We start from the raw sequence: 229,070 nt of genomic DNA, 5'->3' as shown, positions 1-229,070 counted from the left end.
AGCGCCTTGCTGGAACAGCTGCGTGCCGCGCAACCACGGCTGGCTCGCGACGGCGCGCTGGAACTGAAACTCTGCGGTGTGGTGGCCAGCAAACGCATGTGGCTGGACTGCGACGACGCCGAGCTCAACGCCCGCCACGGCGGCGCGCAGACCTGGCGGCCGAACGACCTGGACGCGTTCGCCGACCACGTGCGCGGCAGCGACGGCCGCCACGCGCTGCTGATCGACTGCAGCGCCAGCGACGCGGTGGCCGCGCACTACCCGCGCTGGCTCGCCGCCGGGCTGCACGTGGTGACGCCGAACAAGCTGGCCGGCAGCGGCCCGCTGCCGCGCTGGCAGGCGATCCGCGCGGCCTGCGCCGGCGGCGCGCGCTTCCGCTACGAAGCCACCGTGTGCGCCGGCCTGCCGGTGGTGCAGACGCTGCGCGACCTGCTCGACACCGGCGACGAACTGTTCGCGGTGCACGGCATGTTCTCCGGCACGCTGGCCTGGTTGTGCAACCGCCACGACGGCCGCCAGCCGTTCTCCGCGCTGGTGCGCGAGGCGCACGCGCTGGGCTACACCGAGCCCGATCCGCGCGACGACCTGTCCGGGCTGGACGTGGCGCGCAAGCTGGTGATCCTGGCACGCGAAGCGGGCTGGCCGCTGTCGCTGGCGGAGGTCGACCTGGAAAGCCTGGTGCCGCCCGCGCTGGCCGCGTTGCCGCTGGACGACTTCATGCAGCGGCTCGACGCACTCGACGCGCCGATGGCGGCGAAACTGGCCGAGGCGCGCGCCGAAGGCGGCGTGCTGCGCCACGTGGCGCAGCTGGACCGGCACGGCCGCGCCAGCGTGCGGCTGCAGGTGCTGCCCGCCTCCCATGCGTTCGCGCACACCCGGCTGACCGACAACATCGTGCAGTTCAGCACCCGCCGCTACTGCGATAATCCGCTGATCGTGCAAGGCCCCGGCGCCGGCCCCGAAGTGACCGCCGCCGGCGTGTTCACCGACCTGCTGCGCATCGCCGAGTCGCTGGAGGCACGCGCATGAACACCCCGCTACTGGAACCCGTCATGGCTGCACCGCGCCGCGCTCATCCTCCACAAGCCGCCTGCGCGTTCGCGCCGGCCAGCGTAGGCAATGTCGGCGTCGGCTTCGACCTGCTCGGCCACAGTGTGGCCGGCGCCGGCGACCGCGCCGAGGTGCGCCGCATCGGCGAGCCGGTGGTGCGCATCGCGTCGATCTCGGGCTGCGTCACCGAACTGCCCACCGACCCGCGGGCCAACACCGCCGGCACCGCGCTGCTCTCGCTGCGCAAGGCGCTGGGCCTGCGCCACGGCTTCGAGCTGGTGCTGCACAAGGGCATCGCGCTCGGCTCGGGCATGGGCGGCTCGGCCGCCTCCTGCGTGGCCGCGCTGATCGCCGCCAACGCACTGCTGCCCAAGCCGCTGCCGCGCGAGGCGCTGTACGGCTTCGCGCTGGACGGCGAAGCGGTGGCCAGCGGCAGCCGCCACGGCGACAACCTCGGTTCGATGCTGCTCGGCGGACTGGTGCTGGCCACCCACGACCGCCTGCTGCGCATCGACGTGCCGGCGGCGTGGCACTGCGCGCTGGTGCATCCGCACGTGGTGCTGGAGACGCGCCGGGCGCGCGCGGCGCTGGCCGGCCATTACGCGCTGGGCGAGTTCGTGGCGCAGAGTTCGAATCTCGCCCTGGTGCTGGCCGGCTGCTGGCGTGGCGACGCCGCGCTGGTGCGCGAAGGCCTGAAGGACGTGCTGGTGGAACCGCGCCGCGCGTCGCTGATCCCGCACTTCGCCCAGGTGAAACAGGCTGCGCTCGACCACCGCGCGCTGGGCGCCAGCATCTCCGGCGCCGGCCCCAGCGTGTTCGGCTGGTACGACAACCGCGCCGACGCCGAAGCGGCCGCCGCGGCGATGCAGGCCGCGTTCGCCGAGGGCGGACTGGACAGCGACGCGTGGGTGTCGCCGGTCAACGGGCCGGCTGCCGCGTTGATCGACTCCCTCGACGTGGAGTCGCAGCCATGACCGGCGTAGGGCGGGCAGCACCCGCCCTACGGCTGCTGCCGCGTTGATCGCAACCCTCAAGGCCGACGAATGAACGCTCTTGTAGGGCGGACACTGCCCGCCACTCTCGCCGCCAAGCATCAAAAACCGGCGGGCAATGCCCGCCCTGCACACGAGTCAGGCATATGAGCGAACTGCTTCGCTACCACAGCACCCGAAACGCCGGACTGGCCGTACCGATCAGCCAGGCGATCGCCGCCGGGCTGGCGCCGGACGGCGGCCTGTACGTGCCCGAGTCCCTGCCGCGACTCGATCCGGCCGCGTTCGACCCGCACGGCACGCTGGCGGATACCGCCGCTACCCTGCTGGCGCCGTTCTTCGCCGGCGATGCGCTGGCCGATGAACTGCCCGCGATCTGCGCCGAGGCGCTCACCTTCGACACGCCGCTGCGCGCACTGCCGGCGCATCCGCACACGGCGATGCTGGAGCTGTTCCACGGCCCCACCTCGGCCTTCAAGGACGTCGGCGCGCGCTTCCTCGCCGCCTGCCTGCGCCGGCTGCCGCGCAGCGATGCACGGCCGCTGACGATCCTGGTCGCCACCTCGGGCGATACCGGCGCGGCAGTGGGCGCCGCGTTCCATCGCCAGCCGCATGTGCGCGTGGTGATCCTGTATCCGGACGGCCTGGTCTCGCCGCGCCAGGCGCACCAGCTCGGCTGCTTCGGCGACAACGTGACCGCACTGCGCGTGGCCGGTCGCTTCGACGATTGCCAGCGCATGGTCAAGGCCGCGCTCAACGACGCGGAGCTGCAGGCGGATGTGCCGCTGTCTTCGGCCAACAGCATCAGCCTCGGCCGCCTGCTGCCGCAAATGAGCTATTACGCGCACGCCGCGCTGGGCTGGGGGCGCGAACACGGCACGCCGCTGAACTTCATCGTGCCCACCGGCAACCTCGGCAACGCGCTGGCCTGCCTGTGGGTGCGTGAAATGGGTTTGCCGGTCGGCGAAGTACGGCTGGCCTGCAACGCGAACGCCACCCTGCCCGAGTTCTTCGCCGGTGCCGACTACCGCCCGCGCGAAGCGGTCGCCACCCTCGCCAACGCGATGGACGTCGGCGCGCCGAGCAACTTCGAGCGGCTGCGCTGGATCTTCCCGAATGAATCCGCGTTGCGCCAACTGCTGCAAGCCCACAGCGTGGACGACGCCACCATCCGCCGCACCATCGCCACCCATGCGCGCGAACACAGCGAAGTGTTCTGCCCGCACACCGCCACCGCGATGCACCTGCTCGACCGCCTGCGCGCGGATGGCGACGAGGCGCCGTGGGCGGTGGTCGCCACCGCCCACCCGGCCAAGTTCGAGGGCGTGGTGGAGCCGCTGCTCGGCCACCCGCTCGACCTGCCCCCGGCGCTGGCCGCGATGCTGGCGCGCAGCGCCAGCGCCGAACCGCTGGCAGCCAGTGACACCGCGTTGCGGGACTGGCTGATGCCCTAGCAGAGTTGGCGGTAGCACGCGGCGACCTGGTCGGCGGGGTGGCGGATCGGATCGGCCAGCGAGGTCAGGTAGCGTCGCCCGGACGAACAGATGATCAATCGCGCTTCCCAGAACACTGGCAGGTGGGGATGTTGCCGGCGCGCTTGCGGCGAGACGGGTAGCCGCACCCAGGCGTCGCCTTCGCCCAGCGGACGGATCACCTCGTAGCGCAGTGAGCTCTTGGCTCGCATCAGCCAATGACGTTGTTCGCCGGCCTGCTGCCAAGCCCATAGGAGCGCGGCCGAATAGTAGGCACGATCGAAGATCGTCAGGGAATGATCGGGCGTGGCCGCCCTCAAGTCGTGGGCATAGCTGAGCTCGCCGGTGGTATAGGCCCCGAACGCTGCCGCTCGGATCAGATGGGTATGCACGTCCATCAGACAGACCGCACGTACCTGCGGCCAGCTCCCTTCGCCGTGTTGCGAATGACCGCCACCGAAGACGTCACGATGTTCGGCGGTATCTTGCGCCGACCACACCACGCCATCGACAGCGAGCAGGCGCAGTCCCTGGAACAGTCCGGTCGCAGGAAGCGGCGCGGCACACCATGCACGGCTGATCTGATCGAACAGATGCGCCAACGGCGCTTCGCCCAGCCGCTGGCGTCCTTGCACCGTCGCGCTCGGTGCGGGTGCCACGCGCGTCTCGCTGTCCAACGCCAAGCCCAGCTGGCGCACGATGTGCCATACCGGTTCATTGCGAAACAAGGCCAGCCCGATGACCAACCAGATCAGCCGTTCGGCAGGTAGGCGGCGACGGCGTAGCGAGGCCGTGCCGGTGGCCTGCAGGGCGTGCTCGATCCAATCAGCAGGAATCAGCTGCCCGAAACGATCGAACGCCTCCGGGGATAACCTCGTTACCGAGCACAACTTGGCTCCTGATTCCCCACATTACGCATCCAACGTTGCGAGCCGATAGCTCAGCGGCGGCGTCCGCGCCGCGGCGACGATGAGGCGCGGTACCAGGGCGGCCAGGTCGAAGCGGCGATTGAAGCGGTAGCAGAACTCGGAAAAATAGCGCTGCAGGTACTTCGGACGCAGCACATGGTAGGTGCCATGCAGCGCGTTCTTGACGTTACCCAGCACGGTGTTGACCCCCGTGAAGATGGGATGCCCCCGAGTGGGGACGCCGCCGCCGGTGGGCATGGCGGTATGCGTGCAATCGGCATCGGTCACGCCCGGAAAACACTTCAGCCCATCGGTGACAACCGCCGTGCCCGGCGCCAGGTGGCGTTGGGCCCATGCCGCCAACGCCTTTTTGCGAAACCCGGCCACCTCATCCATCCGCATGGCGATGGGGTGCCCCTCGGCAGTGCACTGCACCGCCGCCACAAACGGCGTCTTGCCAGGGCTGCCGCGGCCCACGCCGCCGCCGTGGCGTTCGCCGCCCCAGTACGCATCGTCCATCATCACGATGCCGCCCAGGACCTGCTCGCTGTCGCGCTCGACCATCGCCTGCATCAACTTGTGCTTGAGCAGCCACGCCGTGTGGTACGACACGCCCAATTGCCGCCGCAGCGCCAGCGCCGAGATGCCATCCTTGTGCTGGGTCAGCAGGTAAATCGCCAGAAACCACGTCCGCAGCGGCAACCTGGTTTCGGCGAACAGCGTGCCGCTGGTCAGCGACACCTGCCGCTTGCAGCGATTGCACGGGTACACGTCGCGACGCCTGAGATGGCCATGACTCGTATGACCGCAGTCCAGGCAGCGCCATCCCTTCGGCCAGCGTGCCTTCATCAGCGCCTCGCGGCACCGCTGCTCGCTACCGTAACGGTCAAGAAAGGCCGTCAGACTCAGGCCGGGTTGGAACTGCACTTGATTCTTGGCTGCCATGGGGCTTCCTCCTTCGCATCAGGAGGTTGCAGCATCTACCCACGACGTATCATGGGCGGCGACAGGTGGGGAATCAGGATGCGAAATGGTCGCACTGCGTGCGATGGGCAAGAGTTGGCCGGGTCAGCCGAACCGGCGCGCAAACAACCGGCGCGTCACACCACCTCGAAACATTGCAGGGCGCGCCATCCAATCCGTGATGCAGTGCGTCATACACGATAGGCGACTGCCTGTGCCTGCAACGCCCTGCACGGATTGCAGCCTCACGGCCTGCAGGTTCCGAGCCGCCGCGCCACGTCGGAGGCCAGTTGCCACGGATCGCCCTGTGGCGTCGTTGACTCCAGCTTTTGCGAGGCCGCCCAGGCATATTCCATCGCGTACCAGTCGATCGGTTCGGGCGGCTTGCCGGTCGCCAGCGACTGCTCCAGCGATGCGAAGAAGCGCCGCCAGCGCGGTTCATACAGGCCGCTCACCAGGCCGGACAATTCGCGGTTCGCGTAGTCGTGCAGGCCGCCGCGGTCGGCACCGCCGCGATCGCCCCAGATGGTGACGAGCGTGCGCTGGTCGTATTCGAACTGCGCTGCCTCGGCGGCATTGCCGGCCGCCGCACGCGCGGGCGCCAGCCAGTTGCCGAGCAGGAAATGCGGATCGCTGGCGAGCAGGCGGTCGAGCAGGACCATGTCACCCAGCCATTCGGCGTCGAGGGCGTGCAGGCGTGCGGCGTCCTCCGCCTCGTAGGCCGCCTTGACCCGTGGCAGCAGCACGCGGGCGTGGTTGACCAGCGCCTGCCGCGCGACGTCCACCACGTCGTGGCGGTAGGCGCTGGTGGCACGTAGCGCGGGCGCCACCTGCAACAGTTCGCAGATGGCTTGGTCGAAATGCCCCGCGTCGTAACGCATCGCCTTCGGCGACCAGCTCGCCGCCGTGGCCACGTCCCGCGAAGGGCGCGCTTCGAACAGGCTGTCCTGCGGCTCCGAGTCGCCGTCCGAGGGCATGGCGTAGGCGGTTCCGCCGAGGATGTGCCACGCGGCCTCGGCATGCGCGTCGGCGCCGCCGTAGCGGCTGTCGGCATAAGCCTTGAACCATGCAGCTTCATCGTGCGGCACCGGCTCCCAGGCCAGCGCAGTGAACAGCGCGAACGCCGCCGGGTCGATGCCGCTGGCCTCCGGCATCCAGGCGATGCCGCGCAGCGTGCTTCCCGGCTTGTCGCGCCACGCGGCGAACCGCTCGAGCCACACGCCGGCATTCGCGCCAAGCGTGCTGTGGCCGCCGAAGTTGGGAATGCTGCCGAAGGCGTATGGCGCGCCGTGCCAGTCCTTCTCGCGGTCCAGCCCGTCGTAGCGGTCCGACAGGCCGTCGACGATCAGCAGGCTCCGGCGATCAACCGCGTCGATCACCGCCGGCAGCGGGTTGTGCTGCCAGCCCAGCAGTACCCAGCGCGCGCCCGGATGCGCGGCCTGTAGCGCCTTCATCACGCCGTGCACGGCATCCGCCACCGGCACGTTGCCGGCGCGGCCGCCTTCGTGCAGCAGGTCCATCTTGTACATCGTGCCGTCGCCGAACAGCACGCGCTGCCGACGATAGAAATCCGCCGCGACCTTCGCGTAGAGCGGATCGCGCGGGTCGAGCCAGCCTGGCCGCGTGAACCCTGCCCACTGGCCCTGCGACACCACGTTCGCACCGGGATGCTTCGCCGCGAAGCCGTCGGGCACGGTGCCGAAATAGCCGGGGAATACCGGCGTCATGCCCAGCGCGCGCAGGCGCGCCACGATCTTCTGCGTCAGCGCCACACGCCGTGCGTACTGTCGCGGCGACATTGGTGCATCGAAACCGGACATGTTCTGCAGCAGCCACCACGGCTGGTGCGCGGCGGCGGGAATCCACGCACGCATCTCCGCGTCGCTGTAGCCGAAATCCTGGAAGGTGCGGCGGTACACCTCTTCCGTGCCGACCGGCATGAACACCTCGTCGATGCCGTGTAGGGCGAGCAGGTCGATCTTGTGTTCCCATGCCGGCCAGTCGAGATAGGCGTTCGAGTAGCCGTCGTCGGTGTCATTCAGCGCGTAGCGATCCGGCACGACGGCACGGTGTTCTATAGGCGAGGACGGCGCCGGCAACGTGGCCGGCAGGCGCGAAAGGCTATCGCCAGGCCAGCCGATGCCGACGTGTGCCACCTGCTCCAGGTACGTTTCCACGCCGGTCAGGATGATCGCAGGCGAGGTGCCCGCCACCACGATGTGCCCCGGCGCGCCACTGATACGGAAACGATCCGCACCCTGCCCGCGATCCAATGCGACGAGGGCGAACTGCGCCTGTTGCTGCTGCAGCAGGCGTTGCAGGGCCGCCCGTGCCGGCGCAGTGTCGAAGACCGGTTGCGCAGATGCGGCGGCGCGCCCGCCGCAAGGCCACGCCAGGCACATCCCAAGCACCAGCATCGCCCATGCCCGATTACCCAGTTTTACGTCACGCGCGGCGCTTTTTTCACGCATGTTCGGAATCCCGTTTTCATATCGCGCACCGCCGACGCGCTGCACGCCCCTATCCAGCCCAGTCACGCATCGAGCCGACGGAGACAGGCGCGCCCCACGGGTCACGGAGCAAGCACACCGTTCACAGCTTCAGATAGACATGCCGCCGATCCATCGCATACACGATCAACCACCACAGCGCCACGAACGCCAGCCCGAACGCCAGCGAAGCGACGCGCAGCCCGGCCAGCGGTGCGATCCAACTGGCGAACAGATGCTGGTAGATCGACTGCTGCCAGCCCATGGCCGGCAGCACAACCAGCACCAGCTCGGATCCGGCGTAGGCGGCGATGGCGTTGACGCCGAAGCGACGTCCCCAGGCTGGCCAGCCGCGCACGTCCACCAGCCAATGAAACACAAGCATGGCAAGCATCGCCCATCCCCCCGTCCACAGCACGAAGGATGGCGTCCATAGGTTCTTGTTCAACGGAATCCACTGCGACCACAGCCAGCCCAGCGCCACTGCGGCCGCACCCGCCATCAGCAGGAACCCGAGCTTGCGCGCGCGCAGCCACACGCCTGCACACAGACCAAGCAAGCTGCTGGCAATGGCGGGCAAGGTGCTGAGCAAGCCTTCGGGATCGTGCACCTGGCCGGTGATCGCGTTGGTTTCCCACACATGGCGACCGAATACTGCACCGTCCACGTGATCGACGATGCTGTCCCATTTCGCCAGCGTGCCCCTGGAGAGCAGCAGCGCGGTGTAGCCGGCAAGCAAGGCCACGATGGCGATCCACCAAGCTCGCCTTGGCGTGTAGACGGCCATCATTGCCGTCACCGCGAAGCACACGCCGATCCGCTGTAACACGCCTGGCCAGCGCAGCTCGTGGCCGGGCGGCCACCAAGCCGCCAGCGCATTGAGCGCCACCCCCAGCGCAACGATGCGAAGGGCCCGCCGCAACGCCGCGTTGCGCAACGACGCAGGCGCCACGCCTTGCTCCAGCCGCGGCAAGATCGCCAGCGCCACCGATACGCCCACTAGGAACAGAAAGAACGGAAACACCAGGTCGGCGGGCGTACAGCCATTCCATGCGGAATGACTCAACGGCCAGAACACGTGGTCCCAGCTGCCGGGACCGTTGACCAGCAGCATGCCGGCCACGGTAATGCCGCGCATGGCGTCGATGGAGGGAAACCGCTTAAATGAGCCCATGTGAACCCGCGTGTCGTCGAAATCGGGAAACACCACCCGCACAAATCCGGCTGGCATCAAGGCTTCCGTCGGAATACCGCCAGTGCCACCGAACCTTCTGTCTTGTGCGCACCGGGCTTGCATCGCTCAAGCGAGCGTAAACGTTCCCATGGAAACCTGCAAAGCGGTGGTGCCGCATGCGATGCAACCGAAGCGCGGTCCCACCCGTGGACCGTTACGAATCATTGCCGGCCGAACGGATCCGCTTCTTGCCGAAAGGGTTCTCGAACCACGCGGGCTCAACCATCACGACTCAGGCCAGTATGTCCGGCAGCGTCGCGGTGATGACCGCCATCGCCGCCCGCGCCGGCGCAGCGATCGGCTCCCTGTACCAGTTCTTTCCCACTAAAGAGGCGCTGACGGAAGCGCTGCAGGAGGACTGCACCGGGGCGCTGTTCCAGCAGCTGGAGACACTGCAGGCACAGGCCGAAGGGAGGGACATCGACTGGCTGGCCGCCTTCCTTGTCGCGTTCCGCTGGCGTCATCCGGTGCTCGCGGTGCTGGTCGACCCCGTGTCGATACCCTCCGGTCACAGCATGGCCATCCGCCGTCGCCTGCGGGCCGAGCTGCAGGCCTTGCTGGGTCGCTACCTGCCGCGGCTGTCGCCCGGTGCGCTGCGTGCAGCCACGGTGGCCGTGCAGCAACTGATGAAAGCCGCCGTAGCGGTGAATGCAGAGCCTGGCCTGTCGGGCCGCAAGGCGGCGCTGGAGCAGCTGAAAACCATGTTGCGCCTCTATTACTGCACGCCATCGCCGCGCACTGAAGACCACACGCGGGCGTATCGTTCAGACGTCCAGCCGTCCGTATCACGTTTCCGCAGCGTCAGGAAAAATTTTCATGAGAAAATGGTTGACACCCACGACCGGCTGCCGTAGGGTCGACTACATGCCGCAGCGCAACAGCCACCGCCGCACCGCCGAAATGACCCGTCCCGCGACGGGCGCCGGCCTGCTGCGGCTTCGCGGCACGCTCATTATTACCCTTGTACTCGTACTCCTTATTACCAACGGAGGTGCGGGCTGAGGGCAAGTGTCCAGGTAGCTAGAAAAGCCTGAAAACACCCGAAGAACCCCGCACCCGGTGACGGATGCGGGGTTTTTTTGTGCCTTCGGCGCCGCCCACAGCGGAGCCATGATGAAAACCCCCGACCAGCAAAGCGGCCCCGCCAGCGACGACGACGTAGTCGCCGGACGCGTGCGCATCTTCGACACCACCCTGCGCGACGGCGAGCAGGCGCCGGGTTTCTCGATGGACCGGCGCGCCAAGCTGCGCATGGCGCAGCAGCTCGAGGTGCTCGGCGTGGACGTGCTCGAAGCCGGCTTTCCGCAGGCTTCCCCGGACGATTTTGCTGCAGTCGCGCAAATCGCCGGGGCGTTGCAAGGCACCACGGTGTGCGCACTGGCGCGCTGCCAGGACGGCGACATCGACAGCGCCGCCCGTGCGCTCGAAGCGGCCCGCCATTCGCGCATCCACCTGTTCCTGTCGACCAGCCCGCTGCATCGCGAGCACAAGCTGGGCATGAGCAAGGCGCGGGTGCTGGAGACTGCGGCGCGTGCGATCGAGCGCGCCCGTGGGCTGTGCCACGAGGTGGAATTTTCCGCCGAGGACGCGCTGCGCACCGAACCCGAGTTCCTCGCCGAGGTGTTCAGCGCCGCGGTCGCCGCCGGCGCCAGCACGCTCAACGCGCCGGACACGGTGGGCTACACCACGCCGACCGAGATCGTCGAGCTGTTCGAGTACCTGCGCCGCCACGTCGTGGGCGCGGAGCGGGTGGTGTTCTCCAGCCACTGCCACGACGACCTCGGCATGGCGGTGGCGAACAGCCTGGCTGCGGTGAGCGCCGGCGCACGCCAGGTGGAATGCACCATCAACGGCATCGGCGAGCGCGCCGGCAACGCCGCGCTGGAGGAGGTGGTGATGGCGCTGAAGGTGCGCGCGCCGCACTTCGGCGTGGATACCCGCATCGACACCCGCCAGTTGTACCCCGCCTCGCGCCTGCTGGCCGAGCTGACCGGCCAGGCGGTGCCGCGCAACAAGGCGATCGTGGGCGCCAACGCGTTCGCCCACGAATCGGGCATCCACCAGCACGGCATGCTCAAGCACCGCGGCACCTACGAGATCATGCGGCCGCAGGACGTCGGCATCGCCGAGACGAAGCTGGTGCTGGGCAAGCACTCCGGCCGCGCCGCGCTGCGCCAGCGCCTGCAAGCACTGGGCCATACGCCGGACGACACCGCGCTGGACGACATCTTCGGTCGCTTCAAGACGCTGGCCGACCACGGCCGCGAGCTGCACGACGAAGACCTGGAAGCGCTGGCGCTGGGCCACGACCCGCACGCCGGCGGCCCGTGGCAGCTGGTGCAGCTGCACGCCAGCTCGCACCTGGGCGGCAGCGCGTCGGCCTCGGTGAAGCTGGCCCACGACGACGGCCGCGAGGTCGGCGAGGCGGCGATCGGCGACGGCCCGGTGGACGCAGTCCTACGCGCGATCGAACGCGCCACCGGCACGCCGCTGGCGCTCACCCGCTTCCAGATCGACGCGCTCGGCGAAGGCGCCGACGCCCAGGGCCACGCGCAGCTGAGCGCGCGCCACGCCGCGCGCGACTGGCGCGGCCACGGCAGCAGCACCGACATCGTCGAGGCCGCCGCGCTGGCCGCGCTGGTCATCGTCAACCGGATCGAACGCCAATCCACGTTGCACCCACAGACCAACAAGCGGCCTTCCATGGCCGCGCGCCCGGACGCGCACAAGGAGACCACCGCATGAACACCCCATTCGTCTGGCACAACGGCCGCATCAAGCCGTGGGCCGAGGCCAACGTCCACGTCAGCACGCACGCGCTGCACTACGGCTCCTCCGTGTTCGAGGGCGAGCGCGTCTACGCCACGCCGCGCGGTCCGGCCTACTTCCGCCTTGCCGACCACACCCGCCGCCTGTTCGAGTCGGCCCGCGTCTACGAGATCGACGTGGGCTACAGCGAGGACGAGATCAACGCCGCCTGCCTGGAGCTGATCCGCGCCAACGCGATGCCGTCAGCCTACGTGCGGCCGATCGTGTTCCGCGGCGCCGGTGGCCTGGGCGTGCTGGCGAAGGACGGCGCGCCGGTCGAGGTGGCGCTGATGGCGATGGCCTGGGGCGCGTACCTGGGCGAGGCGGCCGAACGCGGCGCCGACGTGTGCGTGTCGTCGTGGCACCGCCCCGCGCCGAACACCATCCCGAGCTGGGCCAAGGCCGGCGGCAATTACCTTTCGAGCCAGCTGATCGGGCTGGAGGCGCGCCGCAACGGCTACGACGAAGGCATCGCGCTGGGCCACGGCGGCCTGCTCAGCGAAGGCGCCGGCGAGAACGTCTTCCTGGTCAAGCGCGGCAAGCTGCTCACGCCGCCGTCCAGCGCCGGCATCCTGGCCGGGATCACCCGCGACAGCGTGCTCGCGCTGGCCGCCGACCTCGGCATCGCGGTGGAAGAACGCGAGCTGCCGCGCGAGGCGCTGTACTCGGCCGACGAGGTGTTCATGACCGGCACCGCCGCCGAAATCACCCCGGTGCGCTCGGTCGACCGCAAGGCGATCGGCAAGGGTGCGCCCGGCCCGATCACGCAACAGCTGCGGCAGGCGTTCTTCGGCCTGTTCGACGGGCGTACCGAGGATCGCTACGGCTGGTTGGCCATGGTCAGTGCGGTCATCCCTGACCGCGAAGATCAAGAACCGGCCATCCATGGCCGGACTCCTCATCAACAGCCTGCCCCCATGGAGGCATCGGCATGAGTGCGCGGACGCTCTTCGAGAAAATCTGGGACGCCCACGTGGTCGCCGCCGAGACTGCCGACACGCCGGCGATCCTCTACGTCGACCTGCACCTGGTGCACGAGGTCACCTCGCCGCAGGCGTTCAGCGAGCTGCGCGAGCGCGGGTTGAAGCTGCGCCGGCCGGATCGCATGCTGGCCACGCTGGACCATTCCACGCCGACCCTGCCCGCGAACGCCGACGGCAGCCGTCCCTACGCGAACGCCGAGGCGCAGGCGCAGGTCGCGCAGCTGGAACGCAACTGCCGTGAATTCGGCGTCGAGCTGCACGGCTGGGACAGCGCCGAGCGCGGCATCGTGCACGTGATCGGCCCCGAGCTGGGCGCCACGCAGCCGGGCATGACCATCGTCTGCGGCGACAGCCACACCTCCACCCACGGTGCGTTCGGTGCGCTGGCGTTCGGCATCGGCACCACCGAGGTCGGCCACGTGATGGCCACGCAGTGCCTGCTGCAGCGCCGGCCGAAGACCATGGCGATCCATGTGGACGGCCAATTGCCCGCCGGCGTCGGCGCGAAGGACCTGATCCTGCACATCATCGGCAGCATCGGCGTCGATGGCGGCACCGGCCACGTGCTGGAGTACCGCGGCGCGGCGATCGAGGCGCTGTCGATGGACGAGCGCATGACCGTCTGCAACATGTCGATCGAGGCCGGCGCCCGCGCCGGGCTGATCGCGCCGGACGAGACCACGTTCGAATGGCTGCAGGGTCGCCTGCGCGTGCCGCAGGGCGCGGCGTGGGACGCGGCGGTGGCGCAGTGGCGCACGCTGAAGAGCGACGACGGCGCGCACTACGACCGCGAGGTGCGCATCGACGCCAGCGCGGTGAAGCCGACTGTCACCTACGGCACCCATCCGGGCATGGCGATCGCCATGGACGCGCCGGTGCCGGCCGCCACCAATGCGCAGGAGCGCCGCGCACTCGACTACATGCAGAGCAAGCCCGGCCAGCCGATGCAGGGCACGCCGGTGGACGTGGTGTTCGTCGGCAGCTGCACCAACTCGCGCCTGTCCGACCTGCGCGAAGCGGCGCGCGTGCTGCACGGCCGGCACATTGCCAGTGGCGTGCGCATGCTGGTGGTGCCCGGCTCCGAGTCGGTGCGCCGCGACGCCGAGCGCGAAGGCCTGCACCACGTGTTCACCGCCGCCGGCGCCGAGTGGCGCGTGCCCGGCTGCTCGATGTGCATCGCGATGAACGGCGACCTGGCCCAGCCGGGCCAGCTGGTGGTGAGCACGTCCAACCGCAACTTCGAGGGCCGCCAGGGCAAGGGCGCGCGCACCGTGCTGGCCAGCCCGGCCACCGCCGCCGCGAGCGCCGTCGCCGGGCGCATCGCCGACCCGCGCGAGTACCTGGTGGAGGTGGCGGCATGAGCATGGATACGACCCGCTCCGCTTGTCTCCCTCCCCTGCTCCGCAGGGGAGGGCTGGGGTGGGGTTCGCTCTTGATCTTGAGGTCAAAAGCGTTACCCCCTCACCGCCTCCCCCTGCACGCAGGGGGAGGAGCAGAAGCCGCCACGAGGAAACCCGCATGAAACCCGTCACCCGCCTCCACTCCCGCACCGCCGTGCTGGCCGACGAGAACATCGACACCGACCGCATCATCCCGGCGCGCTTCCTCACCACGACCACGCGCGAGGGTTTGGGCAAGCTGTGCTTCAACGACTGGCGCTACCAGGCCGACGGCAGCGACAACCCCGCCTTCCCGCTGAACCGGCCGGAAGCGCGCGGCTGCTCGATCCTCGTCGCCGGGCGCAACTTCGGTTGCGGCTCCTCGCGCGAGCACGCGCCGTGGGCACTGTTGGACTACGGCATCCACGCCGTGCTGTGCAGCGAGATCGCGGACATCTTCCGCGGCAACGCGCTGAAGAACGGCCTGCTGGCAATCGTCATCGACGAACTGGAACACCGCTGGCTGCTCAGGCACCCGGGCATCGAGCTGGCGATCGATGTGCGCGAGCAGTACATCGCGCTGCCAGACGGCGGCCGCATCCCGTTCCGGCTGGAACCGTTCGCACGGCACTGCCTGCTCAACGGCGTCGACCAGCTCGGCTACCTGCTGCAGCACCGTGACCAAATTGATGCGTTCGTCCGTGAACGCGAACGTCAAGAAGCGGCCATTCATGGCCGCACTCATCAACAAAACCCGCTTCGATCGAACGGAGTAACCGCATGAAAGCCCGTATCGTCACCCTGCCCGGCGATGGCGTCGGCCCCGAGGTCACCGCTGCCGCGGTGGCCGTGTTGAAAACCGTGGCAGCGCGCTACCAGCACGTGTTCGCGTTCGAGGAGCAGCTGATCGGCGGCAGCGCGATCGACGCCACCGGCGAACCGCTGCCGGCCGCCACGCTGGCGGCGTGCCAGTCCGCCGATGCGGTGCTGCTCGGCGCTGTGGGCGGGCCGAAATGGTCCGATCCGAACGCACCGGTGCGGCCCGAGCAGGGCCTGCTGGCCTTGCGTGCCGCACTCGGCGTGTACGCCAACCTGCGCCCGCTGCAGGTACACCCGACGCTGGCCAACCTGTCGCCGCTGAAGAACGACAAGCTGAAGCACGTCGACGTACTGTTCGTGCGCGAGCTCACCGGCGGCATGTACTTCGGCGCGCGCACGCGCACGGCCAACGCCGCCACCGACGAGTGCAGGTACACCGTGACCGAGATCGAGCGCGTGGTGCGCCGCGCGTTCGAGCTGGCGCGCGCACGCCGCCGGCAGCTCACCTCGGTGGACAAGGCCAACGTGCTGGAGACCTCGCGGCTATGGCGCAGCACGGTGCAACGCGTCGCCGCCGACTACCCCGACGTGAAGGTCGAGCACCAGCTGGTCGACTCAATGGCGATGCTGCTGCTGACCCGCCCGAACCGCTACGACGTGGTGGTCACCGAGAACCTGTTCGGCGACATCCTCACCGACGAAGCCGCCGCGCTGGCTGGCTCGCTCGGCCTGCTGCCGTCGGCCTCGCTGGGCGAAGGCCGGCGCGGCCTGTACGAGCCGATCCACGGCTCGGCGCCGGACATCGCCGGGCAAGGCGTGGCCAACCCGGTTGGCGCGATCCTCTCCGCCGCGCTGCTGCTGCGCCACTCGCTGGGCCTGGAGGCCGAGGCGATTGCGGTGGAGTCGGCAGTGGAGCAGGTGTTGCGCCACGGCCCGCATAGCCGCGACATCGGCGGCGATGCCGGCACCGACGAGGTGCGCGACGCGGTGATCGCCGCGATCGACGACCACGCCGACACCGCCGCCGCGTTCTTCGCCGGAGCGCGCGCATGCGGCTGATGCCCTTACCCGGTTTCCCCAGCGGCCACACGGACGTGTCCGCGTTTTCTGCTGCCCCCTGCGCGCATGCGGCGCGGACGGTTCCTGCACGCCGCGATGGCGCCGACTCCCTGGCCGTCCCGTCGACCTCCCTCGCGCGCAGGGGGCGCTTTCTTATTCGCTTTCGACCGGCTTCATGGGGAGCACCCGCCCCTCACCTCAATCCTCTCCCCAAGGGGGAGAGGCGGCAAACGCAAACGGCTGTCCTCCGGAGCTTTCTTCATGCGCAGTGACCTGATCAAGAGCGGCCCCGACCGCGCCCCCGCCCGCGCCATGCTGCGCGCCACCGGCCTGGACGATGCCGCGCTAAAGAAGCCGCTGGTGGCGGTGGTGCACACCTGGTCGGACGTCTCGCCGTGCAACTTGAACCTGCGCGATCTCGCACAGGCGGCGATGGAAGGCGTGCGCGCTGCCGGCGGCACGCCGGTGGAGTTCAACACCATCGCGGTCACCGACGGCATCGCCATGGGCACGCCGGGCATGCGCTATTCGCTGGTCAGCCGCGAGGTGATCACCGACTCGATCGAGGCGGCGGTGGAAGGCCATCTGTGCGACGCGATGGTGGTGCTGTGCGGCTGCGACAAGACCATCCCCGCCGCCGCGATGGCGATGGCGCGGCTGGACATCCCGGCGGTGGCGCTGTACGGCGGCACCATTGCGCATGGCCTGCACAAGAACCGGCCGATCACCATCCAGCAGGTGTTCGAGGCGGTGGGCGCGCATGGCGCGGGCAGGATCGACGACACCGAGCTGCGCCAGGTGGAATGCGACGCCTGCGGCGGCGCCGGCGCCTGCGGCGGCCAGTTCACCGCCAACACCATGGCGATGGTGCTGACCACGCTGGGGCTGTCGCCGATGGGCCTCAACGACATCCCCGCCACCCATCCCGACAAGCGCGCCGCCGCACGCCGCTGCGGCGAGCTGGTGATGGACTGCCTGCGCACCGGCCGCACGCCGCGCGCGCTGATCAACCGCGACTCGCTGGCCAACGTCGCGCGCATGGTGGCGGCCACCGCCGGCTCCACCAATGCGGTGCTGCACACCCTGGCGATCGCGCGCGAGGCTGGCGCCGAGTGGTCGCTGGAGGATTTCCAGCCGGCCACCGAGGCCACCCCGGTGATCGCCGATCTGCTGCCCTCCGGCCGCTACACCGCGGTGGAGATGTTCGACGCCGGCGGCGCCGCGCGCGTGGCGCAGGAACTGATCGAAGCCGGCATGCTGATCGACGCAGCCACCGTCACCGGCCGCAGCCTGTTCGCGGAAGCCGCCGCCGCGCCGCGCTTCGCCGACCAGCCGGTGATCGCGCCGGTGAGCGCACCGCTGAAGCCGCACGGCGGCTATTCCATCCTGTACGGCAACCTGGCGCCGGACGGCTGCATCCTGAAGATCCCCGGCAAGCACTCGGCCGGCCACGGTGGCACCCACTTCGAGGGCAGCGCACGCGTGTTCGAGAGCGAGGAAGCCGCCTTCGCCGCCGTGCAGGAAGGCCGCATCGCGAAGGGCGACGTGGTGGTGATCCGCAACGAAGGCCCAGCCGGCGGACCCGGCATGCGCGAGATGCTCGGCGTCACCGCCGCACTGATCGGCCGCGGCCTCGGCGACGACGTGGCGCTGATCACCGACGGCCGCTTCAGCGGCGCCACCCACGGCTTCATGGTCGGCCACATCGCGCCGGAAGCGGCGCGTGGCGGCCCGATCGCGCTGCTCGCCGACGGCGACCGCATCCGCATCGACGCGCGCACGCGCGAGATCGCCACCGATGCCGACCTGGCCGCGCGCCGTGCGACGTGGCAGCCGCCCGCACCGAAAGTCAGCCGCGGCGTACTGGCCAAGTTCGCCCTGCTGGTGGGCTCGGCCTCCGATGGCGCCACCACCTCACTCACCACAACTGCACAGGAAACGCCCTTCTCCCAACGGGAGAAGGTGGCCCGAAGGGCCGGATGAGGGTACGGCACCGCCGCAGCCTCCATCGACAACCGAACCCTCACCCCAACCCCTCTCCCGACGGGAGAGGGGCTCAATCAGGAGACACCACGTGAGCCCGCAAACTTCCAACCCCCTCGCTTCATCCCGCATTGCCGTGCTCGGCTACGGCAGCCAGGGCCGCGCGCACGCGCTGAACCTGCGCGATTCCGGCCTCGACGTGGTGGTCGGACTGCGCCCGAACGGCCCGACCTGGCACAAGGCGAAGGCCGACGGCTTCAAGGTCGCCGAACCGGCCGACGCCGTGAAGGGCGCCGACCTGGTCGCCGTGCTCACCCCCGACATGGTGCAGCCCGCGCTATACAAGGAAGCGATCGAACCGAACCTCAAGCCCGGCGCGGCGTTGCTGTTCGCGCACGGCTTCAACGTGCACTTCGGCCAGATCAAGCCGCGCGCCGACGTCGACGTGATCCTGGTGGCGCCGAAAGGCCCCGGTGCGCTGGTGCGCAGCGAGTACGAGCGTGGCCGCGGCGTGCCGTGCATCTGGGCGGTGCACCAGGACGTCAGTGGCCAGGCCGAGGCGAAGACGAAAGGCTACGCCGACGGCATCGGCGGCGGCCGCGCGATGATCATCCAGACCGACTTCAAGGAAGAGACCGAGACGGATCTCTTCGGCGAGCAGGCGGTGCTGTGCGGCGGCGCCAGCGAGCTGGTGATCAAGGGCTTCGAGACCCTGGTCGAGGCCGGCTACCAGCCGGAGATCGCCTACTACGAGGTGATGCACGAGCTGAAGCTGATCGTCGACCTGTTCTACGAGGGCGGCCTGGCGAAGATGCTGCAGTTCGTCTCCGAGACCGCGCAGTACGGCGACTACGTCAGCGGCCCGCGGGTGGTCGACGCCGGCACCAAGGCGCGCATGAAGGAGGTACTTCACGACATCCAGGACGGCACCTTCGCGAAGAACTGGATCGCCGAATACCAGGCCGGCCTGCCGAACTACAAGCGGCTGAAGCAGGCCGACCTCGAGCATCCGATCGAAGTGGTCGGCGCGAAGCTGCGGGCGCAGATGCCGTGGCTGCAGCCGAACCCGGCACCCGCCTCCGCACCGCTGAAGAAAGCTGGCTGACGCTCTTTGGCTTCTCCCCCTGTGGAACAGGGGGAGGTCGGGAGGGGGTTGCGCTTTTGACTTTGACTTGAAGATCGAGAGCAACCCCACCCCAGCCCTCCCCTGCGATGCAGGGGAGGGAGCACGACACACCATTTGGGGATCCACTCGTGAATGCACCCGCACTGAAAGCCGAAACCACCACCGACCGGCACCCGCTGGCCGGCCACAGCATGAGCGGCGCCGAGGTGATCGTGCAGGTACTCGCCGACGAGGGCGTCGGCGTGCTGTTCGGCTACTCCGGTGGCGCGATCCTGCCGGTGTACGACGCGGTGTTCCGCCACAACGCGGAACATCCGCATGCCGATGGCAGCGAATCCATGCCGCTGGTGGTGCCGGCCAACGAGCAGGGCGCCGGCTTCATGGCCGCCGGCTACGCGCGCGCGTCGGGCAAGGTCGGCGTAGTCATCGTCACCTCCGGCCCCGGCGCCACCAACACGGTCACCCCGGTGCGCGACTCGATGGCCGACTCGATCCCGCTGGTGGTGATCTGCGGCCAGGTGGGCACCGCGGCGATCGGCAGCGACGCGTTCCAGGAGGCGCCGGTCAGCAACATCATGGGCGCCTGCGCCAAGCACGTGTTCCTGGTCACCGACGCGGCGCAGCTGGAAGCGACCATGCGCACCGCGTTCACTCTTGCCCGCAGCGGCCGCCCCGGCCCGGTGGTGGTGGACGTGCCCAAGGACGTGCAGAACACCACCCTGGCCTGGCGCGGGAGCGGCGAGCTGGCGCTGGCCGGCTACCGCACGCGGTTGCGTGCGGTGGAACAGGCCGTGCTCGGCGACGCCGACTGCGCCGCGTTCTTCGCCGCACTGCTGCAGGCGCAGCGCCCGCTGATCTACGCCGGCGGCGGGGTGATCGCGGCGGAGGCCGCGGACGCGCTGCGCGCCTTCGTCGACGCGTTCGGCCTGCCGGTCGCCACCACCCTGATGGGACTGGGCGGCTTCGACAGCACCGACCCGCTGGCGCTGCACCTGCTCGGCATGCACGGCACCGCCTACGCGAACTACGCGGTGGAGGATTGCGACTTCGTGCTGGCGCTGGGCGCGCGCTTCGACGATCGCGTAGCCGGCGTGCCGGACAAGTTCGCACCACGGGCAAAGTTCATCGCGCAGGTCGATATCGACCCGGCCGAGATCGGCAAGGTGAAGCACGTCGACTGGCAGCACGTCGGCCCGCTGAAACGCGCGCTGGAACGGCTCACCGCCTACGGCCGCGCGCACGGCCTGAAACCGCAGCTGGCCGCCTGGCATGCGCACGTGGCCGAACTGAAGCGCGCGCACGCGATGAACTACGACCGCGCAAGCGCGCTGGTCCAGCCGTATGCGGTGATCGAGGCGATCAACCGCCATGCGCAGGGCCGTGCCATCGTCAGCACCGGCGTCGGCCAGCACCAGATGTGGGCGGCGCAGTATTTCGACTTCCGCACGCCGCGCCACTGGCTCACCTCCGGCTCGATGGGCACGATGGGCTTCGGCCTGCCCGCCGCGATCGGCGCGCAGTTCGCGCATCCGCACAAGCTGGTGATCGACATCGACGGCGACGCCAGCATCCGCATGAACCTCGGCGAGCTGGAAACCGTCACCACCTACGGGCTGCCGATCAAGGTGGTGGTGCTGAACAACGTCGGCGACGGCATGGTGCGGCAGTGGCAGAAGCTGTATTTCAAGGGCCGCTTCGCCGCCTCGGACAAGAGTCTGCACAAGAAGGATTTCGTGCTTGCCGCGCAGGCCGACGGCTTCGGCTGGGCGCAGCGGCTGGAACGCATGGATGAACTGGAACCGATGATCGCCGACTTCCTCGCCTACCCCGGCCCGGCGTTCCTGGAAGTGATGATCGACCCGGACGCCGGCGTGTACCCGATGGTCGGTCCCGGCGCCAGCTACGCACAGATGATCACCGGCGATTTCATCGCCTCGCGCGCGGCGCCGGCCGCACGCAAGGACTCGCCATCGCACATGTTCTGAAGTTCTTGACCTTTCCCTTCTCCCATCGGGAGAAGGTGGCCCGAAGGGCCGGATGAGGGTACGGGCGAGCCTCGGCGCCTCGCTTCGCCCGAACCCTCACCCGCCTGTCGACACCCTCCCTCCTTCGGTCACCAAAGGGAGGGGGATTCACCATCGGAGTCCCGCCATGAACCACACCCTGTCCATCCTGCTGCAGAACGAAGCCGGCGCGCTGGTGCGCGTGGCCGGGCTGTTCGCCGCGCGCGGCTACAACATCGACACGCTGACGGTGACGGCCACGCACGACCCGGCCGTCTCGCGGCTCACGCTGAGCCTGCAGTGCGACGAAGCGGCACTCGGCCAGATCCTGCAGCAGACGCGCAAGCTGGTCGACGTGCTGCAGGTGGCGCACCCGGCGACCGCGCTCGCCGCATGAGCGCGGTCGCCCCGCTCACCGGGCACGACCACGGCGAGCTGCTGGCGCAGATCCGTGCCGCGCGCGTGTACGAAGTGGCGCAGGTCTCGGCGCTGGAAGCCGCGCCGCTGCTCGGCGAGCGGCTGGGCCGGCCGGTGCTGCTCAAGCGCGAGGACCAGCAAAGCGTGTTCTCGTTCAAGCTGCGCGGCGCGTACAACCGCATGCTGCAGCTGGATGCGGCGCAACGCGCGCGCGGCGTGGTCGCCGCCTCCGCCGGCAACCATGCGCAGGGCGTGGCGCTGGCCGCGGCCAAGCTGGGCATCCGCGCCACCATCGTGATGCCGGTGACCGCGCCACCGGTGAAGGTGGACGCGGTGCGCCGCCTCGGCGGGGCGATGGTCGAGCTGCTGCTGACCGGCGATTCCTACAGCGACGCGCAGGTCGCCGCGGCGCAGCTGCAGGCCGAACGCGGCGCGGTGTTCGTGCACCCGTTCGACGACCCGGCAGTGATCGCCGGCCAGGGCACCATCGGCCTGGAGATCCTGCGCCAGCATCCGGGCCCGCTGGAGGCGGTGTTCGTGCCGGTGGGCGGCGGCGGCCTTGCCGCCGGCGTGGCCGCGTGCATCAAGGCGCTGCGGCCGGAAGTGCGCGTGATCGGCGTGCAGGCGGCGGATTCGGACGCGATGGCGCGCTCGCTGGAAGCCGGCGAACGCGTCGCGCTGGATGAGGTCGGCCTGTTCGCCGACGGCACCGCGGTGAAGCAGGTCGGCGCGCTGACCTTCGCGCTGTGCCAGCGGTATGTCGACGCCATGCTGCGGGTGGACGCCGACGCGATCTGCGCGGCGATCCGCGACATCCACCAGGACTGCCGCAGCGTGGCCGAGCCCGCCGGCGCGCTGGCGCTGGCCGGGCTGAAGCAGTACGCCGCCGCGCACGCGGGCGACGGCGCGCTGGTGGCGATCGTCTCCGGCGCCAACATGAACTTCGACCGCCTGCGCTTCGTGGCCGAACGCGCCGAGCTGGGCGAGCAGCGCGAGGCGGTGTTCGCTGTGACCATCCCGGAGGAACGCGGCAGTTTCCGCCGCTTCTGCGCCACGCTGGGGCGGCACGCCATCACCGAGTTCAACTACCGCATCGGCGACGCGCGGCAGGCGCACATCTTCGTGGGCGTGCAGATCGCCCGTCGCGGCGAGCGCGAAGCACTGGCCGCGGCGTTCCGCGCGCAGGCGTTCGAGGTGCTCGACCTCACCGATGACGAGCTGGCCAAGCTGCACCTGCGCCACATGATCGGCGGCCGCTCGCCGCTGGCGCGCGACGAGCGGCTGTACCGCTTCGAATTCCCCGAGCGGCCCGGCGCGCTCACCGACTTTCTCGGCCGGCTGCATCCGGACTGGAACGTCAGCCTGTTCCACTACCGCAACCACGGCGCCGACCACGGCCGCATCCTGGTCGGCCTGCAGGTGCCGGCGGCCGAGCTGCCGCTGCTGCGGCAGTTCCTGGCCGCGCTCGGCTACCCGCACGTGGACGAGAGCACGCACCCGGCCTACCGGCTGCTGCTGCGCGATTGACTCAAGGCTTGCTTGTGAAGAAAACCACTTCCTGTGGTTTTCTTCAGCCGCGAGTCCGGTACACGCCCGGACTCGCTCACATGAAACAGTCACTGGCGTGACTGCTTCATGTCCGGCCGTCGGGCAACCGCTCCCTGCGTTGCCTCAACTCGGGCATCCATGTCCTCGCCATGTCCTCGCCATGCGCTCGTCATGGCCGGCTTGAGGGGTTGAATAGTCACAACCTCTCAGAACAAGTCGATGCTGCCCGGCGCCATTCCCTGCCCCAGCAGGCCGCGCGCGCTCAGGCTCTCGTAGCCGCAGACGCCGTTGCGGCCGTGCTGCTTGGCGTAGTACAGCGCCTTGTCGGCACGGTCCAGCGCGCTGGACGGGTAGTCGTGGCGACCGACACCGGCGTAACCGATGCTGACGGTGACGCTACCCACCTGCGGAAACCCGTGCTCGGCGATGCGCTGGCGGAAGCGCTCCAGCACGGCGTGCACGACGGCTTCGCCGGCCGCGCCGAACAGGATCAGGAACTCCTCGCCGCCAAAGCGGAACAGCACGTCGCCGCGGCGGAAGCAGGCGCGCATCTGCTGGGCCAGCAGCAGGATCACCTCGTCGCCGTAGATGTGTCCGTAGGTATCGTTGATGCGCTTGAAGTGGTCGATGTCGAGGATCGCCAGCCACACCTGCGGCGGCTCCCCGCCAAGCTCGCCAGGCGAGCCGCCGGCCGGCGGCAGCGCCATGCGCAGCGTGCGCTCGTGCAGCAGCCGCTGCAGCTGGCGTTCCAGGCTGCGCCGGTTGTACAGGCCGGTCAGCTTGTCGTGCTCGCTTTCGTGCAGCAGCGCGGTGTAGTTGGCGTAGATGCGGGCGAAGCCGTCGGTGAGCGGTCGGCTGGCGGCCGGCGGCAGGTCGCTGTCCAGCTGCAGCGCGCCGATCGCGCGGCCGTCGCACAGGATCGGCACCACCAGCCGATGCCGGCCCTGCACCGTTTCCGTCTGCGCCTCCAGCCGGTGCATGCAGCGCTGCAACAGCTGCAGCGCCGGATCGACCTCGTCCGGATCGCCCTCCTGCAGCTGGTAGGCGCCCTGCGCGTCCGGCACGCAGCGCACGATCGCTTCCACGGACGCGCCGTCGATCGCCAGCTTGGCCAGCACCACGCGCGCCGCCGAGGTCAGTTCGGCCAGCGAGAGCACCAGGCTGTGGTCGAGCGCGCCGATGTCGCGGTGGTGGGTGAACGAGGCCACCGAATCGAGCAGGCGCGAGTGCACGAACGAGTCGGTCATCGCCGATTCCGCGGCCGGCGGGGACGCATCGCCGTCGAGCGCCGGCGCATCCGACGACAGCGGGAGGTCGTCCTCGCTGGTTTCGTATTCGGCCATCGTGGCTCCGACGCCGACGGCCCCGGGCTGCGGCGCATGCTTGGCGTTACCCCGAACGGGTTCGCTCACCCGCCATATCGGCCGTGGCGCGGTGAACTTTAGAGCCACCGCCCGGCTCACCCCGGCACGGCGCGCTAGACTTCGACGCATGGCTCCCCCTTCCCGCAAACGCCAGCAGCGCCCTGCCGCGCCCTCCCCCGCCGACCGGCCGCGGCCAGCCGCGGCGAAACCCGTCGCCCGTGTGGTGCAGCCGGCCGACAGCTCAACCCGCGCCACGCGGGTGCTGGACTGGCTGCTGCGCAAGCTGCCGGCGCAGCATCGCGCCAAGGCGCGCGACTACCTGGTGCTGACCCGCATGGATCGCCCGATCGGCGCGCTGCTGCTGCTGTGGCCGACCTGGTGGGCGCTGTGGCTGGCGGCCGGCGATTTCCCGCCGTGGCAGCTGCTGCTGATCTTCACTCTCGGCGTGTTCGCGATGCGCGCGGCCGGCTGCGCGATCAACGACTACGCCGACCGCAAGCTCGACCCGCAGGTGAAACGCACCGCGGGGCGGCCGCTCGCCAGCGGCCGGGTGACGCCGCGCGAGGCGCTCATCGTGTTTGGCACGCTGCTGGCGTTCTCCTTCGTGCTGGTGCTGTTCACCAACGCGCTGACCATCAAGCTGGCGTTCGCCGGCGCCGCGCTGGCGGCGATCTACCCGTTCACCAAGCGCTGGACCTACCTGCCGCAGGTGGTGCTGGGCGCGGCGTTCGGCTGGTCGATCCCGATGGCGTTTGCCGCGGTGACCGGCACGGTGCCGCCGCTGGGCTGGCTGCTGTTCATCGGCAACATCCTGTGGACGGTGAGCTACGACACCGAGTATGCGATGGTCGACCGCGACGACGATCTCAAGGTCGGCGCCAAATCCACCGCGATCCTGTTCGGCGACGCCGATGTGCCGATCCTCGGCATGCTGATGGGCACCTTCCTGCTGGCGATGCTGTTCGTCGGCCAGCGCGCGGGGCTGGGCTGGCCGTACTGGCTGGCGCTGCTCGCCGCCGCCGGACTGTTCGGCTGGCAGCTGTGGCTGATCCGCGGGCGCGCCCGCGACGCCTGCCTCGCCGCGTTCCGCCACAACAACTGGCTCGGTCTGACGCTGTGGATCGGCATCGTGCTGGCGCTGGCGGTGCGCTGAAGAATCGCGCTTCGGTGATCTCCACATGACGGCAAGCTTGCCGCAACGCGTGATTCAGACATCCAAATTTCAACATTGTCACGCAACAGTCTGACTGACTGTCACAGGCTGCCTCTAGGCTGCGCGCCATCAGAGCCTGTGACGGAACCAGGGAAACCCACAGGCAGGGATGCCTCTGCACGAAACCCGCGCCGCCTCGCCGACCCACTCCCGGTGGAACGCAGGCGGCGCCAGGTTGCGCACACTTCCCGCACGGCTCCGCGATCTCCCCGTCCCCCGGAGCATTCAACTTGCGTACTTCCCTCATCAGCCGATCCGTCGGCATGGCCCTGCTTGGCAGTCTGTCGCTCGGCCTCGCCCTTTCCGCCCACGCCCAGCAGCGCACGCCTGCCGAAGCGGACGCCACCACCGCTTCCACCGACAAGGCCAAGAACCTCGACAGCGTGGTGGTCACCGCGCGTTCCGGCGTGCAGACGCGGACCAAGGCCGAGACCAGCTACTCGATCACCACCATCGACGAGGACCGCCTGCGCATGCAGGCGCCGACCTCGGTCACCGAGGCGATGAAATCGGTGCCCGGCTTCTGGGTCGAGGCCTCCGGCGGCGAGGCCAGCGGCAATATCCGCGCGCGCGGCATTCCCGTCGACGGCTTCGGTTCGGTCACCCTGCTGGAGGACGGCATGCCGGTGCAGCACGATCCGGCACTCGGCTACCTCAACGCCGACCAGGCGTTCCGCCTGGACGAGACGATCGAGCGGATCGAGGTGGTGCGTGGCGGCCCCTCGTCGGTGTTCTATTCGAACGCACCGGCCGGCGCGATCAACTTCATCCCGCGCCGGGTCGGCGACACGCCGGACGGCCTGGTCAAATACACCGTGGGCGACTACGGTCTGCAGCGTGCCGACTTCTGGTACGGCACGCCGGTCGGCAGTGGCTGGAAGCTCGGCGTGGGCGGTTTCTACCGCATCGACGACGGCATCCGCGATCCGGGATTCCACGCCAACGACGGCGGCCAGATCCGCCTGAACCTGGCGAAGGATTTCGAGCACGGCCGCTTCAGCGCCGACGTCAAGCACATGGACGACAAGGTCGCGCTGTACCTCGGCATCCCGATGCGCACCTATCCGAACGGCAAGATCAAGGCCGTGCCCGGCTTCGACGGCAACTTCGGCACCATGGCTGGGCCGCAGACCGAGCACGTGCTGATGAAGCAGGGCAACGGCAGCCTGTACGACTTCGACAACAGCGTGGGCACGCACGTGAAGCGCGACCAGCTGACGCTGAAGTTCGACCATGACCTCGGCGCAGACTGGAAGCTGGCCGAGTCGATGCGCTACAGCGACACCAAAACCCAGCGCAACGGCGTGTTCCCGAACTCGCTGATGAGCGCGGACAAGTTCCTGGCCCAGGCCAGGCAGTTCCAGCCGGCCGGCGCGGCCGGCCTGCAGCTGCACTACGTCGACAACCCCGCGCAGGTGTTCGACAACCAGAACCAGAACGGCAACGGCCTGGTGGTGATCGGCGGCCTGCGCGGCGTGACCATGCCGGTGCAGGAGTTCGTCAACGATACCCGGCTGCTGCGCCAGTTCGACCTCGGCGGGCAGAGCCACGACGTCACGCTGGGCTACTACTACGCGCACTTCAACCAGGACTTCAGCCGCTACTCCTCCACCGCCCTGCTCGACGTGCGCGACAACGCGCGCCTGCTCGACCTGGTCGCGGTGGATGCCGCAGGCCGGCCGCTGGGCACGCTCACCGACCACGGCATCTACCGCTACGGCTACGAGTGGGAGAACGCCAGCGGCAGCTCGGCGACCCATGCGTTCTACCTGTCCGACGAATGGCAGGCGACCGACGCATTGCGCATCGACGGCGGCGTGCGCTGGGAGCGCGTGAACACCAAGGGCTGGGTCGAGCGGAAGCAGACCGTGAACCTCGGCACGCTGGCCACCTCGCAGGTACAGACCGGTACCGGCCAGACCGCGTCGTACGACCACAGCTTCAGCAAGCCGGGCTGGACGCTGGGCGTGAACTGGCAGTTCTCCGAGCGCTCCGGCGTGTTCGCGCGCTGGACCTCGGCGTTCCGCCTGCCGAACCTGAGCAGCTACATCACCAACGCGACCGCCACGCCGATCATCCAGACCATGAAGCTGGGCGAGGTGGGCTACAAGTATTCCGACCGCCAGTTCGACCTATACGCCACCGCGTTCTACACCAAGTACGACAACGTCGGCTTCAACAACTACGTGTTCAACCCGAACAACAACACCTCGGTCGCGCAGCAGGGCTACGCCAGCACCAAGACCAAGGGCCTGGAACTGGAAGGCACCTGGTTCCCGACCCGCTGGTTCGACGTGCAGCTCACCGCCACCTGGCAGGACCCGCAGTACGAAGGACTGCGCTATACCGACAAGGGCAGCACCGGCCCGATCCTGCGCGACTACACCGGCAACCAGCTGATCCGCGTGCCGAAGCTGAGCTACCGCGTGGTGCCCGGGGTGAACCTGCTCGACGGGCAGCTGCGCCTGCAGCTGTCCTACGAGCATGAAGGCGAGCGCTTCGTCGACACCGCCAACTCGGTGCGGCTGCCGTCGTACGACGTGCTCGGCGCCAGCGCACGCTACGACGTGTCGCCCGCGTTCTCGGTGTACCTGTACGCCGACAACCTCACCAACTCGCTGGGCCTGACCGAGGGCAACCCGCGCGCCGGCGAACTGCAGAGTGCGGACGCGGGGGCGAACACGTTCATCGCGCGGCCGCTGCTGGGCCGTTCGTACCGTGCCGCGGTGATGTACCGGTTCTGAGTCGTGCGGCCGGGCGGCTTGCCGCCCGGCCGACCCTCCGCACCGGAGACTCCATTTCGCATCCCACCAACCGACCCAAACCCGACGCGCACAGCGGCCGGGCGCCGCGAGCGCCCGCCGGCCATGAACCCGTCATTGGAAATCCGCCATGAATCCGCACCTGCGTCCACGCCTGCTTCATCTCCTCGCCGGCCTGCTGCTGGCTGGCCTGACGCTGCTGCTCGGCATGGTCCAGGCCGCGGGTCAGGGGCCTGGGCACGAACAGCCCGACCTGGTCCTGCGCGGCGAACTGGATGGCCGGGATCACCAGACCTACCGCATGCTGCCGTTCGAGGTACCCGCGGGCACCAGCCGCGTCACCGTGCAGTTCGACTACAGCGGTCATGACGACGAGCGCACCACGGTCGACCTCGGCCTGCTCGGCCCCGACGGCTTCCATGGCCAGGACGGTTTTCGCGGCTGGAGCGGGGGCTCGAAGCGCGTATTCACCGTGTCCGCCACCGACGCCACGCCCTCCTACCTGCCCGGCGCGATCCGCCCGGGCCGCTGGACCCTGCTGCTGGGTATCCCGAACATCCGCAAGGACAGCCATTCCCGCTACACGGCCAACATCTGGTTCGGCCGTCCGGGCGATCCCGCATGGGAGCCGGCCGTGCTGAACCCGCCGCTGCACCGCGAGGCGCGCTGGTACCGCGGCGACCTGCACATGCACGACGCGCACAGCGACGCCAGCTGCCCCGCGCAATCCGGCCGGCGCGTACCCTGTCCGCTGTTCCTCACCGTCGAGGCAGCGGCGAAACAGGGCCTGGACTTCATCGCGATCACCGACCACAACACCGTGTCACAGGCGAACGCGATGCGCGAGCTGCAACCGTACTTCGACCGCCTGCTGCTGATCCCCGGCCGCGAGATCACCACCTTCAGCGGTCACGCCAACCTGTTCGGCACTACCGCACCGGTGGACTTCCGCATCGACGGCCGCGAAGTGAAGGACTGGAACGCCTTGCTGCGGCGGGTCGCGCCGCTGCAGGGCCTGCTCTCGATCAACCACCCGATCCGTCCCAGCGGCGAGAACTGCATGGGCTGCGGCTGGACCGCCGCGCCGGCGGTCGACATGACGCAGGTACAGGCGATCGAGATCGTCAACGACAGCGATGCGGGCACCGTGCTGTCCGGCGTGCCGTTCTGGGAACGGCAGCTGGCGCAAGGCTACCGGCTCACCGGCATCGGCGGCAGCGACAACCACGATGCCTTGCTGAGCGCGGCCAGGCCCGGCTCCAGCCTGGTCGGCCGGCCGACCACGGTGGTGCACGCGGCGGAGCTGTCGATGCCGGCGATCCTGGCCGGCATCCGCGCCGGCCACGTGTTCGTCGACGTGGAGGGCAGCAGCGATCGGCTGCTGGAACTCGAAGCAAGCAGCGGCGACCAGCACGCCACCATGGGCGATGCCCTGCACACCGCCACCGGTACGCGCGTGCATTTCGAGGTGCATGCCGTCGGGGTCGGTGGAGAACGACTGGTAGTACTGCTCGACGGCAAGCCGTTCACGCCCGCCGTCGCTGCGGCGATCGGCAGCGGCGACCAGCGCATCGGCTTCGACTGGACCAGCGACGGGCGCATGCACTGGCTGCGCGTGGAAGTTCGCGACGACGCCGGCAAGCTCCTGCTGCTCGGCAACCCGGTCTATCTCAACCCGTCGCCGCGCTGACCCGCGGCGACGGCGCGCGCGCCAGTGCCCACACGTCGATCCGTTGCACGCCGGCGCGGCGCAGCACGCGGGCGCATTCGGCCAGGGTGGCGCCGGTGGTCATCACGTCGTCGAGGAGCGCCACGTGCGCGGGCAGCGCCACGCCTTCGCGCAGGGCGAACGCGCCGTGCACGTTGCGGCGGCGGGCGAGCGCGTCGAGCTCGGTCTGCGCGGTGGTGGAACGCCGGCGCAGCAGCGCGTCGTGGCGCAGCGGCACGCCGGATGCACGCGCTAGCGAGCGGGCCAGTTCCAGCGCCTGGTTGTAGCCGCGCCGGCGCAGGCGGCTGTGGTGCAGCGGCACCGGCAGCAGCAACTGCGGCAGGCGGATCGGGCACGGTTCGCGCTGCCACAGCTGGGCCAGCACGCGGCCGGCCGCGAGATCGGCGGAAAACTTGTAGCGCGATTCCAGCCGGTCCAGCGGCCAGCCGTAGCGGAATGGCGCCCACGCCGCGTCCCACGGCGGCGCGCGGCGCTGGCACTCGCCGCACAAGGCCGCCGGCGCGGCCAGCGGCAGTGCGCAGCGCGCGCAGCAACTGCGGTTGCGCGGCAGTTCGGCCGCGCACTCGGCGCACAGGTCGGCGCCGGCGGCGCCGGGCGCGCCGCACAACAGGCAGCGCCATGGCAACAGCCACCGCCGCAGTGCTCGCCAGGGTTGCAGCAGGCTTGGCTGATCCATTCGTCCTCCCCATGTTCCGCCGGCATGGTAGCGGCAAGCCGCGCACGGGGTATCACCCTGCGCCCATATTGGCGACGTACAATGCAATGTTGCCGCTCTGCGACGTCTGCTTGCAGCTGCAAACTCATCCATCATGGAGGTTTTCTCATGTCTGTACCCGACGGCGGTAAGCCCGCCCCGTCCACCTGGCCGGCCGTCGCCGGCACCGCGCTGCGCGTGGCGTTCGGCCTGATCTGGGCGGTGAGCGCCGCGCTCACCTGGACGTCCGACTTCGCCAACCACTACGTGGGCTACCTGCACAACGCCGCCACCGGCCAGCCGGCCTGGTCGGCGTGGTGGTTCGACCTGTGGATCGGCCTGGTGACGCCGCACGTGGGCTTCTTCGTGTGGGCCACGCGCATCGCCGAAACGCTGCTGGCGCTGGCGCTGCTGCTGGGCTTCGCGCGCAAGATCACCTACGTGGTGGGCATCCTGTTCAGCCTGTTGATCTGGAGCACGGCCGAAGGCTTTGGCGGGCCGTATTCGGTGGGCGCCAACAACATCGGCGCGGCGATCAGCTATGTGCTGATCTTCGCGGCGTTGATCGTGATCAACCTGCGCGCCGGCCCCAGCCCGTACAGCCTGGATTACCTGATCGAGCGCCGTTGGCCCGGCTGGCGCCGCGTGGCCGACTGGAACGACACGCTGCCGCTGGCCGAAGTGCCGCGCCTGCCCTGGCGCGTGCAGGGACCGGCGCTGGCCGGCGTGCTGATCCTGGTGGCGCTGTTGCTGGCCGGCCTGCACAGCGCGTTGAACGTGCGCTCGTCCAGCCCGCAGGCCGCCGCTGCCGCGGTGACGCCGCTGTCGCTGGCCTCCAGCCAGCCCATCGAGAAAGCCCGCGACGCCAGCCTGCCGCCACTGCAGCCGGGCGACAGCGTGGACGTGCACATCACCTCCAGCAACGACAGCGTGGAGATCGCCAGCGGCGTGCAGTACCAGGCCTGGACCTTCGGCAAGACCGTGCCCGGCCCGGTGATCCATGTGCGCCAGGGGCAGACGGTGAACTTCACCCTCACCAACCGCGGCACCATGCAGCATTCGATCGACTTCCACTCGGCGATCACTCCGCCCAGCCTGCACTACGTGGACATCATGCCGGGCGAGTCGATCACGTTCTCGTTCGTGGCCAAGGTGCCCGGCGCGTTCCTCTACCACTGCGGCACGCCGCCGGTGCTGCTGCACATCGGCAACGGCATGTACGGCGCGATCATCGTCGACCCGGCCACGCCGCTGCCGCCCGCGCAGGAGAGCTACGTGCTGGTACAGGGTGAGTGGTACACCCAGCAGGTGTCGGGCAAGCTGATGGCCGGCAACTACGAGAAGATGCAGGCGATGCAGCCGGACGAGGTGGTGTTCAACGGCGCGGCGTTCCAGTACCGCGACCACCCGCTCACCGCCAAGCCCGGCGACCGGGTGCGCCTGTACGTAGTCAACGCCGGCCCCAGCCTGTGGAGCGCGTTCCACGTGATCGGCGCGATCTTCGACAAGGTCTATCCCGGCGGCAACCCGGCGCAGGCCATCGACGGCGTCTCGACCTACTCGGTCGGTCCCGGCGAGGGCGCGGTGTTCGACCTGAAGCTGGACGAGGCCGGCCACTACCCGTTCGTCGACCACGCCATGGCGCACATGCAGCTGGGCGCGCAAGGCGTGCTGCTGGTGGGCGGCCCGAACGAGACGGCGGCCAAGCCGCCGGTGAGCAAGGCGCCAGTCGCTGCCGCACCCGCCACACCGCCGGCGGCCGCCAGCGGTCCGTACAAGTTCGACCCGACCCGCGGCACTTCGCTGTATGCCACCAACTGCGCGGCCTGCCACCAGGCCACCGGCCTGGGCCTGCCCGGTGCGTTCCCGCCGCTCAAGGACAACGTAGTGGTGCTGGACGCCAACCCGGCCAAGCACATCGAGGTGATCCTGAAGGGCCTGCAGGGCCAGGTGATCAACGGCACCAGCTACCCCACCGCGATGCCGCCGTTCGCCGCTGCCCTGAACGACGCGGACATTGCCGACATCGCCAACCACGAGCGCAGCTCGTGGGGCAACCAGGGCAAGCTGATCACCGCCGAGCAGGTGAAGGACGCGCGCGGCAAGTGAGCCGGCGCGATCGAGTCGAGGAAAGGCGGCCTGCGGGCCGCCTTTCCGTTTGCGGCCACCGCGCGGCATCAGCTCGTCAACCAGTCAGCATGTAGAAGAGTTGACGACAGAGGTCGGCCCGCCCAAACTCGCCGGCTCTGCCACGGAGCCCGCCATGCCCGAAGCCGCCATCCGCCACGACTGGACGCGCGAGGAAGTCGCCGCGCTGTTCGCGCTGCCGTTCAACGAGCTGCTGCATCGCGCGCACAGCGTGCATCGCCAGCACCACGACCCGAGTGCGGTGCAGGTGTCCACCCTGCTGTCGATCAAGACCGGCGGCTGCCCGGAGGACTGCGCCTACTGCCCGCAGGCGGCGCGCTACGACACCGGCGTGGCCGCGCAGAAATTGATGGAAATCGACGAGGTGCTGGACCGCGCGCGCGCTGCCAAGGCCGCCGGCGCCAGCCGTTTCTGCATGGGTGCGGCCTGGCGCGGCCCGAAGGACCGCGACATCCCCAAGGTCGCCGCGATCGTGCGCGCGGTGAAGGAGCTGGGCCTGGAAACCTGCGCCACCCTGGGTCTGCTCGGCGACGGCCACGCGCAGCAGCTCAAGGATGCCGGCCTCGACTACTACAACCACAACCTCGACACCGCGCCGGAGTTCTACGGCGAGATCATCCATACCCGCGAATACCAGGATCGCCTGGTCACGCTGGTACAGGTGCGCGACGCCGGCCTGAAGACCTGCTGCGGCGGCATCGTCGGCATGGGCGAGACGCGCGAGCAGCGCGCCGGCCTGCTGCAGGCGCTGGCCAACCTGCCCGAACACCCGCAGTCGGTGCCGATCAACCAGCTGGTGCCGGTGCCCGGCACGCCACTGGGCAACGCGGAAAAGCTCGATCCGTTCGAGTTCGTGCGCGCGATCGCGGTGGCGCGGATCCTGATGCCGCTGTCCATCGTGCGCCTCTCGGCCGGCCGCCAGCAGATGGACGACGCCGTGCAGGCGCTGTGCTTCTTCGCTGGCGCCGGCTCGGTCTTCTACGGCGAGAAGCTGCTGACCACCGGCAACCCGGACGTGGCAGCCGATCGCGCACTGTTCCGCCGACTCGACCTGCATCCGATGGAAGTGGTCGAGAGCGCCGGCACCGTGCATGCAAACATCGTCGACAGCGAAACCAACAGCTGCGGCCACGGTTGTGGCTGCAGTGCCGCAGCGTAAGAGCACCCCACCCCGACCCTCCCCTGCTCACCCCGTTGGGGTGAGCAGGGGAGGGAGCAGAGCGCGCAGCTTTGGTTCGGTCCCTCCCCCTGCGCAGCAGGGGGAGGTCAGGAGGGGGTGCTCTTCACCCCGCGCCGAACACTGACCCATGCCCCGCCCCGACCTCCTGCAACGCCTCGCCGGCCACACCGCCGAGCGCGAACATGCGCAGCTGCGCCGCCGCCTGCGCACCATCGACCACGCCGACGGCCCGTGGCTGGAGAGCGGCAGCCAGCGCCTGCTGTCGTTCTGCAGCAACGACTACCTCGGCCTGGCGCAGCACCCGCAGCTGGTTGCCGCGCTCACCCGCGCCGCGCGCGAGGAAGGCGTCGGCAGCACCTCGGCGCACCTGATCTGCGGCCACCGCCGTGAACACGCGGAACTGGAGGAGGCGCTGGCCGTCTGGACCGGGCGCGAGCGAGCGCTGCTGTTCTCCACCGGCTACATGGCCAACCTCGGCGTGCTGCAGGCGCTGCTGGCGCGCGATGATGCCTGCGTGCAGGACAAGCTCAACCACGCCTGCCTGCTCGATGGCGCCAAGCTCAGCGGCGCCGAGCTGAAGCGCTATCCGCACGCCGACGTGGACGCCGCCGCGCGCCAGCTGGCGGCGAACCCCGACGCGGCGGCGCTGCTCGCCACCGACGGCGTGTTCAGCATGGACGGCGACGTCGCGCCGCTGCGCGAGCTGGCGCAGCTGTGCGCGCGCGAGCGCGCCACCTTGATGGTCGACGATGCGCACGGCCTCGGCGTGCTCGGCGCGCACGGCGCCGGCAGCCTCGACGCGGCGAATCTGGGCCAGCACGAAGTGCCGCTGCTGATGGCCACGCTGGGCAAGGCGCTCGGCTGCAGTGGCGCGTTCGTAGCCGGGCCGGCCGCGCTGATCGACGGCCTGCTGCAGTTCGCGCGCCCGTACATCTACACCACCGCGATGCCGCCGGCGCTGGCCGCCGCCGCGCTGGCGGCGGTGCAACTGGTGCAATCCGAAGGATGGCGACGCGAAAAGCTCACCGCACTGATCGCCCGCTTCCGCCGCGGCGCAGCCGAGCTTGGCCTGCCGCTGGCGCCCTCGCCCAGCGCGATCCAGCCGCTGCTGCTGGGCGGTGCCGACGCTGCACTGGCGGCGGCGCAGGCGCTGGAACGACAGGGCCTGCTGGTGACGGCGATCCGCCCGCCGACCGTGCCCGCCGGCCAGGCGCGGTTGCGCATCACGCTGTCGGCGGCGCACGAGGAAGCCCACATCGACCGGCTGCTGGCTGCGCTGGAAACGCTGCGTCTGCAAGCTGCGCCCCGGGCGTCCGGCGGCGACCACGTATAATCGCCGCCTGCTCCGCCGATGCCCCCGCATGTCGATCGTCAACATCTCCGCCTACAAGTTCATCAGCCTGGACGACCTGCCCGCGCTGCGCGAACGGCTGCTCGCGCGCTGCGAGGCGCTGGCGCTGAAGGGCACGATCCTGCTGGCGCCGGAAGGCATCAACCTGTTCCTCGCCGGCAGCCGCGCGCAGATCGACGGCTTCATGGCTACGCTGCACGACGACCCGCGCTTCGCCGACCTCGCGCCGAAGGAATCGCTCTCCGCCACGGTGCCGTTCGGCCGCCTGCGCGTGCGCCTGAAGCGCGAGATCATCACCATGCGCCTGCCCACGATCCGCCCCGAAGGCGGCCGCGCGCCGGCGGTGGACGCGGCCACCCTGCAGCGCTGGCTGGACCAGGGCTGCGACGACGACGGTCGCGAGGTGCTGCTGCTGGACACCCGCAACGACTACGAGACCGACGCCGGCAGGTTCGCGCAGGCGGTCGACTACCGCCTGGCCAGCTTCACCGGTTTCCCCACGGCGATCGCCGCCGACCGTGCGCGCTACGCAGGCAAGACGGTGGTCTCGTACTGCACCGGCGGCATCCGTTGCGAGAAGGCCACGCTGCACATGCGGAACCTCGGCATGCAGCACGTCTACCAGCTCGACGGCGGCATCCTGAACTACCTCGAACAGACCGACGGCGCGCACTGGCAGGGCGACTGCTTCGTGTTCGACGGGCGCGGCGCCGTGGGGCCCGATCTGCTCCCGACAAGCAAACTCCCCCTCCCCGGAGGGGAGAGGGCTGGGGTGAGGGGACACGCTGCCGAGAAACCAGCATCAGAGCGTGCTCTGAACCACACGTTGGCAAGCCCCGACCCCTCACCTCGATCCTCTCACCCGCAAGGGGACTCCCTGAGGGTCGCCCGGAGGGGAGAGGAGGCGAACGCAAGAAGCGCTTTGCCCTACTGGAGCGAGGCATGAGCCTGTACGTCGACCGGCGCGGCCACGGCCCCGTCCCGCTGGTGCTGCTGCACGGCTGGGCGATGCACGGCGGCGTGCTGACGCCGCTGGTCGAGGCGCTGGAAGCGCAATGCACCATGTACGTGGTCGACCTGCCCGGCCATGGCCGCTCGCGCGACTGCGGCCTGCCACTGGAACCACGTGCCTGCGCCGCGGCGATCGCCGCCATCACCCCACCGGCGATCTGGCTGGGCTGGTCGCTGGGCGGCACCATCGCGCTCACCGCCGCGCTGGAACTGCCGCGGCAGGTGCGTGGCCTGGCGATGCTGTGCGCCACGCCAAAATTCGTGCGCGACGCCGGCTGGCCGTACGGCAGCGACGACAAGCTGGTGCACCAACTGGCCAGCGACCTGGAAACCGACTACCACGCCACCATCGAGCGCTTCCTGGCGCTGGAGGCGATGGGCAGCACCGACCCGCGCGGCGAACTGCGCCACCTGCGCGAGCTGGTGTTCGCCCGCGGCGAACCGGACCTGCGCGTGCTGCAGGAAGGCATCCGCATCCTGGAAAGCAGCGACCGTCGCGCCGCCCTGCCTGACCTGGCCGTACGCAGCGCCTGGATCAGCGGCCGCCGCGACCGGCTGGTGCCGCCGCAGGCGATGGCCTGGTCGGCCAGCCAGTGCGGCGGCCAGTACACCGAGATCCAGCAGGCCGGCCACGCGCCGTTCTTCGGCCACGCCGACGCGGTGGCGCAGGCGCTGCAGCCGCTGCTGGCACCCACTCACCTTGAGCAGGTTCGATGAGCGACTTCCAACTCGACCAACAGCGCGTGCGCCGCAACTTCGGCCACGCCGCCGCCAGCTACGAACAGCACGACGCGCTGCAGCGCGAGGTGGGCGATGCCCTGCTCGAACGGCTGGGCTTCTACCTGGAAACGCCGCTGCGCGTGGTCGACGTCGGCGCCGGCACCGGCCGCGGCAGCGCGCTGCTGAAGCAGAAATACCCCAAGGCCGAGGTGATCGCGCTCGACCTGGCGCTGCCGATGCTGCGTGCCGCGAAGCAGCACAGCAGCTGGCTGAAACCGTTCCGCCGCGTCTGCGCCGAGGCGACGCACCTGCCGCTGGCCGACCACAGCGTGGACGTGCTGTATTCCAACCTGTGCTTCCAGTGGGTCGACGACCTGCCGGCGCTGTTCGGCGAGTGCATGCGCGTGCTCAAGCCCGGCGGCTTCATGGCGTTCTCCAGCTTCGGCCCGGACACCCTGATGGAATTGCGCGCGGCCTGGGCTGAAACCGACCAGCAGCCGCACGTGGGCCGCTTCCTCGACATGCACGATGTCGGCGACGCGATGCTCAACGCCGGCCTGCGCGATCCGGTACTGGACGTGTTCCGCTACACCCTCACCTACAGTGAACCGCGCAAGCTGCTGGAGGAATTGCGCGGTCTGGGCGCCACCAACGCAGATCGCGCACGCGCACGCGGGCTGACCGGCAAGGCGCGCTATCGGCGCATGCTGGCCGCGTACGAAAGCATGCGCAAAGACGGGCGGATTCCGGCCACTTGGGAAGTGGTCAGCGCGCACGCCTGGGGCCCGCCGGTGGGCCAGCCGCGCCGCGTGCCCGGCGGTGAAATCGCCACTTTCTCGATCGACTCGCTGCGCGGCTCACGGCGCAAATAGCGCGCGCCGACATGGAGCGCCGTGCAATGTCGTGCACGGCGCCGGTCCGGTCAGAAGCTGTACTTCAGCGACGCGCCCACGCCGTAATCCGGGCTGCCGTCGGAGAAACCGCCCATCGCGTAGGCCTGCAGGCGCAGGTTGCTGCTGAACTTGTGGTTCCAGTAGCCGGTCAGCTCGCTCTGCGACGCGCCGCCGGTGGCGATCCGCTCACGGTAGTAGTAGTACGCGCCGATGCCGTCGTTGGAGCTGAGCTTGTACTCGGCGCCGACGTTCGCGTTGAAGGCGTTGCGCAGCTGGATGTACTGCGAGCTGCTGTACTTCATCCAGCCCACGCCGCCGAACGCGGTCCAGTCGCCCACCACCTTGTAGGTGTCGAGCGAGAGGCCGTAGTCGTTCTTGCCGGTGCCCAGGCCCTTGTCCTCGTCGGCGGTGCCGAACTTCACCTTGCCGGTGAGATCCAGCCCGAACGTGCGGTCCGCGCTGGTGAACAGCTCGTAGCCCACCGACGCGGTGACATCGCCCAGGCCCGAGGCCGAACCGCTGCTGGTCGTGGTGCCCGGTATGGGAGGCAGGCCGCCCTTGCCGTGACCGCGCCCTCTCGGGTTGCCGTTCTTCACCTTGCCCACGCCGGGAATCACGTTGCTCGCACCGCTGATGTTGATGTACGGCACGGTGAGCTTGAAGGTCCAGCGATCCGTCTGGTACGCCGCCGTCACCGGCACTGACCAGATGTCAGTGTTGGTGTTGGTGCCGTACTTGCCGCTGCTGTAGTCGGCGCCGGCGGTGAGGCTGAGCTGGTCGCTGTCCGACGTGGCGGCGTGGGCCGCAGGCGCGCCGATCAGCAGCAGTCCGCCGACGATCATCCAGGGGTGTGCATTACGCATGGGTCAAGGTTTCCTTGGGTCATTGAAGATATGGCAGCAGGCCCGGCATCACGCCGGGCCTGCGGGGTGACTGGCGACGTGGAAGGTTGGCTCAGCCGCCCGGACGGCCGGCATGGCTCGGGTGCTCGGGACGCTCGGGCTTGGACGGACGCTCCGGACGCTCGGGGCGGTCGACCTTGGCCACCTGCTCGGACTTGTGCGGACGGTCGACGCCGTGCACCTTGGCCACTTCGACCTTCTCCACATGCGCGTGTTCGTGCCCGTGGGCGGCCGCCTTCGGTGAGCGCATCACGTCGCCCAGCTTGAAGCCGTCAGCCTTGGCAATCTCGCCCCAGCCCTGGCCCGCGGCGCGCTGCGCCAGCACGCCCTTCAGGTCGATGCTGGTGCCGTCGGCCATCACCAGGGTGCCACCGTTCAGTGCGGCAGCCACCTCGGCGGCAGTGGGATCGGTGATGCCGGCCTTCGCCAGGCTGGCCTCGGCCAGCGACAGGGCGATCTTCACGTTGCCGTAGCCCATCGGGCCGGTGGCCGGCTGGAAGGTCGTCGATACCGTGGTGGTGCCGGTGGTGGTGCCGGTGGTGGTACCCGTCGTCGTTGTCGTCGGCGCCGGCCCGGTGAGCGTGATCGCGGTGCCATCGCGCAGCCCCTGCACCAGCGCCTGCGAGTTCGTGGTCGAACCGGCGAACGTGCCGAACTGGTTGCTCAACGTCACCGATTCATGGGTGGTCGTGGTGGTGGTGGTGGTCGTGGTCGTAGTCGTCGTGGTGCCGGTGGTGCCGGTGGTTTGCGCCAGCAGCGGCGAGGCGGCCAGCGCGGTGAGCACCGCGGCACTGACCAGCTTGAGCATGAGATGACGTGATTTCATTGCGTGCCTCCGGGGATGGCGTTCATGGATTTCGGGATGCGGCTCGCGGCGTGCCGGCCCGTGCAGATGCCTCGACGTCGTTCGCCGCGCGCGGGTTGGCGCACACGGCCCGACTCGGGACCCGCGCAGCTTCCATCGGAGAACGAAGTTTTCACAAGTGCGCACGGCGTGCCGTTCAGCACACATTTCGTCCACGGTACCGTTGGCGTTCAGGCTCATGCCGTTGCTGTGAAAGGGCGCACATTTCGGCATGTCGCCGTCGCCGCGTCTCGCAAGTTCTTGCGTATGCGCGGCGCGCCGCGCTCACCCCTGCCGGTGGCGAAAACAACCCACAAGGTGATCGTCGACCATGCCGGTGGCCTGCAACAGCGAGTAGCAGATGGTGCTGCCGACGAAGCGGAAGCCGCGCTTCTTCAGCGCCTTGCTCATGCGATCGGACAGGGCGGTGCTGGCCGGTACCTCGGCCTGGCTGCGCCAGCGGTTGCGCAGCGGCCGGCCATCGACGAACGACCACAGATAGCCGTCCAGACTGCCGAACTGCGCGATCACTTCGAGTGCCGCTACCGCATTGTCGCGGGTGGCCGAAACCTTCTGTCGGTTGCGGATGATGCCCGGGTCGAGCAGGCACTTTTCCAGCTCGTGATCGCTCATCGCGGCGACCCGGGCGATCTCGAAACCATGGAAGGCCCTGCGGTAGTTGTCGCGCTTGGCCAGCACGGTGCGCCAGGACAGGCCGGCCTGGGCGCCTTCGAGGCAGAGGAACTCGAACAGTGCGCGGTCGTCGTGCAGCGGCACGCCCCACTCGGTGTCATGGTAGTCGCGCATCAGCGCGTCGCCGTTGGCGGCCCAGTGGCAGCGTGGCAGTTCGGCGGTCCCGGTCATGGCTGGCGGATGGTCGAAGGGTGCGCCACAAGCTAACCCACGCCGCTAGACTTGTCGCCCCTTCCCGTCCCGATCGCCCATGCCGCCCTCGCCATCCCGCGGCGCGTTGTCCGCGCTGCTCGTCACCATCCTGATCTGGGCCTACAGCTGGGTCGTGATGAAACAGGTGCTGGCGTACGCCGGGCCGTTCCACTTCGCCGCGCTGCGCTACCTGCTCGGCGCCGCCGTGCTGTTTGCCGCGCTGCTGCTGTCGCGGCAATCGCTGCGGCCGCCGCCGCTGGGACCCACGCTGCTGATCGGCCTGTGCCAGACCACCGCGTTCCAGGGGCTGGAGCAATGGGCGCTGCTCGACGGTGGTGCCGGTCACGTCGCCCTGCTCGCGTACACCATGCCGTTCTGGGCGGTGCTGCTGGCCTGGCTGCTGCTGGGCGACCGCCCCACGGCGCGGCACTGGCTGGGACTGGCGCTGGCCGCGCTCGGGCTGCTGTGCATCATCGAACCGTGGCGCGCCATGGGCAGTGCGCTGAGCACCGCGCTGGCGATCGCCGGCGGCGTCGCGTGGGCGGCCGGCACCGTGCTCAGCAAGCGCATGTTTCTGCGGCATGCGTCGTCAGTGCTCAACCTCACCGCGTGGCAGATGCTGCTGGGCGGCATCGCGCTCGGCGGCATCGCGCTGGTGGTGCCGGAGCGCGCGATCGAGTGGAACTGGGCCTTCGTCGGCGGGTTGACCTACAGCGTGCTGCTGGCCTCCAGCCTGGCCTGGTGGCTGTGGTCGATCGTGCTGCAGCGGCTGCCGACCACGGTGGCCAGCGTGGCCAGCCTCGGCGTGCCGGTCGTCAGCGTGCTGCTGGCGTGGCTGATCCTGCACGAGCAGCCCTCGGCCATGGAGCTGGTTGGCATCGTGTTCGTGCTGCTCGGGCTGTTCGCGGTCAGCGGCGTGGGAGCAAAGCGCCGTTCCTGAGCATTCAGCGTCCGCGCCATCGCACGGCGATATGATTGGTCCGCTGCCGAATCCGAAGAAGCGCCGATGTTCGATCTGCCCCAACTATGGAATTTTCTGGTCAGCTGGCTGGCTGACCACGCGATCATCCCGCTGCTGAGTGCGCTGCACCTGGACGGCCTGGCCGGCGACCCGCGCGACATCGCCGCCGCGCTGCTGATCGCGGCGCTGCAGCTCGCCATCATCGGCTTCATCTTCCGCCCGCTGGAGACCTTCTTCCCCGCAGAAAAGTGGACGGACCGCAAGCTCACCCGGGTCGACCGCAACTACACGCTGCTGATGCTGCTGGGCATCTTCCCGCTGTTCACCTACCTGGTGCTGATGCCGTTCAGCCACCTGTTCGCCAGCGCCGATGCGGCCGCCGCCACCGGCAGCGCCTCGCCGCTGGCGCTGAAGAACCTGGTGCCGTGGTTCAACGACCACCCTTACGTGCTGTTCGCGGTGTACTACGTGGTGTACGACTTCACGTACTACTGGATGCACCGCACCCAGCACGCGATCCCGTGGTGGTGGGCGCTGCACAGCATGCACCACAGCACGCGCCAGATGAGCTGCTGGACCAACGATCGCGGCAGCCTGGTGGATGGTTTCATCCAGTCGATGATCCTGGCCACGGTGGGCCTGGTGATCGGCGTGGACCCGGACGAGTTCGCCTGGCTGATGCTGCTCGGTGAACTGGTGCAGAACTTCTCGCACACCAACGTCCGGCTGGGCTTCGGCCGCGTGCTCGACCGCGTGTTCGTCGCCCCGAAGTTCCACCGCCTGCACCACATGCTGGTCGATCCCGAGCGGCCGACGCTGCACAACTGCAACTACGGCCAGGTGCTCTCGGTGTGGGACGTGCTGTTCGGCACCGCGCTGTACGGCGAACCGCCGCGGCCGACCGGCGTGGGCGATCCGATCGTCGACGCCGACAACAACTACGGCCTGATCGGGCTGCACTGGGCTGCGCTGAAGCGCTTCTGGGTCGCCGTGCGCCAGCCCGCCGGCTGGCGGCCGGGCGAAGTGGCGTTCGGCGCGGACTACACGCCGATTCCGGTCGGCCAATTGGATCTGCACGCGCTGGCGCAGCACCAGCCCGCTGCGGTCGGCAGCGACGCCGGCGACGCGCCGGCCGGCAGCACCCTGGTGGAGTCGGCGCCGGGTTGATCCACCCGTCGGTTCACCAGGGTAGCGCGTCGAGATCCACGTTGCCGCCGGTCAGCACCACGCCGACGCGCTTGCCGGCGAAGCGCCGAGGCTGCTTGAGGATCGCCGCGAGCACGGTGGCGCTGGACACTTCCACCACCTGCTTCAGCTCCGACCACAGCAGCCGCATCGCAGCGACGGTCTCCGCGTCGCTGACCGTGATCACCTCGACGCGATGCATGCGCAGCGCGTCGAGGTTGTGCTCGCCAACCAGCGCGCGCAGGCCATCGCAGATCGTATCCGGCACCACCGTGGTGACCCGCGTGCCCTGCGCCAGCGAGCGCGCCGCGTCGTCGGCGCCGAGCGGCTCGGCGGCGAACAGGGCCAGCGCCGGGTCGAGGCCGTGCGCGGCGATCGCCACGCCGCTGGCCAGGCCGCCGCCGCCGACCGGCGTGACCAGTGCGTCCAGTCCCGGCGCCTGCCGCAGCAGCTCCAGCGCAAGCGTGCCCTGGCCGGCCATCACCCGGATGTCGGCATACGGATGCACCAACTCGGCGCCGGTGGCGCGCTGCACCCCGGCGCACATCGCCTCGCGCGCAGCCTGGGTCGGCGCGCAGCGATGCAGGGTGGCGCCGGCGCGCTCGATCGCTTCGAGCTTGGCGCGCACCGCGCCTTCCGGCACCACCACGTGCGCGGCGATGCCGCGGGTGGCGGCAGCCAGCGCCAGCGCGTTGCCGTGGTTGCCGGAGGAATGGGTGACCACGCCGCGCGCGGCCTGCGCATCGTCAAGCGACCACACCGCATTGCAGGCACCACGGAACTTGAACGCGCCGCCACGCTGCAGGTTCTCGCACTTGAAGTGCAGCTCCGCGCCGGCCAGCGCATCCAGCGCCGCGCCGCGCAGCACCGGGGTGACGCTGGCGTACGGCGCGATGCGCGCGGCGGCATCGAGAATCTGCTCGAAATCGGGCAAGGCATCCATCACGGTTCGATCTCCACGCCACAACGGAAGCGGCGCTCGGCGCCGGGTTCGAGCCGGATCGCCGCGGCGCACTCGGGCCGGTTGAACGCGTCGGCCATGCACTCCATCGGCTCCAGCGCGACCGCGCGGCGGGCGTCGCGGCTGACCGTGTCGGCGGTGAACGCGTGCATCACGCCATGCTCCTGCCACACCGCGATGGCGAAACCGCTGACCGGGTTGCGCAGGCGGGTGCGGATGCGACCGTCGGCGTCGACGTCGAGGTCGGTGTAGCCCTGATCGATGATGCTGTCACCGATCCGCCGCGACTCGCGGAAATCCAGCGCCGGCGCATCGTCCAGCGCCACATACGCTTCCGCGCCGGCCAGCGCGATCAGGTTGGCACCAGTGCGGATCAGCGTCTGCGCAGGAATCTGCAGCTGCCAGTCGTCGACCTCACCGTCGGCCACGTGGAAATACGGATGCCAGCCGAAGAAGCACGGCGCGGCGCGGTCGCCGACATTGCGCATGCACGCCTCCAGGGTGAGGCCACCGGCATCCAGGGTGAACGTCACCGCGAGGTCGATCGCATGCGGGTAGCCGGGCTGCGGGCGGATCGCGCGGGTGGTCAGGGTGGCCTGCGCGCGGTCGTCGTCCGCGGCCAGTGCGGCGAGCTCGAAATCCACGTCGCGCACGAAGCCGTGCCGGCTGGCCCGCGCGGCGCCGGTCACGCCGGGTTGCAGATCCTGCGCGTGGCCGTCGAAGGTGTAGCGCGCGTCGGCGATGCGCCCGGCGAACGGCGCCATGATGGCGAAGCGCGAACCCGCGCGGGCGGTCACTTCGTCCGCATCGCGGTAGCCGTCGGCGAGGTCGCGCACCGACCCGGCGGCGCCGACCTCGAAATCGAGCAGTGCCGCGCCATGGCGCGCGATGCGCACGCACCGCCCGCTACCGGGCTCGGCCAGCACCACGATCTCCTGCTCGCCCAGGCGGTCCTGTCCGGCGGCATAACGCTTCGCGTCCACGGGGTTCTCCTGCGTCTGCAACACCCCATGTTACCCTCAGCGGTCCCCATTCCCGCGCCCATCCCATGCATGCACTGCCGCAAGCCGCCACCCCGAGCCTGATCCGCCTGCGCGACTACCGCGCCCCCGCCTGGCGGGTCGAGGCGATCGAGCTGGACTTCGACCTCGGCATTGACGCCAGCGAAGTACTCGCGCGCCTGCATCTGCGCCGCGACGTCGCGCAGGACGCGCCGCTGCGGCTGGACGGCGAGAACCTGCAGCTGCTGGTGATCGCGCTGGACGGTCGCACGCTGTCCGCCGGCGAATATCGCTACGACGACAGCGTGCTGGTAGTGGACGGCGTCCGCGACGGCAGCGTGCTGGAGACCCGCGTGCGGCTGCGCCCAGCGGCGAACACCGCGCTGGAAGGCCTGTACCTGTCCGGCCCGCGCAAAACCGGCTTCCTGCTGACCCAGTGCGAGGCCGAGGGCTTTCGCCACATCACGTTCTTTCCCGACCGGCCCGACGTGCTGTCCCGCTACACGGTCACCCTGCGCGCCGACCGCGCCCGCTTCCCGGTGCTGCTGGCCGGTGGCAACCCGGACGGCGCCGGCGAGCTGGAAGGCGGCCGCCACTGGGCGCGCTTCGTCGACCCGCACCCGAAGCCGAGCTACCTGTTCGCGCTGGTCGCCGGCCGACTGGAAGTGATCGAGCGCGACTACGTCACCGCCGACGGCCGCGCCGTGCAGTTGAAGATCTGGGCCGAGGCCGACGCGATCGGGCGCTGCCACTACGCGATGGACGCACTGGAGCGCGCAATGCGCTGGGACGAGCAGACTTACGGCCGCAACTACGACCTGGACGTGTTCCACGTGGTCGCCACCCACGACTTCAACATGGGCGCGATGGAGAACAAGGGGCTCAACATCTTCAACGCGAAGTGCCTGCTGGCCGAGCCGGATTCGACCACCGACGAGGAGTACCGTCACGTCGAGGCGGTGGTGGCGCACGAATACTTCCACAACTGGAGCGGCAACCGCGTCACCTGCCGCGACTGGTTCCAGCTCTCGCTGAAGGAGGGCCTCACCGTATTCCGCGAACAGAGCTTCTCGGCCGACATGAATTCGGCGCCACTGAAGCGCATCGAGGATGTCGCCCTGCTGCGCCGTGCGCAGTTCCCCGAGGACGCCGGTCCGCTGGCGCATCCGGTGCGCCCGGCACAGTACAGCGAGATCAACAATTTCTATACCGCCACGGTGTACGAGAAGGGCGCCGAGCTGGTGCGCATGCTGGCCAGTGCGCTGGGCCGGGACGGCTTCCGCCGCGGCATGGACCGCTACTTCGAGCGCAACGACGGCCACGCTGCCACGCTGGAGGATTTCCTCGCCGCGCTGGGCGAGGCCAACGGCAGCGACCTCACGCCCTACCTCGCCTGGTACGCCCAGGCCGGCACGCCGCGGCTGAAGGCGCACGGGCACTACGACGCAGCGGCCCATACCTATACGCTGACCCTGGCCCAGCAAATCCCGGCTGGCCACGGCGCGGAGCCCCGCGCGCCGCTGCCGATCCCGGTCAAGCTGGCGCTGTTCACCCCGCACGGCGACATGCTGCCGCTGCATCTGGACGGCCAGACGTCCAAACCAGTTACCGAGCTGGTGGTGGTGCTCGACCGCGCCGAGCGGAACTTCGTCTTCACCGACGTCGGCGCCGCGCCGGTGCCATCGCTGCTGCGCGGCTTCTCCGCGCCGGTGATCCTGGAGTACGACTACACGCCGGACGAGCTGGCGCTGCTGCTGGCCCACGACGTCGACGGCTTCAACCGCTGGGAAGCCAGCCAGCAGCTGGCCGCACGCGCCTACGAGGAGCTGCGCGACGGCACCGCCGGTGCCGCGCTGCACGCCTGGTGCGATGCACTGGCGCGGTTGTTCGACGGCGCCGCCGTCGACGACGCGTTGCTGGCCGACCTGCTCACCCCGCCCGGCGAGATCGAGCTGGCCGAGCGCGAAACCGCGATCGACCCGCAGCGTATCCATCAATCACGCCAGGCACTGCAACGGCAGCTGGCCGAGCGGCTGGGCGCGGAAAACCTGCAGCGGCGGTACCTCGCGCTGCTCGCGCAAACCGGCATCGAGCTCGATGCATCGAGCCAGGCGCGCCGCCGGTTGCAGCGCCGCGTGCTGGAACTGCTGGCGCTGCTGGACCCGACCGGTGCCGGCGCGCTGGCCGCCACGCAATACCGCGACGCCCCCGGCATGACCGATCGTCTCGCCGCGTTGTCGGTGCTGGTGCGCAGCGGCGCTGCGCAGGCCGCCGCGGCGCTGCGCGACTATCGCGAACGCTACGCCGGCAACGCACTGGCGCTGGACAAGTGGTTCGCGGTGCAGGCGCAGTTGCCGGGCGAGCCAGCGCTGAATCGCGTGCGACAGCTGGAGCGCGACGACGCATTCACGCTGAAGAATCCGAACCGGGTGCAGTCGCTGCTGGGTGCATTCGTGCGCAGCAACCCGAGCGGTTTCCACCGTGCCGACGGCGCCGGCTACCGACTGCTGGGCGAACGGCTGGTGGCGCTGGATGCCTTGAACCCGCAGGTGGCCGCGCGACTGGCCACGGCGTTCAACGGCTGGCAGCGGTTGGAGCCGCGGCGGCGCGAGGCGGCGCAGGCGGCCATCGTGGAATTGGCCCGGCAACCCGGGCTTTCGCGCAACCTGGCCGAGATCATCGACAGCGTGCTGAACCACTGAACCGCGGCGGACGCATTGCACCCTCCCGCCGGGTCGCCCTGGCATGCGCGGCGATGCCGCCATGCACGCGGGCGGGGTATCTCATTCAGACGTCCAGATGATCGAGCGCCTCAAGCAGGCTCTGCATGCGCGACTCCAGCGTCGGCTGCAGCTCCACGCGCTCGCTGTCGTCGCGCTCGCTCAGTCCGTCGATGGCCATCTCGACCTGGCCGATTTCGACCAGCAAGTCATGGTGCGGATAAACCGGTTGGAAGTCGAAGCTCATGTCCATTACTTCCCTGGTGGGTGGGTAAGCAGACGATGCAACCGCCATGCCATATGTGAGCTGGATCACGGAGAATTTGGGCAGGCAATCACACAACTGACGCAACACGTCATCTGCTGCCGCGATCGGGCACAAAACTCCTTTTCAGTCACCCCGTGTTCACGCGTTTGCGGTGAATATCGCCCCACGTTCCACGGCAGCCGCCATGGGGCGGCGCCAGCAGATTTACGGTTTCTGGCGCTCGGCAACACGGTCATCCTGGATTCCCCCTGTTCCTGAGACCGCCGGGCGCCAGATCTAACAGCACGAAGCCCCGCGGCCATCACCGCGGGGCTTCGTCTTTACGGCCCTTGCCGGCCGCGCAAAAGACGACGGCACCCCGAGGGGTGCCGTCTTGCTTCCTTTCCTGGTACGCGATCGAACCCCTGTCCGTTCGACCTCGGCGCGCGTGGTCGCGCAGCGTCTGCCCGTGAAAGTGCTGGTTCCCCGGAAGCAGGAAGCGTGCCAGCTACCCTGCGCGGCCCGCAAGGCATTGATGGCGCTACCATGGCGCCCCGTTTCGTCAGTTTCTGCACGCCCAGGTCAGTTTGATGCGCCATCCGACCCACTACGACGTCATCGTGATCGGCGGCGGCCACGCCGGTACCGAGGCCGCGCTGGCCGCCGCGCGCACCGGTGCGCGCACGCTGCTGCTCAGCCACAACATCGAGACGATCGGCCAGATGAGCTGCAACCCGGCGATCGGCGGCATCGGCAAGGGCCATCTGGTGAAGGAGATCGACGCGCTGGGCGGCGCGATGGCGCACGCGGCCGACCGCGCCGGCATCCAGTGGCGCACGCTGAACGCGTCGAAAGGCCCGGCCGTGCGCGCCACCCGCTGCCAGGCCGACCGCGCGCTGTACAAGGCGGCGATCCGGCGCATGGTGGAAACCCAGCCGAACCTGGAATTGTTCCAGCAGGCGGTGGACGACCTCATCATCGAGCACGGCCGCGTCTGCGGCGTGGTCACCCAGATGGGGCTCGCCTTCGATGCGCGCGCCGTGGTGCTCACCGCCGGCACCTTCCTCGCCGGCAAGATCCACATTGGCCAGGCGCAGTACGCCGGCGGTCGCGCCGGCGATCCGCCGGCCAGCACGCTGGCGGCGAAACTGCGCGAGCTGCCGGTCGCTGCCGACCGGCTGAAGACCGGCACGCCACCGCGCATCGACCGGCGCAGCATCGACTTCAGCGGCCTGGAAGAGCAGCCCGGCGACGATCCGGCACCGGTGTTCTCCTACCTCGGCACGCGCGACGAACACCCGCGCCAGGTCAGTTGCTGGATCACCCATACCGGCGAGCGCACCCACGAGATCATCCGCGGCGCGCTGGACCGCTCGCCGCTGTACACCGGCCAGATCGAGGGTGTCGGCCCGCGCTACTGCCCGTCGATCGAGGACAAGGTGGTGCGCTTCGCGGAGAAGTCCTCGCACCAGATCTTCATCGAGCCGGAGGGGCTGGACACCTTCGAGATCTATCCGAACGGCATCTCCACTTCGCTGCCGTACGACGTGCAGCTGGCGCTGGTGCAGTCGATCAAGGGCTTCGAGAACGCGCACATCACCCGCCCCGGCTATGCGATCGAGTACGACTACTTCGACCCGCGCGGCCTGCAGCCGTGGCTGGAGACGAAGGCGATCCCCGGCCTGTACTTCGCCGGCCAGATCAACGGCACCACCGGCTACGAGGAGGCCGCCGCGCAGGGCCTGGTCGCCGGCCTCAACGCCGCGCTGGCGGTGCACGGCAAGGCACCCTGGTACCCGCGCCGCGACGAGGCGTACCTCGGCGTGCTGATCGACGACCTCACCAGCAATGGCACCATCGAGCCGTACCGCATGTTCACCTCGCGCGCCGAATACCGGCTGCACCTGCGCGAGGACAACGCCGACCTGCGCCTCACCGAACAGGGCTTCGAGCTGGGCGTGGTGACGCCGGCGCGCTTCGACGCGCTGCGCGCCAAGCGCGACGCGGTCGAACGCGAACTGCAGCGCCTGGGCGCGTTGTGGGTGACCCCGGCGAATGCGCGCGGCGCCGCGGTCGAGCGCCAGCTCGGCATCGCGGTCAGCCGCGAGACCAGCGCCATCGACCTGCTGCGCCGGCCTGAGCTGGACTACGCGAAGCTCGCCGGCGTACCGGAACTAGGGCCGACGGTGGCGCGCGACGACGTCGCCGCCCAGGTCGAGGTGCAGGTGAAATACGCCGGCTACCTCGAGCGCCAGCGCGGGGAGATCGAACGCCAGCGCCGCCACGAGCAGCTGGCGATTCCCGTCGGCTTCGACTACGACAAGGTGCGCGGGCTGTCGGCCGAGGTGCTGCTGAAACTGAAGCGTGCGCTGCCGGCCACGGTCGGCCAGGCCGCGCGCGTCAGCGGCGTCACCCCGGCGGCGATCTCGCTGCTGCTGGTGCATCTGAAGCGCCGCGACGCCGCCTGACCTCCGCGCGGCAATCCGCTCATGGCATCATGCGCACTTTCACCGGCATGGGGAGTGCACGCATGGAAATCTGGATCGGCCGCGACGGCGAACGGCACGGCCCGTACAAGGAAGACGATGTGCGCCAGTGGCTGCGCAGCGGCCAGGTGAGCCACGACGATCTTGCCTGGCACGAAGGCCTGGCCGACTGGCAGCCGCTGTCGGTGCTGTTCCCCGACGTGGCGGCCGCGCCGCCGCCGACAAGCGCCAATCCCTACGCTGCGCCTTCCGCCCCGCTGCTGCCGCAGACCACCGCCGCCGCGCTGGAAGACTACGCCGGCTTCTGGAAGCGCGTGGCCGCCTACATCCTCGATGCGATCGTGCTGTACATCCCGCAGATGCTGATCGAGAAGGCGTTCGACGGCGACGACGCCAAGGCGGCGCTGAAGCAGGCCAGCCTCGACGCCGTCGGCAACCCGGACGCCATGATGGCCGCCAACATGCATTACTACGCCACCATGTGGCCGGCGATGCTGCTGATCGTGGTACTCGGCGTGCTGTACTTCACCGTATGCGAAAGCTCGGCCTGGCAGGGCACGCTGGGCAAGCTGGCACTGGGCATTCGCATCACCGACATGGAAGGCCGGCGGATCAGCTTCCCGCGCGCGCTGGGCCGCTACTTCGCCAAGTTCCTCAGCGCCATCATCCTGGGCCTCGGTTTCCTGATGGTCGCCTGGACCCAGCGCAAGCAAGGCCTGCACGACATGATCGCCGGCACCCTGGTGCTGAACGGCCGCGCCAGCGAGTTCAAGCCCAACCCGTCGGCGTCCGACAGCCGCAACTCGTTCAGCGCCTGAGCTGGCGTTGATTCCAACCACGGCGCCGCGGTCGATCCGCGGCGCCGTTCTCGTTTCTGCGGCGGCAGCGTCGCGGCCGCTTGGTATCATCGGTCGCTTCATTTTTTCAACCGGCGCACCACGCCGCCAGGAACCGATCACCGCCCATGCTCAGCATCGAACAACGCATTGCCAACGACATCGCCGCCAAGACCGAACAGGTGCGCGCAGCGGTGGATCTTCTCGACGGCGGCGCCACCGTGCCGTTCATCGCCCGCTATCGCAAGGAGGTCACCGGCGGCCTCGACGACACCCAGCTGCGCCTGCTGGAGGAACGCCTGCGCTACCTGCGCGAGCTGGAAGAGCGCCGCGCGGCGATCCTCGCCAGCGTCGAGGAGCACGGCAAGCTCAGCGATGCGTTGAAGGCCGACCTGCTCGCCGCCGATACCAAGGCGCGGCTGGAGGATCTGTACCTGCCGTTCAAGCCCAAGCGCCGCACCAAGGCGCAGATCGCCCGCGAAGCCGGGCTGGAACCGCTGGCGCTGGGCCTGCGCGAAGATCCCACGCGCACGCCGGAGGCGTTCGCCGAAGCGTTCGTCGATGCGGACAAGGGCGTGGCCGACGCGCGCGCCGCGCTGGACGGCGCGCGCGCGATCCTGATGGAGTCGATCGCCGAAGACGCGCACCTGGTCGGCGAGCTGCGCGACTGGCTGTGGGCGCAAGGCCAGATCCGCGCGAAGGTGGTCGCGGGCAAGGAGAACGAGGGCGCGAAGTTCCGCGACTACTTCGATCACGTCGAACCGATCGCGAAGATTCCCTCGCATCGCCTGCTGGCGCTGATGCGCGCGCGCAACGAGGGCGTGATCGAACTCGAGCTCGCGCCCGCCGCGGACAGTGAGCAGGGCCATGCCGAGGGCGAAGGCCGTGTCGCCGCGCATGCCGACATCCACAACCGCGGCCGCGCCGCGGATGCGTGGTTGCGCGAGACCGTGCGCCTGACCTGGCGCGTGAAGCTGCACCTGCACCTCACGCTGGATCTGTTCGGCCGCGTACGCGAAGGCGCCGAAGACGAGGCGATCCGCGTGTTCGGCGACAACCTGAAGGACCTGATGCTGGCCGCGCCGGCCGGCGCCAAGACGGTGATGGGGCTCGATCCCGGCATCCGCACCGGCTGCAAAGTCGCGGTGGTCGACGCCACCGGCAAGCTGCTGGCCACCGACACGATCTACCCGCTGGAGCCGCGGCGGCAGTGGAACGAATCGCTGGTGTCGCTGGCCAAGCTGTGCCGGCAGCACGGCGTGGACCTGATCGCGATCGGCAACGGCACCGGCTCGCGCGAGACCGACAAGCTGGCCGCCGAGCTGATCAGGAAGCTGCCCGAAGCGAAGCTCTCGAAAGTCGTGGTGAGCGAGGCCGGCGCCTCGGTGTATTCCGCCTCGGAACTGGCGGCAAAGGAGTTTCCCGAGCTGGACGTGAGCCTGCGCGGCGCCGTCTCGATCGCACGGCGCCTGCAGGACCCGCTGGCCGAGCTGGTGAAAATCGAGCCCAAGGCGATCGGCGTGGGCCAGTACCAGCACGACGTGAACCAGATCAAGCTGGCGCGCGCGCTGGACGCGAAAGTGGAGGACTGCGTCAATGCGGTCGGCGTGGACGTCAACACCGCTTCCGCCGCGCTGCTCTCGCGCGTGGCGGGGCTGTCCGCCTCGGTGGCCGAGAACGTGGTGAAGCACCGCGACGCGAACGGCCCGTTCGCCAACCGCAAGGCGCTGCTGAAGGTGCCGCGGCTCGGCGACAAGGCGTTCGAGCAGTGCGCCGGATTCCTGCGCGTGCCGAACGGCGACAACCCGCTGGACGCCAGCGCGGTGCATCCGGAAGCCTACCCGGTGGTCGAACGGATCATCGCGCAGTGCGGCCGCGAGGTGCGCAACATCATCGGCGACAGCGCCTTCCTGCGCGGCCTGAAAGCCGAACAGTTCACCGACGAAAAATTTGGTGTACCCACCGTGCGCGACATCCTGAAGGAGCTGGAAAAGCCGGGCCGGGATCCGCGCCCGGCGTTCGTCGCACCGAGCTTCGCCGAAGGCGTGGAGGACCTGAAGGACCTGCGCCCCGGCATGATCCTGGAAGGCCGCGTCACCAACGTCGCCGCGTTCGGCGCGTTCGTCGACATCGGCGTGCACCAGGACGGGCTGGTGCATGTCTCGGCGCTGTCGCATACCTTCGTGAAGGATCCGCGCGACGCAGTGAAGGCCGGCGACATCGTCAAGGTCAAGGTGATGGAGGTGGACCTGCCGCGCCAGCGCATCGGCCTCAGCATGCGGCTGGACGACGAGCCGGGCCAGGCGCGTGGCGGCCGTGCGGGCGCCGCCGGCAACGATACCCGCGGCGGCCAGCGCGACAACCGCGGCCCGCGCCCGGGTGGCGGCGCGCCCAAACCGGCTCCCGCCCCGGCCAGCAATGCCTTTGCCGACGCGTTCGCGCGCGCCGGCAAGCGCTGAATTCCCCGCGACTTGCTTGCATACGGCGGCGATGCGCTGCAGCATGCGGTTCCGTATGGAATGCCGTAACGTAACTTCAGACTAACAAGGCCATCCCGGCCGAAGGAGTGTCAGCATGCTTCGTCCCCGCCATCTGGCCGGCGCCATCGCCACCGCGTTGCTGTTCAGCACGGCTGCCGCGGCCACCGATTTCAGCAACGTCATCGTCTTCGGCGACAGCCTCAGCGACAACGGCAACATCTCGCTGGCTACCGCGCCCGGCATCCAGCCGCCGCTGCGCTTCACCACCAACCCGGGCACCACCACGGCGGAGAACGTGGCGTCCGGCCTCGGCTTCACGCTGAAGCCATCGGCGGCCGGCGGTACCGATTTCGCCTGGGGCGGCGCCGGCTTCGTCAACAACGTGGCCGCGGTGCCGACCATTCCGCAACAGCTGCAGATGTATCTCGGCACGACCGGCGGCAAGGCCGACGGCAACGCCCTGTACCAGGTCTGGGGCGGCGCCAACGACATCTTCTATCTGAGCGGAGCGCTGACCAACCCGAACGCGATCGCCGCCGGCACCGCCAGCGCGGCGCAGGCCGAGCTGGGCGTGCTGGGCGCGCTGCAGGCCGCCGGCGCACGGTACGTGGTGGTCTACAACCTGCCCGACCTCGGCAAGACGCCCGCGTCCGCCGCCGGCGGCGCCGCCGCGCAGGCCGGCGCCAGCCAGCTCGCCGTGCTCTACAACGGCGTGCTCAACAGCGGGCTGATGCAGTTGAGCAACAACGGCCTGAACATCATTCCGGTGAACACCTTCGCCCTGCTCAACGAGGCGGTCGCCAACCCTTCGGCCTACGGCTTCAGCAACGTCACCACGCCGGCGTGCAGCGGCAGTTCGATCCAGTGCGGCCCGCAGGGCTCGGGCCTGCCCTACAGCTACGCGGCGGGCACGAACCAGACCTACCTGTTCGCCGATGGCGTGCATCCGACCACCGCCGCCCATGCGATGCTCAGCCAGTACGTGCTGTCGGTGATCCGTGCGCCGGAGCAGATCTCGCTGCTCGGCGAGGCGCCGCTGGCCGCCAGCACCGCGCAGAACCGCGTCATGCGCGAGCAGATGCTGACCACCGGCAAGGACGGCGACGTGCGTACCTTCGTCAACATCGACTACGCGAAGCAGCGCTTCGACGCCAGCGGCCATTCCCCACGCACCAACAGCGACAATTTCAACTTCGCCCTGGGCGCCAACTTCTTCGCCGGCGAGCACGTCACCGCCGGCATCGCGCTCGGCATCGGCCAGCACAACGCCGACTTTTCCGGTGGCGGCGGCTACAAGCTGCAGGACATCAGCGGCCTGGGCTATCTCGGCTACCACAACGGCGGCGGCTACGTGGGTGGCTACGTCAACTTCGGCCAGTCCAATTTCAAGAACATCGAACGCCGCATGAGCATCGGTGCCGCGCAGCGCACCGAAACCGGCAAGACCGACGGCTCGCACCTGGGCGGCGGCGTCACCGGCGGCTGGTGGTTCGACCTTTCCGACAAGCTGCAGACCGGGCCATTCGCCAACCTCGACTGGCAGACCGTGAAGGTCAGCGGCTACAGCGAAAACGGCAATGACAGCAGCGCCATGTGGTTCGGGCGGCAGCAGCGCGACTCGCTGCTGGCCACGCTGGGTTGGCGCCTGCGCGGCCAGTGGCAGGTCAACAACCTGCTGATGTCGCCCTATGTCGAATTGGCCTGGAACCACGACAGCAAGGCCGACCCGCGCATGGTCAGCGCCGGCCTGAACAGCATGAACGGCACGTTCGCCCTGTCCGGCTTCAACCCCGACCAGAGCTGGGGCACCGCGACGCTGGGCCTGTCCGCCCAGCTGACCCCGAGCGTACAGAGCTGGATCGGCTACAGCGGGCGCTTCAGCGACAACAGCCAGAAGTACAACAGCGTCAACATGGGCGTGCGGATCAACCTCTGACCACCGGCATCGCGGCCCGGCCGGGCCGCCGCATGAAAAAAGCCGCCCGCATTGCGGGCGGCTTTTTTTGTCGGGGCACCCGCCCGAGGCGGGAGCCGAAACCGCTTACTTGTTCTTGCCGCCGGTGGCCATGCCGAGGATGGTGATGGCCTGCTTCTTCAGCGTGCCTGCCGCCGCCGGATCGAGCGCTTGCACGTCGCTGCCGACCTGGTGCTGCTTCAGCACCAGCGTGCCGTCGTCGCTCCAGCCGGCGCGGTCGATCGCGCTGGGCTTGCCGGCGCGGCTGGCCTTGGTCTCCTGCACGACCGCCCACGGCTTGCCATCCTTGTAGGCATAGTCGGTGCTGGTATAGCCCTTGTCGCCGTAGTCGACCTCTTCGCGGATGTACTTCACTTCGCCGGCCTGGCGGAACAGCTGCCAGCCGCGCGAATCGTTGGCCTCCAGCTTGGTGCCGTGGCTGATCTTCATGCCGCCGATCTGCGCCTTCGCCTCGGCGAATTCGGCCAGAATCTTCTCGCTGGGCGTCTGCTCCGCCATCAGCTCGATCGCCACGCCATCGTTCTTGCTGCCCTTGGCGAGCACCGGCGCCTGGATCGGCATGGTGTACTTGCGGTCGCCGTCGGTCAGGGTGGCCTGGATCACGTACAGGTCGCCCGGTTTCACTTCGGCCGGGTTGAAGCTCAGCGTGAACGGCTGCGGGAACGCGCCGGCCGGCGAAGTCTTGCTGGCCAGCGGGGCGGAACCCGTCGCGGTGGAGGACACGTCGGCCAGGTTCAGCACCAGGGTGGCGTTCGACGAGGGCGCCGGCGTACCGGCGCGCAGCGTGATCGTACCGCTCACCTGGCTCGGGATCTGAGGTGCCGCCGAAGCGGTTTTCGCGGCGGCAGGCGCCGCGGAGCCCGTCGACTCCGACGGATTGGGAGCGTTGCTGCAACCCGCCAGAGCCAATGCCGCAACCGACATCAGCGACAAAACCATCTTGCGCATGGGAAAACCTCGTCAAAGCGTGAAATCAAGCACGAAGTCGTTCAGGCGCTTTGCGCCACGACTCTACGCGGGGGAAGTTTCAAGCATAGCCCAAAAAGCGCTGCGCGGAAAAGTCAAGCCATCTGATGGGCTACCATGCGTCGGCGTATGCGGCCAGCGGGCGCGGCTCAGGGCCGGTGCAGAGCCCGATGCGCGATGTCGCGCCGGCAGAACGCGCCGTCGTAATGGATGCGGCCAAGCGTCGCATAGGCGCTTTCGCGTGCCGCCGCGAGGTCGTTGCCCAGCGCGCACACGGTGAGTACGCGGCCGCCGGCGGTAACCGCCCGCCCCTGCGGGTCGAGCCGGGTACCGGCATGGAATACCTTGACCTCGGCGCCTGCCGCGAGGTCGAGGCCCTCGATCGGGTCGCCCAGGCGCACCCGCCCCGGATAGCCACCGGCCGCCATCACCACGCCGATCGCCGGACGCGCGTCCCAGCGCGCGCGGGTCTGCTCTAGCCGGCCGTCCAGCGCCGCGTCGATCAGCTCGACCAGGTCGGACTTCAGCCGCAGCAGGATCGGCTGGGTTTCCGGATCACCGAAGCGCACGTTGAACTCGATCACCTTCGGTGCGCCGGACTTGTCGATCATCAGACCGGCATAGAGGAAACCGATGAACGGCGCGCCCTCGGCCGCCATGCCGTGCAGGGTCGGCTCGATGACTTCCCTGAGGATGCGCTGCTCGACCTCCGGCGTGACCACCGGCGCCGGCGAGTACGCGCCCATGCCGCCGGTGTTGGGGCCGAGGTCGTTTTCGTCACGGCGCTTGTGGTCCTGGCTGGAGGCCATCGGCAGCGCGTGGCTGCCGTCGCTCATCACGATGTAGCTGGCTTCCTCGCCGTCGAGGAACTCCTCGACCACCACCCGCGCCGAAGCGTCGCCGAACGCATGCGCGCCGAGCATGTCGTGCAGCGCCAGTTCCGCATCGGCCAGGGTCAGCGCCACCACCACACCCTTGCCGGCAGCCAGGCCGTCGGCCTTGATCACGATCGGCGCGCCCCCGCTTCGATGGGCCTGCTGGCGCACGTAGGCCAGCGCCGGATCGAGTTCGGTGAACACCGCATAGTGCGCGGTGGGAATGTTGTGCCGTCGCAGGAAATCCTTGGCGAACGCCTTGGAGCCTTCCAGCTGCGCGGCGATCGCGCGCGGGCCGAAGATGCGCAGGCCGGCGGCGCGGAAGCGGTCGACCACGCCGGCCACCAGCGGCACCTCGGGGCCGACCACGGTCAGCCCGACCTTTTCTCGCTTCGCCAGCTGCAGCAGGCCGTCGAGATCGTCCGCGGCCACCTCGGCGTTGCGCACGCCCGGCTCGCGCGCGGTGCCGGCGTTGCCTGGCGCCACGATCACCTCGTCGACCTGGGGGGATTGCCCGAGCTTCCACGCCAGTGCGTGTTCGCGACCGCCGCCGCCGATGACCAGGACCTTCATTGGGCTGCTCCGAGTGAGGCGCGCCAGCCGGCGCAGCCCGGCATTGTAGCGGCTGCGCGGTCAGCCGACGGCAGCGAAGCCGCACGCCCTGGCGCGGGCCGGCGGCTCATTCATCGTCGTGCTGGCCAAGCAGCGCCAGCAGCGCCGCGCGTGGCAGCTTGCCGGTCTCGTTGCGCGGCAGCGCCTCGACCAGCTTCAGCGGGCGTGGCAGGAACAGCGGGTCGATCGCGCGGCGCAATGCATCGAGGATGGCGTGTTCGTCCAGCCCCGGCGCCACCGCCAGCGCAGCGATGCGGTGCACGCCCAGCGCGTCGCCGCCGCCGAGCTGGAACACCGCGCCGTCGCGCACGCCCGGGATGGCCAGCAGGCGCCGGGTGAGGTCGGCCAGCGAGGCACGCTTGCCGGCGATCTCCAGCAGATCGGCGTGGCGGCCGCACAGGCGGAAGCGGCGGCCGCCGTCGGACAGGCTCACGATGTCGGCCAGCGCCACCGGCGCGTCCAGCTGCGGCGCCTGCACCAGCGTGCCGTCCGGCTGCGGGTGCAGGCTGGCACCGTCGTACAGCGACCAGCCCTCGTCCACGGCGGGGCGGCGGCTGGCGAACACGCAGGTCTCGGTGGAACCGAACACCTCCAGCAGCGGTGCGCCGAAGCGCTGCTCGGCGGTGCGCGCCAGTTCCGCCGGCAGCGGCGCCGTGGCCGACAGCAGTGCGGCGACCGGCGGCAGCGCAATGCCCGACTCGACCAGCGCGCGCAGATGCACCGGGGTGGTCACCAGCACGCGCGGCGCCGGCAGCTCGGCCAGCGCGGCGGCCACGTCGGCCGGGAAGAACGGCCTCCCGGCGTGCACGCCGACGCCACCCAGCAGCGGCAGCAGCACCGACATCTCCATGCCGTACATGTGCTGTGGCGGCACCGTGGCGACGATCCCGAAACGCGGCCCGGCCAGCGCGCGCAGCCGCGCCAGGTTGCCGGCGTTGCTGGCATGGAAGCTGGCCCAGCTCTTCGGGTTCGCGCCAGGCGTGCCGGTGGAGCCGGAGGTGTAGCCGATCGCCACCACCTGCCCGGCCGGGAGCGTCGGCCAGGGCGCGGCGGGTTCCCTTGCCGCGGCGCCATCCAGCGGCGGCAGCTGCCGGTAGCCGCGCGGGGCCGGGTCGAACGCCTGCTCACCCAGCGCATAGCAGCCCGGGTGCGCCGCCATCACCTCGTCCACCGCCTGCGGCGCACGCGACGACGGCAGCAGGTTGGCCTGGCCGCGCAGCGCGATGGCGCAGAACGCGACCAGGAACGCATAGCGGTCCTCGCACAGGTTCACCGCAGCGGCGGCAGTCGGCAGGGTCGCCGCCACCGCCTGCACCTGCGCCAGGAAGCTCGTTGCGCTTACCGCCGCGCCATGGCGCCAGGCCACCACCCGCGCCGGGTCGTCCGCGCCGAGCAGCGGCAACCGCAGCGGCGCCTCGCGCTGGTAGGTGTCGTAAACGATGGCCAAGTGCGGTCTCCTGATCCTCGGTGCGTCACGCCCGGCAGCATCGCGCCGCACGGCGAACGGCGGCATGAACGGCCGTCGCCGACATCCCACTCCGGTTCAGCTGATGCATGACCGGCACGCCCCCTGAACGTTCAGGCGCGGATGATAGCGCCCGACAGCGCATCGCGGATCACCGTGGGACTGGCCTGGCCGCCCAGCGGGGCGTCCAGCAGGCCATCCAGCGCGTCGCCGAAGTAGTCCGCCACGGTCTGCGCACTGCGCGCCGGCGGCTGACCGTACGGGTTGGCGCTGGTCGACACCAGCGCGCCGCCGAACGCGCGGCACAGCGCGGCGGCGGGCCCGTGCGCGGTGACCCGCAAGGCGATGCCGGCATGCGCACCGGCAACCCAGGCCGGCACCTCGGCCGAGCGCGGGAAGATCCAGGTGTACGGGCCGGGCCAGCTCGCGCGCACCTCGCGCAGCACCTCGTCCGGCACCGCGCCAAGTTCGATGTAGCGCTCGACCTGGGCGAAATCGGCGGCGATCAGCAGCACGCCCTGGGTCGCCGGACGCTGCTTCAGGGCAAACACGCGCTCGAACGCGGCGCGGTCGTGCGGGTCGCAGCCGAGGCCGAACACCGCCTCGGTGGGATAGGCCAGCACGCCGCCGCCGTGCAGCAGCGCGGCGGCGCCGTCGAGTTCGGCGAGGGTGAAGCGCTGCGGCACTCAGGCCCCGGCCTTGCCCTTCGCAGGCTTCCTTACGGCGGCCTTCTTGGTCGCGGTCTTCTTTGCTGCCGTCTTCTTCGCCGGGGTCTTCTTGACGGCAGCCTTCTTCACCGCCGCCTTCTTCGCCGGCGCGGCGTTCTTCACGGCCGTCTTCCTGGTCGCCGTCTTCTTGCCGAAGCGGCCCTTGCGCACCGGCGCCGCAGCCAGCAGTTCCAGGCACTGCGCCTCGGTCAGCTCCTTCGGCTCCTGTTCCTTCGGGATGCGCGCGTTTTTCTCGCCGTCGGTGATATAGGCACCGTAGCGACCGTTCAGCACCTGCACGCCGTTGCCGAAATCGAGGATGACGCGGTTGGCCAGCATCTCCAGCTTGTCCTGCACGATCTGCAGCGCGCGCGGCAATTCGATCGTGTACGGATCGTCCTCGGGCTTCAGCGAGGCATAGGTGCCGCCCTGCTTGACGAACGGGCCGAAGCGGCCGATCGCCACGCTGACTTCCTCGCCGTTCGGCGCGCTGCCCAGCTGGCGCGGCAGCTTGAACAGCTCCAGCGCCTCGGCCAGGGTGATCGTGTGCATGCTCTGGCCGGGCCGCAACGAGGCGAACTGCGGCTTGTCCTCGTCGTCCTTGGTGCCGATCGCTGCATACGGCCCGAACCGGCCCAGCCGCACCGATACCGGCTTGCCGCTCTTCGGGTCACTGCCCAGCTCGCGCGCGCCGGTGGCCTCGCTGCGGTCGACCGATTCGGTCTTCTCGTCCACCTGCTGCTTGAACGGCTGCCAGAAGCGCTCCATCAGCGGCATCCAGGCTTCCTCGCCGCGGCTGACCGCATCGAGTTCGTCTTCCATCTTCGCGGTGAAGTCGTAATCGACGTAGCGGGTGAAGTGCTGGGTAAGGAACTTGCTGACCGCGCGACCGACGTCGCTGGGCTTGAAGCGGCGGCTGTCGAGGAACACGTACTCGCGGTTCTGCAGCACCTGGATGATGCTGGCGTAAGTCGAGGGGCGGCCGATGCCGTATTCCTCCAGCGTCTTGACCAGGCTCGCCTCGGAGTAGCGCGGCGGCGGCTCGGTGAAGTGCTGGTCGGCGGCGATGTCGTGCAGCGGCACCTGCTCGTCCACCGCCAGGCGCGGCAGCCGGCGCCCCTCGTCGTCGTCCTCGGCGCCCTTCTGGTCGCGGCCCTCCTCGTACACGGCCAGGAAGCCGGGATCGACCACGGTGGTGCCGCTGGCGCGGAACGCGGCGTCGCCGCCGGCCACGCCGCGCACGGCGAATTCGGCGGTGACCGTGTTCAGGGTGGCATGGATCATCTGGCAGGCGACGGTGCGCTTCCAGATCAGTTCATACAGCTTGCGCTGGTCGTCGTTGAGGAAGGACGCCACCGACTTCGGCGTATGCATGGCCGAGGTCGGGCGGATCGCCTCGTGCGCTTCCTGTGCGTTCTTCGACTTGGTCTTGTACATCTGCGGCGCATCCGGCAGCGCCTGGCTGCCGAAGTCGCGGGCGATCAGCTGGCGCAGTTCGGCCACCGCGTCGTCGCCGAGCATGGTGGAGTCGGTACGCATGTAGGTGATCAGGCCGACGTTGCCTTCGCTGCCCAGCGCCACGCCCTCGTACAGGCCCTGCGCCACCTTCATCGTGCGGCTGGTGGTGAAGCCGAGCTTGCGTGCCGCTTCCTGCTGCAGGGTGGAGGTGGTGAACGGCGCGGCCGGACGGCGCTTGCGCTCCTTCGAGCTGACCTCGCTGACCGTGAGGCGGCCGCGCGCAGCCTGCTTCAGCGCGTCGCGGGCGGCCAGTGCGTCGGCCTCGCTGGTGAGGTCGAACTGCTCGAACTTCTTGCCGTTGAGCCTGGACAGGCGCGCCGTGAAGTCGCCTTCGGCGTGCTTGAGCTGGGCCTCGATGGTCCAGTACTCGCGCGCCTTGAACGCCTCGATCTCTTCCTCGCGCTCGACGATCATGCGCAGCGCCGGCGACTGCACGCGGCCGGCGGACAGCCCGCGCTGCACCTTGCGCCACAGCACCGGCGACAGGTTGAAGCCGACCAGGTAGTCCAGCGCGCGCCGCGCCTGCTGGGCGTCGACCAGGTCGTGCGAGAGCTGCCGCGGCGCGGCCACCGCGGCCTTGATCGCTTTCGGCGTGATCTCGGAGAACACCACGCGGTGCATCTGCTTGCCTTTGACCAGACCGCGCTGCTTGAGGATCTCGCTGATGTGCCAGCTGATCGCCTCGCCTTCGCGGTCCAAGTCGGTCGCCAGATAGATGTCGTCGGCCAGCTTGGCCGCCTTGGCGATCGCGTCGACGTGCTTCTCGTTGCGCTCGATGACCTCGTAGGCCATCGCGAAACCGTGCTCGGTGTCGACTGCGCCCTCCTTCGGCTTCAGGTCGCGCACGTGGCCATAGGAGGCGAGGACCTGAAAGTCCTTGCCAAGGTATTTGTTGATCGTCTTGGCCTTGGCCGGTGATTCGACGATGAGCAGGTTTTTTGCCATGAAAACGGGATATCCGAAAGTGAATCACCGGCGCTTCCGTGCCGGGCATATATATAGTTGAAACCATGCCGCGCCAACGACTGTCAAGCCCGGTACCCCCGCAAACAGCGCCCGATGGCGACTCAGCCGCCGGGCAATTGCTGGTAGCGGTTACCCGGCAGGCTCGCCACCCTCGCCTCCAGTTCCAGCATCAGCAGCATCGAGGAAAGTGCAGCAGCGGACTGCCCGGTACGTTGCACAAGTTCGTCCAATGTCGCTGGTTCATGGCCAAGTTCGGTCAAAAGCCAACGATACCCGGGGTCGCCGTCGGCGCCGACAGGTGCGCTTGCCGCGTCGCCGCCCGCGATCCGCGACACGCCGGCCGCCGCACCGCCGGCTGCATCCAGCCGCGCGGCCAGTTCGCCGCCAAGCATGCGCGCTGCCGATGTCAATGTCTCGACAATTTCGGCGGCGGTCTCGACCAGCCGGGCGCCATCGCGGATCAGCCGGTGGCAGCCGCGGGCCAGCGGATGATGGATGGAACCGGGCAGCGCGAACACCTCGCGGCCCTGCTCGGCGGCCAGCCGGGCGGTGATCAGCGAGCCCGAACGCAGGCCAGCCTCGACCACCAGCGTGCCCAGCGCCAGTCCGGCAATGATCCGGTTGCGCCGCGGGAAGTGGTCCGGGCGCGCCGGCGTGCCGGGCGGGAACTCGCTGACCAGCGCGCCCTGCGCGGCCAGCCGCCGGGCCAGTGCATGGTGCTTGCGCGGGTACACCCGGTCCGCGCCGGTGCCGACCACCGCGAGCGTCTTCGCGCCGGCATCCAGCGCGGCCAGGTGGGCGGCGCCGTCAATGCCGTCGGCCATGCCGCTGGTGATGGCGAAACCGGCTTCGGCCAGCGCCAGCGCGAACGCGCGGGCATGCGTCAGGCCCACCGCACTGGCGCCGCGCGCGCCCACGATGGCCACCTGCGGATACAGCAGCAAGCCGGCGTCGCCGACCACGAACAGCACCGCCGGCGGCTGCGGGATGTGCTCCAGCTGCGGCGGAAAATCCGCCTCGGTACAGCGCAGCAGCCGATGCCCGGGTTCGGCCAGCCAGGTCAGGTCGGCGTCCAGTCGCGCCTCGTTCGGCCGCGCCAACCAAGCCTGCGCCAGCTCGTCCAGCCGCGCCGCGTCGCGACGCAACTGCGCCAGCGCGGCGCGGATGTCGCCGCCGGCCGCATCCAGCCGCTCGCGCAGGCCGCCCGGGCCGAGGCCGGGCGTGCGCAAGGCGATCAGCCAGGCGCGAAGTTCATCAGGATCGTCCATGCTCATGGCGGCAGTTTACGGAGCGGGCCGCAAAGGAAACGGCGCGGTGGAAGCCGCGCCGTCCCGTAGGCAGATGCCGCAACGCTGGTCGCAGGCTCTTATTCGGGCAGAACCAGACGGGAACCGACGTGCACCGGCCGCAGGCCGTCCATCACCAGGCCGTAGCTGACCCGGTCGAAGGTGCGGAACACCATCACGTGGCCGATGTACTCGTCGGGCAATTTGACCTTCTCGCCCACGCCACGCCGCCAGCTGTTGCTGGCCACGTCGTCGTGGATCGTCTCGCCGGGCTGCATCATCGTGTAGGTCTGGCCGTTGTCCACGCCGTCCTTCGCGCCGATCGACAACATGACCACCTGGCGCGACCCGGCCGCGTCCATCGCGTCGGCGAAGCCGATCACCTTGGCGTTGGCCGGCACCGACTTCGGCGCATGCGGGTAGTAGTAGGCGTCGTACGGCTTGTCGTCGATCGGCATGATGCGATCGCCGCTGCGGATCTCCTGGGTGGCGCCGAGCAGCAGCAGGGTCGCCGGGTCGCCGGTGCGCAGCGTCTCGGCGGTGCCGATCACGCTGACCTCGACGCCGAGGTCGTCGCCCTTGCCGTAGTGGCCGTCGTTGCGCGAATCCTCGCGCCACGGCGCGTTGACCATCGCCGCGTTGCTGTCCAGATCATGCGCGACCAGATCGGCGCTGGCCGCGTCGCCCTGATTGAAGCCGCGGAACACGTGGCTCGGCCGCACGATCGCCCAGCGCTGGCCCGGTTCGCCCTGCAGGCCGCGCACGTAGATGTTCTGGCCGACCGCGCCACGCAGGCGCGATTCCTCCAGGCCAACCACGTACGGCGCGGAGCTGACCGCCTTCGAGTCCATCACCCGCATGTCCTTGAGGAACATCCGCAACTCGGACAGCGGGATCGCAGGCACCGCCTCGCCTTCGCGATGCACGCTCGGCTGCAGGCCAAGGCGCGGACCGTTGATGAAGGACAGGTTGAGCACGTCGCCGGGGTAGATCAGGTGCGGGTTGCGCACCTGCGGATTGGCCTGCCAGATTTCCGGCCACAGCCACGGCTTGGACAGGAACTTGGCGGAGATATCCCAGAGGGTGTCGCCCCGGCGCACGGTGTAGCTGTCGGGATGATCGGCCCGCAGTTGCGCACCGGCCGCATACACGGCCACGGTGACCAGCATGCCGGCCAGCAACACGATAATTTTCTTGATCATTGGCGGGAATCCCCCTTCCCCAGATGCTCGGTCGAGTGTAACCGAATGGTTAACGCTCGCAACAGGCGCGAGTTGGCAAAAATCGTCTGTACTCGGGCGTTTGCCGACGTACAATAAGATCCATTCTAGATGGCGCCTCGGGTGGCTTTTTACCAATTCGCCCGCACTTTCGGCGCCGAGGTGATCCCAATGTCCTTGTTGTCCATTCTTGAATTCCCCGACCCCCGACTGCGCACCCGCGCCACGCCGGTGACCGTGTTCGACGCCAAGCTGAAGCAGTTCGTCGCCGACCTGTTCGAAACCATGTACGCCGCCAACGGCGTCGGCCTCGCCGCCACCCAGGTCAACGTGCACCAGCGCGTGCTGGTGATCGACATGAGCGAGGAGCGCAACCAGCCGCTGGTGCTGATCAACGCCGAGATCGTCGAGAAGAATGGCGCACAGGTGTACCAGGAGGGCTGCCTGTCCTTCCCCGGCCTGTACGCCGACGTCACCCGTGCGCTGAGGGTGAAGGTGAAGGCGCAGGACACCGACGGCAGGGACTTCGTCTACGAGGCCGAAGGCCCGCTGGCGGTGGCCGTGCAGCACGAGATGGACCACCTGGAAGGCAAGGTGTTCGTCGACTACCTGTCGCCGCTGAAACGCAGCCTGCTGCTGAAGCGGCTGGAGAAGCATCGCAAGCAGGCGGCCAGCGCTTGAGCCCCCAGCCCCTGCGGCTGGTCTTTGCCGGCACCCCGGAATTCTCCGTGCCTTGTCTCGAAGCCTGCCGCGCCAGCGGCGCCGAGGTGGTGGCCGTCTATACCCAGCCCGACCGACCCGCCGGGCGCGGCCGCCAGCTCGCGCCCAGCCCGGTGAAGCAGGCCGCGCTGGCCGCCGGCATCGCGGTGGAGCAACCCGAATCGCTGAAGCCCGCCGAGGTGCAGCAACGGCTCGCCGACTACTGCCCCGACCTGCTGGTGGTGGTGGCCTACGGCTTGATCCTGCCGCGCAAGGTGCTGGCGATCCCGCGGCTCGGCTGCTGGAACGTGCACGCCAGCCTGCTGCCGCGCTGGCGCGGCGCGGCGCCGATCCAGCGCGCGATCCTGGCCGGCGACGCCGAGAGCGGAGTCGACCTGATGCAGATGGAGGCGGGCCTGGACACCGGTCCGGTGCTGCTCGAACGACGCACCCCGATCGGCCGCGACGACACCGGCGGCTCGCTGCACGACCGCCTCTCCCTGCTGGGTGCGGAGGTACTGGCCGACGGCCTGCGCCGCACGCTGGCCGGCGAAGCACTGGTCGCCACGCCGCAGCCGGAAGCCGGCGTGACCTACGCGCACAAGCTGGACAAGGCCGAGGCGAAGCTCGACTTCAACCGTCCCGCGCTCGAGCTGGAACGCCAGGTGCGCGCGTTCGACCCGTGGCCGGTGGCCGAAGGCGAGATCGCCGGCGAACCACTGCGGATCTGGGCCGCCCATGCGATCGAGGCGGATCACCACGCCGCCCTGGGCAGCGTGCTGGGCGCCAGCCGCGACGGCATCGACCTCGCCTGCGGGCACGGCGCGCTGCGCGTCACCGCGGTGCAGCGTGCCGGCGGCAAGCGCGTCGGTGCGATCGACTACCTCAACACCCGCCCCGAACTGCGCCAGCGCCGATGAAGGCCGACACCCGCGCACTGGCCGCCAGGGGGCTTGCCGAGATCGCCCTGCGCGGCGCCTCGCTGCGCGAGGTGATGGAGCGCTCCGCGCCGCGGCTGCCCGACCCGCGCGACCGCGCCCTGCTGATGGCCCTGCTCAGCGAAGGCGCGCGCTGGTGGCTGCGTTTCGACCCCGCGGTCGACGACCTGCTGGAGAAATCCCTGCGCCACAAGGACCCAGCCGTGCACGCGCTGCTGGTGCTGGGTCTGGTCCAGCTGGAGATCCTCGAACTGCAGGACTACGCCGCGGTGGCCGCCACGGTCGAGGCGGTGCGTACGCTGAAGCGACCGCAGCTGGCCGGCCTGGTCAACGCCGTGCTGCGGCGCTGGCAGCGCGAGCGCGAAAGCCGGCTGGCGAAACTCGACGCCCGGCCGCAGACCCGCCACGCCCATCCGGCCTGGCTGGCCACCGCGCTTGAGCGCGACTGGCCGCAGCAGGCCGAGGCGGTAATGGCCGCCGACAACAACGAGCCGCCGCTGATGTTGCGGATCAACCGCCGGCGCAGCGAGCGCGAAACGCTGATCGCCCGACTGCAGGCCGCCGGTTACGCCGCGACTGCGCATCCCTGGCTAGCCGATGCGCTGGTGCTGCCGCACAGCAGCGACGTCACCCGTCTGCCCGGTTTCGACGACGGCCTGTTCGCGGTGCAGGATGGCGCCGCCCAAGTCGCCGCCGACCTCGCCGACCTGCACGACGGCCTGCGCGTGCTCGACGCCTGCGCCGCGCCCGGCGGCAAGGCCTGCCACCTGCTCGAACGCGCTGACATCGACCTGACCGCACTGGAATTCGACGCGTCGCGCGCCGAACGCATCCGTCAGAATCTGATGCGCCTGCGCCTGGACGCGAAGATCGTGACCGGCGATGCCGGCGCGCCAAAGGGCTGGTGGAACGGCCGGCCGTTCGAGCGCATCCTGCTCGACGCGCCGTGCTCGGCCAGCGGCGTGCTGCGCCGGCGGCCGGACGTGCGGTTGCACCGGCGCGAGAGCGACATCGCTGCGATGCAGGCGCAGCAGCGCCGTCTCCTCGCCGCGCTGTGGCCGCTGCTGGCGCCGGGCGGGCGGCTGCTGTACGTCACCTGCTCGGTGCTGCGCGCGGAGAACGAGGCGATTGTCGGCAAACTGCTGGCCGCGCAAGCCGATGCGCAGGCCGTGCCGTTCACCCTGCCGGTGGGTCAACCTGCCGCCGTCGGCTGGCAGATCCTGCCCGGCGACGGCGACCTCGACGGCATGTACTACGCCGTGCTGCAGAAGTCCCGCTAGGCAGCTTGCCAGCTTGGCAGGACCGCTGGCCGGGCTATGCTTGGCACTCCCCCAACCGCCGCCGACCCTCCCGCGTGAAGCCTTCCCTGTCCCAAGCGCGCCCGCTGTGGCTGCGCAGCGCCCGTTCGGAGCTGCTGCTGTTCGGCGTGTTCGCGCTGCTGCTGCTCGGCCTCGGCCTCGGCCTGCGCGACCCATGGCCGTCCGACGAGCCGCGCTTCGCGCTGGTGGCGCGGTGGATGGTCGAGCATGGCCAGTGGCTGTTCCCACACCGCGGCCACGAGCTGTACCCGGACAAGCCGCCGGTGTTCATGTGGCTGCAGGCGCTCAGCTACTACGTGATGCGCGACTGGCGCATCGCCTTCCTGCTGCCCTCGCTGCTCGCCGCACTCACCGCGCTGGCGCTGGTCTACGATCTGGCGCGCCGGCTGTGGAACCACCGCAGCGCGCTGCTGGCCGCGGCCACGCTGCTGGTCACCATCCACTTCACCTACCAGATGCGCAACGCGCAGATCGACCCGCTGCTGCTGGGCTGGATGACGCTGGCCAATTACGGCCTGCTGCGCCACCTGCTGCTGGGGCCGTCGTGGCGCTGGTTCGCCGCGGGCTGCTTCTTCGCCGGGCTGGGCGTGGCGACCAAGGGCGTCGGCGTGCTGGCGCTCTTGATGCTGGTACCGTACCTGGTCGCGCGCCGCGGCCACTGGCGGCACCTGGCGCTGCCCGTCGGCGGTTGGCGCTGGGCCGGCGGGCTGGCGATGTTCTTCCTGCCGATTCTCGGCTGGCTGCTGCCGATGCTGCTGGTGGCGCACGCCGACGGCGACCCGCAGCACGCCGAGTACGTGCAGAACATCCTGTTCGGGCAGACCGTGCACCGCTACGCCACCCCCACCGGCCACCTCCACTCGCCGTTCTACTTCCTCGGCATCATCGTGGTCGACTGGCTGCCGCTGTCGCTGCTGTTGCCGTGGGCCATCCCGGCGTGGTGGCGGCGGCTGAAGCGGCGCGACGCGCGCCTGCTGCTGCCGCTGGGCTGGATCGTGCTGGTGCTGCTGTTCTTTTCGTTCAGTCCGGGCAAGCGCGACGTCTATATCCTGCCGGCGCTGCCGATGACCGCGCTGGCGCTGGCGCCGCTGCTGCCCGGCCTGCTGCGCCGGCGCGGCGTGCGCCTCGCGGTGTGCGCGCTGACCACGCTGCTGGCCGGCGGCCTGAGCATCGCCGCTGCGCTGGCGATCCATCGCCATCCGGCCTGGGCGGTGAAGATCGAGCAGAGCCTCGACCCGCAAATCTGGTGGATGCTGCTGACCATCGGCGTGGCCGGCCTGGTCATCGTGGCGCTCACCCGGCTGCGCCGCGCGCCGCTGGGCTGGCTGCTGTTCGCCGGCGCGCTGTGGAGCGTGTACGGCCTGTGGGGCTACCCGATGCTCAACGGCGACCGCTCGGCGCGCGAGGTGATGGCGCAGGCACGCGCGATCGCCGGGCCGGACGCCACCATCGGCCTGCTCGCCTGGAAGGAGCAGAACCTGCTGATGGCACAAGGCCCGGTCGCCGAGTTCGGCTTCCTGAAACCCTGGCCGCAACAATATGCGGAGGCGATCGACTGGCTCCGGCAAGATCCTGCACAGCGCTGGATCTTCAGCCTCGATGAGGCGATGGGCACGTGTGTGGATCGTCATCGCGCCACCTACGTGGGTCACGCCAACCGCCGCGAGTGGTGGATGTTCAAGGTGGATGCGGTGACGCCCGGCTGCGTACCCGGCATCGCCGCGGACCAGGAAGCGGACGACGCGCCCTGAGCGGTTGTGAGTTTTTCAACCTCGAAGCCCGGCCATGGATGGCCGGACGCGGATCGGGCACGCAAGTGCCTGATTCGCGTGAGCGAGTCCGGACATGTGCCGGACTCGCGACTGAAGAAAACCACAGGAAGTGGTTTTCTTCACAAGCCCTGAGCGGTGACGTACTTCGCAACTTCACGACATGCCCATGGAACGGCGCACATGGAAGATGAACCTACACGTTACGATGCAACGCGCGCATGCCGTGTCGAGGACGCTGGCCCATTAGCATTATCAGACAGGGATTACACGTTGGTTCGACAGGTTTCTCGCGTGCGCGCTCAACCCGCTTCATGGCAGCTCTGGACCGTTTCGCTGCTGCTGGCCATCATGCCGCTGTGTTTCGCCGTATCCGGGCGCTTCAAGATCCTGCCGATGACCCTGCTGTTCGTGGTCGGCGTGGTCCTGCTGGCCACGCGGGCGGAGAGCCGGCAGGCCTGGCGACTGGCCTGGCCGGTCATCGCCGTCTGCGCGCTGCGCCTGCTGTATGACATCGGCAACTTCCTGGGCCACCGGCTCGATTGGTCCACCCTCGACCTGCCGGCGCAGACCGTGCTGTTCCTGGGCATCGCGGCCGTGTTCACCCTGCCGGTGAAGCAGCGGGTGGTTGCAATCGGCTTCAGCCTGACCGCCATGCTGCTGGGCGCGGCGAGCCTGTACCAGCGCTACGCGCTGGGCGTCGACCGCCCCTACGGATTGAACGGCGGTGACTGGGCCGCCGTCGAGTTTGCGATGTACCTGCTGGTGCTGGTGCTGCTGGCGATGCTGCAGGCGTTGCGGCCAGGGACCTCGCGCGGCGAGCGCTGGCTGCACATCGCGGCCGTGGTGGTCGGCCTGTACGGCGCGGTGCTGACCCAGAGCCGCGGCCCGCTGCTGTCGTTCGCTCCGGTCTACCTCGGACTGATGCTGTGGTACGCCATGCGTTCGCGGCATTGGCGCCGGGTGCTGCTGTTGTTCGCGGTGACCGTGATCGGCATGCTGGCGGTCACCGCCACGCTGCACCGGGAGATGGTCGAGCGGCTGACCGCCGTCCCGGTCCAGATCGCCAGTTTCGGCAACGGCGGCAGCGATGGCGGCGCCACGGCCGTCGGCGAACGGCTGGAGATGTGGCGTACGGCGTGGCAGGCATTCCGCGAGCACCCGCTGGCCGGCATCGGCCTGGACCAGTTCGGCGTCCGTGTGCGCGAGCAGGTGGCCATAGGCCAGGCCAGTCCGTTGATTGCCAAGTATGTGCACCCGCACAGCGAGTACCTTGAGTCGATGGTGGCCGGCGGCCTGCCCGCACTGCTGGTGCTGCTGTTGTTCCTCGCCGTGCCGCTGGGCTTTTTCGCCCGCCACCTCGGCCACCCGCAGGAGCCGGTCGCCGCGGCGGCCGCAGCCGGCGTGATGGTGATCGGCATGTACGTCCTGTGCGCGTTCGGCGACAACGTGTTCTATCGGGCCATGCCGCAATCGCTTTATCTGTTCCTGGTGTCGGGCCTGGCCGTCAGCATCGGCCGCCTGCGCTGCAGCGTCTCGTCCCGCTGACCCCCATGGCCCGCATCAATCTGCTTGCATGGGACAACCAGCGCGGCCTCAGCCACGACATCCGGCTGCTGTCTTCGGCCCTGGTCGCGCTGGGCCACCAGGTCCAGGTGACTCGGCTCGGCCCGCACCGGCATGACGGCCGCCGCAAGGCATGGCTGGCGCATGCGCGCATGTGGTGGCAACGACTGCGCCACGCCGATCGGCATGCTAAGCCCTACGACATCAACATCGCGCTGGAGCATGTGCGCCCGGACTGGTTCGGGCTGGCCCGGCTGAACCTGCTGGTGCCGAATCCGGAATGGCTGTCGTCGCGCAGCCAGCGCTACCTGACCCGCCACGACGCGATCCTGTGCAAGACCCGCCATGCCGTCGAGCTGTTCTCCGCCCGTGGTTGCCGCGCCCTGCACATCGGCTTCCGCAGCACCGATTGCCTGCAGCCGGAGATTCCGCGGCAACCGACCTTCCTGCACCTGGCCGGCGCCAGCCGGATGAAGGGCACGCAGCGGCTGTTGGCACTGTGGCAGCGGCATCCGGAATGGCCGCGGCTGCTGGTACTGCAGTCGCCGCGCACCGCCACCCCGCTGACCGGGCCGGTGCCGGACAACATCGAGCACCGGATCGGCTACCCAAGCGACGTGCGCGAGATCCGCCGGCTGCAGAACACCCACCTGTTTCACCTGTGCCTGTCGGAGACCGAGGGCTGGGGCCACTACCTGGTCGAGGCGATGAGCTGCGGCGCGGTGGTGCTCACCTGCAACGCACCGCCGATGAACGAACTGGTCACCCCGGCACGCGGCATCCTGATCGACGCGGGTGAAACCGGGCCATTCAACCTGAGCACCCTGCACCGCTTCGACGAGGCGGCGCTGGAGGCCGCCATCGAACGCCTGCTGGCGATGAGTGAAGCCGAACGCGCGGCGCTGGGCGCACAGGCGCGGGCCTGGTTCGAGTCGAACGAGGCGGGCTTCGCCGCGCAGCTGGACGCCGCCTTGCGTCAGCTCGGCTGAGCCGGTTGCGCGCGCAGGTCGGGCGGCGCATCGGCGAACTCGGCCAGATGCTGCTCGACGCCGCGCTCGCAACGCAGCAGCCGGCGCGAGCGCGTGTCGTCCACGATGCGGTCGTTCGGGTTGCCGACCACGTGCTTGCGGGTGGGGTGGTAGAGGTGGGTGGCCAGCGCGCTGAAGCGCAGCTCGCGCCGCAGCAGCCCGGCATGGAACGCGCGCAGCGCCAGCTCGGTATCCTCGCGACCCCAGCCGGTCATCGCCTCGTTGAAGCCGTTCAGGCGCAGCAGGTCGTCACGCCAGAACGCCATGTTGCAGCTCTTGATGCCGCGTTGCTTGGTGCCGGGCCTGGCATACCAGCGCGCCAGCCATGGCAGGCGCAGGGTGTGCCGGCGCCGCTCGATGCCGCGGCTGAAGAAGCCCGGCGTGGCTGCGCCGCGCTCCAGCATGCGCGCGGTGAGCGCGGCGTCGGTCAGCACGCGCGAACCCTGCACGAAGCAGCCGCGGCGCGCGAACGCCCGATGGTCGGCGACGAAGTGGCGCTCGGCGACCATGTCGCCGTCGAGCAGGATCACGTAGTCGCCCTGCGCAGCAGCGATCGCGCGGTTGCGTGCGCGGCTCATGCGCGCGCCGTCGTCGCTCTGCCACAGGTGCACCAGGCGCACCGGGTAGTCGACGGCCAGCCGCTCGAGCAGCTGGCGGGTTTCCTCGCGCGAGCCGTCGTCGGTGACGATCACCTCGTGCGGCAGCTCGCTCTGCGCGGCCAGCGCGCGCAGCACCCGTTCCAGTGCCGCGGGCCAGTTGTAGGTGATCACGGCAACGCTGATGCGCATGGCAACCCGCTCAGTCCGTCGCCGGCCGCGCGGCCGCCCGAGACCGGCGTCGCTTGAGTGTCGACCACAGGATCGACGCGGCATGCTGCTGGTTGCGCAGCCACGAGCCGTGGCGCAGGCGCGCCAGCTTCGCGTAGTGCCGGGCCTCGCGCCAGGAGGGATCCGGCTTGGTGCGGAACTCGTGCTTGACGCTTTCCAGGCAACGCTCGTCCAGACCGATGCTGCGGGCGTAGATCCCGATCAGGCAGCGCGAGCGGAACCGGTTGAGGTAGGTCGTGGCCGGCGTCTGCCGGCCCCACCAGCCGTTGTTGCCATGGATGCGGTAATGCACCGCGCCGGTGCGCAGGTAGTACTTGTGCGCACCCAGCACGCTGGCGCCGAACACCAGGCAGTTGTCGGCGGACAGCCGCCAGGTCTGGCCCAGCTCCGCCGGCAGCTCCAGCGTGCGGCGCGCCCACAGCGCACGCATCGACAACGCCGAGGTGGGGGCGCCGTACCAGTGCATCAGCAAGTAAGTGCTGATCGCCGTGAAGCCGAGGTCGCGCGACTGCGCGGCGTAGCCCATCCAGCGCTGCTCGTCGCCGAACAGCTGCATGTCGGAGAACACGAAATCGACGTCGCGGCGGCTGTCGTAGAGCTCGCCGAGGCGCGCCAGGTAATCCGGCTCCCAGCGATCGTCGGCGTCGAGGAAGCAGATCACGTCCGCGCGGGCATGCGCCACGCCGCGCTGGAACGCCACCAGCTGGCCGCCGTTCTCGCCGCAGACCAGGGTGACCCGCGGATCGTGGCCGTAGCGCTCGCGCAGGTGGGCCGGCGTGCCGTCGGTGGAACCGTCGTCGACCACGATCACCTGCATCGGCGCGCGGCTCTGCGCCAGCGCGCTGTCGACCGCGGTGCCGACGAACGCACGGTAGTTGTAGCTGGTCACGACGACCGCGAAGCTGGTCATGCCGAAGCACCGTCCTGCAGCAGGCGGCGGAAATAGCCGATGGTTTCCTTCAGGCCATCCTCCAGCGCCACCGTCGGCTGCCAGCCGAGCTGCCCGCGCGCCACGCCGATGTCGGGCTGGCGCTGGCGCGGGTCGTCCGACGGCAACGGCCGGTACGCCAGTTTCGAGCGGCCGCCGACCAGGGCCAGCACCTTCTCGGCCAGCTCCAGCATGGTGTGCTCGACCGGGTTGCCGATGTTCACCGGGCCGGTGAAGCCGCGTTCGGATTCCATCATGCGCACGATCGCCTCGATCAGGTCGTCGACGTAGCAGAAGCTGCGCGTCTGGCTGCCGTCGCCGTAGATGGTGATGTCCTCGCCGCGCAGCGCCTGCATGATGAAGTTGCTCACCACACGGCCGTCGTTGGGGTGCATGCGCGGGCCGTAGGTATTGAAGATGCGCACCACCTTGATGTCCAGCGCGTGCTGGCGGTGGTAGTCGAAGAACAGCGTCTCGGCGCAGCGCTTGCCCTCGTCGTAGCAGCTGCGGATGCCGATCGGATTGACCTTGCCCCAGTAGCCCTCGACCTGCGGATGCACTTCCGGATCGCCGTAAACCTCGCTGGTGGAAGCCTGCAGGATGCGCGCCTTCACCCGCTTGGCCAGGCCCAGCATGTTGATCGCGCCGTGCACGCTGGTCTTGGTGGTTTGCACCGGGTCGTGCTGGTAGTGCACCGGCGAGGCCGGGCAAGCCAGGTTGAAGATGCGCTCCACTTCCACGTACAGCGGGAAGGTCACGTCGTGGCGCATCAGCTCGAAGTACGGGTGACTGAGCAGGTGCGCGACGTTGCGCTTGCTGCCGGTGAAGAAGTTGTCCACGCACAGCACGTCGTGGCCGTCGTGGAGCAGACGATCGCACAGGTGCGAACCGAGGAAGCCGGCACCGCCGGTGACGAGGATCCGTTTCATGCGCTGCCGTTGGCTACCGTTGCGAGAAGAGGAAGGTGACGCCGGATCCGCGGTCGATCGGCGCATAGTGTCATGGATTCCCGCACAAGGATGCGACCGGCTTGGCCCGGTGCACAACCCGTTCATGCCTCCGGCGCGCAGGCACAATCCCGGCTTCGGCTAGAATCCGCCCATGCCCACGTTCCCGCTGACCCTCGCCGTCATCACCCGCAACGAGGCCGGCAGCATCGCGCGCTGCCTGGACAGCGTGCCGTTCGCGGCCGAGAAGCTGGTGGTCGACTCCGGCAGCGACGACGACACGGTGGCGATCGCGCAGGCGCATGGCGCGCGCGTGGTACACCAGGACTGGCTGGGTTTTGGCGCGCAGCGCAACTTTGCCAGCACGCAGTGCACGCACGACTGGATCCTGGTGCTGGACGCCGACGAATACCTCAGCCCGGCACTCGCCGCCGAGCTGGAACGCCGCTTGCCCGCGCTGATGGCCGGCGATGCGCCGGCGGCGTACCTGCGCCGACGCACGATCTACATGGGCCGGCCGATGCGCTGGTATCGGCCGAACGTGGGCGAGCAGCTGGCGCGGCTGTACCACCGCGACCGCGCGCGCTGGAGCGACGTGCGGGTGCACGAATCGCTGCGTTTCGAGGGCCGCGCGCCCACCTTCGACGCGCCGTTCGACCACGCCAACAACCCCACCCTGGCGCACAAGCAGCTCAAGGTGCTGCGCTACGCCGAACTGAAGTGCCGCGACTGGCTGGACCGGCGCAAGCCGGTGCGGATGTGGCAGGCGCCGTTCGTCTACGCGCTGGCCTTCCTCAAGGACTACCTGTTCCGGCTGGCCTGCCTGGACGGCTGGCGCGGCTTCCTGATCGCGCAGACCGCCGCCAGCTACGCGCTGTACAAGCGCATGCGCTACTACGAAATGGTCAACAACCCCAAATCGGTCGCGGACGCGACCGATTTATTGAACAAGCATCACCTGGATCGCTGAAGCACGGGTTCGCGACGGCGCACGCTCAAGCGAACCCGCCCGGCACCTTCGCCTCCTCTTCCTCCGGGAGAGGATTGTGACCGCAGGAAATCCCCCTGTGGGAAGGTGCGGGTGCGGGGCCTGCCATAACCTGCATTCTGTAACTCTTGCAATTCACACCGCTTCCGACTCGCCCATGTCTTTCAGAAAACACTACCTGCTCTACGGCTCCGAACGCTACGCGCTGGCCATCCTGCGCCCGCTGCAGGAAGCCATCCGCGCCCGCGGCGACGAGGCGGCCTGGTTCTTCGACGGCCCCGGCGCAGAGGACCTGGTCGCGGGCGAACGCCTGCTGAGCGTGGCCGAGGTACGCGCGTGGCAACCGCTCGCAGTGATCACCTCGTCCAACGCCGTGCCGCATTTCTTTCCCGGCGTGAAGGTGGAGACCTTCCACGGCTTCGACGCCGGCAAGCCACGCCATATCTACGTGCGCGGCTTCTTCGACCTGTACTGCACCACCGGCCCGCGCGACACCGCGCAGTTCCAGGCCATCGCGGACAAGGTCGGTCACTTCAGCGTGATCGAGACCGGCTTCCCCAAGCTCGACCCGTTCATGCAGGAGATCAGCGGCCCGCTGCCGCCGGTGCGCACGCCGCCGGTGATCCTGTACCACTCCACCTTCTCGCCCTCGTGGAGCGCGGCCGAGACGCTGTACGAGGAAGTGAAGCGGCTGTCGCGCGACGGCCGCTGGCGCTGGATCGTCACTTTCCACCCGAAGATGAACCCGGAGACCACGGCGAAGTTCAAGGCGCTGCAGAACGAGTACCTCACCTTCGCCGAGAACGACAACATCCTGGAGCTGTTCCCGCAGGTCGACATGATGTGCTCGGACACCTCCTCCGCACTCAACGAGTTCCTGCTCACCGGCAAGCCGGTGGTCACTTTCGACAACCGCCGGCCCGGCCCGCAGCTGATCGATATCCACGAGGCGAAGGACTTCGAGCCGGCGATCGAGCGCGCGCTGAGCCGCCCGCCGGAATTGATGGCAGCGATCCGCGCGTACGCCGACGCGATCCACCCCTACCGCGACGGCCACTCCAGCGAGCGCGTGCTGCAGGCGATCGACACCTTCATCGCCCGCGGCGCGCGGAATCGCCGGCGCAAGCCGCTGAACCTGTGGCGCAAGCTGAAGATCCGCCGGCGCATCGGCTACTGGGGGCCGGCCTGAACCGCCGGCCCCGCGCCGCTGGACTTGCCGTCGCCCCGCGCGGTCTAGAATCCGTCTTCCGCCCGCCATGAGCCTGCCCGTGTCCATGAGCCCTCCCTACAACCGTTCCGAACAACTGCGTGCGGTCTGGCCCTGGCTGCCGCTGTGGGCGGTGGTGGCGCTGCTGGCGATCTTCTCGCACGGGCCGATGCCGCTGTATTCCACCCGCACCCTGGCGGTGGCGTGGGAGATGTGGAACCAGGGCCACTGGCTGGTGCCGCACATCAACGGCCTGCCGTACAGCGAGAAGGCGCCGTTGCTGTTCTGGCTGATCCACGCCGGCTGGTTCGCCTTCGGCGTCAATGACGTCTGGCCGCGCGTGCTGGAGGTGCTGGTCGGCGGCACGCAACTGGTGCTGGTCTCACTGCTGGCCCGGCGGTTGTTCCCGCAGCGGCCGTGGATGGCCAAGGCGGCGCCGTGGATGCTGCTGGCGTTCGGCTACGCGTTCCTGTTCGGCCTGCAGATCATGTATGACGTACTGCTGGCGGTGTGGACGCTGGCTGCGCTGCTGTGCCTGACGCCGAAGGCGCAACGCAGCGAGCCGCGCTGGTTGTTGTTCGGCCTGTGTGTAGGTTTCGGGCTGCTGACCAAGGGCCCGGTGATGCTGCTGCACGTGGTCTTCCCCTGGCTGCTCGGTCCGCTGTGGAACGACTGGGCCGGCCAGCATCGCGCGCGCTGGTACGGCCGCGGCTTGCTGGCGCTGCTGCTCGGCGGCGCGATGCTGCTGGCCTGGGCGCTGCCGGCTGGCTACTCCGGCGGCGGGGCGTACCGGCAGCGGCTGTTCTTCACCCAGACCGCCGGCCGCGTGGTCGACAAGCTGGCCCAGGGCAAGGACCTGCAGAACCACGCCGAACCGATCTGGTTCTATCTGCTGTGGCTGCCGGTGATGCTGTTCCCGTTCAGCGGCTGGCCGCGCGCCTGGCTGGCGGTGACCGCGCTGCGCCGGCCGCTGGAAGCGGGTCTGCGCTTCGCGCTGTGCTGGCTGCTGCCCACCTTCCTCATGCTGTCGCTGATCAGCGGCAAGCAGTTGTACTACCCGCTGCCGGAACTCGGCGGCATCACCCTGCTGCTGGCCGGTGCGATCGCCGTGCTGCGCGAGCGCCGGCCGAACCTGGCCTACAACGGCTGGCTCGGCACCTGGCCGCTGGGCGTGGGCGGCATCGCGTTTGCCGTGGCGCTGTTCCTGCTGCCGCTGCTGGTGGCGGGCAATCACCTGCATGGCGAGTGGGCCGACGCGGCGGCGCCGTACAGCCGCTACTTCAGCGTGGTGTTCCTGCTGCTGGGCGCACTGCTGCTGCTGCGCGGCCGCGGCGAGCTGCGCCGCCTGGCGGTGGCCGGGCTGATCGGCGTGCTGGCGCTCAACACGCTGTTCACGCTGACCCTGTGGCCGCGCTACGACCTGCGCCCCGCCGCGCGCCTGCTCGGCGCCGCCGACCAGGCCAACCAGGCGATCGCCTTCCTCGGCAATTACGAGGGCCAGTTCCATTTCGAGGGCCGGCTGACCCGGCCGATCACGGAACTACTGGGCAACCCGGTGGTGCAGAACCAGGCCGTGCAGGACTTCGCCCGCGCCCATCCCAACGGCCTGATCGTGCTGCACGTACACAGACCGGATGCGAACGACCTGCGCTACGCGCTGCTGGCGCAGCCATTCCGTTCGTCGTGGCTGGTGGTCTGGCCGGCCACCTCGCTGGCCGACCTGCGCGCCGGGCTGATCCCGCCGGAACCGGCCCAGCCGACCCGGATCTACCCGGCCGACGACTGGCGCTACCGCGTGCAGCCATGAGCGCGAACCTGATCGCCAACCTGCGCCAGCAATGCGGCGGCCCGCGCGACGGTGCGCTGCTGCGCTTCTCGCTGGGCAACGCGCTGCTGGCCGAAGGCGACGCCGGCGCGGCGGCCGACGAACTGCGCCGCGCGCTCGACTTCGACCCGACCTATTCGGCGGCGTGGAAACTGTTCGGCAAGGCCTGCCTGGCCCACGGCGACGCCGCGGCGGCCGCCGATGCCTGGCGCCGTGGCATCGCCGCGGCGGCCGCGCGCGGCGACAAGCAGGCCGAGAAGGAAATGGGCGTGTTCCTGCGGCGGCTGGAAAAGCCGTAGGCATCCGCGCCGGACCAAACACGGGCGATCCGCGGGAGCGCTGACGCCAATGCAGCCGTCATGGCGGTGTGGTCAGGTCCCGCCTTTTCACGATGTGCGGCGATTCGCGCATGAGCTTATGGTCAGCAGCTTGAGGCAGATGGCGAGAGGTTGAGTGCGCAACCGGCGCGCGTCGCACGCAAGATCCGCACTTCCGGCCCCAGGTCGTTGACGATCGGCACCTCGGCGGAGACCTGGCGCCGATCGCGGCGGATCAGCACCGACAGGCGGGCCAGCAGCTCCCTCGCCGCGAAGGGTCTTGCCAGGCAGTCGTCGGCGCCGATCCACAGGCCATCGATCCTGTCGTCGGTCGAGCCGCGCACACTCAGCATCAGCACGGGCGTGACTATCCCGGCGTCCTTGCGCAGCTTGCGGCACAGCTCCACGCCGGCCAACCCAGGCAGCAGCATGTCGAGCACGATGGCACCGTAGTCGCCGACCATGGCCAGGTGCGACCCCGCACTCCCTCGCAGGCCCGATCGGCATGCAGCGACCATGAGTTCGCCTTCGATGTTCATGAAGCCGCCGCTCGCGCTGGCCGCACTGAGAGGTTGTGATTTTTTCAACCTCTCAGGCCGGCCACGGCGAGGGCATGGCGAGGGCATGGATGCCCGAGTTGAGGCAACGCAGGAGCAGTTGCCCGATGCCCGAGTTGAGGCAACGCAGGGAGCGGTTGCCCGAGGGCCGGACATGAAACAGTCACGCCAGTGACTGTTTCATGTGAGCGAGTCCGGGCGTGTACCGGACTCGCGACTGAAGAAAACCACAGGATGTGGTTTTCTTCACAAGCTCTGACCGGAGCCGGTCCGCCGAGCGCTGCCGCGAGCGGCGAAAGCGCGCAAAGCGCACCCGGTTCAGTCCGCCAGCGACTCGACCTGCAGCGGCTCGCTGGCGGCGGGAAACGCCGCCCACAGCTCGGCCATGCTGCGCCCGCTCTGCGGGTGCCGGAACGCCGGCGCGATGTCCGCGATCGGGCGCAGCACGAACGCATGTCGCAATTCCTTGCGCGGCACCTGCAGGTGGCCGGGGCCGTCGAGCACCAGCGCGCCGTAGAACACGATGTCGACGTCCAGCGTGCGGTCCGCATAGCGCGGCACGTCGCGACGGCGACCGTGGCGGTCTTCCAGCGCGTGCAGCCAGTCGTTCAGCACTTCGGGCGGAAGGTCGGTATCCAGTCCCACCGCCAGGTTGACGAAATCCGCCCCGTCGAAGCCCACCGACTTGCTGCGATACGCCGGCGACACCGCGAGCTCGCCGAAGCGCGCGCGCAACTCGGCGATCGCCGCGGGCAGATAGCGGCGCGGTTCGAGGTTGGAGCCCAGGCTGAGGTAGACGCGCACCATCATTGACGAGGCTCTAACGCCGCGTGCCGCGCTCGATGCACACGCCGACCGCCTTCGCACCGCGCACCGCACCCGGCTTGGACAGCTTCAGGCGCACCCAGGCCACGCCAAACTCCTCGCGGATGATCGCCGTGCAGCGCTCGGCCAGCGTCTCGACCAGGCCGAAGCTGGAGGCTTCCACGTAGCCGATCAGGCGCTTGGACACGTCCTTGTAGTTCAGCGTCAGCGCGATGTCGTCGCTGGCCGCCGGCACGGTATTGTCGAATGCCATCTCGATGTCGAACGACAGCGTCTGCCGCACCCGGCGTTCCCATTCATAGACGCCGATGACGGCGTCGATGCGCAGGTCTTCGATGAAAACGGTATCCATGGCGGCGATTCGTGGGGCGACGGTCGTACAGGGTCCGCGAGCCGGCGGCCGGATGCAAGCCCGTGGCGCGACGGCCGCCATGCGATCATGTGCGGATGCCCACGTTCAGCACGCTCCCGCTCAAACCCGCCCTGCTCGCCAGTGTCGACACGCTCGGCTACGCCGAGATGACCCCGGTGCAGGCGCAAAGCCTGCCGCCGATGCTGCAAGGCCGCGACGTGATCGCGCAGGCGCAGACCGGCAGCGGCAAGACCGCCGCGTTCGGGCTGAGCCTGCTGCAGGCGCTGGATGCGGACACGATCCGGCTGCAGGCGCTGGTGCTGTGCCCCACCCGCGAACTGGCCGACCAGGTCAGCAAGGCGATCCGCAAGCTGGCCGCGAACATCCCCAACGTGAAGCTCTTGACCCTGTGCGGCGGCATGCCGTTGGGGCCGCAGCTGGCCTCGCTCAGCCACGATCCGCACATCGTGGTGGGCACGCCCGGCCGCGTGCAGGAACACCTGAAGCGCGGCAGCCTGCACGGCGGCGGCATCAAGGTGCTGGTGCTGGACGAGGCCGACCGCATGCTCGACATGGGCTTCAGCGAGGCGATCGACGACATCATCGGGCGCATCGCCAAGCACCACCAGACCCTGCTGTTCTCCGCCACGTATCCGGACGAGATCCGCGCGGCGAGCCAGCGCGTGCAGAAGGACCCGGTGGTGGTCACGGTGGAAGCGCCGGCCGCGCGAAGATCAGCGATCGAGCAGCAGTTCATCGAAGTGGAGCCCGCACAGAAGCTCGACGCCTTGGCGCAACTGCTCGCCGGCGAGCGCGGGCAGCACGCGCTGGTGTTCTGCAACATGCGCCGCGACGTCGACGCGGTGGCGCAGGAACTGGACCGCCGCGGCTACTCCGCGCTGGCCTTGCATGGCGACATGGAGCAGCGTGATCGCGACGAGGTGCTGGTGCGCTTCGCCAACCGCAGCTGCAACGTGCTGGTGGCCACCGACGTGGCCGCGCGCGGACTGGACATCGCCGCGCTGCCGCTGGTGCTGAGCTACGACGTGGCGCATGACCCGGACACGCATACCCACCGCATCGGCCGCACCGGCCGCGCCGGCGAAACGGGCCTGGCGATCACGCTGTGCACGCCGCGCGAGCGGCCGAAGGCGGCGAACATCGAGGAAGCGCAGGGCGTGCCGCTGCCATGGCGCACGCTGAAGCTCGCGCCGCCGCGCGGCAAGACCCTGCACCTGGCGCCGATGAAGACGCTGGTGATCGACGCCGGCCGGCAGGACAAGCTGCGCCCCGGCGACATCCTCGGCGCGCTCACCGGCGACGCCGGGCTGGAGGCGAAGGACATCGGCAAGATCGACGTGTTCGCCACCCGTGCCTACGTGGCGATCAGCCGTGCACTGGCGAACAAGGCGCTGGAGCGCCTGCGCGCCGGGCGGATCAAGGGCCGCAACTTCCGCGTGCGTCCGCTAGGCTAGGCACCCCGCCTTCTGGAAGCCGACCCGATGCCGCGCTGGCCCCGCCGCCTCCTCGCCCTCGCCCTGCTCGCCGGCAGCGCCGCCGCGCAGGCCGCCATCCCGGTCTACGGCTACAAGGTGGTGCGTGCCTACCCGCACGATACCGGCGCCTACACCGAAGGCCTGTTCTACAAGAACGGCTACCTCTACGAGAGCACCGGCCAGGTCGGCCAGTCGAGCGTGCGCAAGGTGGCGCTGGAAACCGGCGAAGTGGTGCAGCGCCATCGCCTGCCGAAGCAGTATTTCGGCGAGGGCATCGTCGACTGGAAGGATCGCCTGGTGCAGCTCACCTGGCAAAGCGGCACCGGCTTCGTCTACGAGCTGGCCAGCCTCACGCCGCAACGCGGCTTCCGCTACGAGGGCGAGGGCTGGGCGCTGACCCGCGACGGCACGCACCTGTACATGAGCGACGGCACGCCGGTGCTGCGCGTGCTGGATCCGGAGACGCTCGAGGTGGTGCGCCGCATCCACGTCACCGCCGACGGTGAGCCGGTGCGCAACCTCAACGAACTGGAATGGGTGGACGGCGAGATCTACGCGAACGTGTGGCTGACCGACCGCATCGCGCGGATCGACCCAGCCAGCGGGCAGGTGACGGGCTGGATCGACCTCACCGGCCTGTTCGACATCAGCCGGCTGCCGGACCCCGGCGACGACGTGCTCAACGGCATCGCCTGGGACGCGGCGCGCAAACGCCTGTTCGTCACCGGCAAGTGCTGGCCGCAGCTGTTCGAGATCAAGCTGGTGAAGCGGCCGGCGCGCTGAGCCCCGCCGACATCACAACGCTTCAAGGTAGACCGACAGCGCCTGCACGTCCTCGTCGTCGAGCATGGCGGCCGCGTCCTGCATCACCTTTGCGTTGCTGGTGCCGGCACGCGCGCCGGTCTTGAAGTCGTGCAGCTCATGGGCCAGATATTGGCCGGACTGGCCCCGCAGGCGAGGGAAGGCCGCCCACGGCGGTTGCGGCGCGCTGCTGGCATGCGGCCGCGGACCGGCCCCGTCCGGGCCGTGGCAGCCCTGGCAGGGCGGAATGCCCTTGGCCGGATCGCCGGCCAGGTACAGTTGCGCGCCGCGCGACGCGGCATCGGTCCGGCCGGCCGGCCTCGGCGCCATCGCGGCGTAGTAGCTGGCCAGGTCGCGCGCATCGGCGTCGCTCAGTGTCGCAGACTGGCCGTTCATCACCGTGCCGATGCGCTGGCCTTCGTGGAACTCCTTCATCTGCACGTACAGATAGGTGGCCGACTGCCCGGCCAGGTTCGGGAAGTTCGGCGCGATCGACAGGCCGCGTGCGCCATGGCAGGCCACGCATACCGTGGCCTTGCTGGCGCCGGCGGCGGCATCGCCACTGACTGGCTGCAGGCGGCGCAGGTCAACGACCTTGGTCGGTGGGATGTGGGTGTGGGGTGGCTCGCTGGCCCCGGCGCCCGCGACGAGGCCCGCGCCGAACAGGAACATGCACAGCAGGCTGGTACGAGAGGTCATCACGGCGCTCCTCACAGCTTCAGGTTCAGCATCGCGCCGACCAGGCTGACGCTGTAGTGCAGCTGACCGCCCTTGTCGATGTACAGCCGGTGGTCGTAGCTGAGTTTGTTGTCAAAGCCGGCGTAGTGCCAATCGCTGAAGGCGCCGGTCTGGTAGCGGCCGAACAGGCGCACGCCGACGTTGCGGTTGATGGTGAAGTTCAGGCCGAGGTCGAGCGTGTTGCTGCGGTACTTGTTGTCGGGGAAGCCCGCCGCCGCGGCCGCCACCGCGGCCGGCACGCGGTTGGCCAATGCGCCGATGGTGGCGTAGCTGTAGCCGACGTGGCCGAACGAGCCGTTGTAGTCGTAGCGCACGTCGGCGCGCACACGACCGAAGTCGTGGCTGAGGCTGAAGCCGCCGTTGCGGTTGCTCTCGCGGTCGAGTTCCCACCACTGGTTCGCGAACGGGTACAGCGGGCCGCCGAGGTTGGGGTTGGTCTGGCCGGGCGTACCCAGCGCCTTGCCGTTGTCGCGGCTGTCCGCGTCGCCGACGTTGGAGATGCCCAGGCGCGAGGTTTCCGCGCCGAGGTAGGCGTTCACCGTGGTGGCCGGCGTCGGCTGCCAGTCCCACTGCACGGTGGCGCCGGTGGTGCGGGTGCTCTGCCGGCCGATCAGCGCGTCGTACCGGTCGCGGTTGCCGTAGAAGGTGGCCGACAGCGTGGCCGACTCGCCCCACGGGTAGGTGATGATCGCGCGCGCCTTGCTCTCGGTGCGGTCGGACAGGTCGTACTTGCGCATATCGGCGACCGTGTACGCCGGCAGGCCGTCGACCGGCTCGACGAAACCGGGCAGCGATTCGGAGAGGAACTGCGCAAACGGATCGTAGTTGTACCTGTCGCCGTCACGCTTCGCGTATTCCCAGCTCAGCCGAACGGTGGCGCCGATCACGTCGCGGCTGACCCAGTCGAACTTGATGCGCTGGTCGTCCACGCGCTTGCGCTCGCGGTATTTCGGCCGGTTGTGGTCGAACGTGTAGACGACGCCGAGCGAGCTCTTGCGGCCGAACTGCCAGTCGCCGCCCAGCTCGAAGAGGGTGTCGGTGTAACCGAACGGGTTGTTGCGCACGGTGACGTTGATCGACCGGTACAGCGGATTGGTCGGGTCGAAGATGCCGGTCTCGCTGGGTACCACGCTGCCCATCGAGCCGTTCTCGGCGATGTAGCCGTACTGGCCGGTAAGCGGGTTGTAGGCGAGATAACGGGTCTTGTTGTCCTCGCGGTACCAGCGCAGCCCGGCGTGCCAGCCGAACGCCGCCGTGGGGTGGAAGCTGACACGGGCGTCGACGAGGCCGGTGTCGATGCGCGCGTTCGCGTTCTTGCGCGACAGTGCATCGGTGGTGTTCCAGTTGGCGCACTGGAAGGTGTAGTCCACCGGCGGCGCGATGAAGACGCCGCCCACTCCGGTACAGGTGGTGGGCGCCAGCAGCGCGTCGTCCTGGCGCATCGTGCCCCACGCACCGGCCACGGTGAACTGGCCGTTCCACTTCAGCTCGCGCGACAAATCCAGGCGCAGGTTGTGGTAGTCGTTGTCCGGCTCCAGCGAGAACTGGCCGTTCTTGATGTCGGCCACCTGCGGCGTGCCGACCACGTTCCACAGGCGGAACGGGCTCTCGTAGTTCAGGTGGTCCTTGTGGTTGCGGAAGAACGAGCCGTTGTAGGTAGCCAGGAAGCGCCACACCTTGCCCACGTTGCGCAAGCTCAGGTTGATGTCGGTGGTGCGGAAGTCGGTCGGCCGCACCGTTTCCAGCACGCCGCCGTTGTTGGGAAACGGGTAGTTGAAGAACATCGAGCCGCCCCACAGGCGGGTGCCGGTGCGCTTCTCGTTGGTGATCGAGGCCGAGCCGATCCAGTCGCGGTACAGCAAGCCCTCGTAGCCCAGCCCCGCGCGAGTGCGGGTCATCCCGATGCTGCGCCGGGGCGCGGCGGCCGACGCCGCGGCCACCTGCGCCGGCGTGCTGGCACCGGCCACCAGCGGCGCCGGCAGGGTCAGGTCGGTGCCGCCGACGCCGTTCCAGATCGGGTAGGCACTGGTCGACACGGTGTGCGGCATGTCGCGGTAGAAACCCTCCACCCGGTAGCTGCCGTAGCGGCCGGCACGCAGGCGGTAGAACTGGTCGTCGCCGCTGAGGCGGCTACCACGCAGCTCGACGTACTGGCCGGTGCGGCGGTTGTGGAAATCGAGCGCGAACAGGCCGAGCACGGCGCCACTCTTCCAGTCGGCGTACTGGCGGAAGTACTCCGCGTTGCGATCGCCGCCGACGTGCAGGTAGCCGAGCTGCAGCAGCCCGGCGTAGTTCCAGTCGTCCAGCCTCATCGGCCGGTCCTCATCGGGCAGCGGCGGGTACGGGTTCAGCGCACCGGTGGGGGTGCGCAGCATGCCGGGGTGCAGCCAGGACACGCCGTCGGGATCGGCGCTGTACAGCATCGGCGCCCAGCCGGTCGGGTCGAGCGCGCTGCCGTATTGCGTGTCGCCCACGCGCATGGTGCCGCTGGTGTCGCCGGCCATCGCGCACTGCATGCCGAACAGGCCGGCCAGCAGCCCCATCGTCAGAGTTTTCGGCGTCATGCGATTTCCTTTCTGCTCATGCATGGTCGGCCTCCGTCACTTGTGGAACTTCGGTCCGGAAGGATTGTTGGAACCGTGGATGTTGGTGTGGCAGCTGAGGCAGCCGCGGCCCATCAGGCGCTCGTCCGGGAACGGCCCGGTGCCGAGGTTGGCCGCGCTCTGCAGGTCGTTCGGATGGCGCGTCACGGTGTGGCACTGCTGGCACAGCATCGGGATCGGCGCGACCAGCAGGGTCTGCTGGTTGGAGCCGTGCGCGTCGTGGCAGTTGAGGCAATTCGCGCGCACCGGCGCGTGCTCGAACAGGAACGGCCCGCGCTTCTCGGCATGACAGGCGTAGCAAGTCTGGTTGACGGTGTCGGTCTTCAGCAACGGCTTGGTGATCGAGCCGTGCGGGTTGTGGCAGTCGGTGCAGGCCATCTGTCCTTCCGGCAGCGGCATGTGCGAGCGACGGTTGAACTTGGCACGGATGTCCTGGTGGCAGGTGGCGCAGACTTCGTTGATCGAGGACTTGGTCAGCACGCCCTCGGGCGACAGTCGCGCCATCGGGTTGTGGCAGTCGGTGCAGGACAGGCCGCGGTTCTGATGGATCGAGCCGATCCAGTGCTGGCGCGCGCCGCCGGCATGGCAGGCGAGGCACACCCCGACCTGGGTCTGCGGCGAGGTCTTCGCGTCGTGGGTGAAGCCGATGATCAGGCCCGGCGCGGTGGGGTTCTTGGCATGTGCGGAACCCGGGCCGTGGCAGCTTTCGCAGGCGGCCTGCGGGCCGGTGTTGGCCGCACCGGCGCGGAACGAGGCCACGTGCAGCGTGTGCGAGGCCTGCACGTTTTCCTGTGTGTGGCAGGCCACGCAGCTTTTCGCACCGATCGCATCGGCGTTCGGCGCCAGCGGGTTGGCCGGGATCGAGGCGGCGTCGAACGGGGTGGCCGGGCTGTCGCTCATGCTCGCCGGGTGCGGGTTGCCGGCGCGCGCCGTGCCCGCGCCCATGTCGGTGGCCGGCAGCATGCTGGCGATGTCGCCCTGGCTGAGCCCGCCGGCAGGGGCGGCATGCGGGTCCGGCGCGGCGCTGCCGCCCGCCTGCTGGGCCTGCACATCGCGGGCCCCGAGCAACATGACGCCGGCACTCAGTGCGGTGCACAGCACGACGGCAAGCAACAGCGAAATCGCACGCATGACTCGAACTCCTTAGGCTAGCGTGAACACTCGAGGCGACCGGCTGCCATCCCGCGTAGCACGCGCCTCTGACGCCTGCAGCCATGTCCTGCGGCGTAGTATTTCCCTTATGCAATGCATTGATAAGTCCCTTCACATTGCGTTTAATATCCATGATCAGCGAACAATTCCTCATGATTGCGTAACGCAACAAGACAGTTACCCTCGATCCACCGCCTCGCCCGCCACTCACTGGACACGCCGTGCAGGATCTCAACGACATCTATTACTTCGTGCAGGTGGTGGAGCTGGGTTCGTTCACCGCCGCCAGCAAGGCGCTGGGCGTGGCCAAGTCGCAGCTGAGCTTCCGCGTGGCGCGACTCGAGACCAGCCTCGGCATACGGCTGATCCAGCGCACCACGCGGCGCTCGCACGTCAACGAGATCGGCCAGCGCTACTACGAACAATGCCGGCTGCTGCTGGCCGCCGCCGAGCAGACCCAGCGCGTGATCGACGAAGCGCAGGCCGCGCCGCGGGGGCGCATCCGCGTGGCCTGTCCGGTGCTGCTCGCGCAATTGCTGCTGGCGCCGATCCTGATCGAGTTCCTGCGGCAGCACCCCGGGGTGCAGGTGGACCTGGACATCTGCCACCACCATGTCGACGTGATCGCCGGCGGCTATGACATCGCATTCGGAGTGCGCGATTCACTCCGGGATTCCAGCCTGGTGATGCGCAGCTATGGCCTGGACCCGCAGGTGCTGGTGGCTAGCCCCGAACTGCTGCGGCGCCAGGGCCAGCCGACCCAGCCGCTGGAACTCAAGCGCCTTTCCAGCGTGGACCTGATCAGCGCGGAAGGGCGGCACTTCTGGCACCTGCAGGCCGCCGACGGCCGCATCCAGCAGGTGGAGCACCACCCCAGCCTGATCAGCGACAACCTGCAGGTGCTGTACCAGGCGGTGGTCGGCGGCGTCGGCGCGGCGCAGCTGCCGCAGTTCGTCTGCCGCGAGCCGATTGCCGAAGGCCGGATGGTGCCGCTGCTGCCGGCGTGGTCGCTGCCTGCCGGCAACGTGCACGCGGTGTATCCCTCGCGCCACGGCCACACCCCGGCGCTGCGCAGCTTCATCGACTTCGTGGGACGGTCCATGCCGCAGGTGCTGCGCCGCACCCAGCAGGGCACACCGGCCGAACCCGTGAAACCCGCACCGGAAAACCTGGTCGCCGACTGAAACCGTGCCGGCTACGCGCCCAGCAGCCGGCGCGCCGCCGCGCGGCCGGCGAGTAGGCCGCTGGCGAAGCAGGCGGTGAGCAGGTAGCCGCCGGTAGGCGCCTCCCAGTCGAGCATTTCGCCAGCGCAGAACACGCCGGGGCGCTCGTGCAGCATCAGGTTCTCGTCCACTGCCTCCAGCCGCACGCCGCCGGCGGTGCTGATCGCCTCGGCGACCGGTCGCGGCGCGCGCAGGTGCAGCGGCAGCGCCTTGAGCCGCGCGGCCAGCGCCGCCGGATCGGCCAGGGTGGGTTTGTCGGTGAGCTCGAACAGCAGCGCGCATTTCGCCGCGTCCAGCCCGGCGCGGCGACGCAGCCAGTCGCCGATGCTGTGCCTGCCGCGCGGTGCGGCGAGGCGGCCGGCCAACGCGCTTTGGTCGTAGCCGGGCACCAGATCCAGCTTCAGCACGGCTTCGCCGCGTTCGGCAAGCTGCTCGCGCAGTTCGGCGCCGATCGCGTAGATCAGGCTGCCCTCGATGCCGTACTCGCTGAGTACGAACTCGCCCTGGCGCGAACGGGCCACACCATGGCGGTCGACCCAGTGCGCCACCACCGGCTTCAGCGGGGCGCCGGCGAAGCGGCTGGCAAGATGCTCGCTCCACGCCAGCTCGAAGCCGCAGTTGGCCGGCTGCAGCGGCGCGATGTCGATGCCCGCGTGCTCGAGCGGCGCCACCCAGGCGCCATCGGAGCCCAGCTGCGGCCAGCTGGCGCCGCCGAGCGCGAGGATTGCCGCCTCGGCTGCCACCGTGCGTTCGCCCTGCGGCGTGGCGAAGCGCAGCGCGCCATCGCTCCAGCCCAGCCAGCGGTGGTGCATGTGGAAGGCCACGCCCGCTTCGCGCAGGCGGTGCAACCAGCCACGCAACAGCGGCGCCGCCTTCTGGTCGAGCGGAAATACCCGGCCCGAACTGCCGACGAAGGTTTCCACGCCGAGACCGCGGGCCCAGCGGCGCAACGCCTCGGCATCAAACGCGTCCAGCCAGCGCGCCACCGCGTCGCGGCGCGCGCCGTAGCGCTCGACGAAACGCGCGCGCGGCTCGCCATGGGTCAGGTTGAGGCCGCCCTTGCCGGCCAGCAGGAATTTCCGCCCCACCGAACCCTTGGTCTCGTACAGGTCGACCGCCACGCCCGCCGCGCACGCGGCTTCGGCCGCCATCAGTCCCGCCGGACCGCCGCCGATGATCGCCAGTCGGGGAGTCGCGGTCCGGGTCACCCGCGCATGGTCGCACGCCGCCCGCGCGGCACGCATCGCCGGCGTCGCGGTGGCGGTGACGCCGGCCCGGTAGGGCCGCGTGGCTTCGCGCATGAATCGCAGCTGACCACAAGGCAGTCATGGGCTGAACGGCAGCGCAAGATAATATTATCTGTGGCGTAAGCAATTACGCCTGGAAAACAACCATGAAGAAACTTCTTGCGCTGATGGCATAACCTCGCTTGGTCGTCATGGATAATCGCCTTCCTGCGCGAATCCATGGCCATCGAACCGGTTTCCGCAGGTGTTTTTATCGTGGCAGGGCGCGCCACTGAGCCATCGGCGACCACGCCACCGCATCGGGATAATCGCAAGCATTTGCGCCATTCCGACAGTCTGATAATCCCGAAAACCTGCGATGCAAATCACCCGTTCCCTGAAAAAATCCTATTGACGGTTTTCCGCGGTGAATCCTACCGTCAGCGAGTTCGCCAATGGGGAGCTTGGCGAACGGTTCCGTGACGACATTCCGCACCGGCGCTGATCGCGGCGGACGTCCACCACGTGGCGCGATTCCGGGGGAGTACGACGAATCCGCTGCGCACGGAATCGCTGGGCCATTCCAAAACCGATCGCGTCGCGCCTGTCCGCGACGTTCATTCCATGAGGTCCACGCGGCCCCAGCGGCTTCGTTTGCCTCGAAAAAACTTTTGGGAGCCATAGATGCAAAATCATTTCCGTCTCACGCTGCTGACGGCCGCCATCGGCCTGGCGGCGATCGCCTCGGCCAACGCCGCCTCGGCCAGCAGCAATACCTTCGTCGCGCTGAACCAGCACGCTACCGTGCTGCGCCAGGGTGACGTGGTCAGCGGCCCGCTGGCAACCTCGCAACCGATCCACGTCGAGGTGGCGCTGAAGCTGCGCAACCCGGCCCAACTGCACACCTTCCTGGCCACGGCCAGGACCTCGACGCTGTCGATGGTGCAGCATCAGATGTCGAGCGAGCAGTTCGTCGCCAACTATTCGCCGACCGCGGACCAGGCAAACCAGGTGGCCGCGTGGCTGAGCTCGGTCGGCTTCACCAACGTCAAGATCGCGCCGAATCGCCTGATGGTCTCGGCGGACGGCCGCGCGGACACCGCACAAGCCGCGTTCAAGACCAGCTTCGCCAAGGTGCGCACGAAGGAAGGCCGCATGGCCTTCATGAACAACAGCGACGTGCAGATTCCGGCCACGCTGCAGGACAGCGTGCTGTCGGTGATCGGCCTGCAGACCGTGCACCAGGCGCACACCTTCGCCAAACCGGTGCAGGCTGCCTACACCACCCAGGCGGTGACCGGCCACAACCCGACCGAGTTCTCCTCGATCTACGGCGGCAACGGCGTGGCCACGGCGGCCGGCGTGCCGGTAGGCATCGTCACCCAGGGCAAGATCACCCAGACCATCACCGACCTCAACACGTTCACCTCGCAGAACGGCCTGGCCACGGTCACCACCCAGACCGTCAACACCAACGGCACCAGCACCGACACCAGCGGCCTGGGCGAGTGGAGCCTGGACAGCCAGGACGTCGTCGGCATGGCCGGTGGCCAGGTCGGCAGCCTGATCTTCTACAACATCCCGACCCTGTCCAACGCGGATCTCACCGCCGACTTCAACACCATCGTCACCGCCAACGCCACCAAGATCATCAACGTGTCGCTGGGCGAGTGCGAGACCAGTGCGAAGAGCGACGGATCGGCCGCGGCGCAGGACCAGATCTTCCAGCAGGCGGTGGCGCAGGGACAGACCTTCTCGATCTCCACCGGCGATTCCGGCGCCGACGAGTGCAAGAACGGCGGCGTCACGCCGAGCTGGCCGGCCGCGTCGCAGTACGTGGTCGCGGTGGGCGGCACCACGCTGGACGCTTCCACCACCACCTGGAACGGCGCCACCGTGTGGGTCAGCGCCGGCGGCAGCTCCAGCACCTTCGAGCCGCAGCCGAGCTGGCAGAACGGCGTGGCCCCGGGCACCACGCGCGGCCTGCCGGATATTGCCTATGACGCCGATCCCAACTCCGGCTCGAAGATCATCGTCAACGGCGCCACCCAGCAGTACGGCGGCACCAGCCTGTCCGCGCCGCTGTTTGCCGGCACCTGGGCGCGCATCATCGCCATCAAGGGCTCCAGCGTGGGCTTTGCCGCACCACTGCTGTACCAGTTGCCGGGCGCCGCCTTCCACGACATCACCTCGGGCAACAACGGCGGCTATACCGCCAGCGTCGGCTACGACCTGGCCAGCGGCCGCGGCGAGCTGATCATCAGCACGGCCGCCGCCAACATCGGTGGCACCGCACCGCCGGCCAACGTTCCGCCGGTCGCCAACTTCAGCGACTCGGTCAGCGGCCTCACCGTGAACTTCACCGACAGCTCCACCGACAGTGACGGCACCATCGCCTCGCGCTCGTGGAACTTCGGCGACGGCAGCACCTCGACCGCCACCAACCCCAGCCACACCTACGCCGCCGCCGGCACCTACAGCGTATCGCTGACGGTGACCGACAACGGCGGCGCGACCAACACCAAGACGCAGTCGGTGACGGTCGCCAGCAGCAGCGGCAACGTGCTGCAGAACGGCGTGGCGCTCACCGGCCAGTCCGGCGCGCAGGGCGCACAGCTGTTCTACACGGTGGTGATCCCGGCCGGCGCCAGCAACCTGGTGATTTCCGAGTCCGGCGGCACCGGCGACGCCGACCTGTACACCAAGTTCGGTTCCGCCCCGACCCTGTCCAGCTACGACTGCCGTCCGTACCTCACCGGCAACAATGAGAGCTGCACCGTGGCCTCGCCGCAGGCGGGCACCTACTACGTCATGCTGAACGGCTACGCCGCATTCTCCGGGGTCAGCGTCAAGGCCAGCTGGAGCACCAGCAGCGGCAACGTGCTGCAGAACGGCGCACCGGTGTCCGGCCTGAGCGCAACCACCGGCAACGCGCTGTACTACACGATGGTCGTGCCGAGCGGAGCCACCAACCTCAACTTCAACATCGCCGGCGGCACCGGCGACGCCGACCTGTACGTCAAGCTCGGTTCCACGCCGACCACCACCAGCTACGACTGCCGCCCGTACATCACCGGCAACAACGAGAGCTGCAGCGCCTCGGCGCCGACGCCAGGCACGTACTACATCATGGTGCGTGCCTACAGCAGCTACAGCGGCGTCACGCTGACCGGCAGCTACACGCCGTAAGCGGCTGGCAAGCCCGCGGTGCGCATGGACGCGCATCGGCGATGAACGCACGGACCCGCAGCCCGGTCGGCAACGACCGGGCTGCTTGCCGATGGACGGCACGAACGGGTGCCGACAAGTCGCGCTGGCATTGTATGGTGCGGACTCCGCCGACGATGAGTGCGCGCGATGCCCCGGATCACCCCTCTGCTTCTGGCCGCCCTGCTGGCCCCCGCGACCGCCGTACCGGCGCAAACCCCGCCGGCGATGTCGCACGAACAGCCGGCGCTGCACGCATTGGCCCAGGCTCCCAGCGAGGCGGAACTGCGTGCCACGATCACCAGGCTGGTCGGCTTCGGCACCCGCCACACGCTGTCCGACACGAAGTCCGACACCCGCGGCATCGGCGCCGCGCGACGCTGGGTGAAGGCGCGCTTCGAGGCGATCTCGCGTGATTGCGGCGGCTGCATCGAGGTGGTCACGCCCGCGCAGGTATTCAGCGGCAAGCGCATCCCCGTGCCCACCGAGGTGATGGAGGTGGTCGCGATCAAGCGCGGCCAGCGCGACCCGCAGCGGGTGATCGTGATGAGCGGCCACCTCGACTCGCGCGTCAGCGACGTAATGAACGCCAGCAGCGATGCGCCCGGCGCCAACGACGACGCCTCCGGCGTGGCCGCCGTGATCGAGGCCGCGCGGCTGCTGTCGAAGCAGGACAACGACGCCACCCTGGTGTTCGCCGCGCTGTCCGGCGAGGAGCAGGGCCTGTACGGCGGCAAGGTGCTGGCCGACTACGCGGTCGCGCAGGGCTGGCAGGTGGAAGCCGATCTCAACAACGACATCGTGGGCAACAGTCAGGGCCAGAACGGGGTGACCGACAACACCACGGTGCGGGTGTTCTCCGAGGGCACCAAGAGCAACGAGACGCCGGCCCAGGCGAACTATCGCCGCTACCACGGTGGCGAGGTGGATTCGCCTTCGCGCAATCTCGCCCGCTACCTCGACCGCCTCGCCGGCAACTACCTGCCCGACTTCCGCGTGGCCATGGTCTATCGCACCGACCGCTACGGCCGCGGCGGCGACCAGGTGCCGTTGCTGGAAGCGGGTTACCCCGCAGTGCGAGTCACCGAGGCACACGAGAACTACACCCGGCAGCACCAGGACCTGCGCAGCGAGGGCGGTGTCCGTTACGGCGACACCATCGACGGCATCGACTTTCGCTACCTCGCCCGCGTCACCGCCCTGAACATCATCGCCATGGCCGCGCTGAGCCGCGCGCCGGCGCCGCCGACCGGCATCGACATCGCCGGCGCCGTGGCCACCGACACCACGCTGAAGTGGCGCAAGGTGCCCGGCGCCGCCGGCTACCGGGTGCACTGGCGCGACACCACCGCGGCGCAATGGCAGCACGCACTTGCGGTGGGCGACGTCGACCACGCGATACTGCAGGACGTGGTGATCGACGACTGGTTCTTCGGCGTGTCGGCGGTCTCCGCCGACGGCTACGAGAGCCCGGTGGTGTTCCCCGGCGACGCCGGCAGCTTCGAGCGTTCGCCGGCAGCGGCCGCGAGCAGCGCCGCCCGCTGAGCGGACGCCGGCAGCGCCGCCTCAGTCGCGCTGGAACAGCGCCGGTTCGGGCCGGTGCAGGCTGAAGCCCTGCACCCGGTTCACGCCCAGCGCCGCCAGCGCGCGCACGGTTTCCGCGTCGGCCACCCATTCGGCAACCACTTCCAGGCCGAGCCGGTGGCCGATGTCGGTGACCGCCCTGACCATCAGGTGGCTGACCGGATCGGTGAGCATGTCGCGCACGAAGCTGCCGTCGATCTTGATGATGTCCAGCGGCAGGTTTTTCAGATAGGTGAACGAGGACATCCCCGCGCCGAAGTCGTCCAGCGCGATCCGGCAACCCACCGCGCGCAGCTGCTCCATGAAGCGCACCACCTGCGACAGGTCGCGCACCGCCACGGTCTCGGTGATCTCGAAACACACCCGCGACGGCTCGACCCGGTAGCGCCGCAGCAGCGCGATGATGCGGCCGGCCAGTTCCTCGTCCTCGACGCTAGCGCCGGACAGGTTGATCGCCACCATGCGCAGCGCGCTGCCGGCCGGATGCAGCCGGTCGAAGTTCGCCAGCGTGGTCTCGATCACCCAGCGGTCGACCACCGGCATCAGGCCGTAGCGCTCGGCCGCCGGCATGAACACGCCGGGCACCACCAGCTGGCCGGATTCCTCGCGGAAGCGCAGCAGCACCTCGACATCCAGCTCGCCGCCGGCGACCAGCGGCAACGGCCAGATCTCCTGGTAGGTGAGCACCAGGCGGTGCTCGTCGATGGCCCAGCGCAGGCGGTTCGCCCACTCCATCTCGCTGTGCCGGCGCACCGTCTGGTCATCACGCTCGGAATAGAAGTGCACGCGATTGCGGCCTAGCTCCTTGGCCATGTAGCAGGCGGTGTCGGCCTGGGCCAGCAGGTTCTTCACCAGGATGCCGGGGCGGTCGATCGTGACCCCGCCGATGCTGGCGCTGACCATATAGCTGCGCTGTTCCCAGATGAACACGTAGCCGTCGATGCAGCGGCGCATGCGCTCGGCGATCCGTTCGGCTTCCGCGCGATCGGCCACCTCGGTCACCAGCACGCCGAACTCGTCGCCGCCAAGCCGCGCCAACATGTCGGTGCCGCCCAGCTGCCTGCGCATCACGATCGCCAGCTGCGCCAGCAGCTGGTCACCGGCGAGGTGGCCGGAGGTGTCGTTGATCAACTTGAACTGGTCGAGGTCGATATACAGCAGCACGGCCAGTGGCGCGCCGTCCTGGGTCGCGTCCAGCGCGCGGTGCAGCCGGCGTTCGAACTCGCGCCGGTTGTACAGCTCGGTAAGCGCGTCGTGGCTGGTCTGGTGACTCAGCAGCTCAGTCAGCTGGCGCTGTTCGCTGATGTCGCTGGCCACCAGCAGCAGCTTGCTGCGCCCGCTCAGGGTCACCCGCGAGATCGCCACGCTGGCCCAGAAGCCGTCGCCGACGTCGTTGCGCAGGATCGCGTCGACCCGGCCGCAGCCGCGGGTGTCGTCCTGCTGCAGCTGCGTACGCAGCTCCGGGTCGCCGAACAGCTCGGGCAGCTTGCGCTCGGTCACGCGCAGGCCGAGGCGGTCGCGCGCCGCCTGGTTGGCGTAGGTGATCGTACCGTCGGCGGCCTCGGCCAGCAGCACCAGTGCCGGCAGTAAGTCGTTGAGGGCGCGGAAGCGCTTCTCGCTCTCGCGGTAGCGGTGGCTCATGCGCCAGCCCTGTGCCAGCGCGCGCTGGCCGGTACTGGCGACCGAGTACACCAGCAGCGCCAGCAGCACGCTGCCCAGCACGCCGGCCAGCAGGATGCCGCGCCCGCCGCCGATCAGGCGATGGGCACGCTGCGGCAGCGAGCGCACCTCGACGCTCCACGTGCGTCCGCCATACGCGAGCCTGCGCTCGTAGCGGTAATCGGCGCCCGACCACCAGGGGCCGGTATCCGAGTCGAACAGCAACACCACCTGCGACCCGCTGACGTCGCTGACCCGCAGGCGCAGGTTGCGCGCCAGCCGCTCGGGCAGCGCCTCGCCGATCAACCCCTCCAGCCGGAACGAGGCCGCGATCGAGCCGCGCATGCGGGTGCGTCGCTCCGCGGTGGATTGCGGCGGCGACCCGGAGCTGTAGATCGGCAGCCGCAGGGTGATGCCTTCGCCGGCCGTGCCGGACCCGATCAGCTGCACCGGGTGGAACGGCGCCGACAGGGTCGCCTGGTCGCTGTCGCGCGACGCCAGCAGGCTGGCGAAGTTGTGCGGCTGCGTGGCCACGTCGAGCCCGACCACGCTCTCGTTGCCGGCCAACGGCCGGACCCAGCGGGTGATGTAGTGCTCGCCGTCCGGCCGCAGCTCGCGCCGCGCGTAGGCCAGCGCGAGCAGGCTGGGAAACTGTTCGCGCGGGCTCATGTTGGCGTAGAAGCCGGTGTACTCGCCCTCATCCACCTCCTCGGAGGAGAGGAACAGCGATTGCGCGGCACGCAGCAGCGATTCGGCGGCATGCAGCCGGCCTTGCAGCGAAGCGAGCGCCTTGTTGGCCAGCTCGTCGCGGATCAAGGTGCGCTCGACCTGCAGCCGCTGCTGCTGCTGCTGATGGATGAACACGGTCAGCGCCAGCCCCGACAGCAGCGCCAGCAGGCTCCACAGCCAGCTCGTCAGGCGCCACGGCGATGGCACAGGAAACGCGGCATCGGGCTCGCCACGGCCGTTGGCCGCCGTCGGTTGGTCTTCGTCGTAGTCCTTGTTCCGGGGCAAGGGATTCACCACGCGATGCCGTGACCGGCGATGGTACACAACTGCGCCGCATGCGCCACGCTCATCGGTGGGTCAATGCCGCCCGCGTGGCTTGGCGCGATGCGTGGGCGTGGCGGTCCACGGGTCGTCCGGCCACGGGTGGCGCGGGTAGCGGCCCTTCAGTTCCTTCTTCACCTCCGGGTAGGTGCGTTCCCAGAAGCCCTTCAGGTCCTGGGTCACCTGGATCGGCCGGCCTGCGGGCGACAGCAGGTGCAGGGTGACCGGGATGCGCCCGCCGCCCACGCACGGCGTGTCGGCCAGGCCGAACAGTTCCTGCAGCTTCACCGCCAGCACCGGCGGCTGGTCTTCGCTGTACTCCAGCCGGCGCTGCTGCCCGCTCGGCACCTGCAGGCTTTCCGGCGCCTGCGTGTCGAGCGTGCGGCGCTGCGCGTGGTCCAGCCGCGAGACCAGCGCCTGCGTCAGTTCCTCCGCAGCGAGCGCAGCGAGGCGGTGCCTGCCCTCGAGGTACGGCGCCAGCCAGCCCTCCAGCGAGGCCAGCAAGGCGGCATCGGAAACATCGGGCAGGCCCAGCTCGGGCATCCACGCGCGCAGCGCCTGCATGCGTGCGCGCAGCCGCCGCGCATGCTCGCTCCACGGCAGCACATCGAGACCCCGTGCGCGCACGGCGGCCAACAATGCGGGCAGCGCATCGGCGGGTTTCACCGGCACGCTGCGCCGCTCCAGCACGATCGCGCCGAAGCGGCGCTCGTCGAACGCCTCGGCGGCGCCGCGCTCATCGTTCCAGCGCAGCGTGCGCTCGCGGGTGAAGCGCAGCGGGAAGTCGCGCTCCAGCACGCGCGGGTCGAACGGCGCGGCGGCGAACACCAGGCTGTCGCGCGCTTCCAGGCGCAGGTCCAGCACCACCAGCCATGGTTCGCCGAGCAGCGCGGTGTGCTCGTGCAGGCGCGCGCCGCGGCCATTGGCCAGCGTGTAGCGCAGCGGGTTGGCCTCGTCGCGGCGCGCGATGCGGTCGGGAAAGGCGTGCAGCAGCAGGTCGCCGACCACGTGGCTGTCCGGCGCGCCGGTCAGGGATGACCCAGTGTCGCGGGCGCAGGATGCGCTGGAGCGACCGCCGCTGGCGGCGCTGCGCAGCTCCAGGCGTCGACGCCAGCCCTTGCTGGCCTGCTCGATCGCCGCCAGCGCGCCGCCGTCAGCATCGCCGCGCGGCAGGCCGCCGCGGCGGTCGCGCCACGCGTGCAGCACAGCCACCCGTGCGCGGAAATCATCGTTGCGCGCCTGCCTGCCGCGCAGCGGCGAACGCGCCTCCATCAAGGCCAGCAGATCGGCGATCAGTGCGCGCAGCTCCGGCGGCGCGCGCAGGGCGGCGGCACCGAGCCGCGGCGTGGCGCCGAGTTCCAGCATGCGCCGGCCCAGCGCGGTGATGCGGCCATCGGCGTCCAGCGCAGCAAGATCCGTCAGCAGCTCGCGCGCCTGTGCCAGCGCGCCGGGCGGTGGCGGGTCCAGCCAGCGCAGCTCGTCGCTACCCCAGGCGGCCAGTTCCAGCGCCAGGCCGGACAGTTCCGCCTGCGCGATCTCCGCGCTGCGCGCTGGGTCGAGTCGCCTGCTTTGCGGCCACAGCCGGTACGCCGTGCCCGCGGCCACGCGCCCCGCGCGGCCGGCGCGCTGGTCGGCTGAGGCCTGCGAAATGGCCACGGTTTCCAGCCGGGTGAAGCCGGAGTTCGGATGGAAGCGCGGCTCGCGCGCCAGCCCGCCGTCGACCACCGCGCGGATGCCCGGCAGGGTGACGCTGGACTCGGCCACGTTGGTCGCCAGCACGATGCGCCGTGTGCCCGCTTCAGCCGGCGCCAGCGCGGCTTGCTGCTCGGCCAGCGACAGCTCGCCGTGCAGCGGCACGATGTCGATAGCCATGCTGTTCCTTCTCCCTTCGGGAGAAGGTGCCCCGTCAGGGGCGGATGAGGGTTCGGACGGAGCGTGATGCCGCGCTCCGCCCGTACCCTCTCCCCCAACCCCTCTCCCGAAGGGAGAGGGGAATGTCTGCGCCAGCAGCGCCCCTTTGTGGGCGTTGTCCCGGTGAAGCGATGCGGCCCCGGAGGGAAAGGGGAGTGTCTGCGCCAGCAGCGCCTGCGCCCGCGCGATCTCGCGCCGCCCTGGCAGGAACGCCAGCACGTCGCCGTCGTTCTCTTCCAGCGCCTGCCGCGCGACGCGGGCGAGCTGGTGTTCGAGCGTCTCCTGCGCGCGCGCCGGCGGATACTCGATGCGCACCGGGAAGCTGCGCCCGGGACTGGTGAGGCGCGGCGCGTCCAGCCAGCGTGCGATGCGCTCGCCGTCCAGCGTGGCCGACATCACCAGCAGGCGCAGCTGCGGCCGCAGCGTGGCCTGCACCTCCAGCGCCAGCGCGGCGCCGAGGTCGCCGGCGAGGTGGCGTTCGTGGAACTCGTCGAACACGATCGCGCCGATGCCGGCCAGTTCCGGATCGTGCTGGATCAGCCGGGTGAGGATGCCCTCGGTGACCACCTCGATGCGCGTGGCCGCGCCCACCTTCGACTCGAAGCGGATGCGGTAGCCGACGGTCTGCCCGACCGCCTCGCCGAGCTGCTGCGCCATGAACTGCGCGGCGGCGCGCGCGGCGATCCGGCGTGGCTCCAGCATCACGATCTTCTGTCCGGCCAGCCACGGCGCATCGAGCAGGGCCAGCGGCACCTGGGTGGTCTTGCCGGCGCCCGGCGGCGCCTCCAGCACCAGTCGCGGCACCGCTTCCAGCGATGCGCGGATCTCGGGCAGCAGCGGGGTGATCGGGAACGAAGGCGGCGCACTCATCGCGCGGATGATAGCGGGCGCCGCCGTACGGCTGCCCCGGCAGCGTGCCGGGGCGATCGCCCGCTACGGCTTCGTGCCGGCGCCGGCCGGCGTGCGCAGCGGCTCCAGCGACTCGAACTTGCTCTGGTAGTCGTCGGTGATCTGCTTGGCGTCCGCGCCGCCGCGGATCACCCGCGGCGTGATCAGCACGATCAGCTCGGTGCGGTTGCGGCTGCGGTTGGTGCTGCCGAACAGCCGACCCAGCACCGGCACGCGGTTGAGCCCCGGGATGCCGGTGTCGGTATTGCCCTCGGCCTGCTGGATCAGGCCGCCGAGCAGCACGGTCTGACCGCTCTGCACGGCGACCTGGGTGGCCAGCTTGCGCTGCGAGATGGCCGGATTGCCGTTGACCAGCGGCACCGACTTGTCGGCCTGGCTGACTTCCTGGCTGATGTTCATGTAAACCAGACCGCCGGGATTGATCCGCGGCTGCACGTTGAGGATCACGCCGGTACTCAGGTAGTTGACCTGGCTGTAGCTGGTGGTGGTGCCGATGCCGGTGTTCACGCTGGTCTGGTTGATCGGGATCTGGTTGCCGACCGCGATACTGGCCACCTGGTTGTTCATCACCACCATCGACGGCGCCGACAGCGTCTTGGTGTTGCCGCTGGTCTCCATCGCGCGCACGGCGACCTGCAGGTCGCTGTTGAGGAAAGAGTAAAAGAACGGCTCGCCACCGAACGCGTTGCCGCCCTGGCCCAGGCCCAGCTGGCGGTGGCGGTAGGGCTGGCCCGGCACGAACGTGCCGTTCGAGGTGCTGCCGGTACTGCCGGTCAGCCCCTCCAGGTACCACTGCACGCCGAACTGGAACTCGCCGGTGAGATTGACCTCGAGGATGCGCGTCTCGATCTGCACCTGCAGCGGCACGTTGTCGAGCTTGCTGATCGCCGTCTTGATCTCCTCCCACTGCGACGGGCGCGCGCGCACCAGCAGCTGGTTGCTGCCGTCGACCGAGCTGATCCGCACGCTGCCGTCGCTGGAGCTGTACTGCGCCTCGCTGGCCGCACCGTTGCCGCCGCCGACCGGGTTGCCGCCAAAACCGGCGGAGCTGCTGCCGAAGCGGCCGGCCGCGGCGCCACTGTCACGGCCGCCACCGGTGGCGCCGAAGCCGCCGCTGCCCATGCCACTGTTGACCTGGCCGCCACCGCGCGAGGCGTCGACCGGGTTGCCGAAACCGCCGGCGGTGCTGCCCATGCTGGTCGCGCCGGCGTTCTCGGCACTGCCCAGGGTGACACCGGTCAGCCCCGGCCCGACCTGGCCGCCGTTGTCACCGCCGCTGCCGGCGCCGTTGGCGTAGATCTGCGCCAGGTACTTCGCCAGGTCCGACGCCTTGATGTTGCGCACGTCGTAGACGAACAGCTGCGGCTCGTTGCCGCCGCCGCGGTCGATGCGGGCGATCCAGTCGCCGACTTCCTGCAGGTAGTCGCTCTGGGTGCTGATCACCACCAGCGCGTTGGTGCGCTCGATCGGGATGAAGCGCAGCATGCCGGCCAGCGGGGTGTTGCCATGCTCGCCGAACATCGCGTCCAGCTTCGGCATCAGCTCGCCGACGTTCGCGTACTGCAGGTTGAACACGCCCACCGACATGCCGCGCAGCCAGTCGACGTCGAACGTACGCACCATGCTCTGGTAGTTCGCCAGTTCCTGCGGCGTGCCGGACATCACCAGCAGGTTGCGCGCCGGATCCACCAGCAAGGTGGCGTCGGGCCGCGCGAACGGCTTGATCAGCTTCTGCATCTCGGTGGCGGAGATGTAGTGCAGCGGGAACAGCCGCGCCTGCAGGCCGCCCGCAGGCGCACTGGCGCCGAGGCTGGGCACCAGGTTGCCGGCCACCGCATCCTTCTGCGGCATCACCACGTAGCCGCCGTCGCGACGCACCAGCGCGTTGCCGGTCCACGACAGCAGCGTCTCCAGGATCGGCAGCGCCTGGCTGGCGTCGACCGGTTCGGAGGTGGCGAACGAGATGTTGCCCTGCACGCCGGGCACGATGGTGTAGTTCTGCTTGAGCAGGTCGCCGAGGATCGCCTTGACCACCGCCTGCACCGGCTGGTTCTCGAAGTTGAAGGTGACCGCGCCGTTGCCGCTCGCCACCGGACGCGGCGTGGCCAGCGCGCCGGGCCGGATGAAGCGGCCGCTGCCGTGGCTGACCTCGGCGGTCGCCGCGCTCGCGCCGCGGCTGCCGCCCTCGTTGTTCAACGGCAGCGGCGCCGGCACCGGGTTCTGCGTGCCGGCCATTGCCTCGCGCTGCAGCGCGCCGTCGTCATGCGGCGGCGGCAGGCTGGCGCAGGCGGCCAGGGCCACCGCGAGGGCAAGCGCGGCGGTACGCAGGATAGGCTGGATGAGCATGCGGGACATGGATCAGTGTTCTCCTTCGTGAGCCGCGGCGGCACGACCGGCCCGACGTTGCTGGATGTTCCTGCGCAGCCGCTCGGCGGCCGATGCCGCTGCGGACGATGGCGCGGCCGGCGAGGCGGCGCGCCTCGGCGGCGCAATGGTGCCCTGGCCGGAGCCGCTGCGCCCGGCCGCCTCCTTGCCTTCGTCCGGCGCCAGCTGCATCGCCGCCGCACCGGCCGGCTGGTCGCGTGTTTCCGCCGCGGCGCGAGGCGCATCGATCGGCGCGCCGGCCGGCAGCTTCAGTTCGGTGCGCCCAGCCGGGGAGTCGAACAGCGCCGAACGCGGGCGCAGTTCGACCAGCTTCACGCTGCCGTCGGGCAGCGTCTCGCCTTCGCGCAGGCGCACCTGGCGGTCGCCGTTGCGATCCTGCAGCAGGGCCATGCGCAGGCCCGGGGTGAGCAGGATGCCGGTCAGTTCGAGGTCGCCCAGGCTGCTGCCACCATCGGCGCGGGCAGCCGGCTTGCGGTCGGGGCTGAACAGCGGTTTCTGCCAGACCTGCGCGTACTGCGGCAGCGGCACCGGGGTCGGCAGCTCAGCCTGGCGGCCAGTCGGCGGCAATGGCGGCGGCTGGCGCGGCGCATCCCAGCGCACGCCGCGGCCGAGACCGGCCAGCAGCAACAGCAGCACGGCGCCCAGCAACAGCACGAGGGCGACCAGCCACGGGGTCAGCTGACGCTGGCTGGCGGCGTTCATGGCCCGACTCCCGCATCGTCGGGTGCACGCTCCGCCGCTGCCGGCGCGGCACGGCTCGGGCGCACGTAGCCGGACAGGCTGAACTGCACTTCCAGCCCCGCCGAGCTGTCCTGTTGCGCAACCACCGGGTTGCGGTAGATGCTGAGGTCGTCGATGAACAGGTACGGTGTGCCCTGCTCCAGCGCCTGCAGCACGGCCGCCAGTGGTTCCATGTCGCAGTTCAGGCTGATGCTCACCGCCGCCTTGCGGTACGGCTCGCCGGGCGAGGCGGGGGGGCTCGGCAGCGGCATCTTCTGGCTCACCGTGCAGCGGTTGCCGCCGGCGTTGGCGGCGACCACGTCGATCACGCGCTGCATCAGGTCGCCGGCGGCGGTGTTGGGATCGTCGGCGGCGAGGAACGCGCTGCTGGCCGCCTGGCCGGCACCGAGCGCGGCGAGGCGCTGCTGCAGCTCGGGCTTCTCGGCGATCGCCGCGGTGTAGCGGCTGTGCGTGTCGCGCAGGTCGGCCATGTCGCCGCTGATCTGCCGCAGCGGCACCACGAACCACCAGTGCAGCAGCACGAAGTAGGCCAGCCCCACCGCCAGCAGCAGCAGGACGATCGCCGCGATGCGGCTGTCGCGCGGACTCATGGCGGTCAGTTTCATGGCGCGCTCCCGCCGGGAGTCGGCTTGGCCGCCGGCGGCTTCGGCTGGTTCACGCGCGCGGTCAGGTAGAAACGTTCCTTGCCGGTGGTCGGGTCGGGCTGGATGCTGCCCTGGAAACTGGCATCGATGATCAGCTTCGAATCCTTCAACACATCGAGCAGCTTGGCGGCCTGCTGGCTCTGCCCCTGGAAGCCGACCTGGCCGGTGTTGTCGACGCTGAAGCGCTCCAGCCAGGTGCTGTCGGGCAGGCGTTCGGTGGCTTCCTGCAGCAGGCCGAGCATGGCTACCGTGTCGTGCTTGCGCCGGGCCAGGAAGCCGGCGGCGCCGGCGTTGTCCTGCAGCTGCTGGCGCAGCGCGGCCACCTGCTGCGCCTCGCCGCGCATCGCCGCGACCTCGGCCTGCATCTGCGCCAGCGCCAGCTGCCGGTTGTGCAGCCACTCGCCCAGCACCAGCAGCGCCAGCAGCACGCAGGCCGCGGCCAGCATCAGGTTCAGCCGGCGGCGCGGGCGCGGGCGGCGCGGCACCTGCTGCGGCGGCAGCAGGTTGGCGCCGAGACGACCATTGCCGAGCGTCAGATCCACCGCGTCGACCTCGATACCCTGCGCGCGCAGGCGCGCCAGCAGCGGGTCCAGCGTGTCGCGGGTGGCCACCACCAGCTCGGCGCTGAAGCGCCCCGGCGGCGCCGGCGTGACCGGCTCGCGCACGGCGTAGTACACCTGCGCCAGCTGGAACGGGGTCTGCCGGTCGACCTCGAAGCCAGCCACCTGCAGCAGGTTGTCGCGCGCGGCCAGCGGCAGTGTCAGCGTGCGCCGCAGCGCCAGCGCCGGCGGCAGCAGCAGCGCCAGCCGCAGGTCCTCGCGGTCCACCCGGCCGAGCGCGTCGTCCAGTGCGGCCGGCGCCACGTGCACACCGTCGGCGGCCATCATGGCGCCGTCTTCCCAGCGCGCCAGCACCTCGGCGTGGCCGCTGCGACGCAGGGTCCACTGCGCATCCGCGTGCTGCAGCAGGTGCCAGTCGGCGCCGCTGCCGAACCAGCCGCGCCAGCGCGGCGGCAGCAGCTCGCGCAGCTCGCCGCCCCACCAGCCGAGGAAGCCCGGCAACGGCGAGGCGCGCCAGCCCCGGCGTACACGCTCCACCCACGGCCGCAGTGACGGCGTTGCCGTATTCATTCCGCCTCCCCTTCCTGCCAGCGCAGCACCAGGTACGGTTGCGCCTGCCCCGCCTGCAGGCGAATCGTGGCGCGCAGGATTGCGCGCGTGCCGTCGGCCAAGGTGGCCTCCGAACGAATACTATGCGTGGTTCCGTTGTTCAGGACCAGCCGCGGGTCGGCCGCGTTGCGCTGCCGTGCGGCGCGGATCTGCTCCAGCTGCGCCGGCGTCATCCCGGGGATCGCGGCCAGCGCCAGCGGCGGCGCGGTGTTCGGGTCCGGGCTGGCGGTGCCGGCCCAGATCGTCACCGCCGGCGCCACCTGCCGATACAGCGCGGGCGTCATGCCGAGCACCATCTGCAGCTCCTCGATGCTGGCGAACGGGCCGCCGCGCGGGCCGTAATCGCGGCCGGCCGCCTTGTACGCTGCGCGCTGGCTGGCCGCGTCTCCCTCGAGCACGGTCGGGTTGCGCCAGTCCAGCACGTGCCCGGCCAGCGCCTGCGCCTCGGTCGCGTTCAGCCCGGCCGCCTGGAACAGGCCGCGCAGCACCTCAGGCGAGCCGGCGTTGAGATCGACCTTGCCGCCCTCGTCGATCGCGCGCACGACGACTTTGGCGCGGTCATAGTCGAATGCATACGGCCGGCCATCGCCGGTCCAGCGCCGCGCCGGTTGCGGATCCTGCAAAGCGTACAGCGCGCGCATCAGGCCGGCCTCGGCGGCGTAATGCGCCTGGGTCTGGGCGAACTGGTAGCGCGCCTGCAGGCCTTCGGTGCGCGCCAGCGCGGCGTAGCCGCCGAGCAGGATCGCCAGCAAGGTGCACGCCCACAGCACCAGCAGCAGGGCAACCCCGCGCTGGCGGGTCGGCAACCCTGGCAGCGCAGGCTTCACCGGATGCTCCCGCCGCGCACCTGCATCGGCGACATGCCTGCCTGCAGCGGACTGGCCCGCAGCGGCACCTCCAGCGGCGGCCACGCCACCACGCCCGGCGCCTGCAGCTCGATCCGCACCAGCTGCGGCAACCGGCGGCCGTCGGGCCACGCCGGCGACCATGGCACCACGGCGCCCTGCGGGTCGACGCCGCGATAGCTGAAGCCTCCGGCCTTGATCTGGTCGAACAGCACCTGCGGCTCGCCCAGCGGCTGCGGCGGCTGGCCGTCCGGCGGCAGCAGGGCCAGGCTCAACTCCAGCCGCAGGCCACCGTGGCCGTCGTCGACCAGCTGCAGCCGCTGCAGCTGCGGGCCGAGCTTGCCGAGGTAGCCGGGCAGCGGCGCCACGTAGCGCATCTCGCGCGCACTGCCCTCGAAATAGAGCGGCTCGCCGCGGTCGCTGCGGCCGATCGGCTGCAGCATGCTCTGCGCCAGCTCGCGGCGCAGGAACTGCTGGGCCGAGCGCACCTGGTCGGTCCGCTCGATCGCCGCGGTGCCCGAGCGCACGCTGTGGCTGGCGGTGCGGATGCCCGCGTATACCCCGACCAGCAGCAGCGCCAGCAGCGCCAGTGCGGCCAGCACCTCCAGCAGGGTGAAACCCGCGGCGCGTTTCACCGGACTGCCTGCGCGTTGCCGGCAAGGTTGGGCGTGCCCAGCCGCAGCGTGCGGAAGTGCGCCCTGCGCGGATGCGCCGGCGAACCCCACGCCACGGTCAGGTCCAGCTGATACAGCTGCAGCGGTTCGCCCGGCATCGCCGGCCCGCCCGGACTCCACGGCGTCACGTCGAGCTGCCAGCGGTACTGCGGGTTGAAGCGGCCCGAGCGGCTGCCCGGCCTGACCGGCTCGCCCACGAACGCGCCGTCGAGCAGGCTGCGCGCGCGCATCGCCACCTCGCTGTACGCGGCCGCGTTGTGGCTCAGCCCGATCGACGCGCCCGCCACCTTCATCAGCGCGGTGAACGCAATCGCCAGCAGCATGATCGCGGCGATGACTTCCAGCAGGGAGAAGCCCTGCTGGCGGGATTCGGGATACGGGATTCGGGATTCGGGAAAGCGGACGGCTGGCGCTGGCGCGCCTTGCCGAATCCCGAATCCCGTATCCCGAATCCCGGCTCTCATCGCCGCGCCACCGCATCGACCACGCGCACTTCGCCGGTCAGCCACGCCACGTTGACGTGCCACTCGCGCCGGCCGCTCTTCAGCGTAATGCGCCCGCCGGTGGAGCTGCCATCGGGGAAGAAGCGGATGCGTCCGGTGTGGTCGTTCGGCTGGTCTTCCTTCGCGCTGGTGATGCTCACGCGCAGGCCGCTGGGCAGGCGTACGTCCTGACGCTTCGCGCCGTCGTAGCTGTTGGCGCGGGTGTCCAGGTCGAAGTGCTGCTCCTCGCCGCGCACGATTGCCTGCGCACGGGTCGCGCGCAACGCGCCGGCCAGCTCGCTGCTGGCCGCGCGCACCCGCGCGCTGGCCAGCCCCTGGCTCACCGAAACCGATACCGCCGCCGCGGCAATGCCGACCAGCAGGATCACCGCGAGCATTTCCAGCAGAGTGAAGCCGGCGGCGCGGCCGCCGCCGCGCCCGGGAATCGGGAATCGGGAATAGGGAATAGGCAAGCCGGGCTCCCGCAAGTTCGCGGGGGCTGCTTTGCCCATTCCCGATTCCCGATTCCCGATTCCCTGCTTCATTGCCAGTTCCCGACGTCCTTGCTGTAGCCGTCGCCGCCGGATTTGCCGTCCTGGCCGTAGAAGACCAGGTCGAAGCTGCCATGCTGGCCCGGGTACTGGTAGCCGAAATCATGGCCCCACGGGTCCCTCAGGTCGGACTCCTTCGCGTACGGGCCCTGCCAGTTCGATGCGTTCGCCGGCTTGGTCACCAGCCCTTCCAGCTGTTGCGGCGGCGCGCCGTTGTCCAGCGCGTAGTTCTCGATCTTCTGGTTCAGCGTCATCAGCTGCGCCTTGCCCGCGCCGTACTTGCCCTTGTCGACGTTCTTGCCGACCTGGGTCACCACCACCGCGCCGATGATGCCGATCAGCACGATCACCGCGAGCATCTCGAGCAGGGTGAAGCCGCTGGCGCGCGAAGCGCGCCCGGGATTCGGGATACGGGACACGGGATTCGTAAAAGCGGACGGCAGGCGCTGGCGCGCCTTGCCGAATCCCGTATCCCGTATCCCGAATTCCATTGCACGTTCAGCCATAAATGTCTCCACGTTTCATTGAATATTGCTGGTCAGACTCAAAAGCGGCAGCAGGATCGCGGCCATGATGATCGCCACCAGTACGGTCATCACGATGGTCAGCGCGGGCACCAGTGCCGCCAGCAGGCGGTCGATCGCGCGTCTGGATTCGAGCTCGAAGGTGTCGGCGACCTTCAGCAGCATGGTGTCGAGCTGGCCGGCCTCCTCGCCCACCTGCACCATCTGCATGGCCAGGCGCGGGAACAGTTTCGACTGGCCCAGCGCCAGGCTCAGGCCCGCGCCGCCCTTGACCTGCTCGTGCGCCGCGTCCAGCGCCGCGTCCAGCGCGCGGTTGCCGGTGACCTGGCGCGCGATGGTCAATGCGCTGAGCAACGGTACGCCGTTCTTCAGCAAGGTGCCCAGCGTGCGCGCGATGCGCGCGGTTTCCACCTTCAGCAGCAGCGGACCGACCACGCGCAGCCGCAGCAGGCGGGCGTGCCAGGCCAGCCGCGCCGCCGGTTCGCGCAGCCGCGCGCGCCAGGCGGCTAGGCCGCCGCCGAGCAGCAGCACGATCAGCCACCACCACGCCTGCAGCGCGTTGCCCAGCGCCAGCACCGCGGCGGTGATCCACGGCACCGGTACCTGCATGTCCTCGAAGATCGGCACGAACTGCGGCACCACATAGGCCAGCAGCAGCACCAGCGAACCGAGCACGCCGACCAGCAGGAACGCCGGGTAGATCAGCGCATTGACGATGCTGCCGCGCAGCTGCTGCGCGCGCTCCAGGTAATCGGCCAGCCGGCGCAGCGTTTCTTCCAGTGAACCGCCCGCCTCGCCGGCACGCACCAGGCTGACGTACAGCTTGGGGAACACGCCGTGTTCCTCGTCCAGCGCCGAGGACAGGCTGTTGCCGCCGCGCACGCGGTCGCGCACACGCTCGACCAGTTTCTTCGCGCTCTCGCCCTCTGGCAGTTCCAGCAGGATACCGAGCGCGCGGTCCAGCGGCTGGCCGGCGCCGAGCAGGGTGGCCAGCTGATGGGTGAACTGGGCCAGCTGGTCGCCGCTGAACGGGCCACGCCGAAACAGCGCGGCCAGCCCGCTGCCGCCGCCGGCGCCGTCAGCCGGCTGCGCTTCCAGCGGCGTGTGACCCTGGTCCTGCAGGCGACCAATCACCTCCTCCACGCTGGCCGCCTCCATCCGGCCTTGCAGGACTTCGCCGGATTCGTTGACGGCCTTGTAGCGGTATTGGCTCACTGGGCATGCCCCGTGAGCCGGGATTCGGGATTCGGGATTCGGGATTCGCAAAAGCAGGTACGCGCCGGGCCGTCGTATCCGCTCTTGCTTCTACCAATCCCGAATGCCGAATCCCGAATCCCGGCCTTCAGGCGTATCCCGGCCTTCAATTCAGCCTTCCTGCGTGACACGCAGCACCTCCTCCAGCGTGGTGATGCCGGCCACGGCCTTGGCGATGCCGTCCTCGTACATGGTGCGCATGCCCTCGCTGCGCGCCTGTCGCTCGATGTCGCCCTCGCTGGCTCGCTGCATCACCAGCCGGCGCAGCGGATCGCTCATGGTGAGGAACTCCATGATCGCGCGGCGGCCGCGGTAGCCGCTGGGGTTGGCCGCGTTGCTGCCCGGTTTCCACAGCCGGATCGGCCGCTCGTCGGTGTATTTGTGCAGCTCGAACTGCTCGATCACCTCCGGCAGCGCGTCGTACGGCATCGCGGTTTCCGGGTCGAGCCGGCGCACCAGCCGCTGCGCCAGGATGCCGTTGATGGTGGAGCCGAGCAGATAGTCCTCCACGCCCATGTCGAGCAGACGGGTGATGCCGCCGGCGGCCGAGTTGGTGTGCAGCGTGGACAGCACCAGGTGGCCGGTGAGCGCGGACTGAATCGCGATGCGGCAGGTCTCCAGGTCGCGCATCTCGCCGATCATGATCACGTCCGGGTCCTGGCGCATGATCGAACGCAGCGCGCCGGAGAAATCCAGCCCGATCTGCGGTTTCACCTGGATCTGGTTGATGCCTTCGAGCTGGTACTCGACCGGGTCCTCGACGGTGATGATCTTCACGTCGTTGGTGTTGATCCGCGACAGCGCGGTGTACAGCGTGGTGGTCTTGCCCGAACCGGTGGGGCCGGTCACCAGCAGGATGCCGTGCGGGCGTTCCAGCACGTCGACGAAGCGCTGCTGAAAGCGGTCGGTGAAGCCGAGCGAGGCGAAGTCGAACACCACCGACTCGCGGTCGAGGATGCGCATCACCACCGACTCGCCGAAGCTGGTCGGCACGGTGGACACGCGCAGGTCGAGCTCCTTGCCCTGCACGCGCAGCTGGATGCGGCCGTCCTGCGGCAGGCGGCGCTCGGCGATGTTCAGCCGCGCCATGATCTTCACGCGTGAGATCACCGCGGCGGTGGACGACGACGGCGGCGCCTCCACCTCGTGCAGCACGCCGTCGATGCGGTAGCGCACCTTCAGCCGGTTCTCGAACGGCTCGATGTGCACGTCCGACGCGCGTTGCTCCACCGCGCGCTGCAGGATCAGGTTCACCAGCCGGATCACCGGCGCCTCGGACGCCAGGTCGCGCAGGTGCTCGACGTCGTCCTCTTCTGCGGCGCTGCCGTCGAGATTCTCCACGATGGTGCCCATCGCCGAACGGCCCGTGCCGTAATAACGCTCGATCAGCCCGTCGATCTCCGAACGCAACCCCACCCGCAGCGCCACCGGCCGCCCGGCGGCCAGTGCCACCGCCTGCAGCGGATACGGGTCGGCCGGATCGGCCACCAGCAGCGCCAGCCCGTGCTCGCCGTCCTGCACCGGCACCACGTGCTGCTGCTTGAGGAAGCGCAGCGAGAGATCGAGGTCGGCCGGCGGCAGCTCCGGCGCGTCGCGCGCGGCCAGCAGCGGCACCTGCAGCAGCTCGGCCCAGGCCTCGGCCAGGTCGCGCTCGGAAACCAGCCCAAGCCGCGCCATCAGGGCGGTCAGCGTGCCCTCGGCCGACTCCTCGTGCAGGCGGCGGGCACGGCCCAGGTCGCCCTCTTTCAGACGACCGCGCGCGACCAGCCAGGCGCAGACTTCCGCTTCGCGGTCCTCCACGGCCCGACCCGACCCGCCAACCGCCGGCTCGATCATTGCCGACATCCTCCACCCCGCTCGATACCTGCGAACAGCCGTCGACGCCCCCCGCGACGAAACGGCACGCAGCATAGTTAGCACATCCGGCCGGCGGCAGGTGAATGCATCCCGCTGGCAGCCATCGCGACGGCACAAACGCTCATTGTGAGGCCTGTGGCCGTCGCGTACGATTTCCGCGGCCTAGGAAAATTTCCGGTGCCGCGCCCGGCATGACCCGGATCGCAGGCCGCGTCGTGCCCGCGGCCAGCGCGCGTTTGCACCGCTGGCCGGCTCTGGGACAATGCCGCTTTCGACCACCGGCAACACCATGCAACTGCTCGACATCGGCGCCAATCTTACCCATGAATCGTTTCAGCACGACCTCGACGCCGTGCTGCAGCGCGCCCGCGTGCAGGGAGTGACGAGGATCGTCGTCACCGGCGCCTCGCGCGTGGGCAGCGAACACGCGCTGGCGCTGGCCAGGGCGCACCCTGGCACGCTGTTCGCCACCGCCGGCGTGCATCCGCACCACGCGATCGACTACGACGACGCCGCCGATGCGCGGCTGCGCGAACTGGCACGGGACCCGGCGGTACGCGCGGTGGGCGAAACCGGGCTCGACTACAACCGCAACTATTCGCCGCGCGAGGTGCAGCTGCGCGTATTTGAACGGCAACTGCAGATCGCGACGGACCTGCAGATGCCGCTGTTCTTGCACCAGCGCGACGCGCATGCGGACTTCGTCGCGCTGCTGCGGCACTGGCGCGACCAGGTGCCCGGCGCGGTGGTGCACTGCTTCACCGACACCGGCGAGGCGCTGCGCGACTATCTCGACCTGGACTGCCACATCGGCATCACCGGCTGGATCTGCGACGAACGCCGCGGCACCCACCTGCGCGAACTGGTGCGCACGATTCCGGCCAACCGGCTGATGATCGAGACCGACGCGCCCTACCTGCTGCCGCGTACGGTGCGCCCGCCACCCAGTCACCGGCGCAACGAGCCGATGTACCTGAAGCACATCTGCGAGGAAATCGCCCGCGACCGCGGCGAAAGTGCGGAAGTCACCGCGGCGAACAGCGCCGCGACCGCCGAGGCGTTCTTCAACCTCGCAGCAGCCCCGTAGGAGCCCGCTGACAGGCGATGCTTTCGGGGCCGGGATTCGGGATTCGGGATTCGGCAAGAGCATCACCCGCCCGCGGGACCCTACCTGATGTGTCGGGTCTCGCCGGGCGCCAGGCCATCCAGCGCGTACTCGCCGATGCGCACGCGGATCAGGCGCAGGGTGGGAAAGCCCACCGCCGCGGTCATCCGGCGCACCTGGCGGTTGCGGCCTTCGCGCAGGGTCAGGCTGAGCCAGCTGGTGGGGATGGACTGGCGGAAGCGCACCGGCGGGTCGCGCGGCCACAGCCAGTCCGGTTTGGCGGCGAAGGCGGCCTCGGCCGGCAGGGTCGGGCCGTCGTTGAGCACCACGCCGCGGCGTAGGCTCTGCAGCGTGGCTTCGTCGATGGTGCCCTCGACCTGCGCCAGGTAGGTCTTGGCCTGCTTGTGGCGCGGGTCGGTGAGCCGGTGCGCCAGGCGGCCGTCGTCGGTCAGCAGCAGCAGGCCCTCGCTGTCCTGGTCCAGCCGTCCAGCCGCATAGACGTCTTTTTGCATGACGAAGTCGGCCAGCGTGGCGCGGCCGAGCTCGTCGGTGAATTGGCACAGCACGCCGTACGGCTTGTTCAGCGCGAGCAGCATGCTGCGCTTCGGCTCAGCGCGACGCGGTCGCCGGCGCCGCGGGCCTGACGAAGCGCAGGGTCATCCGGTCGGACTCGCCGATCGCCTGGTATTTCGCCTTGTCCCGCTCGCCGAGCGCAAGGGTGGGCGGCAACGTCCACACGCCCTTCGGGTAATCCCTGGTGTCCTTCGGGTTCGCGTTGATCTCGCTGCTCTCGTCCAGCGCGAAGCCCGCCTCGGTGGCCAGCTTCACCACGTAGCCGGTGGGCAGGTAGCCGCTGGACTTCACCGCTTCCAGCGAGGCGCCGTCGGCGGCGCGGTGGTCGACCACGCCGAGCACACCGCCGGGCTTGAGCACGGCGTAGAACGCCTTGAACATCGCCGGCGCGGTGTCGGCCATGACCCAGTTGTGCACGTTGCGGAAGGTCAGCACCAGGTCGGCCGAGGCCGGCGCACCGAGCACCGGCGCCTTCGGGTCGAACGGCACGATGCGGGCGTTGCCGTAGTGCGCCGGGTCGGCGGCGAATTTCTTGCGCAGCGCGCTGTCGTCGTCGCGCGCTTCGCTGTCGGCGGCGGGCGCCTTTTCCGCCGCGATGTAGTGGCCGTTGTCGTGCAGCAGCGGCGCCAGGATCTCGGCGTACCAGCCGCCACCGGGGGTGATCTCGATCACCGTGCGATCCGGCCGCACGCCGAAGAACTGCAAGGTGGCCTTGGGGTGGCGATACGCGTCGCGGGCGCGGTTCGCCGCCGAACGCCAGCTGCCGGCCAGCACGCTGTCCAGCTGCGCGGCGGTGAAGTCGCTGGCGCTGGTGGGCGGCACCAGCTCGTCCGCCGGCTGGTCCGGCTCGGCCGAGGCGGCCCGTGCCGTCTGCGCTCCGGCCATCGTGGGCAGGCCCAGGCAAGCAGCCAGCAGCACCGCGACCAGGCGCGCCGTACCCATCCTTGCCACTCGTATCCCGCGGTTCATCGTTGACTCCCTGGCGCGCTGGCCGTCCGGATTTGACGCAATATCACGAAAATCATGTGCAGGCCGGGTAGATGGCTCAAAACGGCCGCGGGCACACCGATTGCAGGCCGTCGATATGTTCGTGCAGGTCCGGCGCGATGCCCTGCCACATCGGGTCGAGGATGAAATCGATGCCTTCGTAGCGGGCCAGCTTCGCGGCCGGAATGAAATCCGCATCGCCGGCGACCAGGATGATCTGATCGACCAGCTTCTTGTAGGTCAGCGCAGCGATGTCGATGTCGATCTTCATATCCACCTGGGCCTGGTGCATGTCCGGCTCGAAGTGCTCGTCGCGCAGGTCGTCCCAGCGCAGGCTGCCCTCGCGCAGCTGCTGGTAGGCGTGCGCTTCAACTGCCATTCGCCGCGTTCGGCCAACCGGCCCAGCCGCAGCGCCATCTTGCGCTGGCGGCGCAGCTGGTCGTGCAGCTCGCGGCGGAACGCGGCGGCGCCGGTGCGGCCGAAGTCGATGCTGCTGCCGCTGATCGGCTTGACGAAGTTCTTTTCCAGCGGCGGACAGTCGTAGAAGTAGATGCGGTACAGCTGCTCGCGCGGACGGTCGAGCGCCTTCAGGTGTTCCAGCGCCATGCCGAACACGGTTTTCGCCACCGCGCGCGCATCGCCGGCGTCGCGCTCGCCGTAGACCTTGCGGTAGCGGGCAAGGAAAAAGGCACCGCTGACGAGGATGGCGGTGCGGTTCATGGGACAACCTTGGGCATGGTGTGCGCGGAGATAAATGACGATGGACGCTGCCGGCAGGATGGGGCGGCGGCGTGGGCGCATTCTACGTCAGTAGTGGATCACCGAGCGGATCACCTGGCCGCCGTGCATCAGTTCGAACGCCTCGTTGATGCGCTCCAGCGGCAGCACCTGGCTGATCATCTCGTCGATGCGGATCTCGCCGGCCAGGTAGCGCTCGACGTAGCCGGGCAGCTGCGAGCGGCCCTTCACACCACCGAACGCCGAGCCACGCCATACCCGTCCGGTGACCAGCTGGAACGGCCGCGTGCTGATCTCCTGCCCGGCGCCGGCCACGCCGATGATGATCGACTCGCCCCAGCCCTTGTGGCAGCACTCCAGCGCCGAGCGCATTACCTGCACGTTGCCGATGCACTCGAACGAATAGTCCACGCCGCCGTCGGTGAGCTCGACGATGACCTGCTGGATCGGCGTGTCCGGATAATCGTTGACGTTGATGCAGTCGGTGGCGCCCAGCGCCTTCGCCATCGCGAATTTTTCCGGGTGGCGGTCGATCGCGATGATGCGCCCGGCCTGCGCCATCACCGCGCCCTGCACCACCGACAGGCCGATGCCGCCCAGGCCGAACACCGCCACCGTGGCGCCGGGTTCCACCTTCGCCGTGTTCAACACCGCGCCGATGCCGGTGGTGATGCCGCAGCCGAGCAGGCAGACCTTCTCCAGCGGCGCGGCCTGGTTGATCTTCGCCAGCGAGATCTCCGGCAGCACGGTGTATTCGCTGAACGTGCTGGTGCCCATGTAGTGCAGCAGCGGCTTGCCATTCAAGGAGAAGCGCGAGCTGCCGTCGGGCATCAGGCCCTGGCCCTGAGTGGTGCGGATCTTCTGGCACAGGTTGGTCTTGCCCGAGCGGCAGAATTTGCACTCGCCGCACTCGGGCGTATAGAGCGGAATCACGTGATCGCCGACGCTGAGCGAGGTGACGCCCGCACCCACTTCCTCGACGATGCCGCCGCCCTCGTGGCCGAGGATCACCGGGAACTGCCCTTCCGGATCGGCGCCGGACAGGGTGAACGCGTCGGTATGGCAGACGCCGGTGGCGACGATGCGCACCAGCACCTCGCCGGCCTTCGGCCCGGCCACGTCGACCTGCTCGATGGTAAGCGGCTGGCCGGCGGCCCAAGCGACGGCGGCGCGTGATTTCATGATTCAACTCCCGACGTTCGGCAACGACCCACGATGATGACGCGTTTGGCCGTTTTGCGGAACCGCGTCAGCCGACCGGCTTGTCGTCGGGGCGGAACGCCGACATCTGCCGGCGGTAGTCGTCCGCCTCGGCCAGCAGCCATTGGCGGAACAGCTGCAGGCCGCGGTGCTCCAGCGAGCGCGGCGGGTACACCAGCCAGTAGGCCTCCTCCACTGCCAGGTAGTTGTCGCCCAGCACTTCCAGGCGGCCGGCGTCGATCAGCGACTTCGAGGTCACCATCCGCCCCAGCGCCACGCCAAGGCCTTCCAGCGCGGCGTGGCGCAAGGCGTCGAGACTGTCGAACTGCGCCACGTAACGTGCCGGTGGCGTGCCGCCGCTGCGGCCGAACCAGTCGCTCCAGCGCCGGGACGGACTCGGCTCGCCGAGCAGCGGCCAGCGCGACAGCTCGCGCGGGTCGGCGCCGCCCATCCGCGCGATCAACGCCGGCGCAGCCACCGGCGCGATCCACTCGCCGAACAGCCGCTCGCTGTGCAGGCCGGCCCATTCGCCACGGCCGTAGCGCAGGGCGACGTCCACCGGCTCGCGCTCGAAATCCACCAGGGTCGAAGCCGATTGCAGGCTGAGTTCCAGCTCCGGATGCGCGGCGACCAGCCGCGGCAGCCGCGGCACCAGCCAGCTCGACATGATGCCGGGGCTGGCGCTGAGCGTGAGCGCGTCGTGGTGGCGCGTGCGATACCCCGCCAGCGCATGCTCGATGCCGTCGAAGTGCGTGCCGACCGCTTCCAGCAGCACGCAACCCTCGGCGGTCAGCTTCACCCCGCGCGGGCCGCGCTCGAACAGGCGCCGTTCCAGGCGCTCCTCCAGCTGGCGCATCTGGTGGCTCAGCGCGCTGACGGTGAGGTTGGCCTGCGCCGCGGCGCGCGACAGGTTGCCCTGCCGGGCGACCAGCACGAACTGTTGCAAGAGCCCCAGCGGTAGTCTTCCCATCTTGAATTTCGCTCAAGTCTGGCTTGCGAATATATCGCTTTTTGGCGGCCCTTCGCGCACGTATCTTGAGCACTCCCCAAGCCCAGGACTCCCTTCAGGAGGCTTCCCCATGCACTCGCTGTGGAAAGATCTGCTGTTCCTGCACGGCCACCTGCTGCACAAGGACGACCTGGACTGGCGCCCGGAGCCGGAGCCCGTACCCAGCCCGTCCGACGGCACCGCCGCCGGCACCGACCCTGCCATCAAGACCACCCGGCTGCTGGCCTGCTGCGCCAGCGTGTGGCCGCGGATCATGACCCCGCGTTGAGCGCCGCGCGGGCTTGAATGCCGCCGATATGCAGCCACTTGGAGGAAGGCGTACGACCGCTCGCGCGCCAACCCCCAAGTTCGCCGCCACCAGAGGCATGCCATGCAACCACGCCCGCTCGGCAATTCACCGCTCTCTATCGCCCCGCTCGCCTTCGGCGGCAACGTGTTCGGCTGGAGCGCGGACGAAAAGCGCTCGTTCGAACTGCTCGACGCGTTCGTCGATGCCGGCGGCAACCTGATCGACACCGCGGACGTCTACTCCGCCTGGGTGCCGGGCAACCACGGCGGCGAGTCGGAAACCATCCTCGGCAAGTGGCTGAAGCAAAGCGGCAAGCGCGAGCGGGTGGTGATCTCGACCAAGGTCGCCAAGTGGGCCGAGCAGCCGGGCCTGTCGCCGGTCAACATCCAGCAGGCGGTGGACGGCTCGCTCAAGCGTCTGCAGGTCGACTGCATCGACCTGTACCAGGCGCATGAAGATGACGCCAGCGTGCCGATGGAAGAAACCCTGGGCGCGTTCGCCCGGCTGATCGAGGCCGGCAAGGTGCGCGTGATCGGCGCCTCCAACTTCGGCGCGGCGCGCTTCGCCGACGCGCTGGCCATGTCGAAACGGCACGGCCTGCCGCGCTACGAAAGTCTGCAGCCGGAGTACAACCTGGTCAGCCGCACCGGCTACGAGCAGGAACTGGAACCGCTGGTGCGCCGCGAGAATATCGGCGTGATCAGCTACTACGCGCTGGCCAGCGGCTTCCTCAGCGGCAAGTACCGCAGCAGCGCCGACTTGGCCAAGAGTAGCGCACGCGGCGGCGCGGTGAAGCGGTTCCTGAACCCGCACGGCCTGCAGGTACTGGCCGCGCTGGACGCGGTGGCCACCGCACATGGCGCCACCCCGGTGCAGGTCGCACTGGCCTGGCTGATCGCGCGCCCCGGCCTCACCGCGCCGATCGTCAGCGCCACCAGCGTGGAGCAGCTGCACGAACTGCTCGGCGCCACCTCCCTGCAGCTGAGCGACAGCGAGATCGCACAACTGGATCTGGCCAGCGCCTGAGCGTTTGAGCGCACCCTGTGCGCGATGCTCTTCGTCACGTGACGGAAAGCATCGCGCACAGGGTGCGCTCCTACACGGTCTCACTCCGGCGCGTCGACCTGGTAGCCCTCGGCCTGCAAGGCAGCGAGATAGCCGTCCGGCTTCAGCAGCTCGTCCATCGGCAGCAGCGCGAAGCTCTGCGCGTTGTCGTGCAGCGCCTTGCGCGCGGCGGCCTGCCAGGTGGCGCGCTGCTGCGCCGGCACGTCGGCCAGGCCCAGCGCCTGCGCAAAGCCGGCGCCGGCGATCGCCGCCACGCAGGCATCGCGGCGATCGCTGTCGGGCAGTTCCCGCAGCGCCTGCAGGTCGCCGGTGGCCCAGGCGTTCGCGCGCGCGGTCATCGCCGGCAGGTCGTGCTCGATGCTGTCCAGGGTACGGATGAAGCAGGTCACGTCGCGCGGCGCCGCCTGCCTGAACGCCTTGATCGCCGCGCGCGGATGCTCGATCAGCACGTGGTAGTCGGTCGCCAGTTCCGGCACGCCATGGCGCTTGGCCAGGGCGTCGATGTTCGCCCGCACGCCGCCGGAGCGGCTCAGTCCGTTCGCCTTCAGCGCCTTCCTGTACAGCTCCTGCGACGCGAACAAGGGCCGCCAGCGCTCGACGCCACGATCGTCGCCCAGGTACTTCTGCTTCAGCACCTGCCAGCGCGCGTATACCGGCGGCGGCAGCACCTGCTGCAGGGTGGCGCCATCGTCGTTCTTGCGCGCACCGTAGGCCGAGGGCAACAGGAACAGCTTGCCGACGAAACCGACGTCGGCCTTCAACTGTACCGAGGGCTCCAGCAGCACCTGCTGCGAGGCGGCGACCGCCTCTTCCACCTCGCGCGACTGCCACTGCATCGCGCGCGGCAGCGGCGACAGCGTGCCGAGCACCCACATCACGTGGCCGCCCTTGCTCACCTTCCACAAGCCCGGCCCGGGCACCACGCCGCTGACCACCACTACCGGCAGATCGGCCACGTCCTGCGGCGACGGCCGCGCGGCGGTGCCGGCCGTCGCCGGCACCTGCGCAGGTGCCGCGGGCACGCACGCCGGCGCCAGCACGCCCGACACGAGCAGGAAAGCCAGGGGCAGCAGGCGCATCACGGCAGACTCCGGTTTTGAAGGCGGCCATTGTCGCAAGGTGAGGCTGAGCGGCAGGTGGCTGGCGGCGGAAAAAAAACGGGGCGCCGCACGGCGCCCCGTCACACAGTCAACGCTCAGCGCCTCACGCCAACAGCTTGGCCAGCGCCGCGTTGAACGTAGCGCTGGGCCGCATCGCCGCGCTCACCCGCGCAAAGTCGGGATGGTAGTAGCCGCCGATGTCCACTGGCTTACCCTGCACGCGGTTGAGTTCGTCGACGATGGCCGCCTCGTGCTCGGTCAGCGCCTTGGCCAGCGGCGCGAACTTTGCCTTCAGTGCCGGATTCACGTCCTGCGAAGCCAGCGCCTGCGCCCAGTACAACGCGAGGTAGAAGTGGCTGCCGCGGTTGTCGATGCCGCCGAGCTTGCGCGAGGGCGACTTGTCGGTGTCGAGGAACTTGCCGTTGGCCTGGTCCAGCGTCTTGGCCAGCACGTCCACCTCGGCGCTGCCTTGGCGGCCGGCCTCGAACTCCAGCGATGCGGCCAGCGCGAGGAACTCGCCGAGCGAATCCCAGCGCAGGTAGTCCTCTTCGAGGAACTGCTGCACGTGCTTGGGCGCACTGCCGCCGGCGCCGGTCTCGAACAGGCCGCCGCCGGCCATCAGCGGCACGATCGACAGCATCTTGGCGCTGGTGCCAAGCTCCATGATCGGGAACAGGTCGGTGAGGTAATCGCGCAGCACGTTGCCGGTGACCGAGATGGTGTCCAGGCCCTGGCGGATGCGCTCCAGCGAGAACCGGGTGGCGGCCACCGGATCCATGATGCGGATGTCCAGCCCGCTGGTGTCGTAGTCCTTCAGGCAGCGCTCGACCTTGGCGATCACCTGGCGGTCGTGCGCACGGGCCGGATCGAGCCAGAACACCGCCGGCGTGTGCCGCGCGCGGCTCACCGCCAGCTTCACCCAGTCCTGCACCGGCGCGTCCTTGGCCTGGCACATGCGCCAGATGTCGCCGGCTTCCACCTCGTGCTGCAGCAGCACGCTGCCGGCCTCGTCGAGCACCTTCACCACGCCGTCGCCGGCGATCTGGAAGGTCTTGTCGTGCGAGCCGTATTCCTCGGCTGCCTGCGCCATCAGGCCCACGTTGGGCACGCTGCCCATCGTCGCCGGGTCGAACGCGCCGTGCGCCTTGCAATCCTCGATCACCGCCTGGTACACGCCGGCGTAGCTGCGGTCGGGGATCACCGCCTTGACGTCCTGCAGTTGGCCCTGCGCATTCCACATCTTGCCGGAGTCGCGGATCATCGCCGGCATCGAGGCGTCGACGATCACGTCGCTGGGTACGTGCAGGTTGGTGATGCCCTTGTCGGAATTGACCATCGCCAGCGGCGGGCGCTTGGCGTACTCGGCGTCGAGGTCGGCCTTGATCGCCGCCTGCGTCGCCTCCGGCAGCGTGCCCAGGCGCGCGTACAGGTCGCCGATGCCGTTGTTCGGGTTGAAGCCGGCCTGCTTCAGCGCATCGGCGTGCTTCACCAGCACGTCCTTGTAGAACTCGCCGACCGCTACGCCGAACATGATCGGGTCGGACACCTTCATCATGGTGGCCTTCAGGTGCAGCGAGAACAGCACGCCCTGCCTCTTTGCGTCCTCGATCTGCGCGTCGATGAAGGCGGCCAGCGCGCGGCGCGACATCACCGCAGCGTCGATGATCTCGCCGGCCAGCAGCGCGGTCTTCGGTTTCAGCACGGCGTGGCTGCCGTCCTTGCCGAACCATTCGATGCTGACGTTGCCGGCCTTGTCGATCAAGGCGGACTTTTCGCTGCCGTAGAAATCGCCGCCGTCCATGTGCGCCACGTGGGTTTTCGAATCGCGGCTCCACGCGCCCATCTTGTGCGGATGCTTGCGCGCGTAGTTCTTCACCGAGGCCGGTGCGCGACGGTCGGAATTGCCCTCGCGCAGCACCGGGTTCACCGCGCTGCCCTTCACCTTGTCGTAGCGCGCCTTGACGTCCTTCTCGTGCGCGTCCTTCGGCGCATCCGGGTAATCGGGCAGTGCGTAGCCCTGACCCTGCAGCTCCCTGATCGCCGCCTTCAGCTGCGGCATCGAGGCGCTGACGTTCGGCAGCTTGATGATGTTCGCCTCCGGCATGGTGGCCAGGCGGCCCAGCTCGGCGAGGTCGTCGGGCACGCGCTGGCTTTCCTGCAATGCCTCGGGAAACAGCGCGACGATGCGCGCGGCCAGCGAGATGTCGCGCGTCTCCACCTTGATGCCCGCGGTGCCGACGAACGCGGTAACGATCGGCAGCAGCGACTGCGTGGCGAGGAATGGGGCTTCGTCCGTGAGGGTGTAGATGATCTTCGGCGTCTGGGACATGGCGTGCGGGGATTCCCTGGCAAGAGCGGCGGAACCGCGGAAGGCAATGTTCCATTGTCGCGCGAATGCCGGCCCCGGGCCACCGACGACGCCGTCGGCATGCAAGAATCGGCGTTTGCCGTACGCCGCTCACCTCCGATCCATGCGCAACGAACTCACCCGCCTGCTGCAAGACGCCGAATGGCGCTCGAACTTCGACGACCGCACGCTGGCACGCGCCCGTGTCTATGCCGCCGACGGCAGCGTGTCGACACTGCGCAGCCGCATCGAGAATGGCGTGCACATGCTCAGCGCGCAGGTCGAGGGCAGCCACGGCGAGCAATACGACTGCCAGGTGGACGTGCACGACCACGGCGAATGGCTGACCCTGGACTGCGACTGCAGCTGCCCGGTCGGCGTGGATTGCAAGCACGCCGCCGCCATGCTGCTGGTGGCAACCGGCGACGTCGTGCGGACAGCAGCGCCGACCGCACCGGCCCGGCTGCAGCCGCAGCGCGCCAAAGCGGATACCGCCGACAGCAGCACATCGGGGCTGGCCTCGTGGGAGGACTGGTTGCGCACGCTGCAGCCACCCGCACCCAGCCACGAGGCCGAGCCGGACCGCCGCTTCGGCGTGCTGCTGCGCGCCGGCGGTGGATCGCCGGTCGCGGACCTGCTGGCCTGGCCGGCGTGGCTGCGCCCATCGAAGCAACGCAACCGCAGCGAACTGGTCGATCCGCGGCCGCTGCAATTGGATCCGCGCCAAGGGGCGGTGCCCACGCCAGCCGGCGGCTGGTCGATCGAAGCCGCCACCGCCCTGGCCACCCTGGTACCGCACCAGTACGTGATCGTCGGCAGCCAGCGCTGGGCGCCGATCCGTGCCGTCCATGAAGAACAGGCGCTGGAATGCCTGCTGGCGCACTTCCCGGTCTGGTTCGAGCGCGGCTCGACACCGCTGCAACGCGCCGAGGCGCGGCCCCTGCAGCTGTACTGGCAGGAGGCCGTCGACGGCAGCCAGCGGCTGCGCGCCCGGGTGGACGCCGAGGATGCCGTGCTGCTGCGCGGTGCCGGCCTGTGGTACGTGCAGCCCGCGCAGGGGCGCTACGGCCGCGTCGACGGTGACCCGCACCTGCTCGATCGCCTGCCGCACGCACCCGTGCTGCAACCTCCGCAAGTCGCTGCGCTGCGCCAGCGCCTGCAGCGCGGCGGCCCGGCGCTGCCCGAGCCGATCGACCGCGGCCCGGCCGAAGTGGTGCGTGAGCGCCCGCAGCCGGTGCTGCGCCTACGCACCGTCACCCTGCGCCAATGGGCAGGAAAATCCCACGACATCGGCGTCGCGCATGTCGAATTCGACTATGCCGGCGTACGCCTGCCGCCAGCCACCCGCAAGCATGCGGTCGAACGAAGCCTGCACGACGGCCGCCTGCGCGAGATCCACCGCGACCTGCCGGCCGAGCAGCAGGCAGCCCAGCGGCTGGAACAGCTCGGCGCGATGCGCTGCGGTCCGGCCCTGTACGAGTACATCACCCACGGCCACGACTTCGCCGCCAACGACGTGCTGCTGCACCCGCATCCGCGCAAGCCGCCGCTGGCGCCGCGCGATTGGCGCGACGCCATCGACCAGCTCGCTGCCGCCGGCTTCCGCATCGAGTACGAACCCGGCTTCCCGCACGACGAGCTGGTCGACATCGATGCCTGGCACGCCGACATCCAGCCCAGCGGCAATGCCTGGTTCGACGTCTCGCTCGGCATCGACGTCGGGGGCCAGCGCGTCGACCTGCTGCCGATCCTGCGCCGCGTGCTGGCCGACCCGGCCTTTCCGCGCATCGCCCCTGCGCGCGAAAACAAGCGCGCCGCCTGGCGCGTGATGGTGGATGAGAATCGCAGCGTCGAGATTCCGCTGGCGCGCCTGCGCGCGCTGATCGAACCGCTACTGGAATGGCTCGAAGGCGGCGAGGCACTGCGCCTGCACCGCAGCCAGGCCCGTGCGCTGCAGGCACTGGCCGACGATACCCAGCTGCATTGGCGCGGCGGCGACGCGTTGCGCGCGCAGCTCGCCCTGCTCGACCTTGCCACGCGCAGCGCCAGGGCGCCGAAGGGCTTCAAGGCCACCCTGCGCCCGTACCAGCGCGAAGGCCTGGCCTGGCTGGACTTTCTCGGCGCGGCGGGCCTGGGCGGCATCCTCGCCGACGACATGGGGCTGGGCAAGACGGTGCAGGTACTGGCGCACCTCCTCGGCGAAAAGCAGCGCGGCCGGCTGGATGCGCCGGCACTGGTGGTGGCACCGACCAGCCTGGTCGGCAACTGGCAGGCCGAGGCGGCGCGCTTCGCCCCGGCGCTGAAGGTGCTGGTGATCCACGGCGCCGACCGCGCCGACCGCTACGACGAGATCGCCGCGCACGACCTGGTCATCACCACCTACCCGCTGCTGCCGCGCGACCGCGACAAGCTCATCGAGGCGAAATTCTCCCTGCTGGTACTGGACGAGGCGCAGGCGATCAAGAACGCCGCCAGCCAGGCCGCACAGGTCGTGCGCGAGATCCCCGCCACGCGCCGCCTCGCCATGACCGGCACGCCGCTGGAAAACCACCTCGGCGAACTGTGGGCGCAGTTCGACGCGGTGGAACCGGGCCTGCTCGGCAGCCAGCGCCAGTTCGCGCGCCACTACCGCACGCCGATCGAGAAGCACGGCGACCGCGAGCGCCAGCAGCGGCTCAACCGGCGCATCGGCCCGCTGCTGCTGCGCCGGCGCAAGGACGACGTGCTCACCGACCTGCCGCCCAAGACCGAGATCGTGCGCACGCTGGAACTGGAAGACGACCAGCGTGCCCTGTACGAAACCCTGCGCCTGGCCCAGCACGAACGCGTGCGCCAGGCAGTGGCCGAACGCGGCCTCGCGCAGAGCGGCATCATCGTGCTCGACGCCCTGCTCAAGCTGCGCCAGGCTTGCTGCGACCCGCGCCTGGTCAAGCTCGCCAGCGCGAAGAAGGTGAAGGCCAGCGCCAAGCTCGACGCCCTGCTGGAACTGCTCGACGGCCTGCTCGCCGACGGCCGCCGCGTGCTGCTGTTCTCGCAGTTCACCGAAATGCTGGGCCTGATCGAAACAGCACTGCACCAGCGCGGCATCGCCCACCACACCCTCACCGGCCAGACCCCGGCGCGCGAACGCACCGCCATGGTCAAGCGCTTCCAGCAAGGCGGCGTGCCGCTGTTCCTGATCAGCCTGAAAGCCGGCGGCGTCGGCCTCAACCTCACCGCCGCCGACACCGTGATCCACTACGACCCCTGGTGGAACCCCGCCGTGGAAGCGCAAGCCACCGACCGCGCCCACCGCATCGGCCAGGAGAAACCGGTCTTCGTCTACCGCCTGATCTGCAAAGGCACGGTGGAAGAAAAGATCCAGGCCATGCAAGGCCGCAAAGCCGAACTGGCCCGTGCCGTGCTCGAAGGCGGCGGCGCCACGACGCGGCTGCGGTTTGACGAGAAGGATCTGGAGGCGTTGTTCGGGGGGATGTAGCAAAGCGCGTCTTGATGCTTTCTTGCCAACGGTGGGCAGCCAAGGGGGAGCACATGCCCAATGGGTGCAGCGCGTGAGTCTCGACATTTGAGACTAGCCTAGCCGCGCCGAAGTGGACGTCGGCAAGGGCCGCATGCGCTGGCCGATCCACTTCCGGCGTTTCCGCAATCGACGCGGACTAAGCCAACCGGATCGCCTGGGCAGTTTCTGGAGACTGACTTTTGCCGAACCACTGACCGGCCCGCTGGCACTGGGCTTCGCCTGCCATTACGGCTTGGGGATGTTCAAATCTGTGCCTCAATATAGAAAATAAAATTGCTTTATGCTTATGAAAAGCATATTTTATTTTCCATGCCAAAGCGTGCCCCGCCCATCTTCCCCGCCGCCACCGAGCGCCTCGCAGCACTCGGCGCCCGCTTGCGTGCAGCACGCCTGCGGCGGCGCATGACGCAGGCGGCGCTGGCGGCGCGGGCCGATGTGTCGTTGCCCACCTTGCGCAAACTGGAGCAAGGCGAAGGTTCGAGCAGTCTGGCCACCTTGCTGCGCACGATGGAGGTGCTGGGGCTGGATCACGACATCGACCTCCTGGCCAAGGAGGACGAACTCGGCCGCCGCCTGCAGGACATTCGCCAGGTGGGCGCGCCGCGCGGCAGGCGCAAGCCGTGAGCGCGCGTTCCGAAACCGTGCTGGACGTGGTGCTGGACGACGCCACGCTCGGACCAACCATGGCCATCGGCAGCTTGCGCTGCGAGCGGCACGGTGCCGGCGAGGCGATCGGCTTCGCTTATCACCGCGACTACCTCGAACAACGCCGGAGCGTGGCCATCGCGCCCGACCTGCCTCTGGTCGCAGGGCCGTCGTGGCCTGCGCGCGAGCAGGCCTTGTTCGGCATCTTCCGCGACATTTCGCCGGATCGCTGGGGCCGCATGCTGATGGAGCGGCGCGAGGCGCTGGAAGCGCGCGAAGCGAAGCGGCGCCTGCGGCGTCTCTCCGAATGGGATTTCCTGACCGGGGTGGACGACTGCACGCGCATGGGCGCCTTGCGTCTTCGCCGAACCGAGCCGCCACACGCCTGGGTCGATGAGCGCGAGCGCAGCGCTCCGCCGGCGACGCGTTTGCGTGAGCTGGAAGCGATTGCCCGCGAACTGGGCCACGAGGATGCCGAGGAGCGCCCCGAGTACGCGCGCTGGCTGGCGCAACTGATGGCCCCCGGCACCAGCATGGGCGGGGCGCGTCCGAAGGCTACGTTTGCCGACGAGCACGGAGCGCTGTGGTTGGCCAAGTTTCCTGCCCATGACGATCGTCGGGACGTCGGCGCCTGGGAATACCTGGCCTGGCGGCTCGCCAGGGCTGCCGGCCTGATCGTCCCTGACGCCCGGCTGTTGCGCTTTGGCCGTGGCTATCGAAGTTTTACCGTGCGGCGCTTCGACCGTCAGGGCGATTCGCGTCGCCTGTATGCCTCGACCATGACCCTCACCGGCCGCAATGACGGCGAGGGCGGCAGCTATCTGGATATCGCACAGGCCATCCAGCGCCACGGCGACCCGGGCGGCATTGGCGACGACCTTGCCCAGCTCTACCGGCGCATCGCGTTCTCCATCCTGATCGGCAACCGCGACGATCACCTGCGCAACCACGGTTTCCTGCGCACACCCGACGGATGGCGGCTGGCACCCGCTTTCGACATCAATCCGAACCCGGACAAGCGCGAACATGCACTGGCGATCGATGCGCACGATCCCAGCCCGCGGCTGGCCAACCTGCGAGCCACCCACACCTTCTACCGGCTCGACGGAACGCAGGCGAAAGCCATCGAGGCCGAAGTGCGCGACGCCGTGGCTCATTGGCCGGCCATCGCCACCGAACTCAAGCTGCCGCGCACGGCGCGCGATCAATTGGCTGCCCTGATCGGCGATTGAAGCTGCCACGCATGGCGCAAGAAGTTGCCGTCCCAGCCGCTCGGTAGTAAAACCCGGATACGGATCGGCGAACGCCATGGGGAGCGGCTTTCGATGGAACCGAAGCAGGGGGATCTCGAACTTCCGTTTCCGGAACTGGGCGGCGATCAACCGCCGATTCCGGTGCGCATGCTCAACGAGCACGTGTACTGTCCGCGCCTGGCCTACCTGGAATGGGTGCAAGGCGAGTGGGCCGATTCGACGGACACCGTGGAAGGCCGCCACAAGCACCAGCGCGTGGACAAACCTTCCGGCGACCTGCCCGATGCCGAAACCGCCGAGGAAGAACACGCCGAAATCCATGCGCGCTCCATCACCCTCTCCTCCAACAAGCTCGGGCTTGTCGCCAAGCTCGACCTGATCGAAGGCGAAGGCAGTACGGTCACTCCCGTCGACTACAAGCGCGGCAGGCGTCCGCACACGGTGCGCGGCGTCTACGACCCGGAGCGCGTGCAGCTGTGCGCCCAGGGCCTGCTGCTGCGCGAGCATGGCTACACCTGCGAGGAAGGCGCCATCTACTACGTCGCCAGCAAGGAGCGCGTCGCCGTCGCCTTCGACGACGAGTTGCTCACGCTCACCCGCAACGCCATCGCCGAACTGCGCGCCATGGCTGCCGGCGGACGCATCCCCGCGCCGCTGGTGGACAGCCCCAAGTGCCCGCGCTGTTCGCTGGTGACCATCTGCCTGCCGGACGAGGTGCAGTTCCTGCATCAGCTCGAGCTGGCGCCACGCCCGCTGGCCGTGCCGCACCACGAGGCGTTGCCGCTGTACATCCAGCATTACAGCGCCAAGCTGGCGAAGAAGGGCGAGCTGCTGGAGGTGACCGACAAGGACGGCCACATGCTCGCCAGCGCGCGTCTACGCGAAGTTTCGCAGGTGGTGATCCGCAGCGAAGAGCTGCGGCCTCATTGAAGCGAGACAGGCTTGGGAGTGGGTTTGGCTTGCTGCGGCGGTGATCCGCAGCGAAGAGCTGTGGCCTCATCGAAGCGACCCGCCCTCTTGCGCCTTGAAGAGCGCGATGGAGGTGATCCGCAGCTAAGAGCTGCGGCCTCATCGAATCACCGACGACACGCAGCGGACCCCCGAGATTTTCACCAGTTGAAGGGTTCTATTCTGTGCCAGCTGTGCGGTTATGGTCGAGAACTCCCCCGCACACGGACGAGCCACTGTTCCAAGCGAAAGCGGCGCATATGCGCCAGCCCACGAGAAAGCGCGGCATAGCCACGCTTTCTCATGCCTCTTTGCCTTCATCGTAACTTACCTGACCGAGAAATCCTTGCTGGCGACCTGCTTGCCGTCCAGCGAGATGTCCACCTTGTAGTTGCCGGCCGGGAAACCATCCGGCTTGCTGATCATGAAGGCGGTGGTCTCCGGGCCCATCGCATTGAGCGACTTGCTGTCCTCGTGCACCACCTGGCCGTCCTGGGTGGTCCATTTCGCCGCCAGCGTCGCATTGCCGCTGCCGGTGGTGTCGACCGAGGCATAGATGGTGTCCTTCGGCGCGAAGCTGGTGCCGCTGGCGAGGATCTTGTGGTTGGCATCGACGGTGGAGCCCAGCTCCATCGAACCGACCGTGACTGCGGCGGGCGCGCCGTTGTTCATGGCGGTCGGAGCGGTGGTGGCCGGTGCGGGCACAGGGGCGGAGGCAGGCGCGGTGGCCGCCGCCGGCGGTGCTTCGGACGGCGCCGGCGCCGCTTCGCCGTTCTTCTTGCCGCAGGCGCCCAGCGCCAGCGCCGCGGCCAGCAGCGCGGCAAGGATCAAGGGTTGGCGAGTCATCTTCATGGAGGTACCTCCTGCTTCAGGATTTGGCGGGAATCTTCAGGACCTGGCCGACCCTGATCCGGTCCGGATCGGAAAGCTGGTCGCGGTTGGCGTCGAAGACCTGCTTCCACGCATTTGCGTCGCCGTAGAAATGTTTGGCGATCTTCGTCAGGTTGTCGCCAGCGGCCACGGTAAGATGGTGGCCCGGTCAACGGCGGAGCCGACCTGCGACTGCACGTTGCTGAAATTCGCCTTGGCCGGCGCATCCGGCGCGGTGGATTTCACCGCGCCCTGCACATTGGAAAAATCTGCCTTGCTGGTCTCGTTGCCCATCGCACGCAACTTCGTCCGGAACGGTGAAGTCCGTGATAACTGCCTTGCGGTTAACGGCCTGTGAGCATTCTGGCGCAGCGTTCAGCTGGGCTGCTCATACATTCCGCAACAGCGTCATTGGGTGTATTGGCTGGCCGACGGCGAGGCCGTCGAGGATACCTCGCGGGACCCAGTCGACCGCCCTGCCACTATATTCTCGGTATATGAGATGCGGGATGCGCAATCTTCGCGTATCGCGCGCAGTAAAAGACGCGCCCGCTCTCGGCATTCAGGGGAAAATCCATATGGACGAGATTGGCCCTACCGACCTCAAGTCGATACTGCATTCCAAGCGCGCAAACATCTATTACCTGCAGCACTGCCGGGTGCTGGTGAATGGTGGCCGGGTCGAATACGTAACGGATCAGGGCAAACAGTCGCTGTACTGGAACATCCCGATCGCCAATACCACCACGATGCTGCTGGGTACCGGCACTTCGATTACCCAGGCGGCAATGCGCGAACTGGCCAAGGCTGGGGTGCTGGTCGGATTCTGCGGCGGCGGCGGAACGCCGCTGTTTTCCGCGAACGAGGTCGACATCGAGGTGGCCTGGTTCTCGCCGCAATCCGAATACCGACCCACCGAATACCTGCAGGCTTGGGTGCGGTTCTGGTTCGACGATAGCCTTCGCCTCGCCGCCGCCAAGGCCTTCCAGCACGCCCGCGCACGGCGCATCGCCGAAGCCTGGCAACAGCATGCGCTGCGCCACGCCGGTTTCGCCGTGGATGGCACCCGGCTTGTCGAACTGTTGGAACGCACGCAGAGCGCCATTGATCTGGCACCGGACAATATCAGCCTGCTGACCGAGGAAGCCCGCCTCACCAAGGCCCTGTTCAAGCTGGCGGTGGACACCGTCGGCTACGGCGACTTTACCCGCGCCAAACGCGGCACCGGCAGCGATCCGGCCAACCGCTTCCTCGACCACGGCAACTACCTCGCCTACGGCCTGGGCGCCACGGCGACCTGGGTACTGGGCCTGCCGCATGGCCTCGCCATCCTGCATGGCAAGACGCGGCGCGGCGGCCTGGTGTTCGACGTGGCTGATCTGGTGAAGGACGCCTATATCCTGCCTCAGGCTTTTCTCTCGGCCATGCGCGGCGACGAGGAGCAGGGTTTTCGCCAGAACTGCATCGAGGCGCTTACCCGCAGCGAAGCACTGGACTTCATGTTCGATACCCTGAAGGCGGTGGCACTGGACACGGCCGCGCTAGCGAACGGAAAACCCGCATGAATGTGCTGCTGGTCAGCCAGTGCGACAAGCGCGCACTCACCGAAACCCGGCGCATCCTCGACCAGTTCGCCGAACGGCGTGGCGACCGTACCTGGCAGACACCGATTACCCAGGCCGGGCTGGATACCTTGCGGAGACTCTTGCGCAAGACCGCACGCAAGAACACCGCGGTGGCCTGCCACTGGATACGCGGCGCCGACCACAGCGAGCTCTTGTGGGTCGTCGGTGACGCGCGACGCTTCAACGCCGAGGGCACGGTGCCGACCAACACCACGTCCAGCGACGTATTGCGCAAGGGCGACGAGAACGATTGGCACAGCGCGCAGGACATTCGTCTGCTGGCCCAGCTCGCCGCACTGCTGCACGACCTTGGCAAGGCCAGCGTGGCGTTCCAGCTACGCCTCGTTGGCAAGCTCGACGAGCGCAACCGCTACCGTCACGAATGGGTATCGCTGCGGCTGTTCCTGGCCTTCGTGGGCAAGGACGACGATGCCGGCTGGCTGAGCCGGCTCGCCAGCGAGGAGGAAGGCAACGACGCCGACTGGACCGCACCGGACCGTTACCTGCGCGATGGGGTGGATGCAGGTATCGAGCGCACGCCATTTCGCGCTCTCGCCGCGCAGGCACCTCTCGCCGCCGCGATCGGCTGGTTGATCGTCACGCATCACCGCCTGCCGCTCGTCCCCGTGCCCAGACCGGACGACAGCGGCCAGGACTGGCTGGGCAAGCGCGCGGGTCGCTTCGAGCAGACCTGGCTGGAAACTCCGCTGGCGCAAGTCGCCCATGACTGGAACGAGATCGACCAGCACTCCACGGCGGGGCAAGCCTTGCCGTACTGGCAGTTGGCGGGCGAGCTTCCCGCCATGGCACCCGCATGGCGCACGCAGGCCCGGCGCGGCGCCAAGGCCTTGCTGCAGCTTCGTGCACGGCGCGATGCGGATTGGCTGGGCAATCCCTACGCGATGCATCTGGCCCGGCTCGCGCTGATGCTGGCCGACCATCACTATTCCAGCCTGGGCGCGGACGACGCCGGCAATCCGGTGGCCGAGCGAACGCGTTTCGTGCAGGCGGGTCAGCGCGTGTTTGCCAACACCCGCAAGGACAGGCAGGGGAAAACCCGGCTCAACCAGTCGCTGCTGGAACACCTCCTCGGCGTCGGCCATACCGCCAGCCTGATCGCCCATGCGCTGCCCAATTTCGAGCGCCACTTGCCTCGCCTCGCCAACCACCGCGGCCTGCGCAAGCGCAGCGGCGACGCACGCTTCGCCTGGCAGGACAAGGCCTTCGATGCCGCCGCCGGCCTGCGCGAGGCAGCGCGCGAACATGGCGCTTTCATCGTCAACATGGCCTCCACCGGCTGCGGCAAGACGCTGGCCAACGCCCGCGTCCTGTATGCCCTGGCCGACCCGCAACTGGGCCTGCGGATGAGTTATGCGCTGGGGTTGCGCACGCTCACCTTGCAGACGGGACGCAGCTATCGCCACGACCTGCACTTGAACGATGACGAGCTGGCGGTGATGGTGGGCGGATCGGCCAATCACGCCCTGTTCGAACATTACGAAGCGAAAGCCGAAGCCAGCGGCTCAGCGTCCGTGCAGGCGCTGATCGAGGAAGACAGCCACGTGCTCTACGAGGGCAACGTGACCGACCACCCGTTGCTGTCGCGTGCGCTGGCCGACCCCGAGATCCGCAAGCTGATCTCCGCGCCGATGCTGGTATGCACCGTCGATCACCTCGCGCCCGCCACCGAATCGCTGCGTGCCGGCCGCCAGATCGCGCCGATGCTGCGGCTGATGAGCAGCGACCTGGTGCTCGACGAACTGGACGACTACGAGCTCGATGACCTGCCCGCGCTGACCCGGCTGATGCACTGGGCTGGCCTGCTCGGCAGCCGCGTGGTGCTGTCCTCGGCCACCCTGCCGCCGGCCCTGGTGGAGGGCATGTTCATGGCCTATCGCGCCGGTCGCCGCCACTACCAGCGCAACCGTGGGCGCGACGGTAGTGCCGAGCGGCCTGTCGAAGTGCCTTGCCTGTGGACAGACGAATTCAGTGCGCAAGCCGACACCCTTTCCGACGTTGACGGCTTCGCCACCGCCCACGCGCGTTTCGTCGAACGTCGCGTGGCCAAGCTGCAAGGCGCCGAACCCCTGCGCCTCGCCGAGCTGCTGCCGATCGACATCGCCGCCAGACAACACGAGCGCATCCATGCCGAGTTTGCCAGTCATGTGCGCGACTCGTGCCTGCGCCTGCACCGCGATCACGCCCAACCGGATCCCGTCACCGGCAAGCGCGTCAGCTTCGGCCTGGTGCGCATGGCCAACATCGACCCGATCTTCGAGGTGGCCAGCAGGCTCTACACGCAGACCGCGCCGGAGGGTACACGCATCCACCTGTGCGTGTATCACGCCCGTTTTCCGCTGGTGCAGCGCTCGGCCATCGAAGCCATGCTGGATGCCGCGTTCAATCGACGCAATGAAGACGCGGTATGGCAACTGCCGCAGATACGGTGCGCACTCGATATGCACCCCGAACCCGACCAGCTGTTCATGGTACTGGCCTCGCCGGTGTGCGAAGTGGGCCGCGACTGGGATGCCGACTGGGCGGTAGCCGAACCGTCCTCAATGCGCTCGCTGATCCAGCTCGCCGGCCGCGTGCAGCGCCATCGACGCAAGCCACCGCACGCACCCAACGTGCTGGTGTTCGATACCAACCTCAAAGGCATCGAACGGCGTGACGGCCGCCAGCCGGTATTCACCCGCCCCGGCTTCGAGACCGAACGCGACAACGGCCGTTTCCTGCTGGTCAGCCACAGCCTGCACATGCTCCTTGCCGAGAACGAATACCGCCATATCGACGCCCAGCCGCGCATCCGACCGCGCACGCTCCAGCTGCAGCCATGCGAGCGCTGGGTGGATCTGGAACAGGCGCGTATCCGCGCCGCCATGCTGCCGATGCCACCTGCGCCAGCCACTCGCTCCACACGCCGCAGCGCTGCACCATCCCCACGGCTGGAACGCGATTACGCGCCCGCGGCCTGGGAATCTCCCCGGGCCGCGCTTACCGGTGTGCTGGCGCAGCAGCAACCGTTTCGCCACGACGAGCAACCCGGCACCACGCTGGCTTGGCTGCCGGAAGAGGATGGGGACGCTTTGCAGCCGCACCGTGTGGAAGACGCGCCGGGTGGCAAACGTGGCGAGAAGCTCTATATCTCCGCCAAGGAACTGCTTCACGAAGTCGCGCTGAATGTTGCTCCCGGCATCAGCTGCTGGGGCGAGTTCGACCTGTCGTCGCTGGTGGGCGAGCAGGCCGAAGCGCAGGACCTGCCGCTCGATCTTGCCGCCCGCAGATTCACCACCGTGGAAGTGCCTTTTCTCAAAGAGAACCATCAAGGTTGGCGCTGGCACCCATGGCTCGGCTTCACCAGACAACGCTGAGGCAGATCAATGCCAGGGATCAATCAGGGGGATGCCGCAACCTTCGAAATCGCGCACATTGCGCGTGGCAAGGGTGGCACCGTGCGATCGCGCGATGCCAGCAATCATCACATCGGATTGGCCAACCGGGCGCCCCTGCGTGCGCCGTGCCGCGGCGATGGCAGCGTGCGCATCGGCGGCCGCTTCGTCGTAAGGCAGCACCCGCCCCGCCATGTCGACGGCAAAGATCGCCGCAACCTCCTGCCGCAGGTGCGTCTTGCGTTGACCGTCGGACAGGATCAGTACCCCATACAGCATCTCGCCGCGCGTCACCGCCGTCGTGAACAGGTTCGAGCGTGTCTGCCGCTTCAGCCATGCCACCACGCGCTCGTCCGGCTGCGGCCGCATGAACTCCGACAGCACATTGGTATCCAGCACGATCACTCGCCGAAGTCCGGCGGATCGCGCTGCGGCTCACGCGGCGGCAAATCCAGGTCGATGCCTCCGAAAGGTTCCACGTGGGCGCGGATGGCGGCATACAACGACGCACCCGAATCGTCTTCGACACAATTGGCCAGGGCGGCACGCAGGATGCTGCGCGCCTCCTCCTCCATCGAACGTCCGTGCCGCGCTGCCCGCACCCGCAGCCGCGCTTTCAGATCGTCATCCAGATTTCGAATAGTCATGGTGGCCATGGGCAGGCCTCCAGAAGTGATTGCAATGACTGCATTGTAATCACTCGGCCCCGGGGCTGCCACGCTCGATAAATGTCGCAAGTACTGCGATCACCCGGGGCTAGAACTTCGTACCGATGGAAAACCGCAAAGGTGAGGGGACATGAGCGAACTGACTGACCGGGGAAAAGCCTTCCGTACCGCCATCACCGGCTTCATCGAAGCCCGGCGCGAGGCCAAGCTGAAAGGCAAGGACGACGATGCCGACACGGCATCGAAATACGACTACGCCACTTGGTTGGCTGATGCGGCATCTCGCGCGCACAACCTGCGGGTGGTAACACACCCAATCAAATTCACACACAGCGGCATTAAGGGCGCTAGCAGCGTCCACATGGGCACCGCAGAGCTCACCGCACGCGACGAAATCGGAACACACAGCCTTGCTGTACAACAGTTTGATTTCGCCATCAGCGACGCGAAGCACCTTGACGTGTATTCATTTCTCAAAGAAGTAGTCGATGGAAAGCGCCTGCTTGAGTGGCTGCATGAAGACGATGCCGACCTTACAAATGCGTTGGACGACAATCCTGCTGCAGCCGCGGCGTTGATGAAGTCCTTCAGACAAGTACTGCAACCAGACGACAAGCTCGTATCCAGCACACTGGCAAAACAGATCTACTGGCTGAAAGGTGAAGACCCCACAGACGATGGGCAGTACCACCTCCTACAACCGATGTTCTCCAGCAGCCTAGAACAGGTTGTGCATGAGGATATTCGAAGCGTCAGAGAAGGTGCCTTTGCAGCACGCGGCACGCGCAAACAGAAGCCAACTTTCGCCGATCACTCGACATACCTCGATCTCGTGGCGCGGACGATCGGTGGTTCCAATGCCCAGAACGTGAGCCCGCAGAACAAGGCGCGCGGCGGCGTGAACTACCTGCTGGCTTCGTTGCCGCCACCGGCATGGAAGCCACGCGATGGCGTCAACCTGTTCAAGCTTGAATCCGTATTCGACGATAAGCGCGGCGCCTTCATCCTCTTCGAGGAGGTTCGCCAACTCGTTCGCGGGCTTGCGGACTTCCTCAAGGCCAACCCGGATCAGAACAAGGAAACCCGCGAGCGGGTAACTGGCTTCCTGCAGGACATCGCCGAGGCTCTGTCTCTATTCGGTGCAGATGCGCGCGCGCGCGGAGGCGCAGGCTGGACCAGGAACGCCGACTTCCAATTGCCTCCATGCGAACAACTTTGGCTCGACCCCGAGCGCACCGAGCTTCCGCTGCGCGACGACCCCGAACATCCGCATTGGCGCGAGGACGATGTCGCCTTCAACCAGGCCTATCAACGCGGCGACTGGGCCGATGAGGTGGCCATGCGCTTCGGCCTCTGGCTCAACGGCCAGTTGCGCAAGCGCAGCGACAAACTGGCCATGCTCGGCGAGGCGGAAATGCGTCACTTCGCCCGCCACGCTATCCTCGACGTGGCCTGGCCCATCCCGCTGCAACGCCGCGCCAAGGCGGGTGCCGCATGAATACTCTCCCGCATTTCACCCATCTGCTGGTGTTGCCGCACCTCAAGGTGCACAACGCCAACGCCGTCTCCAGCCCACTGACCCACGGCTTCCCGTCCATCACCGCCTTTCTCGGGCTGATGTGGGCGCTGGAACGCAAGACCCGTGCGGCCGGGCTGGATCTGGAGTTCGGTGCCGTGGGCGTGGTCTGCCACGACCGCCGGGAGCAGACCACCGAGGGCGGCTTCGTCAAAAGCTTCCGTCTCACCCGCAATCCGGTGGGCAAGGACGGTGGCACCGCCGCCATCGTCGAGGAAGGACGCATCCATCTCGACCTCAGTCTGGTGCTGGCGGTAAATGCCGGGGCATGGGGCCAGGACGAGCAGCGGCGCGAGCTGGACGCCATCCTCGACCTGCTGCAGGGCATGCGTATCGCCGGTGGCACGCTGCTACCAGCCCCGCAGGCGCAGGCTTCGAGTCGTCGCCCATGGCTGGCCGACTTCACCGGCGACAGCGACGACCAGGCCAGGGAGTTCCGCAAGCTGCGCGCCCGCCTGCTGCCGGGCTCGGCATTGGTGGCCCGCGACGACCTGGTCGATAGCCGCCTGGACGAGTTGCGCAAGCATTCGCCTCAAGCCACCCGCCTCGATGCGTGGCTTTCGCTCTCGCGCATCAATTGGCATTACGACAGCAAGGCGGATGACGGCAAAGGCGCCTGGCAACACGACCGCAAGAAAGGCTTCGGTTGGGTGATACCCATCCCGGTTGGCTACGGTGCCCTGGGCGAGCTGCACGCTGCGGGCAGCGTGGACCATGCGCGCGACGCCACCACGCCCTTCCGCTTCGTCGAAAGCCTGTACTCCATGGGCGAATGGATCGGCCCGCACCGCCTGCGCGCACCGCAAGACCTGCTCTGGTACGCCGACAACCGCCCCGACGAGGGCCTGTATCGCTGCCGCAACGACTATCGCTCCGCCGACACCACACTCTGACACGACAAGGAATTCCATCATGGCCAATGAAATCAAGACCGCTTCCGTCCTCGCCTTCGAGCGCAAGCTCGACCCTTCCGATGCCCTGTTGTCCGGCGGCACCTGGGCCGCGCGCGGCGAGTCGCAAAATTGGGCTCCGATCACGCTGCGCGAAAAATCCGTGCGCGGCACCATCTCCAACCGCCTGAAAGGTGGTGCAACGGACCCGGCCAAACTGGACGCCGACATCCAGAACCCCAACCTGCAAACCGTGGACGTAGCCACCCTGCCCGCCGATGCGGACACGCTGAAGGTGCAGTTCACCCTGCGCGTGCTGGCCGGCACCGGCCAGCCCTCCGCCTGCAACGACGCCGCCTACCGGCAGAAGCTGCTGGCCACCGTGGCCGGCTACGTCCAACAGAACGGCTTTGCCGAATTGGCCAATCGCTATGCCGCCAACCTCGCCAACGGCCGCTTCCTGTGGCGCAACCGTATCGGCGCCGAACAGGTGGAGGTAACCGTGGCCCATGTCGAGAATGGACAGGCAAAGACCCGTTGGACCTTCGATGCACTTGCCCATTCGCTGCTCGACCTCAAGGCACCTTCCGCAGAGGCCAAGTCGCTGTCCGAGCTGGCGGCGCTCATCGCCGACGGCCTTGCCGGCAATAGCCATGTGCTGTTGCAGGTCACCGCCTTCGTGCGCATCGGCGCCGGACAGGAGGTGTTCCCCTCGCAGGAACTGATCCTGGACCGCGGTCGTGGCGACAAGAGCAAAACGCTGTACGACGTCGATGACGTAGCCGCCATCCACTCGCAGAAGATCGGCAACGCCCTGCGCACCATCGACACCTGGTATCCCGAAGCGGCCGCGAACGGCCCCATCGCCATCGAGCCCTACGGCTCGGTCACCACCCAGGGCAAGGCATATCGTCAGCCCAGGGAAAAGACTGACTTCTACAACCTTCTCGACAACTGGATCATCAAGGACAAGGCACCCGAGCCCGACCAGCAGCATTTCGTAATCGCCACCCTCATCCGTGGCGGCGTGTTCGGCGAAGCGAACTGACGCCATGACCACGCACTACATCGATATCCGGGTCATCCCCGACCCCGAATCCGGACCCGCGCAACTGCTCGGGGCGTTGTACGACCACCTGCATATCGCCCTGGTGCACCAGCATCGCGACGGCATCGGCATCAGCTTCCCCGGCTACGGTCTGAACCCGCGTACACTGGGCACCACGTTACGCCTGCACGGCAGCGAAACCGACCTGCAACAGCTGCTGGCCACGGATTGGCTGAAAGGCATGCGCGACCACGTCCGCACCGACAGTCTCGCCGCCGCGCCTGCTGGTGCACCGCACCGCACCGTGCAGCGCAAGCAGTTCAAGACTAGTGCCGAGCGCCTGCGGCGCCGGCGCATGCATCGCAAGAGCGAGACCGCAGAACAGGCCCAGGCCGCCATTCCAGCCAGCATGGAACGCCGCCCCAAGCTGCCCTACGTACACCTGCACAGCCGCAGTACGGGGCAACCCTTCTGCCTCTTCGTCGCCATGGGTCCACTGCAGCCACAAGTCACTCCCGGCAACTTCAACAGCTACGGCTTTGGCGGAGCCACCACCATCCCGTGGTTTTGACCCTTTTCTGACCAGCATCAGTCGCCCGTTAAAACTCAAACACTTACAAGCCAGCTTTCCAATTGGGGAGCTGGCCTCTTTTTTGCACTTACCGGCGGTTAGCTAAATACTTAGCTACATAAGTGCCTCGTTCGCTGCCGCGCAGGCAGCTCAGAAAATGCTGGTTCTGCTGATCATCTTCATGATCACGTTCGCTGCCGCGCAGGCAGCTCAGAAATTCGTCGAGGTCGCCAGCGGCGACTTCGCACCGTTCGCTGCCGCGCAGGCAGCTCAGAAATGCAAAAACGAAGACCTAGGCCTGTGCCTGGGGTTCGCTGCCGCGCAGGCAGCTCAGAAATGATTGGTGTCCAGATATTCACCAATGCAGCCGTTCGCTGCCGCGCAGGCAGCTCAGAAAGAGGGGCTGCAGAACATCGGTTTCGACAAGGCGTTCGCTGCCGCGCAGGCAGCTCAGAAAAACCCGTGCGCCGGAAGGTAGGCCCATGGTGCGTTCGCTGCCGCGCAGGCAGCTCAGAAAGTCGACCAGCTCGATGCGCAGGTGCTTGCGGCGTTCGCTGCCGCGCAGGCAGCTCAGAAATCGATCGAACCGCATTCAATCGTGCGATGCAGGTTCGCTGCCGCGCAGGCAGCTCAGAAAGGTACCGTCGCCACGCCCGCCTGCGACCACGCGTTCGCTGCCGCGCAGGCAGCTCAGAAAACCGTGCCGCACTCGCGGAAGCGGTCCATGGCGTTCGCTGCCGCGCAGGCAGCTCAGAAAAGTTGCTTGGCGCTGCTGACGGTCTGCTGGTAGTTCGCTGCCGCGCAGGCAGCTCAGAAAGCCTTGCCCCGGTACGATTCCCAGTCGAACGCGTTCGCTGCCGCGCAGGCAGCTCAGAAATTGTAGAAACCGGGGTATTCGACGCTCTGGTTGTTCGCTGCCGCGCAGGCAGCTCAGAAAACGATGGTACCCAGCGGGCCGCATGGGTCGTTGTTCGCTGCCGCGCAGGCAGCTCAGAAAACGCACAAGGGCCGTGGCTCCTCGCGCTGGATGTTCGCTGCCGCGCAGGCAGCTCAGAAAGCCACCATCTATCTGCACGGCGTCATCGGCGGGTTCGCTGCCGCGCAGGCAGCTCAGAAAAAGCTGATCGCCCAGATGATCGCCGACTGCGAGTTCGCTGCCGCGCAGGCAGCTCAGAAAAAGGGCACGGTCTGGGGGCTGTTGAACGCCGTGTTCGCTGCCGCGCAGGCAGCTCAGAAAATCATCAACGTGGCGGCGATCATGAGTGAGGCGTTCGCTGCCGCGCAGGCAGCTCAGAAACGAAGGTGCGGCACAACGGCGCTAAGGTGGACGTTCGCTGCCGCGCAGGCAGCTCAGAAAGTCCCAAAAATCGGCGTAATCCAGCAGATCGAGTTCGCTGCCGCGCAGGCAGCTCAGAAATGGTGGTGCCACTTGCATAGGCCGATGGTCGCGTTCGCTGCCGCGCAGGCAGCTCAGAAAACGTCGCCGCCAGCCGCGGCCGCAAGGTCGAGGTTCGCTGCCGCGCAGGCAGCTCAGAAAACGCCCAAGACGCTGGTGCTGAATACCGACTAGTTCGCTGCCGCGCAGGCAGCTCAGAAAATTGCTGCCGAATGGAGAACGTCGCGTCGAGCGTTCGCTGCCGCGCAGGCAGCTCAGAAATTCGCGGGGATTCGTACTCACATGCGCGAGAAGTTCGCTGCCGCGCAGGCAGCTCAGAAATTGATGCCGGCACGCCAGCGGATGGTGACGCGGTTCGCTGCCGCGCAGGCAGCTCAGAAATCGGTGTCGGAGGTGACGACGAGCTGGCGCGAGTTCGCTGCCGCGCAGGCAGCTCAGAAAGAGCACTGTCCGACACGATGATCCGGCGCATCGTTCGCTGCCGCGCAGGCAGCTCAGAAAAGTTCAAGCGCTCCCTAGAGCGCGTGTTTCACGTTCGCTGCCGCGCAGGCAGCTCAGAAAAGCACGCACGCCAGCACGATCAGCAGGTGGCGGTTCGCTGCCGCGCAGGCAGCTCAGAAAACGCAGCAGCACCTGGCCGACGACCGCTTCCCGTTCGCTGCCGCGCAGGCAGCTCAGAAAATACAACGCATCCACAGCGGTACGCGCACCTTGTTCGCTGCCGCGCAGGCAGCTCAGAAAGCACCGCCGTGTCGCCGTCCAGCTGCCAGCTCGTTCGCTGCCGCGCAGGCAGCTCAGAAAGTGACCAGCGTGCCGGCTGCGGTCACCAGTACGTTCGCTGCCGCGCAGGCAGCTCAGAAAAACCTGTGCGATGCCGACCTGTGCGATGCCGAGTTCGCTGCCGCGCAGGCAGCTCAGAAACGCAGACTTCGCCGTCTCCGCGCTGGCGTACAGTTCGCTGCCGCGCAGGCAGCTCAGAAATCGCCCAACCAGCGCAGGCGGTGGATGTGGATGTTCGCTGCCGCGCAGGCAGCTCAGAAAAGGAAGCAGTCGAGGGCGCATCCATCCTCGACGTTCGCTGCCGCGCAGGCAGCTCAGAAAGCACCCATGCGGATACCCGTGGGCAACCTACGGTTCGCTGCCGCGCAGGCAGCTCAGAAATGACGTTCGAGGCGTGCGTGGTGGGTAACGGCGTTCGCTGCCGCGCAGGCAGCTCAGAAATGGCCCGCCTTGAGCGCGGCGATCAGGCGAATGTTCGCTGCCGCGCAGGCAGCTCAGAAAACCGACCTCCTGCAACACCTCGTAGCGCCCAGGTTCGCTGCCGCGCAGGCAGCTCAGAAAACCTGGGCCAGCTCGCGGGCGCCAGGCTTGTCGTTCGCTGCCGCGCAGGCAGCTCAGAAAATGCCGTCGACGTGGGCGATGACCTTGGCCGAGTTCGCTGCCGCGCAGGCAGCTCAGAAAGGTCGACCCCGGCAGCGGCGTCGTGCGCATCGGTTCGCTGCCGCGCAGGCAGCTCAGAAAATGGTGAGCGGCGTCAACATCCGGCAAGCGAAGTTCGCTGCCGCGCAGGCAGCTCAGAAATCTCATCGTTGCCACTCGGCGCAGCGGCGTGATGTTCGCTGCCGCGCAGGCAGCTCAGAAAAAGGGCACCGACCCGCGCGAACCGATGCAGACGTTCGCTGCCGCGCAGGCAGCTCAGAAATGATGGAGGCCACCCTGCGCGGCACCGACCGCGTTCGCTGCCGCGCAGGCAGCTCAGAAAATGCGCAGATCCGCCACGCCGGCCTTGATGCGGTTCGCTGCCGCGCAGGCAGCTCAGAAAACCGGCACATTGCTGCCGGACGACAACGGAATGTTCGCTGCCGCGCAGGCAGCTCAGAAAGCAGAACGCCAAACTGATGGCGATGTACGACCGTTCGCTGCCGCGCAGGCAGCTCAGAAAATGTCGAGCTGACCAGCCAGGCGCTGCGCCTTGTTCGCTGCCGCGCAGGCAGCTCAGAAAAGCACGCGCGCGGGACCGCCGACGGCGGGTTTGTTCGCTGCCGCGCAGGCAGCTCAGAAAAGCTGGGAGAAGGTTCGGTTGCAGCAGGGGCAGTTCGCTGCCGCGCAGGCAGCTCAGAAAGATGGGCGTTGGCCAAGGCCGCGCTGGGGCTCGTTCGCTGCCGCGCAGGCAGCTCAGAAATGACCGGCCACCCGGAGCTGCTCGACGAGCTGGTTCGCTGCCGCGCAGGCAGCTCAGAAAATGTAGGCGGCGCCCTCGCGGTGCCAATTCTTGTTCGCTGCCGCGCAGGCAGCTCAGAAAAGGTGAAAGTTGTCATCGGCAAGAACCCTTCCGTTCGCTGCCGCGCAGGCAGCTCAGAAATTGTAGAAGCCGGGGTATTCGACGCTCTGGTTGTTCGCTGCCGCGCAGGCAGCTCAGAAATCTCTGCCTACCCAGCACCCGCTTCCATCGGCGTTCGCTGCCGCGCAGGCAGCTCAGAAATTCGGGGAACGGGTTGTGCGCTTCGAGCATCGCGTTCGCTGCCGCGCAGGCAGCTCAGAAATTGTCCGGCGCGGTGGAGGTGGGGATTGGCATGTTCGCTGCCGCGCAGGCAGCTCAGAAAAGGCCGACGTGCCCAGCCAGCGCGTGGTGCAGGTTCGCTGCCGCGCAGGCAGCTCAGAAAAGATCAGGAACGAGACGAGAGCCCAAACCTTCGTTCGCTGCCGCGCAGGCAGCTCAGAAAGTACTGCTGCGCGCCGACGTGCTCGCCTACATGTTCGCTGCCGCGCAGGCAGCTCAGAAACAGTTCAGGCCGGCGCGCTGGCGCCAGTCATCGTTCGCTGCCGCGCAGGCAGCTCAGAAAGAGTAGCCCACGTCCACGTCAAGCTGGGTCGGGTTCGCTGCCGCGCAGGCAGCTCAGAAACGTCACCCGCGAAAGCTCGAAACCCTGCGCTGGTTCGCTGCCGCGCAGGCAGCTCAGAAAAAGCCGAAACGAAGGGATCGCCGGCTGAAACAGTTCGCTGCCGCGCAGGCAGCTCAGAAATCGACATGCCGCACATAATCGCCATGCCGCAAGTTCGCTGCCGCGCAGGCAGCTCAGAAAAGCGTGAACGTGAGACAAGCAACCGCCCATGCTCGCTACCGCACGGACGGAAAACGTGGTCATTGTGTATGGTTGACCCCGGAGAGCGATCCTCTTAGGGGTACCCGAGGGGGCGGAATTTTTACGGGTTTCAGCAGCAAACGATTGATGAAATGGGTGTCGCATCCGTTTGCTGCATTCGCGACAAGTGGAACTACGCCCCAGCCAACTGCCTCCGCCGTGCCGCCTTGCGCCCTTGCCGCCGCATCCACCACGCCCTTCTGCGTTCGGCCACGCACGAGAAGATCACGTACAGCGCCGGGGTGCTGAGCAAGGTGAGGCTCTGCGAGATCAGCAGGCCGCCGATCAGGGCGATGCCGAGCGGGCGGCGCAGTTCGCTGCCTTCGCCGAGACCGATGGCGATCGGCAGGGCGGCGAGGATGGCGACCATGGTGGTCATCATGATCGGGCGGAAGCGCACGGTGCACGCCTCGCGCGCTGCTTCCAGCGGACTCTTGCCGTGTTCGCGCTGGGCGACCAGGGCGAAGTCGATCATCATGATCGCATTCTTCTTGACGATGCCGATCAGCAGCACCAGCGCGATCTGCGCCACCACCGACAGCTCGGTGCCGGTCAGCCACAGCGCCAGCAGCGCGCCGACGCCGGCGGCCGGCAGGGTGGACAGGATGGTGACGGGATGGATCAGGTTCTCGTACAGCATGCCGAGCACGATGTAGACGGTGATCACGGCGGCGAGAATCAGCCAGCCCATGCCGCTCTGCGACTGCTGGAAGCGGCGGAAGTCGTTGCCCATCTGCACCCGGATGTCGCCGGGCATGCGCATGTTCTGCACGGTGGCCTGGATCACCGCCATCGCCTCGCCCATGCTCACGTCCGGCGCGAGGTTGAAGCTGAGATCCATCGTGGTGTACTGGTTTTCGTGGGTGATCTGCGAGGGCGCCAGCCCCGGCTGCTGCTTGGCGAACGCGGTGATCGGGATCATGCGGCCACTGCTGGAGCGCACGTAGATGCGGTTGAGTGCTTCGGGCGTGGCGGTCTGCGCGGGCAGCGCGTTGACCACCACCTGATACTGGTTGATGTCCGAGTAGATGGTGGACACCTGGCGCTGGCCGAAGGCGTCGTACAGCGCGCCGTCGATGCTGCCGATCGACACGCCGAGCCGTGCGGCCTTGTCGCGGTCGATCACGATGTTCTGGCGCAGGCCGGCCTCGTCGACGTCGGTGCCGACGTCACGCAGCTTGGGGTTCTTCTTCAGCTCGGCCTGCAGTTTCGGCAGCCACTGCTGCAGGCTGGCCAGGTCGTTGCCCTGCAGCGAGACCCGGTACTGCGCGCCCTGGCTGGTGCCGCCACCGCCGCCGCTGGGCAGGTCCTGCACCGGGCGCAGGCGCAGGTTGAGATCCGGATAGTTGGCCGCCTTGGCGCTGAGCCGCGCGAGCACCGCGAAGGTGTCGTCATGGCGACCGTCGGCGCGGGTCTTCAGGTCGATGTTGAACGAGCCGCTGGTGCCCTGCCGGCTGCTGCCCAGGCGCGAGCCCACGGTGGCGACGTCGGGGTCGGCCATCAGCATCGCGGTGAGCCGTTCCAGCCGCTGCCGGCTTTCGGCGAACGAGACGGTGGCGCTGGAGCTGGCGCGGCCCCAGATCAGGCCGGTGTCCTGCGCGGGAAACAGACCGGCCTTGACCACGCCGAACAGGTAGAAGGTGGCCACGATCAGCGCCAGCGGGGTCAGCGAGAACGCCAGCGCGTGACGCAGCGAAAAATCCAGCGCACGGGTGTAGATGCGCAGCATGCCGGCATGGAAACCGTCCAGCGCGCGGGCGAGCCGCGACGGTGGCGCCTGCTCCTTCGCCGCATGGCCACCGAGGAAGCGCCCGCACAGCGCCGGCGTCAGGGTCAGCGAGACCAGCGCCGAGACCACGATCGCCGCCACCAGGGTCACCGAGAACTCGTGCATGAACATGCCGGTGATGCCGCCGGCGAACAGCAGCGGAATGAACACCGCGATCAGCGAGGCGGTGATCGAGACGATGGTGAAGCCGATCTCGCGCGCGCCGGCCAGGGTGGCCTGCAGCCGCGACATGCCCGCGTCGAGGTGGCGGATGACGTTCTCGATCACCACGATCGCGTCGTCCACCACGAAGCCGATCGCGATCACCAGCGCCAGCAGGGTGAGGTTGTTCAGCGTGTAGCCGAGCACATACATCACCACGAATGCGCCGGCCAGCGACAGCGGCACGGCCACCGCGGCGATCAGGGTGGGCGCCAGCCGGCGCAGGAACAGCGCCATCACCAGCACCACCATCGCCAGCGAGATCAGCAGCGTGGCCTGCACCTCGTGCAGCGAGGCGCGGATGGTCGGCGTGCCGTCGAAGAACGGGGTCAGCGCGGTAGCCGGCGGCAGGTAGCTGCGCAGCGCCGGCAGCTGCTCCTTGACCAGGTCGACGGTGGCGATGATGTTCGCGTCGGCCTTCTTGTAGACGTACATCAGCACGGCCGGCTTGCCGTGGAACCAGGCCGCCTGGTAGGCGTCCTGCTGGCCGGCGTAGACCCTGGCCACGTCGGACAGCCGCACCGGCGTGCCGTTGCGGCTGGCGATGACCAGCTGGGCGAAGTCCTCCGCGCTGTGCAACTGGGCGGTGGCGCTGATCGCCATGGTGCTGGCGCCGTTGGACAGGAAGCCTTCGGGCGAAGTCACGTTGGCCGCGCCCAGCGCGTTGCGCAGCTGGTCGGGCGACAGCCCCATCGCGTTCAGTGCGCGCAGGTTCACGTCGACGCGGATCGCCGGCGTGGCCGCGCCGGCGATCTCCACCGAGGACACCCCGGGCAGCTGGCGCAGCCGCTGCGCCAGTAGGGTGTCGGACAGGTTGTACAGGTCGGCCGCCGACTGCGTGTCCGAGGTCAGCGCCAGGGCGATGATCGGGTCATCGTTCGGGTTCGCCTTCTGGTAGCTCGGCGCGGCGCTCAAGCCGCTGGGCAGGTCCGGCGCGGCCGCATTGATCGCGGCCTGCACGTCGCGTGCGGCGGCATCCAGGTCGGTGCCGGTGCGGAACAGCATGAAGACGAAGCTGCGCCCCTCGGAGCTGGACGAGCGCATGGTCTCGATGCCGGGCACCTGGCCCAGGTGCCGTTCCAGCGGCGCAGCCACGGTCGACGCCATGGTGCTGGCGTCCGCGCCGGCCTGACTGGCCTGCACGAAGATCGCCGGGAACTGCATGTTCGGCAGCGCCGCCACGCCGAGCAGGAAGTAGCAGATCGTGCCGGCCACGAACAGGCCGATCGCCAGCAGCGAGGTGCCGATCGGGCGACGGATAAAGGTGCCGGAGAGGTTCATGGAGTCAACGCGGACGGAAACGGACGAGGGTGCGGGGGACAAATCATCCCACTCTCAACGTCCGGGCCGCGGAAAGGTTGATCGCGAGGCTGCGCGAAGAGCAACCCCACCCCAACCCTCCCCTGCGAGCAGGGGAGGGAGCTGGACGTCCGCGCGCAAAGCAACTCCTCCCTCTGCGCAGCAGGGGGAGGTCGGGAGGGGGTGCTTTTGATCTCGCGATGAAGAGCGACCCCACCCCGGCCCTCCCCTGCAAGCAGGAGAGGGAGCTGGACGTCCGCGCGCAAAGCAACTCCTCCCTCTGCGCAGCAGGGGGAGGTCGGGAGGGGGTGCTTTTGATCTCGCGATGAAGAGCAACCCCACCCCGGCCCTCCCCTGCGAGCAGGGGAGAGAGCTGGACGTCCGCGCGCAAAGCAACTCCTCCCTCTGCGCAGCAGGGGGAGGTCGGGAGGGGGTGCTTTTGATCTCGCGATGAAGAGCGACCCCACCCCGGCCCTCCCCTGCAAGCAGGGGAGGGAGCAGAACACCGCGGCGGAATCACGCCGCGCGGCTGACCTGGGCGTGGGCCAGCGCACGCCGCTCGCGGCGCTCGGCCAGCCAGTCGGAGAAACGCTCCATATACAGGTAGATCACCGGCGTGGTGTACAGCGTGACCAGCTGCGACAGCAGCAGGCCGCCGACGATCGATACGCCCAATGGCCGGCGCAGCTCGGCGCCGATGCCATTGCCCAGCGCCAGCGGCAGCGCGCCGAGCATGGCCGCGGCGGTGGTCATCATGATCGGGCGGAAGCGCAGCAGGCAGGCGCGGCGGATCGCGTCGCGCGCATCGAGCCCAGTGCGGCGCGCCTCGATCGCGAAGTCGATCATCATGATCGCGTTCTTCTTCACGATGCCGATCAGCAGCACGATGCCGACGATGCCGTCCACCGACAGGCTCATGCCGCACAGGATCAGCGCGAGCAGCGCGCCGACGCCGGCCGGCGGCAGCGTGGAGATGATCGTCAGCGGGTGGATATAGCTCTCGTACAGCACGCCCAGCACGATGTAGATCACGATGATCGCGGCCAGCAGCAGCAGCACTTCATCGCCCAGCGAGGAGGCGAACTCAGCGGCCTTGCCGACGAACTCGCCGCGGATCTGCGGCGGAAAGTTCAGCTGCGCCTCGACCTGATGGATCGCCGCCACCGCGTCGGACAACGAGTAGCCCGGCGCCACGTTGAACGCCAGCGTCACCGCCGGCAGCTGCTGCTGGTGGCTGACCACCAGCGGCGCGCTGGTCATCTGCGCACTGACCAGCGAGGACAGCGGGATGCTGCCGCCGGCGCCGATCTCGAAGCCGATGTTGCCGGTGTTGCCGATACCCGAGGGCGTGGCCGAGTTGCTCGACTTCAGCTGGCCGAAGCTGGTCGCGGTGCTGCCGGTGAGCGCGCCATTGCCGTTGCCGCGCACGGTGAGCTTGGTCAGCAGGTCGTCGCTGGTGCGGAACTCCGGCGCCACCTCCAGCACTACGCGGTACTGGTTGAGCTGGGTGAAGATGGTGGAGATCTGGCGCTGGCCGAAGGCGTCGTACAGGGTGTCGTCGATGGTCTGCACCGGCACGCCTAGGCGGCTGGCCTTCTCGCGGTCGATGGTGAGCTTGAGCGCGTTGCCGTTGTCGGCCAGGTTGTTGTCCACGTCGGCCAGCTCCGGCCGCTGGCGCATCGCCTGGGTCATCTGGTTGGCGTAGCCGGCCAGCTCCGACGACTTCACCGCGGACAGCGAGTACTGGTACTCGGTGGCGGCCACGCGGCTGTCCAGGGTCACGTCCTGCACCGGCTTCAGGTACAGCGCCACGCCGGGAATGCCGGCCACCGCGTGCTGCAGCCGCGGCAGCAGTTCGTCCAGGCCGTCGCGGTCGCCGCGGTCCTTCAGCACGATCGAGAGCTGGCCCTGGTTGAGCGTGGGGTTGATGGTGCCGGCGCCGATGAAGGCGGCCACGCCAGCCACCGCGGGATCCTTGCGCAGCGCCTCGGCAACCGCCTTGGTGCGGTCTTCCATCTGCGGAAAGGCGATATTGTCGTCGGCCTGCACCACGCCGGTGATCAGACCGGTGTCCTGCTCGGGCAGCAGGCCCTTGGGGATCACGATGTACAGGAACACGGTGAGTACCACCGCCGCGCCGGCGACCAGCATGGTCAGCCGCTGGTGATCGAGCACCCAGTCCAGCGAGCGCTCATACAGGCTGACCGTGCGCGACCACACCGTGCGCTTGCCGGCCGCGGCGTGGCGTTCGTGCGCGTCGTCGCCCTCCGGCAACTGGTCGGGCTTGAGCAGGTAGGCGCACATCATCGGCGTCAGCGTCAGCGACACCAGCATCGAGATGGTCACCGCGATGGTCAGCACCCAGGCGAACTCGTGGAACAGCCGACCGGTGACGCCGGGCATCAACAGCAGCGGCAGGAACACCGCCACCAGCGACACGGTCAGCGACAGCACGGTGAAGCCGATCTCCTTCGCGCCGACCTCGGCCGCCTCCTTGCCGTCCTTGCCCTGCTCGATGTAGCGCACGATGTTCTCGATCATCACGATCGCGTCGTCCACCACGAAGCCAGTGGCCACGGTCAGCGCCATCAGCGAGAGGTTGTCCAGCGACATGCCGGTGAACGCCATCACGCCGAACGTGCCCATCAGCGACAGCGGCACCGCCACCGACGGGATGATGGTGGCCCACAGCCGGCGCAGGAACACGAAGATCACGCCGATCACCAGGAACACGGTGAGGATCAGGGTGAACTCGACGTCGCGCACCGAGGCGCGGATGGTCACCGTGCGGTCGGCGAACACGTCCAGGTGCACGTCGGCCGGCAGCGCGCTGCGCAGCTCGGGCAGCACGCGGCGGATCTGCTCCACCGTCTGCACGATGTTGGCGCCGGGCTGGCGGCGCACGTCCAGCAGCACCGCCGGCTGGCCGTTGGCCCATGCGGCAAGCTGGTCGTTCTCCACGCCATCGACCACGTTCGCCACGTCGGACAGCCGCACCGGCGAGTTGTTCTTGTAGCTGATGATGGTGTTCTTGTACTCGGCCGCGTCGCTCAGTTGGTCGTTGGTGCCGATCGAGTAGCTCTGCGTCTTGCCGTTCAGCGTGCCCTTGGGTGCGTTGACGTTGGCCTGGGTCAGCGCGCTGCGCACGTCCTCCATGGTCAGGCCGAGGTTGGACAGCTGCGCCGGGTTCACCTGCACGCGCACCGCCGGGCGCACGTTGCCGGCGATCGAGACCAGGCCCACGCCCTGCACCTGCGACAGCTTCTGCGCGATGATCGAGTCGGCCAGGTCGTTCACCTCGCGCAGCTGGCGGCTGTCGGAGGTGAGCTTCAAGGTGAGGATCGGCGCGTCGGCCGGGTTCACCCGGTTGTACACCGGCGGATACGGCAGATTGCCCGGCAGCGTGCCCTTGGCCTGGTTGATCGCCGCCTGCACGTCCTGCGCGGCGATGTCGATGTCGCGGTCCATCGAGAACTGCAGGATGATCGTGGACAGCCCGGCGGAGGAGTCCGAGCTCATCATGGTGAGCCCGGAGATCTGCCCCAGGTTGCGCTCCAGCGGCGTGGTGATCAGCGCCGCCATGGTGCTGGCGCTGGCGCCCGGGTACTGCGTGCTGACCACCAGGCTGGGCGCCTCGATCTCCGGCAAGGCGGACACCGGCAGCTGGCGGTAGCCGAGGATACCGAGCAGCAGCACCGCCACCATCAGCAGCGAGGTGGCGATCGGGCGGCGAATGAAGAGGGTCGAGAATCCCATGGCTATCCGTGACGTGTTGGTGCGGTTTCAGCCGCGATCATGGCCGGGCACCGCCAGCCGTTCGCGGCCGCGGTGCATGCTGCCGGCCGGCACACAGCCGCTCAGAGCTTGTGAAGAAAACCACATCCTGTGGTTTTCTTCGATCGCGAGTCCGGTACACGCCCAGACTCGCTCACATGAAACAGTCACTTGCGTGACTGTTTCATGTTCGGCCATCGGGCAACCGCTCCTGCGTTGCCTCAACTCGGACATCCATGCCCTCGCCATGCCCTTGCCCTGGCCGACCTGAGCGGTTGAAAAAATCACAACCGCTCAGCCGCGGCGGCGACCGCCACCCTTGGCGTTCTGCTTGGCCTTCTCCAGTTCGGCGGCGGTCGGTGCCGCCGGCACTTCACCCGGTTTCAGCGCATTGACCTTGCTGCCCGGCTTCAGCCGGAACTGGCCCTCGGTGACCACGCGGTCGCCGGCCTTGAGGCCGCTGCCGACCATCACGTGGCTGTCGCCCACCTCGCCGGCCACCGTCACCGCCTGCATCTTCACCGTACTGTCGGCCTGTACCTGGTAGACGTAGTCGCCGTCCGGCCCACGCTGCACCGCCTGCGCGGGAATCACCAGGCCGCCGTCGACGGTGTTCACCAGCAGGCGCACGTTGACGAACTGGCCGGGCCACAATTCGTTGTTCGCGTTCGGGAACTCCGACTTCAGGCGGAACGTGCCGGTGCTGGTGTCGATCTGGTTGTCGACCACCTTGAGCACGCCGCCATCGGCGATCGGGTGCGCGTCGGTGCGGTCCAGCGCGGTCACCTGCAGCGCGGCGCCGTCTTTCGCGGCGGCGCGGCGCACCATGTCGAGGTTCTGCTCGGGCAGGGTGAACATCACATTGATCGGGTGCAGCTGGGTCAGCGTGACGATCGCGCTGGAGGTGGTGACCACGTTGCCCGGGTCGACCGCGCGGATACCGGCGAGGCTGTCGATCGGCGACAGCACGCGGGTGTAGTTCAGCTGTACCTGGGTGTCGCGCACGTTGGCCGCATCGGCGGCGACGGCGGCTTCGTACTGGGCGGCGGTGTTGCGCAGGGTGTCCAGGTCCTGCTTGGAGATGTAGCCCTTGGCGGCCAGGTCCCGGCTGCGCGTCAGGTTGCTTTTCGCGGTGGCCGCCAGGGCCTGGTCCTGGCGCTGGCGCGCCACCGCCTGGTCGTAGGCGGCCTGGTAGATGCGCGGGTCGATCTGCGCCAGCAGCTGGCCCTTCTTCACCGGCTGGCCCTCGCTGAAATGCAGGCTGAGCAGCTGGCCGCCCACCTGCGGGTTCACGGTCACCGTGTTGAGCGCCTGCACCGTGCCCAGGGCGGTCAGGTAGACCGGCACGTTCTGCTTGACCACCGGCACCACGGTGACCGGCACCGGCGGCGTTTCGTCCTTGCCGTCCTTGCCGCCCTTGTTCTTGCTTGCCGCCTGCGTCGAGGCGGCGCCGGCGGGAGCGGGCTTGTGCAGCAGCCGGAAGCCCACCGCCGCCACCACGACCACCGCAACGACGATCAACGCGATCTTCCAAAAACGCGACATGTAAAACTCCTGGACTGGACGGTGCGGCCCACCGGCGCACGGCTGTGCAGCAAGCGATGGCGAAACGACGGATGCGCGCCGGGCCCTGCCGGCACGCATCAGGGTGAGCGAAGCATAGGGGCAGTTCAACGACCTTGGACAATGCCGGTTGACAGGGGTGCGGCATGACCGATGGCAGGGGCAACGCCCGCCGCGCGGCCATCCGCAGGCCCCAGGGCGCCGCCGGCGGGGGCGCCACGGCCACCTGAAACTTGTCGCGCGCTTCGTTTATAATCGGTGCTTGTTGCCTGCCCGACCCCTATCGTGTCGGGCGGCAAGCGTGATTCGCGCCGCGGACCCACTCGCGGCGAGCCGCACCGGGGCGCACTTCCCGGCCGGCACGACAGCAACAGCCTATTCAGGCAGGCCGGGCAGCCATCGCGGCGTTCCGTCCTGCCCTCTGACAGGAGTACGTGCGTGAGCGGTTCCATGAGCAAATCCGACCAGAGCGTGTTGCGTCAGTTTTCGATCATGATCGGCGGCCTGGTCGTGCTGACCGTGGTGCTGATCCTCGCGGCGCTGGCGATCCACGACCACGAGCCGAAGGAAACCAACCCGAAACAGCCGGCCCGCGTCAGCGCGCGGCTCGCGCCGGACGGCGCCGTCTACGCCGGCAACACCGGTCGCGCCGCCATGCAGGTGGCCGCGGATGCCGCCGCCAAGGCCGCCGCTTCGCAGGTTGCCTATGGCGGCACCACCGACGGCAAGGCGATCTACGACCACCTGTGCACCAGCTGCCACGCCACCGGCGTCGCCGGCGCGCCGAAGACCGGCGACAAGGGCATGTGGGGTCCGCGTCTGGCGCAAGGCATCGACACCCTGGTCAAGCACGCGACCGACGGCTACCACGGCCCGGACGGCAACTTCATGCCACCCAAGGGCGGCAACCCGGCGCTCACCACCGAACAGGTGACCAACGCCGTGCACTGGCTGGCCGATCAGGCGAAGTAATTGGCCTGATCCAACAAGCTTTCTTCAAACGCCGCCTTCGGGCGGCGTTTTCGTTGGCCCCCTCTCCCCTCGGGAGAGGGCTGGGGAGAGGGTACGTGGCTCCGCCCGCGCTCCACCAAAGCAAAAACCAAAGCCGCCTCCGGGCGGCATTCTCGTTTTCCTCCCGCTTCGCAGGGAAGGGAGGCCAAGCTCACTCCAGGTGCGCCTCGACCCACTCCCGCGCGAACTCCCGCAATTCCGGGAAGAATGCTTCGAAGCGCTGCTGCAGTTGCGCCTCCCGCTGCTGCAGCACCGGCAGCGCCGAGGCCAGCGGGTTGGCGCGGCGCAGGCGCTGGCCGATGCCGCCCAGCGCTTCGCCCAGCATGGCGTCGTCGGTGTACGTTGCCGGCAGACCATGCGTCTCCATGTAGCCGCGGAAGCGCCGCAGCGCCGGCGGCAGCAGCGCGTCCTGCCGCCACAGCAGCGCGCGCAGCGCGGCGGAGTATTCCGCCAGCGGCTGCGCGCTCCACTGCGGGAAATCCCGCGCCAGGCAGTGGTCGAACCACATGTCCAGCAGGATGCCGGCGTAGCGGCGATACGGCGCGGGCAGCAGCGTCCGCGCGGCGAGTACTTCAGGGTGGGCGTCGGTATAAACGTCGATCGCGCGGTGTAGGCGGATGCCAACAATTACCCGCGGCGGCAACGGCGCCGCGTTCGCCGGGCCGTGCACGAAATCGCCCAGCAATCCGCCCAGCCGCAGGGCCTCGTCATCGCCGGCCAGCAGTGCGTGGGCCAGGTGGTTCATTCGCGGCGTCCGCGGCAGCCGGCGCGTCCGACGGTTATCATCACCTGCATGACTCCCACCGAGCTCTCCACCGCACCTGCCGGCTTTCCGGATATCGCCGCCAGTTTCACGCTCGACGGCCCGGCCGGCAAGCTGGAGGCGATCAGCGACGTCGCCGAAGCGGCCTGCGCGCGCCGCGGCGTGGCGGTGATCTGTCACCCGCTCACCATCGAGGGCGGCAGCATGCACAACAAGGTGGTGACGATGGTCGAGCGCGCGCTGCGCGAATCCGGGCTGGACACCGTGCGCTTCAACTTCCGCGGCGCCGGCGGTTCGCACGGCGAATACGACAAGGGCCAAGGCGAGGGCGAGGACCTGGCCGCGGTGGTCGCCTGGGTACGCCGCATGCGCCCGCACGACGCCTTGTGGCTGGCCGGCTTCTCGTTCGGCAGCTACGTGAGCATCGCCAACGCGGTGCGCCTGCACGCCGACGCGCTGGTCAGCGTTGCGCCGCCGGTCGGGCGCTGGCCATTCGACGTGATCGCCTTGCCGAGCTGCCCGTGGCTGATCGTGCAGGGCGAGGCCGACGAGATCGTCGAACCGCAGGCGGTATTCGACTGGGTCGAAACGCTGGCGCATCGGCCCGAGCTGGTGCGCATGCCCGAGACCAGCCACTTCTTCCACCGCCGGCTGATGGACCTGCGCGGCGCGATCAAGCATGCGGTGCAGGGCTGGCTGCCGCCGAAGCGGCATGCCTGACGCCGGCCACCCCTCCGAAGACCCGTCCGCTCGATGAGTGAAACCCCCTCGCCTGCGCCCAGTGCGCGCTATCTCGAAGGCGTCGCCGCGCACCGCTGGGAGTCCGACCCGACCCAGTTGGCGCTGTTGCCGGAATTCGACCGCATGCATGCGGCGCTGTGCATCGAACCGGCGAACGGCAATGGCCTGCTCGGCCGGCTGAAATCGCTGCTCGGCAACGAGCCGCCGGAGGCCGTGCCGGGCTTGTACCTGTGGGGCACGGTGGGCCGCGGCAAGACCTTCCTGATGGACCTGTTCGCTGCCAGCCTGCCGCACGGCGTGGCGCTGCGCCGGCACTTCCACCGCTTCATGGGCGAGGTGCACGCGCACCTGCGCATGCTGGGCGAGCAGCAGAACCCGCTGGTCGAGGTGGCCGCCGGCCTCGCCGCGCGCTGCCGCGTGCTGTGCCTGGACGAGTTCCTGGTCAACGACATCGGCGATGCGATGATCCTCTCGGGCCTGCTCGACGCGCTGTTCGCGCGCGGCGTGAGCCTGGTCACCACCTCCAACACCGCGCCGGCCGACCTGTACCAGGGCGGCCTGCAGCGCGCGCGCTTCCTGCCCGCGATCGCGCTGATCGAACGGCACTGCCATGTGGTCGAGATGGCCTCCTCGCACGACTGGCGCCTGCGTGCGCTGACCCGCGCGCCGGTCTACCTCACCCCGCCCGGCGCCGAGGCACACCGCGCGCTGGAGCGCATCTTCGCCGGCCAGGCCCGCGGCAACGTGCAGGAGCACGGCAGCGCGCACATCAACGGCCGCGAGATTCCGTTCGTCAAGCGCGCCGACGACATCGCCTGGTTCGAGTTCGCCGCGCTGTGCGAAGGGCCACGCGCGGTAGCCGACTACATTGCGTTGGCCAGGGCAGTGCCGGCGGTGATCGTGGCCAACGTGCCGCAGTTCACCGTCTACAGCGAGGACGCCGCCAAGCGTTTCGTGCAATTGGTGGACGAGTTCTACGACCGCCACGTCAAGCTGGTGCTGTCCGCCGCCGCGCCGATCACCGAGCTGTACGACGGCGAACGCCTGCGCGCCGAGTTCGGCCGTACCGAGTCGCGCCTGATCGAGATGCAGAGCGAGGAATACCTGGCGCTGGAACACCGGCCCGAGTGATCGGCCATCGGCGCGTCGCTCCTTCGCCAGTGCCGCAGTAGCCCGCGGCGGCTGGCCCCGCTGCGCGAGCCGATCGACTGCCTCGGCGTGCCGCTCACCCTGCAGCCCGGCGTAGGCCTGCTCCGGGTTGAGGCGCGCGAGCTGTGCGGCGGGTAATGAACGCCGCGCATGCCGCGCTGGAGGCGCGCCTGGGCGCGACCGCGCGGTGGCATACGGTGCCGCTGGAGCTGCTGGAGCTGGCGTTCACCGAGGGCACCGCGATGCACCACAGCGACGCCACTCGCTGCCACCTGGCCGCGCTGCGCGAGGCCGGCGTGAGCATCGCCATCGACGACTTCGGCATCGGCTACAGCAACCTCGACGCATTGCGCCAGATGCCGGCCAGCTGCCTGAAGATCGACAAGTCGCTGGTGTGCGGACTCGACACCAGCCGGCACGACGCGGCGGTGGTGCGCTCGATGGTGGCGCTGGCCCACGAGCTGGGTTTCCGCGTGGTGATGGAAGGGGTGGAACCGGGCGCGTGCTGGCCGCCGTGCGCGACATGGCCTGCGACGAAGTACCGGGCTTCCGCATCGCCCGTCCGCTGCCGGCGGCGGACGTGGCCGGCTGGCTGGCCGGCATGCATCCGCTGCGCCAGCGCAGCCGGCGGATCACCTGCGCGACTGAAGCATCGCAGCCCCGGCCAGCGCCACGCGGTGCTCGCGCCGAGCGGGCATGGTGGCGGCGCGCTACCATCGGCTTTCCCCGCCCCGGAGACGCCCATGTACCGCACCGCCCTCGCCCTGGTCCTGGCCGCTGCCGCCATGGCACCATCGCACGCCGCCGACGCCTCCGCCGCACAGGCGTTGGCGCAGCAGGCACTGCCACAGACCATCGCATGGCGGCACGACATCCACCAGCATCCGGAACTTAGCAACCGCGAGGTACGCACCTCGGCGCTGGTCGCGCGGGAACTGAAGCGGCTGGGGCTGGAGGTACACACCGGCATCGCGCACACCGGCGTGGTCGGCCTGCTCAAAGGCGACCTGCCTGGGCCACGGCTGGCGCTCCGTGCCGACATGGACGCGCTGCCGGTGACCGAGGAAGTGAACCTGCCGTTCGCCTCGAAGGCGAAGGGCGAGTACCGCGGCAAGACCGTCGGGGTGATGCACGCCTGCGGCCACGACGCGCATACCGCGATGCTGCTGGGCATGGCGCAGGCACTGAGCGGCATGAAGCATCGGCTGCACGGCTCGGTGCTGTTCGTGTTCCAGCCAGCCGAGGAAGGCGCACCGGCCGGCGAGGAGGGTGGCGCCGCGCTGATGCTCAAGCAGGGCTTGCTGCGCGATTTCAAACCCGACGCGATGTTCGGCATGCACGTGGTCAGCGCACTCAACGTGGGCACGGTGGCGGTGCGGTCGGGGCCGACGATGGCCGGCTCGGACTGGTTCCGCCTGGTGGTGCACGGCCGCCAGACCCACGGCGCGATGCCGTGGAACGGGGTCGATCCGATCGTCACCGCCGCCGAGATCATCAGCACCGCGCAGACCATCGTCAGCCGCAAGCTGGACATCGGCACGCTGCCGGCGGTGCTCAGCTTCGGCATCGTCGACGGCGGCTCGCGCTACAACATCGTGCCGGACAAGGTGGAACTGCAAGGCACGCTGCGCACGTTCGACGCCGGCATGCGCCAGCAGGCGATCGACAACCTCAAGGGCATCGCCGAACACCTCGCCGCCGCGAATGGCGCCACCGTCGAGACGCAGATCCCGCTCGGCGAGAGCAACCCGGTGCTGGTCAACGACCCCGCGCTGGCCGCAAGGGTAAAAGCCAGCATCGCCACGGCGATCGGCGCTGAGCACGTGATCGAGGCGAAGCCGTGGATGGCCTCGGAGGACTTCGCCTACTTCGCACAGAAAGTGCCGAGCGTGTATTTCTTCGTCGGCGCCACGCCAGTCGGTCAGGATGCCTCGAAGGCGCCGGTCAACCACTCGCCGAAATTCTTCCTCGACGAGGATGCGCTGAAGATCGGCATGGCCTCGATGCTGCAGGCCAGCCTGGATTACCTCGACGCGCCGGCCTCCTGAGGAGCGGCGCGCCGCGCCGGCCCAGTCTGCCGTCGCGGCCTACAGCGCGACGTCGCGACCCGGATGTGCCCGCTGAAAGCGGCGGTGGTGGATCAGCAGGCCGCTGAAGTAGACGAGGTAGTAACCCACCAGCAGGCCGATCACCAGCATGGTCAGCGGGCTGGCGGCATAACCCATCGGCGGCATCGTGCCGGTCGGGACCGCCGCCGACTGCTGCATTGACGGCCACACCACCAGCATCCGCCAAGCCAGCCGCCCCAGCAGCAGCGCGGTGAGCAGCGCGCCGATCCACGGGTTCGGCACGTAGCAGTCGCCCTTGACCGGATCGGTCTCGAAGCGGGTCAGGCGCAGCCCGAGCAGGCCCAGCGCCCCGCCGAGCAACACGCCGCCGGCGAGGCCCTCGGCCAATGCCATGTGGTGGAACCCGCTGAGTGCGAGCATGCCGCCGAGGAATGCGAACAGCGCGACGCGCAAGATCATCCGCTTGCGCCGGATCGGCTGGCGGCCGAACTGCCGGCTGACGCGGCGCCATACGATCCAGGCGAGGATCGGCAGCATCACGAGGTAGTTGGTCAGGTGCGCGGGCATGGCGCAGTCCGGTGGATGGGTCGGTGGTCAGGATAGTGCGGCAGCCCTGCGCGGGCGACTGACAGGGCCGGGATTCGGGATTCGCAAAAGCACGAAAGCACCGCTTACTGGCGGCTTTTGCTCTGCCAAATCCCGAATCCCCAGTCCCGAATCCCGGCCCAACGGGCCCTACTTCGCCTTGCCCTGGTTCGCCACTGCGGCCATCTTCGCCGCGATCGCCTCGGCGTCGCCGAGGTAGTAGCGCTTGAGCGGCTTCAGTTCGTCGTCGAACTCGTACACCAGCGGCACGCCATTGGGGATGTTCAGCTCGACGATCGCCTGGTCGGAAATGCCGTCCAGGTACTTCACCAGCGCGCGCAGCGAATTGCCGTGCGCGGCCACCAGCACGCGCTGGCCGGACTTGATCGCCGGCGCCAGCACCTCGTGCCAGTACGGCAGCACGCGGGCCACGGTGTCCTTCAGGCATTCGGTGTCGGGGATGTCCTTCGGGTCGAGCTTCGCGTAGCGCGGGTCATGCACCGATTCGTTCGCGGCGCGCTCCAGCGGCGGCGGCGGGATGTCGTAGCTGCGGCGCCAGATCTTCACCTGGTCCTCGCCGTACTTCGCCGCGGTCTCGGCCTTGTTGAGGCCGGTGAGGCCGCCGTAGTGGCGCTCGTTGAGGCGCCAGTCGGTGAGCACCGGAATCCACATCAGGTCCATCGCGTCCTGCACGCCCCACAGCGTGCGCACCGCGCGCTTGAGCACCGAGGTGTGCGCCACGTCGAAGTGGTAGCCGTCCTCGCGCAGCAGGCGGCCGGCCTCGCGCGCCTCGGCCATGCCCTGCTCGGTAAGGTCGACGTCGGCCCAGCCGCTGAAGCGGTTGTCGAGGTTCCACTGCGATTGGCCGTGGCGGATCAGAACGAGCTTGTGCATGGAAGGAGGCGTCCAACGATGAGATGCAAGGCTGCAATGGTGCCGGCCGCCCCCGGCAGCGTCAAATGCGCCCCCTGCCACAGGTCATGCGCAACCCTGCGCGCCGGCGGCGCATCCTAGCCTGGCCATTTCCCTGCAGGAGTAACGCCATGCGTCGATTCCCGACGATCCTCATCCTCGCCGCGCTCGCGCTGGGCCTCGGCCTGCCGCCGCAGGCCAGCGCACGCGACAACGACATCGACAAGGTCAACGGTTCAGTGCAGGTCGAGGCCGGCCAACAGGTCGGCGACGTCAGCACGGTCAACGGCGCGGTGCATATCGCCGGCGGCGCCAGCGTGCACGAGGCCAGCACCGTCAACGGCAAGGTCGAGCTGGGCGACAAGGCCCAGGCCACCAAGCTGGGCACGGTCAACGGCGCGATCAGCCTGGGCAGCGCCAGCCGGGTCAGCGGCGAGGTGAACGCGGTCAACGGCCGCATCCAGCTGGCCCGCGGCGCCGAGGTCGGCGGCCGGGTCGAGAACGTCAACGGCGCCATCGTGCTGGACGGCGCCCACGTCGCCGGCGGCATCGGCACGGTCAGCGGCGACATCACGGTGGGCGCGGACTCGCGCGTCGAGCGTGGCATCCTGGTCGACAAGCCGAACAACGGCTGGTTCCGCTGGGGCAGCGAGCGCAAGCCGGTGATCGTGATCGGCCCGCACGCGGTGGTGCAGGGCACGCTGGAATTCCGCCGCGAGGTGGTGCTGAAGGTCAGCGGCAGCGCGCAGATCGGCCCGGTGAAGGGCGCCACGGCGGAGAAGTTCAGCGGGGCCACGCCATAAGGGCTGGCGCTCCGTAGGCAATCGGCACCGATGGCGCCGATCTTCGGCGTCGGTTGCCGCTTAGAAGCTGTAGACCAGGTTGCTGGTGGTCAGCGTGTCGGTCTTCTTGGTGCCCGGCAGCACGTCGCTGTTGTGGCGTATCTGGAAGCCGACCTTCAGCGCCAGCTTGCGGGTCATGCTGACCGCCACGCCGGCGTCGTTCTGCAGGTAGGTGTTCTTCGAACCGGCTTCCATCAGGAAGGTGTCCTCGAATGCCGTGTTCTCGGTGAGCTTGTACTTGTAGTTGGTCAGGCCGCGGGCAACCATCTCGCTCTCGGTCGGCTGGCGCTCCTTCGTCACCACACCGCCGGTCACCACCTCGAGGTCGGCGGGACGGTAGCGCTTGTAGCCGGGGCCGATTTCGAACGACAGCTCGTTGCGCCCGTCCTTCAGCGCGATATAGCCGTAACCGAGCGAGACGATGCCCTGCCACAGGTTCGCGCCGAAATCATCGTGCTCATAGCGGGCGGCGCCGACGATGTAGCTGCGCGGGTCGAGCTTGAGACCGACCGAGGCGCCGCCGTCATAGCGGTTCGCGGTGGTGTTGAACTGCTTGAGAGTGTTGCCGTTGCTGTCCACGATGGTCTGCTGGCTCTTCGAGCGCAGCGCGTCGACGAAGAAACTGTTCTTCCACTGCTCGTTCTCCTGGCTGAGGCCGAGCTTGGCGTTGATGTTCTCCGAGCGCGAGTTGCCGGTGGAGGAGGCGAAGCCGAACTCGCCCGAACCGCTCCAGCCGCCGTTGTTGGCCGGGTTGGTGTCGGCGTCCTGGGCCTGGGCAGTGAAGCTCGCGCAAGCAGCCAGCAGCAAGCCGGCAATCAAGGTCTTTTTCATCGGGGGTGATCCGTTTTTGTTAAACATTAGTAAGACCGCTACCTTATCGGGACGGCTTGAATTTGCAATGAACGGCGCCGCCGCGTCATCCGAGCGGCCTCAGCCGTTGGCCGGCAACGCGCCGGCCAGCGCCGTCTCGTAGACGCGCTGCCGAGGATCAGCGGCATCCGCATGTCGCATGCGCCCGCTCCGCTCCATCCCCAGCGCCATGCCGAGCCGGATCCACAGGCCGTAGCCACCGATCGCCAGTACCCGCAGCAGGATCCGGGTGTAACCCGACGGCTGCGCGCCGTTCATGCCGGTGGCAGGCAGAGCGTCCGGGGCAGTTCGCGGATGGGCGGCATGAGGCGCCCAAGGGGCGTCGACGGCGACGGATGCGGCGACTTGCGGCCGCCACAGGCCGCCGCCATGCTACACAAGGCCTCTTTCCCACGATATGCCGACGCCCATGGATCGCTACGAACGCATACTGACCCTGCACCGGCTGCTGAAGTCGGCGCACTACCCGATTGCGCTGTCGCGCCTGCTCGGCGAGCTGGAGTGCTCGCGCGCCACGCTGTACCGCGACGTGGCCTTCCTGCGCGACGCGCTGGGCGCGCCGGTGGAAAGCGCCGGCATCGACCAGGCCGCGTTCCGCTACGAAGCCGGCGAGGGCGAGAAGTTCGAGTTGCCCGGGTTGTGGCTGACCTCCGACGAGCTGGCCGCGCTGCTGGCCCTGAACGAGCTGATCGGCCGTTCCGGCCCCGGCGTGCTGGCCGGCGCGCTGGCGCCGTTCAAGTCGCGCATCGAGGGCCTGCTGTCCAGCCACGACAACGGCAAGACGCTGCCGATCGAGCGGATCCGGGTGATCCCGTGGGGCGAGCGCAAGCTCGACCAGCAAGTGTTCCGCATCGTCGCCGGCGCGGTGCTGGAGCGCCGGCAGCTGCGCTTCCGCTACCGCGCACGCACCACCAACGCAGACAGCCGGCGCACGGTGTCGCCGCAGCGGCTGACCCACTACCGCGACAACTGGTACCTCGACGTGTGGGACCACGACCGCCAGGCATTGCGCAGCTTCGCGGTCGACCGCATCGCCGACGCGCAGGCGCTGGACACGCCCGCCACCGACGTGGCCGACGCCGAGCTCAATGAATTGCTCGCTTCCAGCTACGGCATCTTCGCCGGCAAGCCGAAGGCGTGGGCGACGATCCGCTTCTCGCAACATGCCGCGCGCTGGGTCGCCGACGAGCACTGGCATTCGCAGCAGAAGGGCGAGTGGCTGCCGGATGGCCGCTACGAGCTGAAGCTGCCGTACTCCAACTCGAAGGAACTGCTGATGGACGTGCTCAAGTACGGCCCGGACGCGGAAATCGTGGCGCCGCTGTCGCTGCGCGAGGAGATGAAGATCCTGCTGCAACTGGCGCTGGGCGGTTACCAGCAGGCACCGCGTTGAAGGGCGAGCCGATGACCGCCGCCGATGCCGGCGGCAGCGCGCCGGCGGCACGCAAGCCGACCGTGGCGCTGGCGCTCGGCGCCGGCGGCGCGAAAGGGCTGGCGCACATCGGCGTGATCGAGGAAATCGAGGCGCAGGGCTACGCGATCGTGGCGATCGCCGGCAGCTCGATGGGCGCGCTGATCGGCGGCATCCACGCGGCGGGCAAGCTCGACGTGTATCGCGACTGGGTCTGCGCGCTGGCCAAGCTCGACGTGCTGCGGCTGGTCGACTGGACGTTCTCCGGCGGCGGCCTGATCAAGGGAGAGAAAATCATCGAGACCATGCGCGGGCTGGTCGGCGACGCGCAGATCGAGGAACTGCCGCTGGCGTTCACCGCGGTGGCCACCGACATCGAGCGTGGCCGCGAGGTGTGGCTGACCAGCGGTGGCCTGTTCGACGCGATCCGCGCCTCGTTCGCGATCCCCACCGTGTTCCGCCCACATCTCATCGACGGCCGCCGGCTGGTCGACGGCGCCCTGCTCAACCCAGTGCCGGTGACCCCGCTGATCCGCGAAACCGCCGACTACCTGATCGCGGTCAGCGTGGACGGCCCGGCAGTGGCCGCCACACCGCCGGAACCGCCGATCCAGGCGCACCCTGCGGAAGAAGGCTACCGCCAGCGCATCGGTGAGTTCATCAGCCGGATGATCCCGCGCGGCGAAAGCCGTCCGCGCGAGCCGGGCACGCTGGAGCTGCTGACCCAGGCGATGGACCTGATGCAGGCCAACCTGTCGCGTCTGCGCCTGGCCGCATATGCGCCCGACCTGCTGATCCAGCTGCCGCACAACATGGCACTGGCCTACGAGTTCTACCGTGCGCGCGAACTGATCGAACTGGGCCGCGCCGAGGCGCGCGCGGCGCTGGCGAACTGGCCGCGCGCCGGCACGCCGCAACGCCAGGCCTGAGCCCGTCGCTCCATAGCGCGGCCCTCAGCGCGGGCCGTGCGTGTGCAGCCAGTTTTCCAGGTAGTCGCGCAGCACGAGGGCGCCGTTGTGCTCCTCGTCGTGGGCGCTGTAGATCAGGGTGACCTGGTGCCGCGCCGAGCGCTCGGCCAGCGGTTGCCAGTACTCGGCCAGGTCGTCCAGCTCGGCGGCATAGCGGTGACGAAAGCCGTCCCACAGCGCCGGATCGTGGCCGAACCATTTGCGCAGCGCCGTGGACGGCGCCAGCTCCTTGGCCCACTGGTTCAGCGGCACCTCTTCCTTCTTCATGCCGCGCGGCCACAGCCGCTCCACCAGCACGCGATAACCGTCGGACTTGGCCGACGGCTCGTAGGCGCGTTTCACAGCGATGTTCATGGAGTGCTCCCGACGGTTGCTTTTCAGCATACGCCGCCGGGGGCACCACGGCGCTGGTGAACACGATCCTCAGGTGCGCTGCCCGCACTCACCACAGAACTGGTCGCCGGGAATCAGCCGTGCGCCGCAACCCTTGCAGACCGGCGCTGTGCGTGCAGCGGTAGCTTGTGGCCGATGCTGCTCCACCTTCTGCTTGAGCTGATTGAAGCCGCCGCGCAACCGGCTTTCCGCCGTGGAGGCCAGGCCCGCATTGAGCGAATCGTAGACCATGATGTAGCCAAACAGATAGACCAACGCGAACAGCGCTACCACTACGGCGAACACGATGCCTACCGACACGCTGGCCGCACCTAACCCCTGCATGCTGGACATCAACATGTATTCCAGGCCGGCGCCGTATCCATAGTCGCCGAAACCGTGGCTGTACATCGACATGCTGGCGCCGGCCGACACCGCCAGCAGGGCAAGCACGAAGATCGCCACCGGCGCCACGATCAGCCACAGCAGCACGAAGTGCAACAATGCGTCGAGCGGGCGCTTGAGTACGATGTCCACCGCACGCCCAAGCGAGCCCAGCACGCCCTCGCCACGCCACACCGCCACCAGCAGAAGCGGCATACCGATGGCCAGCACGCCATAGCAAAACAGCAGCACGATGGCGCCGGGCCCGGCCAGCAGAAAGGCAAACAGCGGCCCGATGCCAGGAATCCTGCCGAGCAGAGCCAACAGATACAGCGCCACGAACACCAACAGCAGACCAAGCGCCAGCAAAAGCAGCGCCAGGAGCACGTTCAGCGTGGCCCCCAGCCCGCCGAAGAAGGCGGCGGCAAAACCGCGTCCCGGCCGTCCATCGGCCTGATCCACCAGCAGCAGGCCGGCGCCGTTGATCCCGGCAAGATAGACCAGCAAGGCGATCAGCATCAGCAACACGCCCACGATGACGCCCATCTTGGCCGCCAGCGCGCCCGCGGCAACCGCCAGGCCCAGGCCGATCACCACGCCACCAGCCAGCATCGCCAGCGCCTGCCAGTTATGCAGCGCTTCGTAACAGCGCATCAACAGGCCAATGTTACCCGTCGCTTTCTCGGTCATCTTCGTTCCCCCTGAATATGGCTATTGGGCGGCGTCGGCGTACTGGCGCCGCATGTGCTCGGTCAGCCCACGACCAGCATGGGCATCTCATTGGTACCGACCTGTTTGCCGTTCATCGAGAGCGAGGAGCGCACCACGTAGCGCCCATCCTTGATGCCCTTGGGCAAGTTGAAGCTGAAGTTGGTCCGGTACTCGCCCGTGCCATTGATGTCGGATGCCTGCTTGGTCACGGTGGAGAGCTGCTTGCCGTCCGGCGAGAACAACGTGAGCGTCTCGGCCAGCTGCGGTTGCACATCGCGCGTGCCGTTCAGCACCACCACGGTGGACTGCATCTCCACCGGCGAGCCGGTTTTCACCGTGCCGGATGGTTGCATGGAGCTTGCGTAGGACGACACCGTATTCGTCGCCGGCAAGCTGCCATGCTGGCGGGTGTAATCCGCCTCCACCGACTGCGCATCGCGCACCTTGCGTGCGTGATAGTTGTAAGCCATACAGGCCAACGCGCCGATACCCGCACCCACTGCGGCCCCCACCAGGTGTCCCTTGCCGTTGCCGAACAGTGCGCCAGCCAGCGCACCAACGGTGCCGGCCAGCACCGGGTTGCACGCGCCGGCTTGCTGGCCTTCGGCGCTTGCGCTCGCGCCATCCCGACTCTGCGTGCCGCCGTTGCTCACTGGCATCTGGGCGCAACCGGCTACCAACGCCAGCCCAAGGCTGGCGCCGAACAAGCTAAACGATTTGGCGCAAGGCATACGCGTATTCATGGCGATTCTCCCTTCACTGGATGGAAATGCTGTTCATGGCTTTCTGTTGGGCTTGTTCGGCCTCACGCAGCAACTTGTTGGCTCGGGCATCGCCCGGCTTCACTTCCAACGCTGCCTTGGCATTGGCAACGGCGGCGCTGTAGTTCTGCTCGGCGAAGGCTTGCTCTCCCTTGTGCACCAGCTTCGCCGCGATGTCGCGCATCGACGGTCCGGCCGCTGGAGCAGGCATGGGCGCCTGCACCTTCTGCGTGGGCAGCGGCGCCGCAGACGGCGGCGCGGAAACCGGCTCAGCGGCTGTCGAGGCCGGGGCAGGCGCTGCAACCACTGGCGCCGCCATGGGCGGCAGCGCAGGCGCGGCCGCAGGCGCAGGCGCAGGCGGAGCCTCGGCAACCGGCGGCACGACAGGCGCCGATGATGTCGCGACGGGTTCAGCGGGAGTTCCCGGCACCGCGACACTGTGGGCCGCGGCGGGCTGGGCCGCCTGCTCCGACGCCGCGCCACCGGAACCCATGAGTTTCCATGCCACCACGACACCGACACCCACCACCAGCACCACCGCCGCGGCGACGGCGTAGGTCTTGCTGCCACCGACGCGTACCTGGTTCGCCGCCGGCTTGCCAGCCCCGGGGGTAGCTGAGCGCACGGGAGACGTCGCAGCAGGTGAGGGCGCTACGCGGGACGTGACGACGGCCGGCGCAGGCGCCGCGGCGGGAACCGCGGCGGATACCGGAGCGGCTGCGGGCGCCAGTAAAGGCTCGACCTCGCGCGAAACGGGCTCCGCCTGCGCCAGCGGCTCGCCGCAGCTTTTGCAGAAGCGCGCGCCGGCGGGATGTGGGGCACCGCACTGCGGGCAAGCCATGCCCTTCAGTGCCACAACGGAAGGCGTGGGCGTGGGCGTGGGCGGGAGTGCGGGTGCGGGTGCGGGTGCGGGTGCGGGTGCGGGTGCGGGTGCGGGTGCGGGTGCGGGTGCCGGTGCGGGTGCTGAAGCAGCCGTTGCCGGCGCTCCGCAACCAGAACAGAAGCGTGCGCCGTTTCGATTGGTTCGATGGCACTGCGCGCACTCCCAGCCGGCGGCTGCCGGATTGGGTCCACCGGCCAGGTTGGCGCCGCAACCGCCACAGAATTTGCGGCCATCGGGATTGGCTAGCCCACAGGTCGGACACTGCATGAAGCGCTCTCCACAAGATGGATTCAATTCAAAGCAAGGGGCGACCGAGCCGCGCGGCGGTCTGGCGCCATGGCGGACAGGGGGCAAGAGATGGTGGCGTCAGGCAACGAGGATCCCGTGGCGAACGCCGCATGGCGGCGCACCGCGAATGCACGCCCTGCGGGTATGGCGTGGCGGATCGTGTCGTCATCCTTGAATCCCCTGTGATGCAGGCCCGTCGCGTCACGCAGCGTGCAGGCTTGGCTACCCGGCTAGCTTGCAGAAAAGTGCGGCGACAAACAAGACTGAATCCAGCATGACTATCCGCCTTGCGCTGCCTGCGCACCATCTCATCTCCGAACATTTCATGCCTACGAATACAACGCCGACAGTCGGCAACTCGATTTCCCCAATCCGTTCTACGCGGAAAACTGGTTCCTGGTCGCCGCCAACGTGATGCTGTCGGGTGGCGGAATCGACTTGTTGTTGCTCAGCCGCGGCCTGCGCAGCGTGCTTCCGTTGCTCCTTGGTATCGGCCTGTTGGTGGCGGGCTTGAATCAAGGCCGACGCGTACTGATGCAACTGTGTTTTTTCTTCGACCGCAGCCGACCCGCAGGGCTGGTCCCCGAGTTGACCACCGACGCCACCGGCCGCAAGGGGGGTCGGACGAGTTGAAAGAGACGCTGCGCCAGAACGCACCGTCCTCTTCCGAGCCACAGGGACCGTTGAACAACCTGCTGCGCGCCTGCATCCGCAACCTGATTTTCGCAGCGCGCCCCGTGCGGTTCATCGCCCAGCGGCAATTTCAGACCGCCATTGCCATCGTGGTGACGCTGCTCTCCTTCCTGGTGGCCTGGTTGGGCTTCGGCAACGGCAAGGCGGGACTGAATGGGCCTGTTCTATTTCGGCTTCAGCGTGCTGCTGCTTCTGCGCCCACTGGAAAGCGGCGTGGCTGCGCCAGCCAACGTAGGCATGCGCGGATTGATCGGACTGATCCTGGCGGTGATCTTCGTGCCGGTGCCGCTGCCCTTCGTCGCCTCCGGCCTGCCCAGCCTGGACTGGCTGTCGCAGAACGTGCAGACCCTGTTCCTGCTGCTGGCCGCGCTGTTTGGCGCAGACCTGTATTTCGTGGTGCTGATGCACCAGATGACCGGCCTGCCGCCCACCAACATGGCGCGCGAACAGACCAGCCTGTCGATGAACTGCCACCCCAAGCAACTGCTCGACGAGCTCGACCGCACCCTGCAGGACACCTGGGTGGAGCGCAGCCCCAACCGCCGCTACGCCAAGACCGTGCCGTTGATCGACAGCGGCGCCGATACCTTCGCCGCCGAACTGGTAGAGGAAAGCCAGCCCATGTCCGGCACCGGCCAGAACAGGGTGGAGCCGGGCGCGGCCTTCGTCATGCCGCGTTACCGCTTCATCGCCTGGCTGGACGTGGTGGGCGTGGCACTGATTGCGCTGGGCGTGGCCTGGCTGCTGGTGTTCGGCGCAAAGCTCCGCCCCGAGGTCGGGGACGTCCACCTGTTCTCCCTGCTCACCCTCGGCCTGGCCATGCTGGTGGTGGGCCACTACTGCCTGCGCGCCGGCCATGTTTTGTGGGGGCGCTTCGACTTCGTTTCGCGACTGGTATGGGTGGAGATGTAAGGCAACTACCAGTCGGCGCAGATGAACTTCGGCAAGAATGCGCAGCGCTTCATCGTTGACCTGCGTGGCGTGCCCGACTACGCGCGCCAGCTGGCCTTGCATCGGGTAGGCTTCGCGCAGGAGCAGAGCGTGATCGTGGCACCCACTTCGCGCACCGACATGCAGAAAAGCGCGGTGCTGGCGCGATGAACAGGCTGGGCGGGCAAGCCGATGCCGCCTTGCCACAGGCGATGATGCAGGCGATGCAAGGTGCAACCACGTCGCCGACACCATCACCTGCCATGACCACGCCGCCATACGGCTCGGGCTGCCAGACGCCGGTGTACGTCGCCGACCGCTTCTGCGGCAACTGTGGCCACGCGCTTGCCGGCGCCGGCTGACCGGTACATTCATGCCGCAGCAAGACGCGGCACACGCCCGGCGGGCGCGGCTCAGTTCTCCTGCACCTCGGTCACCTTGCCGCGGCGCATCAGCCACGCCACGCCGCGCAGGTCGGCCAGGCCCACCCACAGCCGATCCAGCATGCCGTACTTGGACACGCCGGCGGTGCGCGGGCGGTGGCCGACCGGCACGCTCTGGCTCTGGAAACCGGCGCGCTTGACCAGCGCCGGCAGGTAGCGGTGCATGTGGTCGAAGTAGGGCAGGCGCAGGAACACCTCGCGCTCGAACAGCTTCAGGCCGCAGCCGGTATCCGGGGTGGCGTCCCTGAGCATGCGCGAGCGCACCGCGTTGGCGATCTTCGAGGAGATCCGCTTGTTGAAACTGTCGCGGCGGGTAGTGCGCCAGCCGGCGAACAGCCGCGTTTCGGCCGGAGCCGCGGCGCGCGCGGCGAGCAGCTTCGGGATGTCGGCCGGGTCGTTCTGGCCGTCGCCGTCCAGCGTGGCGATCCACGGCGAAGCCGCCGCACGCACGCCGTTCCACACTGCCGTGCTTTGTCCGCTACGGGTGACATGGTGCAGCACGCGCAGCTCCGGGTGCAGCGCCTTCTGTGCGACGAGCACGGCGCGGCTGTCGTCGCTGGAGTCGTCGTCGACATAGACCACTTCGTAGTCGACCCGGCCGCGCAGTGCGGCGGCGATCTCGGCGAGCAGCGGCGGGATGTTGTCGCGTTCGTTGAACACGGGGACGACGACGGAGAGTTGCGGCATGGCGAGGCCTTTGCGTAGACGGGTGCCGCGATGCAACGGCAGGGGCGCATTTTAGTCCATGCGACGAGGGGGCGACTCCCCTCTCCCTTCGGGAGAGGGGCTGGGGGTGAGGGTTCGGGCGGAGCGAACCTTGCGCTTCGCCCGAACCCTCATCCGGCCTTCGGCCACCTTCTCCCAAAGGGAGAAGGGAACAAGCAGGACCGCATCGAAGCGGCAAACGGCAAGGCTCAGCGGATCTTGCCGAGGATGCCTTCCAGCTCGTCGTTGCTGTGGTAGTGGATCACCAGCTTGCCGTGGCCACCGCGGCCCTGGGCCAGCTCGACCCGGGTGGCCAGGCGTTCGGCCAGTTCGCGTTCCAGCGCGGCGACGTTGGGGTCGCGCGCGGCCGGATGCTTGGCCTTGCCCTTGGGCGTGGTCTGCGCGCGGCGCGCGGCCTCCTCCAGTTCGCGCACCGACCAACCGAGGGTGGAGGCCTGGCGCGCCAACGGCACGGCGATGGACTCGTCCAGGGTCAGCAGACAGCGGGCGTGGCCCATCTCCAGCTTGCCGTCGTCGAGCAGGCGCCGGATCGGCTCGGCCATCTCGGTGAGCCGCAGCATGTTCGACACTGACGCCCGCGAACGGCCGACCGCGTCGGCGGCCTGCTGGTGGGTGAGCTCGAAGTCGTCGATCAGCCGCTTCAGCGCGTCGGCTTCCTCCAGCGGGGTGAGGTCCTGGCGCTGGATGTTCTCGATCAGCGCCATCGCCGGCACCGCTGCCTCCGGCACCGCCTTCACCAGCGCCGGCAGTTCGCCCAGCTGGGCGCGCTGCGCGGCACGCCAGCGGCGTTCGCCGGCGATCAGCTCGTAGCTGTTCTTGCCGATCTCGCGCACCACCACCGGCTGGATCAGGCCCTGCGCCTTGATCGAGGCGGCCAGCTCGTCCAGTGCCTCGTCGTTCCAGTGCCGCCGCGGCTGGTACTTGCCGGGCTGGATCTGCTGGATCGGCAGCACGCGCAATTCGCCTTCCTGCGTCAACACCGACGGCGCGGCGTCACCGTCGCCGCCGAGCAGCGCGTCCAGCCCGCGCCCCAATCCACGTTTTTTTGCAGCTGCCATGCCTTAGTCCTGGTGGTTGGCGGCCGGCGCCTTGAGCGTCGGGCCGCTGTCGCCGTGCACGGGCGGTTCGATGTCGTCGACCGGGTCGACTGCGTGCGCGGCACCGCGCGGCAACCCGCGCTCGCGCCGGATCACCTCGCCGGCCAGGCCGATGTAGGCGATCGCGCCGCGCGAGCTGCGGTCGTACAGGTGGATCGGCTGGCCGTGGCTGGGCGCCTCGGCCAGGCGCACGTTGCGCGGGATGATCGAGCGCAGCACCTTGTCACCGAAGTGCTGGGTGAGCTGGGCAGAGACCTCGTTGCCGAGGTTGTTGCGCACGTCGTACATGGTGCGCAGCAGGCCGTCGATCTCCAGCTGAGGGTTCAGCCGGTGGCGCACCGCCTTGATCGTGTCGAGCAGGCTGGACAGGCCTTCCAGCGCGAAGTATTCGCACTGCACCGGGATCAGCACGCCGTCGGCGGCGGTCAGCGCGTTCAGGGTGAGCAGGTTCAACGAGGGTGGGCAGTCGATCAGGATGGTGTGGTATTCCGCCGCAATCTTCGCCAGCACCTCCTTCAGCCGGTGCTCGCGCGCCAGCGCGTCCATCAGCTTCAGCTCGGCCGCGGTGAGGTCGCCGTTGCCCGGCAGCAGGTCGTAGTGCGCTTCGGTGGGCACGATCGCCGCGGCGATCTCCACTTCCTCCAGCAGCACCTCGCAGCCGCTGGCCTTGATGTCGCGCTTGTTCACGCCCGAGGCCATGGTGGCATTGCCCTGCGGATCGAAGTCGACCAGCAATACCCTGCGCTTCGCCGCAGCCAGCGCCGCAGCGAGATTGACGGCAGTGGTGGTCTTGCCGACGCCGCCCTTCTGGTTGGCGACAGCGATGATGCGGGCCATGGGTGAATAGCTACAGTTCGCGAAGGACGGCTAGATTAGCATTGCTGTCGCAGCTTGCCTCCCGGGGACTTCGGCCTCAGGCACCGATCCGCGCCCCGCTGACGGCATCGAACAGGTGCAGCCGTTCGACCGCCAGGCCCAGCGCCAGCAGGCCGCCCGGCTCGGGCAGGGCGCGCGGCGCCACCCGCGCGACCAGCGGCTGCTCGCCGTAGCGCAGGTTCAGGAACACCTCGTTGCCGACCGGTTCGAGCACCTCCAGCCGGGCATGCAGGGCGGCCGCGCCGGCCTCCAGCGGCTGCAGATGTTCGGGGCGGATGCCCAGCACCACCTCGCGCCCGCGCCACGGCAGCCACGCCGCCGCCTGTGGCGGTTCGCCCAGCGCGATGGGGCCGTGGGCGGTGGCCAGGGTCCAGCCGCCTTCGCAGTGCAGGGTGCCGCGCAGCTGGTTCATCGCCGGGCTGCCGACGAAGCCGGCCACGAACAGGTTCGCGGGCTTGTCGTACAGCGCCATCGGCGTGTCGATCTGCTGGATCACCCCGCCGTCCAGCACCACGATGCGCTGGCCCAGGGTCATCGCCTCGATCTGGTCGTGGGTGACGTAGACCATGGTGGCGCCGAGCTGGCGATGCAGCCGCGCGATCTCCACCCGCATCGACAGGCGCAGCTTGGCATCCAGGTTGGACAGCGGCTCGTCGAGCAGGAACACCTTGGGCTCGCGCACCAGCGCCCGGCCCAGCGCCACGCGCTGGCGCTGGCCGCCGGACAGCGCGGCCGGGCGTGCGGTCAGGCGTGCCTCCAGCTCCAGCGTCTGCGCCGCCGCCGCCACCCGGCGGTCGATCTCGACCTGCTTGTGGCCGCGCAGTTTCAAACCGAAACCGAGGTTCTCGGCCACCGTCATGTGCGGATACAGCGCGTAGTTCTGGAACACCATCGCGATGTCGCGGTCCTTCGGCGCCACCGCGTTGACCACCCGGCCGTCGATGCTCAGCGTGCCGCCGCTGATCGACTCCAGCCCGGCGATCATGCGCAGCAGGGTGGTCTTGCCGCAGCCGGATGGGCCCACCAGCACCAGCAGCTCGCCGTCGGCGATCTCGAAGCTGGCGTCGGCCACGCCCACGTGGCCATTGGGGTAGACCTTGCGCAACTGGTCCAGACATACGGCAGCCATCGGCATCTCCGGTGCGGTTGGCCACGATGGCCGTCCCGCGCAGCATGCGCTGGTCTGCACTTCCGCGGGGCATTGGGCTATTCTGCCCGTGTAATCGTTTACATCAAGCCTTGCCCGAAGGATCGCCCATGCCCCGCCCCGGTTTTCGCTTCCCCGACGGCTTCCACTGGGGCGCCGCCACTTCCGCCTACCAGATCGAGGGCTCGCCGCTGGCCGACGGTGCCGGCCCCAGCATCTGGCAGCGCTTCGCGCACACGCCGGGGATGATGGCGAACGGCGACACCGGCGACGTCGCCTGCGACCACTACCGCCGCTATCGTGAAGACGTGCAGCTGATGAAGGCGCTGGGTCTGCAGGGCTACCGCTTCAGCATCAACTGGGCGCGCGTGCTGCCCGAAGGCACCGGCCGGGTCAATCCGAAAGGGCTGGATTTCTACTCGCGGCTGGTCGACGCATTGCTGGAGCAAGGCATCGCGCCGAACGCCACGCTGTTCCACTGGGACCTGCCGGCGGCGCTGGACGATCGCGGCGGCTGGCTCAACCGCGACAGCGCGCACTGGTTCGCCGAGTACGCCGAGGTGATGTTCAAGGCCCTGGACGACCGCGTGCCGCGCTGGTCCACGCTCAACGAACCCTGGGTGGTCACCGACGGCGGCTACCTGCACGGCGCGCTGGCGCCGGGCCATCGCAGCAAGTACGAGGCGCCGATCGCCGCGCACAACCTGATGCGCGCCAGCGGCGCCGGCATCCAGGCGTATCGCGCGCATGGAAAGAATGAGATCGGCGTGGTATTCAACATCGAGCCGAAGTACCCGCACTCGGACCGCGCCGAGGATCTGGCCGCCACCCGCCGCGCGCACGCCTACATGAACCAGCAGTTCGCCGACCCGGCGCTGCTGGGCAGCTACCCGCCCGAGCTGAAGGAGATCTTCGGCGACGCCTGGCCGGACTTCCCTGCCGACGATTTCAAACTGACGAAGCAGAAGGTCGACTTCGTCGGCATCAACTACTACACCCGCGCCGTGGTGAAGCACGACGCGAACCAGTACCCGCTGCAAGCCGCGCCGGTGCGCCAGCCCAACAAGACCTACACCGAGACCGGCTGGGAAGTGTTCGAGCAGGGCCTCACTGACACGCTGACCTGGTTCAGGGACCGCTACGGCGACATCCCGCTGTACATCACCGAAAACGGTTCTGCGTTCTACGATCCGCCGGTAGTCGAGGCCGAGGTGCTGCACGACCCGCTACGCACCAACTACCTGCGCAGGCACCTCAAGGCGCTGCACAAGGCGATCGAGGCGGGGGTGAACCTGAAGGGCTACTACGCCTGGTCGCTGCTGGACAACCTGGAGTGGTCGCTGGGTTTCTCCAAGCGCTTCGGCCTGTACCACGTCGACTTCACCACCCAGCAGCGCACGCCCAAGGCCACCGCGAAGCTGTATGCGCAGGTGATCGCAAGCAACGGCAGCGTGCTGGACGACTGAACGATCGCAAAGCTCCACCGCCCTGCTTTCGCTTCCCCTGCACAGCAGGGGAAGCTGCCCGGAGGGCCGATGGGGTGCTCTTGCTTTTCGTTGTAGAACCGCGCGGCTGCGCCCCCTTCCGCCTTCGGCACCTTCCCCCGCAAGCAGGGGAAGGGACATCGCTCACGCGGCGCGGCCGAGCTGCAGCAGGTGGCGCTCAGCCGGCAGCCCCGGCACCACCAGCTCATGCGTGCTGCGCACCACGAAGCCGGCCGGGATGCCCGGCAGTTCCTCGTCCGGCCGCTTGCCCTTCATCGCCAGCCAGACCCCGTCCGGCGCCAGCAGGTGGCCGCCCCAGCCAAGCATGTCGGCGAGGCTGGCGAACGCGCGCGCGGTGATGCAGTCGAACTGCCCTTCCACGTCTTCCACCCGCGATTGCAGCGCGCGCACGCCGTCCAGCTTCAGCGCGCGGATCGCCTCGCGCAGGAAGCGCACCTTCTTGCCGTTGGAATCGACCAGCAGGACCTTCCGTCCCGGCGCGGCAATCGCCAGCACGATGCCGGGCAGGCCGGGGCCGGTGCCGAGGTCGGCCAGGGTCCGGCCCTGCACGTACGGCAGGATCGCCAGCGAATCGAGCAGATGGCGGGTGACCATCTCCGCCGGGTCGCGCACCGCGGTGAGGTTGTAGGCCGCGTTCCAGCGCTCCAGCAAGGCCTGGTAGTCGAGCAGCCGCGACACCGCGTCGGCCGGCAGCGACAGGCCCAGCGCGGCGATGCCTTGTTCGAGTCGGGCCTGCAAGGCGTCGCGGGTGGTCATCGTGGCTGGCTCGGGAACGTGGGGGCGCAAAGTATCCGCGCGCCGCACGACCTTGCCAATGGCGCCAAAAAGAAGACCCGCCGAAGCGGGTCGAAGGCTTGCAAATCCCCTGCGGCGCGGGCGCTCTTGGTCGCCCTGGCGCGGTTCACCACTCAGGCCACGTCGAGCTCGACCCGGGTCACCATCATGCCGCGCTCGCGCAGCGCGCTGTTCAAGGACTGCTTCACTTTTGCGCCGAGGTCGTGGCGGTCCGCGTCCGGCTCGCGGCGCAGGGCTTCCTGCGCACCGCGGCGGATCAGCTGGTCGACCTGCTCGAACACCGGGTCGGCGCGCTCCGGCTCCAGCACCTGCCAGTACACCGTGCCGCGCACGTCCCGTGCGCCGGCCACCGGCTCCTCGAAGTGCAGGGTCTGTCCGGCAAGGTTGATCTTGTGCCCGACCCGATCCAGCAGCGGCAGCACCAGGTGCGTACCGGTCCCCAGCACCCGCACCAGCTTGCCGCGGCGATACAGGCTGTAGACCTGATCCGCCGGCACGTGCCTGACCGCACTGGCAGCCAGCACGGCGGGAATCACGAGCAACAAGGTCAGTAAAGTCATCATGGCGTGGAGAAACAATAGTTTGCCAACAGTTTCTTCATGGTCTCGGCAAGTTGAGGATACAGCCGCCTGACCCGGCGAAGATTAACCTTCATTTAACGACACAGGCAAATCTTTAACAACAGGCATGAACCCATGACTTGGCGACGCCATTCACAGAATCGGGAGATTCCTCCGGAGCCATGCCCAAATCGTGCCAACGAGCCGACTGCTGCGCCGCCACAACACGCGTTCCACAAGCCACCGGCGGCGCTACCGGTGATCCATCTGCGATGCAAACCTCGAACGCCCAAAAACTGCGGCGGCGCAGCAAAAAAATTCTGCTTTACAAGCACTTTACAAGGCGTCATGAAAACGTTTACGTTGGCGTCGCACTGCGGTTCTTGTCCTTCTCAGCGGACCCATCCAGGATGTCGGCAGCCACTATCAAAGATGTAGCGCGCGAGGCCAAGGTTTCCGTGGCCTCGGTGTCGCGTGCACTGAATGGGGGCGGCGGAGTGACTGCCGAGACCAGCCAGCGCATCCATGAAGCCGCGGAGCGTCTGCACTACGTGCCGCATGCCGCGGCGCGCATGCTGATCACCCGCCGCACCAACACGGTCGGCGCGCTGCTGCCGGACCTGCATGGCGAGTTCTTTTCCGAGCTGATCCGCGGCATCGACCTGGCCGCCCGGGCGCGCGGCCTGCACCTGCTGGTGTCCAGCTCTCACGATGGGGCCGAGGACGCCGCTACCGCGTTGCGCGCCATGCAGGGCCGCGTCGATGGCCTGCTGATCCTGTCCAACCACGTCGACGCCGCCTTCCTGCGCAGCAACCTGCCCACCGGCTTGCCGGCCGTGCTGCTCAACAGTGCCGTGAAGAGCCCGTCGTACGGCGTGCTCAACATCGACAACTACGGCGGTGCCTACGCGATGGTGCAGCACCTGCTCGACGCCGGCCACGCCGGGGTCACCTTCATCGCCGGCCCGGCCGACAATTTCGACGCGCAGCAGCGCGAACTCGGCTACCGCGCCGCGATGGCCAAACACGCGCCGCACGCGGCGCCGGACGTATTGCCCGGCGACTTCAGCGAAGAGGCCGGCTACCGCGCCGGGCGCCAGCTGCTGGCACGAACGCCGCGGCCGCATGCCGTGTTCGCCGCCAACGACATGATGGCGGTCGGCTGCCTGTCCGCGTTCAAGGAGGCCGGTGTGGACGTGCCGCGCGATACCGCGCTGGCCGGCTTCGACGACATCCCGATTGCGCGCTACGTCACCCCGTCGCTTTGCACGGTGCGCGTACGCATCGCCGACCTGGGCCGCAGCGCGCTCGAACAACTGGCGGCGCAGCTGGAGGACCCCAGGCACGCCACGCCATCCAGTCACACGCTCGCCTGCGAGATCGTCACCCGTGCCAGCTGCGGCGGCGGGCGACCCGCGGCGTCCCAAGACGCTTCATAGAACGCTGTTTTCAATTCGGGGAATCCGGTCATCCGGTATGGGAGGGAAAGCATGAACACACCAAAGCAACTCAGAAAGAAGCTGCTCGCAAGCCTGATCAACGCCACGGTAATCGCGGTGGCCAGTGCACCGATGGTCTCGTGGGCGCAGACTTCCGACGCCAACCTGCGCGGCAAGGCCGCGGCCAGCGCCACGATCACCGCGCGCAACGTCGCTACCGGCACCACCCGGCGCACCACCGCCGGCGCGGACGGCGGCTACACGCTGGTCGGCCTGCCGCCTGGCACCTACCAGGTGGACGCCGGGGCGGGCACCGCACGCACGGTCACCCTCACGGTCGCCTCGACCGCCACGCTGGACCTGACCGCGGCGGCGCCGGGCGCGTCGGCCGCGAATGCGACCACGCTTTCCGGCGTCACGGTCAGCGCGGCCACCCTGACGGAAGTGAAGACCTCCGAAGTCGGCGCGACGATCTCGCTGCAGCAGATCAACACCATCCCGCAGGCCTCGCGCAACTTCCTGGAGTTCGCCGACACCGTGCCCGGCATGGTGTTCAGCCTCGACTCCGCGGGCCATACCTCGCTGCGTGGCGGCGCGCAGAACAACAGCTCGGTCAACGTCTACATCGACGGCGTGGGCCAGAAGAGCTACGTCAAGGAAGGCGGCGTCAGCGGCCAGTTCGCCAGTCAGGGCAACCCGTTCCCGCAGCTGGCGATCGGCGAGTACAAGGTGATCACCTCGAACTACAAGGCCGAGTACGACCAGATCTCCAGCGCCGCGGTCACCGCCGACACCAAGTCCGGCACCAACGAGTTCCACGGCGAGGTGTTCGGCACCTACACCAGGGACTCGCTGCGCGCGCGCACTCCTTCGGAGAACGATGCGGGCAGGAAGACCTCGTCGCACGAGAAGGAATACGGCTTCGCCATCGGCGGCCCGATCATCCAGGACCAGATGCATTTCTTCTTCACCTACGAGGCGAAGAAGTTCGACACGCCGATCACGGTGACCCCGGGCGTCACCAACACGGCCGCGTTCCTGCCGGCCGGCGCCTCCGCGCAGCTGGGCCCGGCCGACCTGCCGTTCAACGAGGATCTTTATTTCGGCAAGATCGACTGGGAGCCGACCGACCGCGACCGCTTCGAGCTGAGCGCGCAGCTGCGCAAGGAAGGCCAGTACGACAACATCGGCAACCAGAGCGCCGCATCCGCCGGCATCGACGTGATCAACCGCGACACGCGCTTCGCGGCGCGCTGGCAGCACAGCGGCGATGCGTACTTCAACGAGCTCCTGTTCACCCACGAGAACGCCTACAACAACCCGACCCCGCTGCGCTTCGCCGACGGCGCGGCCTACACCTGGGCGCCGCAGCAGGACGCCACCATCCTGATCACCGGCTCGGCCAACGCGCTGGCGACGCAGAAGAAGGGCCAGAAGGGTCCCGCGATCCAGGACGACCTGACCTTCAACGACTTCCAGTGGCATGGCGACCACGTCATCAAGCTGGGCGTGAAGTACAAGAAGGTGGACCTGAACGCGCAGGACGCCGGCAACAGCAACCCGCAGTTCACCTACAACGTGGATCCGACCGGCACCGCGGCGACACCGTACAAGGTGTTCTTCCCGAACCCGGTACCCGGCCTGAGCCCGGTGGCCAAATCGAGCGACAAGCAGTTCGGCACCTATATCCAGGACGACTGGGCGGTCAACGACAAGCTCACGCTGAACCTCGGCGTGCGCTGGGACTACGAGAAGAACCCGTCCTACCTCAACTACGTCACGCCGGCCAACGTGATCGCCGCCTTCAACAGCCCGAACCCCGATCCGAGCGCACCGGCCGGGCAGACCTATGCCCAGGCCCTTGCGCTGGGTGGCGTGAACATCAACGACTACATCAGCACCGGCCACAACCGCAAGGCGTACAAGGGCGAGATCCAGCCGCGGCTGGGCTTCTCCTACGACCTCGACGCCGACCAGCAGCACGTGATCTTCGGCGGCGCCGGCCGCGCCTACGACCGCGACCTGTACGACTACCTGCAGCTGGAGCAGACCAAGTCCGCGTTACCGCAGCTCACCGTGTACTTCCAGGACCCGGCCACCGGGCTCTGCCACAACAACAGTTCGCCCTGCTTCGCCTGGGATCCGAAGTACCAGAACAACCTTGCCGCGCTGCAGGCGCTGGTTGCCTCCAGCAACACCGGGCAGGAAGTGGATGCGATCAACAACCACCTGAAGGCGCCGTATTCCGACCAGTTCAGCCTCGGCATGCGCAACCGGATCGGCGACTGGAACACCAGCGCCGCGATCACGCGCATCCTCAGCCACGACGGCTTTGCCTTCACCCTGGGCAACCGCTACCCGGACGGCGCGTTCTTCAAGAACGGCAGCCAGCCCTGGGGCAACGGCGTACCGGGTTTCGGGGGCCTGATCATCGGCAACAACGGCATCGCGACGCGCACCACCCAGCTGCTGCTGTCGGCCGACAAGCCGTACACGAAGGAAACCGGCTGGGGCGCCACCTTCGCCTACACCTACACGCGGGCGAAGCAGAACCGCGACATCAACGAACACTACTCGTTCGACGAGGCGACCATCCAGCAGTACCCGTTCGTCGTTTCCAACGCCGCCGCCAAGCACCGCTTCGTCGCCACCGGCGTGGTCGATATTCCGTGGGGCATCACCCTGTCGGCCAAGCTGACCCTGGCCACGCCGATCCCGTACAACGACATCGCCTGCTACGGCGTGACCTATCCCAACGGCAGCGGCTGCACGCCGATGGCGGCCACGCCGCGGGGCAACGGCAAGTTCCTGGTCGGCGGCAAGGCGTTCGGCTATCGCGACATCGACTTCCAGGCGACCAAGGATTTCGACCTCGGCCACGGCATCAAGCTGTACGGCCGCTTCGACGTGCTGAACGTGTTCAACTTCAGGAACTACACGGACATCTTGGTCAACTGGGGCTCCGGCGGCGTAGCAAACCCGAACCCCGCGATGTACAACCCGACCGGCAACATCACCTTCGTGCCGCGCACGCTGAAGCTCACGGTCGGCATGAAGTTCTGACGCCACATCGGATGGCATCGAGGCGACCATAGAGGCAGCACCGCAAAGCCCGCTCCCCTCGCGGGCTTTGCTTTTTCCACCCGACCCCGGCACAGGTTCTCATGACCGACCCGCGCATCAGGAACATCGTCATCGTCGGCGGCGGCACCGCCGGCTGGATGGCCGCCGCCGCTTTCGCCAAGGTGCTCGACACCGGCTGCTCGATCCGCCTGGTGGAGTCGGAGGAGATCGGCACGGTCGGCGTGGGCGAGGGCACCGTGCCGCACCTCAAGCTGTTCAACAACCTGCTCGGCATCGACGACGTCGAGTTCGTGCGCAACACCCAGGGCACGTTCAAGCTCGGCGTGCAGTTCAACGACTGGGGCCGGCTCGGCGACAGCTACGTGCACGGCTTCGGCACGATCGGCCACGACGTCGGCCTGCTGCCGTTCCACCAGTACTGGATCAAGGCGCGCCAGGCGGGCAAGGCGGACGAGATCGGCGCGTATTCGCTGAACACGGTGGCCGCGCCGCGCGGCCGCTTCATGCCGTCGGCCAGCGACGCGCCGCCGGGCTCGCCGCTGGCCAACGTCGCCTACGCCTACCACTTCGACGCCGGTCGCTACGCGCGCTTCCTGCGCGGCTACGCCGAGCAGCGCGGCGTGCGCCGCACCGAAGGCAAGGTGGCGCAGACCGTGCTGCGGGCAGACGACGGCTTCGTCGAGGCGATCGTGCTGGAAAACGGCGAGCGCATCGAGGGCGAGCTGTTCATCGACTGCTCCGGCTTCCGCGGCCTGCTGATCGAGCAGGCGCTGCACACCGGCTACCTCGATTTCAGCCACTGGCTGCCGTGCGACCGCGCGCTGGCGGTGGCCTGCGAGAAGGTCGGCCCGCCGACGCCGTACACCCGCGCGTCGGCACGACCGGCGGGCTGGCAGTGGCGCATCCCGCTGCAGCACCGCACCGGCAACGGCTACGTGTATTCCAGCGCCCACATCAGCGACGACGAGGCCGCCGCCACCCTGCTCGGCCACCTCGACGGCGTGCCGATGGGCGAGCCGCGGCTGCTGCGCTTCACCACCGGCGTGCGCCGGCAGGCCTGGAACCGCAACGTGGTTGCGCTGGGCCTGGCCGGCGGTTTCCTGGAGCCGCTGGAATCGACCAGCATCTACATGATCCAGTCCGGCATCGCGCGCCTGCTCAACCTGCTGCCGCGGCGCGACTTCAGCCCGCTGCTGATCGAACGCTACAACGCGCAGTCGCGCTTCGAGTATGAGCACATCCGCGATTTCCTGATCCTGCACTACCACGCCACCGAACGCGACGACACGCCGTTCTGGAACCAGTGCCGCACGATGTCGATCCCCCCGCAGCTGGCGGACAACATCCGCTTGTTCCGCGACAGCGGCCGCTTCTTCCGCGACGGCGAGGAGATGTTCGCGACCCCGAGCTGGGTGCAGGTGATGCTGGGCCAGCGCATCGCGCCGCAGAGCTACCACCCGCTGGTCGACCAGATGCCTGACGCGGAGCTGGCCGGGTTCATGGCCAGCGTCAGCCACGTGGTCGCCAGCTGCGTCGAGGTGATGCCGGCGCACCAGGCCTTCATCGATCGCTGCTGCACGGCGCCGGCCATGGTCGCCTGAGATACCCCACTCGGCGCCCCTGGATCGCACCGGGGGCCGCACCCGACACTCCCCCGCAAGAGAGAGCGTTTCAGCATGTCCAGATCCTTCCGTATCCTGCGCGCGATTGCCCTTACCGCCCTGCTGGCATTCGGCGCCGGCTGGCAGACACCCGCCACCGCGCGGCAACCAAACCTCGGCTACGCCGACCTGCCGGCCCGGCAACAGGCGCTGGTCGACGATCTCCAGCGGCGCAGCTTCGACTGGTTCTGGCAGAGCGGCAACCCGCAGAACGGGCTGCTGCCCGACTCCTGGCCGGGTCAGTCGTTCTCCTCGATCGCCGCGGTGGGCTTCGGGCTGACCGCCTACGGCATCGGCGTGGAGCGCCACTACATCACGCGCCAGCAGGCGGTCGAACGCACTCTGGCCACGCTGCGCTTCTTCGCCGATGCGCCGCAGAACGGCAGCGAGGACGACGCCAGCGGCTACCACGGTTTCTTCTACCACTTCCTCGACATGCACAGCGGCAAGCGCTTCGCGCGCTGGACCGAGCTGTCCAGCGTGGATACCACCCTGCTGCTCGGCGGTGTGCTGTTCGCGCAGTCGTACTACGACCGCGACACGCCGCAGGAAGCCGAGATCCGCCAGCTCGCCGACACCATCTACCGCCGCGTCGACTGGCCGTGGATGCAGCCGCGCAAGCCGCTGATCAGCATGGGCTGGACCCCGGGCGGCCAGTTCATCCCGTCCGACTGGAAGGGCTACAACGAGGGCATGCTGGTCTACCTCCTCGCGCTCGGCTCGCCGACCCACCCGGTCGGGCCGGAGGCGTGGACGGCGTGGCTGTCCACCAACCACCTGACCTGGGGCAGTTTCCAGGGCCAGACCTTCCTGAACTTCGCGCCGATGTTCGGTCACCAGTACAGCCAGAGCTGGGTCGACTTCCGCGGCATCCGCGACGCCTGGAGCCGCGAGCATGGCCTGGACTACTTCGAGAACAGCCGCCGCGCCACCTACGCGCAGCGCAGCTACGCGATCGCCAACCCGGGCCACTGGACCGGCTACGGCGCCAACGTATGGGGCCTCACCGCCAGCAACGGGCCCGGCGGCCTGGTCGTGAAGAGCGCCGAGGGCGAGCGCACGTTCCATGGCTATACCGCACGCGGCGTCGGACTCGACGACATTTCCGACGATGGCACCATCGCGCCGACCGCGGCGGCCGGTTCGATCGCGTTCGCACCGGAGCTCGTGATCCCCGCGCTGGCGACCATGCAGCAGCGCTACGGCAAGTACATCTACAACCAGTACGGCTTCGTCGACGCCTTCAACCTCAGCTTCCACACGCCCACCACGCTGCGCACCGGCAAACTGGTGCCCGGCGTGGGCTGGGTCGATACCCTGCAGCTGGGCATCGACCAGGGCCCGATCGTGCTGATGATCGAGAACTGGCGCAACGGCTTCGTATGGAAGGTCATGAAGAAAAATCCGTACATCCGCAAGGGGCTCGAGCGCGCCGGCTTCGAGGGCGGCTGGCTCGGCGCGGGGGCGGCGGAAAAATGAAGCCGGGCGCGCGAGCGCCACGGTCATGGCGCGGCCTGTGGCTGGCCGCGATCGCCGCGGGCGGCGTCCTGCTGGGCAGCTGCGCACCGGCGCCGCCGGGAACGCAGCTCACCTTCTGGACGATCGGCCGCGAGGGCGAGGCGATCATCAAGCTGCTGCCGGCGTTCGAGCGCGCGCACCCGGGCATCCAGGTGAAGGTGCAGCAGCTGCCGATGACCGCGGCGCACCAGAAACTGCTCACCGCGTTCGCCGGCGGTTCCACGCCAGACCTGAGCCAGCTCGGCAACACCTGGCTGCCCGAGCTGGCCGCGCTCGACGCACTGGAACCGCTGCAGGCACGGGTGGACCACTCGACCGTGATCCAGCCACACGACTACTTCGCCAGCATCTGGGCCACCAACGTGATCGACGGCACGTTGTACGGCGTGCCGTGGTACGTCGACACGCGACTGCTGTTCTATCGCAAGGATCTGCTCGAGGCCGCCGGCTTCGACGCGCCGCCGCGCAGCTGGGCCGAGTGGCGGCGCCAGCTCGCCGCGCTGAGCGACCCGGCGCGGCATCGCTACGGCATCCTGCTGCCGACCAACGAGTACGAGCAGCTGATGTCGCTGGCGCTGCAGCAGAGCGAACCGCTGCTGCGCGACGGCGACCGCTACGGCAACTTCGAGAGCGCCGGCTTCAAGCGCGCGCTCTCCTTCTACGTCGACACGTTCCGGCTGAAGCAGGCGCCGCCGATCAGCAACGTCGAGGCCGGCAACCCGTGGACGGAATTCGGCCGCGGCGTGTACGCGTTCTACCTGTCCGGGCCGTGGAACATCGGCGAGTTCCGCTCGCGCCTGCCCGCATCGCAGCAGGGCGACTGGGCCACCGCGCCGCTGCCCGGTCCCGACGGCGCCGGCATCGGCGCGGCCGGCGGCTCCAGCCTGGTGATCTTCCGCACGTCGAAGCACAAGGACGCCGCCTGGCAGCTGATCGAGTACCTGTCGCAGCCGGCGGTGCAGCAACGCTTCTACGAACTGCTCGGCGACCTGCCGCCGCGGCGCAGTTCGTGGCAGGGCGCAGCGCTGCGCGAGGATCCGAAGCTGCGCGCATTCCGCGAGCAGCTGGAACACGTGAAGCCGACCCCGCCGGTGCCGGAGTGGGAGCGCATCGTCAACGAGATGCAGCTGGTCGCCGCCGAGGCGGTCGCCGGCCGGCTGACGATCGACCAGGCCGCCGCCGAGATCGACCGGCGCACCGACGCCATCCTGGCCAAGCGCCGCTGGGTGCTCGACCACGCACGCGGGCGAGCGCGATGAATTCGCCGCGCAGCGCCTGGCTGTTCCTCGCCCCGGCACTCGTCGTGCTCGGCGTGTTCTTCCTGCTGCCGGTGCTGGCCGCGCTGGTGCTCAGCCTCACCGACTACGACCTCTACGCGCTGGCCGACATCCGCAACCTGCGCTTTGTCGGCCTCGGCAACTATTGGGAGCTGCTGCACCGGCCGCTGTTCTGGTCCGCGCTGGGCCACACGCTGTACTTCGTGGCGGCAGGCGTGCCGTTGTCGATGGGCGCCTCGCTGGGCGCGGCGATGCTGCTGAACTCGCCGCTGGCGCGCTGCAAGCCGCTGCTGCGCACCGCGCTGTTCGCGCCGGTGGTGACTACGGTGGTGGCGGTGGCGGTGATCTGGCGCTACCTGTTCAACACCAGGTACGGCATGGCGAACTACGTGCTCGGCCTGGTCGGCATTCAGCCGGTGGACTGGCTGGGCGACCCGCACTGGGCGATGCCGACGATCATCGCGTTCGCGGTGTGGAAGAACTTCGGCTACAACATGATCATCTTCCTGGCCGGGCTGCAGGCGATCCCGCCGGAGCTGTACGAGGCCGCGCGCATCGACGGCGCCTCAAGCTGGCGGCAGTTCCGCCACATCACCCTGCCGATGCTGAAACCCACCATGCTGATGGTCGCCATCCTCACCGTGTCGGGCTATTTCCAGCTGTTCGCCGAACCCTACGTGATGACCGAGGGCGGCCCGCTGCAGAGCACGGTGAGCGTGCTGTACCTGATGTACGACGAGGGCTTCAAGTGGTGGAACCTCGGCTCTGCCTCGGCGGTGGCGTTCCTGCTGTTCCTGGTCATGTTCGCGGTGACCGCGCTGATGCTGAGGCTGTCGCGGCGTGGAGAGGAAACGTGAACCCGCGGCTGGCGAAGGCGCTGGTCAACGGCCTGCTGATCGGCATGGCGGCGGTGGCGCTGTTCCCGCTGCTGTGGATGCTGTCGGTGTCGTTCATGGCGCCGGGCGAGGCCAGCGCGCTGCCACCGCCGCTGTTGCCGAAGCATCCGAGCGGGACGAATTACCGCGAGCTGTTCGTGCGCGCCGGCATGGGCCGCTACCTGCTTAACAGCGTGCTGGTGGCTGGCGCGATCACCGCGCTGTCGCTGGTCTTCAACCTGATGGCCGGCTACGCGTTCGCCAAGCTGCGCTTCGCCGGCCGCGAGCGGCTGTTCCAGGCGCTGCTCGGCGCGCTGGTGATCCCCGCCCAGGTGGCCATGCTGCCGCTGTTCCTGCTGCTGAAGTACCTCGGCCTGGTCAACAGCTACGCCGGCGTGATCGCGCCCGCGCTGGCCAGCGTGTTCGGCATCTTCCTGGTGCGCCAGTACGCGCGCGACATCCCCGACGAACTGCTGGAGGCGGCGCGCATCGACGGCGCCGGCGAGTGGCACATCTTTGCGCGGATCGTGCTGCCGCTGCTGAAGCCGATCATCGTGACGCTGGCGATCTTCAGCTTCCTCGCCGCGTGGAACGACTTCATGTGGCCGCTGATCGTGCTGACCGGGCAGGAGCACTACACGCTGCCGATCGGGCTGGCCTCGCTGGCACGCGAGCACGCGCAGGACAGCGAGCTGATGATGGCCGGCTCGGTGGTCACCGTGCTGCCGGTGCTGGCGCTGTTCCTGGCGCTGCAGCGCCATTACCTGCAGGGGCTGCTGCTGGGCAGCGTGAAGGGCTGAACCTGCTTCCATGAAGCAATGCGCTCCTTGCGTTTGCCTCCTCTCCCTCCGGGAGAGGATTGAGGTGAGGGTTCGCTCTCGCATCGTGGCCGATGCGAAGCGCTCCTCGATGAAAACGCAGAGCTCGAGTGCTCATATGCTGCCTTCAACAAAGCGGGCTTCGCCCAAACAGCGCTGGACACGGGGACCCTCACCCCAACCCTCTCCCGGAGGGAGAGGGGGCAATCGCGAGAGGCGCGTTGCTTTATTAGAACTTGCCGGCGCGGAAGTCGGCGATCGCCTGGTGGATCTGCTCGGGCGTGTTCATCACGAACGGGCCGTAGCGGGTGACCTGTTCGTTCAGCGGCTGGCCGGCGACCACCAGCAGGCGCGAGGGCTGGTCGCCGCCGGCCAGCTGCAGCTGCTCGCCCTCGGACAGCACGCCCAGCTCGCTGCGCTGCAACTGCTCGCCGCCGACCAGGGCCGACTCGCCGTCGAACACGTAGGCGAAGCCATGATGCCCAACCGGCAGCTCCAGGGTGTACTTCGCGCCCGGCTGCAGGCCGAAGTCCAGGTAGACCGGCGCGGTGACGATGCCCTCGACCGGGCCGGTGGCGCCAGCCAGCGTGCCGGCGATCACCTTCACCTCGACGCCCTCGGCCGGGCGCACCACGGGAATCCGCTCGGGGCCGATGTCCTGGTAGCGCGGCGCAATCATCTTGTCCTTCGCCGGCAGGTTCACCCACAGCTGGAAGCCCCACATCAGGCCGTTTTCCTGCTGCGGCATCTCCGAGTGCAGGATGCCGCGGCCGGCGGTCATCCACTGCACGCTGCCCGGGGTGAGGTCGCCGCGGTTGCCGTGGTTGTCGCCGTGCCGCATGTGCCCGGCCAGCATGTAGGTGACCGTCTCGAAGCCGCGATGCGGATGCTCGGGGAAGCCGGCGATGTAGTCGTTGGCGCTATCGGAGCGGAACTCGTCCAGCATCAGGAACGGATCGATCATGTCCAGTCCCGGCTGGCCGATGATCCGCTTCAGCTTCACGCCGGCGCCGTCGGACGTGTCCATGCCGCGGAAGCGGCGGGTAATGTGGCGATCGCTCATGGCGGGTCTCCGGTGAATGCAATGGCACCAAGATGATCGCGCGGAGCATGTTATCCAAGCGCCACGGCGGGAACGGATCGTTCCGCCGACACGACATTCCGCAAGGGCGAAGGGCGAGGGAAGAGGCGTGGGGAATGAGAGAAGGCCGGCACCGCCTTAGCTCTCACTCGCTCCCGCCTCAATGCACCCAGTGTCCGCTGCGCTGGCGCGGCGGGTTGCCGTCATCGCCGGCGGCGGGCTGCTGCTGGCGCACCATCGCTTCGACTTCCGCCTCGGTGGCCGGCTTGGCCAGCCAGTACTGGTTCACTGCGCCGAGCACGCCCGGCAGCTGGGCCAGGCATTCGTCGTATTCGTCATCGCTCAGCTTCTCGAACTCGGCGTCGGCGCTGAGAATGCCCTCGTCCACCGCCAGCGCCATCACCGGGCCGAGCAGTTCCATCAGCTGCGGGTCTTCGCCCAGCCGGCCTTCCCACAGCCCGGCGCGCAGGTCGATGCCGCGGCTGAAGCCTTCGCACCAGCCGGCGGCGGACAGCATCGGGCCGCCTTCCATCTCGACCTCGCCGAGGATCGGCTCGTAGGCGTCGACCTCGAGTTCGGCGATGATCGAATCGTTGAGCTTGGCCAGCAGCGCCAGCACCCGGTTGCCTTCGTCCTCGTCGGTGAACGGCTCGTGCAGCACCTCGGGCAGCCATTCGTCCGGCAGCACCAGCAGCGGGCCGACCGCCAGCGCCGAAAGCAGGCCGTGCACGCCGTCCAGCAACAGGTCGCCTTCGCCGGTGTGCGCGCGCAGGTAGCGGTCCAGCTCGTCCAGTTCGTTGTCGTCCAGCGAGCTGGGCCATTCGGTCTTCGAGGTCATTTCGGTCAGATATCCAGTTCCAGCGTCACCGGCGTGTGGTCGGAGGGGCGTTCCCAGCGGCGCGGCTCGCGGTCGATCGCCGCCGCGGTGGCGGCGGATTTCAGGGCTTCGCCGATCAGGATCAGGTCGATGCGCAGGCCCATGTTGCGGCGGAACGCGGCCTGCCGGTAGTCCCACCAGCTGTAGTGCCCGGCGTCGGACTGGAACAGCCGGAAGCTGTCGTGCAGGCCGAGCCCGGTGATCGCCTTCAGCGCGTCGCGCTCCGGCGGCGAGCACAGGATGTCCTCACCCCAGGCGACCGGATCGTAGACGTCGCGATCGTCCGGGCAGATGTTGAAGTCGCCCAGCACCACCAGCTTCGGGTGGCGTTCCAGCTCACTCGCCAGGAATTCACGCACCTTGGCCAGCCAATCCAGCTTGTACGCGTACTTCTCGTCGCCGACCGCCTTGCCGTTGACCACGTACAGGTCGACCACGCGCAGATCGCCGATGGTGGCGGCCAGGATGCGCCGCTGCGGATCGTCCAGGCCGGGGATGTCGGTGACCACGTCGGTGAGCTCGTCGCGGGCCAGGATGGCCACGCCGTTGTAGGTCTTCTGCCCCGAATACACCGCGCGATAGCCGGCCGCGGCCAGCTCGTCGCGCGGGAATTTCGCGTCCTCCAGCTTGGTTTCCTGCAGCGCCACCACGTCCGGCTGCGCCTCGGCCAGCCACTGGGTCAGCTGCGGCAGGCGCACCTTCAGCGAATTGACGTTCCACGAGGCGATCTTCATGGCGGCATTGTACGGGAAGCGCCGGCGGCCCCCTGCGGCGCGGGGGTGTGGCCGGGCGGCGGCACAAAGATGAACGGAAGCTGCGAAAAACCCCCGGAAGCGCGGATTCCAGTGTATGCTGCCCGAGCAAGAATCCGAGGAAACTCCTATTTTTGCTCCTATTGCGGCCGTGCCTTAGCGTATCGGACCGCAGACACATCCATGCTTCAAAGGTAAAGTTACATGTCGGATCGTCAGAGCGGTACAGTCAAGTGGTTCAACGACGCCAAGGGTTTTGGCTTCATCACCCCGGAAAGCGGTGATGACCTGTTCGTGCATTTCCGCGCGATCCAGGGCACGGGCTTCAAGTCCCTGCAGGAAGGTCAGCGCGTCACGTTCATCGTCACCAAGGGCCAGAAGGGCCTGCAGGCTGAGGAAGTGCAGGCGGCCTGAAGTCCACGGACTTCAACGCCTCGAAAAAGCCCGCTTCGGCGGGCTTTTTTGTGCCCGTGTAGGAGCCCGCTCGCGGGCGATGCTTTGAAAGCCGGGATTCGGGATTCGGGATTCGCAAGAGCAAAAGCATCGCCTGCGAGCGGGCTCCTACGCGGGATGTCGGTCAGCCCAGCCCATGGCTGCGCAGCAGCGCCTCCGGCTCGGGCTTGCGTCCGCGGAAGGCGACGAAGCTCTCCAGCGCCGGGCGGCTGGCGCCGACGGCGAGGAACTCGCGGCGGAAGCGCTCGCCGGTGGCGCGGTCGATCACGCTGCCGCGTTCGCCCGCACGCTCCTCGAACGCGCCGAACGCGTCGGCGCTGAGCAGCTCGGCCCACAGGTAGCTGTAGTAGCCGGCCGCGTAGCCGCCGGCGAAGATGTGGCTGAACGCGTGCGGGAAGCGCTGCCATGCCGGCGGGTGCAGCACCGCGACCTGCTTGCGCACCTCCTCCAGCACCGCCAGCGCGCGCGCGCCCTGGGCCGGGTCATACTCCAGGTGCAGCAGGAAATCGAACAGTGCGAATTCCAGCTGGCGCACCAGGAACAGGCCGGCGTGGAAGTGCCGCGCGGCCAGCATGCGTTCGAACAGCTCGTCCGGCAGCCGCTCGCCGGTCTGCCAGTGGCGCGCGAACAGGTCCAGCGCCTGGCGGTTCCAGCCGAAGTTCTCCATGAACTGGCTGGGCAGCTCCACTGCGTCCCACTCGACGCCATCGATGCCGCCGATCGAGGGCAGCGCGATCTCGGTGAGCAGGTGGTGCAGGCCGTGGCCGAATTCGTGGAACAGGGTCAGCACGTCGTCGTGGGTGAGCAGGGCCGGCTTGCCCTCGGTGGGCGGCGCGAAGTTGCAGGTGAGGAAGGCCACCGGCAACTGCCGCTGTTCGCCGTCGTCGAAGCGGGCGCGGCAGACGTCCATCCACGCGCCGCCGCGCTTGCCATTGCGTGCGTAGAGATCCACGTAGGCGCCGGCGAACACGCGGCCGCTCGCATCGCGTACGTCGTAGTAGCGCACTTCCGGATGCCACACGTCGATGCCCTCGCGCGGAGCGAGAGTGATGCCGTAGAGCTTCCCGGCGAGGCCGAACAGGCCGTCGATCACTGCCGGCAGCGGGAAGTACGGCTTCAGCTGTTCCTCGTCCAGCGCGTAGTCGCGCTGGCGCAGCTTCTCCGACGCGTAGCCGACGTCCCACGATTCGAGGTTGTCGAGCTTCAGCTCGGTACTGGCGAATTCGCGCAGCCGGGCCAGTTCGCGCTGCGCCACCGGCTTCGCGCGCGCCGCCAGGTCGTGCAGGAATTCCATCACCTCGGTCGGCGAGGCGGCCATCTTGGTCGCCAGCGACTCCTCCGCCGCGTTGGCGAAGCCGAGCAGCTGCGCGGCCTCGTGGCGCAACGCCATGATCCGCTCGATGCGCGCGCTGTTGTCGAACTTGCCCGCGTTCGGGCCCTGGTCGGAGGCGCGCGTCTGGTAGGCCCAATACACCCGCTCGCGCAGGCCGCGGTTGTCGGCATAGGTCAGCACCGCCTGCACGCTGGGCTGTTTCAGGGTGACCAGATAGCCGTCCAGACCCTGGTCCGCGGCGTACTGGCGCAGTACCGCGCGGCCGGATTCGGGGATGCCGGCGAGGTCGCGTTCGTCGGTGACGTGCTCGTGCCACGCCTCGCTGGCGTCGAGCACGGCGTTCGAGAATTCGGTGGAAAGCTTGCTCAGCTCCACCCCGATCGCGCGGAAGCGCGAACGCGCCGGTTCCTCCAGCGCCACGCCGGACAGCTTGAAGTCGCGCAGCGCATGTTCGACCAGCGCGCGCTCGGGCCGCGGCAACGCGGCGAAATCCGCCGCCTCGGCCAGCGCCTTCACCGCGGCGTACAGGTCGCGGTTCTGACCCAGCTCGATCGCGTGCTCGGTGAGCTTTTCCTCGGCCGGCCCGTAGACCTTGCGCAGTGCCTCGCTGTCGGCCACCGCGTGCAGATGCGACACCGGCGCCCAGGCCTGCGCCAGACGCTGCTCCAGCCGCTCCTGGGTCAGCATCACGTGGCCGAAGTCGTGCGGCGCGCCAGGTGCGGTCAGCGCGTCGATGCCGGCACGGTAGTCGGCGAGGATGGTGTCGACCGCCGGTTCGACGTGTTCGGGGCGGATCTGCGAGAACGCCGGCAGCGGGTCGGCGGCGAGCAGCGGGTTGTGGTCACTCATGGGCGCTCCTTGGCAGGCCGCCAGCGTGGCGAGCGCGCCGGCCGAAATCAAGCACGGCGGCGCGGTGCCGCTAGAATGGGCCGATGAATCCTCTGCGCAGTTTCAAGGGCATCGTGCCCCGCCTCGGCCAGCGCGTCCACGTCGACCCCGCCGCCAGCGTGATCGGCGACGTGGTGCTGGGCGACGATGCCTCGATCTGGCCCGGCGCGGTGCTGCGCGGCGACGTCAACCATATCCGCGTCGGCGCGAAGACCAGCATCCAGGACGGCGCCATCGTGCACGTCGCCCACGCCGGCCCATACGGGCCCGGCTACCCGTGCCTGATCGGCGAGGGCGTCACCGTCGGCCACGCCGCGGTGGTGCACGCCTGCACGATCGGCGACTACTGCCTGATCGGCATGCACGCCAGCGTGCTGGACGGCGCGGTGGTGATGAAGCACGGCTTCGTCGGTGCCGGTGCGCTGGTGCCGCCGGGCAAGGTGGTCGGCGAGGGCGAGCTGTGGCTGGGCAACCCGGCGAGGTTCGTGCGCCGGCTCGGCGAGCGCGAGATCGAGCAGCTGCACTACTCGGCCGACCACTACGTGCGGCTGAAGGACGCCTACCTGGCGTCCGCCTGACCGGGTATCACAGTGCACCGCGCGCCGCGTTCGCCTGGCGGATGCGCTCGGCTTCGGTTTCGTGCTGCCGCCGCTCGATGTTGCGTGCGGCGGAGAGCTTGCCGCCGAGCAGCGCCAGGGTGAAGTTGTTGCGGTCGAACTCGCGCAGCAGGTCGATCTCACGGCGCGCCTCGTCCAGGCCCTTCTGGTTGATGGTGCGCTCGATCTCCTCGGCGGCACGCGGGAACGATTCGCGCAGGGCCTCGTTGGCGGTGCGGTTGTCCGGTTCCAGCTGCAGCACGCTCAGGTAGAACTCGAACGCATTGCTGCCGGCCGGCGCGACCAGGCGTCCATCATGCATCGCGTCGCGGGCCAGGCCGAGCAAAATCGTGCTGCCGCTTTGCGCCCCGTCGCCCGGGGCGTCTGCCGGGTCGGCGGACGATGGAATAGCGGCGTCCGACGCGACGTTCGCGCTCGCCCGGCCGTAGCGGAAAATGCCGGCGGCCGCGGCCAGCAAGGCGAAACAGACCAGGGCAAGCATGTAGCGGTGCAATGCGGCGGAGGGGAAACGGAGCATGACACCTGCTGCACAAACGATGGCCGCGCACTGGAGCGCGTCGCCACCGACGCGCTCCCGGCGGTCCGGCCATCATCGCCGGGCCGTGTTGCAGCCGTGTGGCGGCCCGCCTCAACGCACCGACGTGGTCACCTCCAGCCGCGCCGGCCAGGCCAGCGCATGGCGGCGGTCGGCGCCGCCGCCGGCCCGGCAGAGCTTGTGAAGAAAACCACATCCTGTGGTTTTCTTCGATCGCGAGTCCGGTACACGCCCGGACTCGCTCACATGAAACAGTCACTGGCGTGACTGTTTCATGTTCGGCCATCGGGCAACCGCTCCTGCGTTGCCTCAACTCGGGCATCCATGCCCTCGCCATGCCCTCGCCGTGGCCGACCTGAGAGGTTGAAAAAATCACAACCTCTCAGGCGAATGCGCTCACGCGCCCTGCTGGCGTAGCGACTGGTACACCGGCTCGGTGTCCGGGCGCTGGCCATGCCACAGCTCGAACGCGTCGGCGGCGGTTTCCACCAGCATGCCGAGGCCGTCGAAGGCATGGCGCGCGCCGGCGGTTTTCGCCCAGGTCAGGAAGCTGGCGGCGGCCGGACCGTAGGACAGGTCATAGCACAGCGCGCGCGCGCCGATCAGCGAGAACGGCAGCTGCAGCGCCACACCGAGCACGCCGGCCGAGGTGGCGTTGACGATCAGGTCGTAGCTGCCGATGCTGGCCAGGTCTTCCCAGTAGCGCGTGTGCGCCCGCGCCGGATCGCCGATCGCGTCGGCCAGCATGTCGGCCGCCCCCGGCGAGCGGTTGACGATGGTCAGCGTCGCCACCCCGGCGTCCAGCAGGCTCCACGCCACGCCATGCGCGGCGCCGCCGGCGCCCAGCAGCAGCGCAGTGTGGCCGCGCAGGTCCACCTCGTGACGCTCGGCGAGGTCGCGCACCAGGCCATCGCCATCGGTGTTGTGTGCGGCCAGCCGGCCGTCGGCCAGCGGAGTCAGCACGTTGGCGCTGCCGGCGCGGGTGGCTGCCGCGCTGCGCTCGTCCGCCAGCGCGAAGGCGGCGGCCTTGTGCGGCAGGGTGACGTTGGCGCCGCGGCCGCCGTCGGCGAAGAACGCTCGCAGCGCCGCGGCAAACCCGGCCGGTTCCACGTCGATCGCGCGGTACGCAAGCTCGATGCCGAACTGCTGCGCGAATGTCTGGTGGATCGGCGGCGACAGCGAGTGACCAATCGGATGGCCGAACACGGCGAACTGGGTGGCTGGCATGAGGACTCCCGGCGGGTGGTTGCGCTCCATTCTACGTGGGCCGTCGCGCGGAAGGTCGCAACCGGTGAGATGGCGACGCGCCAGCCTGCACCCATTCCTCCCGACGAGACCACCGCCATGCGCACGCCAGCCCCGCCTTCCATCCGCCACCAGCGCCTGCTCGGCGCCACCCTGCTGTGGCTGCTCGCCGGCGGCGTGCTGCTGCTGAGTACGCTGGTGCCGGCGTACACCGAGGCGCTCGGCTGGACACCGGGGTTCTGGCTGCTCGGCGCGCCGCTGGTCGTGCTGCTGGCGCTGGAGCCTTCGCTGCCGCGGCAGCTGCTGGCGCTGTGCCGGCCGCGGCGGCGCATGGTCCGTAGCGCGGTCTGGCATTAGGAGCGCCCCACCCCGACCCTCCCCCGCGTTGCAGGGGAGGGAGCGAATCAACGTCAGTCGGCGGTGTCGCCCTGGCGCTTGCGCTCCATCCGGCGCAGGAACTCCCGCATGACGCGCAGGTACAGCTCCTCGCCGAGGTAGGCATCCTCGACCCCGGCGTCGATCGAGGGGTTGTCGTTCACCTCGATCACCACCGGCCGGTTGCCGACCTGCTTCAGGTCCACGCCGTACAGGCCGTCGCCGATCGGCTGGGTCGCCTTCAGCGCCAGCTTGACCACCGCCGCCGGCGCCTCCTTCAGCGCGATGGTCTCGAAGCCGCCGGATTTCGCCGTGCCCTTGGCGCCGTGGTTGTAGATCTGCCAGTGGCCGCGCGACATGTAGTACTTGCAGGCGTAGATCGGCTGGCGGTTGAGCACGCCGATGCGCCAGTCGAATTCGGTGTAGACGTATTCCTGCGCCAGCAGCAGTGCGCTGTGCTGGAACAGGCCGCTGGCCGCGTGCGCCAGCGCCTCCTCGTCCTCGACCTTGACCACGCCGCGCGAGAACGAGCCGTCCGGGATCTTCAGCACCAGCGGGAAGCCGAGCCGGGCCACCACTTCCTTCATGCCCTTGCTGTCGTCGCGGTAGAGAATTTCCGTACGAGGGACCGCCAGCTTGCGCGAGACCATCAGGTCGTTGAGGTAGATCTTGTTGGTGCAGCGCAGGATCGAGCTGGGGTCGTCGATCACCACCATGCCTTCCTTCTCGGCGCGGTGGGCGAAGCGGTAGGTGTGGTTGTCGGACGCGGTGGTCTCGCGGATGAACAGGCCGTCGTATTCAGCCAGCCGCTGGTAGTCGTTCTTGCCGATCGGGTCGACCTCGATGCCGAGTTCCCTGCCGGCGGCCACGAACGCCTTCAGCGCCTTCTTGTTCGACGGCGGCATCTGCTCCTTCGGGTCGACCAGCATCGCCAGGTCGTAGCGGTACTGGCGTCGCGCGCGCGGCTTGCGCCACAACTTGCGCGAGAAGCGGTCGAGCTCCTCGGCGAACGCGTCCTCCTGGGTGTCGACCAGGGTGTGCAGGCCGACCGGCTTGATCGAGCTGACCTGCCACACGCGGTCGCGCTCGAACTCGATGCGCAGCAGTGGGCAGGGGAACATTTCGAACACCTGCCGGGCCAGGTCCTGCAGCGCCGGATAGGCGGTCCCGCCGAAGTAGACCAGGGTGCCGAAGTCGGTGGTGTCGCGGCCGCCGGCCGGCAGGAAGTGGGTGAGCTTGGCGTTGAGGTCGTCGATATCCAGGCCGTACAGCGAGCGCCGGCGCAGGTCGTTCACCGTGCGCACCGACGGCATCACCTTGTGCCCGCGCGCCTCGGCCAGCAGCGAGACGTAATAGCCGGTGCCCAGGTACTTGTAGCTGCGGCACAGGTTGATCACGTGAGTGCGTTCGTCGTCGCCGCCGACCGGCGTGCGCAGGTAGTCCATCGCGCTCATCACGTCGACCGACGGGTAGTACGAACTCCAGTCCGAAGCTTTTTCGACAACGACGACCAGACGGGTCATGGCACCACTCGGGCGATACGGCGATGACGGGCGCCGCGCGCTAGCGTGACGGCTCTTGCAAAGCGCGCAGTTTGCGCACCGCGCCGGCCAGGCACAAGGGCGGTGCTGAAGCGGGGGTAAACCGCTGCCGCGCGCCGCCGGCTGCGGCTGCTACAGTCCGCGCGTGCCGACCCTGCCGCCACCGCTTCCACAGCCACCCCGCAACGCACCCGCCGGCGCCGCCGGTGTGCGCGTGCGGCGGTCGGTCACGACCGACCTCGACGCGCTGGTCGCGCTGGAACTGCGCAGCTTCGACGGCGACCGGCTGAGCCGCGCGCAATATCGCCGGCACCTGGACAGCGACTCCGCCTTGGTGCTGGTGGCCAGCGCCAATCACCACCTGCTCCTCGGCAGCGCCGTGCTGTTCTTCCGCAAGGGCAGCCGCATGGCGCGGCTGTACTCGCTGGCCACCGCGCCGGAAGCGCGCGGCCGGGGCGTCGGCACCGCGCTGCTGGCCGCGGTGGTCGACGCCGCGCGGCGCCGCGGCTCGCGCGCATTGAAACTGGAAGTACGCACCGACAACGCCGCCGCGATCCGCTTGTACGAACGCCACGGCTTCCGCCGCAGCGGCCGCTACGCGCACTACTACGAAGACGGCGCCGATGCCTGGCGCTATGAGCAGACGCTCGGCTGACCCACGCGACGGTGTGCCAGATCGGCCATACGCAGCCTGATGTACATCAGGTCGCGCATGGCTCGTCGCCGTCACAATGGGGGGAACGCCGGCGTCGTGGCTGGCCGGGACCGCGGCAATCGCACCGCGGTTTCCCGCGCGCCACGCGCGCCCGGCAAGCGGCAGCTGCCGACCGCTCCGGACCCACGCGCTCGTCCGGCGCCGATGGCGCGGCCGCTCCCGCAACGGAATCCCGATGGCCGCCACCGCGCAAGCACAACCGAACATTGCCCTGGTCAAATACTGGGGCAAACGCGACACGAGCTTGAACCTGCCGGCCACCGGCTCCTTGTCGGTCACCCTGGACGCGCTGTGGACGCGCACCCGGGTCGAGTTCGATGCGTCGCTGCGGCATGACGAGCTGCGCCTGAACGGGGTGGAAGACCCGGCAACGCTGGCCCGGGCCAGCGCCTGCCTGGATCTGCTGCGGCGGCGCGCCGGCACCGCGCAGCGCGCGCGGATCGACACGCGCAACAATTTTCCCACCGCGGCGGGACTGGCTTCCTCTGCATCCGGCTTCGCGGCGCTGGTGGTGGCGGCCGATGCCGCACTCGGCCTCGCGCTGGACCGCCAGACTCTGTCCTTGCTGGCCCGGCAGGGCTCGGGTTCGGCGGCGCGCTCGCTGTTCGGCGGGTTCGTCAGCATGGCCGCCGGCCAGCGCGCCGACGGCGCGGACGCGGTCGCGCAACCCCTGCTCGACGCCGCCGCATGGCCGCTGGCGGTGGTCGTCGCGGTGACCTCGGATCGCCGCAAGCACGTCGGCTCGGGCACCGGCATGGAGCGCAGCCGCCGCACGTCGCCGTTCTACCCGGCGTGGGTGGACGGCGCGGCGGCGGACCTGGCGGCCGCGCAGCGCGCGGTACAGGCGCGCGACTTCGCCGCGCTGGCCGAGCTGAGCGAGCACAACTGCCTGAAGATGCATGCGGTGATGCAGTCCAGCCGGCCGCCGCTGCTGTACTGGAACGGCGCCACCGTCGACTGCATGCAGCGCATTCGCGCCTTGCGCGAGGACGCGGGCGAGCAGGTCTTCTTCACGGTCGATGCCGGCGCCCAGGTGAAGGCGATCTGCACGCCGGACGCGGCGCCCCGGGTCGCCGCCGCGCTGGCCGAGCTGCCCGGCGTCACACAACTGCTGAGCAGCCGGCTGGGCGAAGGTGCACGGCGGCTCGACGACAGCGAGGCGCCCTGATGCGCGTGCTGGCTTCGGCGCCGGGCAAGCTGGTGATCGCCGGTGAATACGCGGTGCTGGAGGGCGCTCCCGCGCTGGTCCTGGCGATCGATCGCCGGGCACGCGTGGTGCTGGAAGACACCGACGGCAGCGGTTACGAGATCACGGCGCCCGGGCTCGGCATCGATGCCGCGCACGGCCGGCTGGATGCGGCCGGACGGATCATCTGGCCGGCGCTGGATGCGGCGGCGAGCGCATCGCTGCGGCTGGTCGGCGCCATTCTGGAAACGCTCGGTGCGGAGGACCGGCCGCCGCCGTTCCGCGCCAGCCTGGACACCCGCGCGTTCCACGCCGGCGGCGATGGCCGGCGGAAGCTCGGCCTGGGTTCCAGCGCGGCGCTGACGGTGGCGCTGGCCAGTGCGATCCGTGCGCTGGGCCGGCGCGCTGCGCCGTCCCTCGACACGCTGCTCGCGGCGCACCGCCGGGCGCAGGGCGGCCACGGCAGCGGGCTGGACGTCGCCGCCAGCCTGACCGGCGGCCTGCTGCTCTATCGGCTGCACGACGGGCAGCCACGGATCGCGCCGGCGACATGGCCGCACGGACTGGAGTGGTGCTGCGTGTGGTCCGGCCGGCCGGCCTCGACCGGCGTCTTCCTGCAGCGGCTGGCCGCCTGGCGCGCGCAGGCGCCGGCGCGCCACGCCGCGGCGATGCGCGAGCTCGGCGACTGCGCCACGGCGGCCGCCGGTGCGGCCAGCGCCGCCGCGCTGCTCGAGGCGGTGTCCGCTTGCGCCCAGGCGCTGGATCGCCTGGGCGCGGCCAGCGGCCTGGACATTTTCAGCCCCGAGCACCGCGCACTGGCCACGCTGGCAGCGCGCCTGGGGGTTGCCTACAAGACCTGCGGCGCCGGCGGCGGCGACATCGGCATCGCGCTGGCCACCGACGCCGCGCGCCTGCAAGCCTTCCGGCAGGCCGCCAGCGCCGCCGGCTTTCCCGTGCTCGAGCTACGCCCGGCCGTTGCCGCCAGCGTGCAGGTGCACTGATTCAACCGACCTATCCAGGAAAACCCACGTGGACTCGTTACCCGCAACCGGGCAGGCCGACTCGCCTGCCGCAACCCAGGCCGACGACACGCCGCGCGATCACGCGACGAGTGCGCCCGACCATCCCGCCCGCCTGCCCGGCTTCCATCGACTGGCGGTGACCGAGCGGCTGCAGCTGCTGCGCAGCCGCGGGCTGCTGACGCAAGCCGACCACCGCGCGCTGACCAGCGGCGCGCAGCGGCTGGAGCCGGCGCAGGCCGACAAGATGATCGAGAACGTCATCGGCGTGATGGGGCTGCCGGTGGGGCTGGGCCTGAACTTCCTGATCAACGGCAAGGACTACGTGGTGCCGCTGGTGGTCGAGGAGCCGTCGATCGTGGCCGCGCTGAGCGCCGCCGCCAAACTGGTGCGCGGCAGCGGCGGCTTCACCACCGCGAGCACCCGCCCCTTGCTGATCGGCCAGGTCCAGCTGACCGGCCTGGCCCACTCGGGCAAGGCGCGCACGGCCTTGCTGCAGCGGCGTGACGAGATCATCAACCTGGCCAACAGCCTGCACCCGAACATGGTCGCACGCGGCGGCGGCGTGGCGGACGTCGAGGTACTGATCCACGCCGCGCCGGACGGCGGCCCCGACATGGTGGTGCTGCACCTGCTGGTCGATACCTGCGACGCGATGGGCGCCAACCTGGTCAACACCATGTGCGAGGGCGTGGCCCCACTGGCGGAGGCGATCACCGGCGGCAAGACCTGCCTGCGCATCCTGTCCAACCTGACCGACCGCGCGCTGGTGCGCGCCAGCGCGGTGATCCCGACGCATGCGCTGGCGGGCAAGGGCCACGATGGCGGGCAGGTGCGCGACGGCATCATCCTGGCCAACGATCTGGCCCGGGTCGACCCGTACCGCGCCGCGACCCACAACAAGGGCATCATGAACGGCGTGGACGCGGTGGCGCTGGCCACCGGCAACGACTGGCGCGCACTGGAGGCGGCGGTGCACGCCTATGCCGCGCGCGGCCGGGGTTATCGCGCGCTGACCCGCTGGTCGCGCAACGCGCAGGGCGACCTGGTCGGCAGCATCGAGTTGCCGCTCAAGGTCGGCACCGTGGGCGGTTCGCTGCAGGCGAACCCGATGGTGGCGATCAACCACCGCCTGCTGGGTTCGCCCGGCGCGCGCGAGCTGGCCGAGGTGATGGCGGCCGTCGGCCTGGCGCAGAACTTCTCTGCCCTGCGTGCGCTGGTCACCGACGGTATCCAGCAGGGCCACATGACCCTGCACGCGCGCAGCGTGGCGCTGGCGGCCGGCGCCACGCCGGAGATGTTCGATCAGGTGGTGGAACGCCTGCTGGCCGATGGCGAAATCAAGCTGTGGAAGGCGCAACTGATCGTGGCCGAGCTGGGCGGGCAGGCGGCGCCGGGGCAAGCGGCCCGCGGCAACCGGCGGACCGGCACGCAGGAATGGGCGGCCGGCCACGGCAAGGTGATCCTGCTCGGCGAACACGCCGTGGTGTACGGCCGCCACGCGATCGCCGCGCCATTGCCGCTGGCGATCCGCGCGCACGTGGAGGACGCGCGCGACGGCACCACGCTGCTGATCCCGCGCTGGGGCGTCGAGCAGCGACTGCAGCAGCCGGCGCGGCCGGGTTCCTTCCTGCAGTCCCTGACCTTGCTGCTGGAGCGCCTCGGCCTGGCTCGGCGCGCGCTGCGCATCCAGGTGGTGCCGGAGATGCCCCGAGCGATGGGCCTGGGCGGCTCGGCGGCGCTGGCGGTGGCGGTGATCCGCGCACTCGATCGGCACTGCGCGCTGGGTCTCGACGACGCCAGCGTCTGCGCGCTCGCCTTCGAGTGCGAGAAGATCGCCCACGGCACGCCCTCGGGCATCGACAATACGGTCGCCACCCACGGCCAGGCGCTGCTGTACCGGCGTGGCGAGCCGGCGACGATCCGCCCGCTCGCGCTGAAACAGCCGCTGCCACTGGTGATCGGCCTGAGCGGCAGCGAGAGCCTGACCGCCCGGATGGTGGCGCGCGTACGCCAGGCGTGGCTGCAGCATCCGGCGCGGTACGAGCGCATCTTCGACGAAATCGACGTGCTGACCCGGCACGCGCTCGACGCGCTGGAAGCGCACGACCTGGGCGAGCTCGGCGAACTGATGAACATCTGCCAGGGCCAGCTGAACGCGCTGCAGGTGTCCAGCCGCGAGATCGAGGAACTGGTCCAGCTGGCGCGCGAGCACGGCGCCGCGGGCGCCAAGTTGACCGGCGGCGGTGGTGGCGGCGCGGTAATTGCGCTGTGCCCCGATGGCGGTGCGCGCGTGGCCCGGGCGATGCGCGACGCCGGCTACCAGGCGCTGGAGGTGTCCTTTGGCTGACGCGTCGCTACGCCACCCCACGGTCTCCTCCGAAGCCGAGCAGCTGATCCTGGTCGACGCCGACGATCGCACGGTCGGCTACGCCAGCAAGGCGGCCGCCCACGATGGTCGCGGCCAGCGCCATCGCGCCTTCTCGCTGTTCATCTTCAACGGGCACGGCGAGCTGCTGTTGCAGCAGCGCAGCCGCGGCAAACGACTGTGGCCCGGTTACTGGGCCAACAGCTGCTGCAGCCACCCGCGCCGGGGCGAAAGCATGGAGCAGGCCACCGAACGGCGCCTGCAGCAGGAGTTGGGCATGCGCTGTCCGCTGCGCTACCTGTTCAAGTTCGAATACCAGGCCGATTACCGCGGGCTCGGCGCCGAACATGAATTGTGCTGGGTCTACGCCGGCACCTGCACGCAGCCGGTGCGCGCCAATGCCACGGAGGTCGAGGCCTGGCGCTTCGTGGCGCCGGCCGCACTCGATCGCGAGATCGCCCGCGACCCGGAGCGCTTCACGCCGTGGCTGAAGCTCGAATGGGCGCAACTGCGCCGCGATCCGGCGCTGTCGGCCTGCCTCAGCCCCCCAGCGGGTGGCTGATTTTCTCCGCGGTCGCGGCATCCGGCCGCGCCACCAGCGCACCGGTGCGCATCAGGCTCACTGCGTAGTGCCCGCCATCGACCAGCGGCAGGAACGCACCGCTGCCGTAGACGGTGTCGATCTCCGGCACCCAGCGCGGGTACTGCTTTTGCAGGTTGAGCAGGTCGAACGCGCCGGCTTCGCCGAAGCCGATCACCGTGCGCGGTGCCGCGGCTTCCTGCGCGGGATCATCGTAGCGGCCGGACAGCCGGTCGAGCCGGTACAGCGGCGGTACGCCGGCCAGCAGGGCCGGCAGTTTCCACTTCAGCACGATCGCCTCGACGCGCCAGGCGTCGCCGGCCAGCCGCAGCTGGCGCGTGCTGCCGTCGGGCCAGCTGAGGGTGAGCGCCCAGCGTTGCGGTGACAGGATGCGCGCGTCGATCTCGACCACCGGCGCTTCTTCGCCGAGCAGTCGATAGCCGCGCAGGGCGAGTCCGGCACCGGCCAGCAGCAGGGTCAGCGCGAAGGCGCTCACGCACAGCAGCGCACGCCAGCTGGCAGCCAGATGCCGGCCATCCTGCAGGCGCTGGCGCAGCGCCACCAGCTGCACCAGGGTGATCAATGCAAACACCGCCGCCAGCACCAGCAGCACGGTCATCGGCATGCGCAGCAGCGCGCTCCAGTCCATCGTCATCACCTCGTTGCCGCGTCGTGCACTTCGTATGCGCATCATAACGGGCGATGCCGCGGCCGACCCGTCGCGCCTCGCTATACTGCCTCCGTCTTCAGGAATCCCGACCATGCGCCGATCCTTCTTGCTGCTGCCGTTCTGCCTCGCCATCGCCACGCTTGCCGGCTGCGGCAACAAGGGGCCGCTGGTGCTGCCGTCGCGTCAACCCGCGGCGGCATCGACCACGGTGAAACCGGCGGTGCCCGCGGTGCCGGCCAGCGTCGTTGACCCGGCGGCCGGCCAGCACTGAGCGGCGGCCGTCCATGCAATTGCGCTTCTGGAAGATGCACGGCATCGGCAACGACTTCGTCGTGCTGGATTGCCGCCACGGCGGCTTTTCGCTGGACGCGGCGCAGATCCGTGCGTTGGCCGACCGTCATACCGGGGTGGGCTTCGACCAGCTGCTGAGCATCGAGCCGGCGCGCAACCCGGCCTGCGCGTTCTACTACGGCATCTGGAACGCCGACGGTTCGCCGTCCGGCCAGTGCGGCAACGGCGTGCGCTGCGTGGCGGCGTGGCTGCATCGTGCCGGTGCGCTGGCGATCGGCCAGGACGTGATGATCGAGAGCCCGTCCGGCCCGGTGACGGTACGCCCGCTCGGCGCCAACCAGGTCACCGTGGACATGGGCGAGCCGGTGTTCGAACCCGCGCGGATTCCGTTCGCGGCCGACGCCGTGGCCGACCGCTACGCGATCGACCTGGCCGGCGAGACGTTGGACATCGGCGCGGTGTCGATGGGCAACCCGCATGCGGTGGTGGCGGTGGACGACCTCGCCGACCCCGCGCTGCAGCGGCTCGGCCCTCTGCTGACGAAACATCCGCGCTTCACGCAGGGCGCCAACGCCGGCTTCGTGCAACGGCTGGATCGCAGCCACCTGCGCCTGCGCGTGCACGAACGCGGCGCCGGCTGGACCCTGGCCTGCGGCACCGGCGCCTGCGCCGCGATGGCGGTACTGCGCCGGCGCGGCGAGGTCGACGACGCGGTGGCGGTCGAGCTGCCCGGCGGCACGCTGCGCATCGACTGGGCTGGCCCCGGCCACACGCTGTGGATGACCGGCCCGGCGGCGTTCGCGTTCGAGGGCGAGTGGCCGGTTCCGGCCGTCGACTGACGCCACGGTTGAAGCGCGCCCGCGTCCATCGCACACTCCGGCCGGATGGCGCGCTTCCTTCGCGCGCTCCGCAACGCTTCGAGGATTCTCGCGCATGACTGCCACCCTGCTTGATGACGCCACCCAGGCCCGCGTGGTGGCCGCCTACCTGAAGCACCATCCGGAATTCCTCAGCGAATACCCGGAGCTGGCCGCCAGGCTGACCATGCCGCGTGGACAGGGTGCAGTGTCGTCGCTGGCGGTGTACCAGTTGCAGAGCCTGCGCGACAAGAACGCTGAACTCGAACGCCAGCTGGCCGAGCTGATCGCGATCGCCGCCGAGAACGAGAAGCTGATGGAGCGCGTGCACGCGCTCACCGTGGCGCTGCTGCGCGCGAACACGATGGAGGTCACCGCACGCACGGTGGTCGCCAAGCTCAGCGCGGATTTCCACACCGAGCAGGTGCGCCTGCTGCTGTTCGGCGACGAGCCGCGGCTACCGCGCGCGGACTGGCTGCAGCAGATTCCCGGCGGCGTCGCCGCACTGCCTGAGTTCAGCGAGTTCCTGCAGAAGAACGAGCCGGTTTCCGGTCGCCTGTCCGCCGAGAAGCTCGAACGGCTGTTCGGCGTCGACGCCGGGCAGATCCGCTCGGTCGCGATGATGCGCCTGGGCGACTGCGGCATCCTGGCGATCGGCAGCGCCAACCCGGACCGCTTCCAGCCCGGCATGGGCACGCTGTTCCTGAAGATGATCTCGGCCACCATCACCGCCGCGCTGGCCCGCTCGCGGGATGTTTCCTGAGCCGGCCATGCCCCCCGCACAACAGGTCGAGCAGTGGCTGGCCCGCCTCGCCGGCGAGCGGCATGCCTCGCCGCACACGCTGGCCGGCTACCGCCGCGACCTGGCCAAGCTGCTGCGCTTCATGCAGCAACAGCAGCTGGCCGCGTTCGATGCGCTGGACGCGAACCGGATGCGCACGTTCATCGCCGGCGAGCATCGCGCCGGGCTGGCGCCGAAGAGCCTGCAGCGCCTGCTGTCCTCCTGCCGCAGCCTGTTCCGCCAGCTCACCCGCGAAGGCCGGCTGACAAATGATCCGCTGCTCGGCGTACGCGGCCCGAAGGTGCGCCGCAAGCTGCCGCAGGTGCTCGACGTGGACGAGGCCACCGCGCTGGTCGAGACCGACAGCGGCGGCCAGCTCGCCGTGCGCGATCGCGCGATGCTGGAGCTGTTCTATTCCAGCGGACTGCGCCTGTCCGAACTGGTCGGCCTGCACTGGCTCGACCTCAACCTCGACGACGGCGAGGTACGCGTGCTCGGCAAAGGCAGCAAGACCCGCATCGTGCCGGTCGGCCGCCACGCCGTCGCCGCGCTGCGCGCGCTCGGCGCGGCCGAGGGCATGCCGGCGGACGGCCCGGTATTCCGCGGTCGCGGCGGTGCGCCGATCAATCCGCGCACGGTGCAGCTGCGCATGAACAAGCTGGCACTGCAGCAAGGCATCCCGAAGCACATCCACCCGCACCTGCTGCGCCACACCTTCGCCAGCCACATGCTGGAGTCCTCCGGTGACCTGCGCGCGGTGCAGGAACTGCTCGGCCACGCCGACATCGCCACCACTCAGATCTATACCCATCTGGATTTCCAGCACCTGGCGAAGGTGTATGACGCCGCGCATCCGCGGGCCAAACGCAAGCCGTGACGCCCGACGCTCCCTCCCCTGCTTGCAGGGGAGGGCTGGGGTGGGGTGCTCTTGATCTGAAGGTCAAAAGCCTTACCCCCTCCCAACCTCCCCCTGCACGCAGGGGGAGGAGCAGAAGCTCGACATTGAAGCGTTCCCTCTGCGGCCCCATCTCATCCGCTCAAACATCTTCTTGCGGAGCCCCCATGGAATCCTTCCACGCCACCACCATCGTCTGCGTGCGCCGCGGTGGCCGCGTCGTGATCGGCAGCGACGGCCAGGTCACGCTGGGCAACACGGTGATGAAGGGCAACGCGCGCAAGGTGCGCCGGCTGGGCAAGGCGGGCGAGGTGGTGGCCGGGTTTGCCGGCGCCACTGCCGACGCCTTCACCCTGTTCGAGCTGTTCGAGCAGAAGCTCGAGAGGCACAACAACAACCTCACCCGCGCCGCGGTGGAGATGGCCAAGGAATGGCGCACCGACCGCCGCTTCGGCCGGCTCGAGGCGATGCTGGCGGTGGCCGACCGGGAAACCTCGCTGCTCATCTCCGGCAACGGCGACGTGGTGGAACCCGAACACGGCCTGATCGCGATCGGCTCCGGCGGCCCGTTCGCCCAGTCCGCCGCGATGGCCCTGCTGGAAAACACCGAACTGGACGCGCGCACCATCGTCGAGAAGGCATTGAAGATCGCCGGCGACATCTGCATCTACACCAACCACAACGTGTCGATCGAAGAACTGTAAGCCGCCTCGACCCCACATCGTCATTCCGGCGAAGGCCGGAATCCAGCGCCTATCACGGCAACGACGCTGGATCCCGGCTTTCGCCGGGATGACGGCTGAAAAACCCTCTTTCCGGTGATCTCATGTCTGAATTGACCCCCCGCGAAATCGTCAACGAACTCGACCGCTACATCATCGGCCAGCACGACGCCAAGCGCGCGGTGGCGGTGGCGCTGCGCAGCCGCTGGCGGCGCATGCAGCTGCCGGCGGAGATGCGCAACGAGGTCACCCCGAAGAACATCCTGATGATCGGCCCCACCGGCGTGGGCAAGACCGAGATCGCACGGCGCCTGGCCACGCTGGCCAACGCGCCGTTCGTCAAGGTCGAGGCAACCAAGTTCACCGAGGTGGGCTACGTGGGCAAGGACGTGGAGTCGATCATCCGCGATCTCGCCGACGTGGCCTACAAGCTGACCCGCGAGCAGGCGGCCAAGCGCGTGCGCAGCCAGGCCGAGGACCGCGCCGAGGACCGCATCCTCGACGCGCTGCTGCCGCGCCGGCAGACGCCGACCGACTGGAGCCACGACCCCGCGCCGACGACCGACAGCGACACCCGCCAGAAGCTGCGCAAGCAGCTGCGCGAGGGCGCGCTGGACGAGCGCGAGATCGAGCTGGATTTCGCCATGAACGTGGGCGTGGAGATCATGTCGCCGCCGGGCATGGAGGAGATGGGCGCGCAGCTGCGCCAGATGTTCCAGAACATCGGCGGCGCCAAGACGCAGAGCCGCAAGCTGGCGATCAAGCTGGCGCGGCCGCTCTTGATCGACGAGGAGGCCGGCAAGCTGCTCAACGACGAGGAGGTGCGCGCGCAAGCGGTGGAGGCGGCCGAGCAGAACGGCATCGTGTTCATCGACGAGATCGACAAGGTGGCCCAGCGCTCCGACCACGGCCATGCCGGAGTCAGTCGAGAGGGCGTGCAGCGCGACCTGCTGCCGCTGGTGGAAGGCTCCACCGTATCGACCAAGTACGGTCCGCTGAAGACCGACCACATGCTGTTCATCGCCTCCGGTGCGTTCTCGCTGGCCAAGCCGTCGGACCTGATCCCCGAGCTGCAGGGCCGCCTGCCGATCCGGGTGGAGTTGAGCGCACTGTCGGTGGATGACTTCAAGCGCATCCTGCGCGAGCCGCACAACGCGCTGACCAAGCAGTACGTGGCCCTGCTCGGCACCGAGGGCGTCACCATCGAGTTCACCGACTCGGGCATCGACCGGCTGGCCGAAGTCGCGTTCCAGGTGAACGAGCGCACCGAGAACATCGGCGCCCGCCGCCTGCATACCGTGATGGAGCGTCTGCTGGAGAAGATTTCCTATGAGGCTGCGGACAAATCCGGCGAAAAGTACCTCATCGACGCCGAACATGTGGATAAAAGCCTGGGCGGCCTGGCCAAGGACGAAGACCTCAGTCGCTACATCCTCTGAACAAGCGGGTCAGGCCGATCTGCTAAAATGAGCATTGTGAACAACGTTATTGAACTGAAGAACACCGGCCAGCGCGCCCAGTTGCGCGAGGCGCAGCAGAAACAGACGCTGGTGCGGTTGTGGCGCGAGGAGCTTGAGCACGGCAGCTTCTGCGGCTACGTGGGCGGGGTAGGGCGCGAATTCTTCCTGCTCTGGGTGGTCGGCGACGGCATCAGCTACGACGGCATGTACGTGATGCGCCACCGCGACGTCACCGAACTGGAAGCTCCGGACAAACATCACGCCTTCATGCAGAAGGCGCTGGCGCTGAAGCAGATCCTGCCGCGCATGCCGCGCGGCTTCCCGTTGGACAGCATCCGCGAGGTGATCCAGGCCGCCGGCGCGCAGGCGCCGGTGATCGGCGTGCACGTGGACAGCGAGGACGAGGACGAGGTCTGCTACATCGGCCGCCTGATCGATGTCGAGGAAGACGGCTTCAACCTGCAGGAACTGAGCCCCGACGCGGAATGGATGCGCGAGCCCTCGTTCTTCTCCTGGGACGAGGTCTCCACCGTCAGCATCGAGGACAGCTACGCGCAGTCCCTGCTCGCCGTGGCCGGCCCCGCGCCGGCCCTGCTGCCCGGCGACACCGGCATCGGTCGCGTCCCGTCGCCTTGACTGAGTTCTGCTCCCTCCCCTGCAAAGCAGGGGAGGGTCGGGGTGGGGTTGCTCTTCGCTTCCTCTTTCGCGAAACCATCGCGGCTGCAACCACGCCTGCCAGCCACAGCGGTTAAGCTCTCCCTCCGTCGTGAAACCGGCGCAGAGGAGCAACCAATGACGCGCATCGTCGTCGTGGGCAGCATCAATATGGACCTGGTCACCCAGGCGCCGCGCTTCGTCGGCCCCGGCGAGACCATCCTCGGCGACCGCTTCCTCACCGTGCCCGGCGGCAAGGGCGCCAACCAGGCAGTGGCTGCGGCGCGGCTGGGCGCCGAGGTGGCGCTGGTCGGCGCACTCGGCCGTGACGCGTTCGGCGACCTGCTGCATGCCGGCCTCGTCGCCGAACGTGTCGGCCTGGATCACATCGCGCGCCTCGACCACAGCGCCAGCGGCACCGCCTCGATCACCGTCGCCGGCGGCGAGAACCAGATCATCGTGGTGCCGGCCGCGAACGCCCTCGTCACATCCGCGCAGGTCGAAGCGGCGCAGTCGCTGATCGGGCGCGCCGATGCCGTGCTGGTGCAGATGGAGATCCCGCTGGACACGGTGGAAGCCACCCTGCGCCTGGGCCACCGCCTCGGCGTGCCGGTGATCCTCAACCCCGCTCCTGCGCAGAAACTGCCGACCGACTGGCTGCAACTCCCCCGCTACGTCACCCCGAACCAGCACGAACTGGCCATCCTGCTTGGCGCCGATCCGCACGAGGATTTCCGTGATCTGATGCGGCGCTCGCCCTGCCCCGTGGTACTCACCCGCGGCGGCGAAGGCGCGTGGTACCGCGACGGGGGCAAGCCCGTCCACCAGCACGGCTTCAGCGTCGAGGTGGTCGACAGCACCGGCGCCGGCGACACCTTCAACGCCGCGCTGGCGGTGTTCCTGCACGAAGGCCTGCCCGCCGCGGTGCGTAAGGCCTGCGCCGCCGCCGCGCTGTCGGTCACCCGGCTCGGCGCCCAGGGCGGCATGCCCAGCCTGCGCGAGATGAATGCTTTCCTCGCGCAGCAGGGCGATTGATCACTTGCCGATGCAGAAGCTGGAGAAGATGGCCCCGAGCAGATCGTCGCTGCTGTAGGCGCCGGTGATCTCGCCCAGCGCGTGCTGGGCCTGGCGCAGGTCCTCGGCGGCGAGTTCGCCGGCGCGACTGGTGGCAAGCACGGCAGCAGCGTGGGCGAGATGAGCGCGCACGCTTTCCAGGGCGACCACATGGCGGCGACGCGCGCTGAAGGCGCCTTCGCCGACGCTGGCACCGGCGAGTTGCTTCAAATGTTCGCGCACGGCGTCCAGGCCTTCGCCGGTTTTCGCCGAGGCCCACAGCCAGCGGATGCCGTCGCGGGTCTCCGCGTGCGGCGCGGCGTGGGCGAGGTCGATCTTGTTGATGAGCACGAGGCGTTCGGCGCCGGCGGGCAGGACGTCGAGCAGGGCGAGGTCGGCGGCGGCGTGGGCCGCGTCGGTGACCAGCAGCGCGGCGTCGGCGCGGGCGAGCTCCCCATGCGCGCGGCGCACGCCTTCGCGTTCGACTTCATCTTCCGTCTCGCGCAAGCCGGCAGTGTCGGCCAGTTCCAGCGCGATGCCATCGAGGCTCAAGGTTTCGCGCAGCACGTCGCGGGTAGTGCCGGGAATCGCGGTGACGATGGCGCGCTCGCTGCCGGCCAGTGTGTTCAGCAGGCTGGACTTGCCGGCGTTGGGGCGGCCCACGATGGCCACCTTGAGGCCGTCGTTCAAGCGTACGCCGCGTTGCGCTTCGCGCAGCAGCTCGGTCAGTTCGGCGCGCAGGTTGTCGAGTTGGACGGTGATGGCCGGGTCGGCGAGGAAGTCGATTTCCTCCTCGGGGAAGTCGATCGCCGCCTCGATATGCACGCGCAACGCGATCAGCGATTGCAGCAAGGCATCGACCTTGCGCGAGAACACGCCTTCCATCGACCGCAGCGCGGCGCGCGCGCCGGCCTGCGAGCGGGCCGCGATCAGGTCGGCGACCGCTTCGGCCTGGGCCAGGTCGAGCTTGCCGTTCAGGAACGCGCGTTCGGTGAATTCGCCGGGACGCGCCAGCCGCGCGCCGAGCTCGCACACGCGGCGCAGCAGCGCATCGAGCAGCACCTGGCTGCCATGGCTCTGCAGTTCCAGCACGTGTTCCCCGGTGTACGACGCCGGCGCAGGGAAATGCAGCAACAGGCCATGGTCGATCAGCTCACCCACGCCGTCGTGGAACGCGGCGAAGTGCGCGTGACGTGGCTGCGGCGCACGGCCGAGCAGGGCCCGCGCGATCGCCGGTACCGCCGGCCCGGACACGCGCAGCACCCCCACGCCGGCGGCGCCCGGTGCGCTGGCGATAGCGGCGATGGTGTCGGCAGGCTGGCTCATGCGCGGTGACGAACGTGGTCGGTGAATCGGACATCAAGGCCTAAGGAGCGCACTCTGTCCACAAGGGACTTCCTTCGGTCGTGCGCGATGCTCTGATGTTGAACGGAGCCAAGAGCATCGCGCACGACCGAAGGAAGTCCCTTGTGGACAGGGTGCGCTCCTACACCCAGTCGCGCGGCTGCAGGTAATCGGTAAGCTTCGCCTCGGCGGAGCCGGCTTCCGGCTGGTACGCGTACTCGAAGCGCACGCGCGGCGGCAGGCTCATCAGGATCGACTCGGTGCGCCCGCCCGACTGCAGGCCGAACAGCGTGCCGCGGTCGTAGACCAGGTTGAACTCCACGTAGCGGCCGCGCCGGTACAGCTGGAACTCGCGCTCGCGCTCGCCGTACGGTGAGGCCTTGCGGCGTTCGACGATCGGCAGATAGGCATCGAGAAAACCCTGGCCCACGTCGCGGGTGAAGGCGAAGCAGCGTTCGAAGCCGCCTTCGTTGAGGTCGTCGTAGAACAGCCCGCCCACACCGCGCGTCTCGTCGCGGTGCTTGAGGTAGAAGTATTCGTCGCACCACTGCTTGTAGCGCGGATAGACATCCGCGCCGTACGGGGCGCACAGCTCGCGCGCCACCGCATGCCAGTGCCGTACGTCCTCGTCCACCGGGTAGAACGGGGTGAGATCGAAACCGCCGCCGAACCACCACACCGGCTCCACGCCTTCCTTGTGCGCTTCGAAATAGCGCACGTTGGCGTGGGTGGTGGGCACGTGCGGGTTCTTCGGGTGCAGCACCAGCGACACGCCGGTGGCGATGAAGCTGCCGCCGGCCAGCTCGGGCCGGTGCGCGGTGGCGCTGGGCGGCAGCGGGTGGCCGTGCACGCGCGAGAAATTCACCCCGGCCTGCTCGAACACCGCGCCGTCGCGCAGCACGCGGGTGCGCCCGCCGCCGCCGGCCTCGCGCGTCCACGCGTCCTCGGTGAACCGCGCGCCGCCATCGGCCTGCTCGATCGCAGTGCAGATGCGGTCCTGCAGTTCGCGCAGGAAGATTTCGGCCTGGTTGGCTTGCTCGCTCATCGTCTGGCGTCGTCGGTTCGGTGCGGCGAGCTTAGCAAGGCGAGCGCTGCGGTGGATGCGACGTGGCGTCGCGCGGAAACGATGATGGCCCCGCGCAGGGCCGTCGTCATCGCGGATGGCCAGGAAATCAGCCGCCCAGCGAAGCCATCGGCATCGATTCGGCGCCGGCGGAAATCAACTGCAGATCCCGGCCGATGTCGCCACTGACGCATCCAGTTCATGTAGCCGGTGTGGATCAGGCGGGTGCCGTCCTTCTTCACCTTGTACTTGAGGTTGGTGCTGTCGACATAGCTGATCTTGACCTGGTGCGTGTCGAAGGCGACGTGGCTCTTCGCCTGGTAATCGTTGCCGTTCAGCGCCGCGTCGATGCCGTCGGCATGCTCGGCGGTAACGACCCAGGTACGACCGACCAGCGCGCCGTTGACCGCCTTGCTCACCTGCACCGCGGTCAGGCCGGCGGGCATGCTGATCGGCCGTGGGTCGACCAGCAGCGTCTGGCGGAACGCCATGGTCAGCCGCCGCAAGGCGCACGGCCCTTGCCGCCTGCCAGGCGGCAGCACGGCGCACAAGGCGGCGCTCAGCTGATCCGCGCGCGCATCCGCCGGTGTCCGATCAGCTGCGCCCAGCGCAGGCCCAGATCGATCCACATCAGGTAGCTGGCCTCGACCAGCAGCAGGCCGAGATAGCGCCGCTGCCGCGGCAACGCCGGTTCGGCGGCGACCGGGCTGCCGTCGAAGCCGAGCCGGCGCGCCAGCAGCAGACAGCGGGCCAGGTGATAACGGCTGGTCACCAGCGCCACCGGCGGCAGGCCGCCGTCGCCCGCCTCGGCCAGCAGCAGGCGCCGCGCGTGGCGCAGGTTCTCCAGCGAATCGACCGAATCCTGCTCCAGCTCCAGCCGCACCGTGTCGGCCAGGCCGTGTTGCCGCAGCCAGGCCTGGCCGGCGGCGGCCTCGCTGCACTGGCTGCCGCTGCAGCCGCCGAGCAGCAGCAGGTGGCCGGTGTGCTGCTGCTCGGCCAGCGCCAGCGCACGGCGCAGCCGCTGCTGGTAGTCGTGCTCCGGCGCATCGCGCTCGAGCCGGCGGCCGAACACCAGCGCCACCATGCGCCGCGGCGGCGCCAGCGGGCTGCGCGCGGCGACCCGGCAGACGTGGATCAGATAGCCCAGCCAGACCAGGCCCGCGCTGAGCAGCAGCGCCAGCGCGGTGACCAGCGCGGCGTACTGCACGTCACGGTCGCGCAGGTAGCGCCAGGGAGTGCGGGTTGGAGACGGATTCGGCGGCACGGAGCAGGCGTGGCAGTCGGGACGCGCCAGCATAGTCGCCGCGCGCCTTCCGCGGCACTTCGGCGGCTGAACGTGCGTCGCTTGCAGACTAGGCATTCACCGGGGCGGCGGCTACGCTTTCCGGATGCCTTCCCCGATGACTCCCCTCGCGGTCACCGCCTACACCGCCACCTCCGCCATGGGCAGCGGCCTGGCGGCGCAGCTCGATGCGCTCGCGCACGCCCGCAGCGGCCTGCGTCCGAACGACTTCAGCAGCGCGCCGCTGGCGTGCTGGATCGGCCGCGTCGATGGCGTGGAAGACGTCGCCCTGCCCGCCGCGCTGGCCGCCTGGGATTGCCGCAACAACCGCCTGGCCTGGCTGGGCCTGCAGCAGGACGGCCTGCTCGACCGCGTGCGCGCGGCGCGCGCACGCTACGGCGCGGCCCGCGTGGCGCTGCTGCTGGGCACCTCCACCGCCAGCATTGGCGCCACCGAGGAAGCCTACCGCCGGCTCGATGCCGACGGCGGCATGCCCGACGACATGCTGCGCCCGGCGATCCACGCGCCGCATTCGCTGGCCGGCTTCGTCGCCGCCGCGCTCGCCCTGGAAGGGCCGTGCCTGACCGTCTCCACCGCCTGCTCGTCCAGCGCCAAGGTGTTCGCCAGCGCCGAGCGGATGCTTCGCCTCGGCCTGGTCGACGCGGCACTGGTCGGCGGCGTGGACACCTTGTGCGACAGCGTGCTGTTCGGCTTCAACGCGCTGGAACTGGTCTCGCCTGAGCCGTGCCGCCCGTTCGACGCCGCACGCAACGGCATCTCGATCGGCGAGGCCGCCGGCTTCGCCTTGCTGGAGCGCATCGAGGCGGCGCCGGATGCACCGCGGCTGCTCGGCTACGGCGAATCCAGCGACGCCTACCACATGTCCACGCCGCACCCGGACGGCCTCGGCGCCGAACTGACGCTCAACGACGCGCTGGCGCGCGCCGGCCTCGACGCGGCGCTGGTGGACTACATCAACCTGCACGGTACCGCCAGCCAGAAGAACGACGAGGTGGAAGCGGCGCTGGTGGCGCGCACGTTCCCGAGCAGCACGCGGGCCAGTTCGACCAAGGGTTTCACCGGCCACACGCTGGGCGCCGCCGGCATCCTCGAGGCGACCGTCGCGCTGCAGGCGATCGAGCACGGCCTGATCCCCGGCAACCTCGGCGGCGATGCGCCCGACCCGGGCTGCGGCGCGCATTTCGCCTGGCGCAACGAACGCCAGCAAGTGAACGTGGCGCTGAGCAACTCGTTCGGCTTCGGCGGCAACAACGCCTGCCTCGCGTTCGCCCGCGCCGGGTTCGCCGCATGAGTGCGCTGCGCGTATGGGTGGAAGGCGTCGGCCTGTGGTCGCCGCAGCTGGCCGACTTCGCCGCGCTGCGCGCGCTGCTGGCCGGCGCCACGCCGGCGCCGCCACCGCCGCGTCCGGCTGCCGCCATGCTGCCGCCGAACGAACGCCGCCGCGCGCCGGAGAGCGTGCTGCTGGCGGTCGAGGCGGCCGGCCAGGCGCTGGCGATGAGCGGACGCGATGCCGCCGCGCTGGCCTGCGTGTTCGCCTCCTCGCACGGCGACCAGCCAATCACCGACTACATGTGCGCCACCCTCGCCCAGGCGCCGGCCGAGCTGTCGCCGACCCGCTTCCACAACTCGGTGCACAACGCCGCGGTCGGCTACTGGACCATCGCCACCGGCTGCCACGCGCCGTCCACCGCGGTCAGCGCGCAGCGCGCCAGTTTCGGCGCCGGCCTGCTGGAAGCGGCCAGCCAGGTGCTGGCCGAGCAGCGCGCGGTGCTGCTGGTGTGCAGCGACACCGCCGGCAGCGGCCCGCTCAGTGAAGTCACCGAATGCCGCCAGTCGTTCGGCTGCGCGCTGGTGCTGGCGCCGCAGGCAGGCCCGGCCACGCTGGCCCGGCTCGATCTCGCGCTGCAGCCGGGCGCGGTCATCGACATGCCGTTGCCCGAACCGCTGGACGGCTGGCGCACCGGCAGCCCCTCGGCGGCGAGCCTGTCGCTGCTGACCCTGCTTGCCGACCACGGCAGCCGCGGCGTGCTGCCCGCCGCCGCTACACTGGGATTGTGTATCGACATGGAGCACGTCGCTTGAACACTGCCGCCGCACGCTGGTGTGTGCTGATTCCCTGCCTCAACGAGGAAGCCGCGATCCGCGCGGTGGTCGAATCCGTGCTGGCGCTGGGCGCGCCGGTGATCGTGGTCGACGACGGCTCGGACGACCGCACGCCGGAGATCGTCGCCGCGCTGCCGGTGACCCTGCTGCGCCACGCCACGCGCCGCGGCAAGGGCGAGGCGCTGCGCCAGGGCTTCCGCGAGGCGCTGCGCCAGGGCTATGACGCCGTGCTGACCATGGACGGCGACGGCCAGCACCTGGCCGCCGACATCCCACGCATCGTGGCTGCTGCGCAGCGCCACCCGCAGCACATCGTGATCGGCGCGCGCCTGCTGGACCGCGAACAGCAGCCGAAGGGCCGCCGGCGCGCCAACGCAGTGGCCGACTGGGGCATCTCGTGGGCCTGCGCGCAGCCGGTGGCCGACACCCAGAGCGGGCAGCGCTGGTATCCGCAGGCGGCGCTGGCGCTGGTCGACCTGCCGGCGGAGAACTTCGTGTTCGAGGCGGCGATCCTGATCGCCGCCTCGCGCGAGCAACGGCTCGGCGTTGTCTCGGTGCCGATCGCCTCGCGCTACCACGGCGCGTTCCGCCCCAGCCACCTCAAGCCGGTGCGCGACGTCACCCGCATCACCACCTACACCATCGGCCGGGTGGTCCACTACGGCCACATCGTCGCCAGCTACCGCCGCTCGCGCGGCGCACCGCTGGTGGTCGATGACACCGCCATGGCGCCGGCCAAACCGGTGGCGCTGGACGGTTGATCGACGCAACTCCGCCGTAAGAGCCCGCTGGCGGGCGATGCTTTTGGGGCCGGGATTCGGGATTCGGGATTCGTAACGGCAAGAGCATCACCCGCCAGCGGGCTCCTACAGCACGGTCATCGAAGCACGGGGCCTTGCGCAAGAAGCATCAGCCCATGCCGCCGTTCACTCCGATCACCTGGCCGTTGATGTAGGCGGCGGCGTCGGAGCACAGGAAGGCGACCAGCGCGGCGACTTCCCCCGGCTTGCCGGCGCGCTGCGCGGGCACCAGTTCGCGGATGCGCTCGGGCGGAAACGTCGCCTCGGCCATGCGCCCCTCGATCACGCCGGGTGCGACCACGTTGACGGTGATGCCGCGCGAGGCCATCTCGCGCGAGAGCGACTTGCTGGCGCCGACCAGCGCGGCCTTCGCCGCGGCGTAGTTGGTCTGGCCGCGGTTGCCCAGCTGCGCCGCCGCCGAGCCGATCGAGACGATGCGGCCGAAACGCGCGCGCGCCATCGGCAGCAGCAGCGGCTGGGTGACGTGGAAGAAGCCGTGCAGCGAGACGTCGATCACCCGGTGCCACTGCGCGTCGCTCATGCCGGCCATCGGCGCGTCGTCGTGGATGCCGGCGTTGTTGACCAGCGCGTGGATGGTCTCCTCGCTCAGCAGCGCATCCAGCGCGGCGCGCACCACTTCCGCGTCGGTGACGTCGAACGCGACCGCCTGCGCGCTGCCGCCGGCCGCGACGATCGCCGCGGCGGTTTCCGCCGCGCGCGCCAGGCTGTGGTGGCCATGCACGACCACGTGCCAGCCGGCCGCGGCCAGCGCGTGGCAGATCGCGCCGCCGAGCTCGCCACTGCCGCCGGTGACCAGGGCGCGACGGGCGGGAGGGGCTTCGGACATGGCGTGGCTCGCAAGCGATTCAGCGGGAGGGATGGATCACCACGGCGCGCCCGCTGGCCAGCAGCCGGCCACGATGCTCGACGCGAAACGCATACTGCGCGCCGCCGTCGTCGGCGTAAAGGCATTCGGCATGGACGTCCAGCGCGCCGTCGAGGCCGTCGACGTACTCCTCGTGCAGCTGCACCTCGCGCAGGCTGACCAGCCGGCCGGGACGTACCGTCTCGTCACCGCGCGCACGCGCCAGCAGCGCGCCGTGCACCGCCGCTGCCTGCGCGCCGTATTCGGCCAGGTGCACCGCATGCAGGCCGTGCGCGCCGCGCAGCGGGTTGTCCACGCGCGCATGGCTGGCGCTGCTCGCGTGAATCGTGCGCTCGTCCCAGGCGAGCACCGCATCGAGCAGGCACATCGCGCCGGCGTGCGGGATCAGCTGCGCCCAGTCAGTCTTGTCGAGCATGCGGCGCCATCAGGATCGACAGGCCGAAGTGGAACGCCACGCCCAGGCTCACGGTGAGCCCGATCGCGCGCAGCACCGGAATCGTCGCCCACGCCAGCATGCCGAACACCAGCAGCGCGGACAGCACGCAGACGATCGTGGCGTGCAGCGTGCGTCGCTGCTCGGCAGCGTCGCCGGTGTCGCGCTCGAAGAACAGCGCGTAGTGCAGGCCCAGCCCGCCGGCGAGGATCAGCGCAACCAGGTGGAACAGCGAGATCTCGACGCCGGTCGCGCGCTCCACCGCCAGCACCAGGAAGGTGGCCAGGGTCATCGGCGCCAGCACGTGCCAGGCGCGACGCAGGCTGCGCAGCGCGAGCGCGATGGTCAGCACCAGCAGCAGCGCGGCGGCCGCGAGCGCCTGCAGGATGCGCGAACGGTAGTCGACCACCAGCGATTCGGAGGCGGCCTTGAGGTCGAGCAGGCGAACCGCGCCGTGGCTGTCCGCGCCCAGCGCCTGCAGCGCGGCCACGTCGTGCACGCCGCTGACCGTGCCCAGGCCCAGCCAGTGGCCGTCGCGCTCGACCAGCATCGCGGCGAGGCGCTGACCCAGCGGCGTCTGCGCATAGCGCTCGGGTGTCAGCGGCGGCAAGCCGCGCGCGGTCTGCACATCGTCGACGAACGGGCGGAACAGGTCGGCGCGGAACGGCAGTCCCTGCAACGCCTCATCCAGCGCGTGCTGCAGCGTGGCGCGGTCGGGCAGCTTCGCCTGCCGCGCACGCTGCACGGCCACGCTGGGCAGGTAGCGCGAGGGAAGTTCCAGCGCGTCGGCGGCGTGCTGCGCCAGCAGCGCGTCCGCCTTTGGCTGCAGCCGCTCCGACAGTTCCAGCACGCCCTGCGCGCTGGGCGCCTCGAGTACCAGCAGGTAGCGCACGTCGGGCGCGCCCAGCGCCTCGCGCAGGCGCGCGTCGTGCTGCAGCAGATCTGACGGCAACGGGGTCAGCGCGGCGAGGTTGTCCTGCCAGAACGAACCGCGGGCCAGCGCCAGCATCGCCACGATCGCCACGGCGACCACCACGGGAATCCAGCGCGACCGCGGCAGGCGATCGACGAACGTGCGCGCCTGTATCAGCCAGCGCATCCCGGCCACGTCGCGCACCCGCCGCGGCAGCAGGTACGGCAGCAGGTAGCGCGTGCTGAAGCCGGCCACCAGCAGGCCGACGATGGTGAACAGCGCCAGCTGCTTCAGCCCGTTCACGCCGGAGGCGTAGAACGCCAGGTAGGCGATGCAGGCCGAGGCGATCGCGGTGAGCAGCAGCGGCCACAGCGTGCGCACGCTGGCCAGCGCATCCTCGCCCGCACGGCGGTGGCTGAGCACGCGGATCGGGTACTCCTGCGCCACGCCGAGCAGGGTGAAGCCGAACGCCAGGGTGATGCCGTGCACCGCGGGGAAGGCCACGGTGAGCGCGGCGATACCGGCCAGCGCGGCGCTGGCGATCGGCAGCGCCGACAGCAGCAGCGAGCCGACGCTGCGGTACGCCAGCAGCAGCAGCGCGATGAAGCCCACGGTGGAGATGCGCCCGATCCAGTCCGCCTGGTGCCGCGTCTGCGCCGCGGCCACCACGCTGAAGTAACCTGGCCCGCTCAGCTCGAGCGTTGCGCCGGCACTGCCCGGCAACGCGGCGAACGCCCGGCGGATGCCGTCGATCGCCTGCTGTTGCGCGCCGGGGTCGAAGCCGGCGGCGACGGTCTGTACCAGCAGCAGCGCCTCGCCCTGCGGCGAGAACCACACGCCCTCGCGCAGCTCCGGCGATTTCGCCGGCGCCCAGCGCTCGGCCAGCTTCAGCACCTCCAGCGTGGGATCGCGCGGCAGCAGGCCTTTCAATAAGCCGGCGGCGGGCGAAGACAGGTCGTCCAGCCGCTGCTGCAGCTGGTCGGCGAGATAGGCCTGGTCGAGCCGCTGCGTGTCCAGCGTGGGCGACAGCAGGTAGCGGTACGGCAGCAGCCGCTCGTCCAGCGCACCGAGGTCGAAGCTGCCGTTGAGCACCTGGCTGTAGCGCCCGTCCTTTTTCAGCGCGGCGGCAAGGCCCTGGCTCAGCGCCGCCAGCCTCGCATCGGACTGGCCACGGATGGAGAGCAGCAGCAGGCGCGAACCCGGTCCCTCGCCGACCTGCTCCATCAGCAGGCGCTGGTCCGGCGTGGTCGGTGCAGGCATGAAGCTGCGCAGGTCGGTGCTGACGTGCAGCCGCTGGCTGACCATCCAGCCGAGCCCGGCCAGGGCCAGCAACCATCCGATCAGCAGTGCCGCGCGTGCGCCCCGGCGCATGCTCAGGGCGCGCTCTGGCACAGCGCCTGCAGCGCTTCGCGGGTAGGCTCGGCCGGCATCCGTGCGGCCAGCGGGCCGAGCAGGTCGACGGCGAGGTCGCCATCGGCTTCCTGCAGATGCATGCAGCGCGAGGCGTTCGCGTAGCCGTCGATGCGGATGCTGGCGACGGTTTTTGCCACGCGGGCTTCGCGCGGCACCAGGGTCAGCGTCCACGCGCCGCCGGCGTCGCCACCCTGGCGGATCTCGAATGCCTGCTGCAGGCGCGCGGCGTCGCCGCTGAGCAGCGCCACGAAGCTGTCCAGCAGCACCTGCAGCTGCGGCGCGCGTTTCAGCGAGAAGTGCCGCGGACTGCGGCCGTCGCGCTGCTGGGTCACCTCGCCGTCGGCGATGGTGGCGGTTTCCTGCTGCGGATGCTCGACGCGCCGCCGCAACCGGTCGCCGCCCAGCCACGACAATTCGCCGGAGACCACCAGCGGCCGGTCGAGCACCTGCAGGAAGCGCGCCTCGGCGAACGCGGTATGCGCGGGTGCCGGCTGGCCCAGCGCGGCAACCAGCGCCGCCGCCGAGGCGGCCGGAGCCGGCTCAGACGCCGACGTGCTCGCCCACGGCAGCAGGATCAGCAGCAGGCTCAGCAGCAGCGGGCGCGTCTTGCCAGAAATCATAGAAATTGAACCAGTTGTAGGGAGCGACATGGATGTAGTGTTCCAGCCGTTGCGCATAGCGGGCAATCAGGGCGTCCAGTGCCGGACCGCGATCCCGCCGCGGCACCTCCACCCGCTCGCAGAACGGCTCGAACACCAGCCGGTAGCGGTTGCCGCCCAAGTACAGGCCGAAGCAAAGCACCACCGGCACCTGCAGCGTATGCGCCAGCAGCCACGGGCTGATTGGAAACGGCGCGGGGGAACCGAGCAGGTTGGTACGCCGCAGCACCTCGTGGCCGCGGCCGCGATCGGCCAGCATCGCCACCAGCGCACCGGCGTGGCAGGCCTCGGCCATCGCCAGCGCGATGGAGGTGCCGTCCTGCGCCGCGTCGATCACGCAGGCGCCCACCTCCGGCGCCAGCGCCTCGAGCAGCTCGGTCATTGCCGGCGTCTTCTGCTTGTCCAGCACCACCCGCAAGGCCATCTGCGGCCGGCGCGCACCGATCGCGCGCAACGCCTCGAAGCTGCCCTGGTGCGAGCCGAACAGCAGCACGCCGCGGCCCTGGGCGATCCGTTCGTCGAGCAGCTCCAGGCCTTCGGTCTCGATCCGGAACGGTCGCTCGCCGTGCGCCAGCAGGAAGATCCGGTCCAGGGTGGTGGCGGCGAAGCAGTGGATGTGCCTGAGCACCTGCCACACCGTGGCCGGCCGGCCGAACACGCGCTGCAGGTACTGGCGGGAGGCGCGTCGTTCCGGCCCGCGGCGCAGGAAGAAGTACAGCGTGATCGGGTACAGGCAGAACCGCCCCAGGCGGCGCCCGCCGTGCAGCGCAATCGTGCGGATCAGCCACAGCGCAAAACGGCCGCCGCCTTCGGGCCGGCTTTGCCAGTGTCCATGTGTGCTCACGTCGCTCCCTCGACCAGGCCGCGCGCCAGCAGCATGCCGTCATGCCGGATCTCGAAACGGATGCGCGATCCGTCGGCGGCGCTCAGCCGCAGCGTGGCGGTTTCCTCCGCCAGCAGCGGTGCCGCGAACTTCGCCTCCAGCACGCGGCCCAGTCGCAGGCCACGCCAGGCGCGCAGGGCCAGCGCCACCTGCTCCAGCAGCAGCACCCCCGGCACCAGCGGCGTGCCGGGGAAGTGGCCGGGCAACGCCGGATGCCCCGCACCGACGCGCAGCACCTGCTCGAAGCCGGCGTTCATCGCGTCACCGCGCGCTTGCTGCGCAGCAATCGGGGCCAGTGCAACGCCAGCTGCAGCAGCATGTCGTGCAGGCCGGGATGCGGCAGATGGCGCAGTCGCCAGCGGCGATAGATGTATTCCAGCAGGAACGCCGCGCCCAGCAGCAGGTAACCCCCCAGGTGCAGCCACGTCGCGGCCCAGCGCTCGGGCACCGGCAGCGGCGAGGCGACGCCGGCGCGTGTCAGCAGCCCGCTCTGGTCGGCGCACAGCAGCAGCACGGCCAGCAGCAGCGCCTGGGCGCCGAGCAGCGCTGTCCAGAACCCGGTGACCTGGCGCGCGTAGGCGACCACTCCCGGCTGCTGCAGGCGCTCGGCGCCTTCGATGGCGACGATGAAGCGCTGCACCAACGGCTCGGCGGTACCCAGCGTGCGGCCGAACCAATACGCCAGCAGCGCATTGATGAGCACTGGCACCGCCTCCAGCAACAGCTCGGCGAAACCGTACCGCCAGGCCAGCAGCAAACCGGTCAGCATGCCCGACCACAGCAGCCACGACGCGGCACGGCGTGCCAGCAGCTGCGGCAGCAGCAGCACGGTCAGCAGCAGGGTCAGCGCCAGCAACGCGAAGACCTGCCGCTGGGTCACCGCACCGGCGATCGCCAGCAGCGGATAGGCCGGCAGCAACAGCAGGCCGTAGCGCCGCATGGCGTGATCGGACGAAAGTGAGGAGGACGTCATGCCGGGTTCCGCATTGGCTCCACTGGAATGTCGAGCCTGCCACGGACGATGGAACGCCACCTGAAGGAAGCGTCGCGGACGCGGCCGGGCCGAACCGCCGGCGTCAACCGGCGCGGTGCTGCTCGACGTGCGCGGACAGCGTGCGCAGGCTGGTGAAGATCTGCCGGTTGTCCGGGTTGTCCGAGCGCAGCTGGAAGCCGTAGCGCTTGGACACGGCCAGGGCGATTTCCAGCGCGTCGATCGAATCCAGCCCCAGCTCGCCGCCGAACAGCGGTGCATCCGGGTCGATCTGTTCGGGGGTGACGGAGTCGAGATTCAGGCATGCCACGACCAGGGTAGCCAATTCGTGCTGCGCCGCTGTCTGTTCCGCCATGCTCGATTCCGTACGCTGAATGCATTGCCTCCCCCCGGTGGCAGTGGGCGCGGAGTGTAACATAGCGCCCCTGTCGTTCCTGGTTGCAAGCCATATGCAGGGCTGTGAAAACCCCCAGATCGATCCGCTGCCGCGCCGCGCGCTGCAGGTGTGCTACCGCGCCGGCGCGGCCAGCGCGCTGCTGGCCGAACCCGGTACGCTGGCCTTGTTCGGCTTCGGCGTCAGCACCCCGGCCAGTACCGACCCGCGCTGCCTGCAGGTGGCGCTGGAAAGCTTCGATGCGCCTGCGCCGCTGGAGCTGTGGCAGGTCGATGCACCGGTCAGCTACGGCCGCGACGGCGCGCTGTGCTGGTCCGCCGGCGGCGGCTGGCTGTTCGCGGCGATCGAACTGGACGAACGCGAACACGGCGGCCCGACCGCCACGGCGCGGCTGGCCTACGAACAGCTGCACCGCTTCGTCGCCACGCGCGAGGCGCGACATGTGCTGCGCGTGTGGAACTACCTCGGCGCGATCAACCACGGCGAAGGCGACGCCGAGCGCTACAAGCACTTCTGCGACGGCCGCGTCGCCGGCATGGGTGACTTCTTCGCCGAGGGCTTCCCCGCCGCCACCGCGATCGGCCATCACGGCGACGGGCGCCGCCTGCAGGTCTACCTGCTGGCCAGCGACCAGCCCGGCATGCGCGTGGAAAACCCGCGCCAGGTCAGCGCCTGGCGCTACCCGCGGCAGTACGGCCGCACCCCACCCAGTTTCGCCCGCGCCATGCTGCTGCCGGCGCAGGACGTGCTGGCGATCTCCGGCACCGCCGCGGTGGTCGGCCACGCGTCGGCGCACCAGGACGACCTCGACGCGCAGCTGGAGGAAACCCTGCTCAACCTCGAGGCACTGCTGGCCAGCGCCGGCATGGCAACGGGCTTCGACGGCCAGTCCCCGCTGAAGATCTACGTGCGCCACGGCGCGGACACCGCACGTGTGCGCACGTTCGTGCAACGCCGCCTGCCCGGCGTGCCGACACTGCTGCTGCACGGCGACATCTGCCGCCGCGAGCTGCTGGTGGAGATCGACGGCTGGCGTTACGCGTAGAGCGTGGAGTGAGAGAAAAGCCCGAAGCGCGCTCCGCCGCTGCCTTCGCTCACTCCTCTTCGCTCACTCCCGCTTCACCGGCCGCTTCCAGCCGGGAAACGTCTGCTGCGTGCCGCGCGCCACGGTGAGTTCCCCGTCCGGCGCATCGCGGGTGATCACCGAGCCGGCGCCGATGGTGGCCTGCGCGCCGATCGTCACCGGAGCCACCAGCGCACTGTTGGAGCCGATGAAGGCGCCGTCGCCGATGTGCGTGGCGAACTTGTTCACGCCGTCGTAGTTGCAGGTGATGGTGCCGGCGCCGATGTTGACGCCGCGGCCCACCACGGTATCGCCGAGGTAGCTGAGGTGGTTGGCCTTGCTGCCTTCGCCCAGGTGCGTCTTCTTGGTTTCGACGAAGTTGCCGACGTGTACGCCGGCATCGAGCTCGGTGCCGGGGCGCAGCCGCGCGAACGGGCCGATGCTGCACGGGCCATGGGTGACCACGCCGTCCAGGTCGCAGTGCGGCAGCACCACCGTGCCAGCGGCCAGCTGCACGTCCTTCAGCCGGGTGAACGCGCCGACGCGCACCTCGTCGCCGAGTGACACGCGGCCTTCGAGGATCACGTCGATATCCAGCTCGACGTCGCGTCCCGCCTCGACCGTGCCACGCACGTCGATGCGCAAGGGATCCGCCAGCCGCACGCCGGCCGCCATCAGCGCGTGCGTGGCGCGACGGCGATACGCTGCTTCCAGTTCGCTCAGTTGCAGCGCGTTGTTGGCGCCGGCGGCCTCGACCGGGTCGGCGCATTCGACGCTGAGTGCGGGCCGGTGCTCGGCGGCGGCCATGCCGAAGATGTCGGTGAGGTAATACTCGCCCTGCGCGTTGTTGCGGTCGAGCCGGCCGATCCAGCCGCGCAGCGCCTGCGCGTCGGCCACCAGGATACCGGTGTTGACCAGGTTCACCGCGCGCTGGCCGTCGTCGGCGTCCTTCTCCTCGACCACCGCGCATACGCGGCCGTTGCCGTCGCACAGCACGCGGCCGTAGCCGTGCGGATCGGCCAGCCGGGTGGTGAGCAGGCCGAAGCCGCCTTCCACCGCCGCCAGCTGCTGCAGGGTCTCGGCCCGGGTCAGCGGCACGTCGCCATACAGCACCAGCACGCCCACGCCATCGGGCACGCCGGCCAGCGCCTGCTCCACCGCGTGGCCGGTACCCAGCCGCTCCGCTTGCAGCACCCAGCGCAGAGCCTGCCCCGGACCTGATCCGGGGTCGGCCTGGCCGGAGAACGCAGCCTGCACCTGCTCGCCGCCATGGCCGTAGACGACGTGGATGGCCGCCGGCCGCAGCGCGCGCGCGGCGTCGATCACGTGCGCCAGCAGCGGCCGGCCGGCCAGCGGCATCAGCACCTTGGCCCGGTTCGATTTCATCCGCGTGCCGGCGCCGGCAGCGAGGATGACGACGTGGAGCGGAGCTCGGTTCATGGAATAAGGCCTTGACGCGTCCTGATCGAAAAAAAGCATAGCAGCCCGCGCGGCGCGGACGATGGCGGACAGCTGACTCAGGGCTTCGTCGCCGCGGTCGACACCGTGGGTTTGCCGGCATGGCATTCGAAGCGGAACACGTAGGCCAGGCTGAACGGTTTCGTCTCGCTGTCCACCACGTGGCTGTTGCCATCGGCATCGGCGGCCCAGCGGTTGATCGTCAGCGGACTGAACTGCCACTGCAGCGCGGCCGCGCGCACGGCGTCGATGAATGCCTGGCGGCCCGCATCGGCCTGCGGCTCGCCAGTCACGCGCACTTCGCCGACCTTGCCCTGCCCATCGACGATCAGCAATGCCGGCACTTCCTGCGGCGGCGGACAGCTGGCCAGCCGATCGGGCGGATACACCGGCGCCACGCGCCGAAACGGTGTGGCGCCGCTGGACACCTCGCCCAGCGCCAGCGGGTAGCGCACCGTGTCGGGCGGCACCACCATCCGCCATGACGCATCACCGATGGCCGGCGGCGATGGCTGCTGGCGCGGCGCGGCGCAACCGGCCAACAGCAGCAACAGCACGCAGCCGCCCTGGCGGATAGTGAACATCGATCCTGTCATCGGCATCTTCCCTGCGCTGCCCAGACTGTATCGTGCCGATGCAAAAACGCCGGCACAAGGCCGGCGTCCTGTTCCGCAATGTCCATCGAGGCAACCGCTTCTGTTGGAAGTGCGGCCATGGACGGCCGCCTTTTGATCTCGCTCTGCACTCATGGATGAGTGCACGAATCTCATTTCCAGGGATGGCCGCCCGTTTGATCTTCGCGATCAGGGATGATCGCAAAAGCCTAGTGCTTGAGGCTCTTGCGCAGCCGCTCCAGCGCCTGCAGCTGGGTGATCGCCTCGGCCAGCTTGACCTGCGCCTCGGCGATTTCCATCGCGTCGCTGCGCTTGGCCAGCGCGTCCTCGGCTTCTTTCTTGGCGCGCTGCGCCGAGGCCTCGTCCAGATCGGCGGCGCGCGCGGCGGTGTCGGCCAGCACGGTGACCACCTGCGGCTGCACTTCCAGCATGCCGCCGGAAATCCAGAACTGCTGGCGCTCGCCGCTGGCCAGCAGCACGTCGACGTGGCCCGGCTTGAGACGGGTGATCAGCGGTGCATGGCGCGGCGTGATGCCGAGCTCGCCGACTTCGCCGGTGGCAACGACCATCGTCGCGTCGCCGGAAAAGATCTCGGCTTCGGCACTGACGATGTCGACGCGAATGGTGTGGGTCATGGTTCTCTCTCGCTACGCTCGGTCGAACGGGATTCGAGATTCGGGATTGGGGATTCGTCAAAAGCGCGATGACGCAGCTCAACGAATCCCGAATCGCAAACCCCGAATCCCGGCTTCAGGGTCAGGCGGCTTTCTTGGCGCCCATCTCTTCGGCCTTCTTGATCGCCTCGTCGATGCCGCCGACCATGTAGAACGCCTGCTCCGGCAGGTGGTCGACGTCGCCATCGACGATCATCTTGAAGCCGCGGATGGTTTCCTTCAGCGACACGTACTTGCCCGGCGAGCCGGTGAACACCTCGGCCACGTGGAACGGCTGCGAGAAGAAGCGCTCGCACTTGCGCGCGCGGGCCACCGCCTGCTTGTCTTCTTCGCTGAGCTCATCCATGCCGAGGATCGCGATGATGTCCTTCAGCTCCTTGTAGCGCTGCAGCGTGCCCTGCACCTTGCGGGCCACGTCGTAGTGCTCCTGGCCGATCACGTTCGGATCGAGCTGGCGGCTGGTCGAGTCGAGCGGGTCCACTGCCGGGTAGATGCCCAGGCTGGCGATGTTGCGCGAGAGCACCACGGTCGCGTCCAGATGGGCGAAGGTGGTGGCCGGTGACGGGTCGGTCAGGTCGTCCGCGGGCACGTACACGGCCTGGATCGAGGTGATCGAGCCGGTCTTGGTCGAGGTGATGCGCTCCTGCAGCACGCCCATTTCCTCGGCCAGGGTCGGCTGGTAGCCCACTGCCGACGGCATGCGGCCGAGCAGTGCGGATACCTCGGTGCCGGCCAGCGTGTAGCGGTAGATGTTGTCGATGAACAGCAGCACGTCCTTGCCCTTGCCGGTCTCGTCCTTCTCGTCACGGAAGTACTCGGCCATGGTCAGGCCGGTCAGCGCCACCCGCAGGCGGTTGCCCGGCGGCTCGTTCATCTGGCCGTAGACCATCGCCACCTTGTCCAGGACGTTGGAGTCCTTCATCTCATGGTAGAAGTCGTTGCCCTCGCGGGTACGCTCGCCCACGCCGGCGAACACGGACAGGCCCGCGTGCGCCTTGGCGATGTTGTTGATCAGCTCCATCATGTTCACGGTCTTGCCGACGCCGGCGCCGCCGAACAGGCCGACCTTGCCGCCCTTGGCGAACGGGCAGACCAGGTCGATCACCTTGATGCCGGTTTCCAGCAGGTCGTTGGCCGCGGCCTGGTCGGCGTAGCTCGGCGCCTCGCGATGGATCACCCAGCGGTCCTGCTCGCCGATCGGGCCGGCTTCGTCGATCGGGTTGCCGAGCACGTCCATGATGCGACCGAGGGTCTGCTTGCCGACCGGCACCTTGATGCCTTCGCCGGTGTTGCGGGCCACGAGGCCGCGCTTCAGGCCTTCGGTGGAACCGAGCGCGATGGTGCGGACGATGCCGTCGCCCAGCACCTGCTGCACTTCCAGCGTGATCTCGGTGCCGTCGATCTTCAGCGCGTCATACACCTGCGGCACCTGGTCACGCGGGAACTCCACGTCGATGACCGCGCCGATGATCTGAACAACTTTGCCCTGGCTCATGCTGATAGCTCCGGATGAATCTCTTTAGGTTTGTTGCGGCGCCGCTTCGCGTCGCCATGAATGTTTGGGGACCTACCGCGGTTACACCGCAGCGGCTCCTCCGACGATTTCCGAAATTTCCTGGGTGATCGCGGCCTGGCGGGCCTTGTTGTAGACCAGGGTCAGTTCGCCGATCACCTTGTTCGCGTTGTCCGACGCGCTCTTCATCGCCACCATGCGTGCGGCGTGCTCGCTGGCGAGATTCTCCAACGCCGCCTGGTACACCACCGACTCGATGTAGCGGGTCAGCACATGCTCCAGCACGGTCTGCGCGTCCGGCTCGTAGAGGTAGTCCCAGTCGTGGCTCGACTCCAGCTTGACGCCGGCGTAGGCCGATTCGCCGGCCGCCTGGTGTTCTTCCATCTCCGCGGCCACCAGTGGCAGCGGCAGCAGCGCATCGATGGTCGGCTTCTGCGTCATGGTGTTGACGAAGTCGTTGTAGGCGAGGAACACGCGATCCAGGCCGTTGGCCTGGTAGGCGTCCATCATCACCTTGATCACGCCGACCAGTTGCTCCAGCTTCGGCTTCTCGCCGAGGTGGCTGACGCTGCCGACCAGGTTGACGCCCTTGATGCGGCGGAAGAGCGCCACGGCCTTCTGGCCGATCGCTACCACGTCCACCTGCACGCCCTGCTGCTGCCAGTCGGCGATCGCCGGCAGCAGGCGGCGGAAC

General features: G+C 69.0%; 196 protein-coding genes, 2 pseudogenes and 1 CRISPR repeat array (2 of these 199 cut by a window edge). Of the genes and pseudogenes, 98 read left to right on the top strand and 100 right to left on the bottom strand.

Annotated elements, in window-relative coordinates:
- The 3 genes from LRK53_RS03165 to thrC all read left to right on the top strand — a co-directional run.
- Nucleotides 1–1,029: the 3' portion of a homoserine dehydrogenase family protein gene (locus tag LRK53_RS03165; protein WP_235642494.1), read on the top strand. 123 nt of this gene lie to the left of the window's left edge; 1,029 of the gene's 1,152 nt are visible here — the last part of the coding sequence; its start codon lies off the left edge, out of view; it ends in the stop codon at nt 1,027–1,029.
- Entirely contained in the window at nt 1,026–2,024 is a 999-nt protein-coding gene (locus LRK53_RS03160; protein ID WP_027493598.1) for a homoserine kinase, read from the top strand. The genes LRK53_RS03165 and LRK53_RS03160 overlap by 4 nt, the downstream gene beginning before the upstream one ends.
- A gap of 164 nt (nt 2,025–2,188) precedes the next feature.
- Nucleotides 2,189–3,496 carry a threonine synthase gene (thrC, locus tag LRK53_RS03155; protein ID WP_027493599.1) on the top strand — a complete coding sequence of 436 codons (1,308 nt, stop codon included), beginning with the start codon at nt 2,189–2,191 and terminating at the stop codon, nt 3,494–3,496.
- Here the strand turns inward: thrC and LRK53_RS03150 are convergent.
- From LRK53_RS03150 to LRK53_RS03135, 4 genes are all read right to left on the bottom strand, one after another.
- Complete coding sequence (locus LRK53_RS03150) at nt 3,493–4,404, bottom strand: IS4 family transposase (RefSeq protein ID WP_235642493.1); 912 nt, start codon at nt 4,402–4,404, stop codon at nt 3,493–3,495. The genes thrC and LRK53_RS03150 overlap by 4 nt on opposite strands.
- Nucleotides 4,405–4,425: 21 nt before the next feature.
- Nucleotides 4,426–5,367 carry an IS1595 family transposase gene (locus tag LRK53_RS03145; RefSeq protein WP_235642492.1) on the bottom strand — a complete coding sequence of 314 codons (942 nt, stop codon included), beginning with the start codon at nt 5,365–5,367 and terminating at the stop codon, nt 4,426–4,428.
- A gap of 263 nt (nt 5,368–5,630) precedes the next feature.
- The gene (locus LRK53_RS03140) at nt 5,631–7,856 is read right to left on the bottom strand and encodes an alpha-N-acetylglucosaminidase (protein WP_235642491.1); all 2,226 of its coding nucleotides are present in this window, start codon (nt 7,854–7,856) and stop codon (nt 5,631–5,633) included.
- Between the two features lie 121 nt (nt 7,857–7,977).
- Nucleotides 7,978–9,048, bottom strand: coding sequence for an acyltransferase family protein (locus LRK53_RS03135; protein WP_027493292.1), 1,071 nt, complete (start codon nt 9,046–9,048; stop codon nt 7,978–7,980).
- A 206-nt stretch (nt 9,049–9,254) separates the two neighbouring features.
- Between LRK53_RS03135 and LRK53_RS03130 the strand changes: the two genes are divergently transcribed.
- The 12 genes from LRK53_RS03130 to ilvA all read left to right on the top strand — a co-directional run bounded on the left by LRK53_RS03130 (nt 9,255) and on the right by ilvA (nt 23,212).
- Nucleotides 9,255–9,962 (top strand): TetR family transcriptional regulator, encoded by a 708-nt coding sequence (locus LRK53_RS03130; RefSeq protein ID WP_221174221.1) that lies wholly within the window; start codon nt 9,255–9,257, stop codon nt 9,960–9,962.
- 10 nt (nt 9,963–9,972) lie between these two features.
- Complete coding sequence (locus LRK53_RS03125) at nt 9,973–10,110, top strand: hypothetical protein (protein ID WP_235642490.1); 138 nt, start codon at nt 9,973–9,975, stop codon at nt 10,108–10,110.
- Between the two features lie 108 nt (nt 10,111–10,218).
- Nucleotides 10,219–11,853, top strand: a complete 1,635-nt coding sequence (locus LRK53_RS03120; protein ID WP_037090043.1) for a 2-isopropylmalate synthase — start codon at nt 10,219–10,221, stop codon at nt 11,851–11,853.
- A complete protein-coding gene (locus LRK53_RS03115; RefSeq protein WP_027493289.1) occupies nt 11,850–12,851 on the top strand; it encodes a branched-chain amino acid transaminase in 1,002 nt (333 codons plus the stop codon). The genes LRK53_RS03120 and LRK53_RS03115 overlap by 4 nt, the downstream gene beginning before the upstream one ends.
- Nucleotides 12,848–14,260, top strand: a complete 1,413-nt coding sequence (gene leuC / locus LRK53_RS03110) for a 3-isopropylmalate dehydratase large subunit (protein ID WP_027493288.1) — start codon at nt 12,848–12,850, stop codon at nt 14,258–14,260. The genes LRK53_RS03115 and leuC overlap by 4 nt, the downstream gene beginning before the upstream one ends.
- 157 nt (nt 14,261–14,417) lie before the next feature.
- On the top strand, nt 14,418–15,062 hold the full coding sequence (gene leuD, locus LRK53_RS03105) for a 3-isopropylmalate dehydratase small subunit (RefSeq protein ID WP_051257604.1): 645 nt from the start codon (nt 14,418–14,420) through the stop codon (nt 15,060–15,062).
- A complete protein-coding gene (gene leuB / locus LRK53_RS03100; protein WP_027493287.1) occupies nt 15,059–16,156 on the top strand; it encodes a 3-isopropylmalate dehydrogenase in 1,098 nt (365 codons plus the stop codon). Before leuD ends, leuB begins: the two co-directional genes overlap by 4 nt.
- Before the next feature lie 261 nt (nt 16,157–16,417).
- A complete protein-coding gene (ilvD, locus tag LRK53_RS03095; protein WP_027493286.1) occupies nt 16,418–18,139 on the top strand; it encodes a dihydroxy-acid dehydratase in 1,722 nt (573 codons plus the stop codon).
- A gap of 91 nt (nt 18,140–18,230) precedes the next feature.
- Nucleotides 18,231–19,244 (top strand): ketol-acid reductoisomerase, encoded by a 1,014-nt coding sequence (ilvC, locus tag LRK53_RS03090; RefSeq protein WP_027493285.1) that lies wholly within the window; start codon nt 18,231–18,233, stop codon nt 19,242–19,244.
- A gap of 212 nt (nt 19,245–19,456) precedes the next feature.
- Nucleotides 19,457–21,250: a biosynthetic-type acetolactate synthase large subunit gene (gene ilvB / locus LRK53_RS03085; protein WP_425504547.1), complete on the top strand. Its 1,794-nt coding sequence runs from the start codon at nt 19,457–19,459 to the stop codon at nt 21,248–21,250.
- A 166-nt stretch (nt 21,251–21,416) separates the two neighbouring features.
- A complete protein-coding gene (gene ilvN, locus LRK53_RS03080) occupies nt 21,417–21,665 on the top strand; it encodes an acetolactate synthase small subunit (RefSeq protein ID WP_008436893.1) in 249 nt (82 codons plus the stop codon).
- A complete protein-coding gene (gene ilvA / locus LRK53_RS03075; RefSeq protein ID WP_027493283.1) occupies nt 21,662–23,212 on the top strand; it encodes a threonine ammonia-lyase, biosynthetic in 1,551 nt (516 codons plus the stop codon). Before ilvN ends, ilvA begins: the two co-directional genes overlap by 4 nt.
- A 227-nt stretch (nt 23,213–23,439) precedes the next feature.
- Here the strand turns inward: ilvA and LRK53_RS03070 are convergent, their stop codons facing one another.
- Complete coding sequence (locus LRK53_RS03070; protein WP_027493282.1) at nt 23,440–24,576, bottom strand: GGDEF domain-containing protein; 1,137 nt, start codon at nt 24,574–24,576, stop codon at nt 23,440–23,442.
- A 244-nt stretch (nt 24,577–24,820) separates the two neighbouring features.
- Here LRK53_RS03070 and ubiA point away from each other — a divergent pair, with 244 nt between their 5' ends.
- The 3 genes from ubiA (at nt 24,821) to LRK53_RS03055 (ending at nt 30,262) form a co-directional block, all read left to right on the top strand.
- Nucleotides 24,821–25,750 (top strand): 4-hydroxybenzoate octaprenyltransferase, encoded by a 930-nt coding sequence (gene ubiA / locus LRK53_RS03065; RefSeq protein ID WP_235642645.1) that lies wholly within the window; start codon nt 24,821–24,823, stop codon nt 25,748–25,750.
- A 290-nt stretch (nt 25,751–26,040) separates the two neighbouring features.
- Nucleotides 26,041–28,554 carry a TonB-dependent receptor gene (locus LRK53_RS03060; protein ID WP_235642488.1) on the top strand — a complete coding sequence of 838 codons (2,514 nt, stop codon included), beginning with the start codon at nt 26,041–26,043 and terminating at the stop codon, nt 28,552–28,554.
- Between the two features lie 148 nt (nt 28,555–28,702).
- On the top strand, nt 28,703–30,262 hold the full coding sequence (locus LRK53_RS03055) for a CehA/McbA family metallohydrolase (protein ID WP_027493280.1): 1,560 nt from the start codon (nt 28,703–28,705) through the stop codon (nt 30,260–30,262).
- Here LRK53_RS03055 and LRK53_RS03050 read toward each other — a convergent pair.
- Nucleotides 30,243–30,977, bottom strand: a complete 735-nt coding sequence (locus LRK53_RS03050; RefSeq protein ID WP_027493279.1) for a ComF family protein — start codon at nt 30,975–30,977, stop codon at nt 30,243–30,245. The genes LRK53_RS03055 and LRK53_RS03050 overlap by 20 nt on opposite strands.
- Nucleotides 30,978–31,124: 147 nt before the next feature.
- On the opposite strand from LRK53_RS03050, the gene LRK53_RS03045 reads away from it, so the two are divergent.
- The 6 genes from LRK53_RS03045 (at nt 31,125) to bioC (ending at nt 38,277) form a co-directional block, all read left to right on the top strand.
- A complete protein-coding gene (locus LRK53_RS03045; RefSeq protein WP_235642487.1) occupies nt 31,125–33,104 on the top strand; it encodes a multicopper oxidase domain-containing protein in 1,980 nt (659 codons plus the stop codon).
- Between the two features lie 154 nt (nt 33,105–33,258).
- The gene (bioB, locus tag LRK53_RS03040; protein ID WP_027493277.1) at nt 33,259–34,302 is read left to right on the top strand and encodes a biotin synthase BioB; all 1,044 of its coding nucleotides are present in this window, start codon (nt 33,259–33,261) and stop codon (nt 34,300–34,302) included.
- A 148-nt stretch (nt 34,303–34,450) separates the two neighbouring features.
- Nucleotides 34,451–35,656: an 8-amino-7-oxononanoate synthase gene (gene bioF, locus LRK53_RS03035; RefSeq protein ID WP_027493276.1), complete on the top strand. Its 1,206-nt coding sequence runs from the start codon at nt 34,451–34,453 to the stop codon at nt 35,654–35,656.
- Between the two features lie 28 nt (nt 35,657–35,684).
- A complete protein-coding gene (locus tag LRK53_RS03030) occupies nt 35,685–36,620 on the top strand; it encodes a sulfurtransferase (RefSeq protein ID WP_027493275.1) in 936 nt (311 codons plus the stop codon).
- On the top strand, nt 36,617–37,402 hold the full coding sequence (gene bioH, locus LRK53_RS03025; protein ID WP_027493274.1) for a pimeloyl-ACP methyl ester esterase BioH: 786 nt from the start codon (nt 36,617–36,619) through the stop codon (nt 37,400–37,402). Before LRK53_RS03030 ends, bioH begins: the two co-directional genes overlap by 4 nt.
- The gene (gene bioC / locus LRK53_RS03020; protein WP_027493273.1) at nt 37,399–38,277 is read left to right on the top strand and encodes a malonyl-ACP O-methyltransferase BioC; all 879 of its coding nucleotides are present in this window, start codon (nt 37,399–37,401) and stop codon (nt 38,275–38,277) included. Before bioH ends, bioC begins: the two co-directional genes overlap by 4 nt.
- Nucleotides 38,278–38,327: 50 nt before the next feature.
- Here bioC and LRK53_RS03015 read toward each other — a convergent pair whose 3' ends face one another.
- From LRK53_RS03015 to LRK53_RS03005, 3 genes are all read right to left on the bottom strand, one after another.
- On the bottom strand, nt 38,328–39,161 hold the full coding sequence (locus tag LRK53_RS03015; RefSeq protein WP_027493272.1) for a transporter: 834 nt from the start codon (nt 39,159–39,161) through the stop codon (nt 38,328–38,330).
- Between the two features lie 91 nt (nt 39,162–39,252).
- Nucleotides 39,253–40,026, bottom strand: a complete 774-nt coding sequence (locus LRK53_RS03010; protein ID WP_027493271.1) for a hypothetical protein — start codon at nt 40,024–40,026, stop codon at nt 39,253–39,255.
- Between the two features lie 303 nt (nt 40,027–40,329).
- Nucleotides 40,330–40,908, bottom strand: coding sequence for a DNA-3-methyladenine glycosylase I (locus LRK53_RS03005; protein ID WP_027493270.1), 579 nt, complete (start codon nt 40,906–40,908; stop codon nt 40,330–40,332).
- A gap of 79 nt (nt 40,909–40,987) precedes the next feature.
- Between LRK53_RS03005 and LRK53_RS03000 the strand changes: the two genes are divergently transcribed.
- Together LRK53_RS03000 and LRK53_RS02995 are read left to right on the top strand one after the other, a co-directional pair.
- Nucleotides 40,988–41,869 (top strand): DMT family transporter, encoded by an 882-nt coding sequence (locus tag LRK53_RS03000; RefSeq protein WP_027493269.1) that lies wholly within the window; start codon nt 40,988–40,990, stop codon nt 41,867–41,869.
- 66 nt (nt 41,870–41,935) lie between these two features.
- Nucleotides 41,936–43,057 (top strand): sterol desaturase family protein, encoded by a 1,122-nt coding sequence (locus LRK53_RS02995; RefSeq protein ID WP_027493268.1) that lies wholly within the window; start codon nt 41,936–41,938, stop codon nt 43,055–43,057.
- 13 nt (nt 43,058–43,070) lie between these two features.
- Here the strand turns inward: LRK53_RS02995 and LRK53_RS02990 are convergent, their stop codons facing one another.
- Together LRK53_RS02990 and LRK53_RS02985 are read right to left on the bottom strand one after the other, a co-directional pair.
- On the bottom strand, nt 43,071–44,018 hold the full coding sequence (locus LRK53_RS02990) for a pyridoxal-phosphate dependent enzyme (protein WP_027493267.1): 948 nt from the start codon (nt 44,016–44,018) through the stop codon (nt 43,071–43,073).
- The gene (locus tag LRK53_RS02985; RefSeq protein WP_027493266.1) at nt 44,018–45,019 is read right to left on the bottom strand and encodes an aldose 1-epimerase; all 1,002 of its coding nucleotides are present in this window, start codon (nt 45,017–45,019) and stop codon (nt 44,018–44,020) included. Before LRK53_RS02985 ends, LRK53_RS02990 begins: the two co-directional genes overlap by 1 nt.
- Before the next feature lie 65 nt (nt 45,020–45,084).
- Here LRK53_RS02985 and pepN point away from each other — a divergent pair, with 65 nt between their 5' ends.
- Entirely contained in the window at nt 45,085–47,739 is a 2,655-nt protein-coding gene (gene pepN, locus LRK53_RS02980; protein ID WP_027493265.1) for an aminopeptidase N, read from the top strand.
- An 85-nt stretch (nt 47,740–47,824) separates the two neighbouring features.
- Here pepN and LRK53_RS02975 read toward each other — a convergent pair whose 3' ends face one another.
- Nucleotides 47,825–48,004: a hypothetical protein gene (locus tag LRK53_RS02975; RefSeq protein ID WP_235605863.1), complete on the bottom strand. Its 180-nt coding sequence runs from the start codon at nt 48,002–48,004 to the stop codon at nt 47,825–47,827.
- Nucleotides 48,005–48,594: 590 nt separating this feature from the next.
- On the opposite strand from LRK53_RS02975, the gene mnmG reads away from it, so the two are divergent.
- From mnmG to LRK53_RS02955, 4 genes are all read left to right on the top strand, one after another.
- Nucleotides 48,595–50,472, top strand: coding sequence for a tRNA uridine-5-carboxymethylaminomethyl(34) synthesis enzyme MnmG (mnmG, locus tag LRK53_RS02970; RefSeq protein ID WP_027493264.1), 1,878 nt, complete (start codon nt 48,595–48,597; stop codon nt 50,470–50,472).
- A 62-nt stretch (nt 50,473–50,534) separates the two neighbouring features.
- Nucleotides 50,535–51,308, top strand: a complete 774-nt coding sequence (locus LRK53_RS02965) for an RDD family protein (RefSeq protein ID WP_027493263.1) — start codon at nt 50,535–50,537, stop codon at nt 51,306–51,308.
- A 146-nt stretch (nt 51,309–51,454) separates the two neighbouring features.
- The gene (locus tag LRK53_RS02960) at nt 51,455–53,785 is read left to right on the top strand and encodes a Tex family protein (protein ID WP_027493262.1); all 2,331 of its coding nucleotides are present in this window, start codon (nt 51,455–51,457) and stop codon (nt 53,783–53,785) included.
- Between the two features lie 115 nt (nt 53,786–53,900).
- Nucleotides 53,901–55,742 carry an autotransporter outer membrane beta-barrel domain-containing protein gene (locus LRK53_RS02955; RefSeq protein ID WP_027493261.1) on the top strand — a complete coding sequence of 614 codons (1,842 nt, stop codon included), beginning with the start codon at nt 53,901–53,903 and terminating at the stop codon, nt 55,740–55,742.
- 105 nt (nt 55,743–55,847) lie between these two features.
- On the opposite strand, the gene LRK53_RS02950 is transcribed toward LRK53_RS02955, so the two are convergent.
- The 7 genes from LRK53_RS02950 to LRK53_RS02920 all read right to left on the bottom strand — a co-directional run bounded on the left by LRK53_RS02950 (nt 55,848) and on the right by LRK53_RS02920 (nt 65,378).
- Complete coding sequence (locus LRK53_RS02950; RefSeq protein ID WP_027493260.1) at nt 55,848–56,729, bottom strand: YbaY family lipoprotein; 882 nt, start codon at nt 56,727–56,729, stop codon at nt 55,848–55,850.
- Between the two features lie 167 nt (nt 56,730–56,896).
- Entirely contained in the window at nt 56,897–58,195 is a 1,299-nt protein-coding gene (gene purD / locus LRK53_RS02945) for a phosphoribosylamine--glycine ligase (protein WP_235642486.1), read from the bottom strand.
- A 106-nt stretch (nt 58,196–58,301) separates the two neighbouring features.
- Nucleotides 58,302–59,681, bottom strand: coding sequence for an AMP-binding protein (locus LRK53_RS02940; RefSeq protein ID WP_275113422.1), 1,380 nt, complete (start codon nt 59,679–59,681; stop codon nt 58,302–58,304).
- Nucleotides 59,682–59,812: 131 nt separating this feature from the next.
- Nucleotides 59,813–60,385: an L-threonylcarbamoyladenylate synthase type 1 TsaC gene (gene tsaC, locus LRK53_RS02935; protein WP_027493258.1), complete on the bottom strand. Its 573-nt coding sequence runs from the start codon at nt 60,383–60,385 to the stop codon at nt 59,813–59,815.
- Nucleotides 60,386–62,869, bottom strand: coding sequence for a DNA topoisomerase I (locus tag LRK53_RS02930; RefSeq protein ID WP_027493257.1), 2,484 nt, complete (start codon nt 62,867–62,869; stop codon nt 60,386–60,388).
- Nucleotides 62,870–62,991: 122 nt separating this feature from the next.
- The gene (gene dprA / locus LRK53_RS02925) at nt 62,992–64,164 is read right to left on the bottom strand and encodes a DNA-processing protein DprA (protein WP_081666640.1); all 1,173 of its coding nucleotides are present in this window, start codon (nt 64,162–64,164) and stop codon (nt 62,992–62,994) included.
- A 92-nt stretch (nt 64,165–64,256) separates the two neighbouring features.
- A complete protein-coding gene (locus LRK53_RS02920) occupies nt 64,257–65,378 on the bottom strand; it encodes a LysM peptidoglycan-binding domain-containing protein (protein ID WP_027493255.1) in 1,122 nt (373 codons plus the stop codon).
- Between the two features lie 189 nt (nt 65,379–65,567).
- Between LRK53_RS02920 and def the strand changes: the two genes are divergently transcribed.
- The 6 genes from def (at nt 65,568) to LRK53_RS02890 (ending at nt 72,676) form a co-directional block, all read left to right on the top strand.
- Nucleotides 65,568–66,077, top strand: coding sequence for a peptide deformylase (def, locus tag LRK53_RS02915; protein ID WP_027493254.1), 510 nt, complete (start codon nt 65,568–65,570; stop codon nt 66,075–66,077).
- Nucleotides 66,074–67,015 (top strand): methionyl-tRNA formyltransferase, encoded by a 942-nt coding sequence (gene fmt, locus LRK53_RS02910; protein WP_235642485.1) that lies wholly within the window; start codon nt 66,074–66,076, stop codon nt 67,013–67,015. Before def ends, fmt begins: the two co-directional genes overlap by 4 nt.
- The gene (gene rsmB / locus LRK53_RS02905) at nt 67,012–68,313 is read left to right on the top strand and encodes a 16S rRNA (cytosine(967)-C(5))-methyltransferase RsmB (protein WP_027493252.1); all 1,302 of its coding nucleotides are present in this window, start codon (nt 67,012–67,014) and stop codon (nt 68,311–68,313) included. Before fmt ends, rsmB begins: the two co-directional genes overlap by 4 nt.
- A 74-nt stretch (nt 68,314–68,387) precedes the next feature.
- The gene (locus tag LRK53_RS02900) at nt 68,388–70,103 is read left to right on the top strand and encodes an ArnT family glycosyltransferase (protein WP_027493251.1); all 1,716 of its coding nucleotides are present in this window, start codon (nt 68,388–68,390) and stop codon (nt 70,101–70,103) included.
- A gap of 312 nt (nt 70,104–70,415) precedes the next feature.
- Nucleotides 70,416–71,669, top strand: coding sequence for an O-antigen ligase family protein (locus LRK53_RS02895; RefSeq protein ID WP_235642484.1), 1,254 nt, complete (start codon nt 70,416–70,418; stop codon nt 71,667–71,669).
- 5 nt (nt 71,670–71,674) lie between these two features.
- The gene (locus LRK53_RS02890; RefSeq protein WP_027493249.1) at nt 71,675–72,676 is read left to right on the top strand and encodes a glycosyltransferase; all 1,002 of its coding nucleotides are present in this window, start codon (nt 71,675–71,677) and stop codon (nt 72,674–72,676) included.
- Here LRK53_RS02890 and LRK53_RS02885 read toward each other — a convergent pair.
- The 3 genes from LRK53_RS02885 to LRK53_RS02875 are packed head-to-tail and all read right to left on the bottom strand — an operon-like array spanning nt 72,664 to nt 75,399.
- Complete coding sequence (locus tag LRK53_RS02885) at nt 72,664–73,503, bottom strand: glycosyltransferase family 2 protein (RefSeq protein WP_027493248.1); 840 nt, start codon at nt 73,501–73,503, stop codon at nt 72,664–72,666. The genes LRK53_RS02890 and LRK53_RS02885 overlap by 13 nt on opposite strands.
- A 10-nt stretch (nt 73,504–73,513) precedes the next feature.
- Nucleotides 73,514–74,452, bottom strand: a complete 939-nt coding sequence (locus tag LRK53_RS02880) for a glycosyltransferase family 2 protein (RefSeq protein ID WP_027493247.1) — start codon at nt 74,450–74,452, stop codon at nt 73,514–73,516.
- Nucleotides 74,449–75,399 carry a UDP-glucuronic acid decarboxylase family protein gene (locus tag LRK53_RS02875; protein ID WP_027493246.1) on the bottom strand — a complete coding sequence of 317 codons (951 nt, stop codon included), beginning with the start codon at nt 75,397–75,399 and terminating at the stop codon, nt 74,449–74,451. The genes LRK53_RS02880 and LRK53_RS02875 overlap by 4 nt, the downstream gene beginning before the upstream one ends.
- Before the next feature lie 172 nt (nt 75,400–75,571).
- Between LRK53_RS02875 and LRK53_RS02870 the strand changes: the two genes are divergently transcribed.
- From LRK53_RS02870 to LRK53_RS02855, 4 genes are all read left to right on the top strand, one after another.
- Nucleotides 75,572–76,387 (top strand): glycosyltransferase family 2 protein, encoded by an 816-nt coding sequence (locus LRK53_RS02870; protein ID WP_027493245.1) that lies wholly within the window; start codon nt 75,572–75,574, stop codon nt 76,385–76,387.
- A 175-nt stretch (nt 76,388–76,562) separates the two neighbouring features.
- Nucleotides 76,563–77,594: a CDP-glycerol glycerophosphotransferase family protein gene (locus tag LRK53_RS02865; protein ID WP_027493244.1), complete on the top strand. Its 1,032-nt coding sequence runs from the start codon at nt 76,563–76,565 to the stop codon at nt 77,592–77,594.
- Between the two features lie 85 nt (nt 77,595–77,679).
- Nucleotides 77,680–79,419 (top strand): ArnT family glycosyltransferase, encoded by a 1,740-nt coding sequence (locus LRK53_RS02860; protein ID WP_027493243.1) that lies wholly within the window; start codon nt 77,680–77,682, stop codon nt 79,417–79,419.
- Nucleotides 79,416–79,736, top strand: a complete 321-nt coding sequence (locus LRK53_RS02855) for a tetratricopeptide repeat protein (protein WP_027493242.1) — start codon at nt 79,416–79,418, stop codon at nt 79,734–79,736. The genes LRK53_RS02860 and LRK53_RS02855 overlap by 4 nt, the downstream gene beginning before the upstream one ends.
- 122 nt (nt 79,737–79,858) lie before the next feature.
- Here LRK53_RS02855 and LRK53_RS02850 read toward each other — a convergent pair whose 3' ends face one another.
- From LRK53_RS02850 to folB, 3 genes are all read right to left on the bottom strand, one after another.
- Nucleotides 79,859–80,293 carry a response regulator gene (locus LRK53_RS02850; RefSeq protein ID WP_185754668.1) on the bottom strand — a complete coding sequence of 145 codons (435 nt, stop codon included), beginning with the start codon at nt 80,291–80,293 and terminating at the stop codon, nt 79,859–79,861.
- 336 nt (nt 80,294–80,629) lie between these two features.
- Complete coding sequence (gene folK / locus LRK53_RS02845; RefSeq protein WP_027491579.1) at nt 80,630–81,118, bottom strand: 2-amino-4-hydroxy-6-hydroxymethyldihydropteridine diphosphokinase; 489 nt, start codon at nt 81,116–81,118, stop codon at nt 80,630–80,632.
- Between the two features lie 13 nt (nt 81,119–81,131).
- Nucleotides 81,132–81,488 carry a dihydroneopterin aldolase gene (folB, locus tag LRK53_RS02840; RefSeq protein WP_027491580.1) on the bottom strand — a complete coding sequence of 119 codons (357 nt, stop codon included), beginning with the start codon at nt 81,486–81,488 and terminating at the stop codon, nt 81,132–81,134.
- Nucleotides 81,489–81,583: 95 nt separating this feature from the next.
- Here folB and dbpA point away from each other — a divergent pair, with 95 nt between their 5' ends.
- Complete coding sequence (gene dbpA, locus LRK53_RS02835) at nt 81,584–82,963, top strand: ATP-dependent RNA helicase DbpA (RefSeq protein ID WP_027491581.1); 1,380 nt, start codon at nt 81,584–81,586, stop codon at nt 82,961–82,963.
- Nucleotides 82,964–82,990: 27 nt separating this feature from the next.
- On the top strand, nt 82,991–83,767 hold the full coding sequence (locus tag LRK53_RS02830; RefSeq protein ID WP_027491582.1) for a glutaminyl-peptide cyclotransferase: 777 nt from the start codon (nt 82,991–82,993) through the stop codon (nt 83,765–83,767).
- 12 nt (nt 83,768–83,779) lie between these two features.
- Here LRK53_RS02830 and LRK53_RS02825 read toward each other — a convergent pair whose 3' ends face one another.
- Genes LRK53_RS02825 through LRK53_RS02815 form a run of 3 tightly spaced genes read right to left on the bottom strand, consistent with a single transcriptional unit; the run spans nt 83,780 to nt 88,257 of the window.
- Nucleotides 83,780–84,484 (bottom strand): c-type cytochrome, encoded by a 705-nt coding sequence (locus LRK53_RS02825; RefSeq protein ID WP_027491583.1) that lies wholly within the window; start codon nt 84,482–84,484, stop codon nt 83,780–83,782.
- A gap of 11 nt (nt 84,485–84,495) precedes the next feature.
- Nucleotides 84,496–87,087 carry an MtrB/PioB family outer membrane beta-barrel protein gene (locus LRK53_RS02820; protein WP_235642483.1) on the bottom strand — a complete coding sequence of 864 codons (2,592 nt, stop codon included), beginning with the start codon at nt 87,085–87,087 and terminating at the stop codon, nt 84,496–84,498.
- A 36-nt stretch (nt 87,088–87,123) separates the two neighbouring features.
- Nucleotides 87,124–88,257, bottom strand: coding sequence for a DmsE family decaheme c-type cytochrome (locus LRK53_RS02815; RefSeq protein ID WP_027493240.1), 1,134 nt, complete (start codon nt 88,255–88,257; stop codon nt 87,124–87,126).
- A gap of 242 nt (nt 88,258–88,499) precedes the next feature.
- Between LRK53_RS02815 and LRK53_RS02810 the strand changes: the two genes are divergently transcribed.
- Entirely contained in the window at nt 88,500–89,462 is a 963-nt protein-coding gene (locus LRK53_RS02810; protein WP_051257602.1) for a LysR substrate-binding domain-containing protein, read from the top strand.
- 11 nt (nt 89,463–89,473) lie between these two features.
- Here LRK53_RS02810 and LRK53_RS02805 read toward each other — a convergent pair whose 3' ends face one another.
- Nucleotides 89,474–90,745: a TIGR03862 family flavoprotein gene (locus LRK53_RS02805; protein WP_081666639.1), complete on the bottom strand. Its 1,272-nt coding sequence runs from the start codon at nt 90,743–90,745 to the stop codon at nt 89,474–89,476.
- A 666-nt stretch (nt 90,746–91,411) separates the two neighbouring features.
- On the opposite strand from LRK53_RS02805, the gene LRK53_RS02800 reads away from it, so the two are divergent.
- Both LRK53_RS02800 and LRK53_RS02795 read left to right on the top strand, forming a co-directional pair.
- A complete protein-coding gene (locus LRK53_RS02800; RefSeq protein WP_027493238.1) occupies nt 91,412–93,916 on the top strand; it encodes a pre-peptidase C-terminal domain-containing protein in 2,505 nt (834 codons plus the stop codon).
- Between the two features lie 168 nt (nt 93,917–94,084).
- Nucleotides 94,085–95,479 (top strand): M20/M25/M40 family metallo-hydrolase, encoded by a 1,395-nt coding sequence (locus LRK53_RS02795; protein ID WP_027493237.1) that lies wholly within the window; start codon nt 94,085–94,087, stop codon nt 95,477–95,479.
- 21 nt (nt 95,480–95,500) lie between these two features.
- On the opposite strand, the gene LRK53_RS02790 is transcribed toward LRK53_RS02795, so the two are convergent.
- The 13 genes from LRK53_RS02790 to gspE form a co-directional block, all read right to left on the bottom strand.
- Nucleotides 95,501–98,200, bottom strand: a complete 2,700-nt coding sequence (locus LRK53_RS02790) for a bifunctional diguanylate cyclase/phosphodiesterase (protein ID WP_037090020.1) — start codon at nt 98,198–98,200, stop codon at nt 95,501–95,503.
- 63 nt (nt 98,201–98,263) lie between these two features.
- The gene (gene hrpB / locus LRK53_RS02785; protein WP_027493235.1) at nt 98,264–101,008 is read right to left on the bottom strand and encodes an ATP-dependent helicase HrpB; all 2,745 of its coding nucleotides are present in this window, start codon (nt 101,006–101,008) and stop codon (nt 98,264–98,266) included.
- 63 nt (nt 101,009–101,071) lie between these two features.
- Nucleotides 101,072–103,402: a type II secretion system secretin GspD gene (gene gspD / locus LRK53_RS02780; protein ID WP_027493234.1), complete on the bottom strand. Its 2,331-nt coding sequence runs from the start codon at nt 103,400–103,402 to the stop codon at nt 101,072–101,074.
- Between the two features lie 3 nt (nt 103,403–103,405).
- Nucleotides 103,406–104,134 carry a general secretion pathway protein GspN gene (locus tag LRK53_RS02775; protein WP_027493233.1) on the bottom strand — a complete coding sequence of 243 codons (729 nt, stop codon included), beginning with the start codon at nt 104,132–104,134 and terminating at the stop codon, nt 103,406–103,408.
- Nucleotides 104,131–104,778: a type II secretion system protein GspM gene (gene gspM / locus LRK53_RS02770; RefSeq protein WP_235642482.1), complete on the bottom strand. Its 648-nt coding sequence runs from the start codon at nt 104,776–104,778 to the stop codon at nt 104,131–104,133. Before gspM ends, LRK53_RS02775 begins: the two co-directional genes overlap by 4 nt.
- Nucleotides 104,775–105,947 (bottom strand): PilN domain-containing protein, encoded by a 1,173-nt coding sequence (locus LRK53_RS02765; protein ID WP_027493231.1) that lies wholly within the window; start codon nt 105,945–105,947, stop codon nt 104,775–104,777. Before LRK53_RS02765 ends, gspM begins: the two co-directional genes overlap by 4 nt.
- Nucleotides 105,944–106,813, bottom strand: coding sequence for a type II secretion system minor pseudopilin (locus LRK53_RS02760; protein ID WP_027493230.1), 870 nt, complete (start codon nt 106,811–106,813; stop codon nt 105,944–105,946). Before LRK53_RS02760 ends, LRK53_RS02765 begins: the two co-directional genes overlap by 4 nt.
- Nucleotides 106,810–107,466 (bottom strand): prepilin-type N-terminal cleavage/methylation domain-containing protein, encoded by a 657-nt coding sequence (locus tag LRK53_RS02755; protein WP_027493229.1) that lies wholly within the window; start codon nt 107,464–107,466, stop codon nt 106,810–106,812. Before LRK53_RS02755 ends, LRK53_RS02760 begins: the two co-directional genes overlap by 4 nt.
- Entirely contained in the window at nt 107,463–107,969 is a 507-nt protein-coding gene (locus LRK53_RS02750; protein ID WP_081666638.1) for a type IV pilus modification PilV family protein, read from the bottom strand. Before LRK53_RS02750 ends, LRK53_RS02755 begins: the two co-directional genes overlap by 4 nt.
- Nucleotides 107,966–108,433, bottom strand: a complete 468-nt coding sequence (locus LRK53_RS02745) for a GspH/FimT family pseudopilin (RefSeq protein ID WP_037090016.1) — start codon at nt 108,431–108,433, stop codon at nt 107,966–107,968. The genes LRK53_RS02750 and LRK53_RS02745 overlap by 4 nt, the downstream gene beginning before the upstream one ends.
- Before the next feature lie 95 nt (nt 108,434–108,528).
- On the bottom strand, nt 108,529–108,897 hold the full coding sequence (gspG, locus tag LRK53_RS02740; RefSeq protein WP_037090014.1) for a type II secretion system major pseudopilin GspG: 369 nt from the start codon (nt 108,895–108,897) through the stop codon (nt 108,529–108,531).
- A gap of 162 nt (nt 108,898–109,059) precedes the next feature.
- Entirely contained in the window at nt 109,060–110,277 is a 1,218-nt protein-coding gene (gene gspF, locus LRK53_RS02735; protein ID WP_027493225.1) for a type II secretion system inner membrane protein GspF, read from the bottom strand.
- Between the two features lie 150 nt (nt 110,278–110,427).
- Complete coding sequence (gene gspE, locus LRK53_RS02730) at nt 110,428–112,161, bottom strand: type II secretion system ATPase GspE (RefSeq protein WP_027493224.1); 1,734 nt, start codon at nt 112,159–112,161, stop codon at nt 110,428–110,430.
- A gap of 301 nt (nt 112,162–112,462) precedes the next feature.
- Here gspE and LRK53_RS02725 point away from each other — a divergent pair, with 301 nt between their 5' ends.
- On the top strand, nt 112,463–113,260 hold the full coding sequence (locus LRK53_RS02725) for a TatD family hydrolase (protein ID WP_027493223.1): 798 nt from the start codon (nt 112,463–112,465) through the stop codon (nt 113,258–113,260).
- 80 nt (nt 113,261–113,340) lie between these two features.
- Here the strand turns inward: LRK53_RS02725 and LRK53_RS02720 are convergent, their stop codons facing one another.
- The 6 genes from LRK53_RS02720 to LRK53_RS02695 form a co-directional block, all read right to left on the bottom strand.
- Nucleotides 113,341–113,874: a pseudouridine synthase gene (locus LRK53_RS02720; protein WP_027493222.1), complete on the bottom strand. Its 534-nt coding sequence runs from the start codon at nt 113,872–113,874 to the stop codon at nt 113,341–113,343.
- A 13-nt stretch (nt 113,875–113,887) separates the two neighbouring features.
- Nucleotides 113,888–114,793 (bottom strand): class I SAM-dependent methyltransferase, encoded by a 906-nt coding sequence (locus tag LRK53_RS02715; RefSeq protein WP_037090009.1) that lies wholly within the window; start codon nt 114,791–114,793, stop codon nt 113,888–113,890.
- A 103-nt stretch (nt 114,794–114,896) separates the two neighbouring features.
- The gene (locus LRK53_RS02710; protein ID WP_235642643.1) at nt 114,897–115,109 is read right to left on the bottom strand and encodes an NYN domain-containing protein; all 213 of its coding nucleotides are present in this window, start codon (nt 115,107–115,109) and stop codon (nt 114,897–114,899) included.
- Nucleotides 115,106–115,558, bottom strand: a complete 453-nt coding sequence (locus LRK53_RS02705) for a PIN domain-containing protein (RefSeq protein ID WP_235642481.1) — start codon at nt 115,556–115,558, stop codon at nt 115,106–115,108. Before LRK53_RS02705 ends, LRK53_RS02710 begins: the two co-directional genes overlap by 4 nt.
- A gap of 87 nt (nt 115,559–115,645) precedes the next feature.
- A complete protein-coding gene (locus tag LRK53_RS02700) occupies nt 115,646–116,758 on the bottom strand; it encodes an S-(hydroxymethyl)glutathione dehydrogenase/class III alcohol dehydrogenase (protein WP_027493220.1) in 1,113 nt (370 codons plus the stop codon).
- Between the two features lie 67 nt (nt 116,759–116,825).
- Nucleotides 116,826–117,746: a LysR substrate-binding domain-containing protein gene (locus LRK53_RS02695; protein WP_027493219.1), complete on the bottom strand. Its 921-nt coding sequence runs from the start codon at nt 117,744–117,746 to the stop codon at nt 116,826–116,828.
- A 109-nt stretch (nt 117,747–117,855) separates the two neighbouring features.
- Here LRK53_RS02695 and LRK53_RS02690 point away from each other — a divergent pair, with 109 nt between their 5' ends.
- Complete coding sequence (locus LRK53_RS02690) at nt 117,856–118,053, top strand: hypothetical protein (protein ID WP_027493218.1); 198 nt, start codon at nt 117,856–117,858, stop codon at nt 118,051–118,053.
- Between the two features lie 102 nt (nt 118,054–118,155).
- Nucleotides 118,156–119,100: an aldo/keto reductase gene (locus tag LRK53_RS02685; protein WP_027493217.1), complete on the top strand. Its 945-nt coding sequence runs from the start codon at nt 118,156–118,158 to the stop codon at nt 119,098–119,100.
- 80 nt (nt 119,101–119,180) lie between these two features.
- Here the strand turns inward: LRK53_RS02685 and LRK53_RS02680 are convergent, their stop codons facing one another.
- Together LRK53_RS02680 and LRK53_RS02675 are read right to left on the bottom strand one after the other, a co-directional pair.
- Nucleotides 119,181–120,218, bottom strand: a complete 1,038-nt coding sequence (locus LRK53_RS02680) for a TraB/GumN family protein (protein ID WP_027493216.1) — start codon at nt 120,216–120,218, stop codon at nt 119,181–119,183.
- A 124-nt stretch (nt 120,219–120,342) separates the two neighbouring features.
- Nucleotides 120,343–122,568, bottom strand: coding sequence for an NADP-dependent isocitrate dehydrogenase (locus LRK53_RS02675; protein ID WP_027493215.1), 2,226 nt, complete (start codon nt 122,566–122,568; stop codon nt 120,343–120,345).
- A 142-nt stretch (nt 122,569–122,710) separates the two neighbouring features.
- On the opposite strand from LRK53_RS02675, the gene LRK53_RS02670 reads away from it, so the two are divergent.
- The 4 genes from LRK53_RS02670 (at nt 122,711) to cas4 (ending at nt 128,934) form a co-directional block, all read left to right on the top strand.
- Nucleotides 122,711–126,064: a DEAD/DEAH box helicase gene (locus tag LRK53_RS02670; RefSeq protein WP_027493214.1), complete on the top strand. Its 3,354-nt coding sequence runs from the start codon at nt 122,711–122,713 to the stop codon at nt 126,062–126,064.
- A 351-nt stretch (nt 126,065–126,415) separates the two neighbouring features.
- Nucleotides 126,416–126,730 carry a helix-turn-helix domain-containing protein gene (locus LRK53_RS02665; RefSeq protein WP_037090007.1) on the top strand — a complete coding sequence of 105 codons (315 nt, stop codon included), beginning with the start codon at nt 126,416–126,418 and terminating at the stop codon, nt 126,728–126,730.
- A complete protein-coding gene (locus tag LRK53_RS02660; protein WP_027493212.1) occupies nt 126,727–127,983 on the top strand; it encodes a type II toxin-antitoxin system HipA family toxin in 1,257 nt (418 codons plus the stop codon). The genes LRK53_RS02665 and LRK53_RS02660 overlap by 4 nt, the downstream gene beginning before the upstream one ends.
- A gap of 93 nt (nt 127,984–128,076) precedes the next feature.
- Nucleotides 128,077–128,934, top strand: a complete 858-nt coding sequence (gene cas4 / locus LRK53_RS02655; protein WP_235642480.1) for a CRISPR-associated protein Cas4 — start codon at nt 128,077–128,079, stop codon at nt 128,932–128,934.
- Between the two features lie 345 nt (nt 128,935–129,279).
- On the opposite strand, the gene LRK53_RS02650 is transcribed toward cas4, so the two are convergent.
- From LRK53_RS02650 to LRK53_RS19375, 3 genes are read right to left on the bottom strand one after another with little or no spacing between them, the layout of a single operon-like run.
- Complete coding sequence (locus LRK53_RS02650) at nt 129,280–129,804, bottom strand: hypothetical protein (protein ID WP_027493211.1); 525 nt, start codon at nt 129,802–129,804, stop codon at nt 129,280–129,282.
- 16 nt (nt 129,805–129,820) lie between these two features.
- On the bottom strand, nt 129,821–129,973 hold the full coding sequence (locus LRK53_RS19380) for a LysM peptidoglycan-binding domain-containing protein (protein WP_425504529.1): 153 nt from the start codon (nt 129,971–129,973) through the stop codon (nt 129,821–129,823).
- A complete protein-coding gene (locus tag LRK53_RS19375) occupies nt 129,952–130,116 on the bottom strand; it encodes a hypothetical protein (RefSeq protein WP_425504528.1) in 165 nt (54 codons plus the stop codon). The genes LRK53_RS19380 and LRK53_RS19375 overlap by 22 nt, the downstream gene beginning before the upstream one ends.
- A 215-nt stretch (nt 130,117–130,331) precedes the next feature.
- On the opposite strand from LRK53_RS19375, the gene cas1f reads away from it, so the two are divergent.
- Both cas1f and cas3f read left to right on the top strand, forming a co-directional pair.
- Nucleotides 130,332–131,387, top strand: a complete 1,056-nt coding sequence (gene cas1f, locus LRK53_RS02640) for a type I-F CRISPR-associated endonuclease Cas1f (protein WP_235642479.1) — start codon at nt 130,332–130,334, stop codon at nt 131,385–131,387.
- Nucleotides 131,384–134,821, top strand: coding sequence for a type I-F CRISPR-associated helicase Cas3f (cas3f, locus tag LRK53_RS02635; protein ID WP_235642478.1), 3,438 nt, complete (start codon nt 131,384–131,386; stop codon nt 134,819–134,821). The genes cas1f and cas3f overlap by 4 nt, the downstream gene beginning before the upstream one ends.
- Before the next feature lie 6 nt (nt 134,822–134,827).
- Here cas3f and LRK53_RS02630 read toward each other — a convergent pair whose 3' ends face one another.
- On the bottom strand, nt 134,828–135,244 hold the full coding sequence (locus LRK53_RS02630) for a type II toxin-antitoxin system VapC family toxin (protein WP_027491658.1): 417 nt from the start codon (nt 135,242–135,244) through the stop codon (nt 134,828–134,830).
- On the bottom strand, nt 135,241–135,495 hold the full coding sequence (locus LRK53_RS02625; RefSeq protein WP_027491657.1) for a FitA-like ribbon-helix-helix domain-containing protein: 255 nt from the start codon (nt 135,493–135,495) through the stop codon (nt 135,241–135,243). The genes LRK53_RS02630 and LRK53_RS02625 overlap by 4 nt, the downstream gene beginning before the upstream one ends.
- Nucleotides 135,496–135,637: 142 nt before the next feature.
- On the opposite strand from LRK53_RS02625, the gene csy1 reads away from it, so the two are divergent.
- The 4 genes from csy1 to cas6f are packed head-to-tail and all read left to right on the top strand — an operon-like array spanning nt 135,638 to nt 139,592.
- Nucleotides 135,638–137,005, top strand: a complete 1,368-nt coding sequence (gene csy1 / locus LRK53_RS02620; RefSeq protein WP_027491656.1) for a type I-F CRISPR-associated protein Csy1 — start codon at nt 135,638–135,640, stop codon at nt 137,003–137,005.
- Nucleotides 137,002–137,976, top strand: coding sequence for a type I-F CRISPR-associated protein Csy2 (gene csy2, locus LRK53_RS02615; RefSeq protein WP_027491655.1), 975 nt, complete (start codon nt 137,002–137,004; stop codon nt 137,974–137,976). The genes csy1 and csy2 overlap by 4 nt, the downstream gene beginning before the upstream one ends.
- A gap of 19 nt (nt 137,977–137,995) precedes the next feature.
- Complete coding sequence (gene csy3 / locus LRK53_RS02610) at nt 137,996–139,021, top strand: type I-F CRISPR-associated protein Csy3 (protein ID WP_027491654.1); 1,026 nt, start codon at nt 137,996–137,998, stop codon at nt 139,019–139,021.
- Nucleotides 139,022–139,025: 4 nt separating this feature from the next.
- A complete protein-coding gene (gene cas6f / locus LRK53_RS02605; protein WP_027491653.1) occupies nt 139,026–139,592 on the top strand; it encodes a type I-F CRISPR-associated endoribonuclease Cas6/Csy4 in 567 nt (188 codons plus the stop codon).
- 129 nt (nt 139,593–139,721) lie between these two features.
- A CRISPR array of direct repeats spans nt 139,722–144,071; the repeat unit is 28 nt; unit sequence GTTCGCTGCCGCGCAGGCAGCTCAGAAA.
- A gap of 193 nt (nt 144,072–144,264) precedes the next feature.
- On the opposite strand, the gene LRK53_RS02600 is transcribed toward cas6f, so the two are convergent.
- From LRK53_RS02600 to LRK53_RS02585, 4 genes are all read right to left on the bottom strand, one after another.
- A complete protein-coding gene (locus tag LRK53_RS02600) occupies nt 144,265–147,402 on the bottom strand; it encodes an efflux RND transporter permease subunit (protein WP_027491652.1) in 3,138 nt (1,045 codons plus the stop codon).
- Between the two features lie 534 nt (nt 147,403–147,936).
- The gene (locus LRK53_RS02595; protein WP_027491695.1) at nt 147,937–151,176 is read right to left on the bottom strand and encodes an efflux RND transporter permease subunit; all 3,240 of its coding nucleotides are present in this window, start codon (nt 151,174–151,176) and stop codon (nt 147,937–147,939) included.
- Between the two features lie 27 nt (nt 151,177–151,203).
- Complete coding sequence (locus LRK53_RS02590) at nt 151,204–151,392, bottom strand: hypothetical protein (RefSeq protein ID WP_235642477.1); 189 nt, start codon at nt 151,390–151,392, stop codon at nt 151,204–151,206.
- A 96-nt stretch (nt 151,393–151,488) separates the two neighbouring features.
- The gene (locus LRK53_RS02585) at nt 151,489–152,739 is read right to left on the bottom strand and encodes an efflux RND transporter periplasmic adaptor subunit (RefSeq protein WP_027491451.1); all 1,251 of its coding nucleotides are present in this window, start codon (nt 152,737–152,739) and stop codon (nt 151,489–151,491) included.
- 468 nt (nt 152,740–153,207) lie between these two features.
- Between LRK53_RS02585 and LRK53_RS02580 the strand changes: the two genes are divergently transcribed.
- Nucleotides 153,208–153,729 (top strand): c-type cytochrome, encoded by a 522-nt coding sequence (locus LRK53_RS02580; RefSeq protein WP_027491450.1) that lies wholly within the window; start codon nt 153,208–153,210, stop codon nt 153,727–153,729.
- A gap of 190 nt (nt 153,730–153,919) precedes the next feature.
- On the opposite strand, the gene LRK53_RS02575 is transcribed toward LRK53_RS02580, so the two are convergent.
- Entirely contained in the window at nt 153,920–154,513 is a 594-nt protein-coding gene (locus tag LRK53_RS02575) for an acyl carrier protein phosphodiesterase (RefSeq protein ID WP_027491449.1), read from the bottom strand.
- 48 nt (nt 154,514–154,561) lie between these two features.
- Between LRK53_RS02575 and LRK53_RS02570 the strand changes: the two genes are divergently transcribed.
- From LRK53_RS02570 to LRK53_RS02555, 4 genes and pseudogenes are all read left to right on the top strand, one after another.
- Nucleotides 154,562–155,251, top strand: coding sequence for an alpha/beta hydrolase (locus LRK53_RS02570; protein ID WP_027491448.1), 690 nt, complete (start codon nt 154,562–154,564; stop codon nt 155,249–155,251).
- 33 nt (nt 155,252–155,284) lie between these two features.
- Nucleotides 155,285–156,403, top strand: a complete 1,119-nt coding sequence (zapE, locus tag LRK53_RS02565; protein ID WP_027491447.1) for a cell division protein ZapE — start codon at nt 155,285–155,287, stop codon at nt 156,401–156,403.
- A gap of 155 nt (nt 156,404–156,558) precedes the next feature.
- Nucleotides 156,559–156,855: pseudogene (locus tag LRK53_RS19315) on the top strand (EAL domain-containing protein); the annotation flags it as partial.
- 309 nt (nt 156,856–157,164) lie between these two features.
- Nucleotides 157,165–158,469 carry an amidohydrolase gene (locus LRK53_RS02555; RefSeq protein WP_027491446.1) on the top strand — a complete coding sequence of 435 codons (1,305 nt, stop codon included), beginning with the start codon at nt 157,165–157,167 and terminating at the stop codon, nt 158,467–158,469.
- Between the two features lie 39 nt (nt 158,470–158,508).
- On the opposite strand, the gene LRK53_RS02550 is transcribed toward LRK53_RS02555, so the two are convergent.
- Together LRK53_RS02550 and gpmA are read right to left on the bottom strand one after the other, a co-directional pair.
- Nucleotides 158,509–159,057, bottom strand: a complete 549-nt coding sequence (locus LRK53_RS02550) for a CcdC protein domain-containing protein (protein ID WP_027491445.1) — start codon at nt 159,055–159,057, stop codon at nt 158,509–158,511.
- Between the two features lie 168 nt (nt 159,058–159,225).
- Nucleotides 159,226–159,969 (bottom strand): 2,3-diphosphoglycerate-dependent phosphoglycerate mutase, encoded by a 744-nt coding sequence (gene gpmA / locus LRK53_RS02545; RefSeq protein ID WP_027491444.1) that lies wholly within the window; start codon nt 159,967–159,969, stop codon nt 159,226–159,228.
- Nucleotides 159,970–160,118: 149 nt separating this feature from the next.
- Here gpmA and LRK53_RS02540 point away from each other — a divergent pair, with 149 nt between their 5' ends.
- Nucleotides 160,119–160,790 (top strand): DUF4097 family beta strand repeat-containing protein, encoded by a 672-nt coding sequence (locus LRK53_RS02540; RefSeq protein ID WP_027491443.1) that lies wholly within the window; start codon nt 160,119–160,121, stop codon nt 160,788–160,790.
- A 60-nt stretch (nt 160,791–160,850) separates the two neighbouring features.
- On the opposite strand, the gene LRK53_RS02535 is transcribed toward LRK53_RS02540, so the two are convergent.
- Together LRK53_RS02535 and LRK53_RS02530 are read right to left on the bottom strand one after the other, a co-directional pair.
- Nucleotides 160,851–161,660: a DUF481 domain-containing protein gene (locus LRK53_RS02535; protein WP_027491442.1), complete on the bottom strand. Its 810-nt coding sequence runs from the start codon at nt 161,658–161,660 to the stop codon at nt 160,851–160,853.
- 99 nt (nt 161,661–161,759) lie between these two features.
- Complete coding sequence (locus LRK53_RS02530) at nt 161,760–161,957, bottom strand: hypothetical protein (RefSeq protein ID WP_027491441.1); 198 nt, start codon at nt 161,955–161,957, stop codon at nt 161,760–161,762.
- Nucleotides 161,958–162,108: 151 nt separating this feature from the next.
- On the opposite strand from LRK53_RS02530, the gene LRK53_RS02525 reads away from it, so the two are divergent.
- Both LRK53_RS02525 and LRK53_RS02520 read left to right on the top strand, forming a co-directional pair.
- On the top strand, nt 162,109–163,092 hold the full coding sequence (locus tag LRK53_RS02525) for a helix-turn-helix transcriptional regulator (protein ID WP_027491440.1): 984 nt from the start codon (nt 162,109–162,111) through the stop codon (nt 163,090–163,092).
- A gap of 11 nt (nt 163,093–163,103) precedes the next feature.
- Nucleotides 163,104–164,039, top strand: coding sequence for a patatin-like phospholipase family protein (locus LRK53_RS02520; RefSeq protein WP_027491439.1), 936 nt, complete (start codon nt 163,104–163,106; stop codon nt 164,037–164,039).
- 24 nt (nt 164,040–164,063) lie between these two features.
- Here the strand turns inward: LRK53_RS02520 and LRK53_RS02515 are convergent, their stop codons facing one another.
- The 5 genes and pseudogenes from LRK53_RS02515 to LRK53_RS19370 form a co-directional block, all read right to left on the bottom strand.
- Nucleotides 164,064–164,432: a DUF488 domain-containing protein gene (locus LRK53_RS02515; RefSeq protein ID WP_027491438.1), complete on the bottom strand. Its 369-nt coding sequence runs from the start codon at nt 164,430–164,432 to the stop codon at nt 164,064–164,066.
- 69 nt (nt 164,433–164,501) lie between these two features.
- Entirely contained in the window at nt 164,502–165,524 is a 1,023-nt protein-coding gene (locus LRK53_RS02510; protein WP_051257474.1) for a zinc ribbon domain-containing protein, read from the bottom strand.
- Nucleotides 165,525–165,586: 62 nt separating this feature from the next.
- Entirely contained in the window at nt 165,587–166,288 is a 702-nt protein-coding gene (locus tag LRK53_RS02505) for a glycine zipper domain-containing protein (RefSeq protein WP_027491437.1), read from the bottom strand.
- 13 nt (nt 166,289–166,301) lie between these two features.
- On the bottom strand, nt 166,302–166,931 hold the full coding sequence (locus LRK53_RS02500) for a hypothetical protein (protein ID WP_235642476.1): 630 nt from the start codon (nt 166,929–166,931) through the stop codon (nt 166,302–166,304).
- Nucleotides 166,932–167,105: 174 nt separating this feature from the next.
- Nucleotides 167,106–167,456: pseudogene (locus LRK53_RS19370) on the bottom strand (double zinc ribbon domain-containing protein); the annotation flags it as partial.
- 867 nt (nt 167,457–168,323) lie between these two features.
- Here LRK53_RS19370 and LRK53_RS02495 point away from each other — a divergent pair.
- The 3 genes from LRK53_RS02495 to LRK53_RS02485 are packed head-to-tail and all read left to right on the top strand — an operon-like array spanning nt 168,324 to nt 169,462.
- A complete protein-coding gene (locus LRK53_RS02495; protein ID WP_027491434.1) occupies nt 168,324–169,082 on the top strand; it encodes a hypothetical protein in 759 nt (252 codons plus the stop codon).
- A gap of 21 nt (nt 169,083–169,103) precedes the next feature.
- Nucleotides 169,104–169,271: a hypothetical protein gene (locus LRK53_RS02490; RefSeq protein WP_185754556.1), complete on the top strand. Its 168-nt coding sequence runs from the start codon at nt 169,104–169,106 to the stop codon at nt 169,269–169,271.
- Nucleotides 169,268–169,462 carry a hypothetical protein gene (locus LRK53_RS02485; RefSeq protein ID WP_027491433.1) on the top strand — a complete coding sequence of 65 codons (195 nt, stop codon included), beginning with the start codon at nt 169,268–169,270 and terminating at the stop codon, nt 169,460–169,462. The genes LRK53_RS02490 and LRK53_RS02485 overlap by 4 nt, the downstream gene beginning before the upstream one ends.
- Nucleotides 169,463–169,513: 51 nt before the next feature.
- Here the strand turns inward: LRK53_RS02485 and LRK53_RS02480 are convergent, their stop codons facing one another.
- The 4 genes from LRK53_RS02480 to LRK53_RS02465 form a co-directional block, all read right to left on the bottom strand.
- Complete coding sequence (locus LRK53_RS02480) at nt 169,514–170,230, bottom strand: glycosyltransferase family 2 protein (protein WP_235642475.1); 717 nt, start codon at nt 170,228–170,230, stop codon at nt 169,514–169,516.
- A gap of 227 nt (nt 170,231–170,457) precedes the next feature.
- A complete protein-coding gene (locus LRK53_RS02475; protein WP_027491481.1) occupies nt 170,458–171,327 on the bottom strand; it encodes a ParB/RepB/Spo0J family partition protein in 870 nt (289 codons plus the stop codon).
- A gap of 3 nt (nt 171,328–171,330) precedes the next feature.
- Entirely contained in the window at nt 171,331–172,203 is an 873-nt protein-coding gene (locus LRK53_RS02470; protein WP_027491480.1) for a ParA family protein, read from the bottom strand.
- A 76-nt stretch (nt 172,204–172,279) separates the two neighbouring features.
- A complete protein-coding gene (locus LRK53_RS02465; protein WP_027491479.1) occupies nt 172,280–173,371 on the bottom strand; it encodes an ABC transporter ATP-binding protein in 1,092 nt (363 codons plus the stop codon).
- 128 nt (nt 173,372–173,499) lie between these two features.
- Here LRK53_RS02465 and LRK53_RS02460 point away from each other — a divergent pair, with 128 nt between their 5' ends.
- Nucleotides 173,500–174,855, top strand: a complete 1,356-nt coding sequence (locus LRK53_RS02460; RefSeq protein WP_027491478.1) for a GH1 family beta-glucosidase — start codon at nt 173,500–173,502, stop codon at nt 174,853–174,855.
- A 162-nt stretch (nt 174,856–175,017) separates the two neighbouring features.
- On the opposite strand, the gene rsmG is transcribed toward LRK53_RS02460, so the two are convergent.
- Together rsmG and LRK53_RS02450 are read right to left on the bottom strand one after the other, a co-directional pair.
- Nucleotides 175,018–175,650 carry a 16S rRNA (guanine(527)-N(7))-methyltransferase RsmG gene (gene rsmG / locus LRK53_RS02455; RefSeq protein ID WP_027491477.1) on the bottom strand — a complete coding sequence of 211 codons (633 nt, stop codon included), beginning with the start codon at nt 175,648–175,650 and terminating at the stop codon, nt 175,018–175,020.
- 152 nt (nt 175,651–175,802) lie between these two features.
- Nucleotides 175,803–176,252, bottom strand: a complete 450-nt coding sequence (locus LRK53_RS02450) for an SPFH domain-containing protein (RefSeq protein ID WP_027491476.1) — start codon at nt 176,250–176,252, stop codon at nt 175,803–175,805.
- 407 nt (nt 176,253–176,659) lie between these two features.
- Between LRK53_RS02450 and LRK53_RS02445 the strand changes: the two genes are divergently transcribed.
- From LRK53_RS02445 to LRK53_RS02415, 7 genes are all read left to right on the top strand, one after another.
- Nucleotides 176,660–177,688, top strand: a complete 1,029-nt coding sequence (locus LRK53_RS02445; protein ID WP_027491475.1) for a LacI family DNA-binding transcriptional regulator — start codon at nt 176,660–176,662, stop codon at nt 177,686–177,688.
- 51 nt (nt 177,689–177,739) lie between these two features.
- Complete coding sequence (locus tag LRK53_RS02440) at nt 177,740–180,751, top strand: TonB-dependent receptor (RefSeq protein WP_027491474.1); 3,012 nt, start codon at nt 177,740–177,742, stop codon at nt 180,749–180,751.
- A 101-nt stretch (nt 180,752–180,852) separates the two neighbouring features.
- Nucleotides 180,853–182,373 carry a tryptophan halogenase family protein gene (locus LRK53_RS02435; RefSeq protein ID WP_235642474.1) on the top strand — a complete coding sequence of 507 codons (1,521 nt, stop codon included), beginning with the start codon at nt 180,853–180,855 and terminating at the stop codon, nt 182,371–182,373.
- A gap of 75 nt (nt 182,374–182,448) precedes the next feature.
- Complete coding sequence (locus LRK53_RS02430) at nt 182,449–183,912, top strand: glucoamylase family protein (RefSeq protein ID WP_027493626.1); 1,464 nt, start codon at nt 182,449–182,451, stop codon at nt 183,910–183,912.
- Nucleotides 183,909–185,210: a sugar ABC transporter substrate-binding protein gene (locus LRK53_RS02425; protein WP_235642473.1), complete on the top strand. Its 1,302-nt coding sequence runs from the start codon at nt 183,909–183,911 to the stop codon at nt 185,208–185,210. The genes LRK53_RS02430 and LRK53_RS02425 overlap by 4 nt, the downstream gene beginning before the upstream one ends.
- Nucleotides 185,207–186,085: a carbohydrate ABC transporter permease gene (locus tag LRK53_RS02420; protein ID WP_027493625.1), complete on the top strand. Its 879-nt coding sequence runs from the start codon at nt 185,207–185,209 to the stop codon at nt 186,083–186,085. The genes LRK53_RS02425 and LRK53_RS02420 overlap by 4 nt, the downstream gene beginning before the upstream one ends.
- Nucleotides 186,086–186,129: 44 nt before the next feature.
- Nucleotides 186,130–186,903, top strand: coding sequence for a carbohydrate ABC transporter permease (locus LRK53_RS02415; protein ID WP_235642642.1), 774 nt, complete (start codon nt 186,130–186,132; stop codon nt 186,901–186,903).
- Nucleotides 186,904–187,150: 247 nt separating this feature from the next.
- Here the strand turns inward: LRK53_RS02415 and LRK53_RS02410 are convergent, their stop codons facing one another.
- The 3 genes from LRK53_RS02410 to xth form a co-directional block, all read right to left on the bottom strand.
- Nucleotides 187,151–187,984, bottom strand: coding sequence for a pirin family protein (locus tag LRK53_RS02410; protein WP_027493623.1), 834 nt, complete (start codon nt 187,982–187,984; stop codon nt 187,151–187,153).
- Between the two features lie 178 nt (nt 187,985–188,162).
- A complete protein-coding gene (locus LRK53_RS02405; protein WP_235642472.1) occupies nt 188,163–188,840 on the bottom strand; it encodes a YecA/YgfB family protein in 678 nt (225 codons plus the stop codon).
- Nucleotides 188,841–188,845: 5 nt separating this feature from the next.
- Nucleotides 188,846–189,613 (bottom strand): exodeoxyribonuclease III, encoded by a 768-nt coding sequence (gene xth, locus LRK53_RS02400; RefSeq protein ID WP_027493622.1) that lies wholly within the window; start codon nt 189,611–189,613, stop codon nt 188,846–188,848.
- Between the two features lie 222 nt (nt 189,614–189,835).
- Between xth and LRK53_RS02395 the strand changes: the two genes are divergently transcribed.
- The gene (locus tag LRK53_RS02395) at nt 189,836–190,045 is read left to right on the top strand and encodes a cold-shock protein (protein WP_008438719.1); all 210 of its coding nucleotides are present in this window, start codon (nt 189,836–189,838) and stop codon (nt 190,043–190,045) included.
- A gap of 163 nt (nt 190,046–190,208) precedes the next feature.
- On the opposite strand, the gene LRK53_RS02390 is transcribed toward LRK53_RS02395, so the two are convergent.
- A complete protein-coding gene (locus LRK53_RS02390) occupies nt 190,209–192,266 on the bottom strand; it encodes a M3 family metallopeptidase (RefSeq protein ID WP_027493621.1) in 2,058 nt (685 codons plus the stop codon).
- 83 nt (nt 192,267–192,349) lie between these two features.
- Between LRK53_RS02390 and LRK53_RS02385 the strand changes: the two genes are divergently transcribed.
- Nucleotides 192,350–192,883, top strand: coding sequence for a gamma carbonic anhydrase family protein (locus LRK53_RS02385; protein WP_027493620.1), 534 nt, complete (start codon nt 192,350–192,352; stop codon nt 192,881–192,883).
- Between the two features lie 7 nt (nt 192,884–192,890).
- Here LRK53_RS02385 and LRK53_RS02380 read toward each other — a convergent pair whose 3' ends face one another.
- Both LRK53_RS02380 and aroE read right to left on the bottom strand, forming a co-directional pair.
- Complete coding sequence (locus LRK53_RS02380; protein WP_027493619.1) at nt 192,891–193,439, bottom strand: hypothetical protein; 549 nt, start codon at nt 193,437–193,439, stop codon at nt 192,891–192,893.
- 414 nt (nt 193,440–193,853) lie between these two features.
- Nucleotides 193,854–194,684: a shikimate dehydrogenase gene (gene aroE, locus LRK53_RS02375; RefSeq protein ID WP_027493618.1), complete on the bottom strand. Its 831-nt coding sequence runs from the start codon at nt 194,682–194,684 to the stop codon at nt 193,854–193,856.
- Between the two features lie 117 nt (nt 194,685–194,801).
- Here aroE and LRK53_RS02370 point away from each other — a divergent pair, with 117 nt between their 5' ends.
- Nucleotides 194,802–195,059, top strand: coding sequence for a hypothetical protein (locus LRK53_RS02370; RefSeq protein WP_027493617.1), 258 nt, complete (start codon nt 194,802–194,804; stop codon nt 195,057–195,059).
- 53 nt (nt 195,060–195,112) lie between these two features.
- Here the strand turns inward: LRK53_RS02370 and LRK53_RS02365 are convergent, their stop codons facing one another.
- Complete coding sequence (locus LRK53_RS02365; protein WP_027493616.1) at nt 195,113–196,600, bottom strand: RimK family protein; 1,488 nt, start codon at nt 196,598–196,600, stop codon at nt 195,113–195,115.
- 163 nt (nt 196,601–196,763) lie between these two features.
- Between LRK53_RS02365 and LRK53_RS02360 the strand changes: the two genes are divergently transcribed.
- The 5 genes from LRK53_RS02360 (at nt 196,764) to idi (ending at nt 202,468) form a co-directional block, all read left to right on the top strand.
- Nucleotides 196,764–197,273, top strand: coding sequence for a GNAT family N-acetyltransferase (locus LRK53_RS02360; RefSeq protein ID WP_027493615.1), 510 nt, complete (start codon nt 196,764–196,766; stop codon nt 197,271–197,273).
- A 235-nt stretch (nt 197,274–197,508) separates the two neighbouring features.
- Entirely contained in the window at nt 197,509–198,501 is a 993-nt protein-coding gene (gene mvaD, locus LRK53_RS02355) for a diphosphomevalonate decarboxylase (protein WP_027493614.1), read from the top strand.
- The gene (locus LRK53_RS02350) at nt 198,501–199,520 is read left to right on the top strand and encodes a mevalonate kinase family protein (protein ID WP_027493613.1); all 1,020 of its coding nucleotides are present in this window, start codon (nt 198,501–198,503) and stop codon (nt 199,518–199,520) included. Before mvaD ends, LRK53_RS02350 begins: the two co-directional genes overlap by 1 nt.
- A 28-nt stretch (nt 199,521–199,548) precedes the next feature.
- Nucleotides 199,549–201,888: a hydroxymethylglutaryl-CoA reductase, degradative gene (locus tag LRK53_RS02345; RefSeq protein ID WP_027493612.1), complete on the top strand. Its 2,340-nt coding sequence runs from the start codon at nt 199,549–199,551 to the stop codon at nt 201,886–201,888.
- Nucleotides 201,881–202,468 (top strand): isopentenyl-diphosphate Delta-isomerase, encoded by a 588-nt coding sequence (gene idi / locus LRK53_RS02340; protein ID WP_027493611.1) that lies wholly within the window; start codon nt 201,881–201,883, stop codon nt 202,466–202,468. Before LRK53_RS02345 ends, idi begins: the two co-directional genes overlap by 8 nt.
- Here the strand turns inward: idi and LRK53_RS02335 are convergent.
- Complete coding sequence (locus LRK53_RS02335; protein WP_027493610.1) at nt 202,446–203,135, bottom strand: hypothetical protein; 690 nt, start codon at nt 203,133–203,135, stop codon at nt 202,446–202,448. The two genes, idi and LRK53_RS02335, sit on opposite strands and share 23 nt — an antisense overlap.
- Nucleotides 203,136–203,247: 112 nt before the next feature.
- Here LRK53_RS02335 and lptM point away from each other — a divergent pair, with 112 nt between their 5' ends.
- The 8 genes from lptM to LRK53_RS02295 all read left to right on the top strand — a co-directional run bounded on the left by lptM (nt 203,248) and on the right by LRK53_RS02295 (nt 209,851).
- Entirely contained in the window at nt 203,248–203,427 is a 180-nt protein-coding gene (lptM, locus tag LRK53_RS02330) for an LPS translocon maturation chaperone LptM (RefSeq protein WP_027493609.1), read from the top strand.
- A 13-nt stretch (nt 203,428–203,440) separates the two neighbouring features.
- Nucleotides 203,441–204,286 carry a diaminopimelate epimerase gene (gene dapF, locus LRK53_RS02325; RefSeq protein WP_027493608.1) on the top strand — a complete coding sequence of 282 codons (846 nt, stop codon included), beginning with the start codon at nt 203,441–203,443 and terminating at the stop codon, nt 204,284–204,286.
- 94 nt (nt 204,287–204,380) lie between these two features.
- A complete protein-coding gene (locus tag LRK53_RS02320) occupies nt 204,381–205,067 on the top strand; it encodes a DUF484 family protein (RefSeq protein ID WP_037090259.1) in 687 nt (228 codons plus the stop codon).
- A gap of 7 nt (nt 205,068–205,074) precedes the next feature.
- The gene (gene xerC / locus LRK53_RS02315) at nt 205,075–205,962 is read left to right on the top strand and encodes a tyrosine recombinase XerC (RefSeq protein ID WP_027493606.1); all 888 of its coding nucleotides are present in this window, start codon (nt 205,075–205,077) and stop codon (nt 205,960–205,962) included.
- A 185-nt stretch (nt 205,963–206,147) separates the two neighbouring features.
- On the top strand, nt 206,148–206,684 hold the full coding sequence (gene hslV, locus LRK53_RS02310) for an ATP-dependent protease subunit HslV (protein ID WP_027493605.1): 537 nt from the start codon (nt 206,148–206,150) through the stop codon (nt 206,682–206,684).
- Nucleotides 206,685–206,806: 122 nt separating this feature from the next.
- Nucleotides 206,807–208,141 carry an ATP-dependent protease ATPase subunit HslU gene (gene hslU / locus LRK53_RS02305; RefSeq protein ID WP_027493604.1) on the top strand — a complete coding sequence of 445 codons (1,335 nt, stop codon included), beginning with the start codon at nt 206,807–206,809 and terminating at the stop codon, nt 208,139–208,141.
- A gap of 27 nt (nt 208,142–208,168) precedes the next feature.
- Nucleotides 208,169–208,798, top strand: coding sequence for a hypothetical protein (locus tag LRK53_RS02300; protein ID WP_185754689.1), 630 nt, complete (start codon nt 208,169–208,171; stop codon nt 208,796–208,798).
- Nucleotides 208,799–208,954: 156 nt separating this feature from the next.
- Nucleotides 208,955–209,851: a ribokinase gene (locus LRK53_RS02295; protein ID WP_027493602.1), complete on the top strand. Its 897-nt coding sequence runs from the start codon at nt 208,955–208,957 to the stop codon at nt 209,849–209,851.
- Here LRK53_RS02295 and mnmE read toward each other — a convergent pair whose 3' ends face one another.
- The 4 genes from mnmE to LRK53_RS02275 all read right to left on the bottom strand — a co-directional run bounded on the left by mnmE (nt 209,852) and on the right by LRK53_RS02275 (nt 213,573).
- Complete coding sequence (mnmE, locus tag LRK53_RS02290; protein WP_027493601.1) at nt 209,852–211,195, bottom strand: tRNA uridine-5-carboxymethylaminomethyl(34) synthesis GTPase MnmE; 1,344 nt, start codon at nt 211,193–211,195, stop codon at nt 209,852–209,854.
- Between the two features lie 160 nt (nt 211,196–211,355).
- Nucleotides 211,356–212,258: an oxygen-dependent coproporphyrinogen oxidase gene (hemF, locus tag LRK53_RS02285; RefSeq protein WP_027491651.1), complete on the bottom strand. Its 903-nt coding sequence runs from the start codon at nt 212,256–212,258 to the stop codon at nt 211,356–211,358.
- On the bottom strand, nt 212,255–212,767 hold the full coding sequence (locus LRK53_RS02280) for a hypothetical protein (protein WP_235642471.1): 513 nt from the start codon (nt 212,765–212,767) through the stop codon (nt 212,255–212,257). Before LRK53_RS02280 ends, hemF begins: the two co-directional genes overlap by 4 nt.
- Before the next feature lie 68 nt (nt 212,768–212,835).
- Entirely contained in the window at nt 212,836–213,573 is a 738-nt protein-coding gene (locus tag LRK53_RS02275) for a YdcF family protein (RefSeq protein ID WP_235642470.1), read from the bottom strand.
- A 103-nt stretch (nt 213,574–213,676) separates the two neighbouring features.
- On the opposite strand from LRK53_RS02275, the gene LRK53_RS02270 reads away from it, so the two are divergent.
- The 3 genes from LRK53_RS02270 to LRK53_RS02260 are packed head-to-tail and all read left to right on the top strand — an operon-like array spanning nt 213,677 to nt 216,443.
- A complete protein-coding gene (locus LRK53_RS02270; RefSeq protein ID WP_037088928.1) occupies nt 213,677–214,870 on the top strand; it encodes a beta-ketoacyl-[acyl-carrier-protein] synthase family protein in 1,194 nt (397 codons plus the stop codon).
- A complete protein-coding gene (locus LRK53_RS02265) occupies nt 214,867–215,661 on the top strand; it encodes a beta-ketoacyl synthase chain length factor (protein ID WP_027491648.1) in 795 nt (264 codons plus the stop codon). Before LRK53_RS02270 ends, LRK53_RS02265 begins: the two co-directional genes overlap by 4 nt.
- Complete coding sequence (locus LRK53_RS02260) at nt 215,658–216,443, top strand: glycosyltransferase family 2 protein (RefSeq protein ID WP_027491647.1); 786 nt, start codon at nt 215,658–215,660, stop codon at nt 216,441–216,443. The genes LRK53_RS02265 and LRK53_RS02260 overlap by 4 nt, the downstream gene beginning before the upstream one ends.
- Nucleotides 216,444–216,591: 148 nt before the next feature.
- Here LRK53_RS02260 and fabG read toward each other — a convergent pair whose 3' ends face one another.
- From fabG to LRK53_RS02220, 8 genes are all read right to left on the bottom strand, one after another.
- Nucleotides 216,592–217,329, bottom strand: a complete 738-nt coding sequence (gene fabG, locus LRK53_RS02255; RefSeq protein ID WP_027491646.1) for a 3-oxoacyl-ACP reductase FabG — start codon at nt 217,327–217,329, stop codon at nt 216,592–216,594.
- Nucleotides 217,330–217,348: 19 nt separating this feature from the next.
- Nucleotides 217,349–217,783, bottom strand: coding sequence for a hotdog family protein (locus LRK53_RS02250; protein ID WP_027491645.1), 435 nt, complete (start codon nt 217,781–217,783; stop codon nt 217,349–217,351).
- On the bottom strand, nt 217,767–220,085 hold the full coding sequence (locus LRK53_RS02245; protein ID WP_027491644.1) for an MMPL family transporter: 2,319 nt from the start codon (nt 220,083–220,085) through the stop codon (nt 217,767–217,769). Before LRK53_RS02245 ends, LRK53_RS02250 begins: the two co-directional genes overlap by 17 nt.
- Before the next feature lie 2 nt (nt 220,086–220,087).
- Complete coding sequence (locus LRK53_RS02240; protein WP_027491643.1) at nt 220,088–220,747, bottom strand: LolA-related protein; 660 nt, start codon at nt 220,745–220,747, stop codon at nt 220,088–220,090.
- Nucleotides 220,668–221,630, bottom strand: coding sequence for a lysophospholipid acyltransferase family protein (locus LRK53_RS02235; protein WP_235642469.1), 963 nt, complete (start codon nt 221,628–221,630; stop codon nt 220,668–220,670). Before LRK53_RS02235 ends, LRK53_RS02240 begins: the two co-directional genes overlap by 80 nt.
- Nucleotides 221,627–221,926, bottom strand: a complete 300-nt coding sequence (locus tag LRK53_RS02230; protein ID WP_051257460.1) for an ApeI family dehydratase — start codon at nt 221,924–221,926, stop codon at nt 221,627–221,629. Before LRK53_RS02230 ends, LRK53_RS02235 begins: the two co-directional genes overlap by 4 nt.
- Nucleotides 221,923–222,642, bottom strand: coding sequence for a COG4648 family protein (locus LRK53_RS02225; RefSeq protein ID WP_027491161.1), 720 nt, complete (start codon nt 222,640–222,642; stop codon nt 221,923–221,925). Before LRK53_RS02225 ends, LRK53_RS02230 begins: the two co-directional genes overlap by 4 nt.
- A gap of 103 nt (nt 222,643–222,745) precedes the next feature.
- Nucleotides 222,746–223,015 carry a phosphopantetheine-binding protein gene (locus LRK53_RS02220; protein ID WP_027491160.1) on the bottom strand — a complete coding sequence of 90 codons (270 nt, stop codon included), beginning with the start codon at nt 223,013–223,015 and terminating at the stop codon, nt 222,746–222,748.
- A 94-nt stretch (nt 223,016–223,109) separates the two neighbouring features.
- On the opposite strand from LRK53_RS02220, the gene LRK53_RS02215 reads away from it, so the two are divergent.
- Nucleotides 223,110–224,099 (top strand): chorismate transformation FkbO/Hyg5 family protein, encoded by a 990-nt coding sequence (locus LRK53_RS02215; protein WP_027491159.1) that lies wholly within the window; start codon nt 223,110–223,112, stop codon nt 224,097–224,099.
- Between the two features lie 63 nt (nt 224,100–224,162).
- On the opposite strand, the gene glmU is transcribed toward LRK53_RS02215, so the two are convergent.
- From glmU to atpG, 5 genes are all read right to left on the bottom strand, one after another.
- Nucleotides 224,163–225,557 carry a bifunctional UDP-N-acetylglucosamine diphosphorylase/glucosamine-1-phosphate N-acetyltransferase GlmU gene (gene glmU, locus LRK53_RS02210; protein WP_235642468.1) on the bottom strand — a complete coding sequence of 465 codons (1,395 nt, stop codon included), beginning with the start codon at nt 225,555–225,557 and terminating at the stop codon, nt 224,163–224,165.
- Nucleotides 225,558–225,634: 77 nt separating this feature from the next.
- The gene (locus LRK53_RS02205; RefSeq protein WP_235642467.1) at nt 225,635–226,171 is read right to left on the bottom strand and encodes a hypothetical protein; all 537 of its coding nucleotides are present in this window, start codon (nt 226,169–226,171) and stop codon (nt 225,635–225,637) included.
- A 227-nt stretch (nt 226,172–226,398) separates the two neighbouring features.
- Complete coding sequence (locus LRK53_RS02200) at nt 226,399–226,824, bottom strand: F0F1 ATP synthase subunit epsilon (RefSeq protein WP_027491156.1); 426 nt, start codon at nt 226,822–226,824, stop codon at nt 226,399–226,401.
- A 121-nt stretch (nt 226,825–226,945) separates the two neighbouring features.
- Entirely contained in the window at nt 226,946–228,358 is a 1,413-nt protein-coding gene (gene atpD / locus LRK53_RS02195; RefSeq protein WP_027491155.1) for a F0F1 ATP synthase subunit beta, read from the bottom strand.
- 81 nt (nt 228,359–228,439) lie between these two features.
- Nucleotides 228,440–229,070 carry the 3' portion of a F0F1 ATP synthase subunit gamma gene (gene atpG / locus LRK53_RS02190; protein WP_027491154.1) on the bottom strand. Its footprint extends 287 nt past the window's final position, so only the last 631 of its 918 coding nucleotides appear in the window; the start codon falls outside the window, past its right edge — the gene reads right to left on this strand; its stop codon occupies nt 228,440–228,442.

The sequence above is a fragment of the Rhodanobacter thiooxydans genome, assembly GCF_021545845.1.
GTDB lineage: Bacteria > Pseudomonadota > Gammaproteobacteria > Xanthomonadales > Rhodanobacteraceae > Rhodanobacter.
This window is presented reverse-complemented; position numbering and strand designations above follow the sequence as displayed.

Excerpts from the sequence above, each read along its gene's own strand:
- LRK53_RS03160 (WP_027493598.1), top strand. The coding sequence starts at position 1,026 with ATGAACACCCCGCTACTGGAACCCGTCATGGCTGCACCGCGCCGCGCT.
- thrC (WP_027493599.1), top strand. The coding sequence starts at position 2,189 with ATGAGCGAACTGCTTCGCTACCACAGCACCCGAAACGCCGGACTGGCC.
- LRK53_RS03145 (WP_235642492.1), bottom strand. The coding sequence starts at position 5,367 with ATGGCAGCCAAGAATCAAGTGCAGTTCCAACCCGGCCTGAGTCTGACG.
- LRK53_RS03140 (WP_235642491.1), bottom strand. The coding sequence starts at position 7,856 with ATGCGTGAAAAAAGCGCCGCGCGTGACGTAAAACTGGGTAATCGGGCA.
- LRK53_RS03135 (WP_027493292.1), bottom strand. The coding sequence starts at position 9,048 with ATGGGCTCATTTAAGCGGTTTCCCTCCATCGACGCCATGCGCGGCATT.
- LRK53_RS03125 (WP_235642490.1), top strand. The coding sequence starts at position 9,973 with ATGCCGCAGCGCAACAGCCACCGCCGCACCGCCGAAATGACCCGTCCC.
- LRK53_RS03120 (WP_037090043.1), top strand. The coding sequence starts at position 10,219 with ATGATGAAAACCCCCGACCAGCAAAGCGGCCCCGCCAGCGACGACGAC.
- LRK53_RS03115 (WP_027493289.1), top strand. The coding sequence starts at position 11,850 with ATGAACACCCCATTCGTCTGGCACAACGGCCGCATCAAGCCGTGGGCC.
- leuC (WP_027493288.1), top strand. The coding sequence starts at position 12,848 with ATGAGTGCGCGGACGCTCTTCGAGAAAATCTGGGACGCCCACGTGGTC.
- leuD (WP_051257604.1), top strand. The coding sequence starts at position 14,418 with ATGAAACCCGTCACCCGCCTCCACTCCCGCACCGCCGTGCTGGCCGAC.
- leuB (WP_027493287.1), top strand. The coding sequence starts at position 15,059 with ATGAAAGCCCGTATCGTCACCCTGCCCGGCGATGGCGTCGGCCCCGAG.
- ilvD (WP_027493286.1), top strand. The coding sequence starts at position 16,418 with ATGCGCAGTGACCTGATCAAGAGCGGCCCCGACCGCGCCCCCGCCCGC.
- ilvB (WP_425504547.1), top strand. The coding sequence starts at position 19,457 with ATGAGCGGCGCCGAGGTGATCGTGCAGGTACTCGCCGACGAGGGCGTC.
- ilvN (WP_008436893.1), top strand. The coding sequence starts at position 21,417 with ATGAACCACACCCTGTCCATCCTGCTGCAGAACGAAGCCGGCGCGCTG.
- ilvA (WP_027493283.1), top strand. The coding sequence starts at position 21,662 with ATGAGCGCGGTCGCCCCGCTCACCGGGCACGACCACGGCGAGCTGCTG.
- LRK53_RS03070 (WP_027493282.1), bottom strand. The coding sequence starts at position 24,576 with ATGGCCGAATACGAAACCAGCGAGGACGACCTCCCGCTGTCGTCGGAT.
- LRK53_RS03055 (WP_027493280.1), top strand. The coding sequence starts at position 28,703 with ATGAATCCGCACCTGCGTCCACGCCTGCTTCATCTCCTCGCCGGCCTG.
- LRK53_RS03050 (WP_027493279.1), bottom strand. The coding sequence starts at position 30,977 with ATGGATCAGCCAAGCCTGCTGCAACCCTGGCGAGCACTGCGGCGGTGG.
- LRK53_RS03045 (WP_235642487.1), top strand. The coding sequence starts at position 31,125 with ATGTCTGTACCCGACGGCGGTAAGCCCGCCCCGTCCACCTGGCCGGCC.
- bioB (WP_027493277.1), top strand. The coding sequence starts at position 33,259 with ATGCCCGAAGCCGCCATCCGCCACGACTGGACGCGCGAGGAAGTCGCC.
- bioF (WP_027493276.1), top strand. The coding sequence starts at position 34,451 with ATGCCCCGCCCCGACCTCCTGCAACGCCTCGCCGGCCACACCGCCGAG.
- LRK53_RS03030 (WP_027493275.1), top strand. The coding sequence starts at position 35,685 with ATGTCGATCGTCAACATCTCCGCCTACAAGTTCATCAGCCTGGACGAC.
- bioH (WP_027493274.1), top strand. The coding sequence starts at position 36,617 with ATGAGCCTGTACGTCGACCGGCGCGGCCACGGCCCCGTCCCGCTGGTG.
- bioC (WP_027493273.1), top strand. The coding sequence starts at position 37,399 with ATGAGCGACTTCCAACTCGACCAACAGCGCGTGCGCCGCAACTTCGGC.
- LRK53_RS03015 (WP_027493272.1), bottom strand. The coding sequence starts at position 39,161 with ATGCGTAATGCACACCCCTGGATGATCGTCGGCGGACTGCTGCTGATC.
- LRK53_RS03010 (WP_027493271.1), bottom strand. The coding sequence starts at position 40,026 with ATGAAATCACGTCATCTCATGCTCAAGCTGGTCAGTGCCGCGGTGCTC.
- LRK53_RS03005 (WP_027493270.1), bottom strand. The coding sequence starts at position 40,908 with ATGACCGGGACCGCCGAACTGCCACGCTGCCACTGGGCCGCCAACGGC.
- LRK53_RS03000 (WP_027493269.1), top strand. The coding sequence starts at position 40,988 with ATGCCGCCCTCGCCATCCCGCGGCGCGTTGTCCGCGCTGCTCGTCACC.
- LRK53_RS02995 (WP_027493268.1), top strand. The coding sequence starts at position 41,936 with ATGTTCGATCTGCCCCAACTATGGAATTTTCTGGTCAGCTGGCTGGCT.
- LRK53_RS02990 (WP_027493267.1), bottom strand. The coding sequence starts at position 44,018 with ATGGATGCCTTGCCCGATTTCGAGCAGATTCTCGATGCCGCCGCGCGC.
- pepN (WP_027493265.1), top strand. The coding sequence starts at position 45,085 with ATGCATGCACTGCCGCAAGCCGCCACCCCGAGCCTGATCCGCCTGCGC.
- LRK53_RS02975 (WP_235605863.1), bottom strand. The coding sequence starts at position 48,004 with ATGAGCTTCGACTTCCAACCGGTTTATCCGCACCATGACTTGCTGGTC.
- mnmG (WP_027493264.1), top strand. The coding sequence starts at position 48,595 with ATGCGCCATCCGACCCACTACGACGTCATCGTGATCGGCGGCGGCCAC.
- LRK53_RS02965 (WP_027493263.1), top strand. The coding sequence starts at position 50,535 with ATGGAAATCTGGATCGGCCGCGACGGCGAACGGCACGGCCCGTACAAG.
- LRK53_RS02960 (WP_027493262.1), top strand. The coding sequence starts at position 51,455 with ATGCTCAGCATCGAACAACGCATTGCCAACGACATCGCCGCCAAGACC.
- LRK53_RS02955 (WP_027493261.1), top strand. The coding sequence starts at position 53,901 with ATGCTTCGTCCCCGCCATCTGGCCGGCGCCATCGCCACCGCGTTGCTG.
- LRK53_RS02950 (WP_027493260.1), bottom strand. The coding sequence starts at position 56,729 with ATGCGCAAGATGGTTTTGTCGCTGATGTCGGTTGCGGCATTGGCTCTG.
- purD (WP_235642486.1), bottom strand. The coding sequence starts at position 58,195 with ATGAAGGTCCTGGTCATCGGCGGCGGCGGTCGCGAACACGCACTGGCG.
- LRK53_RS02930 (WP_027493257.1), bottom strand. The coding sequence starts at position 62,869 with ATGGCAAAAAACCTGCTCATCGTCGAATCACCGGCCAAGGCCAAGACG.
- dprA (WP_081666640.1), bottom strand. The coding sequence starts at position 64,164 with ATGAGCATGGACGATCCTGATGAACTTCGCGCCTGGCTGATCGCCTTG.
- LRK53_RS02920 (WP_027493255.1), bottom strand. The coding sequence starts at position 65,378 with ATGATCAAGAAAATTATCGTGTTGCTGGCCGGCATGCTGGTCACCGTG.
- def (WP_027493254.1), top strand. The coding sequence starts at position 65,568 with ATGTCCTTGTTGTCCATTCTTGAATTCCCCGACCCCCGACTGCGCACC.
- rsmB (WP_027493252.1), top strand. The coding sequence starts at position 67,012 with ATGAAGGCCGACACCCGCGCACTGGCCGCCAGGGGGCTTGCCGAGATC.
- LRK53_RS02890 (WP_027493249.1), top strand. The coding sequence starts at position 71,675 with ATGGCCCGCATCAATCTGCTTGCATGGGACAACCAGCGCGGCCTCAGC.
- LRK53_RS02885 (WP_027493248.1), bottom strand. The coding sequence starts at position 73,503 with ATGCGCATCAGCGTTGCCGTGATCACCTACAACTGGCCCGCGGCACTG.
- LRK53_RS02880 (WP_027493247.1), bottom strand. The coding sequence starts at position 74,452 with ATGACCAGCTTCGCGGTCGTCGTGACCAGCTACAACTACCGTGCGTTC.
- LRK53_RS02875 (WP_027493246.1), bottom strand. The coding sequence starts at position 75,399 with ATGAAACGGATCCTCGTCACCGGCGGTGCCGGCTTCCTCGGTTCGCAC.
- LRK53_RS02870 (WP_027493245.1), top strand. The coding sequence starts at position 75,572 with ATGCCCACGTTCCCGCTGACCCTCGCCGTCATCACCCGCAACGAGGCC.
- LRK53_RS02865 (WP_027493244.1), top strand. The coding sequence starts at position 76,563 with ATGTCTTTCAGAAAACACTACCTGCTCTACGGCTCCGAACGCTACGCG.
- LRK53_RS02860 (WP_027493243.1), top strand. The coding sequence starts at position 77,680 with ATGAGCCCTCCCTACAACCGTTCCGAACAACTGCGTGCGGTCTGGCCC.
- LRK53_RS02855 (WP_027493242.1), top strand. The coding sequence starts at position 79,416 with ATGAGCGCGAACCTGATCGCCAACCTGCGCCAGCAATGCGGCGGCCCG.
- LRK53_RS02850 (WP_185754668.1), bottom strand. The coding sequence starts at position 80,293 with ATGAACATCGAAGGCGAACTCATGGTCGCTGCATGCCGATCGGGCCTG.
- folK (WP_027491579.1), bottom strand. The coding sequence starts at position 81,118 with ATGGTGCGCGTCTACCTCAGCCTGGGCTCCAACCTCGAACCGCGCCGC.
- folB (WP_027491580.1), bottom strand. The coding sequence starts at position 81,488 with ATGGATACCGTTTTCATCGAAGACCTGCGCATCGACGCCGTCATCGGC.
- dbpA (WP_027491581.1), top strand. The coding sequence starts at position 81,584 with ATGCCCACGTTCAGCACGCTCCCGCTCAAACCCGCCCTGCTCGCCAGT.
- LRK53_RS02830 (WP_027491582.1), top strand. The coding sequence starts at position 82,991 with ATGCCGCGCTGGCCCCGCCGCCTCCTCGCCCTCGCCCTGCTCGCCGGC.
- LRK53_RS02825 (WP_027491583.1), bottom strand. The coding sequence starts at position 84,484 with ATGACCTCTCGTACCAGCCTGCTGTGCATGTTCCTGTTCGGCGCGGGC.
- LRK53_RS02820 (WP_235642483.1), bottom strand. The coding sequence starts at position 87,087 with ATGACGCCGAAAACTCTGACGATGGGGCTGCTGGCCGGCCTGTTCGGC.
- LRK53_RS02815 (WP_027493240.1), bottom strand. The coding sequence starts at position 88,257 with ATGCGTGCGATTTCGCTGTTGCTTGCCGTCGTGCTGTGCACCGCACTG.
- LRK53_RS02805 (WP_081666639.1), bottom strand. The coding sequence starts at position 90,745 with ATGCGTGCCGCGCGGGCGGCGTGCGACCATGCGCGGGTGACCCGGACC.
- LRK53_RS02800 (WP_027493238.1), top strand. The coding sequence starts at position 91,412 with ATGCAAAATCATTTCCGTCTCACGCTGCTGACGGCCGCCATCGGCCTG.
- LRK53_RS02795 (WP_027493237.1), top strand. The coding sequence starts at position 94,085 with ATGCCCCGGATCACCCCTCTGCTTCTGGCCGCCCTGCTGGCCCCCGCG.
- hrpB (WP_027493235.1), bottom strand. The coding sequence starts at position 101,008 with ATGAGTGCGCCGCCTTCGTTCCCGATCACCCCGCTGCTGCCCGAGATC.
- gspD (WP_027493234.1), bottom strand. The coding sequence starts at position 103,402 with ATGTCCCGCATGCTCATCCAGCCTATCCTGCGTACCGCCGCGCTTGCC.
- LRK53_RS02775 (WP_027493233.1), bottom strand. The coding sequence starts at position 104,134 with ATGAACGCCGCCAGCCAGCGTCAGCTGACCCCGTGGCTGGTCGCCCTC.
- gspM (WP_235642482.1), bottom strand. The coding sequence starts at position 104,778 with ATGAAACTGACCGCCATGAGTCCGCGCGACAGCCGCATCGCGGCGATC.
- LRK53_RS02765 (WP_027493231.1), bottom strand. The coding sequence starts at position 105,947 with ATGAATACGGCAACGCCGTCACTGCGGCCGTGGGTGGAGCGTGTACGC.
- LRK53_RS02750 (WP_081666638.1), bottom strand. The coding sequence starts at position 107,969 with ATGAGAGCCGGGATTCGGGATACGGGATTCGGGATTCGGCAAGGCGCG.
- gspG (WP_037090014.1), bottom strand. The coding sequence starts at position 108,897 with ATGCTCGCGGTGATCGTGCTGATCGGCATCATCGGCGCGGTGGTGGTG.
- gspE (WP_027493224.1), bottom strand. The coding sequence starts at position 112,161 with ATGTCGGCAATGATCGAGCCGGCGGTTGGCGGGTCGGGTCGGGCCGTG.
- LRK53_RS02725 (WP_027493223.1), top strand. The coding sequence starts at position 112,463 with ATGCAACTGCTCGACATCGGCGCCAATCTTACCCATGAATCGTTTCAG.
- LRK53_RS02720 (WP_027493222.1), bottom strand. The coding sequence starts at position 113,874 with ATGCTGCTCGCGCTGAACAAGCCGTACGGCGTGCTGTGCCAATTCACC.
- LRK53_RS02715 (WP_037090009.1), bottom strand. The coding sequence starts at position 114,793 with ATGGGTACGGCGCGCCTGGTCGCGGTGCTGCTGGCTGCTTGCCTGGGC.
- LRK53_RS02710 (WP_235642643.1), bottom strand. The coding sequence starts at position 115,109 with ATGAAGATCGACATCGACATCGCTGCGCTGACCTACAAGAAGCTGGTC.
- LRK53_RS02705 (WP_235642481.1), bottom strand. The coding sequence starts at position 115,558 with ATGAACCGCACCGCCATCCTCGTCAGCGGTGCCTTTTTCCTTGCCCGC.
- LRK53_RS02700 (WP_027493220.1), bottom strand. The coding sequence starts at position 116,758 with ATGAAATCACGCGCCGCCGTCGCTTGGGCCGCCGGCCAGCCGCTTACC.
- LRK53_RS02695 (WP_027493219.1), bottom strand. The coding sequence starts at position 117,746 with ATGGGAAGACTACCGCTGGGGCTCTTGCAACAGTTCGTGCTGGTCGCC.
- LRK53_RS02690 (WP_027493218.1), top strand. The coding sequence starts at position 117,856 with ATGCACTCGCTGTGGAAAGATCTGCTGTTCCTGCACGGCCACCTGCTG.
- LRK53_RS02685 (WP_027493217.1), top strand. The coding sequence starts at position 118,156 with ATGCAACCACGCCCGCTCGGCAATTCACCGCTCTCTATCGCCCCGCTC.
- LRK53_RS02680 (WP_027493216.1), bottom strand. The coding sequence starts at position 120,218 with ATGCGCCTGCTGCCCCTGGCTTTCCTGCTCGTGTCGGGCGTGCTGGCG.
- LRK53_RS02675 (WP_027493215.1), bottom strand. The coding sequence starts at position 122,568 with ATGTCCCAGACGCCGAAGATCATCTACACCCTCACGGACGAAGCCCCA.
- LRK53_RS02670 (WP_027493214.1), top strand. The coding sequence starts at position 122,711 with ATGCGCAACGAACTCACCCGCCTGCTGCAAGACGCCGAATGGCGCTCG.
- LRK53_RS02665 (WP_037090007.1), top strand. The coding sequence starts at position 126,416 with ATGCCAAAGCGTGCCCCGCCCATCTTCCCCGCCGCCACCGAGCGCCTC.
- cas4 (WP_235642480.1), top strand. The coding sequence starts at position 128,077 with ATGGAACCGAAGCAGGGGGATCTCGAACTTCCGTTTCCGGAACTGGGC.
- LRK53_RS02650 (WP_027493211.1), bottom strand. The coding sequence starts at position 129,804 with ATGAAGATGACTCGCCAACCCTTGATCCTTGCCGCGCTGCTGGCCGCG.
- LRK53_RS19375 (WP_425504528.1), bottom strand. The coding sequence starts at position 130,116 with ATGGGCAACGAGACCAGCAAGGCAGATTTTTCCAATGTGCAGGGCGCG.
- cas1f (WP_235642479.1), top strand. The coding sequence starts at position 130,332 with ATGCGCAATCTTCGCGTATCGCGCGCAGTAAAAGACGCGCCCGCTCTC.
- cas3f (WP_235642478.1), top strand. The coding sequence starts at position 131,384 with ATGAATGTGCTGCTGGTCAGCCAGTGCGACAAGCGCGCACTCACCGAA.
- LRK53_RS02625 (WP_027491657.1), bottom strand. The coding sequence starts at position 135,495 with ATGGCCACCATGACTATTCGAAATCTGGATGACGATCTGAAAGCGCGG.
- csy1 (WP_027491656.1), top strand. The coding sequence starts at position 135,638 with ATGAGCGAACTGACTGACCGGGGAAAAGCCTTCCGTACCGCCATCACC.
- csy2 (WP_027491655.1), top strand. The coding sequence starts at position 137,002 with ATGAATACTCTCCCGCATTTCACCCATCTGCTGGTGTTGCCGCACCTC.
- csy3 (WP_027491654.1), top strand. The coding sequence starts at position 137,996 with ATGGCCAATGAAATCAAGACCGCTTCCGTCCTCGCCTTCGAGCGCAAG.
- cas6f (WP_027491653.1), top strand. The coding sequence starts at position 139,026 with ATGACCACGCACTACATCGATATCCGGGTCATCCCCGACCCCGAATCC.
- LRK53_RS02600 (WP_027491652.1), bottom strand. The coding sequence starts at position 147,402 with ATGAACCTCTCCGGCACCTTTATCCGTCGCCCGATCGGCACCTCGCTG.
- LRK53_RS02595 (WP_027491695.1), bottom strand. The coding sequence starts at position 151,176 with ATGGGATTCTCGACCCTCTTCATTCGCCGCCCGATCGCCACCTCGCTG.
- LRK53_RS02590 (WP_235642477.1), bottom strand. The coding sequence starts at position 151,392 with ATGGCCGAACATGAAACAGTCACGCAAGTGACTGTTTCATGTGAGCGA.
- LRK53_RS02585 (WP_027491451.1), bottom strand. The coding sequence starts at position 152,739 with ATGTCGCGTTTTTGGAAGATCGCGTTGATCGTCGTTGCGGTGGTCGTG.
- LRK53_RS02580 (WP_027491450.1), top strand. The coding sequence starts at position 153,208 with ATGAGCAAATCCGACCAGAGCGTGTTGCGTCAGTTTTCGATCATGATC.
- LRK53_RS02575 (WP_027491449.1), bottom strand. The coding sequence starts at position 154,513 with ATGAACCACCTGGCCCACGCACTGCTGGCCGGCGATGACGAGGCCCTG.
- LRK53_RS02570 (WP_027491448.1), top strand. The coding sequence starts at position 154,562 with ATGACTCCCACCGAGCTCTCCACCGCACCTGCCGGCTTTCCGGATATC.
- zapE (WP_027491447.1), top strand. The coding sequence starts at position 155,285 with ATGAGTGAAACCCCCTCGCCTGCGCCCAGTGCGCGCTATCTCGAAGGC.
- LRK53_RS02555 (WP_027491446.1), top strand. The coding sequence starts at position 157,165 with ATGTACCGCACCGCCCTCGCCCTGGTCCTGGCCGCTGCCGCCATGGCA.
- LRK53_RS02550 (WP_027491445.1), bottom strand. The coding sequence starts at position 159,057 with ATGCCCGCGCACCTGACCAACTACCTCGTGATGCTGCCGATCCTCGCC.
- gpmA (WP_027491444.1), bottom strand. The coding sequence starts at position 159,969 with ATGCACAAGCTCGTTCTGATCCGCCACGGCCAATCGCAGTGGAACCTC.
- LRK53_RS02540 (WP_027491443.1), top strand. The coding sequence starts at position 160,119 with ATGCGTCGATTCCCGACGATCCTCATCCTCGCCGCGCTCGCGCTGGGC.
- LRK53_RS02535 (WP_027491442.1), bottom strand. The coding sequence starts at position 161,660 with ATGAAAAAGACCTTGATTGCCGGCTTGCTGCTGGCTGCTTGCGCGAGC.
- LRK53_RS02530 (WP_027491441.1), bottom strand. The coding sequence starts at position 161,957 with ATGAACGGCGCGCAGCCGTCGGGTTACACCCGGATCCTGCTGCGGGTA.
- LRK53_RS02525 (WP_027491440.1), top strand. The coding sequence starts at position 162,109 with ATGGATCGCTACGAACGCATACTGACCCTGCACCGGCTGCTGAAGTCG.
- LRK53_RS02520 (WP_027491439.1), top strand. The coding sequence starts at position 163,104 with ATGACCGCCGCCGATGCCGGCGGCAGCGCGCCGGCGGCACGCAAGCCG.
- LRK53_RS02515 (WP_027491438.1), bottom strand. The coding sequence starts at position 164,432 with ATGAACATCGCTGTGAAACGCGCCTACGAGCCGTCGGCCAAGTCCGAC.
- LRK53_RS02510 (WP_051257474.1), bottom strand. The coding sequence starts at position 165,524 with ATGACCGAGAAAGCGACGGGTAACATTGGCCTGTTGATGCGCTGTTAC.
- LRK53_RS02505 (WP_027491437.1), bottom strand. The coding sequence starts at position 166,288 with ATGAATACGCGTATGCCTTGCGCCAAATCGTTTAGCTTGTTCGGCGCC.
- LRK53_RS02495 (WP_027491434.1), top strand. The coding sequence starts at position 168,324 with ATGGGCCTGTTCTATTTCGGCTTCAGCGTGCTGCTGCTTCTGCGCCCA.
- LRK53_RS02490 (WP_185754556.1), top strand. The coding sequence starts at position 169,104 with ATGAACTTCGGCAAGAATGCGCAGCGCTTCATCGTTGACCTGCGTGGC.
- LRK53_RS02485 (WP_027491433.1), top strand. The coding sequence starts at position 169,268 with ATGAACAGGCTGGGCGGGCAAGCCGATGCCGCCTTGCCACAGGCGATG.
- LRK53_RS02480 (WP_235642475.1), bottom strand. The coding sequence starts at position 170,230 with ATGCCGCAACTCTCCGTCGTCGTCCCCGTGTTCAACGAACGCGACAAC.
- LRK53_RS02475 (WP_027491481.1), bottom strand. The coding sequence starts at position 171,327 with ATGGCAGCTGCAAAAAAACGTGGATTGGGGCGCGGGCTGGACGCGCTG.
- LRK53_RS02470 (WP_027491480.1), bottom strand. The coding sequence starts at position 172,203 with ATGGCCCGCATCATCGCTGTCGCCAACCAGAAGGGCGGCGTCGGCAAG.
- LRK53_RS02465 (WP_027491479.1), bottom strand. The coding sequence starts at position 173,371 with ATGGCTGCCGTATGTCTGGACCAGTTGCGCAAGGTCTACCCCAATGGC.
- LRK53_RS02460 (WP_027491478.1), top strand. The coding sequence starts at position 173,500 with ATGCCCCGCCCCGGTTTTCGCTTCCCCGACGGCTTCCACTGGGGCGCC.
- rsmG (WP_027491477.1), bottom strand. The coding sequence starts at position 175,650 with ATGACCACCCGCGACGCCTTGCAGGCCCGACTCGAACAAGGCATCGCC.
- LRK53_RS02450 (WP_027491476.1), bottom strand. The coding sequence starts at position 176,252 with ATGATGACTTTACTGACCTTGTTGCTCGTGATTCCCGCCGTGCTGGCT.
- LRK53_RS02445 (WP_027491475.1), top strand. The coding sequence starts at position 176,660 with ATGTCGGCAGCCACTATCAAAGATGTAGCGCGCGAGGCCAAGGTTTCC.
- LRK53_RS02440 (WP_027491474.1), top strand. The coding sequence starts at position 177,740 with ATGAACACACCAAAGCAACTCAGAAAGAAGCTGCTCGCAAGCCTGATC.
- LRK53_RS02435 (WP_235642474.1), top strand. The coding sequence starts at position 180,853 with ATGACCGACCCGCGCATCAGGAACATCGTCATCGTCGGCGGCGGCACC.
- LRK53_RS02430 (WP_027493626.1), top strand. The coding sequence starts at position 182,449 with ATGTCCAGATCCTTCCGTATCCTGCGCGCGATTGCCCTTACCGCCCTG.
- LRK53_RS02425 (WP_235642473.1), top strand. The coding sequence starts at position 183,909 with ATGAAGCCGGGCGCGCGAGCGCCACGGTCATGGCGCGGCCTGTGGCTG.
- LRK53_RS02420 (WP_027493625.1), top strand. The coding sequence starts at position 185,207 with ATGAATTCGCCGCGCAGCGCCTGGCTGTTCCTCGCCCCGGCACTCGTC.
- LRK53_RS02415 (WP_235642642.1), top strand. The coding sequence starts at position 186,130 with ATGGCGGCGGTGGCGCTGTTCCCGCTGCTGTGGATGCTGTCGGTGTCG.
- LRK53_RS02410 (WP_027493623.1), bottom strand. The coding sequence starts at position 187,984 with ATGAGCGATCGCCACATTACCCGCCGCTTCCGCGGCATGGACACGTCC.
- LRK53_RS02405 (WP_235642472.1), bottom strand. The coding sequence starts at position 188,840 with ATGACCTCGAAGACCGAATGGCCCAGCTCGCTGGACGACAACGAACTG.
- xth (WP_027493622.1), bottom strand. The coding sequence starts at position 189,613 with ATGAAGATCGCCTCGTGGAACGTCAATTCGCTGAAGGTGCGCCTGCCG.
- LRK53_RS02395 (WP_008438719.1), top strand. The coding sequence starts at position 189,836 with ATGTCGGATCGTCAGAGCGGTACAGTCAAGTGGTTCAACGACGCCAAG.
- LRK53_RS02390 (WP_027493621.1), bottom strand. The coding sequence starts at position 192,266 with ATGAGTGACCACAACCCGCTGCTCGCCGCCGACCCGCTGCCGGCGTTC.
- LRK53_RS02385 (WP_027493620.1), top strand. The coding sequence starts at position 192,350 with ATGAATCCTCTGCGCAGTTTCAAGGGCATCGTGCCCCGCCTCGGCCAG.
- LRK53_RS02380 (WP_027493619.1), bottom strand. The coding sequence starts at position 193,439 with ATGCTCCGTTTCCCCTCCGCCGCATTGCACCGCTACATGCTTGCCCTG.
- aroE (WP_027493618.1), bottom strand. The coding sequence starts at position 194,684 with ATGCCAGCCACCCAGTTCGCCGTGTTCGGCCATCCGATTGGTCACTCG.
- LRK53_RS02370 (WP_027493617.1), top strand. The coding sequence starts at position 194,802 with ATGCGCACGCCAGCCCCGCCTTCCATCCGCCACCAGCGCCTGCTCGGC.
- LRK53_RS02365 (WP_027493616.1), bottom strand. The coding sequence starts at position 196,600 with ATGACCCGTCTGGTCGTCGTTGTCGAAAAAGCTTCGGACTGGAGTTCG.
- mvaD (WP_027493614.1), top strand. The coding sequence starts at position 197,509 with ATGGCCGCCACCGCGCAAGCACAACCGAACATTGCCCTGGTCAAATAC.
- LRK53_RS02350 (WP_027493613.1), top strand. The coding sequence starts at position 198,501 with ATGCGCGTGCTGGCTTCGGCGCCGGGCAAGCTGGTGATCGCCGGTGAA.
- LRK53_RS02335 (WP_027493610.1), bottom strand. The coding sequence starts at position 203,135 with ATGGACTGGAGCGCGCTGCTGCGCATGCCGATGACCGTGCTGCTGGTG.
- lptM (WP_027493609.1), top strand. The coding sequence starts at position 203,248 with ATGCGCCGATCCTTCTTGCTGCTGCCGTTCTGCCTCGCCATCGCCACG.
- dapF (WP_027493608.1), top strand. The coding sequence starts at position 203,441 with ATGCAATTGCGCTTCTGGAAGATGCACGGCATCGGCAACGACTTCGTC.
- LRK53_RS02320 (WP_037090259.1), top strand. The coding sequence starts at position 204,381 with ATGACTGCCACCCTGCTTGATGACGCCACCCAGGCCCGCGTGGTGGCC.
- xerC (WP_027493606.1), top strand. The coding sequence starts at position 205,075 with ATGCCCCCCGCACAACAGGTCGAGCAGTGGCTGGCCCGCCTCGCCGGC.
- hslV (WP_027493605.1), top strand. The coding sequence starts at position 206,148 with ATGGAATCCTTCCACGCCACCACCATCGTCTGCGTGCGCCGCGGTGGC.
- hslU (WP_027493604.1), top strand. The coding sequence starts at position 206,807 with ATGTCTGAATTGACCCCCCGCGAAATCGTCAACGAACTCGACCGCTAC.
- LRK53_RS02300 (WP_185754689.1), top strand. The coding sequence starts at position 208,169 with ATGAGCATTGTGAACAACGTTATTGAACTGAAGAACACCGGCCAGCGC.
- LRK53_RS02295 (WP_027493602.1), top strand. The coding sequence starts at position 208,955 with ATGACGCGCATCGTCGTCGTGGGCAGCATCAATATGGACCTGGTCACC.
- mnmE (WP_027493601.1), bottom strand. The coding sequence starts at position 211,195 with ATGAGCCAGCCTGCCGACACCATCGCCGCTATCGCCAGCGCACCGGGC.
- hemF (WP_027491651.1), bottom strand. The coding sequence starts at position 212,258 with ATGAGCGAGCAAGCCAACCAGGCCGAAATCTTCCTGCGCGAACTGCAG.
- LRK53_RS02280 (WP_235642471.1), bottom strand. The coding sequence starts at position 212,767 with ATGGCGTTCCGCCAGACGCTGCTGGTCGACCCACGGCCGATCAGCATG.
- LRK53_RS02275 (WP_235642470.1), bottom strand. The coding sequence starts at position 213,573 with ATGCTGGCGCGTCCCGACTGCCACGCCTGCTCCGTGCCGCCGAATCCG.
- LRK53_RS02270 (WP_037088928.1), top strand. The coding sequence starts at position 213,677 with ATGACTCCCCTCGCGGTCACCGCCTACACCGCCACCTCCGCCATGGGC.
- LRK53_RS02265 (WP_027491648.1), top strand. The coding sequence starts at position 214,867 with ATGAGTGCGCTGCGCGTATGGGTGGAAGGCGTCGGCCTGTGGTCGCCG.
- fabG (WP_027491646.1), bottom strand. The coding sequence starts at position 217,329 with ATGTCCGAAGCCCCTCCCGCCCGTCGCGCCCTGGTCACCGGCGGCAGT.
- LRK53_RS02250 (WP_027491645.1), bottom strand. The coding sequence starts at position 217,783 with ATGCTCGACAAGACTGACTGGGCGCAGCTGATCCCGCACGCCGGCGCG.
- LRK53_RS02245 (WP_027491644.1), bottom strand. The coding sequence starts at position 220,085 with ATGCGCCGGGGCGCACGCGCGGCACTGCTGATCGGATGGTTGCTGGCC.
- LRK53_RS02240 (WP_027491643.1), bottom strand. The coding sequence starts at position 220,747 with ATGATTTCTGGCAAGACGCGCCCGCTGCTGCTGAGCCTGCTGCTGATC.
- LRK53_RS02230 (WP_051257460.1), bottom strand. The coding sequence starts at position 221,926 with ATGAACGCCGGCTTCGAGCAGGTGCTGCGCGTCGGTGCGGGGCATCCG.
- LRK53_RS02225 (WP_027491161.1), bottom strand. The coding sequence starts at position 222,642 with ATGACGTCCTCCTCACTTTCGTCCGATCACGCCATGCGGCGCTACGGC.
- LRK53_RS02220 (WP_027491160.1), bottom strand. The coding sequence starts at position 223,015 with ATGGCGGAACAGACAGCGGCGCAGCACGAATTGGCTACCCTGGTCGTG.
- LRK53_RS02215 (WP_027491159.1), top strand. The coding sequence starts at position 223,110 with ATGCAGGGCTGTGAAAACCCCCAGATCGATCCGCTGCCGCGCCGCGCG.
- glmU (WP_235642468.1), bottom strand. The coding sequence starts at position 225,557 with ATGAACCGAGCTCCGCTCCACGTCGTCATCCTCGCTGCCGGCGCCGGC.
- LRK53_RS02205 (WP_235642467.1), bottom strand. The coding sequence starts at position 226,171 with ATGACAGGATCGATGTTCACTATCCGCCAGGGCGGCTGCGTGCTGTTG.
- LRK53_RS02200 (WP_027491156.1), bottom strand. The coding sequence starts at position 226,824 with ATGACCCACACCATTCGCGTCGACATCGTCAGTGCCGAAGCCGAGATC.
- atpD (WP_027491155.1), bottom strand. The coding sequence starts at position 228,358 with ATGAGCCAGGGCAAAGTTGTTCAGATCATCGGCGCGGTCATCGACGTG.